The 230686-nt window shown below is 59.3% G+C and carries 174 protein-coding genes, 4 tRNA genes, 1 pseudogene and 2 riboswitches (1 of these 181 cut by a window edge); of the genes and pseudogenes, 86 read left to right on the forward strand and 93 right to left on the reverse strand.

What is annotated here, in order from left to right; genetic code table 11:
* Positions 1-182: 182 nt before the first annotated feature.
* The 4 genes from gtfA to B9Z51_RS00020 all read right to left on the reverse strand — a co-directional run bounded on the left by gtfA (position 183) and on the right by B9Z51_RS00020 (position 5421).
* Positions 183-1658 (reverse strand): sucrose phosphorylase, encoded by a 1476-nt coding sequence (gene gtfA / locus B9Z51_RS00005; RefSeq protein WP_108370749.1) that lies wholly within the window; start codon positions 1656-1658, stop codon positions 183-185.
* Between the two features lie 44 nt (positions 1659-1702).
* Entirely contained in the window at positions 1703-3034 is a 1332-nt protein-coding gene (locus B9Z51_RS00010) for an MFS transporter (protein WP_108370751.1), read from the reverse strand.
* 146 nt (positions 3035-3180) lie between these two features.
* Positions 3181-4383 (reverse strand): hypothetical protein, encoded by a 1203-nt coding sequence (locus B9Z51_RS00015; protein ID WP_108370753.1) that lies wholly within the window; start codon positions 4381-4383, stop codon positions 3181-3183.
* Positions 4384-4782: 399 nt separating this feature from the next.
* Positions 4783-5421: a DedA family protein gene (locus B9Z51_RS00020; protein WP_108370754.1), complete on the reverse strand. Its 639-nt coding sequence runs from the start codon at positions 5419-5421 to the stop codon at positions 4783-4785.
* A 37-nt stretch (positions 5422-5458) separates the two neighbouring features.
* Between B9Z51_RS00020 and mutL the strand changes: the two genes are divergently transcribed.
* The 3 genes from mutL to miaA are packed head-to-tail and all read left to right on the forward strand — an operon-like array spanning position 5459 to position 9680.
* Entirely contained in the window at positions 5459-7441 is a 1983-nt protein-coding gene (gene mutL / locus B9Z51_RS00025) for a DNA mismatch repair endonuclease MutL (protein WP_108370756.1), read from the forward strand.
* Between the two features lie 59 nt (positions 7442-7500).
* Positions 7501-8733, forward strand: a complete 1233-nt coding sequence (locus B9Z51_RS00030; protein ID WP_108372554.1) for a multidrug effflux MFS transporter — start codon at positions 7501-7503, stop codon at positions 8731-8733.
* Positions 8730-9680: a tRNA (adenosine(37)-N6)-dimethylallyltransferase MiaA gene (gene miaA, locus B9Z51_RS00035; RefSeq protein ID WP_108370758.1), complete on the forward strand. Its 951-nt coding sequence runs from the start codon at positions 8730-8732 to the stop codon at positions 9678-9680. The genes B9Z51_RS00030 and miaA overlap by 4 nt, the downstream gene beginning before the upstream one ends.
* Here the strand turns inward: miaA and B9Z51_RS00040 are convergent.
* The 32 genes from B9Z51_RS00040 to rpsO form a co-directional block, all read right to left on the reverse strand.
* On the reverse strand, positions 9672-10271 hold the full coding sequence (locus tag B9Z51_RS00040) for a hypothetical protein (RefSeq protein WP_108370760.1): 600 nt from the start codon (positions 10269-10271) through the stop codon (positions 9672-9674). The genes miaA and B9Z51_RS00040 overlap by 9 nt on opposite strands.
* A gap of 4 nt (positions 10272-10275) precedes the next feature.
* On the reverse strand, positions 10276-13035 hold the full coding sequence (locus tag B9Z51_RS00045; protein WP_108370762.1) for a DEAD/DEAH box helicase family protein: 2760 nt from the start codon (positions 13033-13035) through the stop codon (positions 10276-10278).
* On the reverse strand, positions 13032-14120 hold the full coding sequence (gene rhuM / locus B9Z51_RS00050) for a RhuM family protein (RefSeq protein ID WP_108370764.1): 1089 nt from the start codon (positions 14118-14120) through the stop codon (positions 13032-13034). The genes B9Z51_RS00045 and rhuM overlap by 4 nt, the downstream gene beginning before the upstream one ends.
* Entirely contained in the window at positions 14117-15805 is a 1689-nt protein-coding gene (locus B9Z51_RS00055; protein ID WP_108370766.1) for a site-specific DNA-methyltransferase, read from the reverse strand. The genes rhuM and B9Z51_RS00055 overlap by 4 nt, the downstream gene beginning before the upstream one ends.
* An 8-nt stretch (positions 15806-15813) precedes the next feature.
* Positions 15814-17367: an SIR2 family protein gene (locus B9Z51_RS00060; RefSeq protein ID WP_233254763.1), complete on the reverse strand. Its 1554-nt coding sequence runs from the start codon at positions 17365-17367 to the stop codon at positions 15814-15816.
* 271 nt (positions 17368-17638) lie between these two features.
* Complete coding sequence (locus B9Z51_RS00065) at positions 17639-18295, reverse strand: DUF4276 family protein (RefSeq protein ID WP_108370770.1); 657 nt, start codon at positions 18293-18295, stop codon at positions 17639-17641.
* A complete protein-coding gene (locus B9Z51_RS00070) occupies positions 18292-19389 on the reverse strand; it encodes an AAA family ATPase (RefSeq protein ID WP_108370772.1) in 1098 nt (365 codons plus the stop codon). The genes B9Z51_RS00065 and B9Z51_RS00070 overlap by 4 nt, the downstream gene beginning before the upstream one ends.
* Before the next feature lie 132 nt (positions 19390-19521).
* Positions 19522-22410, reverse strand: a complete 2889-nt coding sequence (locus B9Z51_RS00075; RefSeq protein WP_108370774.1) for an SNF2-related protein — start codon at positions 22408-22410, stop codon at positions 19522-19524.
* A gap of 65 nt (positions 22411-22475) precedes the next feature.
* Entirely contained in the window at positions 22476-22877 is a 402-nt protein-coding gene (gene arfB / locus B9Z51_RS00080; protein ID WP_108370776.1) for an alternative ribosome rescue aminoacyl-tRNA hydrolase ArfB, read from the reverse strand.
* A 251-nt stretch (positions 22878-23128) separates the two neighbouring features.
* Positions 23129-23629 carry a DUF1178 family protein gene (locus tag B9Z51_RS00085; protein ID WP_108370778.1) on the reverse strand — a complete coding sequence of 167 codons (501 nt, stop codon included), beginning with the start codon at positions 23627-23629 and terminating at the stop codon, positions 23129-23131.
* A gap of 12 nt (positions 23630-23641) precedes the next feature.
* Positions 23642-24226 carry an NUDIX domain-containing protein gene (locus B9Z51_RS00090; protein ID WP_108370780.1) on the reverse strand — a complete coding sequence of 195 codons (585 nt, stop codon included), beginning with the start codon at positions 24224-24226 and terminating at the stop codon, positions 23642-23644.
* A 39-nt stretch (positions 24227-24265) separates the two neighbouring features.
* Positions 24266-24568, reverse strand: a complete 303-nt coding sequence (locus B9Z51_RS00095) for a DUF2818 family protein (RefSeq protein ID WP_108370782.1) — start codon at positions 24566-24568, stop codon at positions 24266-24268.
* A gap of 2 nt (positions 24569-24570) precedes the next feature.
* Positions 24571-26058 (reverse strand): NADH-quinone oxidoreductase subunit NuoN, encoded by a 1488-nt coding sequence (nuoN, locus tag B9Z51_RS00100; RefSeq protein ID WP_108370783.1) that lies wholly within the window; start codon positions 26056-26058, stop codon positions 24571-24573.
* A gap of 37 nt (positions 26059-26095) precedes the next feature.
* The gene (locus tag B9Z51_RS00105) at positions 26096-27574 is read right to left on the reverse strand and encodes an NADH-quinone oxidoreductase subunit M (RefSeq protein ID WP_108370785.1); all 1479 of its coding nucleotides are present in this window, start codon (positions 27572-27574) and stop codon (positions 26096-26098) included.
* 22 nt (positions 27575-27596) lie between these two features.
* Positions 27597-29621, reverse strand: coding sequence for an NADH-quinone oxidoreductase subunit L (gene nuoL, locus B9Z51_RS00110; protein ID WP_108370787.1), 2025 nt, complete (start codon positions 29619-29621; stop codon positions 27597-27599).
* 7 nt (positions 29622-29628) lie between these two features.
* Positions 29629-29937 (reverse strand): NADH-quinone oxidoreductase subunit NuoK, encoded by a 309-nt coding sequence (gene nuoK / locus B9Z51_RS00115; RefSeq protein ID WP_108325636.1) that lies wholly within the window; start codon positions 29935-29937, stop codon positions 29629-29631.
* Positions 29937-30587, reverse strand: coding sequence for an NADH-quinone oxidoreductase subunit J (locus tag B9Z51_RS00120; RefSeq protein WP_108370789.1), 651 nt, complete (start codon positions 30585-30587; stop codon positions 29937-29939). Before B9Z51_RS00120 ends, nuoK begins: the two co-directional genes overlap by 1 nt.
* A 38-nt stretch (positions 30588-30625) precedes the next feature.
* The gene (gene nuoI, locus B9Z51_RS00125) at positions 30626-31126 is read right to left on the reverse strand and encodes an NADH-quinone oxidoreductase subunit NuoI (RefSeq protein ID WP_369912362.1); all 501 of its coding nucleotides are present in this window, start codon (positions 31124-31126) and stop codon (positions 30626-30628) included.
* A 22-nt stretch (positions 31127-31148) separates the two neighbouring features.
* Positions 31149-32231: an NADH-quinone oxidoreductase subunit NuoH gene (gene nuoH, locus B9Z51_RS00130; RefSeq protein WP_108370791.1), complete on the reverse strand. Its 1083-nt coding sequence runs from the start codon at positions 32229-32231 to the stop codon at positions 31149-31151.
* A complete protein-coding gene (gene nuoG, locus B9Z51_RS00135; RefSeq protein WP_108370793.1) occupies positions 32228-34336 on the reverse strand; it encodes an NADH-quinone oxidoreductase subunit NuoG in 2109 nt (702 codons plus the stop codon). The genes nuoH and nuoG overlap by 4 nt, the downstream gene beginning before the upstream one ends.
* Entirely contained in the window at positions 34329-35705 is a 1377-nt protein-coding gene (gene nuoF / locus B9Z51_RS00140) for an NADH-quinone oxidoreductase subunit NuoF (RefSeq protein WP_108370795.1), read from the reverse strand. The genes nuoG and nuoF overlap by 8 nt, the downstream gene beginning before the upstream one ends.
* A complete protein-coding gene (gene nuoE / locus B9Z51_RS00145) occupies positions 35705-36193 on the reverse strand; it encodes an NADH-quinone oxidoreductase subunit NuoE (protein WP_108370797.1) in 489 nt (162 codons plus the stop codon). The genes nuoF and nuoE overlap by 1 nt, the downstream gene beginning before the upstream one ends.
* On the reverse strand, positions 36190-37443 hold the full coding sequence (locus tag B9Z51_RS00150; RefSeq protein WP_108370799.1) for an NADH-quinone oxidoreductase subunit D: 1254 nt from the start codon (positions 37441-37443) through the stop codon (positions 36190-36192). Before B9Z51_RS00150 ends, nuoE begins: the two co-directional genes overlap by 4 nt.
* Before the next feature lies 1 nt (position 37444).
* Positions 37445-38053 (reverse strand): NADH-quinone oxidoreductase subunit C, encoded by a 609-nt coding sequence (locus tag B9Z51_RS00155; RefSeq protein WP_108372556.1) that lies wholly within the window; start codon positions 38051-38053, stop codon positions 37445-37447.
* Between the two features lie 11 nt (positions 38054-38064).
* A complete protein-coding gene (locus tag B9Z51_RS00160) occupies positions 38065-38544 on the reverse strand; it encodes an NADH-quinone oxidoreductase subunit B family protein (protein WP_108370801.1) in 480 nt (159 codons plus the stop codon).
* Between the two features lie 46 nt (positions 38545-38590).
* Entirely contained in the window at positions 38591-38950 is a 360-nt protein-coding gene (locus B9Z51_RS00165) for an NADH-quinone oxidoreductase subunit A (RefSeq protein WP_108370803.1), read from the reverse strand.
* A gap of 64 nt (positions 38951-39014) precedes the next feature.
* Positions 39015-39099, reverse strand: a tRNA-Leu gene (locus tag B9Z51_RS00170).
* Positions 39100-39243: 144 nt separating this feature from the next.
* A complete protein-coding gene (gene secG, locus B9Z51_RS00175) occupies positions 39244-39627 on the reverse strand; it encodes a preprotein translocase subunit SecG (protein WP_108370805.1) in 384 nt (127 codons plus the stop codon).
* Positions 39628-39662: 35 nt separating this feature from the next.
* A complete protein-coding gene (gene tpiA / locus B9Z51_RS00180; protein ID WP_108370807.1) occupies positions 39663-40415 on the reverse strand; it encodes a triose-phosphate isomerase in 753 nt (250 codons plus the stop codon).
* On the reverse strand, positions 40415-41425 hold the full coding sequence (locus B9Z51_RS00185; protein WP_108370809.1) for an NAD(P)H-quinone oxidoreductase: 1011 nt from the start codon (positions 41423-41425) through the stop codon (positions 40415-40417). The genes tpiA and B9Z51_RS00185 overlap by 1 nt, the downstream gene beginning before the upstream one ends.
* 55 nt (positions 41426-41480) lie before the next feature.
* Entirely contained in the window at positions 41481-43613 is a 2133-nt protein-coding gene (gene pnp, locus B9Z51_RS00190) for a polyribonucleotide nucleotidyltransferase (RefSeq protein WP_108370811.1), read from the reverse strand.
* Between the two features lie 209 nt (positions 43614-43822).
* On the reverse strand, positions 43823-44089 hold the full coding sequence (gene rpsO, locus B9Z51_RS00195; RefSeq protein ID WP_019428565.1) for a 30S ribosomal protein S15: 267 nt from the start codon (positions 44087-44089) through the stop codon (positions 43823-43825).
* Positions 44090-44605: 516 nt separating this feature from the next.
* Here rpsO and B9Z51_RS00205 point away from each other — a divergent pair.
* From B9Z51_RS00205 to B9Z51_RS00215, 3 genes are read left to right on the forward strand one after another with little or no spacing between them, the layout of a single operon-like run.
* On the forward strand, positions 44606-45634 hold the full coding sequence (locus tag B9Z51_RS00205; protein ID WP_108370815.1) for a tripartite tricarboxylate transporter substrate binding protein: 1029 nt from the start codon (positions 44606-44608) through the stop codon (positions 45632-45634).
* A 35-nt stretch (positions 45635-45669) separates the two neighbouring features.
* On the forward strand, positions 45670-45981 hold the full coding sequence (locus B9Z51_RS00210) for a transcriptional regulator (RefSeq protein ID WP_108370816.1): 312 nt from the start codon (positions 45670-45672) through the stop codon (positions 45979-45981).
* Positions 45974-46267 carry a BrnA antitoxin family protein gene (locus B9Z51_RS00215; protein ID WP_233254764.1) on the forward strand — a complete coding sequence of 98 codons (294 nt, stop codon included), beginning with the start codon at positions 45974-45976 and terminating at the stop codon, positions 46265-46267. Before B9Z51_RS00210 ends, B9Z51_RS00215 begins: the two co-directional genes overlap by 8 nt.
* A gap of 43 nt (positions 46268-46310) precedes the next feature.
* On the opposite strand, the pseudogene B9Z51_RS00220 reads toward B9Z51_RS00215, so the two are convergent.
* From B9Z51_RS00220 to B9Z51_RS00235, 3 genes and pseudogenes are all read right to left on the reverse strand, one after another.
* Positions 46311-47617 (reverse strand): annotated as a pseudogene (locus B9Z51_RS00220) (glutamate carboxypeptidase).
* A 95-nt stretch (positions 47618-47712) separates the two neighbouring features.
* On the reverse strand, positions 47713-48462 hold the full coding sequence (locus tag B9Z51_RS00225; protein WP_146187652.1) for a hypothetical protein: 750 nt from the start codon (positions 48460-48462) through the stop codon (positions 47713-47715).
* Between the two features lie 360 nt (positions 48463-48822).
* Positions 48823-50022, reverse strand: coding sequence for a pyridoxal phosphate-dependent aminotransferase (locus B9Z51_RS00235; RefSeq protein ID WP_108370820.1), 1200 nt, complete (start codon positions 50020-50022; stop codon positions 48823-48825).
* Positions 50023-50125: 103 nt separating this feature from the next.
* Here B9Z51_RS00235 and B9Z51_RS00240 point away from each other — a divergent pair, with 103 nt between their 5' ends.
* Complete coding sequence (locus B9Z51_RS00240; RefSeq protein WP_108370822.1) at positions 50126-50389, forward strand: hypothetical protein; 264 nt, start codon at positions 50126-50128, stop codon at positions 50387-50389.
* A 221-nt stretch (positions 50390-50610) separates the two neighbouring features.
* Here B9Z51_RS00240 and recD read toward each other — a convergent pair whose 3' ends face one another.
* From recD to B9Z51_RS00260, 4 genes are all read right to left on the reverse strand, one after another.
* On the reverse strand, positions 50611-52734 hold the full coding sequence (recD, locus tag B9Z51_RS00245) for an exodeoxyribonuclease V subunit alpha (RefSeq protein ID WP_108370824.1): 2124 nt from the start codon (positions 52732-52734) through the stop codon (positions 50611-50613).
* Positions 52731-56525, reverse strand: coding sequence for an exodeoxyribonuclease V subunit beta (recB, locus tag B9Z51_RS00250; protein WP_108370826.1), 3795 nt, complete (start codon positions 56523-56525; stop codon positions 52731-52733). The genes recD and recB overlap by 4 nt, the downstream gene beginning before the upstream one ends.
* Complete coding sequence (gene recC, locus B9Z51_RS00255; protein ID WP_108370828.1) at positions 56522-60067, reverse strand: exodeoxyribonuclease V subunit gamma; 3546 nt, start codon at positions 60065-60067, stop codon at positions 56522-56524. The genes recB and recC overlap by 4 nt, the downstream gene beginning before the upstream one ends.
* Before the next feature lie 364 nt (positions 60068-60431).
* Positions 60432-60845 (reverse strand): carboxymuconolactone decarboxylase family protein, encoded by a 414-nt coding sequence (locus tag B9Z51_RS00260; protein ID WP_108370830.1) that lies wholly within the window; start codon positions 60843-60845, stop codon positions 60432-60434.
* A gap of 58 nt (positions 60846-60903) precedes the next feature.
* Between B9Z51_RS00260 and B9Z51_RS00265 the strand changes: the two genes are divergently transcribed.
* Positions 60904-61494 carry a peroxidase-related enzyme gene (locus B9Z51_RS00265; protein WP_108370832.1) on the forward strand — a complete coding sequence of 197 codons (591 nt, stop codon included), beginning with the start codon at positions 60904-60906 and terminating at the stop codon, positions 61492-61494.
* A 36-nt stretch (positions 61495-61530) separates the two neighbouring features.
* On the opposite strand, the gene B9Z51_RS00270 is transcribed toward B9Z51_RS00265, so the two are convergent.
* The 4 genes from B9Z51_RS00270 to B9Z51_RS00285 all read right to left on the reverse strand — a co-directional run bounded on the left by B9Z51_RS00270 (position 61531) and on the right by B9Z51_RS00285 (position 66988).
* Positions 61531-62739 carry an HlyD family type I secretion periplasmic adaptor subunit gene (locus tag B9Z51_RS00270; RefSeq protein WP_108370834.1) on the reverse strand — a complete coding sequence of 403 codons (1209 nt, stop codon included), beginning with the start codon at positions 62737-62739 and terminating at the stop codon, positions 61531-61533.
* The gene (locus B9Z51_RS00275; RefSeq protein WP_199227415.1) at positions 62736-64925 is read right to left on the reverse strand and encodes a type I secretion system permease/ATPase; all 2190 of its coding nucleotides are present in this window, start codon (positions 64923-64925) and stop codon (positions 62736-62738) included. The genes B9Z51_RS00270 and B9Z51_RS00275 overlap by 4 nt, the downstream gene beginning before the upstream one ends.
* Positions 64918-66171 (reverse strand): TolC family protein, encoded by a 1254-nt coding sequence (locus tag B9Z51_RS00280; RefSeq protein ID WP_108370838.1) that lies wholly within the window; start codon positions 66169-66171, stop codon positions 64918-64920. The genes B9Z51_RS00275 and B9Z51_RS00280 overlap by 8 nt, the downstream gene beginning before the upstream one ends.
* Before the next feature lie 154 nt (positions 66172-66325).
* Positions 66326-66988 carry a TetR/AcrR family transcriptional regulator gene (locus B9Z51_RS00285; RefSeq protein ID WP_233254765.1) on the reverse strand — a complete coding sequence of 221 codons (663 nt, stop codon included), beginning with the start codon at positions 66986-66988 and terminating at the stop codon, positions 66326-66328.
* A 92-nt stretch (positions 66989-67080) separates the two neighbouring features.
* Here B9Z51_RS00285 and B9Z51_RS00290 point away from each other — a divergent pair, with 92 nt between their 5' ends.
* Entirely contained in the window at positions 67081-67971 is an 891-nt protein-coding gene (locus B9Z51_RS00290; RefSeq protein WP_108370842.1) for a metal-dependent hydrolase, read from the forward strand.
* Between the two features lie 27 nt (positions 67972-67998).
* Here the strand turns inward: B9Z51_RS00290 and B9Z51_RS00295 are convergent, their stop codons facing one another.
* Complete coding sequence (locus B9Z51_RS00295) at positions 67999-68421, reverse strand: thioesterase family protein (protein ID WP_108370844.1); 423 nt, start codon at positions 68419-68421, stop codon at positions 67999-68001.
* Positions 68422-68432: 11 nt separating this feature from the next.
* Positions 68433-69215, reverse strand: coding sequence for an SDR family oxidoreductase (locus B9Z51_RS00300; RefSeq protein ID WP_108370845.1), 783 nt, complete (start codon positions 69213-69215; stop codon positions 68433-68435).
* Positions 69216-69364: 149 nt separating this feature from the next.
* On the opposite strand from B9Z51_RS00300, the gene B9Z51_RS00305 reads away from it, so the two are divergent.
* The 9 genes from B9Z51_RS00305 (at position 69365) to B9Z51_RS00345 (ending at position 78993) form a co-directional block, all read left to right on the forward strand.
* Positions 69365-71056, forward strand: coding sequence for an electron transfer flavoprotein-ubiquinone oxidoreductase (locus B9Z51_RS00305; protein ID WP_108372560.1), 1692 nt, complete (start codon positions 69365-69367; stop codon positions 71054-71056).
* A 178-nt stretch (positions 71057-71234) separates the two neighbouring features.
* Positions 71235-72206 carry a TRAP transporter substrate-binding protein gene (locus B9Z51_RS00310; protein WP_108370847.1) on the forward strand — a complete coding sequence of 324 codons (972 nt, stop codon included), beginning with the start codon at positions 71235-71237 and terminating at the stop codon, positions 72204-72206.
* Between the two features lie 87 nt (positions 72207-72293).
* Complete coding sequence (locus B9Z51_RS00315) at positions 72294-72806, forward strand: TRAP transporter small permease (RefSeq protein WP_108370849.1); 513 nt, start codon at positions 72294-72296, stop codon at positions 72804-72806.
* The gene (locus B9Z51_RS00320) at positions 72803-74095 is read left to right on the forward strand and encodes a TRAP transporter large permease (RefSeq protein WP_108370851.1); all 1293 of its coding nucleotides are present in this window, start codon (positions 72803-72805) and stop codon (positions 74093-74095) included. Before B9Z51_RS00315 ends, B9Z51_RS00320 begins: the two co-directional genes overlap by 4 nt.
* Positions 74096-74176: 81 nt before the next feature.
* Positions 74177-74542: a glycine cleavage system protein GcvH gene (gcvH, locus tag B9Z51_RS00325; RefSeq protein WP_108370853.1), complete on the forward strand. Its 366-nt coding sequence runs from the start codon at positions 74177-74179 to the stop codon at positions 74540-74542.
* A gap of 119 nt (positions 74543-74661) precedes the next feature.
* Positions 74662-74756: riboswitch (glycine riboswitch) on the forward strand.
* A gap of 188 nt (positions 74757-74944) precedes the next feature.
* Positions 74945-76213: a D-amino acid dehydrogenase gene (locus B9Z51_RS00330; protein ID WP_199227460.1), complete on the forward strand. Its 1269-nt coding sequence runs from the start codon at positions 74945-74947 to the stop codon at positions 76211-76213.
* 84 nt (positions 76214-76297) lie between these two features.
* Entirely contained in the window at positions 76298-77353 is a 1056-nt protein-coding gene (locus tag B9Z51_RS00335; RefSeq protein WP_108370855.1) for a low specificity L-threonine aldolase, read from the forward strand.
* A 20-nt stretch (positions 77354-77373) separates the two neighbouring features.
* Positions 77374-77856, forward strand: coding sequence for a GNAT family N-acetyltransferase (locus B9Z51_RS00340; protein WP_108370857.1), 483 nt, complete (start codon positions 77374-77376; stop codon positions 77854-77856).
* Between the two features lie 177 nt (positions 77857-78033).
* Positions 78034-78993, forward strand: coding sequence for an alpha/beta hydrolase fold domain-containing protein (locus B9Z51_RS00345; RefSeq protein WP_108370858.1), 960 nt, complete (start codon positions 78034-78036; stop codon positions 78991-78993).
* 239 nt (positions 78994-79232) lie between these two features.
* On the opposite strand, the gene B9Z51_RS00350 is transcribed toward B9Z51_RS00345, so the two are convergent.
* Both B9Z51_RS00350 and B9Z51_RS00355 read right to left on the reverse strand, forming a co-directional pair.
* Positions 79233-80318 (reverse strand): hypothetical protein, encoded by a 1086-nt coding sequence (locus tag B9Z51_RS00350; protein WP_199227416.1) that lies wholly within the window; start codon positions 80316-80318, stop codon positions 79233-79235.
* 189 nt (positions 80319-80507) lie between these two features.
* The gene (locus B9Z51_RS00355; protein WP_108370860.1) at positions 80508-80747 is read right to left on the reverse strand and encodes a hypothetical protein; all 240 of its coding nucleotides are present in this window, start codon (positions 80745-80747) and stop codon (positions 80508-80510) included.
* Here B9Z51_RS00355 and B9Z51_RS19000 point away from each other — a divergent pair.
* From B9Z51_RS19000 to B9Z51_RS00370, 3 genes are all read left to right on the forward strand, one after another.
* Positions 80746-91869, forward strand: coding sequence for a YDG domain-containing protein (locus B9Z51_RS19000; RefSeq protein ID WP_108370861.1), 11124 nt, complete (start codon positions 80746-80748; stop codon positions 91867-91869). The genes B9Z51_RS00355 and B9Z51_RS19000 overlap by 2 nt on opposite strands.
* A gap of 398 nt (positions 91870-92267) precedes the next feature.
* Positions 92268-115256 (forward strand): YDG domain-containing protein, encoded by a 22989-nt coding sequence (locus B9Z51_RS00365; protein WP_108370863.1) that lies wholly within the window; start codon positions 92268-92270, stop codon positions 115254-115256.
* A 27-nt stretch (positions 115257-115283) separates the two neighbouring features.
* On the forward strand, positions 115284-116945 hold the full coding sequence (locus B9Z51_RS00370) for a hypothetical protein (RefSeq protein WP_146187654.1): 1662 nt from the start codon (positions 115284-115286) through the stop codon (positions 116943-116945).
* A gap of 543 nt (positions 116946-117488) precedes the next feature.
* Here B9Z51_RS00370 and B9Z51_RS00375 read toward each other — a convergent pair.
* The 5 genes from B9Z51_RS00375 to B9Z51_RS00395 form a co-directional block, all read right to left on the reverse strand.
* On the reverse strand, positions 117489-118796 hold the full coding sequence (locus B9Z51_RS00375; protein WP_233254766.1) for a TRAP transporter large permease: 1308 nt from the start codon (positions 118794-118796) through the stop codon (positions 117489-117491).
* Between the two features lie 3 nt (positions 118797-118799).
* A complete protein-coding gene (locus tag B9Z51_RS00380) occupies positions 118800-119330 on the reverse strand; it encodes a TRAP transporter small permease (RefSeq protein ID WP_108370867.1) in 531 nt (176 codons plus the stop codon).
* Positions 119331-119339: 9 nt separating this feature from the next.
* Positions 119340-120374, reverse strand: coding sequence for a TRAP transporter substrate-binding protein (locus B9Z51_RS00385; protein ID WP_108370869.1), 1035 nt, complete (start codon positions 120372-120374; stop codon positions 119340-119342).
* Between the two features lie 108 nt (positions 120375-120482).
* Positions 120483-122066 (reverse strand): indolepyruvate oxidoreductase subunit beta family protein, encoded by a 1584-nt coding sequence (locus tag B9Z51_RS00390; protein WP_108370871.1) that lies wholly within the window; start codon positions 122064-122066, stop codon positions 120483-120485.
* 29 nt (positions 122067-122095) lie between these two features.
* The gene (locus B9Z51_RS00395) at positions 122096-124252 is read right to left on the reverse strand and encodes an indolepyruvate ferredoxin oxidoreductase subunit alpha (RefSeq protein WP_108372566.1); all 2157 of its coding nucleotides are present in this window, start codon (positions 124250-124252) and stop codon (positions 122096-122098) included.
* A 96-nt stretch (positions 124253-124348) separates the two neighbouring features.
* Between B9Z51_RS00395 and B9Z51_RS00400 the strand changes: the two genes are divergently transcribed.
* A complete protein-coding gene (locus tag B9Z51_RS00400) occupies positions 124349-125251 on the forward strand; it encodes a LysR family transcriptional regulator (RefSeq protein ID WP_108370873.1) in 903 nt (300 codons plus the stop codon).
* A 37-nt stretch (positions 125252-125288) separates the two neighbouring features.
* Here the strand turns inward: B9Z51_RS00400 and B9Z51_RS00405 are convergent, their stop codons facing one another.
* A complete protein-coding gene (locus B9Z51_RS00405) occupies positions 125289-125444 on the reverse strand; it encodes a DUF3309 family protein (RefSeq protein WP_108370875.1) in 156 nt (51 codons plus the stop codon).
* 390 nt (positions 125445-125834) lie between these two features.
* Here B9Z51_RS00405 and B9Z51_RS00410 point away from each other — a divergent pair, with 390 nt between their 5' ends.
* Complete coding sequence (locus B9Z51_RS00410; RefSeq protein ID WP_108370877.1) at positions 125835-126149, forward strand: BON domain-containing protein; 315 nt, start codon at positions 125835-125837, stop codon at positions 126147-126149.
* A gap of 1 nt (position 126150) precedes the next feature.
* On the forward strand, positions 126151-126738 hold the full coding sequence (locus tag B9Z51_RS18750) for a BON domain-containing protein (protein ID WP_108370879.1): 588 nt from the start codon (positions 126151-126153) through the stop codon (positions 126736-126738).
* 411 nt (positions 126739-127149) lie between these two features.
* Here the strand turns inward: B9Z51_RS18750 and B9Z51_RS00420 are convergent, their stop codons facing one another.
* Positions 127150-135852 (reverse strand): GH36-type glycosyl hydrolase domain-containing protein, encoded by an 8703-nt coding sequence (locus B9Z51_RS00420; RefSeq protein WP_233254767.1) that lies wholly within the window; start codon positions 135850-135852, stop codon positions 127150-127152.
* A gap of 277 nt (positions 135853-136129) precedes the next feature.
* Here B9Z51_RS00420 and B9Z51_RS00425 point away from each other — a divergent pair, with 277 nt between their 5' ends.
* Positions 136130-136738 (forward strand): hypothetical protein, encoded by a 609-nt coding sequence (locus B9Z51_RS00425; protein WP_108370881.1) that lies wholly within the window; start codon positions 136130-136132, stop codon positions 136736-136738.
* Positions 136739-136906: 168 nt separating this feature from the next.
* Here the strand turns inward: B9Z51_RS00425 and B9Z51_RS00430 are convergent, their stop codons facing one another.
* The 10 genes from B9Z51_RS00430 to B9Z51_RS00475 all read right to left on the reverse strand — a co-directional run bounded on the left by B9Z51_RS00430 (position 136907) and on the right by B9Z51_RS00475 (position 157946).
* The gene (locus B9Z51_RS00430) at positions 136907-138889 is read right to left on the reverse strand and encodes a site-specific recombinase (RefSeq protein ID WP_108370883.1); all 1983 of its coding nucleotides are present in this window, start codon (positions 138887-138889) and stop codon (positions 136907-136909) included.
* A gap of 308 nt (positions 138890-139197) precedes the next feature.
* Positions 139198-140379 carry a hemagglutinin repeat-containing protein gene (locus B9Z51_RS00435; RefSeq protein ID WP_108370885.1) on the reverse strand — a complete coding sequence of 394 codons (1182 nt, stop codon included), beginning with the start codon at positions 140377-140379 and terminating at the stop codon, positions 139198-139200.
* A gap of 12 nt (positions 140380-140391) precedes the next feature.
* Positions 140392-140790, reverse strand: coding sequence for a hypothetical protein (locus tag B9Z51_RS00440; RefSeq protein ID WP_146187655.1), 399 nt, complete (start codon positions 140788-140790; stop codon positions 140392-140394).
* On the reverse strand, positions 140790-144791 hold the full coding sequence (locus B9Z51_RS00445; RefSeq protein WP_108370889.1) for a hemagglutinin repeat-containing protein: 4002 nt from the start codon (positions 144789-144791) through the stop codon (positions 140790-140792). Before B9Z51_RS00445 ends, B9Z51_RS00440 begins: the two co-directional genes overlap by 1 nt.
* Before the next feature lie 26 nt (positions 144792-144817).
* Positions 144818-145627 (reverse strand): Imm49 family immunity protein, encoded by an 810-nt coding sequence (locus tag B9Z51_RS00450; protein ID WP_108370890.1) that lies wholly within the window; start codon positions 145625-145627, stop codon positions 144818-144820.
* A complete protein-coding gene (locus B9Z51_RS00455) occupies positions 145624-154212 on the reverse strand; it encodes a hemagglutinin repeat-containing protein (protein ID WP_108370892.1) in 8589 nt (2862 codons plus the stop codon). Before B9Z51_RS00455 ends, B9Z51_RS00450 begins: the two co-directional genes overlap by 4 nt.
* Positions 154213-154309: 97 nt before the next feature.
* Positions 154310-155749, reverse strand: a complete 1440-nt coding sequence (locus tag B9Z51_RS00460; protein ID WP_233254768.1) for a ShlB/FhaC/HecB family hemolysin secretion/activation protein — start codon at positions 155747-155749, stop codon at positions 154310-154312.
* A gap of 714 nt (positions 155750-156463) precedes the next feature.
* Entirely contained in the window at positions 156464-156718 is a 255-nt protein-coding gene (locus B9Z51_RS00465; RefSeq protein WP_108370896.1) for a DUF2789 domain-containing protein, read from the reverse strand.
* A 90-nt stretch (positions 156719-156808) separates the two neighbouring features.
* Positions 156809-157381 carry an NADPH-dependent FMN reductase gene (locus B9Z51_RS00470; RefSeq protein WP_108370898.1) on the reverse strand — a complete coding sequence of 191 codons (573 nt, stop codon included), beginning with the start codon at positions 157379-157381 and terminating at the stop codon, positions 156809-156811.
* Positions 157382-157403: 22 nt separating this feature from the next.
* Entirely contained in the window at positions 157404-157946 is a 543-nt protein-coding gene (locus B9Z51_RS00475) for a bacterioferritin (RefSeq protein ID WP_108370899.1), read from the reverse strand.
* 101 nt (positions 157947-158047) lie between these two features.
* Here B9Z51_RS00475 and B9Z51_RS18330 point away from each other — a divergent pair, with 101 nt between their 5' ends.
* Positions 158048-158209: a hypothetical protein gene (locus B9Z51_RS18330; protein ID WP_158272794.1), complete on the forward strand. Its 162-nt coding sequence runs from the start codon at positions 158048-158050 to the stop codon at positions 158207-158209.
* Complete coding sequence (locus B9Z51_RS00485) at positions 158206-159567, forward strand: lyase family protein (RefSeq protein WP_108370903.1); 1362 nt, start codon at positions 158206-158208, stop codon at positions 159565-159567. The genes B9Z51_RS18330 and B9Z51_RS00485 overlap by 4 nt, the downstream gene beginning before the upstream one ends.
* 141 nt (positions 159568-159708) lie before the next feature.
* Here B9Z51_RS00485 and B9Z51_RS00490 read toward each other — a convergent pair.
* From B9Z51_RS00490 to cysS, 6 genes are all read right to left on the reverse strand, one after another.
* Positions 159709-159801 (reverse strand) — tRNA-Ser (locus tag B9Z51_RS00490).
* Between the two features lie 18 nt (positions 159802-159819).
* Positions 159820-161082: an aspartate kinase gene (locus tag B9Z51_RS00495; protein WP_108370905.1), complete on the reverse strand. Its 1263-nt coding sequence runs from the start codon at positions 161080-161082 to the stop codon at positions 159820-159822.
* Positions 161083-161219: 137 nt separating this feature from the next.
* The gene (gene tilS, locus B9Z51_RS00500) at positions 161220-162164 is read right to left on the reverse strand and encodes a tRNA lysidine(34) synthetase TilS (protein ID WP_108370907.1); all 945 of its coding nucleotides are present in this window, start codon (positions 162162-162164) and stop codon (positions 161220-161222) included.
* 33 nt (positions 162165-162197) lie between these two features.
* Complete coding sequence (locus tag B9Z51_RS00505) at positions 162198-163172, reverse strand: acetyl-CoA carboxylase carboxyltransferase subunit alpha (RefSeq protein WP_108370909.1); 975 nt, start codon at positions 163170-163172, stop codon at positions 162198-162200.
* Between the two features lie 44 nt (positions 163173-163216).
* On the reverse strand, positions 163217-163879 hold the full coding sequence (locus tag B9Z51_RS00510) for a DNA-3-methyladenine glycosylase (protein ID WP_369958645.1): 663 nt from the start codon (positions 163877-163879) through the stop codon (positions 163217-163219).
* Positions 163861-165246, reverse strand: coding sequence for a cysteine--tRNA ligase (cysS, locus tag B9Z51_RS00515; protein ID WP_108370913.1), 1386 nt, complete (start codon positions 165244-165246; stop codon positions 163861-163863). Before cysS ends, B9Z51_RS00510 begins: the two co-directional genes overlap by 19 nt.
* A gap of 247 nt (positions 165247-165493) precedes the next feature.
* On the opposite strand from cysS, the gene B9Z51_RS00520 reads away from it, so the two are divergent.
* The 13 genes from B9Z51_RS00520 (at position 165494) to B9Z51_RS00580 (ending at position 177779) form a co-directional block, all read left to right on the forward strand.
* Positions 165494-166006 carry a tetratricopeptide repeat protein gene (locus B9Z51_RS00520; protein ID WP_108370915.1) on the forward strand — a complete coding sequence of 171 codons (513 nt, stop codon included), beginning with the start codon at positions 165494-165496 and terminating at the stop codon, positions 166004-166006.
* A 32-nt stretch (positions 166007-166038) separates the two neighbouring features.
* Entirely contained in the window at positions 166039-166722 is a 684-nt protein-coding gene (locus B9Z51_RS00525) for a peptidylprolyl isomerase (RefSeq protein ID WP_108370917.1), read from the forward strand.
* Between the two features lie 4 nt (positions 166723-166726).
* Positions 166727-167233: a peptidylprolyl isomerase gene (locus B9Z51_RS00530; RefSeq protein WP_108370919.1), complete on the forward strand. Its 507-nt coding sequence runs from the start codon at positions 166727-166729 to the stop codon at positions 167231-167233.
* A gap of 29 nt (positions 167234-167262) precedes the next feature.
* Positions 167263-168054 (forward strand): UDP-2,3-diacylglucosamine diphosphatase, encoded by a 792-nt coding sequence (locus tag B9Z51_RS00535; RefSeq protein WP_108370921.1) that lies wholly within the window; start codon positions 167263-167265, stop codon positions 168052-168054.
* Between the two features lie 185 nt (positions 168055-168239).
* Positions 168240-169031: a sulfite exporter TauE/SafE family protein gene (locus B9Z51_RS00540; RefSeq protein ID WP_108370923.1), complete on the forward strand. Its 792-nt coding sequence runs from the start codon at positions 168240-168242 to the stop codon at positions 169029-169031.
* A gap of 9 nt (positions 169032-169040) precedes the next feature.
* On the forward strand, positions 169041-170843 hold the full coding sequence (locus B9Z51_RS00545; RefSeq protein ID WP_108370925.1) for a nitrite/sulfite reductase: 1803 nt from the start codon (positions 169041-169043) through the stop codon (positions 170841-170843).
* A 172-nt stretch (positions 170844-171015) separates the two neighbouring features.
* On the forward strand, positions 171016-171393 hold the full coding sequence (locus B9Z51_RS00550) for a DUF934 domain-containing protein (protein WP_108370927.1): 378 nt from the start codon (positions 171016-171018) through the stop codon (positions 171391-171393).
* Positions 171394-171484: 91 nt separating this feature from the next.
* Positions 171485-172240: a phosphoadenylyl-sulfate reductase gene (locus B9Z51_RS00555; protein WP_108370929.1), complete on the forward strand. Its 756-nt coding sequence runs from the start codon at positions 171485-171487 to the stop codon at positions 172238-172240.
* Positions 172241-172355: 115 nt separating this feature from the next.
* The gene (gene cysD, locus B9Z51_RS00560; protein ID WP_108370931.1) at positions 172356-173285 is read left to right on the forward strand and encodes a sulfate adenylyltransferase subunit CysD; all 930 of its coding nucleotides are present in this window, start codon (positions 172356-172358) and stop codon (positions 173283-173285) included.
* Positions 173286-173397: 112 nt separating this feature from the next.
* A complete protein-coding gene (locus tag B9Z51_RS00565; protein WP_108372570.1) occupies positions 173398-174678 on the forward strand; it encodes a sulfate adenylyltransferase subunit 1 in 1281 nt (426 codons plus the stop codon).
* A gap of 214 nt (positions 174679-174892) precedes the next feature.
* Positions 174893-175222 (forward strand): ferredoxin FdxA, encoded by a 330-nt coding sequence (gene fdxA, locus B9Z51_RS00570; RefSeq protein ID WP_108370933.1) that lies wholly within the window; start codon positions 174893-174895, stop codon positions 175220-175222.
* Between the two features lie 70 nt (positions 175223-175292).
* On the forward strand, positions 175293-176330 hold the full coding sequence (locus B9Z51_RS00575; RefSeq protein ID WP_108370935.1) for an NAD(P)/FAD-dependent oxidoreductase: 1038 nt from the start codon (positions 175293-175295) through the stop codon (positions 176328-176330).
* A 27-nt stretch (positions 176331-176357) separates the two neighbouring features.
* A riboswitch (TPP riboswitch) is annotated at positions 176358-176460 on the forward strand.
* 59 nt (positions 176461-176519) lie between these two features.
* On the forward strand, positions 176520-177779 hold the full coding sequence (locus B9Z51_RS00580; RefSeq protein WP_108370936.1) for a cytosine permease: 1260 nt from the start codon (positions 176520-176522) through the stop codon (positions 177777-177779).
* Between the two features lie 95 nt (positions 177780-177874).
* On the opposite strand, the gene thiD is transcribed toward B9Z51_RS00580, so the two are convergent.
* Positions 177875-178759 (reverse strand): bifunctional hydroxymethylpyrimidine kinase/phosphomethylpyrimidine kinase, encoded by an 885-nt coding sequence (gene thiD, locus B9Z51_RS00585; protein WP_108370938.1) that lies wholly within the window; start codon positions 178757-178759, stop codon positions 177875-177877.
* 29 nt (positions 178760-178788) lie between these two features.
* Here thiD and B9Z51_RS00590 point away from each other — a divergent pair, with 29 nt between their 5' ends.
* From B9Z51_RS00590 to B9Z51_RS00740, 33 genes are all read left to right on the forward strand, one after another.
* The gene (locus B9Z51_RS00590; protein ID WP_108370940.1) at positions 178789-179874 is read left to right on the forward strand and encodes an FAD-dependent oxidoreductase; all 1086 of its coding nucleotides are present in this window, start codon (positions 178789-178791) and stop codon (positions 179872-179874) included.
* Positions 179867-180079 (forward strand): sulfur carrier protein ThiS, encoded by a 213-nt coding sequence (gene thiS, locus B9Z51_RS00595; protein ID WP_108370942.1) that lies wholly within the window; start codon positions 179867-179869, stop codon positions 180077-180079. Before B9Z51_RS00590 ends, thiS begins: the two co-directional genes overlap by 8 nt.
* 4 nt (positions 180080-180083) lie before the next feature.
* Entirely contained in the window at positions 180084-180890 is an 807-nt protein-coding gene (locus tag B9Z51_RS00600; RefSeq protein WP_108370943.1) for a thiazole synthase, read from the forward strand.
* A complete protein-coding gene (thiE, locus tag B9Z51_RS00605; RefSeq protein ID WP_233254769.1) occupies positions 180887-181807 on the forward strand; it encodes a thiamine phosphate synthase in 921 nt (306 codons plus the stop codon). The genes B9Z51_RS00600 and thiE overlap by 4 nt, the downstream gene beginning before the upstream one ends.
* Positions 181808-181957: 150 nt before the next feature.
* Positions 181958-182033 (forward strand) — tRNA-Asn (locus B9Z51_RS00610).
* A 356-nt stretch (positions 182034-182389) separates the two neighbouring features.
* A complete protein-coding gene (locus tag B9Z51_RS00615; protein ID WP_108370945.1) occupies positions 182390-182986 on the forward strand; it encodes an OmpA family protein in 597 nt (198 codons plus the stop codon).
* 15 nt (positions 182987-183001) lie between these two features.
* Positions 183002-184459, forward strand: coding sequence for a CHASE2 domain-containing protein (locus B9Z51_RS00620; protein ID WP_108370947.1), 1458 nt, complete (start codon positions 183002-183004; stop codon positions 184457-184459).
* A 61-nt stretch (positions 184460-184520) separates the two neighbouring features.
* The gene (locus tag B9Z51_RS00625) at positions 184521-184973 is read left to right on the forward strand and encodes a FecR domain-containing protein (protein WP_108370949.1); all 453 of its coding nucleotides are present in this window, start codon (positions 184521-184523) and stop codon (positions 184971-184973) included.
* Between the two features lie 369 nt (positions 184974-185342).
* A complete protein-coding gene (locus tag B9Z51_RS00630; protein ID WP_233254770.1) occupies positions 185343-186716 on the forward strand; it encodes a site-specific integrase in 1374 nt (457 codons plus the stop codon).
* Positions 186713-187273, forward strand: coding sequence for a hypothetical protein (locus B9Z51_RS00635; RefSeq protein ID WP_146187656.1), 561 nt, complete (start codon positions 186713-186715; stop codon positions 187271-187273). The genes B9Z51_RS00630 and B9Z51_RS00635 overlap by 4 nt, the downstream gene beginning before the upstream one ends.
* Positions 187274-187373: 100 nt before the next feature.
* Positions 187374-187643, forward strand: a complete 270-nt coding sequence (locus B9Z51_RS00640) for an AlpA family transcriptional regulator (protein ID WP_108370955.1) — start codon at positions 187374-187376, stop codon at positions 187641-187643.
* The gene (locus B9Z51_RS00645; protein WP_108370956.1) at positions 187640-187981 is read left to right on the forward strand and encodes a hypothetical protein; all 342 of its coding nucleotides are present in this window, start codon (positions 187640-187642) and stop codon (positions 187979-187981) included. Before B9Z51_RS00640 ends, B9Z51_RS00645 begins: the two co-directional genes overlap by 4 nt.
* Before the next feature lie 2 nt (positions 187982-187983).
* Complete coding sequence (locus B9Z51_RS00650) at positions 187984-188223, forward strand: helix-turn-helix domain-containing protein (RefSeq protein ID WP_108370958.1); 240 nt, start codon at positions 187984-187986, stop codon at positions 188221-188223.
* Positions 188220-188519, forward strand: a complete 300-nt coding sequence (locus B9Z51_RS00655) for a helix-turn-helix domain-containing protein (protein ID WP_108370960.1) — start codon at positions 188220-188222, stop codon at positions 188517-188519. The genes B9Z51_RS00650 and B9Z51_RS00655 overlap by 4 nt, the downstream gene beginning before the upstream one ends.
* Positions 188516-188698: a hypothetical protein gene (locus B9Z51_RS18110; protein WP_146187657.1), complete on the forward strand. Its 183-nt coding sequence runs from the start codon at positions 188516-188518 to the stop codon at positions 188696-188698. Before B9Z51_RS00655 ends, B9Z51_RS18110 begins: the two co-directional genes overlap by 4 nt.
* A gap of 137 nt (positions 188699-188835) precedes the next feature.
* On the forward strand, positions 188836-189603 hold the full coding sequence (locus B9Z51_RS00660) for a hypothetical protein (RefSeq protein ID WP_146187658.1): 768 nt from the start codon (positions 188836-188838) through the stop codon (positions 189601-189603).
* A complete protein-coding gene (locus tag B9Z51_RS00665; RefSeq protein WP_108370964.1) occupies positions 189600-190952 on the forward strand; it encodes a replicative DNA helicase in 1353 nt (450 codons plus the stop codon). Before B9Z51_RS00660 ends, B9Z51_RS00665 begins: the two co-directional genes overlap by 4 nt.
* A gap of 430 nt (positions 190953-191382) precedes the next feature.
* Entirely contained in the window at positions 191383-192012 is a 630-nt protein-coding gene (locus B9Z51_RS00670; protein WP_146187659.1) for a hypothetical protein, read from the forward strand.
* Positions 192013-192116: 104 nt separating this feature from the next.
* Positions 192117-192329 (forward strand): hypothetical protein, encoded by a 213-nt coding sequence (locus tag B9Z51_RS00675; protein WP_233254771.1) that lies wholly within the window; start codon positions 192117-192119, stop codon positions 192327-192329.
* Between the two features lie 80 nt (positions 192330-192409).
* The gene (locus tag B9Z51_RS00680) at positions 192410-192676 is read left to right on the forward strand and encodes a hypothetical protein (protein ID WP_146187660.1); all 267 of its coding nucleotides are present in this window, start codon (positions 192410-192412) and stop codon (positions 192674-192676) included.
* Complete coding sequence (locus B9Z51_RS18115) at positions 192673-192861, forward strand: hypothetical protein (RefSeq protein ID WP_146187661.1); 189 nt, start codon at positions 192673-192675, stop codon at positions 192859-192861. The genes B9Z51_RS00680 and B9Z51_RS18115 overlap by 4 nt, the downstream gene beginning before the upstream one ends.
* 1 nt (position 192862) lies before the next feature.
* Positions 192863-193141, forward strand: a complete 279-nt coding sequence (locus B9Z51_RS00685) for a hypothetical protein (RefSeq protein WP_146187662.1) — start codon at positions 192863-192865, stop codon at positions 193139-193141.
* 145 nt (positions 193142-193286) lie between these two features.
* Positions 193287-194051: a hypothetical protein gene (locus B9Z51_RS00690; RefSeq protein ID WP_108370971.1), complete on the forward strand. Its 765-nt coding sequence runs from the start codon at positions 193287-193289 to the stop codon at positions 194049-194051.
* 33 nt (positions 194052-194084) lie between these two features.
* The gene (locus B9Z51_RS00695) at positions 194085-194402 is read left to right on the forward strand and encodes a hypothetical protein (RefSeq protein WP_108370972.1); all 318 of its coding nucleotides are present in this window, start codon (positions 194085-194087) and stop codon (positions 194400-194402) included.
* On the forward strand, positions 194399-194821 hold the full coding sequence (locus B9Z51_RS00700) for a hypothetical protein (protein ID WP_108370973.1): 423 nt from the start codon (positions 194399-194401) through the stop codon (positions 194819-194821). Before B9Z51_RS00695 ends, B9Z51_RS00700 begins: the two co-directional genes overlap by 4 nt.
* Positions 194812-195708 (forward strand): hypothetical protein, encoded by an 897-nt coding sequence (locus tag B9Z51_RS00705; RefSeq protein ID WP_146187663.1) that lies wholly within the window; start codon positions 194812-194814, stop codon positions 195706-195708. The genes B9Z51_RS00700 and B9Z51_RS00705 overlap by 10 nt, the downstream gene beginning before the upstream one ends.
* A 38-nt stretch (positions 195709-195746) precedes the next feature.
* Positions 195747-196049 carry a DNA-binding protein gene (locus tag B9Z51_RS00710; protein WP_108370975.1) on the forward strand — a complete coding sequence of 101 codons (303 nt, stop codon included), beginning with the start codon at positions 195747-195749 and terminating at the stop codon, positions 196047-196049.
* Positions 196049-196372, forward strand: a complete 324-nt coding sequence (locus tag B9Z51_RS00715; RefSeq protein ID WP_233254772.1) for a DNA-binding transcriptional regulator — start codon at positions 196049-196051, stop codon at positions 196370-196372. The genes B9Z51_RS00710 and B9Z51_RS00715 overlap by 1 nt, the downstream gene beginning before the upstream one ends.
* 1686 nt (positions 196373-198058) lie before the next feature.
* A complete protein-coding gene (locus B9Z51_RS00720) occupies positions 198059-198352 on the forward strand; it encodes a hypothetical protein (protein ID WP_108370977.1) in 294 nt (97 codons plus the stop codon).
* A 44-nt stretch (positions 198353-198396) separates the two neighbouring features.
* Positions 198397-198801, forward strand: a complete 405-nt coding sequence (locus B9Z51_RS00725; protein WP_233254773.1) for a hypothetical protein — start codon at positions 198397-198399, stop codon at positions 198799-198801.
* The gene (locus B9Z51_RS00730; RefSeq protein ID WP_108370979.1) at positions 198798-199121 is read left to right on the forward strand and encodes a hypothetical protein; all 324 of its coding nucleotides are present in this window, start codon (positions 198798-198800) and stop codon (positions 199119-199121) included. Before B9Z51_RS00725 ends, B9Z51_RS00730 begins: the two co-directional genes overlap by 4 nt.
* A complete protein-coding gene (locus B9Z51_RS00735; protein WP_199227417.1) occupies positions 199108-199863 on the forward strand; it encodes a hypothetical protein in 756 nt (251 codons plus the stop codon). Before B9Z51_RS00730 ends, B9Z51_RS00735 begins: the two co-directional genes overlap by 14 nt.
* Before the next feature lie 88 nt (positions 199864-199951).
* Complete coding sequence (locus tag B9Z51_RS00740; RefSeq protein ID WP_108370980.1) at positions 199952-200251, forward strand: AlpA family transcriptional regulator; 300 nt, start codon at positions 199952-199954, stop codon at positions 200249-200251.
* A gap of 201 nt (positions 200252-200452) precedes the next feature.
* Here B9Z51_RS00740 and B9Z51_RS00745 read toward each other — a convergent pair.
* Positions 200453-200529 (reverse strand) — tRNA-Pro (locus B9Z51_RS00745).
* Positions 200530-200562: 33 nt separating this feature from the next.
* Positions 200563-201009, reverse strand: a complete 447-nt coding sequence (locus B9Z51_RS00750) for a MerR family transcriptional regulator (RefSeq protein WP_108370982.1) — start codon at positions 201007-201009, stop codon at positions 200563-200565.
* A gap of 159 nt (positions 201010-201168) precedes the next feature.
* Between B9Z51_RS00750 and B9Z51_RS00755 the strand changes: the two genes are divergently transcribed.
* The 4 genes from B9Z51_RS00755 (at position 201169) to maiA (ending at position 204947) form a co-directional block, all read left to right on the forward strand.
* Positions 201169-202380, forward strand: a complete 1212-nt coding sequence (locus B9Z51_RS00755) for a 3-hydroxybenzoate 6-monooxygenase (RefSeq protein ID WP_108370984.1) — start codon at positions 201169-201171, stop codon at positions 202378-202380.
* A gap of 18 nt (positions 202381-202398) precedes the next feature.
* Complete coding sequence (locus B9Z51_RS00760; RefSeq protein ID WP_108370986.1) at positions 202399-203436, forward strand: cupin domain-containing protein; 1038 nt, start codon at positions 202399-202401, stop codon at positions 203434-203436.
* 113 nt (positions 203437-203549) lie between these two features.
* The gene (locus tag B9Z51_RS00765) at positions 203550-204251 is read left to right on the forward strand and encodes a fumarylacetoacetate hydrolase family protein (RefSeq protein ID WP_108370988.1); all 702 of its coding nucleotides are present in this window, start codon (positions 203550-203552) and stop codon (positions 204249-204251) included.
* Between the two features lie 60 nt (positions 204252-204311).
* On the forward strand, positions 204312-204947 hold the full coding sequence (maiA, locus tag B9Z51_RS00770; protein ID WP_108370990.1) for a maleylacetoacetate isomerase: 636 nt from the start codon (positions 204312-204314) through the stop codon (positions 204945-204947).
* Between the two features lie 208 nt (positions 204948-205155).
* Here maiA and B9Z51_RS00775 read toward each other — a convergent pair whose 3' ends face one another.
* The 4 genes from B9Z51_RS00775 to B9Z51_RS19035 form a co-directional block, all read right to left on the reverse strand.
* Entirely contained in the window at positions 205156-206169 is a 1014-nt protein-coding gene (locus B9Z51_RS00775) for an aldo/keto reductase (protein WP_108370992.1), read from the reverse strand.
* 97 nt (positions 206170-206266) lie between these two features.
* On the reverse strand, positions 206267-209944 hold the full coding sequence (locus tag B9Z51_RS00780) for a DUF748 domain-containing protein (RefSeq protein WP_158272795.1): 3678 nt from the start codon (positions 209942-209944) through the stop codon (positions 206267-206269).
* Between the two features lie 57 nt (positions 209945-210001).
* A complete protein-coding gene (locus B9Z51_RS19030; RefSeq protein ID WP_369958429.1) occupies positions 210002-210271 on the reverse strand; it encodes a hypothetical protein in 270 nt (89 codons plus the stop codon).
* Positions 210268-210588 carry an ArsA-related P-loop ATPase gene (locus B9Z51_RS19035; protein ID WP_369958431.1) on the reverse strand — a complete coding sequence of 107 codons (321 nt, stop codon included), beginning with the start codon at positions 210586-210588 and terminating at the stop codon, positions 210268-210270. The genes B9Z51_RS19030 and B9Z51_RS19035 overlap by 4 nt, the downstream gene beginning before the upstream one ends.
* A gap of 125 nt (positions 210589-210713) precedes the next feature.
* Between B9Z51_RS19035 and B9Z51_RS00790 the strand changes: the two genes are divergently transcribed.
* From B9Z51_RS00790 to arsB, 3 genes are read left to right on the forward strand one after another with little or no spacing between them, the layout of a single operon-like run.
* Entirely contained in the window at positions 210714-211037 is a 324-nt protein-coding gene (locus B9Z51_RS00790; protein WP_108370996.1) for a helix-turn-helix transcriptional regulator, read from the forward strand.
* Between the two features lie 7 nt (positions 211038-211044).
* Complete coding sequence (locus B9Z51_RS00795; protein WP_108372574.1) at positions 211045-211557, forward strand: arsenate reductase ArsC; 513 nt, start codon at positions 211045-211047, stop codon at positions 211555-211557.
* Positions 211558-211559: 2 nt separating this feature from the next.
* Complete coding sequence (arsB, locus tag B9Z51_RS00800; RefSeq protein WP_108370997.1) at positions 211560-212588, forward strand: ACR3 family arsenite efflux transporter; 1029 nt, start codon at positions 211560-211562, stop codon at positions 212586-212588.
* On the opposite strand, the gene B9Z51_RS00805 is transcribed toward arsB, so the two are convergent.
* Positions 212581-213951, reverse strand: a complete 1371-nt coding sequence (locus B9Z51_RS00805) for a helix-turn-helix domain-containing protein (protein WP_233254774.1) — start codon at positions 213949-213951, stop codon at positions 212581-212583. The genes arsB and B9Z51_RS00805 overlap by 8 nt on opposite strands.
* A gap of 445 nt (positions 213952-214396) precedes the next feature.
* On the opposite strand from B9Z51_RS00805, the gene B9Z51_RS00810 reads away from it, so the two are divergent.
* Positions 214397-214801: a hypothetical protein gene (locus B9Z51_RS00810; RefSeq protein WP_108371001.1), complete on the forward strand. Its 405-nt coding sequence runs from the start codon at positions 214397-214399 to the stop codon at positions 214799-214801.
* Between the two features lie 212 nt (positions 214802-215013).
* Here B9Z51_RS00810 and rpiA read toward each other — a convergent pair whose 3' ends face one another.
* Positions 215014-215685, reverse strand: a complete 672-nt coding sequence (rpiA, locus tag B9Z51_RS00815) for a ribose-5-phosphate isomerase RpiA (RefSeq protein ID WP_108371002.1) — start codon at positions 215683-215685, stop codon at positions 215014-215016.
* Between the two features lie 104 nt (positions 215686-215789).
* Between rpiA and B9Z51_RS00820 the strand changes: the two genes are divergently transcribed.
* Entirely contained in the window at positions 215790-216833 is a 1044-nt protein-coding gene (locus tag B9Z51_RS00820) for a quinone-dependent dihydroorotate dehydrogenase (protein WP_108371004.1), read from the forward strand.
* 25 nt (positions 216834-216858) lie between these two features.
* Here the strand turns inward: B9Z51_RS00820 and B9Z51_RS00825 are convergent, their stop codons facing one another.
* The 4 genes from B9Z51_RS00825 to B9Z51_RS00840 all read right to left on the reverse strand — a co-directional run bounded on the left by B9Z51_RS00825 (position 216859) and on the right by B9Z51_RS00840 (position 219590).
* Positions 216859-217149 carry a BrnA antitoxin family protein gene (locus tag B9Z51_RS00825; protein ID WP_108371006.1) on the reverse strand — a complete coding sequence of 97 codons (291 nt, stop codon included), beginning with the start codon at positions 217147-217149 and terminating at the stop codon, positions 216859-216861.
* A complete protein-coding gene (locus B9Z51_RS00830) occupies positions 217139-217438 on the reverse strand; it encodes a BrnT family toxin (RefSeq protein ID WP_108371008.1) in 300 nt (99 codons plus the stop codon). Before B9Z51_RS00830 ends, B9Z51_RS00825 begins: the two co-directional genes overlap by 11 nt.
* Positions 217439-217508: 70 nt before the next feature.
* Positions 217509-218327, reverse strand: coding sequence for an acyl-CoA thioesterase II (locus B9Z51_RS00835; protein ID WP_108371010.1), 819 nt, complete (start codon positions 218325-218327; stop codon positions 217509-217511).
* Positions 218328-218480: 153 nt separating this feature from the next.
* A complete protein-coding gene (locus tag B9Z51_RS00840) occupies positions 218481-219590 on the reverse strand; it encodes an NAD(P)/FAD-dependent oxidoreductase (RefSeq protein WP_108372576.1) in 1110 nt (369 codons plus the stop codon).
* Positions 219591-219811: 221 nt separating this feature from the next.
* On the opposite strand from B9Z51_RS00840, the gene B9Z51_RS00845 reads away from it, so the two are divergent.
* Positions 219812-220573: an SDR family NAD(P)-dependent oxidoreductase gene (locus B9Z51_RS00845; protein ID WP_108371012.1), complete on the forward strand. Its 762-nt coding sequence runs from the start codon at positions 219812-219814 to the stop codon at positions 220571-220573.
* 162 nt (positions 220574-220735) lie between these two features.
* On the opposite strand, the gene B9Z51_RS00850 is transcribed toward B9Z51_RS00845, so the two are convergent.
* Positions 220736-221506, reverse strand: a complete 771-nt coding sequence (locus tag B9Z51_RS00850; RefSeq protein ID WP_108371014.1) for an IclR family transcriptional regulator C-terminal domain-containing protein — start codon at positions 221504-221506, stop codon at positions 220736-220738.
* A 243-nt stretch (positions 221507-221749) separates the two neighbouring features.
* On the opposite strand from B9Z51_RS00850, the gene pobA reads away from it, so the two are divergent.
* Both pobA and B9Z51_RS00860 read left to right on the forward strand, forming a co-directional pair.
* The gene (gene pobA / locus B9Z51_RS00855) at positions 221750-222949 is read left to right on the forward strand and encodes a 4-hydroxybenzoate 3-monooxygenase (protein WP_108371016.1); all 1200 of its coding nucleotides are present in this window, start codon (positions 221750-221752) and stop codon (positions 222947-222949) included.
* 131 nt (positions 222950-223080) lie between these two features.
* On the forward strand, positions 223081-223947 hold the full coding sequence (locus B9Z51_RS00860) for a CoA transferase (protein WP_108371018.1): 867 nt from the start codon (positions 223081-223083) through the stop codon (positions 223945-223947).
* Between the two features lie 22 nt (positions 223948-223969).
* Here B9Z51_RS00860 and B9Z51_RS00865 read toward each other — a convergent pair whose 3' ends face one another.
* From B9Z51_RS00865 to B9Z51_RS00875, 3 genes are read right to left on the reverse strand one after another with little or no spacing between them, the layout of a single operon-like run.
* Positions 223970-224782 (reverse strand): enoyl-CoA hydratase, encoded by an 813-nt coding sequence (locus B9Z51_RS00865; protein WP_108372578.1) that lies wholly within the window; start codon positions 224780-224782, stop codon positions 223970-223972.
* A 31-nt stretch (positions 224783-224813) separates the two neighbouring features.
* On the reverse strand, positions 224814-225311 hold the full coding sequence (locus B9Z51_RS00870; RefSeq protein ID WP_108371020.1) for a nuclear transport factor 2 family protein: 498 nt from the start codon (positions 225309-225311) through the stop codon (positions 224814-224816).
* Positions 225312-225337: 26 nt separating this feature from the next.
* The gene (locus tag B9Z51_RS00875) at positions 225338-226561 is read right to left on the reverse strand and encodes an MFS transporter (protein WP_199227418.1); all 1224 of its coding nucleotides are present in this window, start codon (positions 226559-226561) and stop codon (positions 225338-225340) included.
* Between the two features lie 203 nt (positions 226562-226764).
* Between B9Z51_RS00875 and B9Z51_RS00880 the strand changes: the two genes are divergently transcribed.
* Positions 226765-228876 (forward strand): alpha/beta hydrolase domain-containing protein, encoded by a 2112-nt coding sequence (locus tag B9Z51_RS00880; protein ID WP_108371022.1) that lies wholly within the window; start codon positions 226765-226767, stop codon positions 228874-228876.
* Positions 228877-228949: 73 nt separating this feature from the next.
* Here B9Z51_RS00880 and amrS read toward each other — a convergent pair whose 3' ends face one another.
* Both amrS and amrB read right to left on the reverse strand, forming a co-directional pair.
* Entirely contained in the window at positions 228950-230041 is a 1092-nt protein-coding gene (gene amrS, locus B9Z51_RS00885) for an AmmeMemoRadiSam system radical SAM enzyme (protein WP_108371024.1), read from the reverse strand.
* A protein-coding gene (gene amrB / locus B9Z51_RS00890) for an AmmeMemoRadiSam system protein B (RefSeq protein WP_199227419.1) crosses the window boundary here: on the reverse strand, positions 230031-230686 show its end. 1048 nt of this gene lie beyond the right edge of the window; 656 of the gene's 1704 nt are visible here — the last part of the coding sequence; the start codon falls outside the window, past its right edge — the gene reads right to left on this strand; it ends in the stop codon at positions 230031-230033. Before amrB ends, amrS begins: the two co-directional genes overlap by 11 nt.

The raw sequence follows: 230686 nt of genomic DNA on the forward strand, positions 1-230686 counted from the left end.
CAGTTTCGCTCCACGCTTCCTTCCCACACTCGGTCACCCTCATGCAGTTGCGCTTCGCTTCGTTCGCTGTGATCAACTTACGGGAGGACTTGCACCTCCAAGAGTGCGCCCGTGCCGGGCGCACCATGAAAAAAGCCAGTCAGATCACTGACTGGCTTTTCTAATTATTGATGAACTGCTATTCAACGCAATTCAAACACCACCACTTCATCCACATCGAGGCCGTGGATGATACGGCCTGACTTGGTCGACAAATCGATTTCAAGTCGGGCGTATGCAGCCCCGTTTTGCCAGTTCAAAGTCAACTGGTTTGCGGCAGACGCTGCGCTGCTGAATGCCCCGCCAAAGGCCGGATGGCTGTTACGCAAACGCATCAAATCGAGCAAGCGGTTGACGACGGGTTTGTTCAAATCGCGCAGCACCTCTTCGCGCGAGTAGTAGTGGCGGTTGATGTCGCGACCCACTTTGGTTTTCGCCAACAACTCCATGTCGTTTTCACCCGCCAGCAAGCCCACGTAATACACCTGTGGAATGCCTGGCACAAAGAACTGAATCGCACGCGCCACCAGGTAGGCAGATTCGTTGCGACCCAGCGCATCAAAGAAGGTGCAGTTGACTTGGTACAGATCCAGGTTGGAAGCAGCTGCACCGGTGGCCTGACGGCTTTGATTGTTCGAGTTGCGGTGCATGCGCTCCACCAACTCGTCCAGCTCATGGGGTGGCACCAGACCGGGATGATTGACGCGATCCGTTGCGTCTGCGCCGATGTCGATGATGCCGATGCCATCGTGTGTATCGAGCACCGTCACCGCGTTGTTGGGTCGTTGCGCAATCCAGTCCAGCAATGGACCACTGCGACCGAATTCCAATGCATGCAAGACCAATGGCGGCAAAGCGAAGTCATAGACCCAGTCCACCTGCTGGGCGATTTCCATCTGGCGCTTGTAGTACGAGTGGATTTCCACCAGCACTTCCAGACCCAACTCACGGCCACGCTGCGCAAAAGCTTTGATGAAGTCAAAGGTCTCGGGCATCATGAAGCAATTCGTCCCCGCCTTCTTGATGGCATAACCCACCGCATCCAGGCGCACCATGGTGACGCCGCTTTGCGAGAGTTTTTGCAAGATGGATTCCAGATAGGCCTTGCCTGCTGGTGTGTGCACATCGATGTCGATCTGCTGGGGCGTGAAGGTGGTCCAGAGTAAACGGCGCTCGCCATTGGCCAGTGTGGTCACCGTAAAGGGCATGCCGGGACGTGGGCGGTAAACCGCAAGCAAGTCCTTTTCGGTCGCGCCGTTCGGGAAGACCGACTCCATCGTCAAAAACAGGCCGTCGTATTCAGAGGCACTGCCCTTTTGGGAATAGTCCAGGAACTGAGGGGATTCCGAAGACATGTGGTTGACGATCACGTCGGCCATCACGCCCATTTGTTCAGACAGGTTGGCAATGTCTTTCCAGTCGCCCAAGCGGTCGTCTACGCGGGTGTGGTCAATGGGGTCAAAGCCCGCATCGGCTCCATCTATTTTGTAAAAGAACGGCAGCAAATGAACGCCACCCACTGCACCCTTCAACGGCCCAGTGATGAGCTCCTGCAGTTGTGTCAAGGTCTGACCGCCAAAGCGGTCAACATAGGTGATCAATTGAACTTCGTTACGCATTTTTCTGAGACATCAATTTCAAACGACAAGTCATGCCAACAGCTTCAGGCTGAAGTTGTTGGGTTTTCAACGGGGACTTTGACCCGCAAAGTGGCCAACGCAGCCAACACGAGCAACACACCGGCCAGCACCAAGACGTTGCGAGGATCCCCCCCCAAGAGAGGGTGGTAAATCAGGGGCAAGGTCACGCCCTGGATGAGCATCGGAATCACAATGAACATGTTGAAAATGCCCATGTAAACACCTGTTCGCTCCGCTGGGATGCTCCTGGCCAACATGACATAGGGGTTGCCCATGATGCTGGCCCAACCCAGACCCACGCCAATCATGGGCAGGAACAAGAGGGCTTGGCTTTGGATGTGAGGAATGGTCATCATGCCCAGTCCCGCAGCGACCAAACACAAGGCATGCATCTTTCCGGCGCCCCAGCGGCGCGTGAACGGCACCATGGCCAGAGCAGCCACAAACGCCACTGCGTTGTAGAAACCACCAATTTGTCCGTTGACCAAGACCGCGTCGCGAAAGCCCGTGCTGGTGGGGTCGGACGTGTCAAACAGGTTGCGGGCGATGGCATAGGTGACGTATTGCCAGTAGCACATCATGGCGTACCACTGGAACAGCTTCATCCACGCCAACTGCCGCATGGCTTGTGGCATTTCTTGGATAGCTTGCGCAATCTCTTTGAGCGTGCTGAGCCAGCCTTGCTGCTTGGCCTTCAATACCGCCATTTCTTGTGCAGACAAGGGCAACTCCGGGACCTTCCAGATGGACCATGCAATGGTGGATGCCGACAGCAAGGCGCCGATGATGAACGCCACTTGTGTGATTTGAGGGATGTGGTTTCCCCCCACCGCATCCTTGTTCATGCCCATCCACACCATGATGGATGGCGCGAGGTACGACAGTGTTTGTGCCAATCCCGTGAAGGCGCTTTGCGTCAGGTAACCCAATGCGTGTTGTTCCTTGGGCAGGCGGTCGCTCACATAGGCGCGATAGGGCTCCATGGTGATGTTGTTGGCCGCATCCAAAATCCAAAGCAAACTGGCCGCCATCCACAGTGCTGCGCTGTAAGGCATGGCCAGCAATGACAGCGAACACAGCACTGCACCAATGAAAAAATATGGCGTGCGCCGCCCCCAGCGCGATGTGGTCCGATCACTCATGGCACCCACAATCGGCTGCACCAACAAGCCTGTGACCGGCCCTGCCAGTGCGAGCAAGGGCAATGCAGCCTCATCCGCGCCCAGGTAGCTGTAGATTGGGCTCATATTGCTTTGCTGCAAGCCAAAGCTGAATTGCAAGCCCAAAAAGCCGATGTTCATTTGCACGATCTGGGAGATCGACAAAGTGGGCGGTGTAGTTCTGATGGAGGTCATCGGTCTTTGAGAGAAAAGCACTGCGCGCAGCAGCAAAAATGCAATGCCCCAATTTATCTGACTTTGCAATCGATTGCAATAGGGTTTGTACTTGTTTTCAATGGCCAGGGCTAGGCCAGTACTTCAGCCTGCTTCTGGACCCCTGTTCAGCGCGCCCAAATCGCCCACAAAGCGGCCAATTCGACGGCCGTGGCATCGCCACTCACCAAAGCCAATTGCTGACGAGCCGAGCCCTTTTGGTCGGCTTGAACCAAGCTGATGGCGGCATGCAAACGCACTTCGTGTTCACGCCGCAGACCACCCAAATCCATCGCCTTGGCGTAGGCCGCGTTCGCAGCCGACCAGTTTTGCCGGGAAAAATGGACATCGCCTACCGCCGCCCATGAAGCACCGTCTTTGGCCGATTTCTCCAGCTGTGCAAACAAGGCGTCGTCTTCCTGGACTTTTTTCTGGGCATCTGTACGCAACTTGGCGTGCGCTGCAGCCTCAGCGCCTTTGCCCAAGACGCCTGCCGCAAAGCCCTTGGTGATGACGCGGACAGACTCAGAAGGCAAGCCGGCCTTCAAAGCCAATGAGGCCATTTCCATGTATTCAGCGGCATCTTCCATGTTGTCCGTTTGCTCCAACAGGCGGTACAGGTCCAACTCCAGTCGGGTGTTCAAACCCGCTTGCTGCGACATGCGACCGATCACTTCGGCCCAATAGGCCTTGCTGGGGTAGTTCGACAACAACTGCTTGAGGGTGCTCATGTACCCGGCATCGTCCTTGAGCTGGCGGTAGCTGACAGCCAATGTGCGAAGTTCAGGCTCGGGTGTTTTCTTTGCGGTCGAAGCATCCAGGCGGATTTTGGCCAGCATGACACTCACCACTTCTGCGTGCTGCCCGGAGGCCGCCAAGGCCTGCAACAAGGCCAGATGGACTGCGGGATTGGCGCCCCCATCTTGCACATATTGCCGAGCCCATTTCACAACGCGTGCATCGTCCTTTGTTTGCAAACTGGCATTGATCAAGGACTCGAGCAAAGGCCGTTTGTCCGCTTGTGGCACATCGGCTGAAGTCACCAAAGACTCCAAGGCCTCAATGGCGATGGCCCATTTTTGAGCACGCAAGGCCGCCACCGCTTGCGTGCGCGAGATCATGTTTTTCTCGTTCGCTGTGAGCTGGGGCACCGCCAAAGCATCGCGCAGCAAACCCAAGGCTTGATCGTTTTGGTTGTTCTTGATCGCTTCTTGCGCGGCTGCCAAAGGCTTGATCACTTCGTTGCGCAGGGTGCCCTGTGCCATAGCAGAACCGGTGAGCAGGCCTAAAGCCACAAGCAACACACTCAGCCGTTGCAGATACTTGTTCATGATATTCCTTGGGGTCCTTGGTTCAAAGAGTCATGCGATTGTCTTGAATAAAAACAGAAAAATCGCTTTCAAGCTGACCATGTAACCAAAATGAATCTTCCGCTCAGCCCTGGTGCAGCCTCCAGCACGGCTGCGCGCTGGATGACACAAACAAGGCCGATCTGATTGGCGCCATCCACTCGGCTGCCCACAAACCCCTCGCATAACAAACTGATTTGCCTTGCCCAAGGCCCCCGCCAAGGCTGCCAACCACCTACAAGCGCTGAAGTGCTGGCGTTTTAAAAGCCACCAGGCATGTCACCCCGAGCGAAAACCCCGGGTCCAAGCTGGCGAGACCGATGGATCCCGCATTCCGTGCGTGATGACCAGCCTGTGCAGACTGGGTCTATGGCGTTTTGATCACCCCGCTTTGCGCGCCCGCCAAGCGCCAAACACAGCGATCAAGCCCGGCACGAAGATCAGGGCCCAGATGATCTTGGACAGATGCGTCTGCACAAAGGGCAAGTTGCCAAACAAGTAGCCGGCCAGCGTCAGGCCCACCACCCAGATGACGCCGCCCACCACGTTGAACATCGTGAATTTGTGGCGCGTCATCTCGGCCACGCCGGCCACAAAGGGCACAAAGGTGCGGATGAAGGGCATGAAGCGCGCCAGGATGATGGTGATGCCGCCGTACTTTTCATAAAAGGCGTTGGCCTGCATGAAGGCCTGGCGGTTGAAAAAGCGGGAGTTGTCCCATTTAAAAACCTTGGGACCAAAGTAACGCCCGATGCTGTAGTTCGTCTGGTCGCCCAAAATGGCGGCCGCCAGCAGCAAAACAATCGTCAAAGGCAGGTTCAGCAAATCGGCCCCGCACAGCGCGCCGACGATGAAGAGCAGCGAATCGCCCGGCAAGAACGGCATGATCACCAGGCCGGTCTCCACAAAGATGATCACGAACAAGAGGGCGTAAACCCAAGCGCCGTGCTGGCCTACAAAGGCCTCCAAGTAGCGGTCGACGTGGAGGATGAAATCGAGGAGTTGCAAAAGGATGTCCATCCCGTGATTATCCCTGCCCAAGCCCTAAAATCGGACGGTGACCTCCCAACAAAGCCCGGCTTCCGCGCGCCGCCCCATCCGCGAACTCCCCGATGAACTGATCAGCCAGATTGCCGCAGGCGAGGTGGTCGAGAGGCCTGCTTCGGTCGTGCGCGAGCTGGTGGACAACGCCATGGACGCGGGCGCGCAAAGCATCACCTTGCGCCTGATGGGGGGCGGCACCCGCCAGATTTCGGTCGAAGACGACGGCGGCGGCATTGCCCCGGACGAGTTGGCCACCGCCCTCAAACGCCACGCCACCAGCAAGATCGGCAACCTCGATGAGCTGGAATCGGTGATGACCATGGGTTTTCGGGGCGAGGCGCTGGCGGCCATCAATTCGGTGTCCGAACTCACCCTGCTCTCGCGCATGGACGGCCAGCCCACCGCGTTTGCGCTGGATGGCCGCACCGGCGAAATACGCCCCGCCGCCCGCGCTGTGGGCACCACGGTGGAGGTCAAGGAGTTGTTTTTTTCGACCCCTGCCCGCCGCAAGTTTTTGAAAAGCGACAGCACCGAGCTGGCGCATTGCATCGAGGCCGTGCGCCGCCACGCCCTGGCCCGCCCCGACGTGGGCTTTGCCATCTGGCACGAAGGCAAGCTGGTCGAGCAGTGGCGCGTGCACCCTGGCACGGCAGGCCTGGAGCAGCGCCTGGCCGATGTGCTGGGCGAAGAGTTCGTGGCGCAGTCCATCGCGGTCGAATACAACGCTGGACCACTCAAAGTGATTGGCCGCGCCGGTCTGCCCGACGCCGCCCGCTCACGCCCCGACCACCAGTTTGCCTATGTGAACGGCCGCTTTGTGCGTGACAAGGTGGTCATGCACGGCGCGCGCAGCGCTTACGAAGACGTGCTGCACGGGCACAAACAACCGGCCTATGCGCTGTTCATGCAGATCGACCCGACGCTGGTGGATGTGAACGTGCACCCGACCAAGATCGAAGTGCGATTCAGGGACAGTCGGGCGGTACACCAGGCCGTACGCCATGCCATCGAGAACGCCCTGGCCGCACCGCGTTCGCAAAACCTGAGCGATGCAGCCACAGAGGCCACCAGCGACTTCGACCTGAAAGCCCCCGCCCCCAAAGCCCTGCCCGAATCGGCCAGCTGGCAACAAGGCGGCATGGCTTTTGAGACGCGTCCCGGACCATCGACTTTTTCCGCGCCAAGCTACAAACCGGCAGACTTTGTGCGCCACCGCGTGGACGGCGAGCAGGCCATGGCCGATCTCAAAGCCTTATGGAACCCGCCCGAGCGCCAGACGCAAGCTCAAGAACCCGAGCCCCCCAGGTGGCAACCGGCCCCACGGACCGAGCCCATGCTGGCCGCAACGATTGAACAAGACGCGCCATCGCCCGCCCCCACACCCCTGCCGGAAGGCGATTGGCCCCTGGGCCGCGCTGTGGCCCAGCTGCACGGCGTCTACATCCTGGCCGAAAACAAGCAAGGTCTGGTGGTGGTGGACATGCACGCGGCGCACGAGCGCATCGTTTACGAGCGCCTGAAAAACCAGCTCAACACCTCCGACGACGAAGGCCCGCGCATCGCGAGCCAGCCGCTGCTGATCCCGGCCACCTTTGCCGCCAACCCCACCGAAGTGGCCACCGCCGAGAGCTGCGCAGAAGTGCTGGCCCAGTTGGGCCTGGAAATCTCGCCCCTGTCGGCCAAGACCCTGGCTGTGCGCGCCGTGCCCACCAGCCTGGCCCAAAGCGATGCGGTCGAACTGGCCCGCAGCGTGCTGGCCGAACTGGCGCAACACGATGCCAGTACCGTGGTGCAGCGCGCCCAAAACGAGATCCTCGCCACCATGGCCTGCCACGGGGCAGTGCGCGCCAACCGCCGCCTGACGCTCGATGAAATGAACGCCCTGCTGCGCCAAATGGAAGAGACCGAGCGCTCCGACCAATGCAACCATGGCCGCCCCACCTGGCGGCAGATGAGCATGCGCGATCTGGATGCTCTGTTCTTGCGGGGCCGTTGATGACGCCCTCACCCCATCAACCGCATCAACCCACACAGGCCGTGGCAAAACGCCAGGGCATGTCCCAAGCCCTCACGGTGCTCATCCTCGCCCTGCTGCTGGGCATGCAGGCCGTCAGCACCGACATGTACCTGCCCGCCTTGCCTGTCCTCAGCCGGGATCTGGCCGCCAGCATGGGCCAGTCTCAACTGACGCTGTCGGCCATGCTGCTGGCCTTTGGTCTGTCGCAGTTGGTGTGGGGGCCGCTGTCTGACCGCTTTGGCCGACGCCCGATTTTGCTCTGGGGCATTGGCGCCTATGTCCTGGCTTCGGTGACCTGTGTGCTGGCCCCCAGCATTGACTGGCTGATAGCCGCCCGGGCCTTGCAAGGCATCGCGCTGGGCGCAGGGGTCATGACCGCCCGCGCCGTGGTGCGTGACCTGTTTCAGCCCGCACAAGGTGCGCACGCCATGTCGCAAGCCCTCACCGGGCTGGGCATCATCGCCTGCGCTTGCGGCCCCGTGGGGGGCATCTTGACCGACTGGCTGGGGTGGCGCTTGGCGCTGCTGAGTGTGGCGCTTTTTGGTCTGGCCACCTGGCTCTTGCTGTATTGGCGTTTTGAAGAAACCCTGGCGCGCCCCGATCCCCATGCCCTGGCCTGGCGCTCCATCCTGCGCTCGAACCGGGACATCTTGCGCCACCCCAGCTTCCTCACCTGGTGCGCCATGTCCACCACCACCTTCTTGGGCCTGTTCACGGTCCTGGCCAGTTCGTCTTTCGTCTTCATCCGGGAAATGGGCTTGAGCAAAACCGCCTACGGCTTCCTCATGCTCAGCATGTCGCTGGCCTACATCCTGGGCACCTTCTGGTGCCGCTGGATGCTCAAGCGCACCAGCGTGCAGCGCACCATGGCCGCAGCGGCGGTGTTCACCCTGAGCGGCGGCGTGCTGGAGGCTGTGCTGGCCTATGCGGGCCAGGGGCAGGCCTGGTACGGGCCCTGGGCGGTGATGCTGCCCGTGTGCATTTACATGGTGGGTCACGGCGTCAACATGCCCTGCAGCCAAAGCGGTGCGGTGGCCCCCTTTCCGGCCCGGGCGGGCACGGCCTCGGCCCTCAATGGCTTCATCATGATGCTGGGGGCTTTCGGCATGAGCGGCTGGCTGGGCTGGCACATGGAGACCCCTTTGTTTTCGATGGTGCACGGCATGCTGCTGTGGAGTGTGTGCGTGAGCCTGATTGCCTGGACCGCTGTACAGCGCCACGGGCGGCCCGCCGTTGTCCACACGGCTGTCCTGCCCGAAGCCCAGTCATGAAGCGCCCCATCGACGCCATCGCCATCGTTGGCCCCACGGCCAGCGGCAAAACCGCAGCGGCCCTGGCTCTGGCGCAACAACTGAACACACAAGGCGGCGCAGAAATCATCAGCGTCGATTCGGCCCTGGTCTACCGGGGCATGGACATCGGCACCGCCAAACCGAGCCGCGAAGAGTTGGCGGCCGTACCGCACCACCTGATTGACACCATCGACCCGCTGCAAAGCTACAGCGCCGCCGAATTTGCCAAAGATGCCACGCGCCTGATCGGCGAAATTAGAGGCCGTGGCCGTACCCCGCTGCTGGTGGGCGGCACCATGCTCTACCTCAAGTCCCTGCTCGAAGGTCTGAACGACATCCCCGCCGCCGACCCGCAAGTGCGCGAAGCCATTCAGGCCCGAGCCGAGCAAGTGGGCTGGGCCGCCCTGCATGCCGAGTTGATGCAGGTGGACCCGGTGACCGCCGCCCGCCTGGCCCCCGGCGACAGCCAGCGTGTGGGCCGCGCTTTGGAAGTGTGGACCGCCACCGGCCAGACCCTGTCGTCCTTTCACCAAAGCGCCAAAGCCGCAGCGCCCAGTTGGCGCATCCCAGTGCTGAGTCTGGAGCCGGTGAACCGAACATGGTTGCACGAGCGCATTGCCCAGCGCTTTGAGCTGATGATGGCGCAAGGCTTTCTGGACGAAGTTCGCCAACTGCGTGCACGCGGCGACTTGAACCCAGACCTGCCCGCCATGCGCTGCGTGGGCTATCGCCAGGCCTGGCAAGGTTTGGATGAAGGCTGGAGCGAAGCCGAAATTTGCGAACGCGGCATCTTTGCCACCCGCCAACTGGCCAAACGGCAGATCACCTGGTTGCGCAGCATGGACAGCCGCCATGTGATTGCGGCCGATGCGCCAGAAGCATTGGCGCAGCTCTTGGTCACGGCCCAGCGGTTATTTTTAGCCTAATTTTTTAACCCACTGCTCCAGTATCAAGCGCAGCGATACAAGCCAATTTTTAACGCCATCTAATAGTGATACTGAGTCAGGTGGCACAGATGAGACTTCAGGAGCAATGATTTTCTTCTGCTGTCGCATTTTTGAAAATCGACCAAAATTTTCCTCTGAATGTGGCAAGGGGCTCACGGGATTTGGCGACATATCGCCCAACCTCAACTCCAGCCAATCATCTATCTGTCTCAATTCACCATTCAAGGTGTAAGCATCCACAGTCACCAAATCCACTTCGGCCAATCGACCCAAGTTGAAAACTTCAGAGGCGACCTCTGGTTCAACGCAACACAGCCCTCCAAACAAGCTGCCATCTGCAAGCTCCATTTCAAACTGTGCCGGACCGCAATACCATTGGCCGAGCCACAAGCCGCGAACCACGCCTCGAACCGTTTGCGTTTTCAATGCACCACTGTCGATGCTTGCCCACCATTCAGCCGAACCATGCAAACCGTACTTCAAATCTGACGCAGAGGGCCTCTCTTGGGCCCTCCTTTGAAACGATGTCAATAAAGGCTGATCATCGCGGAGCCGGTAAATAACCTGCATACCGTCATACCTGCTGATACTGCAAATAGTCCACCAAGCGCTTGTCTTCGCGCACACCATCATGCGGCACCAGCAAGTATTTCCAAGGCTTGCCGCCGACCGACTGCGCATAGTCCGACGCGTGCTTGCACCATTGCACAGCCGCATCGGCCTTGGCCTTCACTTCACCGTCTTTCATATCGTCTTTGGACTTGGTCTCGGCCATCAGAATGAACTGATCGGTCTCGACCACAAAGTCCGGAATGTATTCAGGCTGTTCGGCGCCCAGCTTGTAAAAAATCTGGAACTGTCCTTTGGCGGGTTTGAACCACTTGATCGCATTGCGCTCAAGAATCACCGCAAAACGACGCTCGGTGTCTGAGTCAAACTTTTGCAGTGGATACAAACACTTGGCAAAGCCCCCAAACAGCATCTGGCGAATTTTGCTGACCTCGGTCAAGGTGTCGCGGATCAACTGAACGGGCTGACCAGCTGCAGCGGTGTAATTGCAAGGCCGCAACTCGGTAAAACCACGACTGACTTTCACTTCGTAGCTGCTGGCCTTTTCCCAAAAGTTCGCCATCATTTGCGCATGAATGGCGTTGGCAATCGTGCGGCGATGACCATCCAGCACATTCACGATGTCCGACTCTTCTGACAAATACGTCTTCAAGTGGGTCAGCATCTGTCCCGCCAGGTCGTACAACAGATCGGCTTGGGTGAAGTAATCAATGTCGTCGAACTCGACCAGCTCACGAACGATGTAATCCGCCAGCCGAGACTCTCTCAAGCCCGCTTGCGAAGCCAGATGGCTTTGCTTGTTGTTTTGCAAGTTGTGAATGACGATTTCTCGCTCACTGGGCTGCAAGTGCAAACCGTTCAAATCCAGCTTGAACGGATGAAAGCCCGTCGTCACCTCACCCGAAGGCACCACCGCAATGCGCGGAATATCAATGGTCTGCTGCACCACCACTTGGGCGGTCTTGGCCACCACAGCGGCCACGTCCAGCAAATGCGCCTGGCTGTCGGCATCGCCCAGCACATCGCCCTGCTTGGGCTGCAAACGGGCTTGCACCTCGACCACGATCTGTGCCTGCACCGTCGGCGTGAGCAATGCGCCGCTGGTGGGCACCGTGTCGCGCTTGACCTCGTATTGGGCAATCACCTGCAAAGCAATCACCGCTGCGTTGCGCTCGGCATCGGTGGTGAACAAAGGCTTGGCCACCGGTTGAACCGGGTCCACAGCTTTGCCATCGCCTGCGATTTGATCGGGCGCTGACGGGGTAGCAGTCGCCAAACCCAAAGCCGACATCACACCCGACTGCACCTGCACACTCACTTTGCGATCGTCCTGGCTGGGCGCTTCCAGAATGATGGTCTTGAGCTTGAGCGGCGAATCGCCCTTGTTGGCCTCGTCCACGATCTCTTGAAACTTGTCGTGCGCCACGATGGTCAGGCGGTCCACCACCTCAACGCCCGTGCGTTTGCCATAGGGCAAGCGCAAGCCCCGGCCAATGGACTGCTCCACCAGCGTGCGGGCATTGGCCGCACGCAGCGGCACGATGGTGTAAAGGTTGGTCACGTCCCAGCCCTCTTTGAGCATGTTGACGTGAATCACGATCTCGGTCGGCTCGTCCACGCTCTCCACCGCCAGCAGGCGGGCAATCATTTCTTCCTCTTCCGCACCCGTGCGACTTGAATCCACCTGAATCACCTTACCGGTGTAGCGGCCTTCAAAAAAGGCGGGCGACTCGATCAGGTCTTTGAGTTGCGCGGCATGCGTGGTGTCGCGGGCGATCACCAGCATGAAGGGCTTCACGCGCTTCACGCCGTTGTCCAGCGCATAGGTCTGCAGCTCGACCTTGGTGTTTTCGTGCAAGCGCACGCCGTCTTCGAGTTTGATCTTTTCAATCTCTTCGGCGCTGTGCGCCTTGGCGTCAAAGTTGCGCTGGGTGGCCACGGCAGGCTCTTTCACAAAGCCGTCCTCCATGGCGCGGGCAAGCGGGTAGTCCATCACCACGTTCTTGAAAGGCACAGGTCCTTTGGTCGATTCAACAAACGGGGTGGCCGTGACCTCCAGGCCCATCAAAGGCCGCAGCTCGTTGATGGAGCGCACACCCGCGCTGGCGCGGTAACGGTGCGACTCGTCCATCAGCAGCACCAGGTCCGGCAAATTGGCCAGGTGGTTGAAATAGCTGTCGCCCAACACCTCTTTCATCCGCTTGATGCGCGGCTCCTTGCCGCCTCGCACCTCGGAATTGATCTTCGAAATATTGAAAATGTTGATGCGAACATCGTGCGCAAAGCCAGCGGGCGCATCGGCCACAGCTGCACCCGACTGGTCGTAGTTATCACCCGTGATGATCAGCGGGGGCTGCTGTGCAAACTCGGCAATGCCCTTGAACACATACTTCGCCGTGTTGGGCGTGAAGTCGGCAATCAACTTGTTGTAGATGGTCAGGTTGGGGGCCAGCACGAAGAAGTTGTTGATGCCGTGCGCCAAATGCAAATAAGCGATGAACGCGCCCATCAGCCGCGTCTTGCCCACGCCCGTGGCCAATGCAAAGCACAACGAAGGGAACTCGCGCTCAAAGTCTTCCAGCGTGGCGAATTGGCCCTTCAGGCTGTTCAAAATCTCCGCCACATCACGCGGCTGACCCTCCACATCGTGGGCCAGCAACTCGGGCGCGGCATTCAAAGCTGCGATCAGCTTGGCCACCGACTCGGCCTGCGGTGGCCGCAGCGACAAGCGACCTGCCACATGGTGTTGCACGCGTGCGTTCATTCCTGGCTCCCTTTGTTTTTATGGTTTTTGGTTTGGCGTTTGATCGTCTGACTCAGCTGCTTGACAGGCTGGGCAATCGCTTTTTCAAAATCCTGCTCCACTGCGCTGGCGCCCAACGCGGCTTGTTGCTGGTACTGCGAATAAGCAGCTTCTGCTTTGGCTTTAGCCACTGCCGCAGAGACTTTGCCTGCGTGGGTCAGGATCTCCTTGCGCGTCAGGCGCAAAAAATCGTCCAACTGCGTGCGCCAGTCGTTCATCGTCATGGGCTGCTGCGCGGTGGCTTGCAGCTCGGCCACTTCGATGTAGGCCATCACGATGCGGTTCAGGGCCTCTAGCTCTTCAGCAGTCAAAAAATTCTTGGCCACACTCACATCGGCCAGCCGAATCGGCAGGCCCTTGGCCTGTCCGGGCCAGTTAGTTGCCCCCACATGGGGCTGTGTGGCATCCACGCGCAAACTCACCAACTCGCTGGCCGTGTGCCCATGCACCGCCCAATGCAGCTTGTTTTGCACCGTGGAAAAAAACGTCTGGGCCGCTTCGGTGTTGGCGCTGTAGTCGATGCTGGTGGCAAATATGTCCAACACCTTGCGCCAGAACTCTTTTTCCGACGAACGAATGTCGCGAATACGCGCCAGCAAACGCTCAAAGTAAGCGGCATCTTGGCCATTTTTAAAGCGCGCATCGTCCAGCGCCACGCCATCGGTCAAATAGGCCTTGAGCAAGTCGGTGGCCCAACGGCGAAACTGCGCGCCACGGTGCGAGCGCACCCGGTAGCCCACCTGCAACACCACATCCAGGTTGTAATGATCGGTCAACCTTTCTACTGTTCGTGCGCCTTCCGGGGCAACTATTCGGAATTTCCGAATAGTTCGCTCAGCCTGCGCTTCGCCATCGTTATAGATCGTGCGCAAGTGCCCATTGATGGTGGGCACCGAGACCTGATACAGCTCAGACAGCTGTTTTTGCGTGAGCCACAACGTACCATCGGTCAGCCGAATTTGCACCCGGGTACGTGCATCTTCGGTCTGGTACAACAAAAATTCGCCTTGGGGCGAAGGCACTGGGGTCAATGGCGGCAAGCTCATGCCTCATCCTCGCCAAACAAACCCGGCTGCGGCGCGGCTTGTTTTTTGGCCCGAGTGGACTTGCCAGCAGGGGCGGCAACAGGCTCTTCTTGCGCCATGGGCAAATTGGCCACGTTCAGGCTGTAGTCGTCGTGGCCCCATTCGCAGCGGCTGAGCACCATCTTGGGAATTTTCTTGAGCGTCAGATTCGGCCAGCGCTCAGATGCTTTGGCCGCCGTCACGCCGTGGTACGCAGCACAACACACCAACAGGCTTTGCTCTTCACCCACTTCGTCGGCCAAGGCCTGCAGCTGGTCGGCAGACAGGTTTTGTGTGGTCACAACAATGAAGTCACGCTCGCTCGAATGGCCGTGCTGCCACCAACGCGTTTCAGATGGCGCATAGGTAAACGCCTCCAGCTTGCACAAAGCCTCAGACAGCTGAGCATGGTTGTACTCGGGGTTGATGACCGGGTTGCCCCAACGGTCGTTGATGATCAGGCTGGGGGCCAGGCTGTAATAGCGGAAACCGCCGCCGCCTTTCCAGCCCGTGGCCACGGTCACGCCGCCAGGGTCTTGGCCGTCGATGACTTTTTGTAGGCGCGGAATGATGTGCGTATGGCAATGCTCACCCAGCTCCACCATGATCCAGCGGCGGCCCATTTTGTGGGCGACTGCGCCGGTGGTGCCGGAACCGGCGAAGGAGTCTAGGACGAGGTCGCCGGGATTTGTGGCGAGCTGAAGCACTCTTTGCAGTAGCCGTTCGGGCTTGGGTGTAGCAAAAGCGTCATCCGGATTGATCGCTTTGACTTCTTCACGAGCTTCATGATTTTGACCAACCTCTGTATGCAGCCAAATGGTGGGAGCGGGTGGGTCGGAAATTTTCAGTTCAGAGAGGAAGGTTTTTCTCGATGGATTTGCCTTTCCGTCACTCCCAAACCAGATCTCATTGTTGTTATCCATCTTTCTCAGCGTATCTGCTGGAAACCGCGGCGAGGTACCTTTTGGAGGCGTCCACACAACTCCATTTTTGAAGACAAATTCGAACGCTTGCTCTTTTTCGGAACCAGTTCTTTTGGCATAAAGTGGCGTGGCCTTCCAAGCTCCTTTCGGATGATGGTCTGGATTTCTATATCTACTATCCATTTCAGCAGTCCGACCAAGTCGATTAGGACGCCATCCCTCTTTATTGCGTGCATAAATCAATACATGATCATGAGTTTCGGCCAACCATTTTGAGTCGTTAGAAACTGTATATTTTTTCTGCCAAATTGCGTTTGAAACAAAATTTAAGCGTCCAAAAATCTCGTCACACAGCACTTTAAGGTAGTGAGCTTCATTGTCATCAATCGTGATCCACAACGAACCATCTTCTGCCAACAAGCGACGAATGATCTCCAAACGATCCCGAATCAAACCCAGCCAAATCGAGTGCTCAACACCATCGTCGTAATGCGTGAACGCACTGCCCGTGTTGTAAGGCGGATCAATGAACACACACTTGACCTTGCCCGCAAACTCCTGCTCCAGCGCCTTGAGCGCCAACAAGTTGTCCCCAAAGATCAGCCGGTTGTCAAAAATGTCAGCATCCGAAAACCGCTGCTTCGCGTGATACGACCGCGCCGGATCTTCCAGCAAAATGCGCGGCTCCAACTGCGGCCGCTTCTCTTTGCCAATCCAGGTCAGTTCCAGTTTCTGTTTGCTCACAGTATTCCTTAGCGTCGCCATTTCACCCACTGACAATAGCGGCTGAAATTTTCAAAAAATAATTCAAATTTGCGGTCGCTGCCTTGCGCGAAACCCGCATCCAAAAGTGATTTCCTAATGGAGGGTGACTGCAACTCTTGTACCAACGGCCGCTGGACATCAAAATCAAATGCAACACGCCCAACAGGCATGAATGCAAGCCGCTCTACATTGGTGTAGCCTACTAACGCCCCTTCCAAATGACTTAGATCTTCGGATTCAAAATAAGCTAAAGAAGCCATCATTTCGAAACGGCCCATCAACAATGGGAATTGGAGACCAACTCCGTCAAAGCTCTTGCGCCACTCAGTCATCAGTTGCAGCAAATGGGTGCTCAGGGGCATTTTTTTATTGTCGAGGCCTTCAAGTTGCTTCCAATTACGATCCTCACCACCACTCCAAGCATCCAGAAATAGTTCAGAGACCAAGGTACGTGCGTCTGCGCCTCGGCTTGGCAATTCAGTGCTTAAGAAAGAATGCAAATCATGCCATCGCTCGGCGCGGGTCAAGCCTAGGCAATACGCGGTAAAAATAAGCACGGCGGGGTAATGTCGCAATGCCAGCAAATGCGTTGTGCCACTTCCGTATCTACTGGCATGTTGATCAAGGCTCCGCACCAGCCCAATGACCATTGGCAAATCTCGCCCATCTGCCCAACGACCCATGACAGATGCCATGCGCGCCAGGGGCTCCACCGCAGACTCATAACCTGCAATCAATTTTCGAAATTGACCTTGGTCCAAATCACCAAAACCCGAGTAGCCAATGGCGTCCAGTTGGTTCATCAATCGATTCGACTCGTCGGCAAAAAGATCATCCAGCTGTATCCGGTACTCCGGCTTGGACAAATAACGCTTGGTGCTGCTGATCAGCAAGTCCATGCTGAGTGGGTTTTGGCGCTGGCTTTGGGTCAAAGTCTCAACACGCTGCTGCAGGCCCTTGAAAAAATCATCTGCGCCATTGATGGCAACTTGCTTGGCCGCTCTGTGCTGAATCAGTGCTTGCGCACCCTCCCCGGCTTCACCTCGCAACGCCCAATAAACGGGATATCGTCTGTTGTGTGTTCGGAGAAATGCGGCCTTCAGCGCACGGTCCCACTCGCCGGACCAACCACAAACGATCAACCCGTGTTCATCAAAGATGCGATCCAAGAGTCGGTCATAGCTGGCCGGGTATACGCTCAACTCTGAATCGGTGTTCAAAATGCGGGCGTCTTTGTAGTCGCCATGCAGCTTGACCAAATAGCACTGGCTGTGAGTCAGCGGCTCAGCGCCTTTCAGGGCGTCTTCAGATGCGACAACCGTGGGTTCAATGCCTTGCTCACGCAAGGCGTTTTCCATCAAACGGTCAAAGTTGGTGGTGATGATGACGCGAATGAAGCCCGCACGCACCAAAGCGGCGATGGCGTGGTGCGCAGGTGTGGGTACTTTCTTGCCCTGTTCACGCTCTTCATCGGTCGGCTCGATGTAGCTGTGCAAGATGGAACGACGCTCATCGGGCGTGCTGGCAATCTCTTCCAGCAAGTCTGAGTAATTGGGCTCTTTACCCGTGATGGCGGTGTACCACTTGGCCCAATCTGCTTGGTCAGCCACGCCCTGGGCTGTTGCCACCCTGCGAACCAGATCAAGCGTGATCTCCCAGCCGGTGGGAATTTCAGCCGAGCGGGACAAACCCGAACCCAGCAAGACCGCAAAAACGCCTTTGTTTTCAAAGACTGAGAATGAAATCTGGGTCAGCGTGTCGCCTTGAAGCAAGCTCATTGTTGTTGTATTCCCTGTTCATGTTTCTGTTTTTCTAATTAGCTTGACTGACCAAGTTTTCCAAGCTGATGAGCCACTCGTTGAAGTGTGGGCATGCGCCACGCATCACATCCAAACCGATCTCACACGCGATCAGAGGCCCATGAAATGTTTTTTGATATGCGGGCATCGCGGCCACCACTCTTTTTGAGGGTGCCGTATGCGGGCTGTCATTGATGTCTTCGGGGCTGGTATGCGCTTTGGCAACGGAAACTAACCCAGCGACCGTGTTTGGGTTATCTGTCCATTCACTGAATTTTTCAGCCTGTGAGAAAAGCAGTGCCTCAAACTCATGGACTTGAACATACGGCAAAAAGTTGCGCAGAGAGATGTCGGCTGCCATCTGCCGCTCCAAGTATTGAGCTTTCTGCTGCCCTGATCCCTGGACAACAAGCGACTTACCCGGAAAGTCTGTAGGCAACGCATACAAATCAAACATGGTGGTGATCCAAGCCGCTGAATCTTGCAAGCACAAGCGCTCAATTTGCGGCCTGACCTTGGCATAACTGCTCATACCGCCCTTGTATCCGGGACTGGTACTGACAATGATTGGGGTCATGTAAAGCCCCATGCGCGCATAGTGCGGTTGCAGCAATTCACGCACAAAGACTTCTTCAGTCTGCCCCTCTACCAGGAGTTTGATGCGTGTCATCGTGATGGTCTTCCACCCAGAAGATTTTTCTTCCACAAATCACCCAAGCTGTAATCGGTCAACCATTCCTGCAGCTCCACGCCTTCCGGCCGAGTGAAGACAGATGCGCCTGCCTTCTTGTCCACCACAATCAGGTCTTCCAATTCAAATTCATTGACCAGCTCAACGGATTGGGTGGAAATGATGAGTTGATGTTTGTCTGCCGCTGCCTTCATGAGCGAACCCAAAACTGCAATGGCGAATGGGTGCAAACCCAGTTCGGGCTCGTCGATCAAAATGGCAGCTGGCATGAACGACTCGGGCTGCAACAAGACGGTTGCCAAACAGATGAAGCGCAAGGTGCCGTCAGACAATGCGCTGGCTGTAAATGGCACATCTTGTCCAGCTTCGGTCCACTCCAACTGAATTTTCTCGACGTTGTCGACCGTTGGTCGTAAATGAAAGTCGCCAAAAAATGGCGCCACCATTTGAATGGCTTTGACGATGCGCTTGTATTCCGCTTCGTGGTGGTTTTTCAGGCGGTACAAAAAGGCTGCCAAGTTGCGTGCATCATCACGAAGATATTCGTTGTCGTTGATGCCATGCACTTGCTTGACCATGGCGGAAACCGATGTGTCATGAAAGTGGTATAGCCGCCAGCTGCGAATCGGCGGGACAACGTAGTCGTACACCATGGTCTGCTTTTGACTTTCAGCGTATGACTCGAAGTGGCCAGACTGTGGGCGATAGTCTCCATGGACATTCCACCAGAGCGCCTCTCTGGCAAACATCATGCGGTTGTCTTGGGTCGGCTTCAGCGTGAATTTGTAGCCGATGTTGCCAAAGTAAAGCTCAGCCTGAATTTCTTCGGTTTTTTTGCGGCCAAAGTGCAACATGGCATCAGGTCCGCCCCCTTGCCCCACCGTGGCTTGCAGTTGCTGATCCAGGATTTTGTTGATGAGGCGAAAAAAGCCGATCAAATTGGATTTGCCCGCGCCGTTGGCTCCGATCAAAACGTTCAGTTTGCCGAGGGCCAAATCACACTCCGCAATGGATTTGTAGCCGCGCAGCACCAAGCGCGACAGCTGATTAGACGCATTGACTCTCTTAATCATGACGGAACCTGAAAGGCATACCTCTGAACAAACCGACTCCCTTTTTTGACTGTCTTATATGCTTGCAGCCCCGAATTTTGAACGAACTCGGAACTTCCAACCGGTCATTATGAATACTTAGCGGGCAGTATTTCACTGCAGGCTCCATTCCACACTGAATAAAGTCTGCTCGTCCACCTGCTGCCCCAGCTGCCCCTCAAGCCCCTCGATCAATTCATTGCGCTGTGCCTCGATGTCGTCTTGCCGGGTGAACAGTTCCCGGCGCAGTTGGGTGCGTTTGGCTTCCAAGTTGCGTTGGTGCTTTTGGTGGGTCAGCTTGTCTTCCAGGGTGGCTGCTGTGGCCGCAGTGCGGCGCACTTCTTTGATGGCCAGGTCGATGGCCTTGATTTCTTGCTCCAGCCCCAGCTTGAGGTCATCGGCCCACGCGTCGAGCTTTTCCACTTCTTTCTCAAAGTGACCCAGGTTGCGGCGGTTCACGTCGCGCAAGAAGTCGTTTTGGCGCTCTTGCAACGAGGCGTCCAGCGCCTGATTGGCGGCATCAAACAGGCTCACGGTCAATGCGGCGCTGGTGTGCGTTTGAGCGGGCAGTCGCAAAAGTTTTTCGGGCACGTCGTCGGGCAGGGTTTGCCCGGCGTGGGTGGCTGCGGCCACCACCAAGCGCTGCTCCATGGCGCCCAGCGCATGCACGGTGACCAGCTTCACGGTCAACCAACCGCCCTGCCCTCTGAATGGTTTGAGGCTGCTGACAGTGTTGCCATAGGCGCTGTAGTCAAACTGCAATTGGCCATGTGGCAGCTGGCGGGCTTTGGCGCGTTCAATCGCCCATTCGGCCAGCGGGTGGTCGGGTTTGTAGATGTGCGCTTCGCCTGTGCGGCGAGGCAGTTCGTAGCGGCCCAGCTCGGCGGTGGGCAACCCCTCGGGGGTGCGGTGCAGGTCAAAACCTTCGGCATCAAAGTGTGCGCAGTCAGCAAGCTCCGCTTGGGTCAGGGCCATGAGCATCTGCTCAAAACGGCCACGGGCGCTGCGGCTGTCTTCAGCACGCAGGCGCAGTTTGTCTTGCACTTCTTCGTCAAAGTTCTCCAGCAACATTTGCCGGGTTTTGACCATCGCTTCGTCGATCTCGCCTTTCAGGTCCAGCTGCAGTTGCTCAAAGCTGATTTTGATCTCTTGCGGGTCTCGACAGTTTTGGTAGATGTCGGCAATGCGGCGCTCAAAGTCCACGCCAGATCCAATCGCACCCAGCACTTCGTCGCTGGCCCCAAACACGCCTTCAAACAGCTGAAATTTTTCAGCCAACAGTTCGTACACGCGGGCGTCGGCTTCGTTGGTGCGGTCCACAAAGTTGACCACCACCACATCAAACTTTTGCCCATAGCGGTGGCAGCGGCCAATGCGCTGCTCGATGCGCTGGGGGTTCCAGGGCAGGTCGTAGTTGATGACCAGCGAGCAAAACTGCAAGTTGATGCCTTCGGCCCCGGCCTCGGTGGCGATCATGACCTTGCCGCTTTCTTTGAAGTGCTCCACCAAGGCCGCACGGGTGTCGGCGGTTTTGGAGCCGGTGATGCGGTCAGTGCCTTGGTGCTTTTTGATCCAGTCTTTGTAGATGGCTTGGGCGCGTGCGTCGCTGTTGGTGCCATTGAAAAGCACGATGCCATCGCCATAAGGCGTGTTGGCCAGCAGCTCTAGCAAATAGTCTTGCGTGCGCCGGGACTCGGTGAAGATGATGGCCTTTTGCGGGGCACTCAGGCGCTCAAGTTCTTTGAAAGAGCGGGCCAATGCCGTCAGCAGCGCCTGGCCTTTGGCATCGTCTTTGATTTGGGTGGCCAGTTGTTTGAAATGCCGCAGCTCTTCGATTTCGGTGGCAATGGCTTGGCGCTGGCTGGCGTTTTCCGGGCGGATTTGCCCAGCCGTTTCATCGTTGCCGCTTTCGTCGGCCAATTGGTCCAGCGATTCGTAGTCTTGGTCCAGCTGGTCGATCATGTCCAGGTCATCGGGCGTTTCGTCCAGCACACCTTGCAGTCGCTTGGCCATGGTGTCCAATGCGCCTGCAATGGCATGGCTGGACGAGGCCAGTAATTTCCACAGCACCAGCGAAATCAGGTGCCGCTGGCCCTCGGGCATGGCCTGCAAATTGGGGCGGCGCAGGTAGTCGGCCACCAGATTGGAAAATTCACGTTCTTGGTCTGTGGGCGTGAACTCTTGCACGATGGCCCGCCGTGCTGTGTACGACACATAGGGCTGCACCTGCCTGCGCAAGGTGCGTTTGCACAGCGGGGCCAGCCGGTTGCGCAAAGCCTCAAAGGTCTGGCCTTTGGTGGGCGTGGCAAATTGAGCCCGAAAGCTGTCGGCGTCGCCAAACACCCTGTCATCGATCATGCTGACCAGTCCATACAACTCCAGCAGCGAGTTTTGCAAAGGCGTGGCGGTCAACAGCACTTTGGACTGAACTTTGAACAGTGCTTCTTTCAGCGTCTTGCCGATGACGTTGTTCTTTTTGTGGACGTTGCGCAGGCGGTGCGCTTCGTCCATGACCACCAAATCCCAATCGACAGCCTTGATGTCTTTGGCTTTGGACTTTGCAAATTGGTACGAACAAATGACCGGACCGCTGAGGCAGACAAACGGGTTGGATTGTCCGGTTTTACGCAGGGCAGTGAAGCTCTTGGCCTCCAAAATCGTGCCTTGCAGGCCGAACTTGTCTTGCAGCTCTTGGTGCCACTGCTTGCGCAAGTTGGCGGGCACGATGATCAGCACCTTGCGCCGCCGCTCGGCCCAACGCTGAGAAATGACCAACCCAGCCTCGATGGTTTTGCCCAAACCCACTTCGTCGGCCAGGATCACGCCACGCGACAAGGGGTTCTGGCAGGCAAACAGTGCGGCTTCGACCTGATGCGGGTTCAGGTCCACCTGTGAATTGACCAGCGTTGATGCCAGTGCTTCAACAGAATCAGCCGCCGCTCGCCGTGTGAGTTGCCATGCGTAGTACTGGCTTTGATAAGGCGAGACATAGGTTGACTGCATGGTTTTTTGCTGATTTTTATGGGTATGAGTCTATACAAGACTCAGCCATCTACGGCACAAAAAAATCACTCATCCGTTTGTCTGCGAGTGGCTTTCAGCTTGGCATGAATCGCTTTGCCCTCTAACCGTCGCTGCACCGAGCCATAAGTCGGCTTGGTGGCCTTGCGCCGCTTGGGCGGCTTTACAAAACGCTCCAGCAGTTCGTACAAACGTGTCCAGGCATCTTGGCGATTGGCTTCTTGCGTTCGATAACGCTGCGCCTTGAGGATGAGCACCCCCTCTTGCGTTAAGCGGCTGTCACCCGATTGCAGCCAGCGTTGCTTGACGTCTTCAGGCAGCGAAGAGCCTGCCACATCAAATCGCAGCTGAATGGCGGTGGACACCTTGTTGACGTTTTGACCGCCCGGGCCTTGAGCCCGGACGGCCGTCAGTTCAACTTCGGTGTCGGGAATGTGGAGGGTTTCCATGGCTTGCCGCGAGTATGCCGCAGACCGGGCAGTTTCACGGGTCGGTCTGCCTACACCGTACGGCGCCTTCAGGTCTGACATGGGTGCTATTGATCCGGCCCTGTGAATTTTGAAGCAAAAGGCTTGTCTTAGGGGCATAGCGATCAGCTATACGATCAGAGCGGGAGCCCCGCCCTCGGGGCGATGTGTGGTGCTCTGCGAGGCTGCATCGCGGCGAGGGCGCCACTCCCACACAAAAACGTTCATGCCAACTACTGCAACGGCCCTTTGAGCCCATCGGGCACAGGCAAGGGCAGCACGTCGATGCCTTCATCGAGCAAGGCTTCGGTTTCTTCGCGGGTGGCTTGTCCTCGGATGTTGCGCTCTTCGCTTTCACCGTAATGGATTTTGCGGGCCTCTTCGGCAAACTGGCTGCCCACATCTTCGGTGTTGTCCATGACATGGCGCACCATGTTCATCAAGGCCGCTTGCATGTGGGCGAGGCTGGGCATGTCTGCTGGCAAGGCACTGGCCGCTGTCGCTGGGGCTGTTGGCGCCTCTGCGCTGGGCTTCACATCTGATGAATCGGTCGCAGGGGCCACACCATGCCCCAGGTTCAAACGCGGTGCAGACAGCATTTTGGTGATCTCGCTGTCATTGCACATCGGGCAGGTGACCAAGCCCCGCGCACGCTGCGCGTCGTAATCGTCTTGCGAGCCAAACCAGCCTTCAAAGCTGTGGCCCTGACGACATTGGAGGTCAAGGACTTTCATGGTCTGAATGGGTCAGGCGATGGATTGCCACGTCAAGGGCCAGTCGCCAGAGAGCATATTCTGCAACCACAGCGCTCCGGTCAGGGTTTTGGCATCGGTCACCTGCCCGTCGCGGCACCAGGCCAGCAACTCGGCAGGCGTGGCCGTGAACACATCCAGAAATTCCCCATCATCCAGATGACGTTCCCCCAGTTTCAGACCGCGTGCAAACCAGATGTGGATCACCTCGGTTGAATAGGCGATCACCGGGTGCAAGACCCCTGCCCTGGCCCATTCGCCTGCGGTGTAGCCCGTTTCTTCCAGCAATTCACGTTGCCCGCACACCCAAGGGTCTTCACCCGCATCCAGCTTGCCCGCAGGAAACTCGATCATCACCTGCCCGATGGGGTAACGGTACTGACGCTCCAGCACCACTTTCAAACCCTGTGCATCTTGCAGCAGCGGAATGATCATGACCGCCCCGGGATGGATCACATACTCGCGAGTGGCCGTTTTTTGGTTGGGTAGACGCACCGTGTCGCGGAAGGCGTGCAGGAAATGCCCGCGCAGCAACTCCTGCTGGTCAATGCGGTGCTCGATCAGGTGATCGTCAGACATGGTGATGCTTGCAAACGGTGGGCCATTAAAGACAGCGCTTCAGTGGGGCCGGTGCATCAGGTAGCGGTAGACAAAACCAGGGAAGGCCAAGGTCACGAACATGGTGGCCGTGATGGCGTAAAACTCCCAGCCCTGGGGTGCAATTTGGCCACTGTGGTTTTCAAATGCCAGCCCCACAGCGCCCACCACAAAGTACAACAACACCAACTCCCCCAGGCGCAGCCCGAGTGACTTGGTGCTGCGATGGGGACCCAGCGCAAGAATTCGCTGGTTGGCAAAGGGCAAATTGGCCGCCAGCAAAGCCAGCGCGATCAATGTGCCGATGGACCAGCTGCCTGACATGTTCAGATGGCCAACATGCGGGCGATGGCGTCAGCGCACAAGGCCATCAAGGCGCCCGGCATCACGCCCAGCACCAGAACGAGCAAGCCGTTCATGGACAGCACCACACGCACATCGGCAGTGGCCGACACGGTGGTCGCCGTGACCGGCTCGTCAAAGTACATGACCTTGACCACGCGCAGGTAATAGAAGGCACCAACCAAGGACATGAGCACCGCGAAAATGGCCAAACCGATGTAGAAAGTCTGACCCGACACGATCAGCGATTGCAACACGGCCAATTTGGCGTAGAAGCCCACCATGGGTGGGATGCCTGCCAAAGAGAACAGGCAAATGGCCATGACGCCTGCGTACAGCGGGCTGCGTTGGTTCAGACCGGCCAGATCGGTGATTTCTTCGCTTTCAAAGCCTTGGCGGGCCAGCAGCATGATGATGCCGAAGCTGGCCAAGGTGGTCAGCACATAGCCCACGATGTAGAACATGGCGGAGCTGTAGGCGTTGGCCGCCAGCGTGGTTTGACCGTTGACCACACCTGCAACAAAGCCCAAGAGCACAAAACCCATTTGCGCAATGGTCGAATAGGCCAGCATGCGCTTGAGGTTCGACTGGGCAATCGCGGCCAGGTTACCGATCAGCAGAGAGCCAATCGCCAGGAAAGACAACATTTGCTGCCAGTCGATGGCCAAAGGCATCAGGCCTTCAACCAGGAGACGAATCATGATGGCAAAGGCCGCCAACTTGGGGGCACCACCAATCAGCAGCGTGGCCGCTGTGGGCGCACCTTGGTACACATCTGGAATCCACATGTGGAAAGGCACGGCACCAATCTTGAACGCCAGACCGGCCACGATGAACACCAGACCGAACACCAACACCTGGTGGTTGACCTGACCGGATGCAATGGCCTTGAACACAGCAGCCAATTGCAGGCTGCCTGTGGCGCCATACATCATGGACATGCCATACAACAAGAAGCCCGAAGCCATGGCACCCAGCACAAAGTACTTCATGGCCGCTTCTGTGGCTTGGGTGTGGTCGCGGCGCAAAGCCACCAGCGCGTAGCTCGACAAGGTCAGCAGCTCCAGGCCCAGATAAATGACCAGGAAGTTCTGTCCGGAGATCATGAAGCTCATGCCCAGCAAGGCAAACATGCTCAGGCTGAACAGTTCACCGCCGCGCAACATGTCGCGGTCTGCTGCGTAAGGACGCGAGTAAACCAGCGTCACCATCACGGCGATGGTGGCAAAGCACTTGAGCCAATGACCCATGGGGTCGCTGACCACCAGGTGACCAAAGCCATACAAGGTCTGTCCGGCATTGGCATACAAAGCGTTCAACCAGGCCACGCCGCCCAATGACAGCAAAGTCAGGGCGTAGGTGGCGTTGCGTTTGGGGCTTTTCACGAACAGGTCGGCCAGCGCGATCACGCAGGCCATGACCAGCAACACGATTTCTGGATAGATCGTCATCCAGCTGCTTGTGTCCATCATCGGTGTTCTCTCTATTCTTCAGTTCTTGACTGAATGGTCATTGGGGCAATTTGGACAAGGCCACATGCTTGAGCAGGTCAGCCACCGAGGTGTCCATCACATCCGTGAAGGGCTTGGGGAACAGGCCCATGTACAGCACAGCGATGGCCAGCAAAGCCATGATGAGGAATTCACGGCTGTTGATGTCCGTCAGTTCCTTGACATGGTCGTTGGCCACAGGGCCCAGATACACGCGCTTGAACATCCACAGGGTGTAAGCCGCGCCAAAAATCAGGGCCGATGCGGCCATGGCACCGATCCAGAAGTTGAACTTCACGGCGCCTAAGATCACCATCCACTCGCCCACAAAACCGGCAGTGCCTGGCAGGCCACAGTTGGCCATGGAGAACAACAAGGCAAAGGCCGCAAACTTGGGCATGGTGTTGACCACGCCGCCGTAGCTGGCGATTTCACGCGAGTGCACGCGGTCGTACAACACACCAATCGACAGGAACATCGCGGCCGAGACAAAACCGTGAGCAATCATCTGCACGATGCCACCGGAAACACCCAGTGGATTGAAGATGAAAAAGCCCAGGGTCACAAAACCCATGTGCGCCACCGATGAATAAGCCACCAGCTTCTTCATGTCCTGCTGGACCATGGCCACCAGACCCACGTAGATGACGGCGACCAAAGACAGCACGATCATCAGGGTGCCCCACTCGCGCGCAGCGTCGGGTGCAATGGGCATGGAAAAACGCAGGAAGCCATAGGCACCGAGCTTCAGCATGATGGCGGCCAGCACGGCGGAGCCGCCTGTGGGCGCTTCCACGTGCACGTCAGGCAACCAGGTGTGCACCGGCCACATGGGCACTTTGACTGCAAAAGCGGCAAAGAAGGCGAAGAACAACAGGGTCTGGACATGGCCGGACAGTGGCAATTGGTGCCAAGCCAGGATGTCGAAGCTGCCGTTCGAGGCGGTGTACAGGTAGATCAGCGCGATCAGCGTCAGCAGCGAACCCATCAAGGTGTACAGGAAGAACTTGAACGCGGCATAGATCTTGTTCGGGCCACCCCAGATACCAATGATCAGGTACATCGGGATCAGCGTCGCTTCAAAGAAGACGTAGAACAAGATGCCGTCGAGCGCACTGAACACGCCAATCATCAGACCCGACAGGATCAGGAAGGCGGCCATGTACTGGTTGACTTTGCGGGTGATCACTTCCCAGCCCGCGATCACGACGATCACGTTGATGAACGCGGTCAGCAAGACGAACCAGAACGAAATGCCATCCACACCCAAGTGGTAGTGCACGTTGAACCGTTCGATCCAGGTGAATTTTTCGACAAACTGCATGGCTGAAGTGCCGAGCTTGAAGCCCGAGTACAGCGGCAGTGTGACGAGAAAACTGACGACAGCGCCGATCAGGGCCAACCAGCGCACGGCGCGGGCTTGGCTGTCACGACCGAAGGCCAGCAAGATGACGCCGAAAGCAATCGGTGTCCAGATGGCAAGGCTTAACAATCCCATTTTTATATCGTCCTCAAAATCGTTAAGCGAGCCAGACGAAATACGTCATCAGCACAAACACACCCAAAATCATGACCAGGGCGTAGTGGTACAGGAAGCCCGACTGGAACCAGCGCACCACGCCAGACACCATGCCCACGACTTTCCAGGAACCATTGACAAAAAAGCCGTCGATGATGGTCCGGTCACCCACTTGCCACAAACCGGTACCCAGCAGACGGGCGCCACGGGCCAGGATGTTTTCGTTGATCCAGTCGAGGAAATACTTGTTTTCCAGCACCACGATCACAGGGCGCAATGCACGGGCGAAGAAGGCAGGCACTTTGGGGTTGATCAGGTACATGTACCAGGACACCAGCACACCGGACAAAGCCAGCCAGAAAGGAGCCGTCGTCAAGGCATGCTTGGCCATGGCCACAGGGCCATGGAAAGCTTCTGCCATTTCGGCCATGACCGGGTGCTTGTCGGCATTCACAAAGATCACGTCCTTGAAGAATTCACCGTAGAGCATCGGCTCGATCGTCATGAAACCGATAACCACCGAAGGAATTGCCAGCAAGACCAGCGGCACGGTCACCACCCATGGCGACTCATGAGGCGCATGGTGATCATCGTGGCCATGGGCGTGGTCATCGTGGTGACCATGGTGCGCATCAGGGTTCTGGTCGTAACGCTCTTTGCCGTGGAAGACCAGGAAATACATGCGAAACGAGTAGAAGGCGGTCACAAAGACACCGGCCAGCACTGCGAAGTTGGCAAAGCCAGCTGCAGGCAGCACGCTTTCATGCACCGCTTCGATGATGCTGTCCTTGGAGTAGAAGCCCGAGAACAGCGGCGTACCGATCAAAGCCAGCGAACCCAGCAAAGAGGTGATCCAGGTGATGGGCATGTACTTGCGCACGCCACCCATCCATCGGATGTCCTGGTTGTGGTGCATGCCCATGATGACGGAGCCGGCACCGAGGAACAGCAGCGCTTTGAAGAAGGCGTGCGTCATCAGGTGGAACACGGCCACCGAGTAAGCCGATGCGCCCAAAGCCACGGTCATGTAACCCAACTGCGACAAAGTGGAATAAGCCACCACGCGCTTGATGTCGTTCTGGATGATGCCCAGGAAACCCATGAACAAGGCCGTGATCGAACCAATCACCATGATGAAGTTCAGCGCAGTGTCCGACAACTCGAACAGCGGCGACATGCGGGCCACCATGAAAATACCAGCGGTCACCATCGTTGCCGCGTGAATCAGCGCCGAGATGGGGGTTGGACCTTCCATCGAGTCAGGCAGCCACACGTGCAGCGGGAACTGTGCCGACTTGCCCATCGCCCCGATGAACAAGCAGATACAGATCACGGTCACCAGCATCCAGTCGGTGCCGGGGAATGTGAGTGCACCCAGCTCTGCGGCTTTGGCAAATGCCTCTGCGTAATTGAGCGTACCCGCGTAGGCTGCAATCAGGCCAATGCCCAAAATGAAGCCGAAGTCACCCACACGGTTGACCAAAAAGGCCTTCATGTTGGCAAAGATGGCGGTCGGCTTGTTGAACCAGAAACCAATCAGCAGGTAAGACACCAGGCCCACGGCTTCCCAGCCGAAGAACAGTTGAAGCATGTTGTTGCTCATGACGAGCATCAGCATGGAGAAGGTGAACAGAGAGATGTAGGCGAAGAAACGGTTGTATCCTTCGTCTTCTTCCATATAGCCAATGGTGTAAATGTGCACCATCAATGACACAAAAGTCACGACGCACATCATCATGGCCGTCAGGCTGTCAATCAGGAAGCCCACTTCCATCTTGAGATCACCGACCACCATCCAGGTGTACAGAGTTTCATTGAAACGGGCACCGTCCAGCGCCACGCTTTTGAGCGTCATGGCCGAGAGGATGAACGCCACCAGAACACCCAGAATGGTCAGCGTGTGCGACAGACGACGACCAATCCAGTTGCCACCGAATTTCGTACCGAAAATACCGGCCAGTGCCGAGCCCACCAAGGGCGCGAGCGGCACAACCAGCAGCGTGCTTGCGTTGAGGGTTTGACTCATATTCTTATTAACCCTTGAGCGAATTAAGTTCGTCCACGTTGATGCTGTTCTTGTTACGGAACAACAGCACGAGGATGGCCAGACCGATGGCCGATTCAGCGGCCGCCACCGTCAGGATGAAAAACACGAACACTTGACCGTGCATGTCACCCAGGTAATGCGAGAAGGCCACAAAGTTCATGTTCACGGCCAGCAACATCAGTTCAATGGCCATGAGCAAGACGATCAGGTTCTTGCGGTTCAGGAAGATGCCGATCACGGCCAATGCAAACAGCATGGCGCCAAGCGACAGAAAATGTCCGAGTGTCAATGCCATCATTTCTTTTCCTCGACAGCGTCAGGGGCCACAGGTTCAGGAGCAGGCTGAGTCACAGCCACTTTGACCACTTGCAAGCGGTCAGCCGCACGCACGCGTACCTGGATGGAAGGATTGATCGCTTTGCTGTCCTTGCGTTGACGCAGCGTCAAGGCAATGGCAGCCACCATGGCCACCAGCAAGATGGATGCAGCGATTTGGATAGGCATCAGGTATTCGGTGTAGAGCAAGATGCCCAGCGCCTTGCTGTTGGACACCGGAGCCGCACCGGCCACAGCAGCCACCACTTTGGGCGCTTGAGACAAACGGAAACCGCTCATCAGCACAGCGGCCATTTCAAGCGCCACCACAGCGCCTAAAGTGGCTGCCAGAGGAAAGTTTTTCCAGAAGCCCTGTCGCAAGGTGTCCACATTGATGTCCAGCATCATCACCACGAACAGGAACAACACCATCACCGCGCCCAGATAGACCAACACCAAGGTGATGGCCAGGAATTCGGCGTTGAGCAGCAGCCAGACGGCTGAGGCCTGGGAAAAGGCCAACATGAGGTACAGCACAGCGTGCACAGGATTGCGCGCCGTCACCACGCGGAAGGCTGCAAACAGCAGCACCACCGAGAAGAGGTAGAAGAAACCGGTCTTGACGTCCATAGGTCTGTCTTTTTTAAATGTTCAGGACTGGGCGGCGTTCAACGGTAAGGAGCATCAGCAGCCTTGGCAGCTGCGATCTCTTTTTCGTAACGGTCACCCACGGCCAGCAACATGTCCTTGGTGAAGTACAGGTCGCCACGCTTTTCGCCGTGATATTCGAAGATGTGCGTCTCAACAATCGAGTCCACCGGGCAGCTTTCTTCGCAAAAACCGCAGAAGATGCACTTGGTGAGGTCAATGTCGTAGCGTGTGGTACGGCGGGACCCGTCTTCGCGCTGACCGGCCTCAATGGTGATGGCCATCGCAGGGCAGACGGCTTCGCACAGTTTGCAGGCGATGCAGCGCTCTTCACCGTTGTCATAACGGCGTAGGGCATGCAGGCCACGAAAACGCGGCGAAAGCGGTGTTTTTTCTTCCGGAAACTGCACGGTCACCTTGCGGGCGAATGCATAGCGTCCGGTCAGGGCCATGCCCTTGAGCAACTCCACGAGCATGAAGCTCTTGAAGAAGTCCTTGATCGAGAAGGAGGAAGCAGTCATTGTTGTCATGGTCGTGAACCGCTTATTTCCAAATGTTCCAGGGTGAGAACAACCAAGCGCCCACCACCAGCAGCCACACCAAGGTGACCGGAATGAAAATCTTCCATCCCAGACGCATGATCTGGTCATAACGGAAGCGCGGGAAGGTGGCGCGGATCCAGATGAACATGGAAACCACCAGGAAGGTCTTCAGGCCCAACCAGATCCAGCCAGGGATCCAATTGAACAAGGCGCTGTCAATGGGCGACAACCAGCCGCCCAGGAACATGACCACCGCCAGAATGGACACCAGCCACATGCTGGCGTATTCGGCCAGGAAGAAGATCGCAAAGCCCATGCCCGAGTACTCGACCATGTGACCGGCCACGATTTCGGCTTCACCTTCAACCACGTCAAAGGGGTGACGGTTGGTTTCGGCCACGCCAGAAATCAGGTAGACGATGAAGATCGGCAACAGTGGCAGCCAGTTCCAGGACAGGAAGTTCAGACCCATGCGGGCCATGCTGCCCTTGTCTTGTGCCAGCACGATGTCGGTCAGGTTCATGCTGCCGGTGACCATCAGGACCACCAAGAAGCAAAAGCCCATGGCGATTTCATAGCTGACCATTTGAGCCGAAGCACGCAGTGCGCCCAGGAAGGCGTATTTGGAATTCGATGCCCAGCCCGCAATGATCACGCCATAGACCTCGATGGAGGTGATGGCCATCACCAGCATCAAACCAGCATTGATGTTGGTCAAGGCCGCTTCGGGACCAAAAGGAATGGCCACCCAAGCAGCCAAGGCGGGCATGATGGCCATGATCGGCCCCAGACGAAACAAGCCCATGCTGGCTGCAGACGGGTTGATCAATTCCTTGGTCAGCAACTTGAGCGCGTCGGCGATCGGCTGCAGCAAACCCATGGGTCCCACACGGTTGGGCCCATGGCGTACCTGCATGAAACCCAGCAGCTTGCGCTCCCAAAGCGTCAGATAAGCCACGGCGCCCATCAAAGGTGCCAAGACAGCCACGATCTTGATCAGAATCCACAAAACAGGCCAAACCAGAGTGGCCCACCAGCTGGCGGCCACCAGGTTCAGGCCGCCGTTGTACAAAGCATCAATCATGCTGTCACCTCCTGGCGAGCGTCTGCAGTCTGCTGGAGCGAAGGCGCACGGCGCACGATGCTGTCGAGTTGGTAAATGGATGCCACAGCAGGCTTGCTCGCTGTGGCAGCCAAGTTAATGGCGGCCTTGCTCGCATTGGATGCGACCAGGGGTTTGGCAGTGGCACGAGCCAATACGTCTTGCGAAGTCTCGAAAGACACACCAGGCACATCGAGCAAATTGGCCAGTACACGCAACACCTTCCAAGCAGGACGAGTTTCAGCCAGCGGCTTGACCACGGCGTGGAAGCTTTGCAGACGACCTTCAGCGTTGACAAAAGAACCCGACGTTTCGGTGAACGGCGCAATAGGCAACAACACATCGCTGAAAGCCATGTTGGCCTTGAACGGGCTGAGTGTCACAACCATCTCGGCCTGACCCAGAGCCTGAGCCGCAGCAGCACCTGCTGCACTGTCGAACTCGGGTTCGTTGTTCAGCAAGATGGCAGCTTTCAATCCACCGGTCAGCATCTGGCCAGCATTCTTGCCACCGGTTTGCGGCTGGGCGCCCACCCACTGCGCACCCACTGTGTTGGCAGATTCGGTCAGATAACCCACAATCGCGCCGGTGTGCTCAGCGATCCAGTTGGCCAGAGCCAGCAGGCTCGATGCGTTGGCGTGGTGCGCTGCGGCATTGCCCAGCAACACGGCCTTGCGCTCACCGCCCAACAAAGACTTGGCAATGGCTTGGGCTTGCGCTGTGGCGTTGCCAGCAGCTGGGGCAGCAACGCCCTTCTCTGCTGCAATGGCTGCGGCCACATCAGCCAAGGCTTGTGCCCAGCCCGATGCATCGGACAGCACGGCTTGCGCCACAGGCATGGCCCAAGCGTCAGCGTGGCTGAATGAAGCTTGCGAGGTGATGACGTTCAGCTGAGCGCCGTGGTGCACAGCGTGACGCACGCGCAAAGCAAACAGTGGATGGTCCTTGCGCAGGTTGGAGCCCACGACCAGCACGCGCTGCAGTGTGGACAGCGATGCAATCGATGTGCCCAAGGTGCGCACGCCTTCAGCAGCGCCGAACTCGGCATGGCGCAGGCGGTGGTCGATGTTGTCCGAACCCAGGCCGCGCACCAAAGCGCCCGCGAGGTACAACTCTTCAACAGTGCTCTGAGGGCTGACCAGTGCGCCGATGCTGTTGGCACCGTGATCACGCTGGATGTTTTTCAGGCCATTGGCCACGTATTCCAGGGCGGTCTGCCAGTCAACTTCTTTCCAGACACCGCCTTGCTTGAGCATGGGTTGTGTCAAACGCTCGGCACCGTTCAAGGCTTCGTACGAGAAACGGTCACGGTCGGCGATCCAGCACTCGTTGACTTCTTCGTTCTCCAAAGGAACGACGCGCATGACTTGGTTGTTCTTGACCTGAACGATCAGATTGGCACCCGAGGAGTCGTGTGCAGCGATTGACTTGCGTCGCGACAGTTCCCAAGTGCGGGCGCTGTAGCGGAAAGGCTTGCTGGTCAAGGCACCGACGGGGCAAATGTCAATCATGTTGCCCGACAGTTCCGAATCAATGGTCTTGCCCAGGAAGGTCTCGATCTCGGCGTGTTCGCCGCGGTTGGACATGCCCAGTTCCATGGCACCGGCCACTTCCTGACCAAAGCGAACGCAGCGTGTGCAGTGGATGCAGCGGCTCATCTCCTCCATGGAGATCAGCGGACCGACTTCCTTGTGAAAGACCACGCGCTTTTCTTCTTCGTAGCGCGACAGTGTGCCGCCATAACCTACAGCCAAATCTTGCAACTGGCACTCACCGCCTTGGTCGCAGATGGGGCAATCGAGTGGGTGGTTGATGAGCAGAAACTCCATGACCGACTTCTGGGCCGCGATGGCCTTGTCGCTCTTGGTGCGCACGATCATGCCTTGCGTCACGGGCGTGGCGCAGGCGGGCATCGGCTTGGGGGCCTTCTCCACATCGACCAGGCACATGCGGCAATTGGCAGCGATGGAGAGTTTCTTGTGGTAGCAGAAGTGAGGAATGTAGGTGCCGGCTTTTTCGGCCGCATGCATGACCATGCTGCCTTCGACAACTTCCACTTTCTGACCGTCGAGTTCTATTTCAACCATGGGTCTTCACCGTTGTTGCGTCGGCACCGACCATGGAGGTCTTGTGCTCGATGAGGTGTACAAATTCGTGACGGAAATGCTTGAGCATGCCGCGCACCGGCATGGCCGCTGCGTCGCCCAAGGCGCAAATCGTTCGGCCCATGATGTTGCCTGCCACGCTGTCGAGCATGTCGATGTCGCTGGCTCGGCCCTGGCCGTTTTCAATGCGGTCTACCATGCGCCACAACCAGCCCGTGCCTTCACGGCAAGGGGTGCATTGACCGCATGATTCGTGCGAGTAAAAGTAAGACAAACGCGCCAAAGCCTTGACCATGCAACGGGTGTCGTCCATGACGATCACCGCACCCGAACCCAACATCGAACCGCCCTCTTTGGCGATGCTGTCGTAGTCCATGGTCAGCTTCATCATCAAGTCGCCAGGCACGACAGGCGAAGACGACCCGCCCGGAATCACGGCCTTGAGTTGGCGACCACCGCGCACACCACCGGCGAGCTCCAGCAGTTTGGCAAATGGCGTGCCCATGGGCACTTCGTAGTTGCCGGGACGCTCGACGTCACCACTGACCGAGAAGATCTTGGTGCCGCCGTTGTTGGGCTTGCCACACTCGAGGTAAGCCTGTCCACCGTTTCGGATGATCCAGGGCACCGCTGCGAATGTTTCGGTGTTGTTGATGGTGGTAGGCTTGCCGTAAAGGCCAAAGCTCGCCGGGAACGGTGGCTTGAAGCGTGGCTGGCCTTTTTTGCCTTCCAGCGATTCAAGCAAAGCGGTTTCTTCACCGCAAATGTAAGCACCAAAACCGTGCGAGGCGTGCAGCTGGAAGCTGAACGTGCTACCCAAGATGTTGTCACCCAGGTAGCCTGCTGCGCGCGCTTCTTCGAGGGCGGCTTCAAAACGCTCGTAGGTGTGGAAAATTTCACCATGGATGTAGTTGTAGCCCACGCTGATGCCCATGGCATAAGCCGCGATGATCATGCCTTCGATCACCGTGTGCGGGTTGTACTCCATGATGTCGCGGTCTTTGCATGTGCCCGGCTCGCCTTCGTCCGAGTTGCACACCAGGTACTTTTGACCGGGGAACTGACGGGGCATGAAGCTCCACTTCAGACCCGTTGGGAAACCAGCACCGCCACGACCACGCAGACCGGATTCCTTCACGGTCGCGATCACCTGGTCTTGCGTTAAACCATCGCCGCCGTCTTTGCCCAAGATCTTGCGCAAGGCCGCATAGCCGCCGCGCACTTCGTAGTCTTTGATGCCCCAGTTCGTGCCATTCAGCCCTGCATAAATTTGCGGGTTGATGTGGCGGTCATGGAAGCAGGTTTCCACGCCTGTAGACTGGAATTGATTCAGAACTTGTTGGACGTTCATCAGACGGCCTCCGCTTTCTTGAGACTGTCGACCAACTGATCCAGTTTGTCGTGGCTCATGAAGCTGCACATGTGGCGGTCATTGACCAGCAGCACCGGCGCGTCTGCGCAAGCACCTTGGCATTCGCTGGGCTGCAGGGTGAACAGGCCGTCGGCGGTAGTTTCGCCAGCATGTACGCCCAACTTGTGTTCCAGATGGGCCAACGCCTGTGCACCACCGCGCAACTGGCAAGGCAGGTTGGTGCAAACGTTCAGCTTGAACTTGCCCACAGGCTTTTGGTTGTACATGTTGTAGAAGGTGGTCACTTCGTGCACCGCCATCACAGGCATGCCCAACACCTCAGCCACGACTTGCTCACTGTCGGGGCTGACCCAGCCAAGTTCTTGCTGAACGATCGACAAGCAAGCCATCACAGCCGACTGCTTTTGCTCTTCAGGGAACTTGGCAACTTCACGCGCAAAGCGTGCTTTGGTTGACTCAGAGATCATCGGTCAATCTCTCCAAAAACGATGTCCATGGTCCCGATGATCGCGACCGCATCGGCCAGCATGTGGCCACGGGCCATTTCATCGAGAGTGGCCAAATGGGCAAAGCCCGGGGCACGAATTTTCAGGCGGTAAGGCTTGTTGGCGCCATCACTCACCATGTAAATGCCGAACTCGCCCTTGGGGTGTTCGACAGCGGCATAGGCCTCGCCTTCGGGCACGCGGAAACCTTCTGTGAAGAGCTTGAAGTGGTGGATCAAGTCTTCCATGTTGGATTTCATGCCTTCACGCGAAGGGGGTGCCACTTTGTGGTTGTCGGTGATGACCGGGCCCGGGTTAGCGCGCAACCAGGCCACGCACTGCTGAATGATGCGGTTGGATTCACGCATCTCCTGAACTCGCACCAGATAACGGTCGTAGCTGTCACCGGTTTTGCCCACAGGCACGTCGAACTCGACTTGGTCGTACGCATCGTATGGCTGCGTCTTGCGCAAATCCCAGGCAAAGCCCGAACCACGCAGCATGGGGCCGGTCATGCCCAGGTTCAGGGCACGCTCGGGCGGCACCACACCAATACCCACCGTACGCTGCTTCCAGATGCGGTTGTCGGTCAGCAGGGTTTCATATTCATCCACGCATTTGGGAAAACGCTGCGTGAAGTCATCGATGAAGTCGAGCAAGGAACCTTGGCGGTTCTTGTTGAGCTGCTCAATGGCCTTGGCGTTCTTGATTTTGCTGACCTTGTACTGCGGCATGCTGTCGGGCAGGTCACGGTACACGCCACCGGGTCGGAAATACGCTGCGTGCATGCGGGCACCAGAGACAGCCTCGTACATGTCGAACAGGTCTTCACGTTCGCGGAAGGTGTAGATCAGGATGGTGGAGCTGCCGCAATCGTTGCCGTGCGAGCCGAGCCACATGAGGTGGTTCAGGATGCGGGTAATTTCCGAGAACATCACACGGATGTACTGGGCACGCATGGGCACTTCAAGACCCAGCATCTTTTCGATGGCCAGGCAGTAAGCGTGCTCGTTGCACATCATCGACACGTAGTCCAGACGGTCCATGTAGGGCAGCGACTGGATATAGGTTTTGCTTTCTGCCAGCTTTTCGGTGGCGCGGTGCAACAGTCCAATGTGCGGATCAGCACGCTGCACCACTTCGCCATCGAGCTCAAGCACCAAGCGCAACACACCGTGTGCAGCGGGGTGCTGTGGGCCGAAGTTCAGCGTGTAATTCTTGATTTCGGCCATATCAGTTCAGGCCTCCATAGTTTTCTTCACGGATGATTCGCGGTGTGATTTCACGAGGCTCAATGCTCACGGGCTCATAAATCACGCGCTTGCGTTCAGCGTCATAACGCATTTCGACGTGACCCGACAGCGGGAAGTCTTTGCGGAAAGGATGACCAATGAAACCGTAGTCGGTCAGGATGCGGCGCAGGTCGTTGTGGCCTTCGAACACGATGCCATACAAGTCAAACGCTTCGCGCTCGTACCAATTGGCCGAGTTCCACAAGTCATTGACCGAGGCCACCAGCGGCAGATCATCTTCAGGGCACAAGACCTTAACGCGAACGCGCTGGTTCAGACTCACGGACAACAAATGCACGGTCACACCAAAACGGGGACCGTTGGTACCGACGTCGCCATAGGTGGAATAGTCCACACCAGCCAGGTCAATGAGTTGCTCAAATTGGCAGCCCACTGCATCGCGCAGGGTCTGCATCGCACTCAGGTAATGAGCCGCGTTCACATGAACGGTCACCTCACCCAATGCGATGGAAATCTTTTGTACACGATCACCCAAAGCCGCAGCCAGGGTGTCTTGCAGGTCTTCGGGACGTATGGCGAAATTAGTCATCATCGTCCCTCTCAAACGCGCGCAATCGTTTGCGTACGACGGATCTTCTGCTGCAGCTGGATGATGCCGTAGATCAACGCTTCGGCTGTCGGCGGACAACCCGGCACATAGACATCCACGGGCACGATGCGGTCGCAACCACGCACCACCGAATAGCTGTAGTGGTAGTAACCACCACCATTGGCGCACGACCCCATCGAAATGACCCAGCGTGGCTCGGACATCTGGTCATACACCTTGCGCAAGGCTGGGGCCATTTTGTTGCACAAAGTGCCTGCCACGATCATCAGATCGGCCTGACGCGGGCTGGCACGGAACACTTCGGCACCAAAGCGGGCCAGGTCATAACGTGCTGTTGCCGAATGCATCATCTCGACCGCGCAGCAGGCCAGACCAAAGGTCATGGGCCAGAGCGAGCCGGTCTTGGCCCAATTCACCACCGAGTCGTAACTCGTGGTGATGAAGCCTTCTTTCATCACGCCTTCAATCATTTTTTATATCCTCAAGCAGGCTGAATGCTGTTGTCTGTGCGAACGATCATTCCCAATCCAGGGCGCCCTTTTTCCACTCGTAGACAAAGCCCACGACCAGAATTGCCAGGAAAATCACCACGGCGATGAAGCCGGCCAAACCCACCTCTTTGAGCGCCACAGCCCAAGGAAACAGAAAGGCGATTTCCAGATCGAACAAGATGAACAAGATGGCCACCAAGTAGTAGCGCACATCGAACTTCATGCGGGCGTCTTCGAAAGCCTCGAAGCCGCATTCATAAGGGGAGTTTTTTTCCGCGTCAGGTCGATTGGGGCCGAGGATGTAACCCAATACCTGGGGAATGATGCCGACAGCGATGCCGACCAAAATGAACAAGAGGATGGGAAGGTATTGGTCGAGGTTCATCTTGGGACTACCGGTATCACCGAATAAACAACCCGGACTTTGAGCCCGAGTTGTTCTGTTTGTCTGGTGCCGTCGGCGAGACTCGAACTCGCACAGCTTTCGCCACTACCCCCTCAAGATAGCGTGTCTACCAATTTCACCACGACGGCTGGATACTATTTACCCGGTTTGCAAGAGGTACATCGAGTGATGTATTTGGCTCTCCGGATAATCCCGTAGTTTACTCCGAAAAAACCTCAAATTTCTTGCTGAAAGTCGGAAATTTGTGCACAGCAACAAAGCTGAATGGTAGCTTACTTCGCAGGTGCCGCGGGCACGCTGTTGTCCGTCTTTGCGGGGGCATTATTGCCTGGAATTTGCGATGCAGTGCTGGCATCCACAGGCGCAGCAGGCGCAACCACTGCGGCACCTTCGAGCACGCTGCCCGAAGACACAGGACGCGCATTGCTGAAATAAGCCAGCATCAATGTGCAAACAAAGAACACGCCTGCAAGCACTGCTGTAGTGCGCGACAAAAAGTTCGCACCGCCTGTGGCGCCAAACAGACTGCCAGAGCCACCACTGCCAAAAGCAGCCCCCATGTCAGCCCCCTTGCCATGCTGGATCAGGATCAAACCAATCATGGCCAGGGCCGACAGCATTTGAACCACCAGAATCAAAGTCAACATCACACTCATCTGTATCTCCGAAAATTAAAAATTAAACCCAAAGCTCAGCACGAAGCCGCTTTGAGCATGCTTAAAAAGTCAGGCGCCTTGAGCGCCGCACCACCGATCAAGCCACCATCCACATCGGGCTGGGCCAGCAAGTCGGCTGCATTGGCCGCGTTCATGCTGCCGCCGTACAAAATCGACACACGCTCAGCATGGGCTGTGGCCGCCTGCAGTTGCGAACGCAAAACTGCGTGCACCTGCTGCGCCATCTCAGGCGTTGCTGTGCGGCCTGTGCCAATGGCCCAGACCGGTTCGTATGCCACCACGATTTCACTGATGCAATGGCCATTGGCATGAATCACTGCCGCCAATTGCCGCTTGACCACCGCTTCTGTCTGTCCCGCCTCACGCTCGGCCAGGCTTTCACCCACGCAAACGATGGGGGTGATCCCCGCAGCCAAAGCACGTTGCGCCTTGGACGCTACCAGTACATCGGTTTCGCCATGGTATTGACGGCGCTCCGAATGACCCACGATGGCGTAGCGCACGCCAAAGTCACGCAACATGCTCGCCGACACCTCGCCCGTGAATGCCCCGGCCTCATGCATGGACACATCCTGCGAGCCCAGCGCCACAGTCGATCCAACCAGCAAAGACTGCAGTTGCGACAAATAGACAAAAGGTGCGCAAACTACTGCTTGGAAACTCACGTTGTCTATGCCAGCCAGAATGTCGGCCACCAAAGATGCATTGGCAGCCAGGCTGCCATTCATCTTCCAGTTGCCCACCATCAATTTGCCAGATGCACGCATCACCAGGTCACCACCATTTTTCCGATGTGCTGGTTGGACTCCATCAAGGCATGGGCTTGCGCCGCACCCGATGGCAAACCCGCACCAGCAGCCATGGCATCAAACACACGGTGAATCACCGGCTTGATGAGGCCTCCCTCAATCCAGGGCCACACCACCCGGTGCAGTGACTGGGCAATCTCACCCTTGAATTCCACCGAGCGAGGACGCAATGTGGAGCCCGTGATCGTCAATCGGCGACGCAGCACCATGCCCGCATTGAATTGGCCTTGAATGCCCCCCTGCACAGCAATGATGACCAGACGGCCATCTTCGGCCAAAGCCTCGATCTCACGCGCCACATAGTCGCCCGCCACCATGTCGAGAATCACGTTCACACCCACACCGCCCGTCAAACGCTTGGACTCGGCGACGAAATCGTGGGTTTTGTAATTGATCGCATGATCAGCGCCCAAGGCCAGACAAGCCTGACACTTGTCGTCTGAGCCCGCAGTCACGATCACGGTCGCGCCCGCCGCCTTGGCCATCTGAATGGCTGTGACGCCGATACCACTGGAGCCGCCTTGAATCAACAAGGTTTCTCCTGCCTGCAAACGCCCACGGTCAAACACATTGCTCCACACGGTGAAAAACGTCTCGGGCAAAGAAGCAGCCTCCACGTCCGTCAAACCCTCGGGAACCGGCAGGCATTGCGCCACTGGCGCCACACACAACTGCGCATAACCGCCACCCGCAACCAAAGCACACACCCGATCACCCAACTCCAAACCGGCTGCAGCCATGGCCGCAGCATCACCAGACACCACAACCCCTGCCACTTCAAGGCCAGGAATGTCCGAAGCACCGGGCGGCACAGGGTAATTGCCCAGGCGTTGCAGCACGTCAGGGCGATTGATGCCACTGGCTGAGACACGAATGAGCAACTCCCCTGCCCCGGCCACAGGGTCGGGTCGGGTGGCAGGCACCAGCACCTCGGGTGCGCCATATTGAGCGATTTCGATGACGTTCATGGGGCAAACTCTTTCAAGTCAGATTCGGGCAGCCCGAAGGCCACCCGTAAACACATCACTGTTGTTGCTGCTGTTGCTGCTGAGCGCCTGGCGCAGGACGGTCCAACAAAGCTTTCATCGACAGTTTGATGCGGCCTTTTTCGTCGGTTTCCATGACCTTGACCTTGACGATCTGGCCTTCGCTCAGGTAGTCGGTGACCTTCTCAACGCGCTCGTGGGCGATCTGGCTGATGTGCAGCAGACCGTCCTTGCCGGGCAACAAGTTGATCAATGCGCCGAAGTCCAAGATCTTGGTCACTGGGCCTTCGTAGACCTTGCCGATTTCAACTTCAGCGGTGATCTGCTCGATGCGCTTCTTGGCGATCTCGGCCTTCTCGCCGTCGGTGGCCGCAATGGTGATCGTGCCGTCTTCGCCGATGTTGATCTGGCAGCCGGTTTCTTCGGTCAGCGCACGAATGGTGGCGCCGCCTTTGCCAATCACGTCACGGATCTTCTCGGGGTTGATCTTCATGGTGAAGAGCTTGGGTGCGAAATCAGACACTTCGGTGTTGGCTTCGCTCATCGCTTCTTGCATCTTGCCCAGAATGTGCATGCGGGCTTCTTTGGCTTGGGCCAAAGCGACTTGCATGATTTCTTTGGTGATGCCTTGGATTTTGATGTCCATTTGCAAAGCGGTGATACCGTTGGTGGTACCAGCGACCTTGAAGTCCATGTCACCCAGGTGGTCTTCGTCACCCAGGATGTCGGTCAACACCGCAAAGCGGTTGTCTTCCTTGATCAGGCCCATGGCGATACCGGCCACGTGGGCTTTCATCGGCACACCCGCGTCCATCATCGACAAGCAGCCGCCGCAGACCGAAGCCATGGACGAAGAACCGTTCGATTCGGTGATTTCAGACACCACACGCAGGGTGTATGGGAACTCTTCTTTGCTTGGCAGCACAGCAGCCAAAGCACGCTTGGCCAGGCGGCCGTGGCCGATTTCGCGGCGCTTGGTCGAACCCATGCGGCCCACTTCGCCAGTGGCAAAGGGAGGCATGTTGTAGTGGAACATGAAGCGGTCTTCGAACTCACCGGCCAATGCGTCAATGCGCTGTGCATCGCGCTCGGTGCCCAAAGTGGTGATCACCAAAGCTTGGGTTTCGCCACGGGTGAAAAGGGCCGAGCCGTGTGTGCGGGGCAGCACGCTGTTGCGGATTTCGATGGGGCGCACAGTGCGTGTGTCGCGGCCGTCGATGCGGGGCTCACCGGCCAAAATCTGGCTGCGCACGATGCGGGCTTCGATTTCGAACATCAGGCCGTCGAGCTTGACGCCATCAAAGGCCACGCCTTCTGCAACCAAAGCCGCTTTGACGGAAGCGTAGGCTTCACGGCAAGCGTGTGTGCGGGCTTGCTTGTTGCGGATTTGGTAGGCAGCGCGCAGCTTTTCTTCGGCCAAAGAGGCCAACTTGGCTTCAAAAGCCAAATCGCGGGCAGGCGCTTGCCAGTCCCACACGGGCTTGCCAGCTTCGCGCACCAACTCGTGGATCGCGTTGATGGCAATCGCCGACTGCTCGTGGCCATACACCACGCCGCCCAACATGATTTCTTCGGACAGTTGCTGGGCTTCGGATTCGACCATCAGCACAGCGGCTTCGGTGCCAGCCACAACCAGGTCCATCACGCTGTCTTTGCGCTGGGTCTGGCCGGGGTTCAGGACGTATTCACCGTTGATGTAACCCACGCGAGCGGCACCGATGGGGCCGTTGAACGGGATGCCCGAGATGGACAAGGCGGCAGACACGGCGATCATCGCGGCGATGTCGGCATCGACTTCGGGGTTCAAAGACACGGTGTGGATGACCACGTGCACGTCGTTGTAGAAACCTTCGGGGAACAAAGGGCGGATGGGGCGGTCGATCAGACGGCTGGTCAGGGTCTCGTGCTCGCTGGGCTTGGCTTCACGCTTGAAAAAGCTGCCAGGGATCTTGCCTGCGGCGTAAGTCTTCTCGATGTAATCGACCGTGAGGGGGAAGAAGTCTTGACCGGCCTTGGCGATCTTGGAACCCACGACGGTGGCGAGCACCACAGTGCCTTCCATGTCGAGCAGCACAGCGCCGCCGGCTTGGCGAGCGACTTCGCCAGTTTCCATCTTGACCGTGTGCTGGCCCCACTGGAAGGTTTTGGTAACTTTATTAAAAATAGACATGTTCAGAACTCCTGAAAACAAAAGCGCATGAGGCTGCACTGTGGGCCCGGAAGTTGACGCTCTGAACTCGATGCCATTCCACAAAACTTTGGCTCAAAAGCCTTGTGGAATGACACAGCGCGGGTTCTTCCTGACAAATTCCGACTGAAAAAAGAATAAAGCGCCTGAGCTAGCGAGCTAACTCAGGCGCTTTTCATCTGGAGAGACGATTACTTACGCAGGCCAAGCTTGGCGATCAGCGCAACGTAACGGTCAGCATCACGGGACTTGAGGTAGTCCAACAGCTTGCGGCGACGGCTCACCATGCGCAGCAGGCCACGGCGACCGTGATGGTCTTTGGCGTGGGTTTTGAAGTGGGGAGTCAACTCGTTGATGCGAGCAGTCAGCAAAGCAACTTGGACTTCTGGGGAGCCAGTGTCGTTGGCAGCACGTGCGTTGGCCTTGACGACCTCGGCCTTGATCGAAGAAGCGATCATGGTTTTTTCCTTGTTGTTCGCTTGGATTCAAGAATGAATTTCAGCGGGTTAATGACTTGCGCCAGCTGCCGGAAAAGCGGATGGCGTGCGCTTTGCAAATCGCAAAACAGGCGGATTATAGCCCGAAACCACTCTCTCAAGCCCGTCGCTTTGGACCACACAAGGTGGATTTCGCAGGTCAGCGGCTTCAGCCCCGACATGAGCCCACGCCAAAACCACCAATGTCGGAGCTGAAGCTACCGACCTACAGGGAAGATGTATTTGTAGGTCGGCGGCTTCAGCCCCGACATGAGCCTGCGCCAGAACCACCATATCGGATCTGAAGCTAACGACCTACAGGGGAGAGGTATTTGTAGGTCGGCGGCTTCAGCCCCTACATGAAGCCTGCACCAAAGCCTTCAAGGTCGGAACTACCTACGAGGAAATTGACCAACATACATAGGTGACAGTCAAAGGGTTTTCACCATCGGGGCTTGGCTTGCTAGCCCCTAAAGTGAGGCAAAAGGAGTTTTTCGCATGAACTTTTATTTCGCTCACAACCTGACCAGCGCCCTGCTGTTGGGCCTCTTGGCCCTGCAAGGGTCTGCCGCCCTGGCCCAGACCTACCCCGCCAAACCCATCCGTCTGGTCGTCACCTTCACCCCGGGCGGCGCGCCCGACATTCTGGCCCGGCTCTTCAGCGAAAAAGCCCAGCTGGGCCAACCCGTCATCATTGACAACAAACCTGGCGCAGGCGGCAACATCGGTGCCGACATCGTCGCCAAATCCCCCGGCGATGGCTACACCCTGGTCATGGGTACCGTGGGCACGCACTCCATCAACGGGGCGCTGTACGACAAGATGCCCTACGACATGGTGAAGAACTTCTCCCCCATCTCGCTCGTCGCTTCGGCCCCCAACCTGCTGGTGGTCAACAACGACCTGCCCGTCAAAAGCGTGCCCGAGTTGATCGCCTACATGAAGGCCAACCCCAACAAACTGTCGTTTGGCTCGCCCGGCACCGGCACCTCGGTGCACGTTTCAGGCGAACTGTTCAAGTCCATGACCGGCACCAGCATGACGCATGTGCCCTACAAAGGCCGCCAGTTCGCCATCCCCGACCTGGTGGGTGGCAGCATCCAGCTGATGTTTGACAACATGCCCTCGGCCCTGCCCATGGCCCGCGAAGGCAAGATCCGCGCCCTGGCCCAAACCACCGCCAAACGCTCCCCCGCCGCGCCCGATGTGCCCACCATGGCCGAATTTGTGCCCGGCTTCGAGGCCACAACTTGGTTCGCCATGTTCGCTCCGGCCAACGTTCCCAAGCCGGTCATCGACAAACTCAACGCCGAAGTCGTGCGCGTGTTCCGCCTGCCTGAGGTTCAAGACCGCCTGAAAACCCTGGGCCTGGACCCGGTGTTGTCCACGCCCGAAGAACTGGCCCGATACCAAGCGGTGGAAATCACCAAATGGGCCAAGGTGGTCAAGGAATCGGGGGCCAAGGCGGAGTGGTCTGGGGGGGCCAAAAGCATTACGACGAAAATCTTCAGCGTTCACCTGAAATGATCAGCAGCAACCACGATTTATTCAATGTACAATAAATGCTGACCGTGATTGAAACCCCCACATACCTACGCAGCATTGCGGGTATCTGGACAGATGGAGAAGCAGCTGAATTCGTGGATTTCATTGCCGCTTATCCCCATGCTGGTGATGTGATGGTGGGCACTGGCGGCCTGCGGAAGGTGAGATGGAGTCGCAGCGGCATGGGCAAACGTGGCGGGGTAAGAGCCATTTATTTGTACCGTAACGACAAAGGCGAATTGGTTCTACTGATGGCATACAGCAAAGCGAAATTCGACACACTACCCTCAGATTTCTTGATACGCATCAAGGCGCAATACGATGTCTAAAACCTCCAAAAAAACCACATCCCCGGATGCTGAAATGTTGCAATTCATGGCCGATCTGGAACTAAGCCTGAAAGAAGCACAAACAGGCACAGATGCCCGAGTGACCACTGGGGAGGAAATTAAACGACGCACACGCGGACGTCCTGTCGCCAAAGTACACAAACAGCCTGTCACGCTGCGTCTGGATGCCGACGTACTGGAGCGTTGGCGCGCCAGCGGCAAGGGCTGGCAGACGCGTATGAGCGATGCATTACGCGATTGGTTGCGTACACACTCACCTGTTTAACGCAGCAAGCCCAGCCTACCTCTCGGACTTTCGCTCCTTGAATTTACCGAACAAGTCCACGCGAAAAATCCATGATCAAACGGGTAGCCAGATACAACCTGGGTTCAATCGAATCGATCAGGATGTATTCATCGTCGTTGGAATGGGCGCCAAAACTGAGCAGCCCAAAGCGTTCGAGCACCGGATTTTTGGTGTTCAGGGCCGCAAATGCGGCATCGGTGCCACCACCACCCACGCTGTCGACCACTGCCAAAGGCCTGTCGATTTCGCGGTAAATTTTCTGAGCATGCCTGCCGACCGCTTGTTGCGCTGGGTTGAGTTCCAGCGGTGGGCGGCGCTGCTCAAAAGTCATTGCCACCTGCGTGCCAGGAATGAGTTGATGCTTGATCGTCTCACTGATACTAGACTCCAGACCCGCATAGTCTTGCAGTCGCTCCACGCGCACATCAGCAGCAGCCTGGGCCTGAGCCGGAATGACATTGCGGTTGGTGTCGCCAGAGATCAGGGTCCAGTTCATCTTCACCCCTTTTTGAGGGTCAGAAAAAATGCGCGTTTGCAAAATCTGGTGGGACAACTCATTGATGGCATTGAGGCCCCGCTCAGGGCACTGCCCGAATGAGAAGCCTTGCCCGTGACCTTCAGGTTGACCGACGCAATGCCAGCGGTGGCCAATGACAGTTGATCAGCGTTCACCACCGAGGCCTCTTGCGTCCTCGTCAAGTCATGCTCCGCCCCGAGTTGGGTCAACAGATGGCGAGAAGCAGGCGAACTGATCACCTCATCCCCATTGATCAGCACTGTCAATTGCCCGTAGTCCTTGAATTGCAAGGCTTGCAGCGTGGCCAGGGTGTGCAGGATCACCGCAATGCCCGCCTTGTCGTCCCCAATGCCCAAACCTTAGGCTTTGTTGCCGTCAATGCGAAACGGTTGCTTGGCACCCATGCCCTTGAGATACACCGTGTCCATGTGAGCAATGAGCAAAATCTTTTTCGTGCCAGTGCCATTGAATGTGGCCTTGACCATGCGCCCAATCTGTCCGGGCGTGTCCTGCATGCGGTAAGCGTTGGCCGCGGCTTCAATGAACTCGACCTGCCCACCCAAAGCGCGAAGCCGGTCATGAATGAGTTGAGAAATAGCGTCCAGCCCCTCGCGATCCCCACTGCCCGACTCGATGCCCACCAAGTCGCGCAAAGTCGCCAACAGCGGCTGCTTTTGGGTTTGAACCTGCGCCCAGACACTGGCCTCGGGTGCAGCCCAAACAGAGGCGCCCCATGACAGCAGAACGGCGAAAAACAGGGTTTTCCAAGTGGATGCACGCAGGGTGGGAAGTTGGCGGATCAGCGGGTTCATCTTTGGGATTTCGAGGGGATAGGAATGCGCCATTTTGGAGTTGAATTCAAATTTTGAAATGTTGCCCCGGGTCCAGACAGACTCACACTTCTGAGTTACAGCTTGGTACAAAGTCCCACGTAGGTTGGTGTGACTTTTAAGTTTGCAGGATCAATCAAAGCGCCTTCGACCAACATCAATGTGTGATCCTGCTTGAACGAAACAATGGTAGTTGGTAATGGTGTCGTACTCGCTGCATCACTGTAGAGCGGTAAGTTGTTGGAATCTTTTGTATAGCGAATCAGGGATTTGGATGAAGCACCTGTCAGCTCGGCGGCCTTTTCAGAAGTTGCCAGGTTGACACTCCGTTCAGGAGCAGATGTAAACGGATCTTGAGCTTTGCACAGATAAGCACCACTCAACCCGAGATAGCCAACCTGCAAGACGTTGGCATCTAAAACAGCCTTATCACATAACCCCACATAAGATGGCACGACTTTCAGGGTAACCGGATCAATCAAAGTCCCTTCAACCAACATCATCGAGCGATCCTGCTTGAACGAAACAGTGGTGGTTATTGTTACGCTGCCAGCATCCGTGTAAATTGGAAAATTACTTGAATTATTTGCAGACCGGGCCAAGGCTTTGGATGCGACACCTGTCATGGTGGCGGCCTGTTCCATGGCCACCAGCTTGATACCTCGATCAGGTATTGATTCAAACGGGGCTTGTGCTTTACAAAGATAGGAACCACTCATACCGAGGTAATTTGGATCTTGAGTTGTGTTGTCCCCTCCACCACCACAAGCAGTCAATAACAATGTGGCAGCCATCACATTTGTGGTGTCAAATCGAAAAACAAACATTTGGACTTTCAGTATCAACTGGCATCAAAAATTATTATTATATTAATTAAATAATTAAATAATTAAATAATTAAATAATTTCCAGATTACAGCAGCAATCGACGCTCTCGAATTCTCCAAATCGCAACCCAATGCTTTGAATTCAGATTTCTACGTTCAGCAGGCAGGGCAAATTAAAGAAGATTGTTTGAGATACAACGGATCCAAAACAATAGCAACAGGAGGCTGTGTCTGTGGCTGCTACCACCACTATGGTTCACGTTCGCGTGGACGAGAACATCAAGGCGCAGGCAGAGGAAACGCTGACCATGCACTGAAAGGCGCCTGGGTGGGCCATCGTAAGTGCCCCATCAGCAGAGATCAGACATCAGGCGAAGAGTTTGTGACCACCCAAGACCGAAGCCGTGCCACCCCCTCCCCCAGCCGCGCCAAATCCTGAGACGCAAAGCACCAGCGCAGCCAGCCTGCTGCCTCGGGGGCAAAGGCTTCGCCGGGGGCCAGGCCCAGACCGGCCTCGGCCACCAGGCGTTTGGCAGTCGCCACCGAATCGGGATGCCCTTCCAGTCTGAAAAACGCGTACATACCGCCTTTGGCCGGCGCCACTTGCACCCCCGGTAAGGCTTGCAGCAGAGGCACCAGGGTGTCGCGGCAGGTTTTGAGGTGCGCCACCACGCGGGGGGTGATGTCTGCGGTGTGGCGCAGCGCGGCCACGCCTGCCCGTTGGGTGAAGACCGAGGCGCATGAGGTGTTGAACTCGATCAGCTTGCCCATGTGCGGCGTCATGGCGGCGGGCATGACCAGCCAGCCCAGGCGCCAGCCGGTCATCAAAAAGCTCTTTGAAAAGCTGTGCACCACGACCAGGCGGTCGTCGGGCTCAGACACATCCAGAAAGGACGGTGCGCAGCTGTTGGTGGTGTCGCTGTCGTAATAAAGGCGCTCATACACCTCATCGGCCAACACCCAGGTGCCGGTGGCGCGGCAGTGCGCCAGGATCTCGGCTTGCTCAGCGCGGCTCAATGTCCAGCCCGTGGGGTTGTTGGGCGAGTTGACGATCAGCATGCGCGTGGCGGGCGTGATGGCGGCCTTGAGCGCGGCCATGTCGAGCTGCCATTGGCCGTTCACCGGGCGCAAGGCCACGCATTTCAAATCGGCGCCCATCACCAGGGCTTGCGCCGTCAGGTTGGGCCACACCGGGGTGACGGCGACCACTTCATCACCGGCGTCGATCAGGGCTTGCGCGGCCAACATCAAGGCGTTCACGCCCCCTGAAGTGATGGCGATGCGGTCCATAGCCACCGGGCCATGCAAGGCCGACATGTAATCGGCCACGGCCTGGCGCAGCTCGGGCAGGCCCAGGTTGTGTGAATAAAAGGTCTCGCCGCGCTGCATGGAGTCGATGGCGGCCTGACGGACCACATCGGGCGTGACTTCGTCGGACTCGCCAAACCAGAAAGCCAGCACATCGGGGCGGCCCATGCCCGCGTTGGCCACTTCGCGGATGCGGGACTCTTCCAGATCGAGCACGGTCTGGCGCATGAATGGGGGCGTGTTGTGGTTCATGGGTGAATCCTAAAGCCTGCTCAAACGAGGGCCTGTCGCCTGCTTGCACAAGTTCAGGGCCTCTTTATCATTGACGAAAAAAATCACACTCAGGGAGACCCTTATGAAATACCCACTGATCTTGGGCAGCTTGATGGCACTTTTGGCTTGCCATGTGAGCCACTCGGCCACCCCCCCCGACAGCTTCACAGCCGTTGCCCCCACCACAAACACGACTGCCGCCCCCAAAAAAGGCAAAAAAGCCCGCGCCCCCAAGCCGCCAAAAGACAAGGGCTATGGTGAAAACAGGGCCGAGCGCGACAAGCGCCTGCTGCGCGAATGCCGGGGCAAGCCCAATGCGGGGGCTTGCGAGGGGTATGCGAACTGACACAGTCTGTGGGGTGGATCGCTGAGGTCAACAGACATGTCGGGGTCTTCGACCGCCGACCTACGAGAGACCGGGCTGTTCCGTAGGTCGGTACTCGAAGAGTCCGACGTTGCTCGCTCAGGCACCTCGGCCGAAACCAAATCGTGCGCCCTGGCTCAGGGGTTCATGTCGGGGTCTTCGACCGCCGACCTGCGAGAGACCGCAGGTGGATGGGACGCAAACTACTGCCCTGCCCCGCCCCACCACTGGCGCAAACCGCTGACGCGCACGCTGGGGCGGGCGATGGCGGCTTGGAGCAAGCCTTCTTGGGCTTCGATGAGGGTGAACTTGTCGCGGGCGCGGGTGATGCCGGTGTAGACCAGCTCGCGGGACAGCACCTCAGCCGCGCCCGGCGGCAGCACCAAGGCGGTGTGCTCAAACTCCGAGCCCTGGCTTTTGTGCACGGTCATGATGAAGGCGGTTTCGGCGTGGGCCAGGCGCGACACGCTGACCGAGCGCAGTTGCTCGCCGTCGAGGAACCAGGCTTTGGGCACTTTTTGCAAGTTGGGCAAGACGACGCCCACATCCCCGTTGAACACGCCCAGTTGCGTGTCGTTGCGCGTGACCATGACCGGGCGGCCGGTGAACCATTCGCCCTGGGGCTGGAGCCAACCGGCATCGGCCAGGGCTTTTTGCACGGCGGCGTTGAGTGCGGCGGTGCCCCAGTCGCCTTGGTGCACCGCGCACAGGATGCGAAACCGATCAAAGCTTTTAAGCACTTGCTTGACCCAGGCTGCATGCGCGGCCACATCGCCGGACGCGGGCGGGCTGTTCACGCATTGGAGGTAGTCGGCATACGAAGCGCCGCCTGACGCGTGGGCGGCCAGATCGCTCACGGCCTGGGCGCTGCTGGGCTGCAAGGCGGTCAAGGCGTGGCCGGGCAGCGCAAAGGCCTGCTGCACTTTGGCAGCGTCGCCCTCATTGACGGCCAAGGCCAACTGGCCAATCGGGCCGTCAAAACGGCGGCTTTTGCGCAGCATGACGGTCTGCTGGGCCAGGGCTGACACCTCGGACGCAGCGGATGCGTGAAAACATGCCGCCAGCGTCTGCCCGGCCACCTCTTGCGCAAAGCGCAAGGTCTCGGGCGTGTAGCCGCCTTGGGCGGCATCGCGGCAGACATCGCCCAGCACGGCACCGGCTTCGACCGAGGCCAACTGGTCTTTGTCCCCCAGCAGCACCAGCCGGGCCGTGGGCGGCAGCGCTTGCAGCAAGGCGTCCATCATTTCCAGGTGCACCATGGAGGCTTCGTCCACGATCAGCACATCCACATCGAGCTGATGGGCCGCGTTGTACTGGAATTGGCGGGTATCCGGCCGCGCCCCCAGCAGCGAATGCAGAGTGCGGGCCGCGCCGATGCGTTGGATCAGTGTGTCCAGATCGAGCGAGGCGCCTTCTTGTCCCGCCGCCTGCGCTTTGAGCGCCTGGAGCGAGCCGTCAATCGATTGCTTGAGCCGCGCAGCGGCCTTGCCCGTGGGGGCCGCCAAGGCCACCCGCAAGGGGCTCGCGCCGTCATGCAGCGCCAGCAGCAGGGCCAGCAAACGGGCAGCGGTGTAGGTTTTGCCGGTGCCGGGGCCGCCGGTGATGACCGACAGCCGCGCCCGCAGGGCCACGGCACAGGCGAGTTTTTGCCAATCGGTCTCGTCTTCAGGGGCGTCCCCGGTGCGGGCTGCGCTCACAAAAAAACGGTCCAGCCATTGGCGTGCCAAAGCGTGGGGCACCGGCACGGCGCTTTGAGCGCGTTGCAGCAAGGTTTGCCCCACCCGCTCTTCATAAGCGCGGTAACGCCGCCAATACAGCAAGGGTGCATCGGCAGTGCCGCCCAGCACCAGTGCTTGCCCCGCATCGGGGGCGCTGGCCTCGCGCAAACAGGCGGGGGCCGCGCGCAGGGTGGCCAGCCAGCCTGCCCGGTCGGCTGGCAAATGCGCCCACAGCGCCAGCAAGCCTTGCGGGCTGTGCACTGCTTCCGTGGGCCAGGCCAGCAAAGCCGTGGGCGGCGTGAGCAATTCATTGACCGACAAGCAGGTGTGGCCCCGCCCTTCCATCTGGGCCAGCACGGCGGCCGCCACCAGCACGGCGGGCGGCACATCGGCCTGCACGCGGTGCAGTTGCTCGGCCAGTGCGCTGTCCAGGCGGCGCAGCCAACCCAGCTCGGACCAGGCGTGCAGCCAGGCCAGTGTCTGGCTCACGCTCAAGCCGGTGGCGGGCACATCCTGGAGCCAATCCATCTGGGCGGCCATTTGGGCCGCTTTGTAAGCCGATGCCTGGCTGTGCGAGACCGAGTTGCGGCCGGTTTTGGGCAAGCTCATGCCAGCGCCTCCTGTTCGTTCGTGGGCTGGCCTGTGCCCAGCATCGCGTCCAACCCGTCCATCAACGCGACGGGCGCTGGCAAGGTGCAGCAGCCAGCGGCGGGGCCGTCGATGCCGCGCAAGAACAAGTACACCGCGCCGCCCAAGTGTTGCACCGGGTCATAGGCCGCGCCCAAGCGGGCGCGCAGCAAGCGGTGCAAGGCCAGCATGTACAGCGCGGCCTGCACCTCGTAGCGGTGGTGCGCCATGGCGTTGTCCAGCGCCTGCGCGCTGTAGGCGGCATCGCCCTCGCCCAGGTGGTTCGATTTGTAATCCAGCACCCAATAGCGCCCTTGGTGCTCGAACACCAGATCGGCAAAGCCCATGAGCATGCCGTGCAACTGGGCATCGGGCAGTTTGGGGCGGCTGACGCCTGGCAGCAGGTGTTGGCGGCACAGGGCATCCACCTCTTTGGCGTGCAGGCGGTCGGCGGGCAGCCAGAACTCCATCTCGGGCAGCACGTTTTGCAGCGCTTGAAGGGGCACCTCTGGCCCGCGCAGCGGCTGGGCCACCACGCGGCTGAGCCACTGCACCACATCGGGGGCCTGGGCTTCGTAACCTGTGGCTTTGCAGCGTTTGGCCAGGCGCTCGGCCAAGGGCGTGCCGGGCAGCAAGGCGAAGCCTTCACCGGCCAGCCACTCCAACTGGTCATGCAGAAAGTTGCCCGCGCTGGGGCCACGGGCAAAGCCGTGCCAGGGTGCAGTGATCCCCGCAGCCGAGCCAGCCGAGGCGGCCAGCGGGGTGCCCAGGCTGGCCGCCACTTGAGACAGGGCCGAGCCCTCCTCCGGGGGCTCGTCGTCGGCCGGGCGTGGCGTGGTCATGTGCAAAGCGGCTTGCAACACGGGCTGCGAAGACAGGTCACGCGCCAGCCGCGAAAAGCTGGCAATCGTCCAGCTCTTGTCGATGCGGGCGGTGCAAGGCAGTGGCTCACGCAAGGCGGGGCGCTCATCCGGGCGTTGCCAGCGGGTCAGGCCGGGCACGGCAGCGGCAGACTGCACATCCACCGCCAAAGCGTGGCGCTGGGCGTCCACGGCCAGGGGGGTCAGCGCGGACAGCCATTCCTCGCCCTTGCGGGCATCGCCCGCGCCCAGCAGGTGCCCGGGGGCGCTGCGGTGGTTCACGCAGGCGGGGCTGTTGCCCACCTGGATGGCCGACCAGCCCACCCACAGGGCGTGGCGCGGCCGGGTCAAGGCCACGTACCACAGGCGCACATCTTCGCGCAGGCGGTCGGCGTCGGCCCGCTCAATGTCTTCAGGGGTGAATTGCAATTTGTTTTGCCGCTCGCCCTGCGCATCGGTCAGGCTGAGCACGGCCGTGCGCTTGCCGGTCACGCGGCGGTGGCTGTGCGCAAAGGGCAGGCACACCACCGGGTACTCCAGGCCTTTGCTCTTGTGGATGGTGACGACCTTGACCAGGTCTTCATCGCTTTCCAGACGCACGATCTGCTCGTCGCTGTCGCCGTTGGCGTCCAGCATTTGCTGGTCCAGCCAGCGGATCAGGGCTTGCTCACCGTCCAGCGTGGTGCTGGCCGATTGCAGCAATTCGGACAGGTGCAGCACATTGGTCAGGCGGCGCTCGCCTTGCGGCTGGGCACGCCAGCGGGCCGCCAGTTTCAGCAGGTCCAGTGACTGGCGCAGCATGGCCAGCACCCCCTGGTTTTGCCAGACCAGGCGCAGCGCCCGCATTTGCTCGGCATAAGCGTCCAGCGTGTCGCCTTGCTGGGCCATGTCGTGCAGCTCTTGCAGGCTCAGGCCCACGGTGGCGGTGGCCAGGGCGGCGCGCACCTGGCGCATGTCTTGCGGCTGCGCCACGGCGCGCAGCCACAGGCCCAGGTCGGCGGCCTCGTCGCTTTCAAAGACCGAGTCGCGGTCTGACAAATACACCGAGGCCACGCCCCGCACCCGCAAGGCCTGGCGCACGGCGTCGGCCTCTTTGCCGGTGCGCACCAGCACAGCGATGTCTTTGGGTTTGAGCCGCTGGTCGGCTTGGCCTGCTTGCACAAAGCGCACTTGCGGATCACCCAGCCAGGCCACGATCTGCTCGGCACACAGGGCCGACATGTGCGTGACCGCATCACGCACGCTGCGCACTTGGGCGTCGTGCACCAAGGTCATGGCCGCCACGGCATCGCCCTGGCGGCACAGGCGCTCGGGGCGGCCTTGGGCCTTGACCGGCTGAAACGGCACCGGGTTCTGGCCGTCGGGCTGGGCATAGCCAAAGGCGGCGCCGACGGACAGGTGCTGCTCTCCAATGTCAAACCAACGGTTGACGACATCGACCAGGGCCTGGGTGGAGCGGTAGTTGGTGTCCAGCACGTAATGGCGGCCTTCGGTGGCCGTGCGGGCTTTGAGGTAGCTCAGGATGTCGGCCCCGCGGAAGCCATAAATCGATTGCTTGGGGTCGCCAATCAAGAGCAAGGCCGAATCGCTGAGGTTGTCCGCGCTGCGATAGATGCGGTCAAAGATGCGAAATTGCAGGGGCGAGGTGTCCTGGAACTCGTCGATCATGGCCACCGGAAATTGCGCCCGCAAGCGCTCGGCCAGGGCCGCCCCCTGCTCGGGGCGCTGCAAGGCCTGATCGAGCCGCTGCAACATGTCGGCAAAGCCAAACTGCGCGCTGCGCTGCTTCAGCCAGGCCATGCGCTGGCCCACGCGGGCGCAGGCATGCAGGCGCAAGGCCACGCGCGGGTCGGGCAGGGTTTGCAATTCGGCCTTGAGCTGGGCAAAGGCCTCGCACTGCGGCGGCAACACGCCCGGGCCTGCGTCGGCTTCGCGGCAATCGGCCATGCCTTCGGGGGTGAAACGGTCCCAGCCGGTTTTGCCCATGGCTTTTTCAAGCGCCTTGGCGTCGCCGTCGCTCAGTGCCCAAACCTTCAGAGCATCGAGCCAAGCGTCGCTGTTGGCTTTTTTGAGCTTGGCTTTTTTCCAGCCCGAGCCTTTGTCAGCCAACGTGTCATCCAGCCAGTCTCGCAATGCGTCGGCCTGGCTGTCCCAGCCTTGCTTGAGTGCGGCCAGGGCGTCGCGCTGCACTTGCTGCGCCTGTGTCAGCACCTGCGCCAAGGTGGCATGGGTGGCTGCATCGGCGGGGCTGGCTCCGGCAGAACCCGAGGTCGCATCCGATGACAACAGCCCGTCCACGCCCAGCAGATGGCGCACCTCCTGCTCCAGCGTGTCCACATCGCGCCACACGGCCAGCACATCGCCCACTTGCTGCGGCTCCATGGGGTACAGCGATTCGCGCCAATAGTCTTGCACCGCCTCCATGCGCAAGGCAGCTTCGTCGGCCACCAGGTTTTCTTCAAACAGGTTGCCACTGTCAAAGGCGTGCTCGCGCAGCATGCGCTGGCACCAGGCATCGATGGTGTACACCGCCGCATCGTCCATGGCCTGAGCGGCCAGAGACAGCCGATAGGCGGCTTTCTCGCGCTCTGGGCCTTCGGGGTAGCAGGCCATCAAACCCAGCAAAAACGGGTCTTGCGCGGTCTCAGCCCCCCGAAAAACTGCCGCCGCCTGGGTCAATCGGGCGCGGATGCGGTCCGACAACTCGCGGGTGGCAGCCCGGGTGAAGGTCATCACCAGAATGTCTTGCGGCATGAGGGCAGGCAGCGCAGGGGCTGTGTCTGTAGGCACAGGCCCCAGCACCAAGCGCACATACAGGGCGGCGATCGTCCAGGTTTTGCCGGTGCCCGCGCTGGCTTCAATCAGACGGCTGCCGCTCAGCGGGAAACTCAATGCATTCAGTGGCTGGCTCATGCGGCCTCCTCGTCTTCAGAATCGCCGTTGGGGTCCGCCATGGCCTCGCCCTTGAGGGTTTTGACCCAATCGAGCAAGGGCTGGTAGACCACTTGGGTCAGGCGCTCGAAATGCCCCTGGGCCATCAGCTCCTGCAAGCTGGGGTACATGCGGTAAAGCGCCGGGTCTTTGCGCACCTCGCCCTCGCTGTCCCAGCCATTGCCCTCGTACAGGTCGGCCAGGGTGTTGAGTTTTTCGGGGGCCTTGAGCCATTGCAGCGCCACCCCGGGCGGCAGCGGCAAAGGCCAACGCATGCCTTCGGCCCAGACATCGAGCACGGCGTCCAACTGCACACGCGCATCCTCTGGCGCCATGGGCGGGCTGCGCAGCACGGCGTTGCGCCCTACCACCACCGCATGCAGGGCATGGCCTGTGGCTGCGGCGGCCAATTGGGTGAGCCAGGTGCCGATCAATTTATCGGCCAAAGGCTGCACTTTGCCCGCCGTGGTGATGCTGGCCACTTTGGAGGCGCGCAGCTCAATGAACACCGTCTGCACCACCGGCTGTCCGGTGGCGGCGTCGATGCCAGGCTGGCCCGTTGCCGGGTCTTGCGCCCGCTGGCGCAAGAGCGACAAATTGTCTTGCAGGCGCACCGCTGGGTGTTCGCGCTCGACCAGCCAGCGGGGGGCAGGCTCTGGCCAGGCTTGCATTTCGCCCAAAGCGCTGGTCAGCAGCGGCTCCAACTCTTTGCGCAAGCGCTCGGCCTCGTGCACGCCCACGGCGGCCAGGGGCAAATCGCCGGCCCGGCGCAAACGCTGCACCGCCGCCTGCACATGCGCGGGGACCCCGTCGGGGGTCAGTTCGGGGGGCAGGTTGTTGAGCTGATCGTCCATGAGCGCGTAAAGGTCCAGACCGTTGAGCCCGAAAAGCTCTTCGTCCAGCAGCTCGGTGCGCTCACTTTGCAAGTTGACCAGCAAGCGCTGGCGAAAAAACGCCGCCACGGGCCGACGCAAAAAGCTGTGCAACTGCGCCAGCGTGAGCACAGGCAAGCCGTGGGCTGCATCGATGGCGGGCAAGGGCTGGGCTGAGGGGTGCACGCCCTCCCCTTGCGTGGGCAGCGGTTTTTGCGCCGCCCACCACTCTTTGGCATAGGTCTGCAACCCACTGCCCTGTTCAAAGTAGGCCCGACTGAACGGCTGCAGCGGGTGCTGGGTGGTCAAGCGCTTGGCGGTGCCCTGGCCCCAGAGTGCGTCGATCTCGTCGCGCAGCTGCGACACCAACACCGAAGGCGGCTGCTCGCTGTTGTCACGCACGCTGTGCCCGCTCCAGCTCACATAGAGCACACGGCGCGCCGAGAGCAAGGCTTCGAGCATCAGCTGGCGGTCGTCGTCGCGGCGCGAACGGTCGCCGGGGCGCGCCATGCCGGGCAGGCCCAGCAAATCAAAATCAGCACGCGGGCTGCGGCGCGGGTAGTCGCCATCGTTCATGCCCAGCAGGCACACTCTCTGGAACGGGATCGCCCGCATGGGCATGAGCGTGCAAAAGGTCACGCCCCCGGCCCGAAAGCGCTGCTCCAGCTTGGGCACTTTCAGGGCTTCCATCCAGGCTGAACGGACCACGGCCAGAGGCACGGTCTGCTCAAAACTGGCCTGGTCGGCGGCCTTGACCCAATCGTTCAGGGCCTGATCCAGCGCCGACAAGGCGTTGCGGTCGGTGTCATCGTGCGCTTTGAACAGGGCGGCCAGCAAAGCGCGCCCACGCTCGGCCCACAGCTGCGGTGTGGCCGGTGTGGCGCTGCTTTGCCACCACCCGATCAAGGCTTGCAGCAGGTGCGCCAGCGCGCCCGCCAGCTCGGCATCCAGCCCGCCGACTTCGGCGTAGGGTTCGAGTTGCGAGGCATCGGCGGGCAAGGGGTCGGCGCCGCAGGCATAGCCCATCAGCATGCGCTGCACACCAAACAGGGCCGAATTGTCTTCACCGCAGGTGCTCAGGCCCAGGCCTTGGCGGTGCTCGGCCGACAAGCCCCAGCGGATGCCCGAGCCCGCCATCCAGCGGGTCAGCGTGGGCAGTTGTTCGGGCTGGATGCCAAAACGCGCCGCCAGCGCAGGCACTTCGAGCAACTCCACCAGCTCGCTCATGCGACTGCGCTGCTGGGGCAAAGCCAGCAGCCACTCCACCGCATGGATCAAGGGGCTGGTGGCCTGCGCGCCCAGGTCGGCAATGTCAAAGGGAATGAAGCGCGCATCACTGCGCTTGTATTGGCCAAAGACCGCACGAATGGCCGGGGCCATGGACTCGATATCGGGCACCATGACCACCACGTCGCGCGGCGAGACATCGGGCTGCTCATGGAACCATTGCAGCAACTGGTCGTGCAGCACTTCCAGCTCGCGCACCGGGCTGTGTGCCACCTTGAAGACGATGGAGCGGTCATCTGGGTGCAGTGGCGCATCCACCGGGTCCTGCGACGACTTCAGGTCGCGGATGCGGTTTTGCAATTGGGTGAGCAAGCGCGTGGCATCGGCCCCGGGCGCGTCGTCAAACAGGTCCAACCGGATGCCGGGCACGAGCTCCTGGGCCGCTTGGGCCGCGTCAAATGCGTCCAGTTGACGAATGAAGTCACGCCCCTGGCGGCCCCAGGCCGCCAGCAAGGCGGGGGCGTGCAAATGCATCTGCTCCAGCGGCATGGCCGACAGGTTTTCTTTTTTGTAGGGGTGGCGCCTGCGTTCGGCTTTCAGGGCGTCGCGCCCGTCCATGATGTCGCCCCAGTGGTACTGGCACGGGTTGGGCACGGCCAGCAAAACCTGGCTGTGCTGAGACAAGGCATCCAAAATGTCCAACAACTGCCCAGGCATGTGGCTCATGCCAAACACCGAGACGCGCCGCGCCACCGGACTCGCCAGGGCCTGACCAGACTTGAGATGGGCTACAGCCCGCACATGCAATGCGGGCCGGGTGGCCTGGCGCTCTGCATCGCTGAGCGTGGCCAGCACGCGCCGCCACAGCTGGGCTTGCCACAGCTGGTCCGCAGGCAGTTCGGCATGGCCTGCGTTTTGGCGCAGCAGGTTGCGGCCAGCGGCCCAGTCTTCCAACCAGTCGGGGCGGTAAATCTGGTACTGGTCAAACAAATCTGCCAAGCGGCTGGCCAGTTGCAGCAAGCGGTCAGGTTCATCGCCGCGCAAAAACCCGGCCACAGGGGCAAATACCGGGTCGTCCAGGCACTGGGGCAGCAAGGCCATCAGGCGCCAGGTCATGGGCAATTTGTCGAGCGGGGAATCCGGCGGCACATGCTTGGAACCCAACACCTGTCGGTAAGTGCGCCACAGAAAGCGCGAAGGCAGCTCCACCTTGGTGGCCGCGCACACCCCGCCTCGTTCCCCCCCTTGAAGCGCCAACGCCATCTTGATCCACTCGGCCATGCCATTGCTCTGCACCAGCACCACCTCTTGCTCCAGCGGCGCCAGGGGCTGGCGCAACAGCCAGCCCGACAAAGTCTCAGCCAGTACTTCGGAGCGGTGGCTGTGCAAGGCCAAAAAACCAGGGGGGATCAACGAATCAGTCATGCAAGCAGGCGGGGCCATGAAAGGAAAACAACAAGAATAGCGGCAATCAACCCACCAACAGTCTGGCAGGCAGGCAGTTTCGCAGGTCGGCGGTCGAAGACCCCGACATGTGCCCGAACAAGCACCGCGCCCGCATCGTGCGTTCCGGCCAAACCACCCCCATGTCGGACTCTTCGAGTGCCGACCTACAAAAGCCACTTTGCGCTGATGTTTTGGCCGCGCTCTTCGCCGCAGGTCGGCGGTCCAAGACCCCGACATGTGCCCGAACAAGCACCGCGCCCGCATCGTGCGTTCCGGCCAAACCACCCCCATGTCGGACGCGTCGAGTGCCGACCTACGACCTTGCGCGGGCCTCTTGTCGCACTTAGGCCTTGGGTTCGATCACTTCTGTGGCGCTGCGGAACGCATCAATGGCGGTGGGGAAGCCGCAATAGACCGTGGCGTGCAGCATCAATTCACGAATTTCCTCGGGCGTGGCGCCGTTGTTCAGGGCACCACGCACATGGGCCTTGAGTTCGTGCTGCTTGCCCTGCGCGGTAAGCATGGCCACGGTGATGAGGCTGCGGGTTTTCAGGTCCAGGCCGGGGCGTTGCCACACATTGCCCCAGGCGTTGCGGGTGATGAACTCTTGCATGGGCATCGTGAAGTCGGTGGCAGCGCCCAGGGCGCGGTCCACGTATTCCGGCCCCATGACCTGGGTGCGGGAGGTCAAGCCGGCCTGAAAAGCGACGTCATCGGGGCGTGCATCACGGGCTTGTTGAGTGGGTGTTTGGGACATGGAAGGCTCCTAAAATGTCTATGAGCATAATCAAAATTATCAACCTGCTGGAGACCCCATGAGCACTCGCTACCCTGCCCCCGACATCAATGACTTGCCCGATGACATCAAAGCCAAGGTGCTGGAGGTGCAGGAAAAAGCCGGGTTTGTGCCGAATGTGTTTTTGGCTTTTGCCCGCCGCCCGGCCGAATGGCGGGCCTTTTTTGCCTACCACGACGCTTTGATGGTGCCCGAGTCGGTGGGGCGCGAGAGTGGCCTGACCAAGGGCGAGCGCGAAATGATCGTGACCACCACCAGCGCGGCCAACAATTGCTTGTATTGCGTGGTGGCGCATGGCGCGATTTTGCGCATCTATGAAAAGAAGCCGCTGGTGGCCGATCAGGTGGCCATCAACTACCGCAAGGCCGACATCAGCCCGCGCCAACGCGCCATGCTGGACTTTGCGATGAAGGTCTGCCAGCACTCCGACGAGGTGGAAGACGCCGACTTTGCCGCCTTGCACGCGCATGGCTTCAATGACGAGGACATCTGGGACATCGCGGCCATCACCGCTTTCTTTGGCCTGTCCAACCGCATGGCCAGCTTCAGCGGCATGCTGCCCAACCCCGAGTTTTATGTGATGGGCCGCTTGCCCAAGGCCAAAAGCTGATCCACCCTCAACAGGCCTGGGGAGAGCCGCCCAATCTCAGCGTTCGCGCAAGGATTGGGTCAGCGTTTTGAAGATCGGTTTGACCAGATAACGGAGCACGGTATTGGTGCCCGTTTTGAGTTCAACCGTCGCGGTCATGCCTGGTTGAATGCCCAAGTCTTTGTCTCCATGCCCGCTGAAGCGCCGCCCATCGGTTTGCACACGAACACGGTAGTAAGGCTGCTCACCTTGCTGCAGATTCAGGTTCTCATTGAGCGTGTCGGCACTGATGTAGACCAGCTTGCCCGATAAGGTGCCATAAATGGCGTAGTCGTACGCATCAATTTTGATGGTGGCTGTGAGGCCGGGCTTGATGAAGGCGATGTCGGTCGGACTGACCTTGGCTTCGATGACCAGGTCTTCCTCCAGAGGAACAATTTGCATGACTTCCTCGCCAGGACGAAGAACGCCGCCACGGGTAGTGACCCGCACGTTTTTGACCACCCCATGCAAAGGCGCCCTGAGTACGGTTTGATCCAGTTGATCACGTCTTTGGGCCATGACCTGCTCAATACCGGCCAGGTCTTCCTGAGCCTTGCTCAATTCAGCCTGCGCGTCCTGAAAGTATTTGTTGCGCCGATTGGTAATTTGCGCCTGAATGTCGGCCAACTGCCGCTCCAGCCGCAGCACATCGGTCATGCTCACGTCCCCTGTTTTGAGCAAGGGTCGGGTCATGTTCAGCTCTTTTTGCGTCAGCCGCACCATGGACTCCAGGGCTTGGACTTCTTCACGGATGGCGGATCTGCGTTTTTTGAACAACACCATCTGGGATTGCACAAATTCGGGATATTTCAAAGTTTCGCGCGGAAACTTGGGTTCTCGGCCCAACACTTCGGCCTGCAAGCGCGCCACGGTCACGGTCAAGGCGGCCGCTTTGGCACGCGTTTCCAGAAAGCCCGATTCCTGGCGGGTTTTTTCAAGTTTGACCAACACCTGGTCACGCTGAACAACATCGCCCTCTTTGACCAACAGGTCTTCGATCACGCCGCCATCGAGTGACTGGATGACCTGCGAACGTGCACTGGAGATCACCGATCCGGGCGCACGGGTGATTTGATCCACCTCGGCAAAGTAGGCCCAAGTCAAAAACACAGCCACCGTCAAGGTGACGGTCCAAAACAGCCAGCGTGAACGCCGTAGGCTGCTGGACAGTTCATCCGAGGATGACCCCGCGTCATGGGACTGAAGAAACCAGAAAATTTTCATGCTTTGGCCCCTCCGGGCGCAATGGCTACAGCGCTTGGCGCCGAGCGGGTGGGCGTTGGCGTGTTCTGACTCAGACGAGCAAGCACCTCGTCGCGAGGACCGTCCAGCACAATTCGGCCACGGTCCATGACCAGGACGCGGTCCACATGCGGCAGCAAGGCAGGCTTGTGGGTGACCACCACGATCACGGCATCTTTGGGCATTTCCTGAAACAGGTGGCGCATGACCTTGATTTCCAACTGCCCGTCCATGGACGCTGTGGGCTCATCGAGCAGCAAGACTTTGGGGCAAGCGAGCAACATGCGGGTCAATCCCACCAACTGCCTTTGCCCACCAGACAGGCCTCGGCCGCCCTCAGCGATTTCCAGCTCCAGCCCTTTGGGGTGGTTTTGAATGGCGCTGTCCAGCCCTGTCATTGCCGCAGCACGCAAGATTTGCGTGTCGCTGGGCATGGGCAAACCCAAGCTCAGGTTCTCACGCAAAGTGCCTTTGAACAAGCGGATGTCTTGAGGCAAATAAGCAATGCTTTCACGAACATACTCGGGGGCCAGGTGCATGGCATCCACGCCATCCAAAAAGAGATGCCCCGTCATGGGTTTGTACAGGCCCCCCAGCAACTTGATGAAGGTGGATTTACCCGACCCGACCGCACCCAGCACAGCAATTCTTTCGCCGGGACGAATTTGCAAGGATGAAATTTCAATCGACGGTGCGCCCTTGGCATAAGCAAAACCCACTTTGTCCATGCGCAACTCGCCGGTGCACTGTTCGGGCACCACCAAGCGCGCTTGAGGATCACGGTCACTGGGCATGGCCATGATGGCATTGAGCGATTTGAGGGCCACACGGGCATGTTCCCACTGAACAATCAGACTCGACAACTGCGCCACTGGTGTCAAAGCGCGTCCTGAAATGATGGAGCAAGCGATCAAACTGCCCATGGTCAGATAGCCAGCATTGATGGCATATGCACCGACCGCCACCATCCCAACATAGCTGATCTGCTGAAGTGATTGGGTCACGTTGCTCGACAACGAAGACATCATGCGCATCTTGAGTTCATTGGAGGCCAAGTGGGCGGTCATGGCCCGCCAACGGGTCAACATTTTCCATTCCGCATTGGCGGCTTTGACCGACTCAATGCCGTCGATCGCTTCGATGAGCAAACCGTTTTTCAGGTTGGACTCTTCCATGTGCTCTGTGGTCAGTTTTTCCATCGACCGGCGGAACGCCAAACCCGCCAAAATTGACACGGGCACCATGACAATGGGCACCCAGGCCACAGGCCCAGCCAACAAGCCGATCACGCCAATGAAAAGGATGCCGAAAGGCAAATCGGCCATGATGAAAAGGCTGGACGAAGTCAAAAAGTTACGAACCGATTCAAACTGCCGAATCTGGGACGCAAATGTACCGACCGTCCCCGGGCGGGCATCCAGACGGATGTCCAGCGCTTTGCCAAAAAAGACCGCCGACAGCTCCTGATCAATCAGCTTGCAAGCCCGGTCCACCATGTAGGCCCTGACTTGCTTGATGACGAGCTCCAAAATGATCGAAATCACCACGCCAATGGTCAAGACCCACAAAGTGGCGTAACCCTTGGAGGGGATAACGCGGTCATAAACCTGCATCGAATACATGGCCGAAACCAGCCCCAGCGTGCTCAATACAAAGGTGGCAGCAACGCCTTCAAAAAACACAAACCGGTAGCGCCTGAGCGTGAATGCAAACCAATCGGTGGCAGACATCGAATGATGGCCCGTATCACCCGGCTGAGCGGGTGCGGTGGTCAATCGAAAAAGCGTGCCCTGGCCAGCAGCAGCCGCTTCGATGGCCAAGGTTTCACCTTTTTCATTTTGCGTGATCAGGGCACCTCGGCCCGAGCGGCCTCGCACCAACAAAACCTGTGTTTCATCCCGAGACAACCACAAGAGCGGAAAAATCTCTGGCTTCAAATCATCCAGACTCTGCACGGCGATCTCTGCATTCGGAAATCGTGCACGCCACCAGGTTTTCATGCGTTCTGTTCGGCTCAATGCGTCAACCGACAAACCCGTATCGGTGGAAGCCATCATGCCAAATCGATGCACTGGCACGGCCTGCCCCTGCAGTCCCGCCAATCGGGACAGTAAATGGGCCAAGGGCTGATCCAGCATTGGCGCCTCTGGCGTTTGAAAGTCAGTCATAAATTGATTGCAAATTGTCGATGTTGAGCTGTCCGCTGCTGAGCAACAAACGCAATTTCACCGCGTAAAGCCCATATTCGATTTCGCCTGCCGTGTTCGCCGCCTGAATGCTTTCACGCAAGGCGTTCAAAACGTCCAACCAGTTTTTTCGCCCGATTTGGTATTGCCGCAGGTACGAATCGACCACCTCTTCGGTGGCCTTGATCAGCTCTTGGGAGGTCCCCAGTTGAAGCTCCAGTGATTGAACGTCTGACAAGGCATTTCGCACCTGCTGTTCAAGTTGCCGCTCATACAGAGCTATGCCTTGATCGGCCACGTCCAAACGAGCCTTGGCAGCCTCTACTGTTGCTGCGGCAGACAGACCGGCACCCGGCGAAAAATTCAGACTGAGATAAGTTTGGTTGCGATCCCCCGATAGGGCATAACCGGCCCCCCCCAAGGACTGACGATTGACCAGATAGAGGGCAGGCCAGCCTGCCGCCTTGGCCACCTGAATTTGCGCCTGCGCCACATCAACCTGGGCACGAAGGCGGTGCAACTCACCCGAGAACGCTTTGGCGCCCTCCACCCATTGCGCATCAGGCTTGGGCTGCCAGGGCAGTGCCGTTGGCAATTTGGGCGCACCGGCTTGCGGCCCCACCCATTGATCCAGCGTCAACAAGGCCGCCTGCAGTGAGCGCTCCACTTGTATGCGATCGCTGGTGGCTTGTTGTTTGCGCGCTTTGGCCAAAATGAAATCTGCCACGGGGCTGATTTCTGCCTTGACACGCCGATCAATCAGCGCGACCAGTTTTTGATGCTCGGACTCGCTTTTTTTGGTCAGAATCAAGCGCTCATGCAATCGCAAAATTTCAAAAAACGTGACGCTGGTTTGTTGCATCACCGACTGCCTGGTTTCCAGCAAAGCGGCCTCTGCCTGGCGAACTGCGGCTTGCGTCAAAAGAATCTGCCCCGTCACTCGCCCACCTTCCCATAAAGGTTGTTGGATGACGAGTGCTGTTTGGGGCTGCGAATTCGACGATGTGCCTTGAACAGTGACCGAGGGAAACCTCCCCCACATGGACGCATCCACATCCTTGTTGGCGGCTTGCAATTCGGACAGCTTCACTTGGACAGAGGGATGCTTCAGTGCAGCCAGTCGCAGCGCCTCAGAAAAATGCAGGTCTTCCGCGCTCACAGGCGCAGAAGCAAGCACCATTGCAAAACCAAGTCCGCAGACTGCCCAAGCCTTGGCAAAACCATTCATGTGATTACCCCCAATCGATCAATCAACGAAATTGTTAAATTATTGATTTATTTTATTTAACATTGACATTATTACATAAATCAACAAATTTAATCAATACAGTTGCATCGATGTCTCGCAATGAGCCAGTCAGTAGCCTCTTGGGGCAGATCCCTCATGTTTTGGGCGTCAACATGGCCCAAGCCAAATCCACCAGCACGTCTTCAAGGGCTGGGCTGCCCAGCAAGGGAGACTTCTCCAGGCTGGCGCTGCGCAAGGTACCAATGATGGAACGCGTCAGCACAAACATCTGCGCAGCGTTCGGCACTTTCAAAGTCGGGTGATGGATGCGCTCAAAAAAAATGGCCAAACGATCTGACACTTGGCGCACGGCACTGGCCGTTTCATCGGGTTGCTCCAACTTCCAGCACAAGCGGATCATGCTCTGGCTCAGTCCTCCACCAGAAGCAAAACCCCGCAAGATGATTCGGATGGCCTTGCCCAACACGGCACGGGCGTCCTGCGACTGAACCTCTGCACTGGTTTCTAGTTCAGACAGGTACAGCTCCAGTGAATGCAACACCAGGTCCGTGCCCCGGGTCGCCATGGCCCGCACCAAAACCTCTTTGCTCGGAAAGTACTGGTACAGCGTGCCAATCGAAAAACCTGCCGCCGCCGCCACCTTGTTGGTAGTCAACCCGGCCTCGCCCTCCCTGTCCAAAATCTGAGCAGCCGCCTGGAACAAGGTTTCTATGGTCTGCTGCGAGCGAGCCTGGGTGGGCTGGCGACGCTGATGTTGCTTGGCTTCTGGGGCTGTGCTTGATTTTTTGGATGCCATGAATTCACGCCTTGAAACATGAGCAGATAGCGAGTTGATCGCATGCTCATTAATCTGAATAATGCTCATATTCTGACTTATTTGAGCAACTGATGACCACGTCTGCCACCCTGCATGCCCCGACCGAACTGACGGTTCGCCGCCTGAGCGTTGATTTGAGCCAGGGTTTTTCTCGCCACTGGAATGGCGGCGACGCATTTTTGACGGCTTATGCCAACGCGCTGTCCATGAGTTTTCCGGTCGGTGAGCAGTTTTTCATCGATTCGGTCAAGGAAGGCGCCAAACACCTGCCCGACACCGCGCAAAACGCTGACCTGAAGCACATTGCCAAAGGCTTCATCGGCCAGGAGGCCACCCATCGGCACCTGCATGGCCTGTACAACGCCCACCTGGAAAAGCAAGGCCTAGTCAACCATTGGGGGCCACGCGCATTGAAACGTCAAGAGCGTGGGCGCGAGAAACTATTCAATCAAAGTGACAGGGGTTATTTGCACGAGTTGGCCATCACGGCGGCATTCGAGCATTACACCGCCATTTTTGGCGAACTGACGCTGGCGAACTTGGACCAGCCGGGTGATTGTTTTGCCCAGGCCGATGAGCCCCTCAAAACCCTGTGGCGCTGGCACGCCGCCGAAGAGTCGGAACACAAGTGCGTGGCGTTTGACATTTACCAGCGCTTGGGCGGCAACCATGCCTGGCGCATGCGCTGGTTTTGGTACGTCACGGTACAGTTCACGACCGATGTGCTGCGTCAGACGGTGAACAACCTCTGGCACGACAAGACATTGTTCAAACCATCCACCTGGTGGTCAGCTGGCAAATTCTTTTTGGGCCGTCATGGCATGGTCTGGCGCGTGGCCAAACCCTTGTGGGCCTACACCCGCAAAGACTTTCACCCCATGCAGGTGGGCCAGCCCCATTTGTCGCAAGACTGGCTCAAGGCCCATGCCGAGCAGTGGCGTGCGGTGGGCACAGCGGCCTGAAACTCGCCACCAGGTCCACCCCCGCCCTCAGGGGGTGACCAAAGCCTTGACCCAGTCGGGCAAGGGCACCGCCTTCTGATTGGGAAAGTCCACCCAGATGGTGGTGGCGCCACCGGCCGCAAACACCACACCCGGCTGATCGGTTCGCTCCAGCGTGCACCAGCTCTCAAAGGTGGTGCGCGCCGGGTCACTGACATACATCCGGGCCAGAATGTCGCCGGGGTATTCGAACTGCTTGTAGAAGTTGCAAAACGCGTTCACGATCACCGGCCCCTCGCCCTTGGGATTGAGCTCAAAGCCAATTTTGTCAAACCAGTCGATGCGGGTTGTTTCGAGATACCGGAAATAGACCGTGTTGTTGACGTGGCCCATGGCGTCCATGTCGCCCCAGCGGATGGGGATGGTCATCTCGTGCACCAGTTTTTTATGATCGGGCAGCTCGTATTTCATGGCTCAAGCCCTCACATGGCAAAACCATCGTCGGCGGCAATCACCGCACCGTTGATGAAATGGCTCTGGTCACTGGCCAACATGACCAGCAAAGCATCCAGATCCTGAGGCTGACCCACCCGCTTGCGCGGCAGCATGCTGATGAGTTTTTGGCCCTGCTCGGTCTGCCAGTGGTGGTGGTTGATCTCGGTGTCGATGTAGCCGGGGCAAATGGCGTTCACGTTGATGCCAAACTTGCCCCACTCCACCGCAAAAGCCTTGGTCATCTGGATCACTGCAGCCTTGCTCATGCAATACACGCCGATCTGCGGCAAGACTTTCAGCCCCGCCATCGAGGCGATGTTGATGATGCGTCCGCCGGTGAAGCTGCCCGGCGCTGCCCCCTTGGCGCGCGCCAACATGCGTTTGCCCACCTCTTGCGCCACAAAAAACGCGCCACGCACATTGGTGTTCATGATGAAGTCGTAATTCTCTTCGGTCACGTCCTGGATGCGCTGGGTGGTGCTCACGCCCGAGTTGTTGACCAGAATGTCAATGCTGCCCATCTCGGTTTCAGCGTGGGCCACCGCTGCGGCAATGCTGGCCTTGTCGGTCACATCCATCGCCACCACATGGGCGTTGCCGCCTGCAGCCTCGATCTCGGCGCGCAAATCCTTGAGCTTGTCCACCCGGCGGCTGGCCAGCACCACGCCCGCACCGGCTGCGGCCAGGGTTTTGGCAAATTGCGCGCCCAAACCACTGGATGCGCCGGTCACCAGGGCCACGCGGCCCGACAAATCGATTTCATAAGCCATGACAACTCCTCAAAAATGTCTGTATCAGGGGAAACCCACTGCTGACGCCATTGTGCGGGGCAAGCCTGCCCGAGCCGCATAAAATGAGTCACACGCTCGACACCCCGGTGATCGACAACCCGAATCCCCAACTTCAAACAGAGACGTTCATGAGCCCCGAAGAAATTTTGAGCACCTACGGTCCCCGCGAATCCATGGAATACGACGTGGTCGTGGTCGGCGGCGGCCCCGGCGGCCTGTCCACAGCCATCCGCCTGAAGCAGCTGGCGGCTAAAAAAGGCACCGATGTGTCGGTGGTGGTCCTTGAAAAAGGCGGCGAGCCCGGCGCCCACATCCTCTCGGGCGCCATCATGGACCCCAAGGCCTTGACCGAACTCTTGCCCAACTGGAAAGAACTCGGCGCCCCCCTCAACCAACCCGTGACCGATGACGCCTGGAGCTTTCTGTCTGAAACAGGCGCCCTGCGGACACCCAACTTCTTGCTGCCCGAATGCGCACAGAACCACGGCAACTACATCATCAGCCTCTCTAACTTCACCCGGTGGTTGGGTCAGCAGGCCGAAAACCTGGGCGTTGAAATTTTCCCCGGCTTCACCGCAGCAGAAGTGCTCTACAACGAAGACGGCAGCGTCAAAGGCGTGGCCACCGGCAATATGGGCATCGGCAAAGATGGCGAACCCACCGACAACTTCCAGCTCGGCATGGAACTGCACGCCAAGTACACCGTGTTTGCCGAAGGCGCACGCGGCCATCTGGGCAAGCAGCTGATCGCCAAGTACAAACTTGACGAAGGCCGCGACCCGCAAACCTACGGCATCGGTATCAAAGAAGTGTGGGAGATTGACCCTTCACGCCACACACCCGGTTTTGTGATGCACACCGCTGGCTGGCCCATGAACAACGACACCTACGGCGGTGCGTTCATGTACCACATGGAAGACAACAAAATCGCCATCGGTTACGTGGTGGGTCTGGACTACGCCAACCCCTGGCTCAGCCCCTTTGAAGAATTCCAGCGCTGGAAGACCCACAACAACATCAAGTGGTACTTCACCAACGACAAGGGCGAAGTCAACGCCAAACGCATAGGCTACGGCGCACGCGCCATCACCGCAGGCGGCCTGATGAGCCTGCCCAAGACCGTGTTCCCGGGTGGCGCACTGGTCGGTTGCGATGCCGGTTACCTGAACGTCAGCCGCATCAAAGGCAGCCACGCCGCCATCAAGACCGGCATGCAGGCCGCCGAAGCGGCCTACGACGCCATCGTGGCGGGCCGTCAGCATGACGAGCTGAGCGCCTACCCCGAGGCGTTTGAAGCCAGCTGGCTCTATACCGAGCTCAACAAGTCGCGCAACTTCAAGACCTGGTTCAAGAAGGGCCTGACGGTGGCGACCCTCATGAACGGTTTTGAGCAGTTCGTGCTGCGCGGTCACATTCCCTGGACACTGCGCCGCGACAAGGCCGACCACACCTACCTCAAGCCTGCGGCCGATTGCCCGAAGATCGACTACCCCAAGCCGGACGGCAAGCTGACCTTTGACCGCCTCTCGAGCGTGTTCATCAGCAACACCAATCACGAAGAAAACCAGCCTGAGCACCTGACGCTGAAAGACGCATCGGTGCCGGTGAGCATCAACCTCGCCAAATATGCAGGCCCCGAGTCGCGCTATTGCCCAGCCGGCGTGTACGAGTTCGTGAAGAACGAAGACAACAGCGACCGCCTGCAGATCAACGCGCAAAACTGTGTGCACTGCAAAACCTGCGACATCAAGGACCCGACGCAAAACATCGTCTGGGTCACACCAGAAGGTGGTGGTGGGCCCAACTACACGGGCATGTGAACCTGCCCTGCACTGAAGGAGGCCCTGAGGGGCCTCTTTTTTTGGCGATTCGACGTCACATTGGCATCACAAACCCGCGAAAACCCTTATTGGCGCTGAACGAGGGACACTGATAATCAAAGTTGTATGACAAATTGAGCCCTCTCAAGATCATCCAACTTTCAACAGGAGACTTTCCATGAAATTCAACAAACTGGTGCTGGGCATGGGCCTGGCTGTCGGACTGGTCGGCGCAGCTTCTGCACAAACCGTGCTCAAGCTGGGCTACGCCACATCGGCCACATCGCACTACGCCGTGGGCTCCACCGTGTTTTGTGACGACATTGAAAAAGGCACACAAGGCCGCTACAAGTGCCAACAGTTCCCCAACAGCGCCCTGGGCGGTGAACGCGAAATGATCGAAGCCGTGCAACTGGGCACGCTGGATTTGGTCAACACCTCCACCGGCCCTGTCGGCAACTTCGTGCCCGAAGTCAAGATCGTGGACATCCCCTTCCTGTTCCGTGACTACGACCACGCCCGCAAGGTGATGGACGGCCCGATTGGCCAGGACATCCTGACCAAGTTCCCCTCCAAAGGCCTGATCGCCCTGGCCTGGACCGAGAACGGTTTCCGCCACATGACCAACAGCAAGCACCCCATCGTCAAGCCTGCTGACGCAGCCGGTCTGAAGATGCGCACCATGGAAAACAAGGTGCACATGGACGGCTACAAAACCTTCGGCATTCAACCTACACCGATGGCCTTCCCTGAAGTGTTTGGCGCCCTGCAACAAGGCACTGTGGACGGTCAGGAAAACCCGATCCCCGTGATCCTGGCGTCCAAGTTCTCGCAAGTGCAAAAATACCTGTCCCTCACGGGCCACGTCTATTCACCCGGTCTGCTGATCACCTCGCCTCGCCTGATGAACAAACTCAGCGATGCGGACAAAAAGGTCTTCTACGAAGCCGCACAAAAAGCCAAAGTGGCTCAGCGCAAGAAGGTCAACGATGACGAGAACAGCGGCATTGCCCAACTGGAGAAAGACGGCATGAGCGTGGTCCGCAAGGTGGACGGTCAGGCCTTCCGTGATGCCCTGGTGCCCGCCTATGTGTCTTACTCCAAAGAGTTCGGTGCTGACAACATCCGCAAGATCCAGGAAATCCGCTGATTTTCTGATGGGGCAGGACGGGCCTGTGACAACGGGGGTTGCACAGGCCTTTTTGATGGGCAACGGTCTTTGAAAGGCCAGAGAACAATGAAAAAATTTGAAGACTATTTCCTCGCCGTGAACCGCTGGGCGCTGATCCTGATCCTGGCTGCCATGTCGGTGATCATCTTCACCAACGTGGTGCTGCGTTACACCACCAACCAGTCCATCGAGTGGGCAGAAGAAGTGGCCCGTCACATGATGATCTGGCTCACCTTCATCGGCTGCGGCCCAGTACTGCGCTACGGCGGGCACATCGCCATCGACAACCTGCAAGACAGCTTGCCACCCCGAGTCGCACAGGCCCTCCGCGTGTTGATTGCTTTGCTGGTCACCGGGTTTTGCGTCTTCTGCATCTGGTTTGGCCTGCAATACATGGACCGCACCCAGTACCAGATCACCCCTGCCACCCAAATTTCCATCGCCTGGATCTATCTGGCCTTGCCACTGGGCATGGGCATGACCCTGATCCACTGGCTGCTGATCGTTCGCAGCTACATTGCCCGCCGCGAATTTGCGAGCGACGCCCACTTTGACGCCACCGCGAGTGCATCCCTATGAGCGCCAGTCTGATCCTCCTGATTTCCGTCTGCGTCTACCTGGCCATCGGTGTACCGGTGGCGTTTGCCCTGGGCCTGTCCACCGTGACGGCCCTGGTGCTGTCCGACGCCTACCCCATGCTGGCCCTGCTGAAAGAGACCTTCACCGGTGTCGACAGCTTCCCGCTGATGGCCGTGCCTTTCTTCATTTTGGCGGCCGAGCTGATGAGCGGCGGCTCGTTGACCGAGGTGCTGCTCAAATTCGCGGGCCAGTTTGTGGGCCACAAGCGCGGCGGTTTGGGCTACACCAACGTGGTGTCGCTCACCTTCTTTTCGGGCATCTCGGGCTCGGCCTTGGCCGACGCCGCCGGCCCCGGCTCCATGTTGATCCGCATGATGGACAAGGCCGGTTATGGCCGCCCTTATGCCGCAGCGCTCACCGCGTCCACCGCCATCGTGGGCCCCATCATCCCGCCCTCGATCATCATGATCATCTACGCCCTGGCCGATGACAATGTCTCGGTGGGGGCCTTGTTCATCGCGGGTTTGATCCCGGGTGTGCTGATCGCGGCGGCCATGTGCCTGGTGAACTACTACGTCTCCAAGCAGCGCAATTACAAAGGCGATGGCCAATTGCCCACGGGCGCTGAAATCCTCTCGACCACCTGGAAAGCCCTGCCCGCCATCTTGCTGCCCGTGCTGATTCTGGGCGGCATGCGTGCAGGCTGGTTCACCCCGACCGAGGCGTCTGTGGTCGCCGTGTTCTACGCCCTCATCTGCGGAAAATACGTTTACCGCACTCTCGAATGGAAGGCGGTGCCCGACATCCTCTCGCGCTCGGCTTTGCTGACGGCTTCTGTGCTGCTGATCATTGGCACGTCTGCCTCGTTCGCCTGGATCTTGACCATCGAAGGCATGCCGCAAACGGTGGCAGGCTGGATCTCAGGCATGAACCTGAGCGTCTGGGGCTTCCTGATCGTCATCAACGTCTTCTTGCTGATTTTTGGCATCTTCATCGAGCCGCTGCCTGGCGTGATGGTGCTGGTGCCCATCCTGGCGCCTGTGGCCGCCAAGCTGGGTGTCGATCCGATCCACTTCGCGATGGTGGTGATTTACAACCTCACGCTGGGCATGATCACGCCGCCCGTGGGCGGGCTGCTGTTCGTGACATCGAACGTGTCCAAGGTGCCGCTGTCTGACCTCACCCGCGAGCTCAAGCCCTTCCTGTGGGCACACGGCGCGGTGCTGGTGCTGCTGACCTTTGTGCCTGCGCTGTCGAACTGGCTGCCGCATGTGATGGGCTTCAAATAAGACTGCCTATAATCTGAAAAACAACGCCCTTCGGGGCGTTGCCTCTTCTCAGAGGATCAGACGTACTCCCGGAATCTGCACATGTCCTTCCTTTTCTCAGACGAACACACTTGGCTGCAACGCGACGGCGACACTGCCGTCATGGGCATCACCGTTCATGCCCAAGACACCCTGGGTGACATCGTCTTTGTGGATCTGCCTGCGATTGGCCAAACCTTCGCTGCCAAAGATGTCGCTGGTGTGGTTGAGTCGGTCAAGGCTGCGGCCGATGTGCACATGCCCGCAGGTGGCGAAATCATTGAAGTCAACGAAGCCCTGCGTGCCGATCCGTCACTGGCCAACTCGGACCCACTGGGCCAAGGGTGGTTTTTCAAGGCCCGCCTGACCCGTCTCGCCGACCTCGACGCCCTGCTCGACGAAGCGGCCTACCAAAATTTGACCGCCTGATCACCTCAGGCCCAGACAACAGAAACCATCAGGAGATCGTAAAAGCCAGACACGCCGTCTGGCCCCTACGTGGGGTGGAGCGAGTTTTGCAACCACCACCCCCAGCCGGACACCTTCCGGCGTTCACTGCAGGAGAGCTTGAAGGCCAAAAGCCTTCAACGCCGAAGGAGCAACCACCCCGGAAACTCTCAGGCAAAAGGACCGTGGTGAACAACGCACTCTGAAGAGCGACCGGAATTCGTCATTCCGGCCCACCGCAGGAGCAAGCCTGGTGCCTTCCTCAAAGGGCCAGGTGAATCTCTCAGGTTTCAAACAGAGGGGGTCATGCTGCACACACTGGGTGTGCAGTGTGTCCATCCGTTTGAGACGTTTTGAAGAGAGAAAAGCTCCATGAAAAATCACATGCTCAACAAACACATGGTGGTCGTCGGCGGCGGCATCACCGGCATCACCAGCGCCTACGCCCTGGCCCAAAAAGGTTTTGCGGTCACCCTGATCGAGAAAAACCGCTACCCCGGCATGGAAACGTCCTATGCCAACGGCGGGCAACTGTCTGCATCCAATGCCGAAGTCTGGACCCATCCCTCGACCCTCATCAAGGGGATCAAGTGGATGTTCAAGAACGACGCCCCACTGCTGATGAGCCCCAAACCCACCTGGCACAAGCTCAGCTGGATGGCCGAATTTGTCGCGGCCATCCCCAAGTACAAAGAAAACACCATCGCCACGGCCCAACTGGCCATTGAATCGCGCGAACACCACTTTGCTTGGGCCAAGGCCGAAGGCATCGACTTCGACCACAAGCGCGAAGGCATCCTGCACATCTACCGCGACAAAAAAGGCTTTGACCACGCTGGCGAAGTGTCCAAGCTGCTGGCACAAGGTGGCCTGCCGCGCCGCGCCGTGACGCCTCAAGAGATGAAGGCCATTGAGCCGACCTTGCAGGGCCAGTACTACGGCGGCTACTTCACTGAGAGCGACTCGACCGGGGACATCCACAAGTTCACCTTTGGCCTGGCCAAGGCTTGCGAGCGCTTGGGGGTGAAGTTCCTCACCGAGCACGAAGTGCTGAACGTGCAATCTGACGGCAAAATCGCCAGCGTGCAGGTCAAGCATGAGGGCCAAGAGGACACCCTGACCTTTGACGGCATCGTGATTTGCGCGGGCGTCCATGGCCGACGCCTGGCGGCCCAATTGGGTGACCGCCTGAACATCTATCCCGTCAAAGGCTATTCGATCACCGTCAACATGCCCGATGCAGCCAGCCAGGCAGCGGCCCCGCTGGTGAGCCTTCTGGACGACGAAACCAAGCTGGTCACCAGCCGCCTGGGTGATGACCGCTTCCGCGTGGCCGGCACGGCCGAGTTCAACGGCATTGACCTGGACATCCGCGCTGACCGCATTCAGCCGCTGATCAAGTGGGTCAACGAATGTTTCCCCGGCATCAACACCCGCAGCGTGGTGCCCTGGGCCGGTCTGCGTCCCATGATGCCCGCCATGCTGCCGCGCGTGGGCGCAGGCAAAAAAGCCAATGTGTTCTACAACACCGGCCACGGTCACCTGGGCTGGACACTGAGTGCCATCACCGCGCACCAGCTGGCCGGGCATGTCAACCAATGGTCCCATCGCGGCCCCGTCGTGTCAGGCGCACACCTGCTGACCCAAGCCTAACGCTCTGAAGGCAATGCTCACACAGAGCTTTGCAATGCCCATGTCCTGTTCAAAACAGCAGGACATGGCACACCCAGGAAACCCATGAACACCACACAACAGCAATTTGCCAGCGACAACTACGCTGGAACCTGCCCGCAAGCCATGCAGGCTCTGCTGGAGGCCAACAACAGCGGGCACGAGCCCGCGTATGGCGATGACCGTTGGACCGAGCGCTCCAGCAACATGCTGCGCGAACTGTTCGACATTGATTGCGACGTGTATTACGTCTTCAATGGCACGGCCGCCAACTCACTGGCTCTGGCCTCCATGTGCCAAAGCTACCACTCGGTCATTTGCACCCCGGTGGCGCATGTGGAAACCGACGAATGCGGCGGACCTGAGTTTTTCTCCAACGGCTCCAAACTGCTGGTGGCAGAAGGCCAGTCGGCCCAAGCGCAACGTGGCAAACTCACGCCCGAGGCCATTGAAACACTGGTCACCAAACGCAGCGACATCCACTACCCACGCCCCAAGGTGGCGTCCATCACCCAGGCCACCGAGCTGGGCACGGTCTACAGCGTGGACGAAGTCCGCGCCCTGTCTTGGATGGCTCAAAAGCACAACCTCAAACTGCACATGGACGGGGCACGTTTTGCCAACGCCGTTGCCCACCTGGGGTGTAGCCCGGCCGAGATCACCTGGAAAGCCGGGGTGGACGTGCTGTGTTTTGGGGGCACCAAAAATGGTCTGCCCGTGGGTGAAGCGGTGGTCTTTTTTGACCGCGCGCTGTCGCAAGACTTTGCCTGGCGCGTCAAGCAAGCCGGGCAATTGGCCTCCAAGATGCGTTTCATTTCAGCCCCCTGGGTGGGCCTGCTCGACAACAACACCTGGCTGCGCAACGCAGCCCATGCCAATGTGATGGCACAACGCCTGTACGCGGGCATGTTGCAAGTCCAGGGTGTCCAGGTTTTGCACGCCCCCGAGGCCAACGGCGTGTTCGCCCAATTGCCCAAGCCCCTGATCGACGCCTTGCATGCCAAGGGCTGGAAGTTTTACCAGTTCATTGCCGGGGGTGGTTGTCGCTTCATGTGCGCCTGGGACACGACAGAAGCCTCGGTCGATGCCCTGCTGGCCGACATGCACAGTCTGAGCCATTGAACCCACACGGGACTTTGACCATGCCACTTCAAATACGGCCTGTCGACTACACACTGCCCAGCCACCGCACCGCGCTGGTCATGCTGCTGGACGCTTATGCGCGCGATCCGATGGGCGGCGGCGCAGGACTGCCTCAGGACGTGAAGGACCGCCTGTGCGACGACCTGGCCGCCCAACCTCTGGCGGCCAGCTTCATCGCCTGGCTGGGCGATGCGCCAGTTGGCCTCATCAATTGCTTCGAGGGCTACTCAAGCTTCAAGGCTCAGCCGCTGATGAACATCCATGACATCGCCGTGCTGCCTGACCATCGTGGCACTGGCGTGGGCCAAGCCTTGCTGGCCGCCGCCGAACAGCATGCCCGTGCGCGTGGCTGCTGCAAGCTGACGCTGGAAGTGCTGACCGGCAATGCCCGCGCCCTGTCGAGCTACCAGCGCTTTGGCTTTGCACCCTATCGCCTCGATCCGGCAGCCGGGCAGGCAAGCTTCATGCAAAAGTGGCTTTGAAGCCGTCAGACAGTGCATCAGCAACGGGATTTTCACCATCCCCAGCCGCCACGTACCGTGAGCATGCCCCTCGGCACCGACAAACGTTGTCGCCCGCAGGACGGTACTTTCAGAGTCCGATCTGGGTCAGCCGGACATGCGGCACACTGAGGCCATGCGCACACGCCGGAGCTTCAAATGACACACCACGATACGGTCCACACCTTCACCCCACAAGGCTGGCGTGAGGCCCTGGCGGCCAGCGTGCTGCGCACCGCGCTGCGGCTCTTACTCAAACCAGTCTTTTCGGCAAACTGTCCCCTGTGGTTCCAACGGCGATGGCTGCGTCTACTGGCTGGCGCCACGCGCATGCCCCAAGGCGTGCGCACCGAGACGACCCAGCTGGCTGGCTGTGCTGGCGAATGGCTCTATCCCCTCCCAAGCGGGTCCACCTCACGCGCCACGCTGCTGTATTTGCATGGTGGGGCCTATTGCCTGGGCAGCCCGGCCACGCACCGCGCCTTGACAGCGCGTTTGGCCCAAGCCACCGGTCTGCGCGTGTTGTCGCTCGATTACCGGCTGGCGCCAGAACACCCTTTTCCGGCCGCCCTGCAAGACGCCATAGCGGCCTGCCTGGCACTGCAAGCGCAAGGCCCCGTGGTGCTGGCGGGCGATTCAGCAGGCGGCGGTCTGGCCCTGGCCACCGCCTTGGCCTTGCGTGATCAGGGGCATGCCCTCCCCGCGGCACTCTTGCTGCTGGCCCCCTGGGTCGATCTGACAACGACCGCTTCACCACCTGTTCCCAAAGGCGAAGTCATGCTGAGCATCTCCTGGGCTCAGACCTGCGCGGCCTCTTATTTGTGCGGCGATGACGTCAACAAAGCGCTGGCATCACCGTTGCACCAGCCCTTGCATGGCTTGCCACCCACTTTGATCCAGGTCGGCACCGATGACATGCTTTGCCCTCAGGCGCTTGAACTGCACCACACGCTGGAACACGCGGGGGTCAGCAGCCGCTGTGAAATCACCCTCCATCGCTGGCACGTTTTTCAGATGCATGCAGATGTTTTGCACTCGGCCGACGAGGCCATTGCACGCCTGGCCCAATTTGCCCAGGCCCAGCTCGCACGCGTGATGACCGGCAGGGACTCTCCATGATTTTTCGCTTCGCCACAGGGCTCATGTCAGCCCTGAGGCTGCGTACTCAGGCAAGCATGTCGGACTCTGCGAGTACCGACCTACAGGACAGCCACATCTCTTGTAGGTCGGTGGTCGAAGACCCCGACATTGCAAATTGACCGCATGTGCCTGCACCCTGCACCGACGCCACGTTGAGAGTGCCAGACTCTGCGAGTGCCGACCTACGAGGCTTATTTGGAGTGCTCCGGACTGGGGCTTCAGTCGCGCGCCGCCTGCTTGGCCTGCAAAGCCTGTTCTTTCAGCCAGCGCTTGAGTTCAGCCGCGTTTTGGATGCGGCGCAAATCGCCAGACAAACTGTCCACGGCATGACGCTGATCGGCCTGCAAACGCTGCAAGGCTTGCGTGAGGCAGGCCTCTGCCACATCGGCGCTGACCCGAACGCAAAACTCCCGAGACAAACGGTCTTGCAACTGCAACAAATCATCCTCAAGCGCCGCCACCTGCTCCTTGAGCAACAGCGCCATGGCCGCCAGCTTGTCATCAGTCACCGGTTTGCCCGCAGAAGGGTCCACTTGTGTGAGCTGCATTTGCAGGCGCAGCAAAGTGGTCAAGTCATGCCGTTCGTAAGCGGCATTGACCTCGCTCATCAGCGCCGTCTTGCGTTCGCGCTCCTGTGCATCGGGTTCGCGGTCTGGGTGCAAGGCACTGGCCAATTGCCGGAAGATGGTGCGCAAGGCGGTCTTGGCATCGGCCTGCGCTGTCTGCGCCTTTTGCTGCGCGGCAGGTTTCTTTTGAGCTTTGCGGGCGGCCCGTTTGGCGGCTTTGCGTTCATCGTCGGCTTGCGCTTGTCGCTGCCATTGGCGCATGGCCGCAGCCATCATCTCTTCGGGGGTTGCGTACAAACCGGGGTTGTTGATCGGCTGTCCCCAGGCCGCTTCAATCTTTTCCCGCAGGCGTTGCGCCGCTTCGGCTTGTTCCTCGGCAGCATCCGCGTCATCCTCTGCCGCGTACAAAGCCGCCACGACTTGCACCTGTGGGTCAGCCTGGACGGGCAGCAAGGCCAGCAGGCTGCGCACCTTGCTGCGCGCCATGCGTTGCTGCTGTGCGGTCAAGTCTTCGGCATTCAAACGCTCGTGCACAAACAGCAACAGGCTTTTGTTCAAGGCCAGGGCCTGCTCAGCGCTATCGCGCAAGACCTGAAGGTGAGCATAACGGTGGGTATTTGACCAAGCTTGCAGCCGTTCAATGTGTCCGGACAACAGCGCAATGCGGGCCAGCAGCCGATTGAACCCCTGCTGCGCTTCTGACATGGGGGCTGGATGGTGAACACGAACGATGGGCATGCGACTCCTTCAATGGGCCGCAAGCCTACTACGCTTTGACGTCTGGCCTCGCCCACGGGCCATGTCGGGGTCTTCGACCACCGACCTACGGAAACCAGCGAGCAGTTAACCATGTCGAAGTCTCCGACCACCGACCTACGCAAAGCATCAGGCCGCTTCGCAGGACGGCACTCGCAGAGTCAGACACTTTCAAAACGACGGCAGGGCCTGATGCAGGCACATGCGGTACATCTGCAAAACATCGAAGTTTTCGACAGAAATTCTATTGAAAATTAATTTTTCATCAAATTCCATAAAAACACGAAGGCATACCCCAATTGGGTGATTACTTTTATTGATTATTTCATCAAAATCACCAATAGCTATTTCCAAGCATAAATAAATACTTTTAATAATTTGTTTATTTGTGCGCTTTTGGTGTTCATCCATGAATTCAAATTTATTCAAGACTGTCTTTTCTCAACGTTTGGGAGCATTGATCGCCGTCGGTGAGCACACCTGCGGTCAGGGCAAGGCAACAGGCGGCCACGCGGCAGGCCACGTCAACCTCTGGGCCAGTGCCGCCGCTGGCGCCAGTTACTTTGGCGTGGTGAGTTTGGGTTTTGCATTCGTTTCGCTGGCCTGGGCTGCGCCCGCCAACAACGCCCTGCCCTCTGGCGGTCAAGTCGCCCAGGGCACAGCCGCCATCAGCCAAAGCCGCGCCAACATGGCCATTCAACAGAGCACCGCCCGTGCCGTGGTCAACTGGCAGAGCTTTGACATTGGCAAAGATGCCAAAGTCAACATCGTCCAGCCCAATGCACAGGCCGTGCTGCTCAACCGCGTCACCGGCGCGGCCCCCAGCCAGATCTTTGGCCAGATGTCGGCCAACGGCCAAGTCGTTTTGGTCAACCCCAATGGCGTGACCTTTGGCAAGGATGGCTCAGTCAGCGCTGCGGGCCTGACGGCCAGTACCCTCAACACGTCAGACGCCGACTTCATGGCCGGGCGCAACCGCTTCACACGCGATGGCGCCACCGGTGAGGTGGTCAACCAAGGCACGCTCAGCGCAGCCCCTGGCGGCTATGTCGCCCTGCTGGGCGCCAGTGTCTCTAATGAGGGCAAGATTTACGCACCCCAAGGCCATGTGGCCCTGGGCGCCGCCGAGGTCATCACCCTGCCCATGACGGGCAGTGGGCGCATCAAGATGGCGTTGAGTCCATCGGCCATCAACGCCGCTGTGGCCAACCAAAAAGGCGGCACCATCGTCACCGAAGGCGGTCAGGTCTATATGCAGGCCGCCGCTGTAGGCAGTGTTGTAGGCAGTGCCATGGCCAGCGTGCTGCAGTCCGGCAGCATTGACACGTCAGGCGAACAAGGCGGCGCGGTGCACCTGCTGGCCGACAGCGGCACCATCAAGGTGGACGGCTCCATCAACGCCAACAGCACTGGCAAAGACGATAAGGGCCTACCGCGCAAAGGCGGCGACATCATCATCGGGCGCGATACCGACACCGGCGTGCTGTCAAAGACCACCGATGTGAGTGGCGCAAAGTTGGAGAGCGTGGGCGCATTGATCGAAACTTCCGGCTCGAATTTGAAGTTCAACGGCGTGTCCGTGCTCGCCAAAAACTGGTTGCTGGACCCCGTGGATGTCTCCATTGATGCGGCAAGCGCGGCCACCATCGGCACCAACCTGGGCACCACCGATGTCACCATCCAAACCACAGGCAGCACCCTGGGCGTGACAACAGCGGGTACAGGCAACATCTTCATCGAAAGTGCTATCACCAAAGCTGCAGCGGCAGGCGCAGACACCACCCTCACGCTGCTGGCCGACAACGGCATCATCCTCAATGCAATGATCAGCGCAGCCGCAGGGGCTGGCAAACTCAATGTGGTGATGGAAGCCAAAGGTCAAACCGATGGCGTGGCCGTAGGCAGCATGACGGCAGCTCAACGCGCTGCAAGCCAAGGCGTGTACATCAACACCTACGCGACCTACAGTGGCTATGGCGGCATCAACGCCAATGGCGGTGACGTGACCATCACCGGCACGTCATACGCGGCCACTGGCGGTCAATCCAGCGCCTTGGGCAAAGGGGTGCTGATGGTCAACAACACCAATATTTCCGCCAACAACATCACCATCACGGGTACGGCAGAGAATCAGTCGGGAGAAACCAGCTATGGGGTGGTCTTGCAGCGTTTCCCAGGCAGGGCCACGCTGACTGCCACAGGCGACATCAACCTGACAGGCACACTGCAAGGCGCAGGCAACGGCTCTGGCCTGTACACGAGTACGAGCAGTCAAAACACGAACTCCCAGACCCTCAAGGCGGGCGGCAACATCACGATACAAGGCAACAACCGCGCATCCACAAGCAACACCAGTGCCGCCATTTACTTGAGGTCGGGCCTGCAAGTTGAAGCGGTTGGCAACATTGTGCTGAAAGCAGAAACCAACAATTCAGCCGCACTGGCCATGGATATTTATTCGGGTGCTCAGAATTACGAAGGCAATGCGTCATTCAGATCGGTCAACAGCAGCGGGGTAGCCACCGGCAATGTGCTGATTCAAAGCAATCAGGGCGGCATTTTGCTCTACAACCAAATGGGCTCCAGTGCCGGTGCATTGACCAGCATCGAGGGCAAAAACATCAGCATCGACAACACCGGTGGTACGGTCGATGCCATTACCGGGGCCATCACGCGAGGAACGGGCAAATCCACATCCAACAATGCGGGCATCAACATTGCTGACGGGAGGGCCATCACCGCCAGCAACAACATCAACTTGCTGGGTGTCGGAACAACGGGCAATGGTGTCGCCATCACTGGTGCGGCTGCGCTGTCTGCCAACGTTGCGGGCAATACCGGCGACATCACGATTGAAGGCGAAAACACCACCGCCTCGGGGGCTGCCATCAACATCAGCAATGCCGCCTCGACCCTGACTGCGCGCAACATCGTCACCCTGACCTCTGGGGGCACGGGCTCCGGCACCTCCTTGGTCGCCGCAGGCAACATCGCTGTGGGCACACAGCTCCTAGTCACCACACCCGCTGCGGGCACCATTTCAGGCGTCATCAGCGGCACGGGTTCCTTGCTCAAATCAGGCGCCGGTCAGCTCTCCCTCACTGCGGTGAACGGCACCACCTATGGCACCAACACCTTTGCAGGCGGCATCACGGTCAGCCAGGGCACGCTGTTGCTCGGCCACGGCGGGGGCAATTACAACAAGACGGCGGGCACCGGCGCCATTGTGGTGGGCGATACCAACACCGGCAGCAACAACGTGGCCTTGTTGCTGGAAAAGGGGGTGCCGGACAACACCTCTGGCCCCTTGACCCGAGACATCACCTTCACCAACAACGGCACAGGCACGGCCACTTTGGGCACCACGGTGGGCATTGCCGGTGACGCCAATCGCGGCTGGACAAGCGCCAACAGCAAAATCACCTTCAACCGCGACATCCTGATCAACGACGCCACGGCCGACCGGTTCACGCTCGATGGCCAGTTCACGGGCACGGGCAACATCACCTTTTCGGGCACGCGCATCACCATGAGCACGCTCACAGGCAACGGCATCTCGGCCAACGACTTTGTGGGCGATGTGACCATCAGCTCTGGCACCATGCTGCAAGCCAGCGCCAAATACATCCTGCCCAGCACCACCAATCTGACCAACAACGGCAACTTCAGACTTCTCAATGGCAGCGACCAAACCATTGATGCATTGAACGGGTCGGGCACCATCACCACAACGGGCAGTTTGCCCACCACCGTGAGCGTCGGCAACCACAACGGCAGCGGCAATTTCTCGGGCACCATCGTGGGCGTCTCTCCTCTTGTGAACCTGGTCAAAAATGGCACGGGCACTCAAGTCCTGAGCGGTGCCAACAACTACGCAGGCACCACGGTCATCAACGACGGCACACTGCAAATTGGCAATGGCGGCACCTCGGGCACCATCGGCACCGGGGCCATCACCGACAACGCGGCCCTGGTCTTCAACCGCAGCGACGCGGGCCTGGTGGTCAGCGCCAAAATATCGGGCACCGGCACCGTCACCCAAGCAGGCACGGGCACCACCATCCTGTCGGCCGACAACGACTGGAGCGGCGACACCACCATCAGCGCGGGCACCTTGCAAGTGGGCAACGGCGGCACCACCGGCACGCTGGGCACCTCGACCACCATCACCGACAACGGCACGCTGGCCTTCAAGCGCAGCGACAACATCTCTGCGGACCTGAAAATCACCGGCACCGGAGGCCTCACGCAAGCGGGCTCCGGTACATTGACCCTGCTGGACTCGGCAGCGCTTTACGGCGTCAACGATTACAGCGGCGCCACCACCATCAGCGCGGGCACCTTGCAAGTGGGCAATGGCGGCACATCGGGCCACCTGGGCACAGGTGCCATCGTGGACAGCGGCACCCTGGCCATCAACCATTCGGATGACGTCACCCTGAGCCAAGCCATCAGCGGCGGGGGCGGCTTGACCCAATCGGGCGCGGGCACCACCACGCTCACGGGCGCCAACACCTACAGCGGCACCACCACCATCAGCAGCGGCGTCTTGCAAGTCGGCGACGGCGGCACCTCAGGCTCCGTCGGCACGGGCGCTGTCATCGACAACGCCTCTTTGGTCTTCAAGCGCAGCGACACCCTCTGGGTCAGCGGCGTCATCAGCGGCACCGGCGCCATCACGCAAGCGGGCACGGGCACCACCATCCTGGCCAACAACAACACCTATGCGGGCACCACCACCATCAGCAGCGGCACCCTGCAAGTGGGCAGCGGATACAGCACCGGCTCATTGGGCACGGGCGCCATTCTGGACAACGGGGCCCTGGTCTTCAACCGGGGCGATTCGGGGCTGGTGGTCAGCGCCAAAATCTCAGGCACGGGCAGCGTCACCCAAGCGGGCTCAGGCGGCACCACCACACTGACGGCAGAAAACGACTGGAGCGGCACCACCACCATCAGCGCGGGCACTTTGCAAATTGGCAATGGTGGCACCACCGGCACCTTGGGCACCGCCACCACCGTCACCACCAACGGCACACTGAGCTTCAAGCGCAGCGACAACCTCTCGGTCGGACTGAAAATCACGGGCACCGGCGGCCTGACGCAAGCAGGCAGCGGCACGTTGACGCTGATCGATTCGGCCGCACTCAACGGCGCCAACACCTACAGCGGCACCACCACCATCAGTGCGGGCACGCTGCAAGTGGGCGACGGTGGCACCTCGGGCAACCTGGGCACGGGCAGCGTACTGGACAACGGCAGCTTGGTCTTCAACCGCTCGGACACCTTGACGATCAGCGGCAACATGGGCGGCTCGGGCACCGTGGCGCAATCGGGCACAGGCACCACCATCCTGACTGGCAACAACAGCTACGCGGGCGCCACCACCGTCAACACCGGCACTCTGCAAATTGGCAACGGCGCCGCTCTTGGCTCATTAGGTGTGGGCGCAGCATCGGTGGCAGCCAACGCCAACTTGAACTTCAAACGGTCTGACGCGGCTTACTCCATCACGCCAGCCATCACTGGCGCAGGCAATCTCAACTTCCTGGGCACCGGGGTACAAGGTCAAAGTTCCTACAGCCTGTCTGCCAACAACAGCAGTTTCACCGGCAACATCAATATCACTTCGGCGCGTCTGAACGTGAGTGCGGCGACCCAAATCGGGGCCACTTCGCCCATCACCGTCAACAGCGGTGGTCAGCTGTTTCCGAACGGCAACTTCACCCTGAGCAACCCGCTCTCACTGGCAGGCACTGGCTGGAATGAAAGCGCCGGACTGATCGGTGCCCTGCGCATGGTCGGGGGCGTCAACTACGCAGGCAACATCACCCTGGCCGCAGACGCACGCATTGCCACCTATGGCACCGGCTCAGCAGCCACCATCTCAGGCGTCATCAGCGGCACTCCAAACATCGAGTTTGCCTCTCCGGGTGGCGTCGGCACCATCACGCTAACGGGCAACAACACCTACACAGGCTCCACCACCATCAGCTCGGGCATCTTGCAAGTGGGCAACAGCGGCACCACCGGCACCTTGGGCACTGGTGCCGTGGTGGACAACGGCACCTTGACCCTCAAGCGCAGCGATGCCATCACGTTGGCCAACGCCATCAGCGGCACAGGCGCCCTGACCCAGGCGGGCGCAGGCACCACCACGCTGACGGCCAACAACACCTACAGCGGCATCACCACCATCAGCACCGGCACCCTGCAAGTGGGCAACGGCGGAACCACCGGCACCCTGGGCACGGGTGCCATCACCGACAACGCCGCCTTGGTGTTCAACCGCAGCAATGCGGTGTCCGTTCCCGGCGTCATCAGTGGCACGGGCACTCTGACCCAGTCGGGCACAGGCACCACCACGTTGACCGGCAACAACACCTACACCGGCGGCACCACTGTGTCCACTGGCATGCTGCAAATTGGCGACGGCACCAACAACGGCCAGATCGGCTCAGGCATCACCCAAATCGCCTCAGGCGCCACCTTGAATTTCAACGTCAAGTCCGCCAGCACCGCCAACTACAGCACCACCAACACCTTCACCGGAGCCGGCACCCTTCAAAAAACAGGTGCAGGAACGCTGACCTGGGGCACCGCTGTAGCGGTCTTCGGCATGTCCGGGGGTTTGATCGACGTGCAAGCTGGAACCTTGATCGGCGCCAACTTCGGCAATGAAGTCTGGACCAACAACAAAGCGTCCCTCAACGTTGCCACCGGTGCAACGTTCGTGGGTGCCGAAGGCGCCATCTTTGTGGATGCCCTGACAGGGGGCGGCGCGGTCACCTCAGGATACGCGGGTTACGCCTACAACTTGACCGTGGGGGTCAACAATGGCTCGGGCACTTTTTCTGGTGTCATCCAAGATGCCAACGGCGTCGCGGCCAAACTGAGCAAAACAGGCACTGGCACACAAATCCTGACCGGCACCAACACCTACACCGGCGTCACGACCATCAGTGACGGCGTGCTGCAAGTGGGTAACGGCGGCACCACAGGCACCCTGGGCACAGGCGCGGTCACCGACAACGCCGCCTTGGTGTTCAACCGCAGCGACGCACTTACGGTAGCCAACGTCATCAGCGGCACGGGCACCTTGACCCAATCGGGCGCAGGCACCACGACCTTGACCGGCAACAACAGCTACGCGGGCACCACCACCATCAGCGCGGGCACCTTGCAAGTGGGCAGCGGCAGCACCACCGGCACCCTGGGAACAGGCGCCGTCATTGACAACGCCAGCCTGGTCTTCAACCGCTCCAACACCCTGCTGGTGGCCAATGCCATCAGCGGCATCGGCACCTTGAGCCAGACCGGCACAGGCACCACCCAACTGAGCGCCGACAACAGCTATGCAGGCACCACCACCGTCAGCGGCGGCACCTTGCAAGTGGGCAACGCAGGCAGCACCGGCACCTTGGGCGCAGGGTCTGTGACGCTCAGCAACAACGCGAACCTGAGCTACGTGCGCTCTGCGGCCACCACGGTGGCCAACAACATCTCGGGCACAGGCAATGTGCTGGCCAGCATCACCGGCGCGGTCAGCAACCTGACGGTGGACCACACCATCAGCCTCACGGGCGGCACCGTCAACCTGGTCACCGATGGCAACTTGTCCGTCACCCAGGCCATCAGCACCACCAACGCCACCAGCGCCGCTGTCTTTCTGGAAGCTGGCAAATCCACCGCCGCAGGCACCGCCACCGGTGGCAACGTGAGCTTGTCGGGCAGTGGCGCCGTGACCGTGGGCACCGGGGGCCGCATCACCTACGAAACTGGCTCACTCACAGGCAGCACAGGTCTGGGCGTGGTCGCAGGCAACAACCGCTACAACAGCGACGAAACCACCACCAACTACACCGCCGCTTTGGGCGCTGGCGCCTATGCCGTCTACAGGGAACAACCGCTCGTCACGGTGCAGGTCAACAACGCCAGCAAAACCTACGACGGCATCAGCTTCAGCGGCGGCTCTCTGAGCACCAGCCTGGCCGCTGGAAGCCTGGTCAACGGCGACACATTCGCTGCCGTGACGGCCAACGCCAACTATGGCGGTACGGCTCAAGGCGCCAAAAACGCCTCGGTCACCCCCTACGTCATCAGCGCCAGCGACACCGGCGGCACCAGCAGCAACCTCAATGCCCTGGGCTATGGCGTGTCTTACACCAGCGGCACCCTGACCGTCAGCCAAAAGGAAGTCAGCCTGGCCGCCGCCAAAACCTATGACGGTGTCAAAACACTCAGTGGCACGCAACTGAGCATCACCACAGGCGTGGGCAGCGAAACCCTGAACTACACCAGTGCCACCATCGCCAGCAAAAATGTGGCTGACAACAGCAGCAACTACGTCGATGCCATCACCCTGACCGACGGCACCGGGTTGGCCAGCAACTACAAAGCGCCCAGCCTGAGCGCCGCAGCGGCGACCAAAAACACAGCAACCCTCACGGCCAAGTCGGTGACTCTGGACAGCATCAGCGCCGCCAGCAAGACCTATGACGGCACCACCGCTGCCACCATCACGGCTGGCGTCATCAGAGGCACCGCTTTGGGCGAAACCTTGAGCGTCACAGGCACCGGTGTGTTTGCGGACAAGAAAGCCGCCACGGGCGTGGTGGTGACGGTGGCAGACGTGACCACTTTGACCAAAGCCAATGGCACAGGCGACTGGGGCAACTACAGCCTGAGCACCACTGGCGTTAAGAGCACCTCAGCAGATATCAGCAAGAAAGATTTGGTCATCAGCGCCACCGCTTCTGACAAAACTTACGACGCCACTACGTTGGCCACTGCCAGCTTGAGCAGCGACAAAATCACAGGCGACACCCTGACGCTGGCCCAAACCAGCGCTTCGTTTGACAACAAGAATGTCGGCACCGGCAAGACCGTTACGGTGGCTGGTCTGGCGATCAGCGGCACCGATGCAGGTAACTACAACCTGACCAACAGCACGGCCACCACCACGGCAGCCATCAGCAAGAAAGATTTGGTCATCAGCGCCACCGCTTCTGACAAGACTTACGACGCCACTACGTTGGCCACTGCCAGCTTGAGCAGCGACAAAATCGCAGGTGACACCCTCACGCTGGCGCAAACCGGCGCTTCGTTTGACACCAAGAACGTCGGCACCGGCAAGACCGTCACGGTGACAGGTCTGGCGATCAGCGGCACCGATGCGGACAACTACAACCTGACCAACAGCACGGCCACCACCACGGCGGCTGTGTCAAAGAAGGACCTAGTCATCAGCGCCACCGCTTCTGACAAGACTTACGACGCCACGACTTTGGCCACTGCCAGCTTGAGCAGCGACAAAATCGCAGGTGACACCCTCACGCTGGCGCAAACCGGCGCTTCGTTTGACAACAAGAATGTCGGCACCGGCAAGACCGTCACGGTGGCTGGTCTGGCGATCAGCGGCACCGATGCGGACAACTACAACCTGACCAACACCACGGCTACCACCACGGCGGCTGTGACAAAGAAGGACCTGGTCATCAGCGCCACCGCTTCTGACAAGACTTACGACGCCACGACTTTGGCCACTGCCAGCTTGAGCAGCGACAAAATCGCAGGTGACACCCTCACGCTGGCGCAAACCGGCGCTTCGTTTGACAACAAGAATGTCGGCACCGGCAAGACCGTCACGGTGGCTGGTCTGGCGATCAGCGGCACCGATGCGGACAACTACAACCTGACCAACACCACGGCTACCACCACGGCGGCTGTGACAAAGAAGGACCTGGTCATCAGCGCCACCGCTTCTGACAAGACTTACGACGCCACTACTTTGGCCACAGTCAGCTTGAGCAGCGACAAAATCACAGGTGACACCCTCACGCTGGCGCAAATCGGCGCCACGTTTGACACCAAGAATGTCGGCACCGGCAAGACCGTCACGGTGGAAGGTCTGGCAATCAGCGGCACCGATGCTGACAACTACAACCTGACGAACACCTCCGCAACCACCACGGCAACCATCAGCAAGAAGGATTTGGTCATCAGCGCCACCGCTTCTGACAAGACTTACGACGCCACTACGTTGGCCACTGCCAGCTTGAGCAGCGACAAAATCACAGGTGACACCCTGACGCTGGCGCAAACCGGCGCCACGTTTGACACCAAGAACGTCGGCACCGGCAAGACCGTCACGGTGGCAGGTCTGGCGATCACCGGCACCGATGCAGGCAACTACAACCTGACCAACAGCACGGCCACCACCACGGCAGCCATCAGCAAGAAGGATTTGGTCATCAGCGCCACCGCTTCTGACAAGACTTACGACGCCACTACGTTGGCCACTGCCAGCTTGAGCAGCGACAAAATCGCAGGTGACACCCTCACGCTGGCGCAAACCGGCGCTTCGTTTGACACCAAGAACGTCGGCACCGGCAAGACCGTCACCGTGGCAGGTCTGGCGATCAGCGGCACCGATGTGGACAACTACAACCTGACCAACAGCACGACCACCACCACCGCCAACATCACCCCCAAAGACCTGACCCTGAGCAGCATCACCGCAGCCAGCAAAACTTATGACGGCAACACCACGGCGGCAATCACGCAGGTCGGCTTGACTGGGTTTGTGGGCTCTGAAACCCTGGGCGCCACAGCCACGGGCTCGTTTGTCAACAAGAACGCCGGACTGCGCACGGTCAACGTCAGCACGGCCAACACCACACTGACCGACGACCTTGCCTCGGGCGGACTGACCAGCAACTATCAGCTGGTGGCAGGCAGCGTGGGCAGCGCGACCACCATTGCACCCAAAGACGCTGTGGTGACCGCCAACAGCGATGTGAGCAAGGTTTACAACGGCGCCAACCAAACAGTCAGCGGTTTCACCGCCACGGGCCTGGTCAATGGCGAAACTGCTGCTGTGCTGACCGGCGTGAACGCGGGCGCCACAGGCAAAAACGCAGGCACTTACAACGCCATCGCTTCGGGCACAGACAACAACTACGCGCTGAGCTTCATCGCTGGCCGTCTCGTGATCGCCCCCAAAGAGGCCGAGGTTGCAGTCTCCCCGCTCACCGCAGTGTCCAACGGCACCTTGTTCACCCAAGCGCCGGCCACCAAGTCAGGGTTTGTGACTGGCGAAGATGTGGTCGTGAACGGTCTGGCTTCAGGCATTGCCGCTGGCACCTACAACTCGCAGATCCAAGTGGCGCCCGCCAACAGCGCCACAGTGCTCGACAACTACCTCATCAAGATCGTCAACGCCGCCTTGCTCATCACGCCCAACGCCGTTGCAGTGCCACCTGTGCGGCCAGTGTTTCTCAGTGGTCCTCCGACGATCACATCGCGCCTGAGCTGGGCCGGGTTTTCGGGCGTCAACACGAATACATCTTCAGCACAGAGGGCCAACTCTGACACAGCGGCATCAGGCGGCGCCGCATCATTGACCTCGGCAGTACCAAGCGGCAACGCGTTCCCACAAGTGTGTACCCCAGAGGGTCTGCAGGAATGCGATTGTGCAGAGACCTCCATAGAGAGTGTCGAAATTTGCCTGTCCCCGGCCTCCAAACAATGAGGCCGTCGTCTGAGACCCGAAGCCCGTAGCTCGGCACTCGCAAAGTGCCGACATGGCCCCCTGCTCCCCGTCAATGTGTCAATACGGCCGAAGGCATGGCGAGCAAATATCGGGGTCTTCGCCCGCCGACCTCCAAGAAACCGCAAACGCTTTGTAGGTCGGCACTCGCAGAGTCCGACGTTGCGAAATCAGCGACGTGTGCACAGGTGGATTCAGCGCAACAGATCAACATTTTCATATTTGATGAATTTTCAATAATTTTCTCAAAAACAGCTGGGAGTACCCCAATTGGGTGATTACTTTTGGCGTTTATTTCTACAAAATCACCAATAGCGATTCTTCAACATAAATAAATACTTTCAACAAGTCGTTTGTTTTTGTCCTTTTGGTGTTCATAAATGAATTCGAATTTATTCAAGACGGTCTTCTCCAAGCGTTTGGGCGCTTTGGTTGCCGTGGGCGAGCACGCCACCAGCCAAGGCAAAGCCACGGGCGGCCATGGTGTGGGCGGCTTCAACCTCATGGGAGTCTTGAGTGCGGGAGGCGCGTATTTCATCGGCCCCCTCGTCTTCAGCTTTGCTCTGATCACCCTGGCCTGGGCTGCGCCCGCCAACAACGCCCTGCCCTCTGGCGGCAAGGTGGCCCAGGGCGCTGTGGCCATCAGCCAAAGCGGCGCCAACATGGCGATCAATCAGAGCACCGCCCGCGCCGTGGTCAACTGGCAAAGTTTTGACATTGGCAAAGATGCCAAAGTCAACATCGTTCAGCCCAATGCCCAGGCCGTGCTGCTCAACCGTGTCACGGGCGTGGCCCCCAGCCAGATCTTTGGCCAGATGTCGGCCAATGGCCAGGTCGTTTTGGTCAACCCCAACGGTGTCACTTTTGGCAAAGACGGCTCGGTCAGCGCCGCAGGCCTGACGGCCAGCACGCTCAACATTTCAGACGCCGACTTCATGGCCGGGCGCAACCGCTTCACCCGCGATGGCGCCACCAGCGAAGTCGTCAACCAAGGCACGCTGACAGCCGCCCCCGGCGGTTATGTGGCCCTGCTGGGTGCCAGCGTGAGCAACGAGGGAAAAATTTACGCGCCCCAAGGCAACGTGGCCCTGGGCGCCGCCGAAGTCATCACCCTGCCCATGACGGGCACAGGCCGCATCAAGATGGAATTGAGCCCTGCCGCCATCAACGCGGCCGTGGCCAACCAAAAAGGCGGCAGCATCGTCACCGAAGGCGGTCAGGTTTATATGCAAGCGGCCGCCATGGGCAATGCCATGGCCAGCGTGCTGCAATCGGGCAGCATTGACACTTCGGGCGCGCAAGGCGGTGCGGTGCATCTGCTGGCGGACGGCGGCACCATCAAGGTGGACGGCAGCATCAACGCCAACAGCACCGGCAAAGACGACAAAGGCCAGACCCGCAAAGGCGGCGACATCATCATTGGGCGTGACGAAGACACCGGCGTGCTGGCGCGTTACACCGATGTGAGCGGTGCCAGGCTGGAAAGCCAAGGGGGCTTGGTCGAAACATCGGGCGATGTCCTGAAATCACAAGAGGCGCGCGTCCAAGCAGGCGAATGGCTGCTGGACCCCTTCAACATCACCATCGCCGCCAGCGGCGCCTCGGGCACCGTTTACAACGCCAACTACAACGCGGTGCTTGACTCCGTCATCCTGGCCTCGGACATTGCCAACAGCCTGAATGCAGGCACCAGCGTGACCCTGGCCGGAGGCACCGCAGGTGCCAGCGCAGGCAATATTACGGTCAACGCCAGCATTGCCAAAACCAGCGGCGCTGCAGCCACGCTGACCCTGAAGGCCCAAAACGACATTGTGTTGGCCGCCAACACCACCATCAGCTCCACCAGCGGCGCCTTGAACGTGGTGCTCAACAGCGATGTCGACGGCGGCGGTGCAGGCGCCATTGTGATGAACAGCGGCTCGGGCATCACCAGTCTGGGAGGCAACATCACGCTGGGCGGGGGTACTGCAGGAACGGGTGCCAGTTGGGCCAGAGGCAACGCCACCAACGTCAATGGCATCACCCTGACCAGTGCCACCATCAATGCAGGTGGCGGTAACATCTTGATGAACGGTTACGGCATGTCTGGGGCAATTGTGGCCTCAGGCGTGAACATGAATGGCAGCACCATCAGCACGACTGGAGCTGGAACGCTACAAATATCAGGAAGTGCGGCTTCAACCAGTAATAACTCAGATGGGGTGTTTGTCAACGGTACATCCATAACGGGTGGCAGCACTGGCACAGTCACGATCACAGGGACAGCCAGCACCACTGGCCCTAGCGGCGGAAACTTCCATGGCGTCAGACTGCAAAGCAACGGAACCTCAGATGCTCTGATCACCTCCACCGGGGGCAATGTATCGGTCACGGGCACTGGGGGTGGGGCATCAACGGGTACAGGCACCTTCAGCTATGGCATATCCCTCGCCAGTGGACTCATCACGGCAGGCGGAACAGGAACCGTGAATGTCACCGGAACAGGTGGCTCAGGCACGTCAGGGTCAAACTTCGGCATTGCGTTGTTCAGCACCAGTTTCACCAATGGCATCTCATCTTCAGGCGGTGCCATCACCGTCACTGGCATATCCGATACCGTCGGCTCCACCAGTTCTGGCATCCGGTTTTATGGCACCATGAAGGGCGGTATTTTCAGCAGCAACAATGCCCCGATCACACTGATCACCGACAGTCTGGTGATCGACTCAGGCGCAGGCGTCATCAATGCGGGCACAGGCACCGTGACGGTCAAGAACCGCACAGGCACCACCACGGTCAACGTGGGCGGCACCGGCACCGACACCCTGACTGGAACCACCCTGGGCCTGGATGTGTCAGCCGCCGAATTGGGCGCGATCACCGCAGGCAAGATCGTGGTGGGCCGCAATGATGCCACCGGCTCGGGGGCCGTCACCGTGAACGCCCTCAACATGGGCGCCATGGGCAACACCAGTGCCAGCCTGTCTGTGCTCAGCAGCGGCAACATCGCGGTCAACGGCGCCGTCACCAAAACAGCGGGCACAGATGCCACCTTGAGCCTGCTGGCCAACAACAACATCACCGTGGCCACCAACACCACCATCACCGGCAGTTCGGGCATGCTCAATGTGCTGCTCAACAGCGACAGCGATGCCAGCGGCGCGGGCGGCATTGTGTTCAACACCGGCTCGGGCGTGACCAGCAATGGCGGCAACATCACTTTGGGGGGGGGATCAGCCCTCAATGGCTCTGGCGTGGCCGTGGGAGATGGTGGCACCTCGACCAAAGGCATTGATCTGGCCACAGCCGCCTTCAATGCGGGGGGCGGCAACATTGCCATGACGGGCACCACCTGGGCCGCTGCGCCTTCGGCGCCAGCGATTCAGGGTATCAACGTGAACGGTGGTTCGATTCAAACCAGTGGCGCCGGAACGATCGACTTGAGGGGCTACAACAACACGACCACCAACACCAACGGCACCGGCGTGTCATTGAGTAATACCACGGTCACGGGTGGATCGACTGGAACAGTGTCCATCATCGGCGATGCCCGAGCCGCTACGTCCACCGGCAATTACATTTACGGCACAGCTCTGGGCACGGGCGCCAAAGTCACGTCTACTGGCGGCAATATTGCCATCACCGGTTACGGTGGCAACACGGGCACCGGTTCCAGCACCAGCGATATCGGTGTGGCCATCAGTGGTGGCGCCGTTGCTGGCGTGGGGGCTGGCACCGTCACGATCACCGGAACGGGTGGCAAAGGCCCTACAGGCAATAACTGGGGGGTTTATACAGCCACCACGGCGGGCACAAGTGTGACGTCGCAAGGCGGCGACATCAACATCATCGGCACGGGCGGGACGGGCACAGGAAGTGTCGGCATTCTGATTGGTGGCGGCACGGTGGGCGTGGCCACAGGCACAACGAGTGCCAATGTGATCTTGACCTCAGACAGCACGCAAATACAGACGGCCACCATCAACTCGGGCACGGGCACCACCACCATTCAGAATAAAACAGCCGGCACTTTGATCAATGTGGGCGGGAATGATGTGCTCAACACCACGCCGCTCACCCTGGGCATCTCCAATGCCGAGATGAATCTGATCAAGGCAGGCACCCTCAAGATTGGCAGCACCACATCGGGGGCCATGACCACCACTGCCGCAGTGACCACAGCCGCGACCACGGGCAATGTGTACCTGCAGTCGGGCAGCACCCTGACCGCGTCTAGCGCGTTCACCAGTGGTGCGGGCCTTTTGTTGCAAACGGCTGGCGGGGCCATCTCGACCACCGCTGCACTGGCGGGCACCAACGTGTCTCTGGACAACACCGGGGGCGCCATCAACTGGAGCACTGGCGCTCTCACGGCGGGTGCCAGCTCGGGCAGCGCCACCAACGCTGTCAACATTGCCAGCAGCATCACCGCGACGGGCAACGTCAACATTTTGGGCAATGTGGCCACGACCACCAACACCGGCGTCAATTTGACCAGCGCGGGCTCGATCACCAGCTCGGGCACGGCGGCCACGATCAACATCACATCGAATGGCAACTTGGTCAATGCGGCCGCGATCAAAGACACCGGCACCACGGGCACGGGTTCCAACATCAACCTGACATCGACCAGCGGCACGATCACGGGTGCAGGTGCGATAGGCGACACCACCAACAAAAATGCCAGCGTGACCTTCACGCAAAGTGGCACCAGCAACTATGACGGCGCGATCAACGCCGCCAACTTCACCAAGGCGGGCACCGGGGCTTTGACGCTTGACTCGTGGGCGCTTGTCGCGCCCGCCACACCGGTGGCCAGCAACATCTCCAACGCCTACACGGTGAAGGCGGGCAGCTTGACGCTTGCACCAGGCGCCACGTATGCCCAGCTCAATCCAGCCAGCGTGAACGTAGAAAACACATCGAGCTTTTCGATCAGCAGTGCTGGCAATGGCTGGTGGAAAAATACGGCCTTCAACTTCACTGGCGGGCTGGGTGGCGGCACCATGAATTTTGGGGGCAATCCCATTGGCGCCACGGGAACGACAAACGTCTTCAGCACCAGTGGTGGCGCCACCAATACCATCAGCGGTGTGTTCAACGCCAACTCGGCCAACGTCAACTTGAACCTGACCCCTGCGACCAGTGGCACCACACTTTTGGATGGCAGTTTTGCAGCGTTGGCCTTCACGCAAAGTGCGCAAGCCGCTTTTGGCTTGCAAGGCGCTGGCACGGTCAACATGTCCGGTGGTGGCAACCTGCTGATCAAAGACAAAGTCAGCGCCACCAGCTTCAACATCAATGCGGGCAACGTGCAGGTTGGTGACGGCACTGCCGCGACGGGCTCTACAACGGCTACGCTGGATGCCACCAACCTGAACATCGCGGCGGGCACCAAACTGACCTTCAACCGTGCAGAGGCCTATTCAAACGCATCCGTCATCACGGGTGCAGGCAGCCTGATTCAGGCCGGGGCTGGTGTGGTCACCTTGACCGGCAACAGCAGTGCCTTTGCCGGTGCCACCACCGTGAATGCGGGCAAGACCTTGGCCATCGGCACCGGCGGCTATTTGGGTGCTGCGGGCAGCACGCTCACGCTGACCGACAGTGCCTCCAATTTGTCGTTCACCAACACATCGGGCACGTCAACCGTGGCCAGTACCATCAGCGGCCCCGGCACCGTGACAGAAAACGGCGCAGGCGGCATTGGCTTGCTCTTGGCCAATAACACCTACACCGGCATCACCACCACCACAGCAGGCACCTTGCAAGTGGGCAACGGCGGCACCACCGGCTCTTTGGGCACGGGGTCGGTCACCGACAACAGCGCCTTGGTCTTCAACCGCTCGGACAACATCACCGTCTCCAATGCCATCAGCGGCTCGGGCACCGTGACCCAAGCAGGCACGGGTGTGCTGACGTTTCCACAGGCGGGCACCGGCACCGTCAACAACACCTACACGGGCCAAACGTATGTCAATGCGGGCACACTGTCTTTAAAGGCCACGTCCAACACGGCGCAGTACGGCACAGGCCAGTTCAACATCGCCAGCGGCGCCACCTTGAATTTCGATGTAGCCACAGGCATCAACACCACCGCTTACACCAACACGACTTTTGCGGGCAATGGCACCCTCACCAAAACAGGGGCCGGGCAGGTGGTGTGGAACACCACAGCGGGCACCTTCAACATGGGTGCAGGCTCGCTGATTGATGTTCAAGCGGGTAGTTTTGTCGGTGGTTCCAGCAGCAATGAAGTATGGACCAACAACTTATCCAGCTTGAATGTGGCATCGGGCGCCTTATTTTATGGCTCCGAGTCCAATGTTCGCGTCGATGCCCTAACGGGTGCAGGCACTGTGGCAACGGGATGGAGCACCTCCGGCAGCATCACGGTGGGCGTCAATGGCACTGCAGCCGGCACTTACAACCCCACGGCGGGGACCGCTACTTTTTCGGGCGACATCAAGTCAACGACGAGCAACACCGGCGTCACCTCGCTCAGCAAAGTCGGCGCGGGCACGCAAATCCTGACCGGCACCAACACCTATACAGGCAACACCACCATCAGCGCAGGCACCTTGCAAATTGGCGATGGAGGCACCACCGGCACCTTGGGCACCGGCGCTGTCACCGACAACGCCTCACTGGTGTTCAACCGAAGCAACGCGATGACCGTGGCCAATGCCATCAGTGGCACAGGCACCTTGACGCAGGCGGGCACAGGCACCTCCATCCTGACGGGCGCCAACAGCTACGCAGGCACCACCACCATCAGCGCAGGCACCCTGCAAGTGGGCAATGGCGGCACGACCGGCACCCTGGGCACGGGTGCGGTCGTGGACAACGGCAATTTGACCTTCAATCGCTCGGACGCCGTGCTGGTCAGCAACACCATCAGTGGCTCGGGCACCTTGTCGCAAACCGGTGCAGGCACCACAACGCTGACGGCAGACAACACGTATGCAGGCACGACCTCCATCAGTGGCGGCACCTTGCAAGTGGGCAATGCGGGCACCACGGGCACTTTGGGCGCGGGCAGTGTCACGCTCAGCAACAACGCCAACTTGAGCTATGTGCGCGCGGCCGACACCACCATCGCCAACACCATTTCGGGCACAGGCAATGTGTCGGCCAGCATCACCGGCGCGGCGAACAACCTGACCGTTGCCAACGCGATCAGCCTGACGGGCGGCACGGTCAATTTGGTCACCGATGCCAATCTGTCGGTCACGCAAGCCATCAGCACCACCAACACCAGCAGCTCAGCGATCTTCCTGGAAGCCGGAAAATCCACCGCCGCCGGAACCGCCACAGGCGGCGACGTCACGCTGTCGGGCAGTGGCGCTTTGACGGCAGGAACAGGTGCGCGCATCACCATCGAAACAGGATCAGTGGCGGGCAGCACGGGCCTGGGCGTTTTGCCGGGCAACAGCCGCTTCAACAGCGATGAGCTCACCACCAACTACAACACCACAACAGCAGCCTTGGGTTCGGGCCTTTTTGCGATTTACCGTGAATCGCCCATCTTGACGGCCGCCTTCATCAACGCCAGCAAGACTTACGATGCGCAAGCCTACAGCGGCAACAACGGCCTGACGTACACCGGGTATGTGAATGGTGACACCAACGCCCTGGTGACCACCACCACGGCAGGCACATCGCAAGGCGCCAAAAATGCGGGCACCTACACCCTGACGGGCACCGGCACCAGCGATCTGGGCTACACCCTGCTTTACACGCCCGGCACCTTGACGGTGGACAAAGCCAATCTGAGCCTGGCGGGCACACGCGTCTATGACGCGGGCACCACATTTGCCGGACAGTACCTGACCGCCACCGGCGTGGCGGGCGAGACGTTCACAGTCGCAGGAAGCGGCGATGCCAGCAACCTGGCCACCAAGAATGTCCAAAGCGCGCAGTCCTTGAGCAGCTTGGCAGGCCTGTCGCTGGGCAGCAGCAGCAATGGCGGTTTGAGTGACAACTACAACCCCTTGAGCGCCACGGCATCGAGCGTGAGCGTGACACCCAAAGCCGCCACCGTCAGCGCCACGGCCACCAACCTGACCTACAACGCCGCGACGCAAAACCAACTGGCCGAAACCACCAGCGGCTTCATCGCCGGGGATGCGATCACCGTGACCGGCCAGGCCAGCGGCAAAAATGCAGGCAGCTATGCTTCCAACCTGGCGCTCACCGGCACCGATCTGGGCAACTACAGCGTCACCGTCAACAACGCGAGCCTGGTCATTGACAAGGCCGCACTGACCGCCACGGGCAACAGCAGCACCGTCACCTACAACGGTAACAACCAAAGCGTAAGTGGCTTGACCGTCACCGGTCTGCAAGGCAGCGACACTGCGGGCAGCCTGAGCACGCTGTCCGCCTCGGGTGCCACAGCCAAAAATGCAGGCACTTACAGCAACGTGGTCAGCGCAGGCACTGAGACCAACTACACCATCACCACGGTCAACGGCACCTTGCAAATTGACAAGGCCACCCTGACCGCCACCGGCAACAGCGGCTCGGTCACCTACAACGGAAGCACCCAGAGCGTGAGCGGTTTGACCGTCATCGGCCTGCAAGGCAGCGACACCGTGAGCAGCCTGAGCACGCTGTCCGCCTCGGGTGCCTCAGCCCAAAACGCAGGCACTTACAGCAACGTGGTCAGCGCGGGCACCGAAACCAACTACATCGTGAACACGGTCAACGGCACCTTGCAAATTGACAAGGCCATCCTGACCGCCACTGGCAACAGCGGCAGTTTCACCTACAACGGCAACACCCAAAGCGTCAACGGCTTCACCGTGACCGGTCTGCAAGGCAGCGACCAGGCATCCAGCCTGGCCAGCCTCAACGCCACAGGCGCTTCGGGCAAGAACGCGGGCAGCTACACCAACACCGTGACGGCGGGCACCGAGGCCAACTACACCATCAACACCGTCAACGGCAGCATGCAGATTGGTCGCGCCGATCTGGTGCTGTCGGGCACACGCGTATACGACGCCAGCAAGACCTTTGCCGGGCAGTACCTGACGGCCACCGGCGTGGCGGGTGAGACCTTCACCATGACCGGCACAGGCGACGCCAGCAATTTGGCCAGTAAAAATGTGCAGACCAACCAGGTCTTGAGCAGCCTCACCGGCCTGAGCTTGGGCACGAGTGCCAATGGCGGCCTGACTGGCAACTACAACGCCTTGAGCACGGTCGCATCGAGCGTGAGCGTGACACCAAAATCCGCCACCGTCAGCGCCACGGCCACCAACGTGACTTACAACGCCGCCACACAAAACCAGCTGGCCGAAACCATCAGCGGCTTCATCGCCGGGGATTCGATCACCGTGACCGGCCAGGTCAGTGGCCAAAACGCAGGCAGCTATGCCTCCAATCTGGCCGTCAGCGGCGCCGATCTGGGCAACTACAGCATCACCGTCAACAACGCCAATCTGGTGATTGGCAAAGCGGCACTGACCGCCACCGGCAACAGCGGCACCGTCACCTACAACGGCGCCGACCACAGCGTGAGCGGCCTGACCGTGTCGGGCCTGCTGGGCAGCGACACCGTTTCGGGCCTGAGTACGCTGTCCGCTTCAGGAGCCACCGGCAAGAACGCTGGCACATACAGCAACACAGTCACAGCGGGCACCGAAACCAACTACACCGTGACCACGGTCAATGGCACGCTGCAAATTGACAAGGCCGCTTTGACGGCCACCGGCAACAGCGGCTCGGTCACCTACAACGGCGGCACGCAGAGCGTGACGGGGTTCACCGTCTCGGGCCTGCAAGGAAGCGACACCGTTGCCAGCCTGGCGAGCGTTTCGGCCACGGGCGCATCGGGCAAGAACGCAGGCACGTACACCAACACGGTCACCGCTGGCACCGAAGCCAACTACACCGTGACCACGACCAACGGCACTTTGCAAATCGGCAAAGCCAGCTTGACAGCCACCGGCAACAGCGGCGCCCTCACCTACAACGGCGCCGACCAAAGCGTGTCGGGCTTCACCGTCTCGGGCCTGTTGGGTTCGGACACCGTCTCCAGCCTGAGCAGCATCACCGCCGCAGGCGCCACCGGCAAGAATGCGGGAACCTACAGCAACGTGGTCACCGCAGGCACCGAAGCCAACTACACCGTGAGCACGGCCAACGGCACTTTGCAAATTGGCAAGGCCGCTTTGACCGCCACCGGCAACAGCGGCTCGCTCACCTACAACGGCGCCGACCAAAGCGTGTCGGGCTTCACCGTCTCGGGCCTGCTGGGCTCGGACACCGTCGCCAGCCTGAGCAGCGTCAGCGCTGCAGGCGCCACCGGCAAGAACGCAGGCAGCTACACCAACACCGTGACAGCGGGCACCGAAGCCAACTACACCGTGACCACGGCCAATGGCACATTGCAGATTGGCCGCGCTGATCTGGTCCTGTCGGGCACACGCGTGTATGACGCGGGCACCTCTTTTGCCGGTCAGTACCTGACGGCCACGGGCGTGGGCGGCGAAACCTTCGCCATCACAGGCACCGGCAGCGCTGGCAACCTGTCCAGCAAGAATGTGCAGGTGCAGCAAGCCCTGAACAGCTTGGCCGGTCTGGCCCTGGGCAGCAGTGCCAATGGCGGTCTGAGCAGCAACTACAACACGCTGTCGACTGTGGGCTCCCAAGTCAACGTGACGCCAAAATCGGCCACGGTGAACGCCACAGCCACGAGCACCACGTACAACGGCACGCTGCAAAACCAGGCTACCGAGACCACCAGTGGCTTCATCGCCGGGGACACGGTCACCGTGTCGGGCCAGGCCAGCGGCAAACATGCGGGCACCTATGTGTCGAGTCTGGCCGTGGGTGGCACAGACGCCAGCAACTACAACGTCACCCTGAACAACGCCAATTTGGTCATTGACAAAGCAGCTTTGACGGTGACGGCCACTTCGGTGAGCAAGACCTATGACGGCACCTTGAACGCCTCGGGCACAGGCACCGTGGGCGCCTTGGCCGGTGCTGGCGACAGTGTGGACAGTGCGGGCAGCCAAGCCTTCCTGGACAAGAACGCGGGCACAGGCAAAACCGTGCGGGCTTCGGGCGTGACGATCAAGGACGCGGCCAACGCCGACATGAGCGCCAACTACAGCATCACCTATGTAGACGATGTCAGCAGCGTCATCAACAAGGCCAGCCTGACCGTGACGGCCAATGCCGATGCGCGCTTTGTGGGCCGCAGCGATGTGGCGGGTTATGCCGGCGTGAGCTACACGGGTCTGGTGGCCGGTGAAACGCCCGGCGTGCTGGGCGGCAACCTGACCATCAACCGCACCAATGCAAGCGAGGGCAAGGCAGGCAACTACAGCGGCGTGCTGGCACCCAGCGGCTTGACATCGGGCAACTACGACATCAGCTACGTCAACGGTGACTACACCATCGTGCCGGCTGACCGCTTGCTGGTGCGCACCAGCAATGTGACCACCACTTACGGCAGCGCCGTGACGTATGAGACCACGGCGCAGTACCTGGATTCGAACGACGACGCCATCATTACCCTGACGCGTACTGGCACGGGCAACAACTACACCTTCAACGACGGTGTCGGCACCACGGTCAATACGGTGCTCAAGCCTTACAGTGGCACCAGCTTGGCAGCCTTGAGCACTTCGGGCAACACGGTGGTGGGCACCTACGCTATCAAGGATGCCGCCCCCACAGTGACGGGCGGCAACTTTATCGGCCCCATGATCTTCGTGGGCACCTTGACGGTCAACACCCAAGAAATCGCCCCCACAGCCACCAACGTGAGCAAGGTGTACGACGGCACCACCGCCATCAGCAATGTGCTGGGCATGGGCGGCAAAGTGACGGGCGATGTCTTGTCAATTGGCGGCTCAACAGCTTTTGCCAGCAAGAACGCAGGCACAGGCCTGGCCTATACCGTCTCTGGCATCACCCTGAGCGGGGCCGACGCCGCCAACTACCACCTGGCAGGTGGCGCCACCACGTTGACTGGCAACGACGGCGTGATCACGCCTGCGGCCTTGAAGCTGACCAGCAGCGATGTGGTGAAGGTCTATGACCGCACGACGGCCGCCGTCGGCACCGCCCTCGTCACCCAGGGCACGCAGCTGTATGCCAGCGACTCCATCACAGGCGGCGCCTTCAGCTTCAACGACAAAAATGTCGGCGCGGGCAACAAGGTGGTGAGCGTGTCGGCAGTCACCATCAACGATGGTAACAACGGCAACAACTACACCGTCACCTACATCGACAACACCACCAGCACCATCACGCCCAAAAGCCTGACGGCCAACTACAGTGCTGTCAGCAAAACCTACGACGGCAACACTTTGGCCAGCGTGACGGGCAACTCCGGCGATGTGATCAGCGGCGACGCGGTCAGCCTGAGCAACACTGCCGCCAGCTTTGACAACAAAAACGTGGGCATTGGCAAAACCGTGACCGTGACGGGCATTGGCCTGAGCGGCGCCGATGCGGGCAACTACAGCCTGCAAAACAGCAGCGCCACGACCACCGCCAACGTGACCGCCAAAAACCTGACGGCCAGCTACAGCGCCACCAGCAAGACCTATGACGGTGGTGTGGCCGCCAGTGTGGCAGGCAGCTCGACCGACATCGTCAGCGGCGATGTGGTGGACTTCAGCAACACCAGTGCCGTGTTTGCCGACAAGAATGCCGGCACGGCCAAATCGGTAGCCATCGCGGGCATTGCCATCGCGGGCACCGATTCAGGCAATTACGCCTTGCAAAACACCACGGCCAACACCATTGCGGACATCACCCGCAAAGATGTGAGCCTGAGCAGCCTGAGCGCGGCCAACAAGGTGTATGACGGCACCGCGAGCGCCAGCATCACCGCAGGCAGCATTGCCACCGGTGTGGGCAGCGAGACTTTGCTGGTCAGCGGCGTGGGTTCGTTCAGCGACAAGAACGCCGCAGCAGGCAAGACAGTCACGGTGTCCGATGTCACGACCTTGAGCCAAAGCAATGGCACGGGCGACTGGAGCAACTACCGCTTGACGACCACCGGTGCACTGAGCACCACGGCCGACATCACGCCCAAAGCCATCACCCTGACGGGCATCACCGCCGCCAGCAAGACCTATGACGGCGGCACATCGGCCACCGTCTCCACCGCCAGCGCTGTCTTCAATGACAAAGTCTCTGGCGACGACCTCTCGGTGATCAGCACCGGCAGCTTTGCCGACAAGACCGCCGCCACCGGCAAGACCGTCACTTTGGTCAACACATTGGGCGGCACCGATCTGGGCAACTACACCGTCACCGACCAAGCCAGCACCACGGCCGACATCACCAAAAAGACCATCAGCCTCTCCGGCATCACCGCCGCCAACAAGACTTACGACGGCAACACCTCGGCCACCGTCTCCACCACCAATGCGGTCTTCAACGACCAGATCGCAGGCGACAAACTCAGCGTCACCAGCGCCGGCACCTTCAGCGACAAGACAGCCGCCACGGGCAAAACCGTCAACCTGAGCAACACCCTGGGCGGTGATGACCTGGCCAACTACACCGTGACCGACCAGGCCAACACCACGGCCGACATCAGCAAGAAAGCCATCAGCCTCTCCGGCATCACCGCCGCCAACAAGACTTACGACGGCAACACGTCGGCCACGGTGTCCACGGCCAGCGCTGTGTTCAATGACCAGATTGCGGGCGATGTGCTCACGGTGAGCAGCTCCGGCACCTTCAGCGACAAAACGGCCGCCACGGTCAAGACCGTGACGCTGGTCAACACCTTGGGGGGTGCGGACCTCACCAACTACACCGTCACCGATCAGGCCAGCACAACAGCCGACATCGCCAAAAAGGCCATCAGCCTGAGTGGCATCACCGCCAGCAATAAGACTTATGACGGCAGCACCTCGGCCACAGTATCCACCACTGGCGCTGTGTTCAACGATCAGATCGCAGGCGACAAACTGAGCGTCACCAGCACCGGCACCTTCAGCGACAAAAATGTCGCGGTGGGCAAAACCGTGGCCTTGGTCAACACCTTGGCGGGTGATGATTTGGGCAACTACACCGTGACCGACCAGGCCAGCACCACAGCCGATATCGGCAAAAAAGCCATCAGCCTCTCCGGCATCACGGCCGCCAGCAAAACTTACGACGGCACGGTGACCGCCACCGTGTCCACCACCAACGCTGTCTTCAATGACAAAGTCTCTGGCGACGACCTTTCGGTGCTCAGCACAGGCAGCTTCAGCGACAAGACAGCCGCCAGCGGCAAGACGGTCAACCTGACCAACACCTTGAGTGGCCTTGATCTGGGCAACTACAGCATCACCGATCAGACCAGCACCACGGCCGACATCAGCAAGAAGGCCATCAGCTTGAGCGGCATCACCGCCGCGAACAAGACTTACGACGGCAGCAGCTCGGCCACCGTCTCCACCGCCAGCGCCGTGTTCAACGACCAGATTGCAGGCGACAAACTGAGCGTCACCAGCTCCGGCAGTTTCAGTGACAAGAACGCGGCAACGGGCAAGACCGTCAACCTGAGCAACACCCTGGGTGGCGCAGACCTGGCCAACTACATCGTGACCGACCAGGTCAACACCACGGCCGACATCGCCAAGAGGACCATCAGCCTCTCCGGCATCACCGCCGCCAGCAAGACCTACGACGGAACAACAGCCGCCACCGTGTCCACCGGCAGCGCCTTTTTCAACAACAAAGTCTCTGGTGACGACCTCTCGGTAACCAGCACCGGCACTTTCAGCGACAAGACGGCTGCCACCGGAAAGACCGTCAACCTGAGCAACACCCTGGGGGGTGCTGATCTGGGCAACTACACCGTGACCGATCAGGCCAGCACCACGGCCGACATCAGCAAGAAGGCCATCGGCCTGAGCGGCATCACCGCCGCCAACAAGACTTACGACGGCAACACGAGCGCAACGGTTTCCACAACGGGTGTTGTGTTCAACGACCAGATTACTGGTGATGTACTGACCGTCACCAGCACGGGCACCTTCAGCGACAAAACAGCTGCCAACGGCAAGACCGTAAACTTGGTCAACACCCTGGGCGGCACAGACCTCGCCAACTACACCGTGACCGATCAGGCCAGCACCACGGCCGACATCACGAAAAAGGCCATCAGTCTGAGCGGCATCACCGCCGCCAACAAGACTTACGACGGCAACACCTCGGCCACCGTCTCCACCGCCAGCGCCGTGTTCAACGACCAGGTTGCAGGCGACAAACTGAGCGTCACCAGCACCGGCACCTTCAGCGACAAGAACGCGGCAACGGGCAAGACCGTCAACCTGAGCAACACCCTGAGCGGTGATGACCTCGCCAATTACACCGTGACCGACCAGGCCAGCACCACGGCCGACATCAGCAAGAAAGCCATTAGCCTCTCCGGCATCACCGCCGCCAGCAAGACCTACGACGGCAACACGACGGCGACGATGTCCACGTCCAGCGCTGTCTTCAATGACAAAGTCTCTGGCGACGACCTCTCGGTGACCAGCACCGGCACCTTCAGCGACAAGACGGCTGCCATCGGCAAGACCGTGACACTGGTCAACACCTTGGGTGGCGCTGATCTGGGCAACTACAGCGTGACCGAACAGCTCAGCACCACGGCCGATATCAGCAAAAAGGCCATCAGCCTCTCCGGCATCACCGCCGCCAACAAGACTTACGACGGCAACACGAGCGCAACGGTTTCCACCACGGGTGTTGTGTTCAACGACCAGATTACTGGTGATGTGCTGACCGTGAGCAGCACCGGCACTTTCAGCGACAAGACGGCCGCCAATGGCAAGACAGTCACACTGGTCAACACCCTGGGCGGCACCGATCTGGGTAACTACACCATCACCGATCAGGCCAGCACCACGGCCGACATCACCAAAAAGACCATCAGCCTGAGCGGCATCACCGCCGCCAACAAGACTTACGACGGCAACAACTCGGCCACCGTCTCCACCACCCATGCGGTCTTCAACGACCAGATCGCAGGCGACAAACTGAGCGTCACCAGCACCGGCACCTTCAGCGACAAGAACGCGGCAACAGGCAAGACCGTCAACCTGAGCAACACCCTGGGCGGTGATGATCTGGGCAACTACACCATCACCGACCAGGCCAGCACCACGGCCGACATCGCCAAAAAGACCATCAGCCTCTCCGGCATCACGGCCGCCAGCAAGACCTACGATGGCAACACGACGGCGACAGTCTTCACTGCCAACGCTGTGTTCAATGACCAAATTGCGGGCGACGTGCTCACGGTGGCCAGCACCGGCACCTTCAGCGACAAGACCGCCGCCACCGGCAAGACCGTGACCTTGGTCAACACCTTGGGTGGCACCGATCTGGGCAACTACAGCGTGACCGATCAGGTCAGCACCACGGCCGACATCAGCAAGAAGAGCATCAGCCTGAGCGGCATCACCGCCAGCAACAAGACCTACGACGGCAGCACATCGGCCACGGTGTCGACTGCCAGCGCTGTCTTCAATGACAAAGTCTCTGGAGATGACCTCTCGGTGCTCAGCACCGGCACCTTCAGCGACAAGAATGTCGCGGTGGGCAAATCCGTGGCCCTGGTCAACACCCTGGGTGGCGCAGACCTGGCCAACTACACGGTGACCGATCAGGCCAGCACCACGGCCGACATCACCAAGAAGGCCATCAGCCTCTCCGGCATCACCGCTGCCAACAAGACCTATGACGGCAACACTGCGGCGACGGTTTCGACCGCCGGCGCGATCTTCAATGACAAAGTGACAGGTGATGACCTGACCGTGAACAGCACCGGCACCTTCAGCGACAAGAACGCAGCGGCCGGTAAAACCGTCAATTTGAGCAACACGCTCGGCGGCGCAGACCTCGGCAACTACACCGTGACCGACCAGCCCAGCACCCTGGCAGACATTCACAAGAAATCTGTCATCCTGGACAACATCACCGCTGCCAGCAAAACCTATGACGGCAGCGCCACCGCCACGATCCTGTCTGGTGCCATCAGCGGCACCATCGCTGGGGAATCCCTGGCCGTCAGTGGCACGGGCAGTTTCTCTGACAAGAACGTGGCCAACGACAAGACCGTGACGGTCTCTGACGTGACCGCCCTCACCCAGACCAATGGCTCGGGTGACTGGAACAACTACAGCCTGAGCACCTCGGGCAGCATGAGCACCACCGCCCACATCACGCCCAAGTCGGTGACGCTGGACAGCGTCGTGGCCGCCCACAAGACTTATGACGGCAACACCACGGCCAGCATTTCATCGGGCGTGGTCAGCGGCACCGTCGCTGGCGAAACCTTGAGCGTCATCGGCACGGGGGTCTTTGCGGACAAAAACGTCGCCACCGGCATCGCAGTCGATGTCGCTGATGTCACCGCTCTGACCAAAGCCAATGGCACTGGCGACTGGGCCAACTACGCACTGACCACCACTGGCGCTGCGAGCACCACGGCCAACATCACCAAAGCCAGCTTGCAAGCGGCCTTGACCGGCACTGTGGAAAAAACCTACGACGGCACCACCACCGCCACCAACCTGAACAACAGCCACTTTGCACTGACCGGCTGGGTGGGCAGCGAAGGCGCCAGCGTCACGCAGGTCAACGGCAGCTATGCCAGCAAAAATGTATCGGACAACAGTGGCACAGGCACGGTCTCGGTCACCCTGGCTACTGGCGACTTCACAGCCGCTTCGGGCACTTTGCTGAGCAACTACCAGTTGCCCACTTCGGCCACCGGTCTGGTGGGCAAGATCACCCCCGCACTGTTGTCGGTCAAGGTCAACGACACCACGGCCTTTGTGACGCAAGATGGCAACCTGGCGGCCGACAAGGGTCTGAGTTACACCGGATTTGTGAACGGCGACACGGCCGCAACCGCCTTGACTGGCAGCCCCACACGCACCTACTCAGGCGCGACCTATCCGGTGGCTGGCGTTTATGCCAATGTGTATGACCTGAGCGCGGCCCCCACAGCCAACAATGGCAATTACACCGTCAGCGTGACCAAGGGTCAGCTCACGGTGGTGCCTGCAGACAAACTGCTGATTGGCATTGGCGGCAAAACCTATACCTATGGCAGCTTGACCGGCACCACGGCCGGTGCCAGCGCAGACGCGGTCACGGCCCAGTACTGCTTGAGCAGCGATTGCAGCGTCGGCAGTCTGGTCAATCTGAACATGACCGCTTTGGGCAATGGCAATTGGCAGGCCACCGACAACACTGGCACCTCGGTCACTTTCTCGACCTTGATTGACAGCACGGGCAAGCTGTCCACCGGTGGCTTTGTCAATGTGGGCAACTACACCTACAACAGCTCAGCCATCACCATTGCCCCCAGCAGCAACCCGAACTTCGTTGACCGCGTGGTCAATGGCGGTGTGCTGACGATTGACCCCAAGGTATTGACACTGAGCGCTGTGGATGTCTCCAAGGTCTATGACGGCAGCACATCACTGCTTGGCCGAACGCTGAACACCTCCGGGGTCATGACGGCCGACGTGGTGAGCGCCAGCAGCACGGGCGGCAGCTTCGACAGCAAAAATGCAGGCAGTCGCACCTACTCCTTCACCGGCCTGGGTCTGAGTGGCACCGATGCCAGCAACTACGCCATCCAGGTGAGCACGGTCACCGGCACCGGCAGCATCACACCCAAGGATGTGACGCTGACTGCGGCCAGCGTGAGCAAGACGTACAACGGCAATACAACTTACACCACCACGACAGCGGATCTGGACGCACTCACGGGTCAGTTGATCGCGGGCGACACCGTGAGCGGTGCCACCATCAGCTACACCGACAAGAATGTCTCGCGCGATACCAGCGGCACGGTCTTGAGCAACAAGACCGTCACGCTCGACAGCGTGACCCTGAACGACGGCAACAGCGGCGGCAACTACACCGTAACGCGTCTGGGCAACAGCAACAGCACCATCACGCCAAAAACCCTGGCGGCCACCGACATCTCCGCCGTGCAAACCACCTATGGCTCACCGGCCAACACCGGTGCCGTGACGTTGACGGGCCTGGAAACAGGCGATGTGGTCAACGCATCGGCCAGCTTGGTCAGCGCCCAAAACAGCAGCAGCGGCCAGCTCAAGGCGGGCAGTTACTTCCAAACCACCGACAGCACCTTGACCGGCAGCCAAGCCGGCAACTACAGCCTGCCCAACTTCACGACAGCGTCGACCAACTATGTGGTCGAGAAGCTGGCTTTGACCGGTGCAGCCATTGCAGGCGTCACAACCACTTACGCCACAGCGGCTGATGCGGGTGCTGTGAGTTTCACGAACGTGCAAGGCGCAGTCGGCAGCAAAGACAAAGTCACGTCTGTCGCATCCATCGTCGACGCAAACAGCAGCGCCAACATCAGCACCAGCGGTAACCTCAAAGCAGGCAGCTACAACCAAACCGCTACAGTCATCAGCGGCGACGATGCCGCCAACTACAGCTTTGCGGGCATCACGACCACTGACAATAACTACGTGGTCAACAAGCTGGCTTTGACCGGCGCTGCGATTGCAGGCGTCACCACCACTTACGCCACAGCGGCTGATGCAGGTGCTGTGAGTTTCACGAACGTGCAAGGCGCGGTCGGCAGCAAAGACAAAGTCACGTCTGTCGCATCCATCGTCGACGCAAACAGCAGCGCCAACATCAGCACCAGCGGTAACCTCAAAGCAGGCAGCTACAACCAAACCGCTACAGTCATCAGCGGCGACGATGCCGCCAACTACAGCTTTGCGGGCATCACGACCACTGACAATAACTACGTGGTCAACAAGCTGGCTTTGACCGGCGCTGCGATTGCAGGCGTCACCACCACTTACGCCACAGCGGCTGATGCAGGTGCTGTGAGTTTCACGAACGTGCAAGGCGCAGTCGGCAGTAAAGACAAAGTAACTTCTGTCGCATCCATCGTAGATGCCAGCAATGCCGCCAATATCAGCACCAGCGGTAACCTCAAAGCAGGCAGCTATAACCAGACTGCCACCGCCATCAGCGGCGACGATGCCGCCAACTACAGCTTTGCGGGCATCACGACCACCGACAATAACTACGTGGTCAACAAGCTGGCTTTGACCGGTGCAGCGATTGCTGGCGTCACCACCACTTACGCCACTGCAGCCGATGCAGGTGCTGTGAGTTTCACGAACGTGCAAGGCGCAGTCGGCAGCAAAGACAAAGTCACGTCTGTCGCATCCATCGTCGACGCAAACAGCAGCGCCAACATCAGCACCAGCGGTAACCTCAAAGCAGGCAGCTATAACCAGACTGCCACCGCCATCAGCGGCGACGATGCCAGCAACTACAGCTTTGCAGGCATCACGACCACCGACAAGAACTATGTGGTCAACAAGCTAGCACTGAACGGAGCTGCCATCGCCGATGTAACCACGACCTATGGCACAACCGCCAACACCGGCGCTGTTACCTTCACCAACGTGATCGACAGCGATGTTGTCACACCCGCCACCGCCACACTGGTCACGCCCGGCTACAGCACCAGCAACAACTTGAAGGCGGGCAGCTATGCGCAAAACGTGACCGGCAGTTTGACCGGCACAGATGCAGACAACTACAGCTTCACCGGCCTGACGACCACCAGTAACAATTACACGGTCAACAAGCTGGCCTTGACCGGCGCTGCGATTGCGGACGTGACCACCACCTACGGCACCATCGCCGCCAATGGCGCGGTGACTTTCCGCAATGTGATTGCCGGTGACGTGGTGACCCCCGCAGGCTCTATCTTGGTGGCTGCCGCGCAGAGTTCCAGTGGCAACCTCAAAGCGGGCAACTACGCCCAGAACGTGATCGGCAACTTGAGCGGCGCCGATGGCGACAACTACAGCTTTGGCGGAATGACCACGACCTCCAACAACTACGTGGTCAAAAAGCGTGAATTGACTGGCGCGGCCATTGCCAATGTCTCAACGACGTACGGCACCTATGCCGCCAATGGCGCGGTCACCTTCGACAATGTACTGGGCAGCGATGTCGTCACGCCTGCTGCGGTCACCTTAGTCGACGCTGCGACAAGTTCCAGCGGCAACCTGAAGGCGGGCAGCTATGCCCAAAACGTGATCGGCACCTTGACCGGCACCGACGCTGACAACTACAGCTTCAGCGGCATGACCACATCGACGCCCAACTATGTGGTCAAGAAACTGGCCCTGACGGGTGCAGCCATTGCCGATGCGGCCACGGTCTACGGCACCACCACCCCCACGGGTGCGGTCAGCTTTGGCAATGTGCTGGGCGCCGATCAGGTCTATGCCGACACGGCCACGCTGGTCAATCCTGCCTTCAGTTCCAGCAACAAGCTCAAAGCAGGCAGCTACGCCCAAAGCGTGACTGGCACCTTGACCGGCACCGATGCTGACAACTACAGCTTTGGGGGCATGACTACCAGCAGCAACAACTATGTGGTCAGCAAGCTGGCATTGACAGGCGCCGCCATTGCCGATGTCGGCACGACATATGGCACCTCTGCCGCCACTGGCGCGGTGAGCTTTGGCAACGTGATCGGCACAGATGTGGTGACACCGGCCACCGCCACACTGGTCACGCCCGGCTACAGCAGCAGCAACCAGCTCAAAGCTGGCAGCTACGCCCAAAGCGTGACTGGCGCCCTGACCGGCACCGATGCTGACAACTACAGCTTTGGTGGCATGACCACCAGCAGTAGCAACTATGTGGTCAGCAAGCTGGCTTTGACGGGCGCCGCCATTGCCGATGTCGGCACGACATATGGCACCTCTGCCGCCACTGGCGGGGTGACATTTGGCAACGTGATCGGTACAGATGTGGTGACACCGGCCACCGCCACACTGGTCACGCCCAGCTACAGCAGCAGCAACAACCTCAAAGCTGGCAGCTACGCCCAAAGCGTGACGGGCGCCTTAACCGGCACCGACGCTGACAATTACAGCTTCAACGGCATGACTACCACCGGGACGAATTACGTGGTCAACAAGTTGGCCCTGAAAGATGCTGCAATTGCGGATGTCACCACCACCTACGGCACACCCATCAGCACCGGCGCGGTCAGCTTCACCAATGTGATCAGCGGGGATGTCATCACCCCCGCTGAGGCCACCCTGGTTTTCCCAAGCGTGGCCTCACTGCTGCGCAGCCGGTCTTTGCCCATCGCGCCTGCTGGCTCAGCCAACTACAGCACCAGCGGCAACCTCAAAGCAGGCAGCTACGCGCAGTCCGTGACCGGCATGCTGACTGGCGCAGACGCAGACAACTACAGCTTTGAGGGACTAACCACCAGCAGTGCCAACTACACCGTGAACAAACTGGCGCTGACAGGCGCTGCCATTGCAGGCGCCTCCACCACTTATGGCAGCCCCATCGTCACAGGCGCCGTGAGCTTTGGCAATGTTTTGACCAACGATGTGGTCACCCCTGCCACTGCCACCTTGGTCGCCCCCGGCTACAGCTCCAGCAACACGCTGAAGGTGGGCAACTACATTCAAACTGTGGTGGGAACGCTCACCGGTGCAGACGCGGACAACTACAGTTTTGGTGGGTTCACCGCCTGCTGCACCGCTGACAGGTATGTGGTCACCCCTAAGACACTGGTGGTCAAGGTGGATGCCCTGGACAAGGTCTATGACAGCAACAACCTGGCATCGCTCAGCCAAATGCGCAGTGCAGAAATCGTCGGCGCTGACAAGGTCAATTTCGCCAACACCAGCGTTGTGTTTGACAACAAGAACGTGACCCGCGATGCCTCTGGTCAAGTGATCAACAAAATGGTCACCGTGCGCGGCTTGAGCATCAGCGGTGACGATGCGGCCAACTATGTGCTCGACAGCACCACCTTGACCGGCCTGGCCAAGATCACCCCCAAACCGGCAACCGTCAACGGCACGGCCACCGAGGTGATGTTCAATGGCTTGCTCCAATGGCAACAACCGGCCACCACGCAAGGCTTCATCACGGGCGATGACATTCAGCTCAATGGCCTGGCCACTGGTCTGGACATCGGCACCTACACCTCCCGCCTCAATGCCCTTGGCAACGATGTGAACAACTACGCAGTGGTGGTGAACAACAATCAGCTGGCCATCACGCCCGCGCCCTCATCGGCCCCGGTGCTCTCTGCCACCACCGCCAGCTTGGCCAATTCAGCCAACCCCGTCAACCCGTCCAACTCGGCCAGTGCTATGGCCAGCCATGTGTCTTATTTGGGCTACACCACCACCTCCTCGCAAACAGGTTCGGCCACTTCCGGCGTGAGTCTGCCTGCCCCCTACACCACCACGTCCATGACATGCTCCGTCGCCAACATGGATGCTTGCCTGTGCCAGGTCACATCGATAAGTTCTGTCGAGTTTTGCCAACCCACCAATTCCAAATAAATCAGTGAATCAGCCATGAGTCAAAACATGTTCAAACACATCACCCTGCTCACCGCACTTCAAGTGGCCTTGTGCACGGCCTGGGCACAAACCCCGCCGCCGCCAATGGGCAACGTGCAGCAAAGCATTGAGCAGTCCATTCAGCAATTGCCTAAAGCCAAGGCCAAGCCCTTGGCCAATATCGATGTGCTCGGCCTGGACACGGCAGAGTCAATTGATCGTTTGTCGGGCCTCGAAATTCAAAGCCCGGTCCTGCAAGACGAAATTCAGAAGTACTGGGCCAAGTCTTTGGGCAAGCGGGTGTCTTCTGAAGAAATGCAAAACTTCAATGGCTGGCTGTTTGACGAGTCTCGCCGCTTGGGTTTTTTGTCTTACGCGCAGACCGAAGTCAAAAAGACCGACGCTGGCAGCACCTTGGTGGTCAAGATCTTCCGCCCCAAAATCAATGCCGTTCGCGTGATGGCCAACAATGCGGCCTTGCTCCAACGCTATGGTGCCTTGATCACCCAGCGTTTTGAGCAGGACTTCAAAGCCAACATGCCTGTGGACACCCTGGGTCTGGACCAGCGGCTCGATTCGGCCAGCTACGACTTGCCCATTGAGCTGGATGCCACCATCCGCGCTGTCGGCCCTGAATTGATTGATTTGGTGGTGAGCATCACAGAAGCCCCCACCCGTCTTGGCAAGGTGCTGGATTCAGTGGTGCAGCTCAACAGCTACGGCCTCAAACAGTATGGTGTGCCCCAGGTCATGGGCTCTTTGGTGGTGGGAGGTCATGAGCCCAAGGCCTTCTTGAGCCTGGTGGCTCAAAAGTCACAAGGCATCCAATACGGACGTGCCGAATACGATTCGGCACTGGAAGAATCCCAATCCCATTGGCGTGTCTGGGGGGCGGGCTCGAACAGTCGCAACATTCTGGGCGGGCAAGCGACCAGTCTGGGCTACAGCGGCGAGGTGGGTGCGGGCATCACACGCATCCACAGTGGTTTCCGCGATTTTGTGTTCAAGCAACATGTGGAAATCGCAGTCCGCCATGGCCACAGCATTCTGGAGAGCACGGGTCAGCAGACTTCGCGCGTGCATGACAACCAATTTCGCTTGCGCATCACCGCTGACAACGAAAAGCTCACGCGTGATGCCAGCCGGGCGGAGTTCATTTACACCGTGGGGGACTACAACTACCTGTTCAACCAGCTGCAGATGCAGACCGGGCCTTATGCCAAGATCGAGTTGAACTTGAAGGATCAAAAATCCTGGAACCCGGAAGGCAGCCTGTTCTCGTTGTTCAAATTCAAGGGGCAGCTTTCTTCGGCACGCCTGGATTCTTACAACCAGATGTCCTTGGGGGGTATCGGTGGCGTGCGCGCGTACACCTCGGTGGACGGCACGGGCGACGACGGCGCGGTGGCCTCTTTGGAGCTGAACCAGCGCCTGCGCAACGGCATGGTGGTTGGCGGGTTCTACGATGCGGGCCTTGTCAAGCTGAAGAATCCGGCGGTAGGCACAGAGCCCCTCAAAAGCTACACCTTGCAAGCGCTGGGTGCGCAATTGAGCGGGAATTTTCAGAAGGTTTCGTACAGCCTGACTTTGGCCAAAGGCCTGGGCGGCTACTCGGGCTGGACGAAATACAACATCGAGTCAACGCCCAACAACTGGCGCCTCATGGGTGCGTTGAGCTACCTGTTTTAAGGTGGGGTGGACTGCCCCCCGGCCACTCCCACAGAATTCACTGCTCTGCGGGCCTTTGTCGGAGTCTTCGACCACCGACCTACAAGAACTCAGCCCCTCGTAGGTCGGCACTCGCAGAGTCCGACGATGGCGCAATCAAACTCAATGGCCGCTCGCATCGAGGATCAACTCGAAAACGAGCAATGCCGGGGTCTTCGACCGCCGACATGCAAGAACTCGGCCCCTCGTAGGTCGGCACTCGCAGAGTCCGACGTTGGCACGATCAAGCTCAATGGCCGCTCGCATCAGGATCAACTCGAAAACGAGCAATGCCGGGGTCTTCGACCACCGACCTGCAAGAACTCGGCCCCTCGTAGGTCGGCACTCGCAGAGTCCGACGTTGGCACGATCAAGCTCAATGGCCGCTCGCATCGAGGATCAACTCGAAAACGAGCAATGCCGGGGTCTTCGACCACCGACATGCAAGGAACCTGTACCCCGTAGGTCGGACATGAACGCCTCATCCCGTAGGTCGGTACTCGCAGAGTGGCGGCGTGTGTTCGATCACCCCATCTTGGACGGCAGCCACAACGCAATGGCGGGGAAGCTGATCAGGATCACCAGACGGAACAGGTCAGTCACAACAAAGGGAATCACCCCTTTGAAGATGGTCGTGAAACTCACGTCCTTGACCACGCTCTTGATGACGAACACGTTCATCCCCACCGGCGGGTGAATCAGCCCCAACTCGACCGTCATCACGATGATGACGCCAAACCAGATCGGGTCAAAGCCCAGCTGCACGATCACCGGGAAGATGATGGGCACCGTCAAGATGATCATGGCCATGGCGTCCATCAGGCAGCCGAGCACCAGATACATCACCATGATGAGCGCCAGCACGCCGTAGCGCCCCACACCCAGGCCGGTCAGCATTTCGGTCAGCTTTTGTGGAACTTGCGTGATGGTCAAAAAGTAACCAAACAGCAAGGCGCCAATCAGAACCGTGAACACCGCTGCCGATGTGCGGGTGGCCGACAGCAAGGCTTCGCGGATGCCCGCACGGTCGAGTTTTCCACGTAAAACCCCCAGCAAGAAGGCCCCGCTGGCCCCCACACCACCGGCCTCGGTGGGTGTGAAGAAACCGCCGTACAAGCCACCGATCACGAACATGAAGAGCACCAGAGGCGCCCAGACATCCTTGAGACCATTGAAGCGTTCACCCCAGGACTTTTGTTCGCCGCGTGGCAACAAGTCTGGTTTGACGCGCACGATGATCATGATGGTGATCACGTACAGCAGCATCGCCAGCAGGCCTGGAACAATACCTGCCATAAAGAGCTTGCCAATGTCTTGTTGCGTCAAGATCGCATAAACGGCCAGCACGGTCGATGGCGGGAGCATGGCACCCAAGGTGCCACCCGCGGCAATCACGCCGGTCGAGAACGACTGTGGATAACCAAAGCGGCGCATCTCGGGGTAAGCCACCGACGAGAAGGTGGCCGCCGTAGCCACTGACGAGCCGCAAATGGCCGCAAAGCCACCGCAAGCGAGCACCGTGGCCACACCCAGGCCGCCGCGCATGTGGCCGATGAAGGCATTGGCTGCGCGAAACAACTCCTTGCTCACGCCCGAGACAGACACAAAAGCGCCCATCAGCATGAACATGGGAATCACCCCGAAGGTGTAGTCGGTTACCGTGCGCATGGACGACTGCCCAATCAGCTTGAGCGCGGGGCCAGGCCCCGCGATGTAGGCATAACCGCTCACCCCCACCAGACCCATCGCCATGCCCACAGGCACACGCAGCAGCATCAGGCCAAACAGCACCAGAAAGCCAATGATGGCTACGGCATCAGGACTCAGATCCATGCCTTACTCCACGTCTTTAAGTTCAGGGTGTTCTTCCAGCGAGTCAGGCTGGAAGATCAAGCGCCAGGTTCGTATGGCAATCAACAACACGGCGCACACGTCCCCCATCCACGCGACGGCAAAAAAGGGCCAGGTGGGCAGGTTCAGGTCGTAGGTGAGCACGTTGTCGTTGTAGGTGCCGCGCACCTTGTCAAACAGCATGATGGTTTGAACGGTGACAACAAACAGCAGCACCAAAGTCGCAAAGACATCGATGAAGCGTTTGAGGCGTGCATTCGACAAGCTCCAGATCAGGTCCACAGTGATGTGGCTGCCCCGGTAGCTGGTGGCTGCAATGCCCCAAAAGATCAGGATGCCCAGCATCAAACGACCGAAGTCGTAGGCGTCCGGAATCGAGGTGCTGAAAAATTTGCGCAACAACACCGAAATGAAGATGTTGGCCGCCACCAGTCCGACGAACATGGCGGCCATCCACTCGATGGAATCGATGATGCGGTCGAAGACATTCTTCTTGACCGCGGTCGTGGTCTGCATGCCGCGTCCTTACATCGCTGATTTGTACTTGGCCAGCGACTGGCGCAGCGCGTTCATCACGGCTGCTGGGTCTTCGCCACGCTTTTTCACGTCTTCAGCCCATTGCCTTTCAGCCGGTGCCACAGCGTCTTTCCAGGCCTTGATCTGGTCAGGTGTGAGCTTGTAGACCTCGCGATTGGTGTCGGCCGCCAGTTTGGTGTGGCCTGCGATTTCAAAGTCTGCCCAGGCGCTGCCGACTTTTTCAGCCCATTCGCTGGTGCAATGGCTGTCCACAGCGGCTTTCTGTGTGGCCGACAAGGCGGTGTATTTGTCCTTGTTCATGACCCAGACAAACGGGGTCACATAGAACGGCACATCCATGTGGTACTTGACCACTTTGTCGATGCCAAACAAGGTCAAAGATCCCCATGGGAAGGTGATCGCATCGGCCACGCCACGCTCAAGCATGTCGCGCGACTCGGGTGCCGAAGCCTGCACGTTGGTGCCGCCCAACATGGTGATGACCTGGCCCACAGTGGCTGTGGCGGGACGAACCTTCATGCCCTTGATGTCGGTGGGCAAGACGATTTTCTTGCGTGAGTGGATGGCGCCTGGATCGTGCACGAAAGCAAAGCAGTAATGCACTTCTTTCATTTCCTTGGCCGCGTAGTTGCGGTACCAGGCGTCCACCGCGGCCGAACCGGCTTTGGCGTTGTTGATCATGAAGGGCAGCGAAGTGGCTGCAAAAACAGGGAAACGTCCTGGCTGGTAGCCGGGGTTCACATACGAAAAATCTGCAATGCCGTCGCGGGCCATGTCGTAATGGTCAAAGGCTTTGCCCAGCTGCTCAGACGGAAAAAGGGTGGCGCTGAGTGTGCCGCCAGAGGCCTTCTTCAGGCTCTCGCCCCAGGCTTGCAAGGCGGGGTTGAGCGCATGCTGCGCGGGCACCCAGCTGGAGAGCTTGAGCATCACGTTTTTGTCTTGCGCTTGCGCGGCTGTGCCCAGGCTCATGGCCAGCAAGCTGACGCTCAGGCCGAGCTTGAAAGAAGTGCTTTGAAAGTTCATGGTTTGTCTCCGGGGGTTGTTGTCAAAAAGTTGCGCCGTTCCTGATTCATCGTAGACCCTTTCCAGCAGCCGCTGTAGTGGGGTTGTTCCTGACATGGCGCATGTTTTTCAGGCGGGTGTTCGCGGGTTTTTCATCCATCGAATGGGTTGTGCCAGCACGGGCCTGGCGGGCGCGCCGTTTTGCACCAGCGCCAGGTCCAAAGTTTTGCCGGCCTCGTCTTGCAAGGCCGCTTGACGAATGCGGGACACGCTTTGTGCTTGCTGCGCGGGGGTCTGGTCATCACGCGGTGCGGTCACATGCGTGATGATGTGCATCAAATTGTCTTTGCCACGTTCGTTGGTGCTGCCATAGCCTTTGATCAGCTGTCCGCAACGCGCCACTTCCAGGCCCAGCAAATGGTCTCGTTGGGTGCAGTGCTGCACAGTGGTCACCCATTGCATGATGCTCTGCTGCTCGGCCTGGTAGCGGCTGCCCAAGGGGCGCAAGGCTTTGAGGCTGGCCATGAAACGCAGCGCCAGCATGCCGGTGATCGAATGGGTGCCGATTTTCAGGGGCATGGCCCAAGGCGTCAGGCCTTTGGCCGTGCGTGCGCGATCCCAGCGAATCAATCGCTCGGCCAGGGCCTTTGGCAACAAACCGGCGAGTTCGGGCACACCGGGTTTGAAGTGGTCATAGATTTTCAGCAGATCAAGTTCCCGGGCCTTGACCTCGCCGCGCACCCTTTGCAGGCGTGTGCTGCGGCTTTTGAGGTCTGCCACACGCACCACGTCATCAAAAGCCATCCAAAGGGCCAGCCAGCGTGCGCTTTCTTCGGTCACCGGCCAAGCCTTGTCGACGCTTGCTGACCCTGGGGCCGATTGTTCCGCTCCAAAGACCTGCTGCAAACGCGTCAGATACAGGCGCGCATACGCGGCGCCCTGGTATTCCAGAACACGGGCATGGCCCAGTGAGACCATGCGGTGCAAAGCCTCGGGAAAATCCTGCACCACGGCATCAGGCACAACGCACGCCTGATCTGGGCTGGTCGGGGCCATCACCGCCTCGATAAATTCATGCTGCTGACGCTGCGCCTGTATGGCCTCATAAGCCATGGCAAAGCCGCGCAAACTGGCCTGGGCCGACTTGCCCTGGTGGCCCATGACCGTTTCGTAATCTGCCCTGTCAAAAGGCAGCAAACCACTGGCGGCAATGCAGCCGAGCATGACGGCACTGACCACGGTCCCGGCCTCCTGAGTGATGCGGGCCATGTCCAGAATGTGGTGGTGTTGGCTGTGTTGCGCCACCAGAGCACGCAAGCTGGCCTCGTCCTTGCGGCCATCGCCCATGCTCATTTTTTCAAGCGTGGTCAGGATACGGGCCGAAGATGTGATCACCTGGGTATGGGCTGCCGAGGTCAATCCATGGCTGATTTGTCGGGCGGTTTCCAGCAACTCAGAAGACACCAGGGCATCGAGTCGGCCCGGCAAGGGGTTCAGACCCAGCACGGGTTGTTTGCCGCCCAAGCTGCTGCGTTTTTGGGGAAACACCTCGATGTAGTAAGTGGTGGCGCCCGTGCGCTGCGCCACCCCCGGAATGGAGGTGGCCTGAGCCGGGTAGTCGGCGTGGCGTGCAACGTCAACCAGCCAGTCGGCCAGCACGCCCCCGCCCTCGCCGCCCAGGGCGCACAGCAAAATGGAAATCGCTTGTGTCATGTTTTGTCTCGGGTCTGGAATTGAAGCGATCAGGCCGGTTGCAACAGGCGCACCACGCTGCTTTGCAGGCTGTGCCACAAGCGCTCTTGCCATTTGGGGTTTTGCACCACTTCGGCCCGATAAAAAGAGGGGCACAAGGTGGCCGCGTGGGCGTTTTCACCACACAGGCCGCAGCCCACACAGCCGTCAATCACCGTGGCCACCGGGTCCACCTTGAGGGGGTCGGGGTTGTCCTTGAGCGTGAGCGTTGGGCAGCCCGACAAGCGGATGCAGGCATGGTCGCCATTGCACACATCTTCGTCCACGCCGTACTTGACGCGTTCGACCCGCTCGCCTTGAGACAGCAAGGACGCCAACCAGGGCTTGATGCGGCGCTGCCTCTCAAGCTGACATTCACCTTCAGCCACGATGACTTTGAGGCCCTGAAACCCGGTGGTGAAAGCCTCTGTCAGCGTGGCTTGCATCTGGCTCACTTCATAGGTGTGCACGGTGCGCAGCCACTGCACACCCAGGCCTTTGAGGGTCGACTCAATGGTCTGGTTGGTGTGCACCAGGCTCTGGCGTTTGTCGCCTGCAGCCTCTTTGGCGTTTTCGGTCGGGGTGTTGATGATGTCTTGCGTGCCGGTGGCCGAGGTGTAGCCGTTCTTGAAAATCAAGAGCACCGCATCGTCGCCGTTGAACAGCGCGCTTTGCACACCGGTCAACAGGCCGTTGTGCCAAAAGCCGCCATCACCCATGACGGACAGCACGCGCCGCTTCATGAGCGGCGACACACCTGCGCGACTGGCCAGGCTCATGCCATAACCCAGGATGGAATGCCCCACAGAAAACGGCTCGAAAGTGGCCAGCGCATGGCAGCCGATGTCGCCCGTGATGTGCAGAGGCCCCACCTCTTGCTGGGCCAGTTTGAGGGCCGAAAACACCGGGCGCTCCGGGCAACCGATGCACATGCCGGGCGGGCGCGTGGGCAAGCCGGTGCCCAGCTCTTTTTGCACTTGCTGGCGGCGCGCCACGTTCTCTTGCAGCCACTGGGGTGTGTTGGCCGGGATCAGTTCGGGTCGGCGTTTTTGCAAAAATTTGAGCAAGCCTTGGGCCATGACTTCGGCGGTGTATTCCCCACCCGAGGGCAGCATGTCTTTGCCATGCAAAGGGGTCTGCAGGTCTTGACGGCGCAAGGTCAAGGCCAGTTCTTGCTCGATGTATTCGGGCTGGCCCTCTTCGAGCAGCAGCACGGCGGTCTTGCCCCCACAAAAGCGGGTGAGTTCGTCCGGCACCAGGGGGTAGGTCACGTTCAGGACCAGGATCGACAAGCCACAGGCACCAAAGGCATCGGCCAAGTCAAACTGCTGCAAGGCCCGAATCAGCGTGTTGTAGAGGCCGCCTTGAACAATCAAGCCGAGGTCGGGGTGGGCACGGCCTTCAAAGTGTTCATTGAGCTGGTGTTCGGCAATGAAGCGCCGGGCCGCCGGAATGCGCTCTTCGATCTTGCGCTTTTCGTGCACAAAGGTCACCGGCGGGTGGGCCAGGCGCATGTAGTCAAAGCCTGCGGGGTTTTCCAGCAAATGCCGCTTGGAAATGCGGGGGGCCTGGTTGTCGCGTGCCTCAAAACTGCCGCGCACATGACAAGCCCGGATGCGCAGTTCCATGATGACCGGCATGTTGCTGGCTTCGCTGAGCTGAAAACCCTGTTCCACCATGTTGACCATCTGGCCCAGTTCAGGACGCGGGTCCAGCAGGCACATGGCCGATTTGAGCGCATAAGCATGGGTGCGCTCCTGAATCACGCTGGCGCCTTCGCCATAGTCCTCGCCCACCACAATCAGCACGCCCCCTGTGACGCCCGGTGAAGCCAAATTGGACAGCGCGTCAGCGGCGACGTTGGTGCCGACAATCGACTTCCAGGTCACCGCGCCACGGATCGGGTAATGGATCGATGCGCCCAGCATGGCGGCAGCCGAGGCTTCATTCGAGCAGGCCTCGACGTGAACGCCCAACTCGTCCATATAGGGTTTGGCCTGCACCATCACATCGAGCAAGTGCGAGACCGGCGCGCCCTGATAGCCGCCTACATAAGACACGCCCGACTGCAACAAGCCTTTGGTGATGGCCAAAATGCCCTCGCCGTGAAAGACCTCGCCTTCGCCCATGCGCAGGGCTTTGATTTCTTCGTGAAATGAAACTTCCAAGACACGCTCCTTGCAGTGTTGGCCTGGCACACGCCCTGCCGAGCGCCATCTTAACTATTCACCCATAAAATAAATGACATATCAAAAATGCATTAAATGAATATCAACGACCTGGATTTGAACCTGTTGCGCCTGTTTGACGCAGTGTGGCGCACACGCAGCGTCAGTTTGGCGGCCAAGCAACTCGGGCTGTCACAGCCGACCGCCAGCCAAGGCCTGGCCCGCTTGCGCCTGGCCATGGGCGATGCGCTGTTTGAGCGCAGCGGATCGGGCGTGCGCCCCACCCCTCGGGCTGACCGTTTGGCCAAGGCCGTGCAAAGCGCCCTGGCCACGCTCGAAGAAGCGCTCAATGCCTCTGAAGTGTTTGACCCTTTACGCTCCCAGCGCCGCGTGCGCATCCACTTGAGCGACATCGGGGAAGCCCGCTTTTTGCCCGACTTGATCCTCACCTTGCAGCACAAGGCCCCCGGCATGCGCCTGGAAGCTCTTTCCATGCCCCACGACAAAATCAGTGCGGCCCTCGACAGTGGCTTGCTGGATCTGGCCATCGGTTTTTTGCCCGAAGTCAGCGACACCCAACAACAGGCTTTGCTCCACGACCGGTATGTGGTGCTGCTGCGTAAAGGCCATCCTGTCGCCCGGCAATGGGCTCAACAAGGCGCATCGCTGGAACACTTGTCCGAGCTGGAATTCGCAGCCGTGCGAACCCACGCCGATACCCTGAAAATTTTGGAACGCATGCACTGGCAACACCGCCTGCGCTTGACGGTGAGTCACTTCCTGTCGCTGCCCGAAATTGTGCGCCGCAGCGATCTGGCCGTGCTGATGCCCCGCAACTTTGCAATGGGCTTTGCGGCAGCAGGCGAGCTGGAAATGCTGGAACCCGACCTGCCCCTGCAAGACTTCACTGTCTCATTGCACTGGAGCATGCGTTTCGAGAAAGACCCTTGCCTGAGCTGGCTGCGCAAGACGCTGATGCAAGCTTGCGGAAATTTTTAGCGTCAAGGGGTCCTGTGAATCGACATGCTGTTTTTAATTAGAGACGACCTGTCAGCAACAAAATCAGCACGATGATGATGATCAGGCCCAGTCCGCCACTGGGTCCATAACCCCAGCCGCTGCTGTGAGGCCAGGTTGGAATTGTGCCGATGAGCATGAGGATCAGAACGATAAGAAGAATGGTACCTAGCATGCTCTTGCTCCTTGAATGGATGGGTTAATGAATTGATACTAAACAATCGGACGTCGGGCGTCTGTTGGATATCGAACTCAGTCTTAATCCATTGAACGACTGTCTGAGCGGATACGTGCTTTCACGACTTGGCCCGTATTGAATACGTCATGCCCTGCTCGCAGCATGGTGACCCAATCGCTCCAGCATAAACCTCGCAGAAGCGGGGAAGAACTTACCGTGTCAATAGATACACAGGCCAGGGCAATCTGTGTGGTGGTGCACAGATACTTTTGCACCAAACCTCAATACTGAAGCAAGCGCTAAGTCCTTGGGATGAGCGCTATTGATGGTGACTTTCATCACCATCGCTTTGTACTTTGTCATCGTTTTTTTAATTGGGAAACCGCCATGAAACTTCGCACCACACTTGCCATCGTTACCGCCGCCATCCTCACCATAACCGCCACCGGTTGCGCCGTGCAGCGCGGCCAGGAATCGGTGGGAGCCTATGTGGATGACAGTGCCATCACCACCCAAGTGAAAGCCCGATTTATTGAAAACAAGTTGGTTGATGCAGCAGCCATCAGTGTGGAAACACTCAAGGGCACGGTGATGTTGTCTGGCTTTGCCAAAAACTCTACCGAACGGGCTACGGCCGAGAGCATCGCGCGCGGTGTCAAGGGTGTGACCAACGTACACAACCAAATTGCCATCCGTCCTTGACATGAAAATCCTCACGCACCGCATGACCAATCTGGTCATGGCAAGCGCAGTGACCGGCATCCTGGCCGTGTCACTGGCTGCCTGCGGTAAGTCCGCAGACAGCACTTCATCGCCTGAAGCAAACACCAGCTTGGGCAATGAAATTGACGATGCCCTGATCACCACCCGGGTTAAGGCGGCCCTGATGACCGACCTGCAACTCAAAAGCAACGACGTCAAAGTCGAAACACGCAAGGGCGAAGTTTTGCTCAGTGGCTTTGTGGAAAACCAGTCGCAATTGGATGAAGCCATGCGCATGACACGCGCGGTCGAGGGTGTGAAAAGCATCCAGAACAATGTGGCCATCAAAGGAGCGGCAACCACCGTGGGCAAACAGGTGGATGACAGCATCATCACCGGCAAGGTCAAAGCCGCGTTGATGAGCGACTCCAGCATCCAGAGTCGAGACATTGCAGTGGTCACACGCAATGATGAGGTGCAGCTCAGCGGCTTTGTCAGCAGCCAGGAGCAAATGGACAAAGCCGTGAGCATTGCCAGCGCTGTTGAGGGTGTGTACCGCGTTTCGAATGAAATGAAAATCAAAAAATAACAACGTCTACGTGGATGCTTCAAAGCGTCTATGTCGCAGTTGCTCAAAAAAAGGGCTTCGCTTGAGCGAAGCCCTTTCATGATTGCTGATCAACGAAGTTCATCTGCTGTTCTTGTGCCTTTGTTGCCCAGCTTTGACCGGCTGTTCGCGCCCCCCTCCCCTGTGTACCTCTGTATGTAGTGCTTTAGGACAGTTGATTCGAAGCCCTTTGGTCACTCTTTTTGTCGTCGTCGCGGGTGCCAGAACGATGGGAACTTCTGTGAGACCGTTGTTGCCCCTCGAATTGAGTACCTGACGAGCCACGGCCTTCACGAACTGGCGAGCAAGGATTCTGTTTCAATTCGACGAAGCGCCATAACGAGCAACGACGAGTGGCCCTTGCATGCGCCCCGATGACCAAGAGAGCAGGACTCAATCAGGCATGTGCACTATGACACTGTGGGCACCGCTGTCGTCATGCAACGACAACACCGGCGTTGCTTGCAATACGCCATCGAGATAAAGTCGCGTCTCCGAAGTTCCCGCAATTTTTTGCACATCAATCGCATACACGGTGCGGCCATAGCGGTACTGCACCGCAAAACCACCCCACGCGAGTGGCATGCGCGGGGAAAAATGCAGCGCCTTATCTTGCAGCTGAAGCCCGAGCAAAGACTCCAGGATCAATCGATACATCCAACTCGCCGAACCGGTGTACCAGGTCCAGCCGCCACGACCTTCGTGGGGCGCCACGGCATAGACATCCGCAGCCACCACATAGGGCTCCACCTGATAGCGCGCCACCTGCTGTGGGGTGCTGCCATGATGCAAGGGATTGATGATGTCAAAGCATGCCCATGCCCGATGCTGATCACCCATTTCTGCAAAAGCCATGGCAGCCCAAATGGCCGCATGGGTGTATTGGCCGCCATTTTCCCGCACCCCCGGCAGATAGCCCTGGATGTAACCCGGGTTGAGCGATGAGTGATCAAACGGCGGCGTCAACAACTGGATCAAACCCAGATCGCGTCGCACCAGTTGTTGATCCAGCGCGTCGAGCGCACTGTGGTTGCGCGTCGCATTGCCCCCCCCAGACAGCACGGCCCAACTCTGGGTCAACGAGTCAATCTGGCATTCCTCGTTGCTGGCCGAGCCCAGCGGCGTGCCGTCATCAAAATAGGCGCGCCTGTACCATGCCCCATCCCAGCCATGTTGCTCAATCGCCTGGCGCAATTGCTCAGCCTCGGCCAAACACTGATCGGCAAAGGCCGTATCGCCAAAATCTCGGGCCAATGGACTGAAGCGCTCAAGCGTGTCAAACAGAAAAAAGGCCAACCAAATGCTCTCTCCTTTCCCCTTGATACCGACGAGGTTCATGCCATCGTTCCAGTCACCCGAGCCCATCAAAGGCAAGCCGTGTACCCCCTTGCGCAAGCCATGGCGAATGGCACGCACACAGTGCTCGTAAAGAGTGGCGCGCTCCTCAGAGACGAGGGGCAAGTCGTAGTAAGAATCCTCTTCCGTGTTCAGCGCACGTCCCTGCAAAAAGGGCGCCGTCTCAAGCAGCACCGTCGTATCGCCCGTGGTCAGCACATAACGGCAAGTGGCCTGGGCCAGCCAGAGGTAATCATCCGAGCATTGTGTGCGCACGCCCCGCCCTTGCGGCGGATGCCACCAGTGCTGAACATCTCCCTCGCTGAACTGGTGTGCAGCACAACGCAGTAAATGTTCACGCAGCAAATCGGGCGCGGCATGCACCAATGCCATGGCGTCTTGCAACTGGTCGCGAAAACCAAAAGCGCCGCCCGATTGGTAAAACCCGGTGCGCGCCCACAACCGACATGCCAGGGTCTGGTACAACAGCCAACCATTGGCCAACACATTGAGGGCGGGATCGGGTGTCTGCACCTGCACCGCACCCAGTGTCTGCTGCCAGTAAGCATGCACCGCCTGCAGCGAGGCCTGCAGGGCATGCGGCTCGCGCAAGCTCTGCACAATCGCGCTTGCATCGTCCAAACCACGTCGACCAGCCGCACCGAGACGGAAAATGATCACCCGCTCCTGGCCGTTGACCAACTCGAATGGCACTTGTACCGCCGCACAAGGGTCCAGTCCCGGCCCCACCCGGTTGGACAAGGCCACGCGGTGCATGGCAGCCGGATGACGCAACGAGCCGTTGCGTCCCAGAAATTCGCGCCGATCACCACTCACCGTGACACCGGGGGCTCGTGTACCACCGTCGGCATCCCAAAACGCCATGCGGTCGCCAAATACGGGGTTATAGGGATTGCGTGCCAGAATCGCGCCGCTGTGCGGGTCGATTTCAGTGCTCACATGCATGGCCGATTTGGACTGAAAATCACCCAGCACCCATTCCACATAACCGGTGGCAGAGAGCTTGCGGTTACGGCCTGAGCGGTTGCGCACCCGCAGTTGCGAAAACTTGATGGACGCCTGCACATCCACAAACACTGTGAGCTCGGTCTCAATGCCATCCTGGGTGTGCTCAAACACGCTGTAGCCAAAGCCGTGACGTGTGACATGCAAACCATCGCCCCCACAGGGCAAAGCGGTAGGCGACCAGAAAACACCAGATGCGTCATCACGCAAATAGATGGCCTCGCCCGAGGGGTCGCTCACGGGGTCGTTACTCCATGGCGTGTAGCGAAACTCGTGCGCGTTTTCGCTCCAGGTATAGGCGCTTCCACTTTCAGAAATGACAGTGCCGAAATTGGCATTTGCAATCACATTGACCCATGGCAGCGGCGTGCGCTGCTGGGCCACACCGTTGAGCACTGTCGTGCGAATGACGTATTCGCGCCCATCGGCTGAAAACCCACCCATGCCATTGAAGAACTGCAATTCCGCAATGTCACTGACGCTGGCTGCAACTGGCAAGGCCTCTGCGAACGTTGGGCCCTGTGTGGGCGACAACTGCAGGGGCATCGTGCGCGCCTTGCGTGACATGTGGCGACTGGCTTGGCTCTTCAGTGAGCCCTGCGTGTCAGTGATGATGACACGCGCCACAGTCTGGAACAAGATACGGTCTTCGGCTGGCATATGTTCGGCAGATCGGACAAAGATGCCACCGGGTCGGACGGTCCGACTCGCTTCGATGCCGACAGCAATCAGTCCCAATATCTGCTCTTGCAGAACCTGACGATAACCAGCATGGTCTTCGTTCCAAATCACCAGGTCCACCTCCATCCCTTTGAGGCGCCAATAGGCAATGGCCTGCACCATCTGGCGCACCAACTCAATGTTGTCCACGCTGCTGATTTGCAGCAAAACGATGGGCAAATCGCCCGAAACACCATACCCCCACAGGCCAGATTGGCTGCGTTTGTTGTGCCCCAGCACGGCAGCCTGAGCGCGTTGTGCGGAGTTCAAGTAAATCACCGAACTGGCCAAACGCGCAAAGACTTGCGCATCCGCCTCAGACGCATTGATCTGCTGCAAATTGACCCAGGCATGCGTGGTGGCCAAGTCAACGACCCGGTCGGCCAGATGGATGTCGCGGTATTTGTCGATCAAGTTCAGCGCTTGGCTGCGCACCTCGGCCACGCCAGTCAACATGTCGACCGTCACGGTTTGCTGGGGCTGCAGCGTGATGCGCTGACGAATGGCCACGATGGGGTCCAACACAGGACCTTCCGAATCACCCAGCAGACCCGCCGCACGCAGCGCCAGGGGCGCATCCAGCGTGTTCATGCGACCGACAAAAGCCATTCGATCGGTTTCGTAGGAGATGGTTTGTGCTTCGGCCCCATGCACTGCCATCAGGTGAAACAACCAGACGATTGATTCAGACTCTGAACGGGGTCTGCGATGGCAAAGAATGGCCTGCCGTTCGCGCTCGATCTCGGTTTGCACAAACAGATTGCTGAAGGCCTGATGCAGGTTGTCGCCTGCGCTGGGCGCTAGCACCACCTCGGCATAACTGGTGACCTCAATGGTGCGGCGAGTGCGCGCGCGGTTGGTAATGCGAGTGCGCCGCAACTCAATATCATCTTCGGGCGAAACCACCATGTCGGTATGAATCTCAAACCCATGGTCACGGCGGCGGAATTCAGCTCGGCCCTCTGTGAAGATGGCCTCATAGCTGTCGGTGTGTTGCAGCGTTGGCTGATGTGTCGTCGACCAAAATTCGCCACTGTCCACATCGCGCAAATAGCAAAAAGTACCCCAGTTATCACGCGTTGCATCCTCACGCCAGCGGGTGATTTCCAAATCCCTCCAGCGGCTGTAACCAGCACCCGTCTGGCTCACCATGACGTGGTAACGGCCGTTAGAGAGCAGATGCACTTCGGGCAACGCGTCGGGGTTACGCAACACGCGCAACGGGCTGGTCTGGCCAATGGTGCTTCGGCGAATATCGGGCAGCTCGGGCGCGCGCGCATAAAAAACGTTGGCATTCGGAATGCGTTCCTGTAGCAGCAACATGGTGGCTTGGAACTGAGGGTCACTGGCAAAGCGTTTTTGCATGGGCTGGTCCAGCAGCACATGCGCAAAGGCCAGCATACTCATGCCCTGGTGGTGCGCCATGTAAGAGCGCACCACGGCACCATTTTGGCCACGTGGTACGCGCGCTGGGGTGTAGTCCACGGCTTCAAACAGGCCAAAGGCTCCTTGCAAGCCGTCTTGCACCAAACGTTGCAAATTTCGGCATGCCGCATCAGGCTGCACCATCAGGGCCAGCGCTGTGGCGTAGGGGGCAATCACCAAGTCGTCCGACAGACCACGCTTGAGCCCCAAACCGGGCACACCAAAGGCTCGATACTGGTATTTGAGCGCTGCGTCCACGGTGTTGTAACCGGACTCCGAAATGCCCCAAGGCACGCCGTGCTGCTCACCGTAGGCGATTTGAGCTTGCACCACCGCCTCGCACGTCTTTTCCAAAAGGGTGTTGGCATAGCTGGGCATCACCAGGTTGGGCATAAGGTACTCGAACATGGAGCCGCTCCATGACAACAATGCCGTGCTGTTGCCAGCCGTGGTCAGTAGTCGCCCCAATGCAAACCAGTTATCCTGCGGCACCTCCCCTTGCGCAATGGCCACAAAACTGCACAACCTGGCCTCGCTGGCCAGCAGGTCATAAAAGCCGACGTCCCGCCGATGCTCGTCCAAGTTGTAGCCGACTGCCATCAAATGGCGAGTGGTGTCGTACAAAAAACTGTAGTCGACGCGGGCCATATCGGCGGCCTCTTGCGCCAGCTGGCTCAGTTGTGCCATGCGTGATTGCGCAGGTAGACATCCAGCAGCGGCCAAAGTGCGCAAGGTCGGCATGGTGTCTGCTCTGTCGGCGGTCGCACCCAACGGCAAGACTTGCAACCATTTCATATCGTCCTGCAGTGCGCGACATTGCGCCAGCAGGGTTTGCGCCCAGTGGCGCAGGGGAACATCGTCCGCCACATCCACATCGGCGTCCAGCAAAAGCAACATGGCCGTACACAAGGCTTCGGTACCGACCAGCCATTGGGTGGCATCTCCCTGTGTGCTCGGTTGCGCAGCGCAAGCGGCTTCCAGGCTTTGCGTCAGATGCGCCAGGGCATGCCGCAGTGGCGCACCAGCATTTTTTGGCAAAACCTGGTTGACATTCCCCAAGGCGTCCAGCAGGCCATCGAAAGCGCGTGGGTGCAAGATGGGCTGGTCGGCAATCGCCAACAACGCCGGTCGCAAAGTCAGCAAATGGCCCGCCAAATTGCCACTGTCCACCGACGAGAGATAACGAGGCAGCAGTGGCGTCAGTGTCTGTGTGTCATACCAGTTGAAAAAATGACCCGCATGGCGCTCCAGACGCTGCATGCTTTTAAGGCTGTTGCCACAGCGCTCTAACAAAACACCGGCGCTGATATATCCGAAGTCATAGGCCGACACAGTGGCCAGCAGCGACAAACCCATATTGGTGGGCGAGGTGCGGCGGTCCAATATGGCCAGCGGGTTTTCCTGGTAATTGTCCGGTGCCAACCAGTGATTTTCTGCCGTCACAAACTCCTCAAAAAAAGCCCAGGTACGTCGAGCCAGACGACGCAGGAACATGCGCTGATCGAGAGTAAGTTGCTCTCGGCGTGAAGCCAAAGGACGGCTGATCCACCAAGCCAGGAGCGGCGCTGTCAGCCACAGCATCAGCACCGGAGCAGCCTGTGCCAGCATGGCCGGATTAAACACCATCAATGCCAGCGCCGTGACCACCGCCAACAGGGGGGCGGCCGCCAGATGCCAGGCGCTGGCCAACAGGTCCCGAAGCCCACCAGGTTTGCAACGCGTCCACTGCTGAGGGGCATCACCCAGTGAAGCTTGCCACTCCAGCAAATGTCGGTGCGTAAACACCAGTCGCACGTGGGTGCGGACAATGGCATCCAGGCTGAACCATGCCTCATGGGGTAGCAGCACCAGCGTCAGTGCAGCCTGGGCTAGCCGCTCGAATGCGCCATCGAGCACCCTGCGGGTATGCAGACGCCAAGACAGTTCTCGCGGCTTGCGTGTCAGCGTCACAAAGCTGCTGAGTGCGGGTGGTAACAGCAAAAGGCTGAGCACGCTCAATGTCCAAGGCAAGGTGCTTTCAAACTGAGTCCAGCCCAGCAGCAGCAAACCCACCATGCTCACAGCCACCAGGCTGCGCCGCAGGTTGTCCATGATTTTCCATTGAGACAGCAAACTCAATGGGTTCTTCGTGCGCTGACCAAGCTTGGCCGTCGGAACTCGGGGCAACACCCAGGAAGCGATCTGCCAGTCGCCACGGATCCATCGACTGCGGCGTTTCACATCGCTGTCGTACCGCGCTGGGTAATCGTCATAAAGCTGTACATCGCTGACCAGTCCAGCACGGACATAACAGCCTTCGAGCAGGTCATGGCTGAGGATGCGGTTTTCAGGGAATCGAGCATTCAATACGCCCTCAAATGCATCGACGTCGTAGATCCCCTTACCGATAAATGAGCCTTGGTGGAACAAGTCCTGGTAAACATCGGAGACGGCTCGGGTATAAGGGTCTACACCCGCTTCGCTGCCCATCAGACGGGCATAACGCGAGCAGTTGGTGCTTTGTAGGCTGACAGCCATGCGCGGCTGCAAAATGCCATAACCTGCAGTGACGCATCGACTACCGGCGTCCAGGTGCGGGCGGTTCAGCGGATGCGCCATGGTGGCGGCAAACTTGCGTGCAGTGTCGCGCTGCAACTGGGTGTCGGTATCCAACGTGATCACATAACGCACCTGCCGCAAAGGCGTTGTATTGCCTACGACGCGCAAGAACTCGGCATCAGACTTGCCCCGCAGCAACGCGTTGAGCGCACCCAGCTTGCCACGCTTGCGCTCATAGCCCATCCAGACTCGCTCTTGAGGGTTCCACAGGCGTGCGCGGTGGAACAGAAAAAACGTGTCTTGCGCTTTGCCCGGGTATTTGTGGTTGAGTGAAGCAATGCCCTCACTGGCGAGCGACAGCAGTTCGTCATCGTCCTCTGCATGCTCGGTGGGGGAATCGACCCAGTCTGTCAGCAAGCCAAAGTGCAGATGTGGATCTTGGTTGGCCAGATAGCGCACTTCCAGTGCCTCCACCAACGCTTGGACACCCTGCGGACTATCGAGCAGGGTAGGCACCACCACCAAAGTGCGCGCCTCAGGAGCGATGCCACTGGAAAAGTCCATACGCGGCAGCACTTTCGGCGTGACCAGTTGGGCTGCGGCCCAGTTCACCAGAGTCACAGCAAGTTGGCTGGACGCCAGCAGAGCAGCCATCACAAGCAGTACCCACTGCCATGTTTCAAGCCCCTGGCCCAAACCGGCTTGCAGCAGCAAGGCGCTGGCAAGCAGGGTCAACAAAGCAATGATCCAGAGATACAGCGGTACCGCTACCGTTTGAGCCCAGCGCTGTATCGAAGCCAGCAGGCCATGCTGTACCTGCGCGGCCTGCTCCAGCATCGCCAGCCCGTCACCCACCAGGTAATAGCCCACATGATCCATCGCAGCAGGCCGGGTCAGAGGTGAATCGGTGTCTTGAGTGATGAGCGCGTTTTGCGCCAATTGCACCGCCGTGCACGCCACATCGAATTCGGTCATGCCGCTGTGGCGGGCCGTTTTTTCCACCACATGGCGGTACTGGTCGCGCGTATTGAAGTCCATGTGGCTGTACACACCCAGCGGGTCTTCGCGCAACTTTCGCTCCACGCCACTCAAGGACTCGACAAACTCGCGCCAGTCAGTCACGCTCAGCATTCGCAAACTTGAAATGCTGTTGCTGATGCAGATTTGGTTGATGGCCTGAGTTTGCGTTTCCGACTGCACCATCTGCTCAATGGACAGATCAACCTCCGAAAGACGCTGCGCAATCCACGTCAGCGGCAGCGCCAAAGCCGAGCTGTGCCCCTGAAGCAGCCGCGCCAGTTCGGCCACAAAGGTGTTCACCAGCGTCGGGCTAGAACGCGCCATATCCGAGATCACAAGGATCAGACTTTTGGGATCATTTTCGGCCACGTGCAGTATCTGCTCGGCCCAGCCCGTGGCGCGGTTGCGCTCGACCATGCTTTCTGCCACAAGCGCACTGATGCGGCGCAAGTTTTCGATCAGCGCCAGACGAAGCATGATGGGTATGGCCCACAGTTCACCGAGCGTGAGTTCCGACACACTCTGATAAGCAGCGACAAAGCGGGTCAGGTTTTCCGGATCAATGCGACCATCGCCATGTGCAATCACTTCCAGCGCAATGTCATAAACACGTGCCAGCCCCTTGGACGGTCCGTTCGCAAGTACAGGCAACTCACGGCCATAGCTCTTGGAAAAATGGGCTCGCGCGGTGAGCATCTGCTCTTCGATCAGGTAAAAGTTATCCAGCAGCCATTCGCCAGCCGGTGTGATACGGCGCCCCTGACGCACCGACTCGAGCAACAGAGTACAGGCTGATTGCAGCACATCCTCGTTATCGCCCAAACGCACAAGCAATTGATCACGTCGGGGTACAGCGCTCAAAGTGTGGGTCTGCGCCAGATTTTTTCCATGACGCTCCATCTGCTCGGTGTTGAACAGTTCGGCGCGCAGAGGCACGTCAACAGGCGCCAAAGCTTGTGCGGGCGCTTGCCACGAAATGGTATTGAGGGCACGCAGCAAAAACGCACGCAAGGCATGGAGGCGATAGTTCAAACAAAAGTTCCTTGAAGTCCGAACTCAGCTTACGTGTTGACTTCGTCACGGTCTGTGCGCTGCTCCACGCCAGCCTCAAGTCAAAACTCAGCTTCATTGACTGTGGCATGACGCTGTCAAGACTTCACACAACTGCTGGGTTGAGCAGCCAATTCATGGGCTTTCACGAAAGAAACAATTGGCTACCATATTTCCTACCTAAGTGTCATAACGAACAGATCCGTACAGAGCGACTGCCTAAGCTGAAATCCGTTCATTCACTTTTTGAGGAAATCCCATGACTTTTACACGCACCACCCTTTTTTCAGCATTGCTGCTGGCCTTCACAGTTGTTGCCACTGCAGCACCGATGTCTAAAGACGAATACAAAGTCGGCAAGGAAACCATCACAGCCAAATACAAGGCTGACAAAAAAGCCTGCGATGCCCATAGCGGCAATGCCAAAGACATTTGTATTGAGGAGGCCAAAGGCGCTGAAAAAATTTCGCTCGCAGAACTGCAAGCCAAACATGAACCGTCCACCAAGCACAACTACGACGTCGCCGTGGCCAAAGCCAAGTCCGCCTATGCAGTCGCTAAAGAAAAGTGCGACGACCAAGCAGGCAATGCCAAGGATGTGTGCCGAAAGGAAGCCAAAGCAACCTACACAACTGCCATGGCCGAAGCCAAGCTGACTGAAAAGACCAGCGAAAACGAAAAGCAGGCCGCCGAAAAGATCACTGACGCCAAGTCCACCGCCATGGACAAGAATGCGAGCGCGAAGAAAGACGCCACCACTGACATCCGTGACGCCAACTACAAGACGGCCATAGAAAAGTGTGATGCTTTAGCCGGCGACGCCAAGGCCAAATGCGTAGCTGAAGCCAAAACCCACTTTGGCAAGTAAGCCATTTCCAGCGGGTGCCAACGCACCCGCTGCGTTTTCGACCACCGCCGCAAGTCTCGCCTCCCAACTGCGCCACACTTGAGCTTGGTCATGGCGACAGACGTCAAAACTGCACATCATCACAACAACCGGAAATTCTCCCAACCAACGGGCAAACCAGCCCTGACGTTAAATTTTGGCAGCGGGCACATCCTCACGCGCAGGAAAAAAGAAGCTCATCGGTGCACGACGCAGACGCTGACGAATGGCTTGATAAATTTGTTGTCGACCTTCTCGGCCAACATTGAGGGCGCGCAACGCAACGCGAAATGCCAAGTAAAAACTCACCCCCACATTGAGCATCCCAATCAGCGGGATACATGCCACAGCCCACCACCACGCATTTTGTTGAAGCACGCCCCATCCCAAGCTGGCGGCTGCGGCACCGAGCTGACCGGTAGAAAGCGTGATGTGCCGCACGTCCAGTCCTAACCCCACAAAAGCCAAAATCGGTGGCACCAGGCCGAGCATAAAACCCAAAGAGATATTGGATGCAAAGCCTGAAATTTGTTGCCGCATGAAGTGGGCCCAGCGCATGGCACGATCCGCACCCAACCAATGGCCGATGCGCGGGTTGTAGCGCAAGGCCGATTGCAAACGGTGAAGTACAAACCAGTTTTCCACCCAGCCACCCACCAGACTGCTCACAAACAGGAGCACGCCAGTGAAGGCCGCAAACAACAAAGAGGGGCCGAACAATGAGAGGGACTCCATGACCTGATTTGCGTGATGGGCGTCCACCATTGGCAGGCCCCACAGACGCTCCATCAGCAGAGACAACACAATCACAACAGGAAACACCACCACGACATTGCCAATGACCGCAGCCACTTGAGAGCGCACCAGGTGTGTCACCTCATCAACAAACAATTCAAGCGCCCCGGGTTGCTTGAGGTCTTGCAATTTAGCGGCCATGGCCGGGGCCGTCATGGCGGGTTGCTTGGTGGCCAGCGTGAAATGAAGCAATTGGATGACGACAAAGCTGACCGCATACACCACCCCTGCCAAGTAACCAAACCAAAAGGCCGATAGACCCAGTGACATCACGCCAAACTTGCCTGCTGTCGTGAGTGCTGTGAGTGCCCCGCCACCTGCCGCGTCGCGCAGCATACAAACATATTCAGCTCGGGTGCGGGTGATGTAGTGTTCACCCGTTTCGGAGCTGCGTTCTGTGACTTTGGCCGCCAGTACAGAGCTGCTGGCCAAAAGGAGTGCACCGATGCTGCGCTGCTCAAGACCCAAGCCTGCCATCTGCGACAGCAGGCGTGCGCTGTACTGGTGGTCACTATCGTTCAGCAGGCAATCCAACAGGCTGCGGATGCGCAGCATGCGCTCGCGGATTTGGCGCAGTCGAAAGACCAAGTCCATGGAGATACCGTGCTCGTCCAAGTGGTTATAAACCGAGGTGGTCGCCTGTCGGCACAAGTCCAATTGGGAACGAAACAAAGCCATCTCGGCCATGGCATCGCCCCCCTGCAGCCAGGCATCGCGCACAGCTTCAAAACAAGCAGTCAGCGTATGAAATGGGTTGCTCTCGCGTGTGGTGAAGTGCATACGCAGCCGCAAATCCGGAGAAAAGCCAGCGGCTCGAATCTGGCTGGTGCAAAAGGTAATGGCTTCGATCAAGGCGTTTTGCCAATGCGTCAAAGGACGCTGGGAAGACGCAATGGGCATCGCAGCTGGCACGCTTAACAGCCCGGCCAAGCGCGCCCGAGTGACCGGACTCAAGGCAGCGATCCATTGCGCATCCCCGGCACGAGTCAGCGCCAAGGCAAACAGCTCACCTCCGTCACGGGTTTCGGGCGTAGACGGGAATAGCTTGCCATGCAGGCGCTCTATCAGTTCGGTGATAAAGGAATTGCGAGTGGCAAAGCCATAGTCGGATAACAAACTTGCCAGATCCAAGTCGGTGATCAGCATGCGCCACCAGTCCTGCATCTGCGCACGTTTTGAAGGGCGCGCATCCAGCGCATCGAGAAAATATTCCACGCGCAACACCGAGGTCGAAGCATCCAAGCGTGAACCACGTACCCATCCCAGCAATGCAATCAGCCAGAGATGTCGCTGCACCAAGGAGGCATTGGGGTCCAGCGTTTGCAATAGCACAGCCATGTCAGGATAAACGGCGGTTACTGAACCAGCGTCTTGTCGTGGCGTTGGCGTTGGCGTTGGCGTTGGCGTTGGCGTTGGCGTTGGCGTTGGCGTTGGCGTTGGGGAGGATGTATTCACTTAAACATTTTGCTTTGCCTCACAAACCGTTTCCGTTTGCTGACACACGTAAACAACATCCCCAAGAGAGTGGAATGAAGGAGGCTCCATCCCCACACTGGCACCCTTATTGCTTCTTTTTTTGCCGTCTCTGGTGGTGTTTTACCCAACCACGATGTTGTCCTGATCATCGACTTTGAAAGCGGTAGTGCCTACGGCTGTGATGTTGCGGCCTTTGCCTGAACGTATGGCTTAGAGCTTGCTTTGTACGTGGTGCTTTTGCCCACGCCACTGCCCTTGCCAGCGCTGGCGCTCAAGGTGATGCCCGCTTGCCCACCGCGTGCGCCCAGTTGCATGCCCACACCAATGCTGCCGCTCTTGTTGCTGGAGTTGCTGCTTTCTTGCGTGGTGTTTTGCGCGGCCACGATGTTCACCTGGTCGTCGGCTTTGAGGGTGGCTGTTTTACCGGCTTGGACGTTGCTGCCTTGAAGGGTGATGTCGCTGTCTTTGCCCGCGCCTGTGGCCGTGATGGTGACGTTGCCGCCTGCATTGACCTTGCTGCCCTTGGCGCTGTCGGCGTTGCTTTGTTGTTGACTTTGGTTGCTGCTGGCTCCGATGCTGGCACTGATGCCGATGCCGCCCATTTTGTCTGCGGCGTTGCCGCCTGCCATGGCCTGACCCGCGCTCAAAGCGCCTGCACCTTGTTTGAGGTTCATGGCCGCATTGGCCGCTGCCAGCGCTTGCATGCGGCTACTGCGGGTGTTGCCTGCTGCTTGCAGTTGGTTGTTGGCCGTTTGCAGGGCGCTGATCACCGGGCTGGTGATGGCCAGCGTCAGGCCGCTTTGCTTGAACTTTTGTTCGGTGCTTTGGCTGCCGGTTTCTCTGGCTTCTTTGATGTCCACTGTCTTAGCAGTGATGTCGATGTTGCCGCTACCGGAGGGGCTGTTGAGTCCTGGCGTGATCACATCACTGCCGGTCTGTGTGTAGGTCTGGCCTGCGGTGATGCTCACGTTGCCGCCCGTGCTGCCCACGGTGCTGCCTGCGGCGGTGCTGCCTTGGCCTTGGCTGTCCACGCTTTGCATTTGCTTGCCAAGGGTCACGCTCAGGCCACCTCCACCAAACAGCCCGGACTTGGTGGTTTGGTTAAAGTTGCTGCTGGCGCTGGTGTTTTGCGCTGCTTCAATCTTCACGTTACCGCCTGAACTCAGGTTCACGTTTTGGTCGGCCAGCACGCTGGAGCCTTTGACTGTGAGGTCTTGACCGTTGTTTATCCTTGTCCTGCGCCTGCGACGCGCCCCTGAAAATCCACCGCCACTGCTGCGGGCGTTTTCTGCAACAGCCATCAGGCAACCTCGGGACTTGTTGAAGATCAGGCGGTGGGTTTGGAGGTTCATGGCATTGCTTCCTCAAAATCCCCAGCGATTGAGTTTGTCTGTGCTGGGCCGTAGATTTTCTCGCATCTGGCGCGGGAGACGCCGCTCTTTTGTGTATTCAGATGCCCAGAACTCTTCATGCGTCATACCTCCACGCAGAAGTCCGGCAAGTTCATAGTATGGTTTTGTCAACTCCGGGAAAGATAAAACATCTCCAAAGATTCTTGGATTGACGTAATCAATCAACGGAAATGGCTCTTCCATCTCCTTTGCAATACACAAATCCAATATCGGTTGAAGATGATCCAGCTCTTGGTCGATGATTTCTTTAAAGTACGGAATCTCACGATGTTTAGAATTTCTCATGGCAACACGTAGCTCTAAAGCACTGCGTGCCAATTCATCGTGGTCAAGTTTGAACAGTGTTGCCATCATTGACCTCCAACCTTGATGTTGGTCAGTTTGGGTTCAGTCCATTGACTGCGGTCGGGTATCAATGTTTGCGTGGCATTGCCCACCGCCTTAGGGCCTGCTTTGTTGGTGGCCGTCGCGACATCCGACTGATAAACCGTTGGTGTGGTGCTCGGTTTAGGCAGCACCTCATAGACCTTGAACCCCGTACTTTGACTTGTCGAAGGTAAACCCAATATATCGTTGGCAAGGGATGGATTTTGTTGGATGCGTTGCAGCTGTGCCCTATCGACAAAATAGGGTGATGATTCACCCGGTGCATAGGGATTCTCATTTGCCACTAACTTATACAACTTCGTCTCCGCTGTGGCCTGCATTGGCACAGGGACCGAGCTACCGGAGTTAATCAACTCCTTCATCTTGTCCTGCGCACCCGCACCAAACGTCGCCTGCAAGTCTTTGGTCATCTGCGTGGTGATGCTGGCAGGCACTTGGTCTGTACTTAACCCATGTGTTTGGAATTTATCGGTGCTTGTATGTGTTGGGGCCGCATAGCTTGAATCTGCTGGCGTGATATTGATCTTGTTCAAAGCACCGTTGGCCGCTTTGGCCTCATCTGCAAGGGTGTTGATTTTCGCAGTCTGCGCTTGTTGCGCCCCCGATTTGGCCTCCTGCACTGCCTTGTTAATGTTACCCCCGCTGCCTCCGGGCATGACCAATGCCCCGGCGATTTCGTTGCCGCTGGTTGCGGCTGTGAGTGCTTGATACGCATTTTGATATTGCGGATTGCCCGTTTGCTGGTACATCAACGCCAACGTGTCTTTGCCTAGGTTGGCAACCTGGCGCATGCTGTTGTCGGCTTCGTTGATTTGGAGTTGCAGGTTCGCCCTTTGCGTCGGGTCTGTGGTACTGCGCAGTTGCATTTCTAGACCGCTCTTGTACTGCGCCAGTCCGTTCATGTCTGCAGACAGTTGCTCCATGGTCTTGAGGTTGGTGCTTTCGCTGATTTGCAGCACCTTTTCTTCGACGCGGCTGTTAGCCGCTTGACTCACTTTGTCCCAGGTACTGGTGGTTTCTTTTTTGCAGGCGTCTGTTTTGCATGCGTCCAGTTGCTGCTGTTTGCTTTGCAATTGAGCGTGTGTGAGGTAGTTATTTGACGTCGCATTGAACGCCGTGGCCGCACCTGCCGAACCGCCTGTGGCAGAGCCCACGACGGTGCCTGCGGCCAGGACCAGGGCTTGTTTGAGTTCGGTGGGCAGGTTGGTGTCCTTTAGGGCTTGACCAACTTGGTCAATGACCGCTTGACTGGTAGCCGCCCCGACGGCACCACTGACACCGCCCGTGAGCCCACCCACCACCGCGTGCAAGGCCACTCGGTTTGTGCCGCCTTCTTTCCAGGCCTCGATGCCCGCTTGATCCTTGTTGGCTTTGGCTTCTTCAAACTTGGTTTGTGCGTAGTCCCCCACCACCTTGCTCGCTTGTTTGCCAAACTCGCTGGCAATCGCCACTTGCGCGTTCACTTCGGCTTTGACCTTGTCTTTGTCAAAGATCTGGCCAATTCCGGTTTCCTTGTCGCCCGTTCGGGCTTGCGTGTTGCCCGCCTCGCCGCTGATGCCCGCCGTGGTCGTGCTTTGGGCACTGCCGCCGTCTTTTCCAAAGCCCGCACCGCTCATGCTGGAGCTCAGGGCAGCGCCTGGTGCTGGGGCGCCTGCGCCTATGCCCACACCCACGTTGTTGGCCTTGAAGTTGGCGTTGTTTTGCAGGTCGGTCGTTGTGGTGCCTTGCTTGGCTTCGTAGCTGTTTTTGTTTTGATCCACGGCCGCTTGGGTGCTGGTGATCTGCCCACCAATCAGTTCGGTCTTGCCTTGCACATTGACTTGGAAACCGCCGTCTCCTGCACGGATGGCGCTTTGTTCATTGACGCTTTTGTAGCCGCTGTCGATCTTGGTTTGACCCGCATTTAGGCTGCCGCCTGCTGCCGGGCCAAAGGTGACGCTGCCGCCTAGTTGTTGGCTCTTTTCTTTGTATTGGCTGCTGTCTTGCAGGCTTGCTATGTTGAGGTTGCCGCCACTACCGAAGGGGTTGGTTCCTACCTTGGCCTTGACTTGCTCGCCCTTGACCACTGCGCCTTTGAGGTTGGTGTCGCCTCCACTTTGGATGTTGACGCTGTTGCCCGCTACCTGACTGTTGGTGTAAGTGGTGCTGTTGCCCACGCCACTGCCCTTGCCTGCGCTGGCGCTCACGGTGATGCCCGCTTGCCCACCGCGTGCGCCCAGCTGCATGCCTACGCCAATGCTGCCGCTCTTGTTGCTGGAGTTGCTGCTTTCTTGCGTGGTGTTTTGAGCGGCCACGATGTTCACTTGGTCGTCGGCTTTGAGGGTGGCTGTTTTGCCCGCTTGGACGTTGCTGCCTTGAAGGGTGATGTCGCTGTCTTTGCCTGCACCCGTGGCCGTGATGGTCACGTTGCCGCCTGCATTGACCTTGCTGCCCTTGGCGCTGTCGGCGTTGCTTTGTTGTTGACTTTGGGTGCTGCTGGCGCCCAGGCTCAGGCTGATGCCCGCGCCGCCTGTGGCGTCTCCTTTGGCCATTGCGTCTTGCACTTGGCCTGCACCTTGTTTGAGGTTCATGGCCGCATTGGCCGCTGCCAGCGCTTGCATGCGGCCACTGCTGGTGTTGCCTGCTGCTTGCAGTTGGTTGTTGGTCGTTTGCAGGGCACTGATCACAGGGCTGGTGATGGCCAGTGTCAGGCCACTTTGCTTGAACTTTTGTTCGGTGCTTTGGCTGCCGGTTTCTCTGGCTTCTTTGATGTCCACCTTTTGAGCGGTGATGTCGATGTTGCCGCTACCGGAGGGGCTGTTGAGTCCTGGCGTGATCACATCACTGCCGGTCTGTGTGTCGGTCTGGCCTGCGGTGATGCTCACGTTGCCGCCCGTGCTGCCCACGGTGCTGCCTGTGGCGGTGCTGCCTTGGCCTTGGCTGTCCACGCTTTGCATTTGCTTGCCAAGGGTCACGCTCAGGCCACCTCCACCAAACAGCCCGGACTTGGTGGTTTGGTTGAAGTGGCTGCTGGTGCTGGTGTTTTGCGCCGCCGTGATGTTCACGTTACCGCCTGCACTCAGGTTCACGCTTTGGTCGGCCAGCACGTTGGAGCCTTTGATGTTTTGGTCTTGGCCTGCGGTGATGTTGACGCTGTGGCCTTCAAAGCTGGAGCCTTGAGCGGTGGTGCTGGCGCTTTTGATTTGGGTGTTGGTGGTGGTGCTGGACAAGAACCCTTTGCTGGTGCTCTTGCGTGCTTCGTCAAAGGTTTCGCTGGCCTGGGCTGCGGTGATGTTGACACTGTTGCCTGCTGTGGCTTTGAGCGCTTGGCCTGCGCTGACTTGCGCGGCTTTGGCGTTGAGGTCCTGGTCCGCTTTGAGGATCAAGTTGCCACCCGCCTTGATTTGGCTGCCCACGTCTTGGCTGCTGGACTGGCGCAGGTGGTTGTTGGCGTCCCAGTTGAGGCTTTGGCTGCTTGCGGTGGTCACGGTGCCCAGGTTAAGGTTGTTGCCTGCGCTCAGTTGGCTGTCGCCTGTGCCTGCATTGCTGACAGCTGCTGCCTTCAGGTTGAGGTCCCGCCCGGCGCTGGCCAGCAAGGCACCGGCGCTGCCTTTGACGTACAGGCCGGCCACGCGGTCGATGCTGGTGTTGCTGAAGCTGTTGCTGGATGGCCGCGCTTCGCTCGCAATGACGGAGGATGATGGTGTGGTGGTGCCGTCGGGCAGGATGACAGAATTCTCTACCAGCAAGACCATGTCGCTGGTGAGTTGGGCCACTTGCTCGCGGATGAGGTTCTGTTCATACAAGCCGTGGCCCAGACTCCGTTTGAACTGCTCAGCAAATGCCAGGGCATTGTTTGAATTAGATCGCCGCTTTTCTTGCCTTACGCCGGAGCACCCACCACCACCGCTATGGGCAACTTCACCCACGGCCATCAAGCAGCCTCGGGCTTTGTTAAAAATCAAACGGTGGGCATGGGCGTTCATGGTCAGCAAAGCAATCGCAAGGCGCTTTATAAGAACAGGCGCTTGACCTTGGCAAACAAGCCAGGCGGTGGTGGTGGCGTCCAGCCTGGGCGCAAAAAGTCGTATTCCACGTCGTAAGTATCCAGTGGCTCAATGGGCATCAAACCCATCGGGACTAAAGGATTTTGAATTTGTACTTCAATGCCTCTGTACCAACACAGCTTGGCATGGACGGCGGGAATGGCTGCCAAGAACTGGTCTTCCAAATCGTCGACGGATTTGATCTTGGCTTGGTTTTCTATCAGAGCCTGCAAGCTCTCTTTGTCTTGTTTCAGCAGCAAAGAGAAGAAGTCTTGTCCGGCTTGCGCGATTGCTTTCTTTTGATTCCCGCCTTTCTTAGCAACAAGGGCGATGGTTTCGCGCAGGGCATCGTCATCGCGCAGCAGCACCAGTTGGAACTGGTGAAAAAGAAAATGCGGCGTCTTCACTTCATCTTTTTCCTTGAGCTCTGCATGGGCAAGCCAATCGTAGATTTCTGTGCTGTCGCTGAGTAGGCCGTAAAGAAATGGCACGTAGGTGGCAAAGGGATCACCACCAGGCTCTGCCTCTTTTTCGCTAGCCATCAATAGTTTGCAGACGACGTAGAAATTCTGTTTCAACCCGTGCAAGTCGTTATTAATGAAAAATGAACGGAGACCTTGATACCGCGGTAAATATGAGGCGCCCGATAAGACCGATCCCCATCTGAGTTTGTGATAGTCATTAACATTAGAGTCCAATTGATCTTTTTCATGTTGCTCAATTCTTTCGAGCAATGAAACCAACCACTCTTCACGCGATTCTTGCTTGGTATTCATGGCTTTACTTTCACAACGACCATGCCGTTTTGATTCACGCCAGAAATAACAGTCGTGAGGTTCCCAGAGTTCTTTGCACTAAGAATTGCGTATCCGGTTTCCATCTTGACCGGGTCTTTTGTTGCAATCAAGGCCCGCGCCCTGTCCTCTACCCACTGAATCGTCCCCTGCGTAGGCAAAGTGCCCGCTGCTGGACTCAACTTAATCGACCCATCCGCATTCAGTGGCTTGACCTCATTGACGATCACCTGATCGCCCTTGAAGTACACACCATCAAAACAGTTGGAGCCGCCGCATTTGCCATCCATCGCCTTGAAGCCGTTGCGCTCAAAGTAACTGTTGGAAACGTGTTCCCGTACCGCACCAGCTTGACCGCTGCTCAGTGAATCCAAGTTGCTCAATGTGTTTCTCTCTGCTGCATTCAATGCTGCTGGCGTACCCACTCGGGTTATTTGTTGCGCTGAGATGTTGCCACCATTGGACATGGCAATTTCACCTGCACTGAGCACCTTGCTGGACTCCCATGCTCGCCCTGCGGCTTGGACGCCTTGCGCAGCGCCCTTCGTCGGCAGCCGTGCGCCGAACAATGTTTCTTCAATCGTTGTGTCAGGTACAGCCTGACCATTAGGGGTGTTCAAACGCTCCAGGCGCGTTTCATCCCGCTGGTCTTTACCCGGGATGACTGAAACCTGGTTGTTCGGTGAGCCCCCCGGAAAGATATTACCGTTGGGGTTGTCGCGTTGGGCCTGCGTGGCGCTGAAGTAAGTTTGCGGCTTACCGTCAGTGCCCATAACGGGGCGACCTTGAGAATCCAGAATCGGTGCGCCTGCAGTGGCCTTCAGCAAGCGCTGCGCCTCGCTCAGATCGTTGAAGAAGCGCTCACCCATGCCCAAGGCTGCCTCAGTACCTGGCTTTCCCGATGCCCCGATGATCTGGTTGAAATAGGCTTGGTTCTTTTTATCTTCTTGGGTATCAACACGACCTTCAGCGGCGCGCTCCAGCATGTCGGTCCAGTACAGATTGGCTTTCTTTTCGCAATCGTTGTTGCCACGGCAAGTCTCCCGCGCTTTTTCTGCAGCCAGCCCCTTGATGCGCTGCACTTCGCTCGGATGCAACTGCCGATTGTTCATGTCCGCGTTGAAAGCCGTGGCCCCGCCCGCTACGCTGCCACCGCTGGCCGCTGCACCGATTGCTGCGGCTGTGGTGCCACCGGCCAGACCTGCAATCACTTTGCTTGCGCTGTCACCCAACCCGGCTTTTTTCAGGTCCGTCTCCAACTGGCTTTGCAGTTCATTCAGCGTTGGTGCTGCCGCACTGGCTGCCCCTGCACCCACCGCACCAGCGGTACCGCCGCTCAGCCCGCCGATCACGGTGTGCATCGCAACTCGGTAGGCACCGCCTTCGTCCCATTTGGCCGCTTCGGCCAGCAGTGCCTGGGCTTTCTCAGTGTTGCCGCTGCCTTGTGCCTGCTTGGCCTGCGACTTGAGGTCATCGCGCTGCTTGTCCGCCTCGGTGCCTCCGATCTTGCTCGCCTGCTTGCCAAACTCACTGGTGATCGCCACCTGTGCGGCCACTTCCTTTTGCACTTTGTCTTTGTCAAATATCGGCGCGATGCTGGTGCTCTGGTCGCCCGTTCTGGCTGCGGTGTTGCCAGTGACGCCACTGATGCCTGCTGTCGTCGTGCTTGATGCGCTGCCGCTGTCTTTTCCAAAGCCCGCACCGCTCATGCTGGAGCTCAGGGCTGCGCCCGGTGATGGGGCACCTGCGCCTATGCCCACACCCACGCTGTTGGCGCTGAATTTGGCACTGTTTTGCAGGTCTGTTGTGGTGGTGCCTTGCTTGGCTTCGTAGCTGTTTTTGTTGTTGTCGATGGCCGCTTGCGTGCTGGTGATCTGCCCGCCAATCAGTTCGGTCTTGCCTTGCACGTTGACTTGGAAACCGCCGTCGCCTGCACGGATGGCGCTTTGTTCATTGACGCTTTTGTAGCCGCTGTTGATTTTGGTTTGACCCGCGTTCAAGCTGCCGCCAGGTGATGGGCCAAAGGTGACGCTGCCGCCTAGTTGTTGGCTCTTTTCTTTGTATTGGCTGCTGTCTTGCAGGCTTGCTATGTTGAGGTTGCCGCCCACATTGGCCTTGACTTGCTCGCCCTTGACCACTGCGCCTTTGAGGTTGGTGTCACCGCCTGATTCAATGTTGACCGTGTTGCCCGACACCTGGCTGTTGGTGTAGGTGGTGCTGTTGCCCACGCCACTGCCCTTGCCTGCGCTGGCGCTCACAGTCACGCCCGCTTGCCCACCGCGTGCGCCCAGCTGCATGCCCACACCAATGCTGCCGCTCTTGTTGCTGGAGTTGCTGCTTTCTTGCGTGGTGTTTTGTGCGGCCACGATGTTCACCTGGTCGTCGGCTTTGAGGGTGGCTGTTTTACCGGCTTGGACGTTGCTGCCTTGAAGGGTGATGTCGCTGTCTTTGCCCGCGCCTGTGGCCGTGATGCTGACGTTGCCGCCTGCATTGACCTTGCTGCCCTTGGCGCTGATGGCGTTGCTTTGTTGTTGGCTTTGGTTGCTGCTGGCTCCGATGCTGGCACTGATGCCGATGCCGCCCATTTTGTCTGCGGCGTTGCCGCCTGCCATGGCCTGACCCGCGCTCACAGCGTCTGCACCTTGTTTGAGGTTCATGGCCGCATTGGCCGCTGCCAGCGCTTGCATGCGGCCACTGCTGGTGTTGCCTGCTGCTTGCAGTTGGTTGTTGGTCGTTTGCAGGGCACTGATCACAGGGCTGGTGATGGCCAGTGTCAGGCCACTTTGCTTGAACTTTTGTTCGGTGCTTTGACTGCCGGTTTCTCTCGCTTCGGTGATGTCTATCTTTTGAGCAGTGATGTCGATGTTGCCGCTACCGGAGGGGCTGTTGAGTCCTGGCGTGATCACATCACTACCTGTTTGCGTGTAGGTCTGGCCTGCAGTGATGCTCACGTTGCCGCCCGTGCTGCCCACGGTGCTGCCTGCGGCGGTGCTGCCTTGGCCTTGGCTGTCCACGCTTTGCATTTGCTTGCCAAGGGTCACGCTCAGGCCACCTCCGCCAAACAGCCCGGACTTGGTGGTTTGGTTGAAGTTGCTGCTGGTGCTGGTGTTTTGCGCTGCTTCAATCTTCACGTTGCCGCCTGCACTCAGGTTCACATTTTGGTCGGCCAGCACGCTGGAGCCTTTGATGTTTTGGTCTTTGCCTGCGGTGATGTTGACGCTGTTGCCTTCAAAGTTGGCGCCTTGAGCGGTGGTGCTAGCGCTTTTGATTTGGGTGTTGGTGGTGGTGCTGGACAAGAACCCTTTGCTGGTGCTCTTGCGTGCTTCGTCAAAGGTTTCGCTGGCCTGGCCTGCGGTGATGTTGACACTGTTGCCCGCTGTGGCTTTGAGCGCTTGGCCTGCGCTGACTTGGGCGGCTTTGGCGTTGAGGTCTTGGCCCGCATGGAGGGTCACGTTGCCACCCGCCTTGATTTGGCTGCCCACGTCTTGGCTGCTGGACTGGCGCAGGTGGTTGTTGGCGTCCCAGTTGAGGCTTTGGCTGCTTGCGGTGGTCACGGTGCCCAGGTTGAGGTTGTTGACTGCGCTCAGTTGGCTGTCGCCTGTGCCTGCGTTGCTGACAGCTGCTGCATTCAGGTTGAGGTCCCGCCCGGCGCTGGCCAGCAAGGCACCGGCGCTGCCTTTGACGTACAGGCCCGCCACGCGGTCGATGCTGGTGTTGCTGATGCTGTTGCTGGATTGCCGCGCTGCGCTCGCAATGACGGAGGATAACGGTGTGGTGCTGTTGCTGGATTGCCGCGCTTCGCTCGCAATGACGGAGGATGACGGTGTGGTGGTGTTGGTGGTGGTGACCACGTTCAGGTCGCGGCCTGCGTTCACATCGAGCTTGCTTTGCGCTTCAAAGCTGCCGCCCACGTTGTGGATGTCCTGGGTGGCTTTGGCGCGCAAGGTGTCTGCGCTCAGGCGTCCGCCCAGGTTGTGGATGTTCTTGGCGTTGATCTCCATCACGTCGCGCCCGGCGATGGTGCCGCTGTTGGTGAGGTCACCACTGAGCTTGAGCTTGACATCTTTGCCGCCAATGAGTGCGCCTGTGCCGTCCAGGTCGCCTTCATTGACGCGCACATAGACCTGGGGCACGAGCACCTTTTGTGTGCTGCCGTCGGGCAGGGTGACGGAGGTTTCTACCAGCCAGACCATGTCGCTGGTGAGTTGGGCCACTTGCGCGGCGCTCAGCGCAATACCGGGGCGCAAGCCCAGCGCTTTGGCGGTGGTCAGCCCGTTGTTCATCAGGGCCATGTACCCTTGCTCGTCGCTGGTGTAATCGCCCAGGAAGCGTTTGCCGGTGAGCAGGGCCACTTGTTCGCGGATGAGCTTTTGTTCATAAAAGCCGTCGCCCAGGCGTTTTTGCGTGTTTCCGGGGTCCAGGTTCAGGGCTCTGAGCATGTAGTCGCTGCCCAGCCATGTTTTGTAGCCTGCGTATTGGGGGTCGGTTTCGACCAGGTAGCGGCTGGTGGTTTCGGGGTGGGTTTTGTACAGGCTGTTGCTGGGCAGTTGTGTGTTGGGCGTGCTTGATCTCACCGTGGTGGCGTTGCGGGCATTGGCTTGCGCGGGGCCGCTGGTGTTGGCTTTGACGCTGATGATGGCTACATCGGGCAGCTGAGTGCCCGTGCCGTTTATTTTGGTGTTGCTCTGGCGGACCGAGACAGGCAGGTCGATGGTTTGCGTTTGAGCATCGTGATAAGGAATTTCATCACCCCAACGGTCTTTGGTGAATAACCAAAACCAGTACCTCACCGTGCGCGTATCGTGATATTGGGCTTTGCCGTCTTCATGGGTGACAAATTGGCCTTCAACTTTTGTATGGGTCAGGTTATGCAGGTCACCTGTCAGAGTCCCCCCGGCCAGGATTTGGCTCTTGTCGTTGAGCAGGTTTGACCCTGTCAAGCTCATGCTGCCGCCCGACAAAATTTTGCCAGGATCACTTTTCGTGACGACGGATTTTTGATAGGAGCGATCCAGCTCGTATTGCGTCCACTTCACAAATGTTCCAGATTTGAAGCTGGCGTTGTAGCTTGTGATGGCGTTGACCAGGCCGTCATAGGCATTGATGGTGTCTGCTTCCCACTGCGTATGGGCTGTTTTGTATTGGCTCCAGGTTGTGTCGTAGGTGGCTTTATCGCGGTTGTATTGCGTCAGTGCCGTTTGATAGGTGGTGCATGCGCTGGCGTTGTAGCTGGCCGTGCCGGTTTTGCAGGCGTCTGCGCCAGCAGGTTGAACGGGCATGGTCAGTGTGGGTTGCGTGGGCTCCACAGCAGGTGTGGTGAGCTTGAAGTAAGACCAGGCTGGGTCCGTGGGACCGTACTCCTTGCCGCTGACGGCTTGGCAGACCTGTGCATCCCCTTGTCCTGTGCAATTGAACTGGCCGGGTATGGGTACGGGTGTTTTGCCAAGCTCTGTCGGTCCATTGTTGCCGTTGGGCCAGGTGTAGGTGATCAGTTCGCCTTTGTTGACCTTGATGAAGGCGCTCTCCAGGTACTTTTGTGAGTTGCCCTCAGGCTGGATGTAGAAACGCTTTTCTGTTGTGCCGTCAGGGCGCAATTCGGTGGCAAAGTGTTCGTTGGTGTTGTTCAGCGTTGCGGTGCTCATGCTCAGGTTGCCCAGGGCTTCGATGGTGGCACTGTTGTTGTTGAGGGTGCCCGCCTGGCCTGTGGCGTGGCGCTTTGCATCGATCTGACCGCCGATGTACATGTCGCCCGCGCTGAAGATGAGTGCGCCTTCGCGGTTGGTGATGGTTTGAGCCCCGATGTCCAGTCGCTCGCGCGCAGCAATCACCGCAGAGGTTTTGGTGCCATTGAGGGTTTCGCTGTCATTGAGCACGGTGGTGGCCGCAATGCTCAAGCGGTCACCGTAGATGCGACCGGTGGCGATGTTGTTGAGCGTGGCGACGTCCAGCTGGGTGTCTTGTCCATCGATCAGGCCCCGGTTGCTGAGTGTGCCTGTGGTTTGCAGCTGGGTGGTTTTGGCGGTGATTTGGCCGCCAGCTTTGTTGTTGATGTCAGTTGCTTGCACGCGCAGGGTTTGGCCTGCTTGCACGTTGCCGCTGTTGATGACGTTGGCAGCCTCCACGGTGGCATTGCCGTTCGCAATGGCTTTGCCTGTGTTGTTGAAGTCGCTGGCGATGTGCGCCGTCAGATCGCCTTTGGAGAGGATTTGTCCGTCGTTACTCAGGCTTTGGCTGTCGATCTTCAAAGTTTTATCAGCAATGAGGGTGCCTGCGCTGTTGCTGATGGCCAGTGTGGGGGTTAATGCAGCCTTTTGAAGCGCCACAGGGTCTTGCAGACTGAGCACTTGGCCTGCGCTGATGAGACCTGCGGTGTTGTTGATTTGTTGGCTGCTGAGGATGGACACGTCCTGGCTTGCACGAATGGCCCCTTGCTTGTTTTGCAGCTTGACCGTGGTGATGCGGATGGCTTGGCCTTCGATGCCGGTTTGGACTTGGCTGTTGTCTGTCAGGGTGTTGGTGTTTTTGATTTCCTGGGCGTTGAGCACGGTTTGGGTTGAGCTGCGGATCAGGCCTTGATCGTTGTCCAGGGTGCCGGTTGCTTGCACACGGATGTCCGACAGGCTGAGGATTTGGCCCTGGCTGGTGTTGGCTGTGCTGGTGCTGTCAATGGCCAACGCGCCTTTGCTGGCGATGTAGCCTGCGTTGTTGTTGAGTTGTCCGGCCTTGACGGTGAGCTGGCCTTGTGCAAACAGTCCGCCTTGGCCTTTGCCATCGCCTTGCACATGGCCAGGGTATTGGCTGGCCTGGCTGTTGTTGAGGTCTTGGCCATGGGTGTCAATGCTCAGTTGAGTGCCGCTTTGGATCAGGCCGGCCTGGTTGACCAGTGCCCCGGTCTGCAGCGCCACGGCTTGACTGGCCAGCAATGTGCCATGGGTGTTGTTGAGGGTTTGCTGATGGGTGTCAACGCTGAGGTTTTGCGCAGTGATGTTGCCCTGGATGTTGTCGAGCTGGCCGACGTTCACCTGGACTTGTGCGCCACTGATGTTGCCTCGGGTGTTGTCGAGTTGTGCGTGGTCTGTCGTGGTCAGCTTGAGCAGGCCGCTTTTTTGGATGGCACTGATGGTTGCGTCACGGGTGATGATGTTGCCCGATGTGGCGCGTATGTCGAGCTGGCCTGCGTTAATTTGTGCACCGGTCAGGTCTACGCTGGATGCGCTGAGTGTGAACAGGCCACCGGCCAGAGTTTGGCCTTGCAGTTGCACGCCTTGGGTGGTGTTGAGGGTGAGGTCGCCGCTGTCCGCCAGTTTGCCGTCGCGTTGAATGCCTGATCCGATGGCGCTGCCTGGGGCTGTGCTGAGCGTGGCAGCCGTGAAGGTGGCGTGGCTTTGCGCGGCCATGATGGCACCTTTGCCGGTTTGAACGATGTCTGCAGGTGTGGTGATGTTCAGTGGACCACCTGCGTAGATGCTGGCGGTGTTGTCGATGCGTCCTTGCGTGCGGATGTTCAGGTCTTGCGTGGACTGGATGCTGCCGCTGTTAGCGAGCCAGCCTTCGTGGCTGAGGGTCAGGGGGCCGTTGTTGGCCTGGATTTGTCCAGCATTGCGCACGCCAAGGCCTGCTTCTGTGCCCATGAGGTGGATCTTGCCTGCGTACATGCCGCCCAGTTGCGCGACATCCACGGCCACAGCAGGTGCAGACGATGTGATTGCAGTCGGGCTGGTTTGAGGTCTGCTACCAGGAGCCACGCTGGCAGATGGGATGTCATTGACACCGGTGACCACTTGCAGTTCATTGGCCCACACGCCTGCGTTGATTTGCAGTGCCCGTGTGAGGATGGCGGTGTAGTCCGTGCCTCGGGTGTCAAGGCCTTGGCCGTCAATGCGCACGGTGCCGCCCTGCACGCGGAAACTGTCCAGACTGCCGCCATTCATGACCGCGGTGCCAGTGGTCAGCGTGACGCGGCTGGCATTGATGAAGCCGCCGCCGTTGACGGCAATGCCCGAAGGGTTGGCCAAAATAACTTCGGCGCGTTGACCGGCCACTTCAACGTAGCCTTTGAGTTGGCTGGGGTTGCTGGAATTGACTTCATTCAGAATGACGCGCGCACTGCCAGTCGCCAGCCACGGGTTGCCTTGCACCCAACCGCCTTGTTGGGTTTGTACGTTGGTGCGGCTGTTGTTGAGGATGGCCCCGTTGCTCTGCACATCAAATTGGCTGTAGACGTTGCGTGACACCCCCGCTGCACTGGGTGTTTGGATGTTGACCTGCGGCAACCCGTTGGCGGTTTGCAAGACCGTCGCTTGTTGATGGCCTGGCGCTTGCCGATAAGCCACCACTTGCGCGCGGGCATCCAGCGTAGGCCACGCCCACAGCACAGACCCCAAAGCACACAACACTGCAAAATTGATGGCACTGACTGTGCCCGTGTCCCTGTCAGCCATTGCTGGGGGACCCAAGGCCATAGCCTCCCCTCTGGAGCCCTTGCCCTGAGACGACGAGGTTTCTGCCACTGCCATGAACTGGCCGCGTTGTTGATTGAAAATGATGCGGAATAGATTTCTGTTCATGCCGTAAACCCCTGGTTGTCAATTTCAAGAAATCAATTCAATGACGAGCACGAATGTTGTGTTCGCCTTGAAAAGTGGATGCCATCACCGATGCTTGTCAAAAACTCAGGCTGGCAGTGAACCCCGCCGTATAAGAAGCCGTTTTGAACTGCTCAGGTTTTGACAGGGGTTGGCCAATGAAAGCGTCGTATTGGAGTTTGTGGAGTTGCCCACGCAAACCCAGCACTGCGCCCGTTAGCCGTGTACCGACCAATTTGTCAGCCGTTGCACCACCGACTTGTCCGTGATCGATGCCCAGATAAAACTGATGACCTGGGACAAGGGGGGTGACCATTTCGTTGCGCAGCACCCAACCGCGCTCAGCGCTGAGCACGCTCAAACCATCAAACCCGCGCACGCTGAATCGACCGCCAATGGCCATGCGGTCTTGCGGGGTGAGGGGGGTGTTGTTGTATTGAGCGCGCAGCTGACCGTTGTAATTCCAAGCTCTCGCGCCCAGCATGAGTGGCTGCTGCAAATTGCCTTCTACCAGCCACAGCCGCATGCGCGAGGTGCCTTCACCAAAAGCTTCTTCCGGCGCGGGCAATGAACCCCAGTCGCCTGTGCCATGTCGGTAGCTCAAGCTGCCTTCTGCACTGCCTTGACCTATGAAACGCTTGTGGCCCAAGCTCCATTCAAAACCACCCACAACACGTCGCTGAACCTGGACTTCAGTGTCGTCAATGAAGTTGTTGGATTGACGCTGAAATCCTTTGACAGCGATTGTGGTTTTTCCGACCGCGTCGCGGTGAATGAGGCGAGACAGTTTGACCTCGGTGTTTCGACTGGTTCCGCTGTACAGGTAATCTTGTTGAGCGCCTGCAACGGTCTGGCGATAACGGTTGTAGCTTTGGGTGGCTGAGAAAAGCCAGTAACCGAACGGCAATGAGTAATGCACGGTGTATCCCTTGGTGCCTCGGGCGCCAGGCTCCGAACCTCCGAGATCACGGTTCAAGGTGACGTAAAACAAATCACTCAGGGTCCACCAGTTGTCGTAGCTGAGGGTTGCGCTGCCTTGGTATTTGCCAGTGCTCGGCAAGCCGCTGTCGTCGGCTGTGATGTTGAGGCGAAACGGGAAGGGCTGGCTGTGTTGAATACGAATATCGCTGTAGCCGGGCTCTGAAGCAGGTGCAATTTGTATGTCAGCTTCGGCTGTTGGAACACGCTTGAAATTCTCTAACGCTTGCTCGATGTCTCGTAAATTGAGAATGTCACCTTGTCGTATGGGGACCGTATTCCATTGGGTTGCCCGGTGTTGTGCGCCGTTTTGTGGGGCTTGCCACTGGATGCTATTGACCTTGCCATAGACCAATTGAAGCGCCAATGTGCCGGTTTGCAGGTTTTGCGGGCTGGCCAGCACGCGGCTGGTCACAAAGCCTTGGGCGATCAATTGGTTTTGGAGTCGGTCAATGATCAGCTGGATGCCTTTGGCGCCGATGCAACGCCCCACCGGGTCGTCTGGCGTGCCGTCGGCCAATGTCTTCGCCGCATCGATCATGCCCTTTGGATAAGCATCGAGGCCTGCGTCAAGGGTGATGCGCTGAATGATGAAGCAGGGACTTTCATCGGTCGGCAACAACGCCTGTGGTGACGATGCCGGAGCAGTCAGCCTCACATCAACCGTTTTTTCCTGCTCCAGCCTTTGTTGCGTGGTTCGTTCTTGTGCGCGCCGCTCTTGCTCCGTCGATAGATTGTTGACGGCAGGGGGTCCAATTTGCGCATGCGCCCAAATGCAGTGCAAGGACAAAAGGGTCGTGGCTGATATTTGTTTGGCCGCTGAAAATTTTTTTCTGTGCTTCATTTGCTCTGCTTACTCTGGTATCCGCTTAGAAAAAACTTCCGACGGAAAAAATACAAAATATTGATCAAAGAATATTTTTAGATATCACTCTTGTCCCAATGCACATGGGTCTTGGCATTTGTTGGCGCAGTGTTCGACAGTCTGTTTGGAGTTGTCTGTGCCCAAGCCTGTTTGAAATTCATTGAGCTGAAAATAGTGCGCACTGCGTCTGTGCGAGGATCAATTCCCGGCGGGTTGGCAGCGATGGTGATATGACGTCCAAGCCCTTGGCTGAAGCGATTTAAAGTGAGAAGCTCTTGCCGATCTCACGATAAATGGCAAGCAAAAAACGATTTCCTCATGAAGTCTTAAATTTGACCAAGGATCACCCCCCTGATGAATCTCAAGCCTCACGTCTGAAAATTTTTGACTTTAGGTGTTGGTGACGTCAGGTGAGTGGTGCAGCCTTGCATTGAGTTCATCCACCACTGGCGCCCAAGCTGCATCAAGCACCAACGCTTCGCGTAAAAAGCTGGCCTGTGACGCTGTCCAGAATGGGGCTTCGTGTAGATGAGTGCTTCCATCCAAGAGACCATGCTTGGCGATGAAGCGGTCAATACTGGCGTCATCACTGGCTTCCCCCAACTGTTCAAAGAGGGTTTTCATACTTTTTTCAATCAGTTCCATGGAGGATCCTCTGTTCCGACGTGGGCAATAGTGCTGCCCAAAATTGCACTTGTAGTCACTGAGTCGTGTTGGCGATCAGGCAAGCTTGGCTCAGCTGACTTCTGTGGGAGAGGGGGTGACATGCATACGCACCCAAGTCACATAGTGGTCCATCCATTTCTGCGCAAAGGCCAAACTGGCAGCACCGATGTGACCTTCAGCATCAAAGAAGCCTTCTTTGGCGTGAATAAAGGCTTCAGGTTGACCCATGGTTGATACATCGAGATAGGCCAAGATATTGCGTAAGTGTTGTTGGGCCAACGCCGTACCTATGGTCCCCACGGAGGCGCCCAATACACCTGCTGGCTTGCCGCCCCAGACGCTCTGCCCATAAGGACGCGAGGCGTGGTCAATGACATTTTTCAAAACGCCTGGTATGGAGCGGTTGTACTCAGGTGTGACAAACAGCAAGCCTTGCGCCGACTGAATCTGCGACTTCACGCGCAACACTGCGGCAGCTTGGTGGTCATCGTCATCCTGGTTGTAAAGAGGCAGGTCATCAATTTTGACTGAACTGAAGCTGAAGTCTGATGGCGCCAACTTGAAAAGTGCCTCTGCCAGTTTTCGGTTCAGAGAATCACGACGCAAACTGCCGACAATGACGGCAATGCAGATGGTGTTCATGGATATGTCCTTTACAGCAGATTCAGGCGTGCTGCATGCCACTGAGTAGACTCGCCAAGTCTTCGGCGTGCTCCTCTTCTACCGCCAAGATGCGTTTGAGCAAATCGCTGGTGGTTGAATCTTTGTCACCAATGTTTTGTATGGTCTCTCGGTAACTTTGGATGGCAATGCGTTCGGCCACCAGGTTTTCGCGAATCATGTCCTCCAGATTTGTACCGGCGAAATATTCGGCATGACTGCGTCTTTGGAGGGTGTCAGGTGTGAAGTCTGGCTCCCCACCCAGCTGCACAATGCGGGCAGCCAAAATATCAGCGTGCGCCAGCTCCTCATTGGAGTGGGTCAAAAATTCTTCAGCTACCGCGCGTGAGTTGATGCCATTGGCCATGAAATAATGACGACGATAACGCAGCACACAGACCAACTCTGTGGCCAAGGCCTGATTGAGTTGTTCAAGCAACTCACCCCGATCAGCTTCGTAGTTGGATGTGACGGCCCCCTGATCCAAATGCTCGCGCGCTTCACGGCGAAGAACCTGAACTTCCGTGGTGTTGAACTGTGTGGACATCTTGGCCTCGCAAAAATAAAAGCTTACTTTGCAACAATGCCTAGAACGACACCGTTTGACAGCACACAGACGAGCAAGTCCAGCAATGCGCCAATGGGATCATGCAAACTCAACGTCATGACCCTCAGCCGGTCACTGGAACACTGACACCCGATACCGGACTCCCCGGACAAGCGTCTGTTGGGTGCGATGAGCAGGACTTTGCAGAGCGCCATGACGATCCAGAACAAGCCGAGGAACTGGAGCGCCAGCAAGACGCATGAATGCGACACGGACCGAAACCGACAGCTTTGGATCTTTGGAGATTCCAGCTGATGCGCTGTGGGGCGTGCACACAGCCCGCAGTCTGCACTTTTTCGCCATCGGCACGCAGCGCATGCCCCTGGAAATCATCCACGCCATGGCGCACATCAAGGCAGCGGCGGCAACAGTCAACTGGCAGCTGGGCCTGCTCGATGAGACCAAGGCATTGGCCATTGCTGCGGCCGCACGACGCATTGCCGCTGCAGAGTTTGATGACGCCTTCCCTCTCTCCGTGTGGCAAACCGGATCCGGCACGCAAAGCCATATGAATCTCAATGAAGTCATTGCCACGCTCGCCAAGCAAGCTGGTGTGCTCGTGCATGCCAACGACGACGTCAACCTGGGTCAGTCAAGCAACGATGTATTTCCCACAGCAATGAACATCGCCGCACTGCAGCAAACCCTTGGCAGGCTCTCGCCAGAACTGCATGCACTGTATGAGTCGATACTGGAAAAAGCCATGGCATTCAAGGACCTGGCTAAGGTCGGCCGTACCCATTTGCAGGACGCCACGCCCATCACCCTGGGCCAGGAATTCAGTGGCTATGCAGCGCAACTGGCCCTGTGTCAGGACAGCGTTCACCATGCATTGGAAGCGGTGGCTGGTCTGGCCATCGGCGGCACCGCGGTGGGCACAGGCCTCAATACCCATCCCGAATTTGGCAGCCGAGTGGCCAGCCTGCTGGTCACGCAACTGGACTTACCCCTGCGTCAGTCCAACAACTTGTTTGCCGCCATGGCGGGGCATGAGGCATTGGTGGCTCTGCATGCCAGCTTGCGCATGCTGGCGATCGCATTGAACAAAATCGGCAACGACATCCGCCTCATGGGCAGCGGCCCGCGCGCTGGCCTCGGCGAGTTGCTGCTGCCGCAAAACGAAGCAGGCAGCTCCATCATGCCCGGCAAGGTCAACCCCACGCAGATCGAAGCACTGTGCATGGTCTGTGCACAAGTCATGGGACATGACGTGGCAATCGGAATTGCCGCAAGCCAGGGACAACTTGAGCTGAATGTCTACAAGCCCTTGATTGCCATGAATGTGCTGGACAGCATCCGGCTACTGGGTGATGCCATGCACAGCTTTCGACTGCATTGCCTGGCAGGCCTGAAAGCAAACCTGCCACAACTGGCCCATAACCTGGAGCGGTCACTGATGTTGGTCACGGCACTGAGCCCCCATATTGGCTATGACCGGGCTGCACAAATTGCCAAGCTGGCGCAACAAGAAGGCACCACGCTTCGCGAGGCCGCACTTCAGCTGGGTGCGGTCACGCCCGCACAGTTTGATGAATGGGTCGATCCGCGTGCCATGCTGTAAAGAACCCTTGGCAATAGCCCACACACACCACAGAAGACGTCTTTTTCCTGTGCCAATAACGACCAACAAAGTGATCTAAGCTTTTGTTTTTGTTCACAAACAAAAAACCCCGCTGAACAATGACATTCAGCGGGGTATGTTTGGCGGAAACGGAGGGATTCGAACCCTCGATGAGGCTCTACACCCCATACTCCCTTAGCAGGGGAGCACCTTCGGCCACTCGGTCACGTTTCCAGCAGGATAAATTATAGCTCAAGCTTGGTCCAAATCGAAGGCTTTGTGCAATGCACGCACGGCCAATTCCATGTATTTTTCGTCGATGACCACCGAGGTTTTGATCTCGGATGTGGAAATCATCTGGATGTTGATGCCCTCTTCGCTCAAGCTGCGGAACATCTTGCTGGCCACGCCCACATGGCTGCGCATGCCGATGCCGACGATGGACACTTTGCAGATCTTGGCATCGCCAGAAACTTCTGCGGCACCCAGTGCTGGCAGGACTTTGTCCTTGAGCAGGTCGATGGTCTTGGCGTAGTCGTTGCGGTGCACGGTGAAGCTGAAGTCGGTCTTGCCGTCTTTGCTCAGGTTCTGGATGATCATGTCCACTTCGATGTTGGCATCGGCCACTGCACCCAAAATTTGGTAAGCAATGCCTGGCTTGTCGGGCACGCCCAGCACAGAGATTTTGGCTTCGTCGCGGTTGAAAGCGATGCCGGAAACGACGGCTTGTTCCATTTGTTCGTCTTCCTCAAAAGTGATCAGGGTGCCGGATGCGGCTTCTTCGTTGATGTCGATGTCCCAGGGCGTGAAGCTGGAGAGCACGCGCATGGGCACTTTGTATTTGCCGGCAAATTCGACCGAGCGGATTTGCAAAACCTTGGAGCCCAGCGATGCCATCTCGAGCATCTCTTCAAAGCTCACAGTCTGCAAGCGACGTGCTTCGGGCACGACGCGAGGGTCGGTGGTGTACACGCCATCCACATCGGTGTAGATCAGGCATTCGTCGGCCTTGAGCGCTGCCGCCACGGCCACGGCCGAGGTGTCGGAGCCGCCACGGCCGAGCGTGGTGATGTTGCCCTGCTCGTCCACACCCTGGAAACCGGTGATGATCACGACCTTGCCAGCGTTCAAGTCACCGCGCACGCGCACATCGTCAATCGATTCGATGCGGGCTTTGGTGAAAGCGCTGTTGGTCTTGATGGGCACTTGCCAGCCTGCATAGCTGACCGAAGGCTGGCCTTCGGATTGCAGAGCGATGGCCAGCAAGGCCGAAGAAGCTTGCTCGCCGGTGGAGGCCAGCATGTCGAGTTCGCGGCTGTAGGCATCGCCGGGTTTGGCGGGGGCCAGTTCTTTGGCCAGGCCCAGCAAGCGGTTGGTTTCACCGCTCATGGCGCTGGGAACCACCACGATCTGGTGGCCAGCGCGCGCCCATTTGGCCACGCGCTTGGCGACATTGCGGATGCGCTCGGTCGAGCCCATCGAGGTGCCGCCGTATTTGTGAACGATCAAAGCCATGTGTCGTTTATGAATAGAAGATGAAAGCGGGTGCACGCTTTAAAAGCCAGCACTGCCAACGGTTGAAGTGGAGATGATCCCCGCAAAGCCTGTCGATTGTACCAATCGGGCAAATGGCTTGGACAGGCGTTCAGCCGTCAGGCGGGGTGCCATGCCAAGCTGGCGCCCTCGCGTCGCACAAAGCCCTGCCCCACCTTCAAGTGCAGACGATGCCCCCGGGTGAGGCACGCGGCGACCTGATCGAGCAATTCATTCAATTGCGCTGCGCTGGGCGTGGTGGCGTGGTGATGCAGCAACCAATGGCGCAGCACCAGCGCCTGGCGGGCTCGGCTCAGTTGCTGCAAGGCCAGGATGCGCGGCGGCACTCCTGTGTGCGCCAAGTCCTGCGCGGCCACTTCATTCAAGACCTCTTGGGCTTGCGCGGCATGGGCGGCGCTGCGGGCAAAGGTGTCGCGAAAGGCAGGCAGGGTTTGGGCCAAGGCGGGCAAAATGTGGGCACGAATCCGGTTGCGCGTGTAGCGTTCTTCAACGTTGGTGGGGTCTTCGATCCAGCTTTGTCCTTGCGCTTTGAGCCCTTCTCTCAAGGCAGCGCCAGCCACACCCAATAATGGTCGGTGCCAGGATAAACCCAGACGTTGCCAGTGTGCGGGCATGCTGGCCAAGCCTGGCAAGCCTGCACCACGCGACAAGGCGATCAGCAAAGTCTCGACCTGGTCATCGGCATGTTGGGCCAAGGCAATGTCATGCACCTCTGGCCATTCGGTTTGCACCGCTTCGGCCAAGGCCTGGTAGCGGGCTTTGCGGGCGGCATCTTCGGGGCTTTGGCCTGGGGCATGCCCGGCCTGCACACGGCGCACGGCCAACGGCACGTTCAAGGCTTGACACAGGTCCTGGCAATGGCGCTCAAAGTCATCGGCCTCATCTTGCAAGCCATGGTGGATGTGCACCGCCCTCACCTGCCCCGGCCAACGCTGGGCGCAGGCCAAGAGCAAGGCGGTTGAATCGGCACCGCCACTGAAGGCAACGGCAAAAGGAAGGCCCGGGCTGAAATCAGCCAGGGCCTGTTCGAGGGTTTGAGCCATTGGATCAGCCGATCAGCTCGGCTTGCGCCGGATTTATTTGCCGGCTTTGGTGTCGGTGAATCGACCGTAGCTGTTCAGGCGCTCATAGCGGCGCTCCAGCAGCTCCTTGGGCTTGAGGTCGGACACCTGCCGCCAGGCGTCGCCCAGGGCACGCTTGAGGAAAGACACCATTTGCTCAGGGTCACGGTGGGCGCCGCCCACAGGTTCGTTGACGATCTTGTCCACGAGGTTGAGCGCTTTGAGACGGTGCGCTGTGATGCCCAACGCTTCGGCAGCCATTTCGGCCTTCTCGCTGGTCTTCCACAGGATCGAGGCGCAACCTTCCGGGCTGATCACCGAATAAACCGAGTACTGCAACATCAGCACCTGGTCGGCCACCGAAATGGCCAAGGCACCGCCCGAGCCGCCTTCACCGATGATGGTGGTGATGATGGGCACCTCCAGCTGGGCCATCTCGAAGATGTTGCGGCCAATGGCTTCGGACTGGCCACGCTCTTCGGCGTCGATGCCGGGGTAGGCGCCCGGCGTGTCCACAAAAGTGAACACCGGCAATTTGAATTTTTCGGCCGTCTTCATGAGGCGCAAGGCTTTGCGGTAGCCCTCGGGCTTGCTCATGCCGAAGTTGCGCAAGGCGCGCTCTTTGGTATCACGGCCTTTTTGCTGCCCCAACACCATGCAAGGACTGCCATTGAAGCGGGCCAAGCCGCCCACGATGGACAAATCATCGGCAAAGTGACGGTCGCCATGCATCTCGACAAAGTCGGTGAAGATGCCATTGATGTAGTCCAGCGTGTAGGGACGCTCGGGGTGTCGCGAGATTTTGGTGACCTGCCAAGGGGTCAGGTCGCTGTAGATGTCTTTGGTCAGTTGCTGGCTTTTCTTGCTCAGCTGGTCGATTTCAAGGGTGATGTCCACCGCCGATTCGCTTTGCACGTAGCGCAGCTCTTCGATCTTGGCTTCGAGTTCGGCAACGGGTTGCTCGAAGTCGAGAAATGTTCTTTTGGCCAAGTTTTACTCCTCAGTTAATCATCTCAGGGACAGGTGCCCCAGGTTCAATACGCCACCGGCACGGGGTCCAGCGAGCGCCAAATATACCAAGTTGCCACGGTGCAATAGGGACTCCAGGCCTGCGCGACTTCACGGGCATCGCTGCGGCTGACCGGTTCACCCGAAAAATAGCTCTGGCTGATGCCATTGATCAGGCCCACATCGTCGAGTGGCAGCACATTCGGACGCATCAGGTGAAAGATCAGAAACATCTCGGCCGTCCAGCGGCCAATGCCACGGATGGCTACCAGTTCGTCGATGATGGACTCGTCGTCCATTTCTTGCCAATTTTTGACATGTACCGTGCCCGAGCTGAAGTGCACGGCCAGATCCACCAGGTACTCGACTTTGCGTGCCGACAAACCGGCCGCGCGCATGTCGTCCACCTTGAGCTTGAGCACGCCCGCAGGCGTCAATTGCTTGGACAGGGCAGAAAACCGGTCCCAGACCGACTGCGCGGCCTTGACGGAAATCTGCTGGCCCACGATGGAGCGTGCCAGCGTGACAAAAGCATCGCCACGCGTCTCCAAAATGGCGTTGCCAAACTGGGGAATGAGTTTTTTCATGACCCGGTCTTTTTTGGCCAAGTGGGTACACGCTTGCGCCCAATAGGCGGGCGTGACCGGCGTCACAGCAGTGGCAACAGCACTCACTGTGCGGCCTCCCAGGTGGTGCCGCTTGCGGAATCCTTGAGCACGATGCCCTGCGCCAGCAAGTCATTGCGAATGCGGTCAGCCTCGGCAAAGTTCTTGGCTTTCTTGGCCTCAGCGCGGGCCAGAATTTGGGCTTGAATGGCGGACTCGTCCAGTCCCGCACCGGCCTGCAGATAGGTGGTGGGGTCGGTTTGCAGCAAGCCCATCACCCCCCCCAGCGCTTTGAGCAAGCCGGCACGTTCGGCCGAGCCGCTGCGGTTAACCTCGCTGGCCAGCTCAAACAGCACGGACACCGCTTCGGGCGTGCCAAAGTCTTCGTCCATGGCGGCCTTGAAACGGGCGGCCATCGGCTCGTTCCAGTCGATCTGCACCTGGGCAGGCGGCACAGCCTGCAAGGCGGTGTACAGGCGTTTGAGCGCACCCTTGGCGTCGTTCAAATGCACATCGCTGTAATTGAGTGGACTGCGATAATGGCTGCGCACCACGAAAAAGCGCACGGTTTCGGCGTCAAATTCTTTGAGCACATCGCGGATGGTGAAGAAGTTGCCCAGGCTTTTGGACATCTTTTCGTTGTCCACATTGATGAAGCCGTTGTGCATCCAAAAGCGCGCAAAAGCTTGACCCGTCGCGCCTTCGCTTTGCGCGATTTCGTTTTCATGGTGCGGAAACTGCAAATCTGCGCCGCCGCCGTGGATGTCAAAGGTCTCACCCAACAGCTGGCAGCTCATGGCCGAGCATTCGATGTGCCAGCCTGGACGGCCTGTGCCAAATTCGCTGTCCCACTTGCAATCATCGGGCTCGGTGGGCTTGGCGCTCTTCCACAGCACAAAGTCCAACGGGTCGTGTTTGCCACCTGCTTCGTTGTTGACCGCCACGCGCTCGCCCGCATTCAACTCGTCCAGCGACTTGCCCGACAACTTGCCGTATCCCGGAAATTTGCGCACGGCGTAGTTCACATCGCCATTGCCTGCGCGGTAGGCCAGGCCTTTTTGCTCCAGGGTGTGGATCATGCCCAGCATCTGGGGCACGTAGTCGGTGGCGCGGGGCTCAAATTGGGGGCGCTCAATGCCCAAAGCGTCGGCGTCCTGATGCAGCGCATCAATCATGCGGTCGGTCAGGCTGCGGATGGTTTCGCCATTGTCCAGGGCCCGTTTGATGATCTTGTCGTCGATATCGGTGATGTTGCGCACATAAGTCACCTTCAAGCCGCTGGCCTTGAGCCAGCGCTGCACCACGTCAAACGCGATCATCGAGCGGGCATGGCCCAAATGGCACAGGTCATAAACTGTCATGCCGCAAACGTACATGCGCACATGACCTGGATCGGCAGGCGAAAACTCGGAAACACTGCGGGTCAGTGTGTTGAAAATGCGCAGACTCATGTCAAAACAAGGTTCGGGGTACAAAAACCACCACGGCGGCCAATAGGCCGCTCGGGCAGAAAAACACAGGGAATGGGGCTCAAAAACCGATCTCAAGTGGACGGTGCCGCAGATGGAAGGGCACATCCCGTTGAGGCGCGCGGGGGCATTCAGCCCTCCGCTACAATGACCTTCCAGTATATCCCCGACGGGCGACTTGAGGCCCTTTGCGGCTCACTTTCCCGATCCTGACCCCGACTTCCCCTGCATGCGCCTGATCCCTTCGCTCATCCTGTCCTGTGTCTTGCTCTCGCTGGCAACACTCGCTCGGGCCGACATGTACACCGATGTGAACCGGCTGATTCAGGCGGGCAACTGGCCCCAGGCCCTGGAGCAGGTGCAATTGCGCCTGAAAACGGCCCCCACAGACCCCCAAATGCGCCTGTTGCTCAGCCGGATTCAAGATGGCCAAGGCCAGACCGACGCGGCCCTGGACACGCTGCAAGCCTTGACCCAGAACTTCCCGGAATTGCCCGAACCGCACAACAACTTGGCCGCTTTGCTGGTGCGGCAAAACCGCTACGCCGAAGCCCTGACGGCTTTGGAAGCGGCCATCCAGGCCCGACCGGATTACGCCATCGCGCTCGAAAACCTGGGCGATGTGCATGCGGCGCTGGCACGCGAGGCTTATGCCAAGGCCTTGAAAGCGGGTCCCGCCCAAACACGCGTTCAAAACAAGCATTTGACGCTGGATCAGATGCTCAAAAACACCACGCCTTGAGGGGCGTTCCTACAGCCAGCATCACAAAAACCATGAACCGCATCCAATTTTTGGCCACTTTGGCCTTGGCCGTGCCTTTGACCCTGATGGCCCCTCTGAGCACTCAAGCCGAGACCGGCGGCGTCAGCAAAGTGCGCATCAGCACTTCGGTGGGCGACATCGAAGCCGAGCTTTACGCCGACAAGGCCCCACGCACCGTGGCCAACTTTTTGCAATATGTGAAAGACAAGCACTACGACGGCACCATCTTTCACCGAGTGATCTCCAGCTTCATGGTGCAAGGCGGCGGCTACGACCCCAAATACCAGCAAAAACCCACGCGTGCGCCCATTGAACATGAAGGGCGCAAAGCGCTGGCCGCTGGCCTGAAGAACACCACCGGCACCCTGGCCATGGCCCGCACAGGCGATCCACACTCAGCCTCGTCGCAGTTTTTCATCAATGTGGTGGACAACGCCTTTCTGGACCCCACCCCCATCCCCGATGGCGATCCGGTGGCCAAATTTGAATACCAGGGCCGTGTTTATGAAAACGTAGCCCGCGCCCAGCTGCTGGGCGCGGCCCAGTTGTACGGCTACACCGTTTTTGGCAAAGTCACGTCCGGCATGGACGTGGTCCAAAAAATCCGCAATACGCCCACCGGCGCAGGCGGCCCCTTTCCCTCGGATGTCCCCAAGACAGCCATCCTCATCCAATCCATCACTTTGTTGAAGTAAAACCATGAGCAATCCACAAGTAGAACTGCACATCACCGGCTACGGCGTCATCACCCTCGAACTCGACGCCGAAAAAGCCCCCAAGTCCACAGAAAACTTTCTGTCGTATGTGAACAAAGGCCATTACAACAACACGATTTTTCACCGTGTGATCCCCGGCTTCATGGTCCAAGGCGGCGGTTTCGAGCCCGGCATGAGCCAAAAGCCCACCGATGCTGCCATCGAAAACGAAGCCAACAATGGCTTGAAGAACAACGAGTACACCGTGGCCATGGCCCGCACTTCGGCCCCCCACTCTGCTACCGCACAGTTTTTCATCAATGTGGCCGACAACGGTTTCCTGAACCACACCGCCCCCTCCATGCAAGGCTGGGGCTATGCCGTGTTCGGCAAAGTGGTCAGTGGCACCGAGGTGGTGGACCAGATCAAGGGCGTGAAAACCGGCAACCGTGGCGGCCATGGTGACGTGCCCAAAGAAGATGTGGTCATCGAAAAGGCTGTCGCCCTCTGATCCCAGTCTGACGCTGCCTGCTCACCGCCATGACGCCTGTGCAAGCCTTTGACGCCCCCGTTTTGGGCGAGTTGCAGACCCCTGCGGCCTGGCACACCGTGGACCTGATCTCTGACTTGCACCTGCAAGCCAGCGATCCGGCCACTTTTGAGGCCTGGCAGCACTTCATGGTCAGCACCCCCGCCCAATCGGTGCTGATTTTGGGGGACCTGTTTGAGGTCTGGGTGGGGGACGATGCCGTGCCGCTCGACCCGTTCTTGCAGCGCTGCGGCGAAGTACTTGCAATGGCCTCCCGGCGCATGCATGTGGGCTTCATGCCGGGCAACCGCGATTTTTTGGTGGGGCCTGAATTTTTGTCGGCCTGCGGCGTGCAGGCGCTGACCGACCCGACCGTGCTGTCGCTGGGCAGCCAGCGCATTTTGCTGACCCATGGCGATGCCTTGTGCCTGGAAGACAAGGCTTACCAGGCCTTCAGGTTGCAGGCACGCAACCCGCAATGGCAACAAGCCTTTCTGGCCAAGCCCCTGACAGAGCGCATGGAATTTGCACGCAGTTTGCGGCAGCTGAGCGAATCCCAAAAACACCAAGGCATGAGCTTTGCAGACGCGGATCAGGCCATGAGCCTGGCCTGGTTGGCACATGCCCAAGCAGACAAACTCATCCACGGCCACACCCACCAGCCTGCCGACCATCCTCTGGGGCATGCCCAAAGGCAGGTGCTGAGCGACTGGTCACTGGACCACGCGCCCTTGCGAGCGCAAGTGATGCGATTGAGCCGTGATGGCGCATGCGCTCGCATCAACTTGCTGGCGACCAACTGAATCCTGAGGTTTTCCTCTGCGATGGTCGAGATCTTCGATCCCCCGTATGCATGCATAAGGTCTGGAACAAGCCATCGCAGTTCTGCCCCTATTCAATACCCCGGAACCTCTTTATAAGCACCCAGAATATATGCACAACTAAAAAATCGTTTGTTTAGGCATAAAGACGCCTTAAAGTCGCCCCCATGGTTGATTTGGCTTATGTCTTTGCAGGTTTCTTCGTGGGCACCATCGTGGGCTTGACGGGGGTGGGTGGCGGCTCCTTGATGACGCCGCTGCTGATCTTTTTCTTTGGCGTCAAGCCTTACATGGCGGTCGGCACCGACTTGTTGTTTGCCGCCTTCACCAAGCTGGGCGGTACCGTGAGCTTTGCGCGCCAGCGCATCGTGCCCTGGCGCGTGGTGGGCTTGCTCAGTGCGGGCAGTATTCCGGCTTGCTTGGTGACCTTGGGCTTTTTGCGCTGGGTCGGTCCTGCCGACCCCAAGGTGCAAGCGTTGATGACCACCACCTTGGGCGTGGCGCTGCTGCTGACCGCAGCCGCCATGCTCTATAAGGCCGTGCGCGGCAAACAGGTGCCCCGCCAATTGGCCCAAGAAGACGAAGCCCGCGCCACCACACCCCGTCACTGGAGCCTGCCGCTGCTGTTTGGCGCCCTGATCGGCACGCTGGTCACACTCACCTCGGTGGGCGCAGGCGCCATTGGCGTGACGGTGCTGATGGTGCTGTATCCATTGCTCCCGCTGCCACGCATCGTGGCGGCCGACATTGCTTATGCCGTGCCCTTGACCCTGGTCGCAGGCCTGGGTCATGCATCACTCGGCTCGGTGGACTGGCCTTTGCTGGCCAAGCTGCTGGCGGGCTCGCTGCCCGGCATCTGGCTGGGCTCACGCCTGACCCACCACACACCCGACAGGGTGATCCGCTCCCTGCTTTCCGTCTTGCTGGCCTGGGCTGGCACCAAACTGGTTTTGATCTGAGTTATTCCCATGTACCAATACACCGAATTTGACAAACAGTTCGTGCGCGCCCGCGCCGCACAGCACCGCGACCAGCTCGAGCGCTTTCAGGCAGGCCAACTGTCAGGCGACGAGTTCAAACCCCTGCGCCTGCAAAACGGCTGGTACGTGCAGCGCTACGCGCCCATGCTGCGCGTGGCCGTGCCTTACGGCGAAATCTCGGCCCCTCAGCTCAAAGTGCTGGCCCAAATCGCTCGCGACTACGACACGCCCGACGCCGCCCTGCTGGCCGAAGCCCAGGCCACACAAGACAAAATCGCAGGCTTGGCCCCCAAGCTGACCACCAATTACGGCCACTTCACCACCCGCCAAAACGTGCAGTTCAACTGGATTCCCCTGTCCAAATCGGCCGACGTGATGGACCTTTTGGCCAGCGTGAACCTGCACGGCATCCAGACCAGCGGCAACTGCATCCGCAACACCACCACCGACGAGCTGGCCGGTGTGGCCGTGGACGAAGTGGTCGACCCACGCCCCTACGCCGAGCTGATTCGCCAGTGGAGCACGCTGCACCCCGAGTTCGCGTTTTTGCCCCGCAAATTCAAGATCGCCATCACGGGTGCCCAAGAAGACCGCGCCGCCATTGGCTGGCACGACGTGGGCCTGAAGATGGTCAAGAACGCATCAGGCGAAGTGGGCTTCAAGGTGCTGGTGGGTGGTGGCATGGGCCGCACCCCGGTGGTGGGCTCGCAGATTCGCGAGTTCCTGCCCTGGAACCAGATCATGAATTACCTCGAAGCCGTGATCCGCGTGTACAACCGCTGGGGCCGCCGTGACAACCTGTACAAGGCGCGCATCAAGATTTTGGTCAAAGCCGAAGGCCAGCGCTACTTTGACGAAGTCGAAGCCGAATACCAGGACATTCTGGTCAAGGACGGCGGCCTGCACACCATCCCGCAAGCCGAGTTCGACCGCGTGGCCACCTGCTTTGCCGCGCCCGCGTTGAACCTGCCAAACGATGCGTCGTGGGCCGCCAAGGCCGAAGCCGATGTCAGCATCGAAGCGGCCAAAACGCCCGCCTTTGCCCGCTGGATCGCGCAAAACGTCAAGCCCCACCAAAACCCCGCCTTGCGCGCCGTGAGCCTGTCGTTCAAGCGTGTGGGCCAGGCCCCCGGAGACGCCACCGCCGACCAGCTGGACGCTGCCGCTGCGCTGGTCGCCCAATATTCCGCAGGCGAAGCCCGCGTGACGCACACCCAAAACCTGGTGCTGCCTTGGGTGCGCCTGGACCAGCTACACGCCCTGTGGCTCGAAGCCAAGGCCCTCGGCCTGGCCCAGCCCAACATCGGTTTGCTGACCGACATGATCGCCTGCCCCGGCGGCGACTACTGCGCACTGGCCAATGCCCGCTCGCTGCCCTTGGCCGCCGCCATCACCGAACGCTATCAAGACCTGGACGAGCTGAACGACTTGGGCCACATCGACTTTCACATCAGCGGCTGCATCAACTCTTGTGGCCACCACCACTCGGGCCACATCGGCATTTTGGGCGTGGACAAAGACGGCAAGGAGTGGTACCAGGTCACGCTGGGCGGCTCGGACGGCAAAGAACTGTCAGGCCCCACGGTGGCGGGCAAAGTGGTCGGCCCTTCCTTCTCGTCGTTCGAAGTGCCGGACGTGATCGAGGCGATTTTGGACACCTACAAAGCCCTGCGCACCAGCCAAGGCCACAAGGCCGAAGCCTTCATCGACACCCTGCGCCGCGTCGGCCAAGACCCGTTCAAGGCAGCAGCCAACGCCGCCCGCCACCCCGCCGAGGTAACCACCGCCTGAAACCCATCTGTAGGAGCGACGCCCTCGTCGCGATCAAGCCGCGCAAACCACCCAACATCGCCCCAAGGTCGGGGCTCCTGCAAATTGCACAGCAATCCCCAGGAGTTGCGCCCTCACGGCAATGAATTGCAAATCGCGGCGAGGGCGCCGCTCCTACAAAAGAAATACGACCATGAAAATCATCACCGCCCAAGAACACCAGACCGTTGAATCACCAGCCATCATCACGCTGCCCAACGACGCCGACCCGCGCACACTCGACCTGAGTGGCGTGACACGCATCGACCTGCAGTTCCCCAAATTCACCGATGGCCGCGCTTACAGCCAGGCCTTCTTGCTGCGCCGCCGCCTGGGCTTTGCAGGCGAGTTGCGCGCCACCGGCGACGTGCTGATCGACCAGCTGGTGCAGATGCAGCGCACCGGCTTTGACGTGGCCGTGCTGCGCGAAGGCGTGGACGCTTCGGCGGCGCAACGCCAATTTGAGCGCTTTGCCGGGTTCTACCAAGGCTCGGCGGTGGAGACGCAACCGCACTTTGCCAAAGCCGCCTGACACAAACCCTGCAGGAGCTTGCCTGCAAGCGATGGCGCGCAGACCCCCTCCGGCTTGATCGCCAGCAGGCTGGCTCCTACAACACAAGACCATGACCTCTTCCTTGATTTCTTCCCGCAACGCCCCGACCAAAGCCACAGAGCTGCACGCCAAGGCCAGCCTCGACTTTGCCGCCAAGCTGGCCGAGACTCAGGCGCTGCTGCAACGCGCTACCGCTGAATTTGCGCCAGTGACCCAAGCCTCCAGCCTGGGCGCCGAAGACGTGGTGATCACGCACATGATCAACAGCCTGCATCTGGACATCCCGGTGTTTGTGCTGGAGACCGGCGCGCTGCACACCGAAACCCTGGCCCTGCTGGAGCGCACACAGGCGCATTCGCTTGCCCCGATCAACGTGCTGCGCCCTGTGCAGGTGTCGGTGATCCAGTTCGTGCGCGACAAAGGTCAGGACGCGATTTACAAGACGATGGAGCTGCGCAAGGAATGCTGCGGCATTCGCAAGATGGAGCCGCTGGCCCGCGCCCTGAAAGGCCAACGCGCCTGGATCACCGGTTTGCGTCAGGAGCAATCCACGGCCCGCGCCGAAGTGCCGCTGCAAGACGACAGCGAAGTCGCGTCCAAAGGTCTGTCCAAGTTCAACCCCCTGGCCCAATGGACCTGGGGTGACGTGTGGCATTACATCGCGGAGAACCAGGTGGACTACAACCCGCTGCACGACCAGTTCTTCCCCAGCATCGGCTGCGCCCCTTGCACCCGCGCCATCAGCCTGGGCGAGGAGTTCCGCGCAGGCCGCTGGTGGTGGGAGGACGAAGCCGCCAAGGAATGTGGCCTGCACGTCAAAAATTAAACGCTGAGATTCCTGTATCTGTAGGAGCGACGCCCCCGTCGCGAAAGCTGCCCAGCAGGGTCACAAAAACCATCGCGACGAGGGCGTCGCTCCCACATCGAACCTGAGACCGCATATGAACGCCATGACACAAACCGAACTGCACACCCTGAGCAACGCACACCTGGACGCGCTGGAAGAAGAAACCATCTTCATCCTGCGCGAAGTCGCCGCCGCTTTCGAGCGCCCCACCCTGCTGTTTTCGGGCGGCAAAGACTCGCTGGTCATGCTCAAGTGCGCCGAAAAAGCCTTCGGCGCGGGCCGCATCCCCTACCCGCTGCTGATGATCGACACCGGGCACAACTTCAAGGAAGTGACCGACTTCCGCGATTCACGCGCCCAAGAGTTGGGCGCTGAGCTGATCGTGCGCAGCGTTGAAGATTCGATGAAGCGCGGCACCGTGCGCCTGGCCCACCCGGGCGAGAGCCGCAACGTGCACCAGTCGGTCACGCTGCTCGAAGCGATTGAAGAGTTCCGCTTTGACGCGCTGATCGGCGGCGCCCGCCGCGACGAAGAAAAGGCCCGCGCCAAAGAACGCATCTTTTCGCACCGCGACAGCTTTGGCCAGTGGCAGCCCAAGGCCCAGCGCCCCGAGCTGTGGACGCTGTTCAACCACAAGCTGCAACCGGGCGAGCACTTTCGCGTGTTCCCGATCAGCAACTGGACCGAGCTGGACGTGTGGCAATACATCGCCCGAGAAAACATCGCGCTGCCGTCGATCTACTACACCCACAAGCGCGAGGTGGTGGACCGCCGCGGTCTGCTGGTGCCGGTGACCGAGCTGACACCGCCCAAAGACGGCGAAGAAGTGGTGGTGCGCGACGTGCGTTTTCGCACCGTGGGCGACATCACCTGCACCTGCCCGGTGGAGAGCACCGCGGCCACGCCCGAGCAAATCGTGATCGAGACGCTGGCTGCCGATGTGAGCGAGCGCGGCGCGACCCGCATGGACGACAAAACGTCCGAGGCTTCGATGGAGAAGCGCAAAAAAGACGGCTATTTCTAAAGCCGCGAATGCACCCTGCGAGAAGCCGCCCCGGCGGGCCGGATCAGAGGTGATGGCCAACCAAATTCGCGCGCAGGGCTCGCGCCTACAGAACACCGAAACAAGACGAATCATGCACAACGACAAACACTTTTCTGCCCTGAAATTCATCACCTGCGGCTCAGTCGACGACGGCAAGAGCACGCTGATTGGCCGCCTGCTGGTCGACACCAAGGCCGTGCTGCAAGACCACCTGGCGGGCGTGCAGCGCTCGGGTGAAACCGATCTGGCCCTGCTGACCGACGGCCTGAGCGCCGAGCGTGAGCAAGGCATCACCATCGACGTGGCTTACCGCTACTTCAACACCGAAGCGCGCAAGTTCATCATTGGCGACGCACCCGGCCACGAGCAGTACACCCGCAACATGGTCACCGCCGCATCCAGCGCCGACGCCGCCGTGGTGCTGGTCGACGCCATCAAACTCGACTGGGGCAACCCCGACTTGCAACTGCTGCCCCAGACCCGCCGCCACTCGCTGCTGGTGAATATGTTGCGCGTGCCGTCCATCGTGTTTGCCATCAACAAACTCGACGCCGTGGCCGATGCCTCCGTCGCGTACAAAAACATCGCAGGCGCTTTAAATAAGTTCGCCCAAGAAGCGGGCATCCAAGTGACCGCCATGGTGCCCGTGTCAGCCCTCAAGGGCTGGAACGTGGTGACCACCGAAAACAACGACCAAGCCGACTGGTGCGGCTACTCCGGCCCCAGCCTTTTGAGCATCCTCGAAGACCTGCCGGTCACCCCGGCTGAGACCGATGTGGCGTTCAGCTTCCCCGTGCAGTGGGTCGAAAAGTTCCACGACTCCGGCGTGACCACCCAGGGCCGCCGCGTGTTCTGGGGCCGCGTGGCCACGGGCAGCATCGAGCCGGGCCAGACCGTCAAGGTCTTCCCCAGCGGCCAGACCGCCGTGGTCTCGCAAGTGCTGTCGGCCACCCGCCAGCCCCAAAGCAAGGCCGCAGGCCACAGCGCAGGCATCGTGCTCGACCGCGAGGTGGACGTGTCGCGTGGCGACTGGCTGCTGGCAGCCGAAGGCGCACCTGAAGGCCAGCGCCAGCTGAGCACCACCGTGGCCTGGATGGACGACGAACCCCTGGTCGCCGGTCGCCTGTACTGGGCGCTGCACGGCCACCGCTGGGTCAAAGTGAAGGTGCAGCGCGTGGTGCACCGCCTGAACGTGAACACCTTGGCCGAAGAGGAAGCCACCGAGCTGGCCCCCAACGCCATCGGCCACGTCACCCTGGCCCTGCAGGAGCCTTTGGCTACCCTGCCCTTTACCCAGTCGCGCATCTTGGGCGCGCTGGTGCTGGTGGACACGGCCAGCCACAAAACGTCCGGGGCTGTATTGGTCAATTGACGATCCTTGTCGGGGCTGAAACCGCCGACCTGCCGGATGCTGGGTAGGTCAGTGGCTTGAGCCCCGACAAATTCACCCGCACGGGTAGATGTCGTTGATTCACCTTCAACCCCTTGCCCAGCAGGGGCTGGCTCACAAGTTGCACAACGATCTCCTTTAAAATCCACGGTTTGGCGCTGATCTGACAGCGCAGCCCTCATTTTTCGAGTCCATCATGACCCACGTTGTTTCCGAATCCTGTATCCAGTGCAAATACACCGACTGTGTGGACGTTTGCCCTGTGGATTGCTTCCGCGAAGGCCCCAACTTCCTGACCATCGACCCCGATGAATGCATCGACTGCGCCGTGTGCATCCCCGAGTGCCCCGTCAACGCCATCTATGCCGAAGAAGACCTGCCGGCCGACCAGCAGCACATGACCAAAATCAACGCCGAGCTGGCCTTGTTGCCCACTTGGAAGAGCATCACCAAGCGTAAGGCAGCCTTGCCTACGGCCGACGAGTGGAAAGACAAAAGCGGTAAGTTGTCCGAACTGATTCGCTAAAAGCTTTGAGCTTTTGTACAGTGGCCGAATTCATTCGGCCATTTTTTCTAAAGCCCCCGAAACACACCTCATGACCATCCCCATCGACACTGAAGCGCTGGTCATTGGCGCAGGCCCAGTAGGCCTGTTTCAAGTGTTCCAGCTCGGGTTGCAAGGCATCCACTGCCACGTCATTGATGCCCTGCCCCATGTGGGCGGCCAGTGCGCCGAGCTGTACGCGGGCAAACCGATTTACGACATCCCCGGCATCCCGTATTGCACCGGCATTGAACTCGTCGAGCGCCTGCAGCAACAAACCGCGCCGTTCAAGCCCACCCTGCACCTGGGCCATCAAGTCTGCACCATTGACCGCTTGCCAAATGAGCACCTGCGGGTGCAGACCACATCGGGCAGCATATTCCACACACAGACCCTTTTTATCGCCGCTGGCGTCGGCGCTTTTGTGGCACGTCGCCTGGTGCTCGAGGGGCTGAGCGCCTTTGAAGGCAGCCAGGTCTTTGCCGAGCACCCAGATCCGGAACATTGGGCTGGCCAGCACCTGGTGGTGGCCGGTGACGGCGATACGGCCTTGCAGACCTGTCTGGCCGCCATCCATGGCCCGCAAGCCGCCGCCAGCGTGAGCTTGTTACACCGGCGTGACCAATTCACCGCATCGCCTGAACTGATCAAGCAAATGCGCGAAGCTTGCGCGGCAAGCCGCATGCGCTTTGTGGCAGGTCAGCCCACCGGCTTGCGCGTAGAAGCTGGCCGCTTGGAGGCACTGGAGCTGCTCAACCCGCAAGGCGACACCGAGTGGCTGAGCCTGGATGTGCTGCAAACCTGCCTGGGCCTGTCGCCCAAGCTGGGCCCCTTGGCCCAATGGGGCCTGGCCATGGAACGCAAGCAGCTGTTGGTCAACACCGAAAACTTTGGCACCTCGGAAGCTGGCATTTTTGCGGTGGGTGACATCAACACCTACCCCGGCAAAAAGAAGTTGATTTTGTGTGGCTTCCACGAAGCCACCTTGGCCGCTTTTGGTGCCGTGGTCCTGCTGCGCCCCGAAGAAAAGACCCTGCTGCAGTACACAACAACGTCCACGTTGCTGCACCAGCGGCTGGGCATCGCCTAAAATCCCTTTCGCACCGCAAGCCTGCGGTGCATTCGCTAGGGGTGTTGAAGTCCGTGAGGTCTTCGACTGAGAAAGTCCCTTTGAACCTGATTGAGGTAATCCTCGCGCAGGGAAGCTGGCCCCAATCACGCCTTTCATATAAACATGATGGCTGAGGTCTGCCGAACTGTCATTTACTTGAGACAAGCAATGGCAAACACCAACAACACATCTCCCACCCCCGTGGGTCAAGACGCACGCGTCTTCACCGGGTTCTCTCACGCCTCACTGTGGTTCAGCCTCGGTGTGGGGCTGCTCGTCATGCAAGTGGGCGCGTATCTGGTGCCCGCAATGGGCACACTTGATGCACTGACGGCCATCGCGATTGGATCCATCCTCGGCTCAGCATTGCTGGCAGCCGCCGCCAAATTGGGATGTGACAGCGGTCTGTCCAGTGCGGGCTTGATGCACCGGGTTTATGGCAGCGCCTTTGCCCGCCTGCCCGTTGTGCTCAATATCGTGCAGTTAATCGGCTGGACTGCGTTTGAACTGGTCGTCATGCGTGATGGCACAAGCGCCATTGGCGAACGCGCCTTCGGCGTTCAACTGAACATCATCTGGCCCACCTTGCTGTGGGGCGGCGTACTCACCTTGCTGATGATGGGCTCCATGTTGACGCTGGTTCGGCAGTTTGTCAGTCGGATTGGTTTGCCTTTGGTGATCGGCTCACTCCTGTGGCTGACTTGGCACTTCATCGGCGTAGCCAGCACCCAAGGGTTGACCGCCTTCATGGCTCGCCCTGGTGACGGCAGCATGGGCATGCTTTCAGCCATCGATTTGGTCATGGCCATGCCTGTGTCTTGGTTGCCATTGGTCGCCGACTTCGCTCGCCATGGCCGCAGCGGACGCAGCACCTTGGCAGGCACTTGGACGGGCTATGCCATCGCCAATGCGTGGTGCTACGCCTTGGGCTTTTTGGTCGCCAGCGTATCTGAACCCGGCACCGACTTGGTGATGGCCTTGCTGTTTGCACAAGGTGGCTTGCTCGCTCTCGGCTTGATTTTGCTGGACGAACTCGACAACGCCTATGGCGATGTGTACTCAAGTGCGGTCTCAGCCAACAGTCTGAAGTCCACATGGTCCCTGCGTCGCTGGGGCATGGCTTTGGCGGTGTTTTGCACGGTCTTGGCCTTGGTCTTGCCCATGCACAGCCTGGAGCCCTTCTTGCTCATGCTGAGTTCTGTATTTGTGCCGCTCTATGGCGTGATCTTGGGTCGCTGGTCCACTGTGATGAAAACAGCTGACGCATCTCAGTCGCCCAAGGTGGACCTGATCGCTGCTGTGCTGTGGCTATTGGGCGTTGTGGTGTTTCATGCAACAGCCACCTGGGCGCCGCAATTTGGATCAGCTTTGCCCAGCCTGTTGGCGACTTATCTCCTGGCGCGCCTGACTTGCAGTGCAGCACGATGAACACCTGCGCCACCACACACTGAGGTCTTGCATGAAATCCATCATTTCAGAGTTGATTGACTTCATGGCATGCCCGGCCATCAGCATGGATGAATTCAAGGTGCTGGCACAGCACCCCTTGTGTTGACAGTTGATGGCGGCTTGGTGATGCGATGAAGCGGCACGGGCGCAAACCCATGATTCAACGGGCCATGACCGTGGCCCGTGGTCACGCCTGCACCTTGTGCAATGGCGCCCAGGATGAAAGTGCGCGCCAAGCTCACGGCTTCGCCCAGCGGATGCCCCAAAGCCAAATGTGCGGCAATGGCCGACGACAGCGTGCAGCCCGTGCCGTGCACATTGCGGCTGGGAATGCGCTTGGACGCCAGGCGCTGCGAAGGCCCATCGGCCTGCACCAACAAATCCACCACCTCATCGCCCGCCAAGTGCCCACCTTTGAGCAACACGGCTTTGGCGCCCATGGCCAGCAAATCTTGCCCAGCGGTCGCCAAAGCCTCGGCAGTGGGAATGTCGCGACCCAAGAGCAAAGCGGCTTCGTCCAAATTGGGGGTGATGACGCGCACGCGCGGGAACAACTCGCGCACCAAGACCTGCACGGTGTCGTTGGCAATCAGGCGGTCGCCGCTGGTGGCCACCATCACGGGGTCGAGCACCACGTTGGTCAAGTGGTAATGGTCGATGGCCCAGGCCACCACCTCCACAATGCCGGGGGCGTGCAGCATGCCGATCTTGATGGCATCGACACCGATGTCATCCACCACCGACTGGATTTGCGCTTTCAAAAACTCGGCGGGCACGGCGTGAATGCCTTGCACACCCACGGTGTTTTGCGCAGTCAGTGCGGTGATGGCGCTCATGCCGTAGCATCCCAGCGCGGCAAAGGTTTTCAAGTCGGCTTGGATACCGGCGCCACCACCACTGTCAGAGCCAGCAATGGTGAGTACGCGTGCGTAGCGGTAAGAAGGGTTCATGGGCGGCATTATCCGCAAATCACAAAGGACCACATTCAATGAGTGCACAACTTTCAAGCGTGGTGCTGGGCGCGGGCCTGATGGGCCGCTTGCTGGCCCACACCTTGGCACAACTCGGCCACCAGGTGACGGTGTACGAAGCGCAAGGCCCAGACGCACAAGGTGCGGCTGCGCGTGTGGCCGCCGCCATGCTGGCCCCCTTGGCCGAATCGGCCATCACCGAATTGCCCGTGGTGCAGATGGGCCAGCACGCACTCAAGCGCTGGCCGGCGTTGATCGCGCCTTTGGCTGAACCGGTGTTCTTTCAACAAAACGGCACGCTGGTGCTGTGGCACCGCCAGGACGCCGCCGAGGCCAAACGCTTTGAGCAACTGCTGCACCGCACACAGCAACAGCTGCCCAGCTTGCCCGCAGCGCAGACGCTGAATGCCAACGGTTTGCAAGAGAGCGAGCCCGCGCTGGAAAACCGCTTTGCACAAGCCTTGTACTTGCCCGGCGAAGGCCAACTCGACAACCGCCAACTGCTGGCCGCATTGCTCAAAAGCTTGGAGCAACAACATGTCGCCCTGCACTGGAACAGCCCGCGCCAGCCCGAAGACTTTCAGCCCGGCCAGGCCGGCCAGCCCGATTGGGTGTTCGACTGCCGAGGCTTGGGTGCCCGCACCGAATGGCCGCAGCTGCGTGGCGTGCGCGGCGAGGTGATTCGCCTGCATGCCCCCGAAGTCAGCTTGCAGCGCCCCACCCGATTGATCCATCCGCGCTACCCGATTTACATCGCCCCCAAAGAAGACCATGTGTTCGTGATCGGCGCAACCGAGATTGAAACCGAAGACCTCTCGCCCGCCAGCGTGCGCTCGACCTTGGAGCTGCTCAGCGCCGCCTACACCGTGCACAGCGGCTTTGCCGAGGCCCGCATTCTCGAAGTGAGCACCCAGGCGCGCCCCACCTTGACCGACAATTTGCCCGCCATTCGCTGTTGGGGCGATCGCACCTTGCAGATCAACGGTCTGTACCGCCACGGCTTTTTGATCTCACCCGCCATGCTCGACGTGGTGGTGGAATGGGTGCAACACCACACCACCACCTTGGCAGAACAATTCCATTTGAAGTTTGAACATGTCTGACACCACCATCCAAGTGCTGATCAACCAAGCACCACACACCCTGCCGCAGGGGGCCACATTGGCCGACGCGGTGGCACAAGCGGGCATTCAGCCGCCCTTTGCAGCCGCTGTGAATTTGCAATTTGTGCCGCGCGGACAATATGCACAACACACGCTGGCACCCGATGACCACATTGAATTGATTGCCCCCATCACCGGAGGTTGAACCCATGACACCATCCACACTGCACGCCGACCCACTCACGCTTTACGGTGAAAGCTTTCCAAGCCGTTTGCTGCTGGGCACCTCGCGTTACCCCTCGCCCAGCGTGTTGCTGCAAGCCATTGAGCGCTCGCAGCCGGCCATGCTGACCGCCTCGCTGCGCCGCCAAACCGGCAGCGGGGGCGAAGCCTCGCAAAGCTTTTGGAACCTGCTGCGCCAAGCCAAGGTGCCCGTACTCCCCAACACCGCGGGTTGCCACAGCGTGCAAGAAGCCATCACCACCGCCGAGATGGCGCGTGAGGTCTTTGAAACCGACTGGATCAAACTCGAACTGATTGGCGACGACTACACGCTGCAACCCGACACCTTGAACCTGCCCGAAGCGGCCAGCCGCTTGGTCCAGGCTGGTTTCAAAGTGCTGCCCTACACCACCGACGATTTGGTGCTCTGTCAGCGCCTGGTGGATGTCGGCTGCCAGGCGGTCATGCCTTGGGCTGCGCCCATTGGGACTGGCAAAGGCCCCATCAACCCCTATGCCTTGCGCACCCTGCGCGAACGCCTGGATGTGCCCATGATCGTGGATGCGGGGCTGGGCCTGCCCTCACACGCCTGCCAAGTGATGGAATGGGGTTTTGATGCCGTGTTGCTCAACACCGCAGTGGCCCTGGCACAAGACCCGGTGCGCATGGCCGGGGCTTTTGCCGATGCAGTGAACGCGGGGCGAGCCGCTTTTTGCGCGGGAGCCATGCAAGCCCAAGACAGCGCACAGCCCAGCACCCCCGTCCTGGGTACACCTTTTTGGCACCAGTCATGAACCACACGTTCAACACCGCACACGACATCGCCCACGCGCTGGCCACTCAGCATGCAGGCATGCTGGCGGGCGATGCACAGCCCTACACACAAGCGGTTCATGCCGAGGACGCATCGCTCGGCGCCGACATGGCCGGTGTGTTGCAAGGCTGCCGCATGCTCGGATTTTTGGAGCACGATGCGCAATGCGTCGCCCAAGCCTGGCAAGCGCAAACCCTGCGCACAGGCCAGTTTTCGGTCAGCGACTGGCCCTGCACGCCTCAAGACTTTGGCGTGTCGCCTTACCCGCGCGCCCAAGCCTTCCCCGCCTGCCCGCATCAGCTGGGTCTGTACGCTGTGCTGCCGGACGCCCAATGGATCGCCCGCATGGCCCGCGCCGGTGTGCCCACGCTGCAGTTGCGCTTCAAATCCGACGATGAAGCGGCCATTCGCCGCGAAGTCAGGGCCGCCGTGCAAGCGGTTCAGGGCACCGAGGCTTTGCTGTTCATCAACGACCATTGGCAAATAGCCATCGATGAAGGCGCTTACGGCGTACATCTGGGCCAGGAAGACATGGACGACGCCCCCATTGAAACCCTCCGCGCAGCAGGCCTGCGGCTGGGCTTGAGCACGCATGGCTACGCCGAGATGCTGCGCGCCGATGCCTTGAGCCCCAGCTACTTGGCCCTCGGGGCGGTCTTTCCCACCACGCTCAAACGCATGCAAACCGCCCCCCAAGGTACAGGCCGCTTGTATGCCTACGCCCAACTCATGCAGCAAACGCCCTTGGTGGCCATTGGCGGCATTGACGAAGCACGCATTCCAGTGGTCATGAAAAGTGGCGTGGGCGCCATCGCCGTGGTGCGCGCCATCACCGGCGCCAGCGATCCCGAAGTGGCTGCGCGCACTTTGCAGGATTTGATGCAAACAAAGCCCTGATTCACCCACACGTCGCGGCACGAAAGTCAGCATGCACAACTGAGACCGTGCATGCTGGCTTGCCGGGTTTGGAACTCACGCGCGAATTTTTTCAAAAATCTATCTTCACCAAAAAATAGCCCGAAAAATGACGCTATAATTCAAAGCTATTCCTCAATAGCTCAGTCGGTAGAGCGCCGGACTGTTAATCCGTAGGTCCCTGGTTCGAGCCCAGGTTGAGGAGCCAAAAAATCAAAGCCCTTGCAGCAATGCAAGGGCTTTTTTTTCGGCTCTGCAGCTGTACCGACTCTTTGCACTCATCCAAGCCATCCACTGCGCTGGCCCCTTAATGTGTCGAACCAGATTCGGGCTGCACCAAGCCTTCAATCCCCGGGGCAAATTTTTCTGCTTGACAAGGTCCGCTCGGCGACCCTGATCGGCCCATGCGCTTTTTCACAGCGCCCCAATTACACAAAGAAAACCAGCGGATTTCTTAAATCAAATGAACAATCTCGTCTATTTTGTTGAATTTGACATAAATATAGTAATATCGAATGCAACCAAATTTTGTCATTTGGAACTAATAAATAAGCGAATTTCACCATGGAACTTGTTGCTATCGTGTTGCTGGGTCTGGGTATCTGGTGGGGTCAAGCGCCAGCACCCGAAAAAATTGCCGAGCGCATCATTTTGTTGCCCTCAGCGGATGGGTCACGCAGCGCCGTGGTGGTCAGCGGGGCCCAAGGCGATCGGCTGATCGATCAACCTTATGCCAGCCTTGAAATCACGCCTTCAGGTTCACTCAAAAACACCACCCTGTCTGCATCGGAGGTACAAGCGCGCTACGCCACTTTGCTCGAAGTGCAAGCGCCCCGCCCGCGCAGTTTCTTGCTCTACTTCGTCTCGGGCTCAGACAGCAAACTGACTGCTGAGTCTGAGCAGGCTTTGGCGGGACTGCAGGCTTATCTGCAAACCAGGCCCGCGCCGGAAGTGACCTTGATTGGGCACACGGATCGTTCGGGCAGCGCGGCGATCAATGACGCCTTGTCGCTCAAACGCGCGCAATCGGTGCGTGACTTGGTGCGTCAAGCCGGTGTGAGCACAGACAATGTGCCGGTCTTCGGCCGAGGCTCCAGAGAGCCCATCGCTTCGGGTGCACAAGAAGGCCTGAACCGACGGGTTGAGATTCATGTGCGTTGAGACCCTGGGCCGAGCATGAACTTCCTCAAACGACTTCTGACCTCTGGAAATGGTCGACCTGTGGCCATCGGGATTTTGCTGTGGACACTGCTGATCAATGCCTTGACCGAGCTGCCTCCGACCTGGCCTGACTTGCCTTGGCCTGCGGACAAGGTGGTCGATGCGGTGGGATCACCGTTCATCACCGGCCGCAACCTCCTGTTTGACGGCTACCAAAAAGAACACGCCCGAAAACCTCAATCCCAACCGGTGACGATCGTCGCCATTGACGAGAAAAGTTTGCAGGAACTGGGCCAATGGCCTTGGCCCCGATACCGCCTGGCCCAGTTGCTGGACGCCATCGCCGCACACCAACCCGCTGCCGTGGGCTTGGACATTTACATGCCTGAGACGGATCAAACTTCGCCAGACAAGGTGGCCTTGGGTCTGGGGCCTGAACACAAAGCCTTGGCACAGCAGTTGCGCCAATTGCCACCCAACGACACGCGGCTGAGTGCCGCCCTGCGGCGCACCCCATCGGTTTTGAGTGCCGCAGGTTTTGACTTCAAGGCCTTCACCACCACCGAAGGCATGCGCACCTGGCCTGTGACCCTGGAAGGGGGTGAGCGCTTGCCGGTGTTTGTGCGGCGCTTTGACCAGGTGCTGGCGAGTTTGCCTGAATTGCAAGCCGCCGCCAGCGGCCAGGCAGTGGTCAGCGTGGACCTGGAAAACGGCGTGGTTCGCCACATTCCTTTGGTCATGAACCTGTCGGATCAGCCCGTGCCCACACTGGCCATTGAGATGCTTCGGGTGGCCACCCAGTCGCCCTCTGTGAATGTCAAGCTCAGCCCGGCAGGGGTGACAGCGGTCGAAGTGGCGGACTTGTCCGTGCCCACCTTGCCCAAGGGCGACATCCGCCTGCACTTTGCCAAACATGCCGACATGGCGTCCCGGCATGTCTCGGCCTCAGATGTGCTCAGCGGCAAAGTCAACCCCGAAATGCTGGCGGGCAAATTGGTCTTGCTGGGGCTGACCGGCGCCGGTCTGAACGACATGCGCACGAATGCCATCGGCGAAACGGTGCCCGGCATCGAAATTCAAGCGCAGGTGATCGAGTCGCTGTTTGATGGGCGCATTGTGCTGCGTCCGCAATGGCTCAAATGGGCGGAGTCGCTGGCCTTGCTGTGCATTGGCGCCTGGCTGATCTGGTACATCCCCCGCCCTCGGTCGGCCTTCGCAATTTACATACGCAAGGTACCGCAAGCAGGTTTGTGGTTGACGTTGGGCACCAACGCCGTGATCGCCTGGATTGGCCTTCAGGTGTTCATCAGGACAGGCTATTTGTTTGACGCCGCCTCGTTTTTTCTGGTCTTGAGCGGCGTCATGGGTTCACTGGTGTCTTCTGCGTTGGCAGAAATGGACATTCAGAAAAAGGCCAAATTGCTGGTCCAGCAAGAGGCCCAAAAAACAGCGCAAAGCGCCACCCCGGTGTGACCCCCCAGCATGCGGGGCCAGACGATGGCGCCGAATTCAGAATTTTTTGCAAGGACTGACGATGAGGACAAAACAACAAGGCATGTGGCTGCTGGGCCTGATGTGCGCCGCAGCCGTTCAGGCGGCAGACCCCGCAGGCACCATCAAGTCGCTCAAAGGCAGCGCCCACATCGAACGTGGCAAAGAACGTGTTGAAGCCGCAGTCGGCACGCCTTTGCAAACCCAGGACCGACTGGTCAGCGGACCCGCCAGTGGCGTCGGCATCACCCTGCGCGACAGTACTTTGTTGACCCTGGGTGCGAACTCGACGATCGAGCTGAACAAATACGCCTTTGATCGCAACACCAACGTCGGTCAGATGGACACATCCGTCAAACGCGGCACCCTGTCAGTGGTGTCTGGCCAGATCGCCAAGCACAATCCCAATGAGGTGGTCTTTCGCACCCGCACTGTCACCCTGGGGGTTCGTGGCACGGAGTTCATCATTGATGTTGGTGAAGAAGCCGCGCGCTGAAGGCGCAGGGCTTGATGCAGCCTGACCCTTTGGGCTGTTTGATGAAATAAGGGGCATGCCAAATGTATGGCGTGCCATTGGCATGGCACAAAGAAAAACGGGTCACAGCCTTTTGGGCTGTAACCCGTTGATTTCATTAGGAATAAATGGTCGGCGTGGCGGGATTCGAACTCGCTACCCCTTGCACCCCATGCAAGTAAATGAGCTTTCAGGCACTGACAAAGCCTGACAGTTTTTTAAGCAAATTCCATATAAATCAATGACTTACAGATATTCACCTTACAAAGTCTGTCAAGGACGTACAATTTAAGGCAATTTAACGGTGTGGGGATTGGTGTGGGGATTATGGAAAAGACGCTTTCAAACCCGGTGACAGTGCAAGAACTGAAGGCCCTTACAGCCGATCAGCAAGGTAGACGTTTTGCCGTGGGGCAATCGACCTACTGCACGGTCCACCAAGCCACCGACAAGAGCATCACCGTTCGCTTTGAATGGCGGTTCAAATCGGCGGGCAAAGTACGCACCATGCACCTGGGCACCTGGCCTGCCCAAAGCCTTAAAGCCCTGAACGACAAGCGGGCAGACATGCAGACTTTGTTGAAAGACGGTATCGACCCCATTGCCAAAGCCCACCAAGACCGAGAGAAAGCCAACGAAGCCCGTGAACTTGAACGCGCCAAACACGCGGTTGAAATGGCGCAAGCTGAATCCGAGCGGTTGCAGGCACTGGCGGATCAAGAGCGGCAACTCAAAGAGCTGGAGGCCCTGAACGCCCGAATGACCGTGAGGGGCTTGTTTGACTTTTGGCAAAGCACCGACCTGAAAAAGCGCCAAGACGCTGGCGCTGAGGCCCTGCGTGCGTTTGAGCGTGACGTTTTCCCGATCATGGGTGATCTGGCCATTGAGGCAGTCACCAAGGCCCACATACAGCGCATCATCGACACGATGCTGAACCGTGGCGTCAAGCGCATGACCGAGCGCACATTCAGCGACCTGCGCCAGCTTTTTGGTTTTGCGCTTGACCGCGACCTGATCGACGCCGATCCGACCGCACGCATCAAGAAACACAAAATTGGCGGCAACACTGAGCGCGACCGTGTTCTGTCCGAGCCCGAGCTGATCGCTTTTTTTCGCCTATTGCCTTCGTCGGGCCTGGCCGAAACATCCCAATGCGCCCTGCTGATCCAGTTGGCAACGGCTGGCCGCATTGGTGAAGTATTGGGCGCACGCTGGGATCATGTCGATTTTGAACGGCGCACCTGGACGCTGCCCGAAACCAAGAACGGCAAGCGGCACATGGTCAGCCTGAGCGACACGGCCATCAAGCAATTCAAACGCCTGCACGCCCTCACGGGCTTGACGCCATGGGCTTTCCCGGCTTCACGCCTGAACGGCCCTGTGTGCTCAAAAACCGTCAGCAAGCAGGTCACAGACCGACAGCGAGGTGATGGCGAACCCATGAGCGGCCGCACCAAACAAATCAACGCGCTGGCGCTGGCTGGCGGCAAGTGGACCCCACATGACCTGCGGCGCACAGCGGCCACCCTCATGGCCGAATTGGGCGTTTTGCCCGAGGTGATCGAGCGGTGCCTGAACCACACCGAGCAAGTCAAGGTCAAGCGCATTTATCAGCGTGCGCAATATGAAGCCCCGATGCGTGAAGCATGGCAACGGCTGGGTGACCGGCTGGCGCTGCTGGCCGACAAGCCGGGTAACGTGGTGACACTGGCGAGGGCGGCATGAGCATGTTCAACCGCGTGCGAGACACTCAAGAAATCAGGGCCGCTATGTGGCCCCCTGGAGGCAAGTCAGAGGAAGATGGACGCACTGCCAACGCTGAAAAGGCGCACGCGGGGGATTACGCCGCCGCGTGCAAGCGCATTGCCCAGCTTGAAATCGCCTTGCAAGACGTTGAGGACCAACACTCTGACTTGAAACAAGCCTACGACTTGGCACAGGGCACGGCTGAGGTGCTCGCACAAAAGGGTGAAAAAGCCCCAAGCGTGGATCAAGTCGAGCACTTTCTTCAGATGAATCGTCAATTCTGCACGGACCTGGCGACTGAAGGTTTTTTCAATGGTGTGACACACGTTCAACGCAAAGCAGCCACTCTGAAAGGACAACAAAACATTGCGAAGGTGGAGGCTTGGCTTAACGAGCATGGCGTTCGATACCGTGGGATCGAGGCGGCCGCAAGAACAATATGTGAAGCGACAGGTATCGGATTCAGAACCGTGCAACCAGTGGTCAGCAACTGGGTCAAAAAGCATGGCTACGCTCTGTCGGACAAGAAAATTTAAATCTGGCAACTGCCGGTAGTAGGCATTCTCTTTCACCAACGGAAATCGGACATTACCCCCACGCCCTTGATTTGCAAGGGCTTGCACCAAGGGGCAAACAATGTCTGAAATCGAAATCCTGCGCCTTCCAGCCGCCATGTCGGCCTTTGGATATCGCAGTCACGCAAGCATTTACGGCAACGTCAAAGACGGTTTGCTGACCAAGCCGGTATCTATCGGGGCACGCTCAGTGGGCTGGCCACGAGGCGAGATTCAGGCCGTCTTGCAAGCGCGAATTGCTGGCCACACCGACGAGCAAATTCGCACCCTGGTTGACCGCCTGCACGCCGAGCGTCAAGAGCGCGTTGCAGCGCTGGGGGTGGTAGCGTGAACAAAGTCATCATCACCAAGAACGGCGCGGCGCTGAACTCGCCCGTGGGCTTCGAGCCTGACCCCAGAAAAGATGAAGCCCCCAGCGGTGAACTGGAGGCTTCGATTACCGACAAGCCCTGCAAAGAAACTTTCGATGCCCCGATTGTCTCGCAGTACCGCCCGTCCGTCAAAGAGTTTGAAACTGTTCGCGCTCAGTTGGCATTGCGCGCCCATACACTGACCGCCAAACCGCATCAAAGCGGCTTGACCTTGTGGGAGGTCGGCAAGTGGGGCCAAACCCGAGTGTTCAGCCACTGGAATGACGTTCTGGCGTTTCGTGCGCAGATTGGGGTGTAACCATGGCCAAACTCCCCAGCAAATACGCCGCACAAAGGAACCTGGTTTTGGAGACGCTGAAGCTGTCGCCAAAGACCACATACGACTTGCGCCGCATGGGCATTTTTCAGCCGCCGACACGGGTTTTTGAGTTGAAGGCCATGGGCTACCCCATTCAAACGAGCCGTGTTCGCGTGGTCGACCAAGACGGTTATCCGCATAACGGTGTGGCCCTCTACTCGCTCGAGGGTGCCAAGCCATGACCCAAAGCGAAATCCTTCAAGCCGCCATGGAAATTCGTAGCTCGTTGCCTGATGGGCCGGGGTTGATGTTGCTTGTCCTGGCGTGCAGGGAACACGAACCGATGGATTTGGCTGGCCTTGCGAACCTAGTCGGATTGCCAAAAGAAACCGCACGCGAACACGTACAGGAGCTGGTGAACGGTGGATATGTGACTTTCGTGCGTGGCCTGCCAAGCCTGCACTTTGGGGCAGAGGCTGCGTTCAATGGCCTGATGGCAAGGCTGACAGGCTTGCGTGTGACGGAGAAGAGCCGATGACCTTCACCGCCTTCAACAAATTCATGCAGCGCGTGCTGACAACATCCGCGCCGCTGCTCAAGTGCATGGGTTGTGGCAAGCCCGGCGCGCCTGTTTGCCCGGGCTGCCTGAGAATCCATAACTATGTGCGCGAGGTGGAACAGCGCCGTTCATCCAGTCCGACAGGGAGGTCAGCATGACACCCACAGACCTGAACGAAGCGCCATACCCGCCTGAAATCAAGGCGCGTGGCTGGGGCTTTGACATCGACGTTGAACGCATCGAGGCCTCAGAAACATGGGCACTGGCAGGGCCTGAATTGCGCCCCTGGCTGCTCATGACCTGGATCACCGCGTGGCGCAGCCAGCCGGTGGGCACGATGCCCGCTTCACCTAGAGTGTTTGCCGCTCGAATTGGGATGCAATGGGTGCCATTCCAAGACGCGGCTGAGGTGCTGATGCGGGGATGGGTTCAACATGCCGATGGCCTGCTTTATCACCCCGTGATCACCGAGCGTGTTCTTGCCATGAGCGAGAAAAGGCTGAAAGACAGTGTGCGTGTGGCTACATGGCGTGCGCGTAACGCCAAACCCCGTAACACGTTACAGACGGGTGACACCGATGTAACAGACGCAGATGCAACGCGTGACGAACGTGTGAGTACGACACCCCTACCCCTACCCATACCCAAAGGGGAGAAAGAGGGAGATGAAGCTACGCTTCCCCGCACCGACAGCACGATTGAAAAAACAGTCACCAAAAAGAAGCCGGTGCCAGATTGCCCGCACGGGGACATCATTCGCCTTTGGGGTGAGAAGCTGCCAAGCGCAGTGCAACCCCGCACCTGGACAGGGGCAAGAGCTGATGCACTCAAGGCCCGGTGGCGTGAAGATCCTGACCGCCAAAGTCTTGATTGGTGGACAGGATTTTTTGAACACATTGAAAAATCAGACTTTTTGATGGGCCGGACTTCAGGCCGTGACCGAGGCCCGTTCAGCATCACCCTGGATTGGCTGTGTGAAGCCAGAAACTTCGCCAAAGCACTGGATGGCCAATACGACAACAAAGAGCCTCAGATGGTTTCGCTTTTGCAGGGGGGTATATGACCTACCAGACCACCCACAAAAACGCCGAGATGGCCGTTCTGGGGGCCTTGCTGTTGGATAACCTGGCCATAGACCGAATTGACGTGCAGCTCAAGCCTGAGCATTTCACCGACCAGACGTGTCGCATTGTGTTTACGGAGCTGAGTCGCCAGATCGCCAAGGGCAAGCCAGCGGATGTGATCACGTTGTTTGCTGGCCTGAGCGAAGAGGTTTCGCTTGATGAATTGAACGCCCTGGCGCAATACGTGCCCGGAACCACCAACATCCGCCGCTACGCCCAGCTTGTGATCGAGGGCGCGCAAGAGCGGGCACTTAAAACCGCTGCTGTCAGGATTCATGAGCTGGCCAGCGATGACGAAAAAACGATCCAAGAGCGGGTTGACGGTGCGCAGTCCGAGTTATCAGGCCTGCTGTCGGACGATGCCACCGACGATGATGGCTGGGTGCCGCTTTATGACGGCCTGAAGCTTCACCTGGACGTGATCGAGGCCCGGAGGGAGGGCAAGGTAACGGCATGGCCTACGGGCTTGTTTGACCTGGACGCTGCCCTTGAGGGAGGGTTGTCGCCCGGTGAGCTGACCATTGTGGGTGCCCGCCCCGCCATGGGCAAAACAGCCTTTGCCATGACCGTGGGCCTGCACATGAGCCAGACGCTGACCGTGGGCATGTTGAGCATGGAAATGAGCCATGGCGCTTTACGTGATCGCCAACTGTCCGGGCTGGGCGAGGTTTCAATGTCGCAATTGCGCCGCCCGCGAGAGAAGGATTTGGATTACGGCCGCGTGGTCAACGGCGTGGAGGCTGCCAAGGCGCGGCGCTGGTTTACCCGTGAGCTGTCAGGGCCCAACATCAACCAGGTGCGAACCTTGGCCAGACGCTTGAAGCGAAAGCACGGGCTTGATGTGCTGCTGGTCGACTACCTGCAGCTGATGAGCGGCACAGATTCCAAGCAAGCGAGAACGTATCAGCTTGAGGAGGCAAGCCGAGGCCTCAAGAGCCTGGCCAAAGAGCTGAATATCGCCATCGTTTGCTTGTCCCAGGTCAACCGCAAAGTCGAGGAGCGCACGGACCAAATGCCCATGCTCAGTGATTTGCGCGACTCAGGCGCGATTGAACAGGATGCCGACAACTGCCTGTTCCTGACGCGCCCGGTCGTGACAAACAACAGCCTAGGCCCTGACTGGAAACACTACACGCGCCTGTCTGTTGCCAAACAACGGCAAGGCCAAACCACTGAGCTGCCTTTGTTCTACCAGGGTGATCAGACCAAATTTGGCAATTGGTCAGGCCCACCACCTGCCCATGAAGCGCCCAAAAAATCAGGCTACGGTTACCAAGGAAAACCATGATCGAATCACTTGAAAGCTTCGCGCCCTGGCAGGTCAGGGCAAAGACACGCCCGCAAACTGAGGCCGCCCACCCGGTAGCCAGTGGCACAATCACAACGCGCCGCGTTTGCCCGGGTCACCATCTGGAGCCCTTCGCGGTGCCCCCCCCCGCACGTCACCAGCCGTGCACCCGCCCCCGGTGGCGTGGCCCCGATGCCATGATCAAGTTGCCGTGATCAATCGAGGCCGAATATCCGGCGTGCTTGTGAAGACCCGGCCATAGCAATAAGCCCGGGCACTCGCACCCCCCACACCCCCCCACAAAACCACCACCAGCGCCAGCTATGCCCGGCGCTTTTTTGCGTTTGCGCACAAACCTGGAAAACAAGGCTGAAGCCCGAAATTTGAGGCGGGAAACTTGGTGCTGTTATTCAACACAAAGGACGCAACTGTGAACATCAATCCCCCGACCAAAGAACTCCTTCAGGCGCTGCAAGGCCCTGACGCTTCAGCCCTCATCGTGGCCCGTGGGTTGTCCGAAACCTTATTGATGACCGCTCACGCCCTGAGCAAAAGCCCTGCGGCCCTGGTGCAGCTTTGCCAGCAACTCAGCCCGGACGACAGTGCAGTCGATGCTGTCAAGAAAGTACACGATCAATTGCAGTCCCTGTTGGGCAGCGTCACCGCGTTCAATGATCGGTGGAGCGCGATACGACAGGAAATGTTGGACCAAACCCGCTTTCTCCGCCAAGCCGTGAATGAGCGCAATGATGCGATTGGCTATGAACTGCGTCAACTGAACGCGAAATTGACGGGTGAAAAGGCGCAAGCGCAAAACAAGCGCAAGGCCCTGACTGACGCTGGTGTTACCGCTGATGAAGCCGAACGCCTGAGCCCAGAACCCAGCGACACCGCACATGCCGAGCAAAGCGCCGCCCTCCATGCCGAGCGTGCGATTTACAGCGCGTTTGGTCGCACGTTGGATGCAGCCTTGTTGTCGCCCGCCTTGCACGAACGCGCCAAAGAGTTGGAGCATCGAAAGGATTGGGCCGTGGGTCACCGCCAACAGGTGCCCGCATGATCCGGGCAGCCCGCCCGGGTGCAGGTCGCCCGTCAAGCTACAAACCTGCGCACGCGGTAAGCCTGCGCGAGTATTTTGAAAACACGGTCAAGCGGATTGACCAGTTGATCACCGCCGACCAGCGCGAAAACTTGCCATACCCAACGGTCGCCGCATGGTGTCGAAAGGAAGGGCACGAAAGACGCGCCCCCGAACGCTGGTCAAAAGAGCCGGAATTTCGGGCCGCATTGGATTTCGCCAAACAGGTGCAACGCGATTTGAACCAACTGGCAGTTGGTGCAGGCCTTAAGTTCACGCTGAAAGAGTCTGAGACATGACCCCGAAAAAGCCCCCAACCGTGGGCCGCGTAATCAGAGCAAGCCGCCCAGGTGTAAGCAGACCGAGCCCACAGCGCATCGTGAAAGCTGCAAGCCTCAGAAAGTACTTTCAATGCGCCCAGGCCCGAATTGACGAGCTGATTGCAGACGGTCAACGTGAGGGCCTGCCCTGTCCATCTGTTGCGGATTGGGCACGCAAAGAAGGGCTGAACAGAAGTGCCCCCTACCGTTGGGCCAAGTCTCACGACTTCAGCGCGGCGCTTGAATTTGCCCGCAAGGTACAGCGGGATTTGAACGAGCTGGCACTTCGCAAGGGCCTGAAGTTCACGCTGATGGACCAGCCATGACCGAGAGCGCCATGATGGCAAAAGATAGCATTTCCCCGAAAAAGCACATGTGCGCGCAAAGCCCGTTTTTGGCAGTAATTGGTAGCATCAAGCCAAAAAATGACAGTTGCGCGCAAAGCCTGTCGCACAGCAAAAAACAGCATCAAGCCCCAAAACTGCGGGTGTGCGCAAAGCTGGCAGATTGACATGGCCGCCATCCAATGCCCCAGCACTGACAACCGCCGCCGCCCTGGTGGCGCACGCCATGGAGCGGGCAGGCCTTCGAGCTACACCCCGTTGGTGGCCGAACAAATGGCCGCGTACGCGAAGACCACCGCCTACCCCAGCCTCAAGCATTTTTGCGAGTGCTACGGGTACCGCCGTGGGACCGTGTCGGCGTGGGAGCTGCAAGGACACCGGGAATTGCTGAACGCGCTTGGAACCCTTAGATACATGCAGGAATTGGCTTCAGGCAAAGCGGCCTGAAAACCGTTCATATGAATCCCGATCACCCCTTTTTCCGCCCCTATCGCGCACGGACGCGTACGCGGCCCGGAATTTTCCGAGGCCTAACGCGCACGCACGCACACGCAAGGCCCCAAGCCTGAAACCAACACCGAGAACCCAATTTATGAACAAAGCAAGCGACAGTTTTACAGGCCTGAGCCCGCACCTTATCGCCAGCATCTACCCCATGAAGCGCGTGGGTGACGGGACTGAGTGGGCACGGGATGATTCTGAAGAACCATTCGAGGCCCCGCTGACCCAAGCAAACCTTGAAATGTTGGCTACGTGGCAAAGCCCCTTTGAAGGTGCCGGGGTTGAATCAAAATTTCCGGGTCTTAGTCAGATGGCACAGGCTGGGCTATTCAAGGGCGTGTTGCAGGCCCTCGGTTCAAAAATCCCTGAAAAGATGGAGCGAACAAAAGAGTTCGTGGCGGATATTGAAAGGTCCGCAAACAAGCTTGTCGGCAAAAGCGGTGTAACCAAGTTGAATAGCCATCAGGTGTTCAGCGGTGCCCCGCCGCTAAAGATCCAAATCACCGCCTTTTTGCGTGCCTTCAAGTATCCAGTTTTGGAGGTTGAGGAACCTTTGAAGAGGTTGCAAGAATGGACCTTGCCCCAAAAGCTTGCACGCGATGGCACGGCTGCTGAGTTCATCCGATCGGGCGCTGATGTGTTGAGTTTGATGCCGTCACTGGTCCCCAAAATTGTCGGCTTTCACTACAAAAATAGAGTGATACAGCCGTGTGTGATCGAGTCGGTCAGTGATCCGCTCGATGCGCCAATTCACTCCAGCGGCTTCCGCATTTCAGCCACCGTGCAAATCACCCTGTGCAGCTTGACCGCGCTGGATCGCAACGACTGGAACGAGACCTACCACCGCACGTTCTGATCATGATTGATGACTGAAACGGAACCCAGCCACATGACAGAACCCAAAAAGCCCGGCCACATCCCACGTCAGCACCGCAAAGCCGCCGAACAGTACGAATCCCAGGTATTGGCAAGGATTGCCCCGGCAAGCGAGAAGGGGCGCAAGGCAGAAGACGCCCGCCTTCGCAAAGTCTTTGCAGAGCGCATGTTCAAAGCCCGCCATGAGTTGAATGGGTGGACTCAGCTTCACGCTGCCAAGATGCTGGGTTTCAGTAATTCCAGCCCATTGGCAAAGATCGAGATGGGCGAGTCGTTCGCCCGCACGCTGCCCGGGATTGCTGCCCGTGTGTACCGGGTGAGTACCGGGTGAGTACCGATTACTTGCTGGGTATCAGCGATTTTGAATATGAGTGCAGGCCCCCGGGCACTGAATGGGAAAGCGCCATCGTCAACGCGAACGCGGCCTTTTTTCAGATGGCCATGAACGACCATGCCAAGGCCCTGGCCAGAATCGCCCGTTCTACCGGTGTCAGCGTGGACGGCCTGGCCAAGGTCATCGTAGTGGCCAGCAAGGCAAAAGAGGTCTTCGGCCGCATCCAAGAAATCAACCCTGAGGCGTGGGGTGACGTGAAAGGTGGCACGCGCTTGGAGGCTGTGATTTTGGAGCTTGACCGTGTGTGCCAAGACGTGCGCCGCACCGCCGCCCGTGCTCGTGTGGACCTGCAAAACCAAGGCTATGCGGCCGGTATCACCGAGCTGGTCGACAAGACGCTGGAAACGTGCCAGTGAGGATAGGGCGCACCCTCACGCTGGCGCTGGCCTTCGGTGTCCTGCTGGTGGCCGTGGGCATGGCCGGTGTTTCGGCTTGGCACCGAGCCGATGGCATGGTGGACAAGGTCCTGATGGTCGCCCTGGCGTGTGCCGTGGTGGGCGCTGTGCACCTACTGCCCGCCCTGTGCCGGTCGCTGGCAGTGTGGCCGCTTTGGCTGGCCTGCTTTGTGGTGGCGGTGCACGGTCACGCGGGTTTTCTGTTGCAAGCCGGTGAAAAGGTCGCCGCTGTCAGGCAAGCGCCGCAGGCACAGGCCCTGCAAGACAAGCGTGAAGCCATTGGGCAGGCCCTGGCCAGCATCGCCGCCCGCCCGGTGGCCGTGGTCGCCGCACAGATTGCCCGGGTGCAAAGTCCTGAGCGTAGGCAGGCCCTGACCGTGGAGCTTGCAGAGTCACAAAAAGCCGCCGCGTTACGTAACGAGCTGGTGACGCTGGCGCAAAAACGCGCTGACGATGCCCGTCACGGTGGCGTGACGGACCCAGTAACCAAAGGGATTTCAGCCGTTACGGGCTTGCCGGTGCAGGCGGTGACGCTGGCGGTCGCCATTGTCACGGCCGCGCTGCTCGAGCTGGTGGGCGTGGTGCTTTGGCGTGCTGCTTTGAGGCCTGAGCCGGTGGCCCCTGTCACCCTTTACGATGCCCAGGCGGTCAACCCGCCCCCTGTGCCCAAGATGATGGCGACTGCCCAGCCTGAGCCGGTTCAAGCCCCTGCTGACCCGGTGGCCGCGTTGCGTGAGGCGGTGGCCCGTGGAGAGGTGGCGCTGTCGGTGCGCGATATCAGGCGGTTCCTGTCTTGCAGTCAGGCCCGAGCGTCAGAGCTGCGCCGCCACCTGGTCAGTGTGGCCTGATGGATTGCACCACTACTGATAACCCGTACAATCGGGCCATGCAAACAGTGATCGAGCACCCCACATTTCAGCGGCAAGCCGAAAGCATCTGGAATGAGTCTGAGCGTCACGCCTTCATCGACTGGATTGCCCAAAACCCGACAGCGGGCGATGTCATACCCGGGGCCGATGGGGCGCGTAAAGTGCGTTGGGCAGTGCAAGGAAGGGGCAAACGCTCAGGCGCACGGGTGATTTTTTTCAACTTCACCGAGGAAGGCGTCATTGAACTGTTTGCGGTGTACGTGAAGGCTGAGTTGGAGAACATGCCAGCCAGCACCATCAAACGCAACCGGAGAGCATGATGAAGCGCCAATTCGACATTGAAAAGATCGCCAAAGCCATCGAGGCAGACATGGGCGAGGCCCTGCCCGACATTCGTCAGGCATTGGCCGAAGTCAAGGGTGGAACTGAAGGGGCGCGAGTAACGACGCCCGAACAGATTTTGATGCGTCAGGCGCGCCAGAAAACGGGACTGTCACAGGTGGAGTTTGCCAACCGCATTGCAACGCCTGTGGCCACCTTGCGCGATTGGGAGCAAGGCCGTTTCAAGCCGCCCGGGGGTGTGGTGTGCCTGTTCAAACTGATTTCCGCGCATCCTGAGCTGTCGCAGGAGTTGGCGGCGTAGTGGAGCATATGGCCGGGTGATGGTGCAGCCCTGCCCCCATGGATTGACGCGGGGCAGGTTCACGGGATCGGGCGAGCTGTTGGCGATCCACTGCGTAAATGGTGCAGCCGCTGGGGCCACGATGGACACCCCCAGCATTGGTGCCCGGGATGACACGGCTGGCCCGGGCGCTGCGAAAAAGTGGCGGTGCTCACCCGGAAACGAGCCAGGCGCTGCCGCCGTGCATCCATTTAAAAAGCCTGTCAGTGTCCGCAGCACCTTAACAAGTCGGCTGGATGCCCACCTAATCCCTGCGGAGGATGCCCCATAGTCGTAGCGGTCAATCCTACGGTTCGCTATCCAACACCGATACAAAAGAGTGTGGGCATTGGGTCAAAGCATCCTGTCTCAGTTTCCACCGAGCATCCCAAAAGGCCAATGGAATATAGCGTATTTGGCTTACACTGACTGCTTCAGTTGAGGGTGGTAGGGAAAGATCAGGATCGCCCAGCTCTGCCACATCCCCCTTTTTTTCTAGACTGAAACCGCCCGCTGGTTGACCTGATAGCGGGCACCTTACAAACGCGCCACTCTCTTGGAGTGCATCTGACCCGAAAGGGTTCCGTAAAGCCGGGCTACAGCGATGTGGCTTTGACGTTCCAGTGAAAACTGGTGATGGCGGTACCTCCCTGCGACTAGCGCCCGGCAACGGGGCGGTGCAGAACGTATGGTGTTAAGGGGCCGCATTATTTGCGGCCCTTTTCTTTGGCCGAAAGCATTTGCTTTGCCGTTGTTTATCTGTTCGTGCACCGTGCCTGCAACGTCAGCGCAAAAGTGCGCTCAGTGCAATAACGGTATTGGCACGGGGTCAGGCCTGCACGATAACGGTATTGGCCCCACCAAGGCACATCCAAGGCCGGTGCAAGCGCCTTCAAAGGGTGCGCGTTCAAAACGAACCCCCGCAATGCGAGAGTTCACCCACCAATGGTGGACGGACACACTCACGCCTTCGCTGGTAACGGGTCAAGTTTTCGACTCAGCGCAAAATTGCGCCAACCACAAATTGTGGACGGACCAAAAGCGGCCCATGGGGGTATCGTTTTCGTAAACGACACCCAGCGCCAGAACATGCGCTCAAAACTGAGGGCATGTTCAATGAGATGAATCCAAAAGCGGATTGATCTTCAATGGGTGTCCCCAGAATTGGGGAGATACCCCCTCATTGGGGAGATACCCCCTCAAACTGAGGAAGTCCCCACGATGCCTGCACAAAATTGCGCAACCATCTAACGCGCCGTTAGGGGTTTGCCGTGTCTGACCGTGTCCCCAAATTTGGGGACACCCCCATTCGCCAGAACATGATCCAGAACTGGATCATGTTCAATGAGGCCTGCGCAAAATTGCGCACCCCCCCCCAAAAAAACCTTGCAGGGCTTGAAAATTTGCGGTTAAGATCGCGGCAACCCTGAAAAGGGCCGGTGCGTAAGAACACCTTTTCAATAAGCGGTGCAACCTCCCCGACAGTGAGGTTTTTTCACGTCTGGACACACTCACGCCCTCGCTGGCGCTGGGTCAAGTTTTCGGACTGGATGGCCAAAGCGGTAACGCCTGGCGCACGTCTTATTGCGTGTTCTTAACATCCAGTCCACCCGCTACGCGTAAGAACGTGGCGTGTGGTTTTCAAGTCTCAATAAGGAGCATGAAACCATGTCCAAAAACCCGCAAACCCAAACGGCTACCCCGTTCGCCCAAACCCTTGCTGACGAGTTGATTCGTCAGGTCAAGCTGAACGTGTCGCTTGCCGATCGCGACAAAGAAACCCGCCTGCTGGCCGCCCACCAAGATGCCGAAAACGCCCTTTCCATGGCGCTGCACTACCTGCGCACTGGTGCAGGCAACGTGCCTGGCGCTACCCGCAAAGCGGTGCAGGCCTTGTCTGCCCTGAACACCCTGCAATCCGCTGGCGCTGGCCGTGCCCCTCAGATCGGCGGTGCGGCATGATCCGGCCCGACACACCCACCACAAAGGCAAACCCGCTGTCATTCGTGCACATCACCCGCGATGACCAGGGAGAAATCGTTTCTGGCGAGTACTTCGCTGTGGCTGATGAACCTTACCTGCAAGGCTATCTGACGGGCATGAAAGCCGCCCGTGAGCTGGTGGAGTGGATCAAGACCACCACCGACACCAGTGGTTTCAAACGCTTCGTGATCTGCGAAATCCTGAACCAAGTGAGCGCCATTCGCAACCATGCAGGCCCTGCCCATGGCACGCCCAATAAACGCGGTGCAGCCGCTGCACTGACCAGCTACGCCGTGGAACTCATGCTTGAAGGCGTGCGCAACTTCAACGTGAACGACATAGACGCCCGCATTGCCCAGCATGGGCGTCACACCAGTGCAACGGCCAACGTCACCAGTGCGGCCATCAATGCAGGGAGTGCAGCATGAGCGAAGCCCTGACCTTCAAGACCAAGAAACACTTGCTTCACGCGCTGATCGACGGCAAGTTGGGCGAAGCCTTTGGCGCACAGTTGATTTCACATGCCTGTATCCGCATGATGACCGGATCAAAGGACATGGTTGAAAAACTGCGCTTGCCTGAAACCCGTGCCGCCCTAAAGCGCATGGGGGACATGAACCCCGAAGAGTTGCAGGCGCTGATTAAGGGGGCAAGCGAGGAATTGTTTTTCCGTTCTGCGCGCGCTGCCTCAGAGGCTGATTACCCAACACCCCGGATCGGCGGGACCGCTGACCATGGGGCGCGATAGACGCAAAAAGGGGCACGACACCACCAGGGACGCCGGGCAGTTCGTGGCCCTGCCCTGCGTGGTGTTGGACTGCCCCAACTACCTCAACCTGAGCCATCCAGCCAAGTCCCTGTTGCTGGAAATCGCACGGCAATACAACCGTGACAACAACGGGCGACTGCTGGCCAGTCGAGCCCATTTGCTTGACCGTGGGTGGACATCAAACGACACCATCACACGCGCACTGAAGGAGCTACTGGCCGCGAAGCTGATCCACCAAACGGTGATGGGCTGCCGCCCCAACAAGGCCAGTTGGTACGCCTTGACCTGGCGAACCCTTGACCGACATCCGGGTTATGACCATGGCGCTGTCGAATCTTTTCTCCGTGGAGCGTACAAAAACACCCCCCTGAAAAACGATGGCGCTACACCGCCAGACGGTGCAAATAAAAACGCAAGGCTTAAACCGTCAGACGGTGCAGAGAGGCCCAAAATAGCACCGCCAGACGGTGTAGAGCTTCACCCCATTGCACCGCCAGACGGTGCTATCAAGGGGGTTTTTGGTGCTTCGCCTACACCGCCAGACGGTGACCATCTAGATAAACCATCTACTGGTGCACGGCAACGGGCACACGCGCACCACAATGACTGCGTGAACCATGCACCTGACCATGGGCATGAAAGACACGCGGGCAGTGGCCCGGTTCGCATGTTGACCTACACGCCCGCACCATTCGCGATGTTGACCATCGACAGCGGCTAGGGTCAAGCCTACACGCCATCCAACCCGCCCGGGCACCACCGAGCCCAGGCGGCAAAACCAAACTTTTCCAACTTGAAGGACAGAGCACATGAACCCGAAGCAACAGCCCAAAGGCATTGATCAAATTGAAACCCTCAGACCTGCAGTACTGGACATCGATCAGTGCGCCGCCTACCTGACCTTGTCCAACGGCACAATTGAAAGATTGGTGCGCAAGGGCGAGTTCCCGGCCCCGCGTCAACTGTCCGGCCGCCGTGTCGGCTACCTGCTGCGTGAAGTGGATGAGTGGCTTGAATCGCGCCCGGTGTCGGATTTGCCGCCGCCCGTGAACTGCGAGTTTGGCCGCGCTGGCAACCCGGACAATGCAAAGCCACTGGCAAGCGACTGACTGAGCACGCCATCGTTGAAGGGCCATCCTGACCGGGTGGCCTTTTTTTTGGGGTGCTGGTGGGCGTGGTGGCAGTTTGAGCAAAACACGCGGTGTGGGGATTGGTGTGGGGATTCTTGGCTTTTTTGAGATGCCAAGCCCGGAAAGAAAAACGGGTCACACCCTTGTGAGGCGTAACCCGTTGATTTCATTGGTAATAAATGGTCGGCGTGGCGGGATTCGAACTCGCGACCCCTTGCACCCCATGCAAGTGCGCTACCAGGCTGCGCTACACGCCGACAAGTCTGCAATTATAGACTGAAAAGATTGCCTCAAAGGGTTAACAGAGAACGAATTTCGAAAAGTTCATGGCGAATGGCCAGATAGTCTGTCCCGCTTTTGTTGGCCATGTAGGAGTCTCCCATAGGAAAGCTCATTGGATTCGAGTCCTTGAATGATGGAACCAGTTGGTCTGCGGGCGGTGGCTGGATGGGCTCAGAGGGGAACATCAGCCGATCTGCCTGGACTTGCTCATGGAGTTTGTTTCGCGCACCACTGATGGTGAAACCTTGCTCATAAAGCAAATCGCGAATACGACGGATCATCAGCACCTCGTGGTGCTGGTAATAGCGCCGATTACCTCGGCGCTTGACAGGACGCAGTTGCGTGAACTCCTGCTCCCAATAGCGCAGCACATGCGGTTTGACACCGCACAACTCGCCAACTTCACCAATGGTGAAGTAGCGTTTGGCCGGAATGGGTGGAAGTGAACTGTCCATGAATGACAACTAGTTACCTGAGAAACCTTGTAGCTTACTGCAACTTGAAGGCTGCATTCATAAGCGCTGTCGACAGCTCAGGGTTTTTGCGTATTTGACGATTTAATAAGCATGCATATAATTTACCCACCTTCATTGATCCACTTTTTAAGAAAGCCCATGAGCACTTCCCCCTCCGAACTTCCCGTCATCGTCGCAGGCGGTGGCATTGGTGGCCTGGCCGCCGCTTTGGCGCTGGTGCGACAGGGCTTTCAGGTCACCGTGCTGGAGCAAGCCCCCGAGATCGGCGAGATCGGTGCGGGCATCCAGCTCGGCCCCAACGCTTTCCACGCCTTTGACGCCTTGGGCATCGGGGACAAAGCGCGTGGCCGTGCGGTCTACACCGACTTCATGGTGATGCACGACGCGATCGACGAGTACCAAGTGGGCAAGATCCCCACCGACGAGAAATTCCGCCAGCGCTTTGGCAACCCCTACGCCGTGATCCACCGGGCCGATGTGCATTTGTCACTGCTCGAAGGCGCGCAAGAAACCGGTCAAGTGCAATTTCACACCAACACCCGTGCGGTGCGCATCGAGCAAGACGAACACAGCGTGACCGTGTGGGACCAGAACGGCAAAGCCTTCAAAGGCTGCGCATTGATCGGCGCAGACGGGGTCAAGTCGGTGGTGCGCGAGCAGTTTGTGGGCGACCCGGCCCGCGTCACAGGCCATGTGGTCTACCGCGCCGTGGTCGAGAAAAAAGACTTCCCTGCCGACCTGCAATGGAACGCTGCCGCCATCTGGGTCGGTCCCAACTGCCATTTAGTGCACTACCCCCTGCGCGGCGGCGAGCAATACAACGTGGTCGTGACCTTCCACAGCCGCCAGCAAGAAGAATGGGGCGTGACGGATGGCAGCAAAGAAGAAGTGCAAAGCTACTTCCAAGGCATTTGCCCCAAAGCACGCCAGCTGATCGATCTGCCCAAAACCTGGAAGCGCTGGGCAACAGCCGACCGCGAGCCCATTGGCCAATGGACCTATGGCCGCGTGACTTTGCTGGGCGACGCTGCCCACCCCACCACCCAGTACATGGCGCAAGGCGCTTGCATGGCCATGGAAGACGCCGTCACTTTGGGCGAAGCCCTGCGCACGCACCACAACGACTGGCCGAAAGCGCTGGACATGTACCAACGTGCCCGCGTGGCCCGCACGGCCCGCATCGTGCTGTCGAGCCGCGAAATGGGCCGCATCTACCATGCCAAGGGTGTGGAGCGCCTGGTGCGCAATGACCTGTGGCGCGGCCGGGGTGCAGAGCGCTTTTATGATGCGATGGAATGGCTGTACGGCTGGAATGTGGGCAACTGCCTCGACGCCGCCCAAAACACCTGATTGCACGGAGACAACCCCATGAACGAACTCGGCCGACTCGAAGACCTGCCCAAAGACTATGTGCAGGACCTGCGCAACGTGAACCTGGTGCCCCTGTGGCCCAGCCTGCGTGGCGTGCTGCCGCCCAAGGTGCCCACCCGCCAGACCCAGCCGACCTGCTGGGCTTACAAAGACATCAAGCCGCTCTTGCTCAAAGCGGGCGAGTTGACCCCGATCGAAAAAGCCGAGCGCCGCGTGCTGGTGCTGGCCAACCCTGGCCACGGCCTGGACAAGATGCAAGCATCTGCCGCCATGTATTTGGGCATGCAACTGCTCATGCCCGGCGAGTGGGCCCCCAGCCACCGCCACACCCCCAACGCGGTGCGCATGGTCGTAGAAGGCGAAGGCGCCTGGACCACCGTGGACGGCGAAAAATGCCCGATGAGCCGCGGCGATTTGATCCTCACACCCACGGGCCTGTGGCACGAGCACGGACACGATGGGACCGACCCCGTCATCTGGCTCGATGTGCTGGACCTGCCCCTGGTCTATTACATGGAAGCCAGCTACCACATCAACGGCGACCGCCAAACGGTGCAGCCTGGCCGCAGTGACCAGCAATACGCCCGTGGCGGCGTCGTGCCCTCGCATGTGTTTGACCGCAGCAAAAAGGCCTACCCCATGCTGCGCTACGCCTGGAAAGACGCCAAAGCGGCATTGGAAGCGCTGGCCGCTGACGATACCGGTTTGGAGCAGGTGCAAGTCACCTACACCAATCCTGAAACCGGCAGCGACGCCGAAAACATCTTGGGCTTTTACGCGCTCATGCTGCACCCCGGCCAAACCCTGCGTTTGCCTGCGCGCTCCCCTGCCCAAGTGTTTCACGTCATCGAAGGCGCGGTGCAAGCCCAAATCGTGGCCAGCACCTTCACCTTGGCCGAAGCCGACACCTGCTGTGCACCGGGTTATGAAGCCGTGACGCTGACCAACCTGAATGCCATCCAGCCTGCGTTCGTGTTCATCGCCGACGAATCCCCCCTGCACCGCAAGCTCGGCGTGTACGAAAACCGCGGCTGACATGACGCTCCACCGTCATCGCGAGGAGCGAAGCGACCTGGCGATCCAGCAATCGATTGCCACGCTTCGCTCGCCATGACGAATTCAAAAAATACAAACACTGAAACCTCTCAATGACCTCTTACCTCTTCACCCCACCCGCCGTCCAATCCCTGCCCATTCGCGGCAAAACCGAGCGCTTCCCCGTCAACCGCATCTTCTGCGTGGGCCGCAACTACCATGCGCACGCTGTCGAGATGGGCCGTCCTGTCGACAAGAGCGTCGAGCAGGCGTTTTACTTCACCAAGTCGCCCCAGACCCTGGTGGAAAGTGGCGCGACTGTGGCTTACCCACCCCGCACCAGCAACTACCACTTCGAGATGGAACTGGTGCTGGCCATTGGCAAAGAAGGTTTCCGCGTGAGCGAGGCCAACGCGCATGAACTGGTCTATGGCTACGCTGCAGGTCTGGACATGACCCGCCGCGACCTGCAACTGGTGGCACGCGACAAGGGCCGCCCCTGGGACACGGGCAAGGACATCGAGCAAGGCTCGGTCTGTACCGAGATCGTGCCCATGCCCGGCGTGGTGATCGAGAACGGCGCCATCGCGCTGGAAGTCAACAGCGCGACCAAACAGTCGTCCGACGTGGACAAGCTGATCTGGAACATCCGCGAAATCATCGCCGACCTGTCCACCTACTACCACCTGCAACCCGGCGACCTGATCTACACCGGCACGCCCGAAGGCGTGGGTGCTGTGCTGCCTGGTGACAAGATCACGGGCCGGGTCGAGGGCGTGGCCGAAGTCGCACTGACGATTGGCGCTGCGGAATAATGCAATCCTTCAGCAGACACCATGGTTTGGTGTCTGCATTCCAGTGAACAGGACCACACCATGAAGCTCTACAACTTTTTCCGCAGCGGTACCTCGCACCGCCTGCGCATTGCCCTGAACCTCAAAGGCATTGCCACCGACTACGTGGCGGTGGACTTGCGGGTGGAAGAGCATTTGAAAGATGCCTTCAAGTCGGTCAACCCGCAGCAGCTGGTGCCCGCGCTCGACACCGGCGAGCAGGTGCTGGTGCAGTCGCCCGCCATCATCGAGTGGCTGGAAGAAAAGTACCCCACACCCGCCCTGCTACCGCAAGGTGCTGACGAGCGCGCCCATGTGCGTGCGCTGGCGGCGATTGTGGGTTGCGACATTCACCCGATCAACAACCGCCGCATTCTGGAGACCCTGCGCAAGCAGTTTGGCGCCAACGAAGACGCCATCAACGCCTGGTGCGGCACCTGGATCAGCGCCGGGTTTGACGCCTACGAAGCCCTGATCGCGGCCGATGCAAAACGCGGCGCGTTCAGCTTTGGCAACACGCCCACCCTCGCCGATGCGTATTTGATCCCCCAAGTGGAAAGCGCACGCCGCTTCAAGGTGGACTTGGCCCGCTGGCCGCTGATCAGCGCCATCGACAAAGCATGCGGTGAGTTGGAGGCGTTCAAAAAGGCAGCGCCGATGGCCCAGCCTGACGCTTGAATGGTTGAGCGTTGGGCGTTGAGCGTTGGGCGTTGAGCGTTGAGCGTTGAGCGTTGAGCGTTGAGCGTTGAGCGTTAGGCGCTGAACCCTGAACCCTGAACCCTGAACCCTGAACCCTGAACGCTAAACGCTAAACCCTTAACGCTAAACGCTAAACGCCGAACCCTGAACCCTTAACGCTAAACGCTAAACGCCGAACCCTCAACGCTCAACGCTCAACGCCAAACACCTCGGTATCCACCTCGCTGTTGGCCTGCGCGTTGTAGCGGTTTCCCGTGACCGTTTGCTGGTTGATCAGGGCTTCCAGGCGCTGCAACAAGCCCGCATCCAACTGCACTTGCGCAGCGCCCAGGTCATCCAGCAAATGCGCCACAGACGTTGTGCCAGGGATGGGGATGATGTGGTCCGCCTTGTGCAGCAGCCAGGCCAGCGCCAGTTGTGCCGGGCTGCAATCGGCCTCCTGTGCCAGAGCGTGGTATGCGGGCAGCAGTTTCAAGTTGGCCGCAAAGTTTTCGGGGGCAAAACGCGGCATGCTGCGACGGATGTCCTTGGCGTCCAGCCCTTCAATGTCTATCGCTGCCCCACACAAAAAGCCACGGGCCACCGGGCTGAAGGCGACAAAAGCGGCCCCCAGCTCGCGGCAAGCCTGCAGCAGGGCGATTTCCGGGTTGCGCGTCCAGAGTGAATACTCTGTTTGCACGGCCGCGATGGGGTGCACCGCATGCGCTTTGTGCAGCGTGTTGGCCGACACCTCAGACAAGCCAATCGCCTGGATCTTGCCTTGGCGCACCAGATCGCTCAAGGCGCCCACGCTGTCTTCAATGGGCACCTTCTTGTCCCAGCGGTGCAGGTAATACAGGTCAATCACCTCGGTTTGCAAGCGGCGCAAGGCGTCTTCGCAGGTCTTTTTGATCGTCTCCGGACGACCATCGATCACGCGCACCAGCTTGCCGTCCCCCGGGTCCACGCCCTGCATGCCGCATTTGCTGGCCAGGGTGAACTTTTGGCGATGCGGCTTGAGAACCTTGCCCAGCAGGGTTTCATTGGCGCCAAAGCCATATAAAGCGGCGGTGTCAAAAAAGGTCACACCCTGGTCGAGTGCCGTGAGCAAAACCCGCTCGCCTTGCTCGGCAGAGACAGGGGCGCCATAGGCATGGCTCAGGTTCATGCAACCCAGGCCGATGGCACTGACTTGGAAAGAGGCAATTTGTCGGGTTTTCATGGCGACATCTTAGACGCTCCAGCCGTGTACCCCGCTGCTTGAAGGCTCGACCCAACGGCTCCTTTTTCAAAGCAGGCCGAACCACGAGCCCGGCACATCAATGCACTGCCAGTGTCAGCGTCGCCCGGGGCGTGAAGCCCGGCTTAGGGGCCGCTTCGGTGCGCGCTGCTCCCAAAAATATTTGCGCAGCAGGCACTTGGCGGTTGATCAGCGCATCCCGCACGGCTGCACTGCGGGCCTCGGCCAAAGACTGCATATCGGCCGGTGTCACATCAATGGCCGCCAGCAGCAAAGCCGACATGTCGGCGGGCGGCAAATCTTTGGGCATGCCCAGCAGATTGCGCGGCTTGGGCACGTCCGAGCGCAAATAGACGGACTTGAGCAAGACTGCCTGTTCGTCGGCCGTGATGCGGGTGAGCGCTGAGGCATCCTGGCCAGCGCGTCTCAAGCTGCGGCGCTTTTCTGCCAAGAGCTGGTCTTGCAGCATGGCTTGGCGATAGGCCTCACCCTCGGCATCCATGTCGCTGTGGCCCACCACGGTCAGGTGCAATTGGGGCCGATCCGTCAGGGCTTGGGCCACCTTTTGCAAGGACTGAGCAGCCTCGTCTGACAATTGGGCACTGCCAGGCGCAAAGTTCAACTGCGCCAGGTCTTCATGCCCGGTCAGCAGACCGGTGATGAGATTCAGGGGCGAGGTGATGGCCTTGCCCACCAGGTTCATCAACAACTTCCAGACAATGGCGCCCACGCGGAAATCCGGGTCGTTGATGGAGCCGCTCACGGGCAACTGGATGTCGATCACTCCCTGACTGTCGGCCAGCAAAGCTGCCGCCAGTTTGACGGGTAGATTGGGGGCCGAACTGCCTTCGGCCCGGTCACCAAAGCGCAATTGGTTGAGGATGATCTGGTGATTCGCCTGCAACTGGCCATCGCGGTCCAAGTGATAGTTCAGCGTGGCCGAGAGCTTGCCGCGCTCAATGCCATAGCCTGCGTACTTGCTGCTGTAAGGCGACAACTGAGGCAACTCCAGATCACGCAACTGCCCTTGCACATCGAGCGACATGGGCCGCACCAAGGGGTTGATGTGGCCATGAATCTCGACACTGGCCGTGCCAGCGCCCTGCCCGCGCAGGCTCAACTCCGCCAGGCCGGGCGCCTGTGCGCTCGCGCCCTGGTTGGAGAGGGCCGACAAACTGCCAGTCATCCCATGCAAATCGATTGCGACATGGGGTTGAACATGAACATCCGAAAACGCCACCCGCCCATTGATCAAGGCCATCGGCCCCAGATCCATCACAGGCTGCGGCCCAGCGACCGCCGCATGGGGCGGCGTCTCAGTCGGCGCCGTCTTGCGCAAGCCCAGCCAATTGAGACGTCCTGCTGCATCAATGGCCACACGGGCTGAAAAATCATTGAGCACGGTTTCTGCCACCTTCAGGCTGTGCAATGCACCGGCCTGAATGATCATGTCCAAACCTCGCAAATTCAGGCTTTTGGCATCCAGCAAGCTCGCCTGCGTGGACTGCTCTTCGGTACGCAAGGCATTCAGCGTCAGATCACCTTGCAGGCCCAGGCCCAAACCGGCCTCTGCAAAACTCACATCGAGTGCGCCGGCATAGCTCAGGTCTGCACGCTTGAATTTCACATCCAGCGCGGAGGCCAGATAAGACCCCAGCTTGTGCGCCGGAAACTTGTCCATCTGCAAGCGCCCGGCAAGGCCAAAGGCCTGAGCTTTTGCGCTGCCCTGCGCAGCCCCAGGCCAGCGAACACGGCCCTCAAACCCCACGCGGCCACCCGCTTGTCCCCCATCACGGCGCACATTGACGGCATTCAATCGCCCTTGCACAGCCATGGGGGCTTGTGCCGTACCCGTTGACTGCCAAGCCCCGGTGAGCAAGTCCACATCCTGCAAGTCCAGCCGCACGCCACCGGGCACAGCGCGATCATCGAATTGGACTTGGCCCCCACTGACTTGCACTTGACGAACATCCCATGACCACGGTGGCTTGCCCGATGCCTCTGTCGACGAAACAGTGGGTGTGGAGGAGGTCAAAGGCGCAGCAGGCACAGCCCGCCAGTCTTCAAACATCCAGCGCCCATTGGCCTGGCGCATGACCTTGGCCACAGGCCGAGTCCACAAAGCCTTTTCTACGCGCACCTGCGACTTGAGCCAGTCCAGCTCCAGCTGCGCCAATTCCAGCGATGCCCAGGACAGCTCTGCCTGCGCCAACGCGCCCAAGGACACCTGGTCCAGGCGGACCGAGGGCGCCTTGAGCAGCATCACCCCAGCCTCGTTGGCACGGGCACGTTTCCAGTCCAGCGTCATGTCCGCCGACAGCTGACCGGTCATCGGGTCCAACAAGTCCGGGCGCAAATACCCGGCGCCATAAGCCGCGCCTGTAGCCAGGGGCAGTGCTTTGGCGCTCATGTGCAATTGCGCACTGTTCAGGTCCGTCTCACCTTGCCAGGTGATGCGCCCACCACTCAGAGACGCCGAGCCCTCCAGCTTGGCCAAAGCTCTGGGCGAATCCATGGGCCAATTCAGGTCATGGGCCTTCAGTACCACATCCCGCAACGTCAACTGCGTGGGCAGCCGCGTGCTGGCATCGGCCCAATGCACCTGCCCACCCGAGATGTGCAGGCTTTGCAAGCCGAACACAGGCGCATGGCCTGAAGGCGCAGCGACTTCAGGGACCGCAGCAGCAGGCGTCTTGGCCGAAGCAGCGGGCCACAGCGTCTGGAACTGCCCCTGCGCATCCCGGCGCAGATGCAGCACTGGCTGCACCACATCGAGCGCAGACAGTTTGAACACCTGTTCCAGCGGCCGCCACTCGTCCACCTTCAGCGCCAGGCTGTCCGCTTGAAACAGCGGCATGCCCGCAGGTTTGTCGGCCACTTTTTCCAGCACATTCACGCCCTGCGCCGACACCTGGCCGGACACCAGAACCTGCGGACGGTCGGCCTGCTTGAACGCCACATTGAAGTCCAGATCCAGCCGCCCCTGCACCCAGCGCACGGGCCACGCGGCGGGCCAATAAGGCACATACGCAGCGACATCCAGGTCCTTGATACGCAAGTGGGTCTGGGTGCGCCGGTCGGCGGCAAAAGGGGCGGTCTCGGCCTCGCTGTCAAAGGCCACGCCGTTAAGGGTGAACGCCAGACGCGGGTGCGTGCTGACCTCGCGACGCGCACCGATGTTGCTCAAAAATGGAATCTGCAGCGTCACATCGTCCAGCGTGTGGGTGAGCGACTTGGGGGCATCGCGAAGCACCACACGGCCGCCTATCAATTGCACGTTGAACAGCGAAAAACGGGGCATCCCACCCTGGCTGGCGCCCGGCTGGCGGACCCGACTCAGCAAGTCGTCCACATCAAAATGCCCACCGCCCGAATACGTCACATGCCACTGCGGGTGCAGCACCACGACTTCGTCCATCACGGGTGCCCAGTGCCACAAGGACGACAGGGCCAGATTCAGGCGAACCTCCTCAATCTGCAAGGGCGGCGGCCCCGGCACATGCCCAGCGCCTGCCGGGCCCACGCTCAGTCCATGCACAAGCAGCGCCATCGACCACGGCCTGAAGGACACCGACTCGACCTGGACATCGCGCCCCAAGGCCTGACTGCCCTGCGTTTGCAGCAGCCAACGCACCCCCAAGGGCACGCACAGGGCGCCAAGCCCCCACACCAGCGCCCCAGCCAACAACACACGCATCCCCCAACGCGGCCACCCGGACAGGTCGCGCCATTTTTTGAATAATTCTTTGTGATTCATAGCTTCCCGATTCTCTATGATCCTCGGGCGCCCCATCGCAGCCGACTGTGCATGGGCTCACGTCAGCAGCAAATGTCGCAAAGCGTCCACGCCCACGGAGGGCTGCACCACCCAGGGCACGACATACAGCCGCTGGGCAAAACCTTGCCGTATCCGCGCCATCTGCTTGCGCTCGCCCTCCAGACGGGTGCACAGCAATGGATCTCTGGGCTGGGCGGCCAGCACAGACCGATTCATCACCCAGGCATAAGGCTCGATCTGCGCTCGCCGCAAATCCTCTTGCAAGGCGGCCGCCTGGGACACCGGCGTGTCTTCCGGCAGCGTCACCAAAATGATGTGCGAGAACGCATGTCCTCCAGCAACAAGGCCTTTTCGTTCTCGTCCAGCCCCGGCCCCCGCGCAGCCATGATTTTGTCGATGTACTTCCGGGTTTCCAGCTGGGGGTCAATCCTGCTGAGCTGCAAACCAGGTACTTGCTCGCCCAGCATGGCCGCCACATGGGCCGCCGGGTCGGTCGTACTCAGGTGCACGGTACGGCCTTTTTGCACCAGCCCCAGTGCCAAAGCAGCCGCCACGGTGGTCTTGCCTACCCCGCCTTTGCCCATGAAAAACAAAAACCGCGCAGGGTTCGTGAGCCAGTTCATAGGGTTTGTATCCTCTCAAAATCGGTCTCACCACTTGTACCCCTTGCCCCCGCCTGCAAACTGGACATGGATCAAATGTGCGCCATTGTCTTCACACCGACATATATTTCGACTATATTCGAAATATGGAAGAAAAAGACGTGATCCGCGCGCTGGCAGCCCTCGCCCACCCCAACCGCTTGCAGCTGTTTCGAGCCCTGGTGGTGCAAGGCCCCGAAGGCATGACCCCGGCCGTCATGGCCCAGGCCATGGCCATTCCCGGTGCCACGTTGTCTTTCCATCTCAAGGAATTGCTGCAAGCCGACCTGATCTCGCAAGAGCGCAGCGGCCGCAACCTGATTTACCGCGCCCGCTTTGAGCGCATGAACGCCGTCCTGAGCTACCTGACCGACAACTGCTGCCAAGGTCAGGCTTGCCTGCCCGAGTCCGCTACCCCTTGTGATTGCTGAACACACCATGACCACTTCACGCCCTTTGAACGTCCTTTTTCTGTGCACCCACAACTCGGCGCGCAGCATCCTGGCAGAAGCCCTGCTCAACCACATCGGCCAAGGCCACTTCAAGGCTTTTTCTGCAGGCAGCAGCCCACGCGAGAACCAACAACCCCATCCCTTGGGGCTGAAAGTTCTGGAAAACGCAGGCATCCCGATTCACGGCCTGCGCAGCAAAAGCTGGGACGAATTTGCCACGCCCAATGCGCCTCACATGGACTTGGTCATCACCGTCTGTGACAACGCCGCAGGCGAAGTTTGTCCCTATTGGCCAGGCCAACCCGCCACCGCCCACTGGGGCTACCCAGACCCTTCTGCAAGCGACGCATCCGATGAGGTCAAAACCGAAGCCTTCAAGCACACCCTGATCGCCATCAAACAGCGCCTTGAATTGCTGGTGAATTTGCCCAGCGACCGCCTGAATGCGCTGAGCCTGCAAGACACGGCCCGTCAGCTGGCCCATCAACCAGGCGCTTGATCATGGGACGCTTTGAACGCTATCTGACCCTTTGGGTTTTTCTGTGCATCCTGGTGGGCATGGCTTTGGGGCAGGTTTTCCCCGGGGTCTTCCAGGCCATCGGTCGACTCGAAGTGGCGCATGTCAATTTGCCTGTGGGTGTACTGATCTGGGTGATGATCATCCCGATGCTGATCAAGGTGGACTTCCGGGCTCTGGGTGAAGTGCGCCAGCATCTCAAGGGCATTGGCGTGACTTTGGTCGTGAACTGGTTGGTCAAGCCCTTTTCCATGGCCTTTTTGGGCTGGCTGTTCATCCGCCACTGGTTTGCGCCTTGGCTGCCCCCCGAGCAGATCGACAGCTACATTGCAGGCCTGATTCTTCTGGCTGCGGCGCCATGCACCGCCATGGTGTTTGTCTGGAGCCGACTGACCCAGGGCGACCCCTTGTTCACCCTGTCTCAGGTGGCCTTGAATGACAGCATCATGGTCTTTGCGTTCGCCCCTCTGGTCGCCTTTTTGCTCGGCCTGTCAGCCATCACGGTGCCCTGGGACACCCTGCTGACCTCGGTGCTGTTGTACATCGTGGTCCCGGTGGCCTTGGCCCAGTGGCTCAGGCATGCCCTGCTGCAACGCGGCCCGAAAGCTTTTGACAGAACCATGGCCCGGATCGGGCCGTGGTCCATCACCGCGCTGCTGGCCACGCTGGTGTTGCTCTTTGCATTCCAAGGCAAGGCTATTTGGCAGCAACCCCTGGTGATTGGGCTGCTGGCGGTGCCCATCCTGATTCAGGTGATTTTCAATTCGTCTCTGGCCTATTTGCTCAACCATGCCCTTGGCGAGAAACACAACATTGCCGCTCCCTCAGCCTTGATTGGAGCCTCCAACTTCTTTGAACTCGCCGTGGCTGCCGCCATCAGCCTGTTTGGCTTTCACTCGGGGGCCGCTTTGGCCACCGTGGTCGGTGTGCTGATTGAGGTGCCGGTCATGCTCCTGGTGGTCTATATCGTCAACCGGACCCGACCTTGGTACGAAGGCCCAACCCTCACATGAACCAGAACTCTGAAGATCCGGAACTCGGCCGAAGTGACTCCTGTTGAGGAACATCCCTGTAAACCGCCTGACAATCAAATTTGTCTAAGCCCGGCTGGCCTGATGCTGAGCAGGCATTCCCGGTCGGGGTGGACGGGGCTGAAATTTGTCGAGAACCCGAATCTTTGAGCGCCTGCATGGCGGGTTGCTTGAGCACAAAGTCCTGCTGCTGACGTTCCCGCGCCAGCAGTTGAGTCAGCTGTTTTCTTTCTTCTGTCACATCAATCATCACCAAAGAGCATTCTTCACCCGACTCATCCAATGTGCCGTCAATTCGCACCATCATTTCCGCACGATGCTCGGTCCCTGACAGCGTGATCTCCAAGTGGTGACGGCACTTGCCACTGAGCACAGCTTGGTGAAAATCCCGAAACCGACTCTGATCATCTGTCGGTATGAATTCCAAAAAGGAGTGATGGTAGCCATTGGAGCGCTGAATACCCAGCATGATGGCGCCAGTCAAATTGGTTTGAACCACCTGGCATTGACGGTCCAGACTCACAAAACCCACTGGGGCGAAGTCATACGCATCCTGGTATTTTTGTAACAAGCTCAGATCAGGCGCTGACTGTGCCTCATCGGCCATGGGTGTATGCGCCTCGTCAGTACCGCAAGCGCGCAATGCCCGTTCATGCAAACGCTGCGTCTCTGAGGTCACCAGCGAAAAACACTCACACACCTGCTGGGTCAAGCCCTCGCGGTCCAAGACCGTGATTTTCCCGCGTCCGCTGGCCACCAATCCTGATGCCTGCAATTTACCCAACGCCTGAGTCACGGACTCCCGACGCACCCCCAACATGTGGGCAATCATTTCATGCGTGATCTTGATGGGGTCGTGTAACAGCTGATCACTGTTGAACAGCAGCCAGTAACACAGGCGCTCGCTGACTGCATGGTGGCCGATGCAAACAATGCTTTGAGAAATTTGCGTGATCAAGGTCTGAACATACGACAAAGACAATTGTTGCAAAGCCCTGGAGTGAAGCAGTTCGGCTTCAAAGGCTTCGGCGGACATTCTGAAAGCACACCCGGCACGCTGCACCATCACGCGATGATTCATGGATGCCCCACCCAAAACGAGCGGAATCCCCACCAGCCCATCGCGCCCTGTCATGGCCAGTTCGGAACTTTCTCCATCTTGGGTGTGCGACACCAGGGATGTGGTGCAAGTGATTGGAAAATAAACAAAATCCAAAGCTTCCCCTGGTTCATAAATCACCTGACCAGAGACCAGATCCACAGGTTTCAGGTGCTCGACCATGCGGGTATATTGACTCAATGGCAATGCGGCCAGAATACGATTTCTGCGGGCACTTTCAAGCATGGGGTAAGGCATACAAAATCCCTTTCAGGCGTGATGGAAATTCAAGCTGATCCAGCTCTCCCGCCAGTGGGAAAATGACTCGGCCACACCACCACCAGCTCACTTACATGGTGCGTGAATTCCACGTCGACTTCCATTGATCAAACGATGTGAATCCGTTGGCATACAGATATATATCGTTGGGTCATACCTGAAAAAAGTCCTCCTCCCCCCACCGTGAATCAACAGACTGATCAACAATCCGTGCATGAACCACCAAAAACAACTGATGTGGGGCAAAAGACTGAAAAGATCAACTGCTGCCCAGAGCGGATCCTGAGTTCAGCATGCCTGCATCCCCTGCCCTGTAACCCGTATCAAAAAGGATGAGCCATGAACGATTCCACCTGCATTTGCTGTCCATCGTCATCGGCATGGCATTGACGGGGAAGTTGCCACGCAGAGCATGACCCGAGCCGAATACCAGACCGAAAAGAACAAAATCAGTGCAGACTACAAAGCGGCTAAAACGATTTGTGCGGCATCCAAAGACCACGGCAAAGACGTGTGCATGTCGCAAGCCCATAGCGATGAAAAAAAAGCCAAAGCCCAACAGGAAGATCGCTTGAAACCCACATTGAAAAGCCACGACCAAACTGAAGTGGTGAAAGCCGAAACCAACTATGCGATGGCCAAGGTGCGCTGTAATGAATCCACGGGAAAAGACAAGGACAACTGCCTACAGGCAGCCCAAGCGACTGGGAAAACTGCAAAAAATCAGGCCAAAACAGACTTGAAAACTGCCGAAAAAAAACCGCACCCCAGCACAAAGAAGCCTAACAGGCAGAAAAGGAAAAATGTGACGCCATGAGCGGGATCAACAAAATCGAGTGCCAGCGCAAAGCCCATCTCAAATTGACCGAATCAACGTCTGTCTACACAGGGCCCGGAGGAACATCGGGACGGTCTTACTGACCATTTTGATGGCTCTGCTCAATGAGCCCCATGGCGCAACACCCTCCTCATGGGCCCCAACAGTGAGGCCGATCCCCCCTTTAAAAGAGAGGAAATGCCACTGAAAAATCAGAAGTTCAATGTCTTCACGCCTTGCGCCGTGCCCAGCAAGCAGACCTGGGCTTTTTGCAGGGCAAACACGCCCACCGTGACCACGCCGGGCCATTGGCTGACGGTGTTCTCAAAAGCCACCGGATCGGTGATCTTCAAACCCTTCACATCCACAATGTGCTGGCCGTTGTCGGTGACCAGGGGCTGGCCGTCTTTGAGGCGTACGGCCGCCGTTGCGCCCATGGCCACAAACTGGCGCATCACGCGCGCAGTGGCCATGGGGATGACTTCGACCGGCAAAGGGAAAGCGCCCAAAGCGTCGACCAGCTTGCTCTCGTCGGCAATGCAGACAAACTGCTTGGACTGAGCGGCCACGATTTTTTCGCGGGTGAGCGCCGCACCACCGCCCTTGACCATGTGGCCCTGATGGTCGATTTCGTCTGCACCGTCGATGTAGACCGACAGGCTCTCGACCTCGTTGCAGTCGAACACCGGAATGCCCAGCGCTTTCAGACGCACCGTAGAGGCTTCTGAGCTGGACACGGCGCCTTTGATCTGGTCTTTCATCGTGGCCAGCGCGTCGAGAAAAAAGTTGACGGTGGAGCCCGTGCCCACGCCGACGATCTCGCCAGGGACAACGTATTTCAGGGCGGCTTGGCCCACCAGGGCTTTGAGTTCGTCTTGTGTCATGGAGGTGGCTTGGTTGAATGGACAAAAAAGGCAGGCCGGGGTTTGCGACAATCGGGACAACCCATTCATTCGCCGCAGACCCTGCGCAAGTCCGGAATTATCCAATGTCCCTGATCCCTTACGCCCTCGCCCGCTCCTTTTTGTTCAAGATGGACCCTGAAGAAGCCCACGAACTGACCATCGAGGGCCTGGCCCGCACCCAAAACACCCCGCTCGACCGCGTCTACCGCCAGCCCTTTGTGGCTCAGCCGGTCACGTTGGCCGGTCTGCATTTTCCCAATCGCGTGGGCCTGGCTGCTGGCTTGGACAAAAACGCCCGTTGCATCGACGGTCTGGGCGCCATGGGATTTGGCTTTGTCGAAGTGGGCACCGTCACACCCAAGGCGCAACCGGGCAACCCCAAGCCCCGCATGTTCCGCCTGCCCGAAGCGCAAGCCCTGATCAACCGCCTGGGCTTCAACAACGACGGGCTGGACGCCTTCATCGCCAACGTCAAGCGTTCCAAGTTTCGCCAGCAAGGTCGCTTGCTGGGCCTGAACATCGGCAAGAACGCCGCCACCCCGATTGAAAACGCTACCGACGATTATTTGATCGCGCTGGCAGGCGTGTACCCACATGCCGACTATGTGACCGTCAACATCTCCAGCCCCAACACCAAGAACTTGCGCGCCTTGCAAAGCGACGAAGCGCTCGACGGCCTGCTGGGCGCCCTGGTGGCGCGGCGCGAAGAACTGGCTGCCGAGCACGGCCGCCGCGTGCCCATGTTCCTCAAAATCGCGCCCGACTTGGACGAAACCCAAGTCGGCGTGATCGCCGCCACGCTGCAAAAGCACGGCATGGACGGCGTGATCGCCACCAACACCACCTTGGCCCGCGAAGCCGTGAGTGGCCTGCCGCATGCCGAAGAAATGGGCGGCCTGTCAGGTGCGCCAGTTTTTGAGGGCAGCAACCGCGTGATCCGCTTGCTGCGCGCCGCCCTGGGCAAAAACTTCCCCATCATTGGTGTGGGCGGCATCCTGAGCGGCCACGACGCGATCGCCAAGATCGAGGCCGGGGCCGACGTGGTGCAGATCTACACAGGCCTCATCTACAAAGGCCCAGCACTGGTGACCGAAGTGGCCAGCGCCTTGCAGCAGATGAAGCGCTGAGCCCTGAGAATCCCTTGGCGAGTTGTCACGGCTGCGCAGGGTGCTCTGCCAAGTAGTTCCTCAAAGCCTGGTTGATGCGCGTTTGCCAGCCCTGTCCTTGGGCACGAAACGCCTCTAGGATGTCCTTGTCCAGGCGGATGGCCACCTGCTCCTTGACGCCACTGCCCGCAGGCCTGCCGCGTTTGCGGACCAACGCCAAACCGTGCGCCAACTCCTCAGGCGTTGCCGGGCGCTCGTCCTCGTCCTGGCCATCCCACACATAAGGCGCTTCGCGCTCTTTGGCCTTCAACGCCGTGATCACGTCTTTACGGCTCATCGCATTCGTTTTCGATCCAGACAAGGTAAGCCTCTCTTTCTTCGCGGCTGGCACGGCGGAAACTGATGACCCGGATCGACGCATCGCGCGACGTGTGCACCACCGTCAAGACAGCCAAAAAACCCATGGCATAAGACATGGACAAAATTCTTGGCTCGTTGCCGCGAACCACCGGAATGTCCAGCCGATAGCGTGAATCGAGGACAACACCTGCCAAGGCAAAGTCCAGACCGTGCTTGCGCAGGTTGATTTGCCTTTTGGTTTCATCCCAACTCAACTTGGCATCCATTGAATTAATGTAGATGCAAATAATCAAGCTGTCAAGGCTTTTAGACCATTGGTGAACTCAGTCCCTGAGCTCAGTCCTTGAAATACACCAGTTGGTGCGTGCTCGCCAGCAGCTGACCTTCGGGACTCCACAGCTCGCCGGTCTGGTCAAAGTAGCCGTGGCGGTAGTTGAGTGCCTTGGCCACACCCAGCACATGGCGCGTGCCAACCTGCGCCAGCAAGGCGCTGTCGGCGTGGAAATAGGTGGTGAGGGACACCGTGCCAATCAAGGCGCGGCGACGGCGGCGGATGTAGATGCGCGGGAAGAAGCTGTCGCTGATGGCGACCAATGAGGCAAAGTCCATCGCCCGCTCGGGCTCGTCGCGCACCCACAAGGTTGAGCGCGAATGGGCTTGCTCCTGCTCGTCAAAGGCAGCGGGGAACGCGCCTTCGACAAAGCGCATGTCGTAACGCTGCGGCCAGGCGGGCATACCCTTCACGGGCATGCGGGGCACGGCGTCGGGCGCGGGCACGTTGGCGGGCATCACGGCCTCCACGTCTGACCAGGTCTCGCGCCGCACGGCAAACACGGCTGTGGCGGTGGCCACCACGCCTTCGGTCTGATGGGCTTCGATGATCCAGTGCTGGGTCGATCGGTTGGTGCGCACGGGTCGCGCCACAAAACGGATCTCGCCATCGGCCACCGGAGCCGCAAAGTTGACCGTAAGGGCCACGGGTTCGCCCAAGCGCTCTGGGTGCAGCATGGCCGACTGCAGCAACTGCGCCGAAGTGGTGCCACCAAAGGGCCCAATCATGTTGGCGTAGGCTGGGTGGGTCGCGCCCGTGAATTCGTGGGGCAAGTCCTGACGCTCTGAGGCTTTCAGGTCAATGGCTTCGTCGAGAGGGTGCATGCGAAAAATGGGGCTGGTGGATCATGGTGTCTTCGCGACGAGGGCGTCGCTCCCACACGTTGGACAATGGCCTTGTCTCTGTGGGAGCCGCGCCCTCGCGGCGATCAAGTGCAGCATAGGTGCACGCCGGAGCCTGCGCTGTCTCACAAGCGATCAACCCAGCCGGGCGCAGACCTCTTGCGCAATCGCCAGCGAGCTGGTCAAGCCCGGCGACTCGATGCCCAGCAGGTTCACCAGCCCCGGCACGCCATGCTCGGCGGGGCCTTGGATCATGAAGTCGGCAGCCGCTTCGTGCGGTGCATTGATCTTGGGTCGCATGCCTGCATAACCCGCCTGCAAAGCGCCATCGGCCAAACCCGGCCAATACTTGCGCACCTCGGCATAAAAGGCGTCGCCCCGGCGCGGGTCAACTTGCAAGTCCGTGGGGTCCTCGACCCATTGCACGTCAGGCCCGAACTTGGCCTGCCCGCCCAAGTCCAGCGTCAGGTGCACACCCAAACCGGCTTTTTCGGGCACGGGGTAGATCAAGCGGGAGAACGGCACCTTACCCGCCAGGGTGAAATAGTTGCCCTTAGCGAAATGCGCTGACGGCAGCAGGCTTTTGTCCAACCCGTCCATGCGCTCGGCCAGCGCGACGGCATTCAGACCTGCGGCGTTGACCAGCACTTGGCACGCCAGCTCGGTGCCGTCTTGCGTGGTCACGCGGATCGGGTGCGTGGCGGTGCCGTGCTTCACGCCAATGCGCTGCACGGGTGATACCAGCGCCAGCAGACCGCCTGCGTTTTCCATATCGCCTTGCAGGGCGAGCATCAGGCCGTGGCTGTCCACCACGCCCGTGCTGGGCGAAAGCAGCGCCGCGTCGCAAGAGAGCGTTGGTTCCATCGCCTGGGCCTGGGCAGCCGTGAGTTTTTGCAAATCATGCACACCGTTGGCCGCGGCTTTGGCGACGATGCCGTCCAGCGCCAGCACTTGCTCAGGAGTTGTGGCCACGATCAGCTTGCCCAGCCGCTGGTGCGCCACGCCGCGCTCAACGCAATAGGCGTAAAGCATTTGCTTGCCTTGCACACACAGCCGCGCCTTGAGCGAGCCAGCAGGGTAATAAATGCCCGCGTGGATGACCTCGCTGTTGCGCGAGCTGGTGCCCGTGCCGATGGCGTTTTCCGATTCGAGCACCATCACCTCGCGGCCCGAGAGCGCCAGCGCCCGCCCCACCGCCAGGCCGACCACGCCGGCCCCGATCACCACAGCATCGATTTGTTCCATGGGCAGCATTGTGGCTCAGAGAGCGGTGTCATGTAGGAGCGGCGCCCTCGCCGCGATAGGCCTCTCGCAGACCACAAGCCATCGCCCCGAGGGCGGGGCTCCCACACAAGGCAAGGCGACCTCAAAAGAGGTAGATCCGCCCCAAGAGGTGACACCCGCAAGACAGACACCCGCACCGAGCGCAGGCAGACTGCCAGTCATTCAAACAAGGAGATAGTTTCATGTCGCTGTTCAATCTGAAAGGCAAAGTCGCCGTCGTCACGGGTTCCAGCCGGGGCATTGGCCGATCCATCGCACACCAGCTGGCCAAGCAAGGCGCCAAAGTGGTGGTATCCAGCCGCAAGCTGGATGCTTGCGAGGTCGTGGTCAAGGAGATTCAGGCCGCAGGCGGCGAGGCGATGGCGATGACCGCCAGTCTTTCGAGCAAAGAGCAGCTTCAAAACCTGATCGACCAAACCCGCCAAGCGTGGGGTCCCATCGACATCTTGGTGTGTAACGCGGCCACCAACCCCTATTACGGCCCCACCACGGGCATGAGCGACGAGGTGTTCGACAAGGTCATGCGCAACAACGTGCTGGCCAACACCTGGCTGTGCACCATGGTCTACCCCGACATGAAGGCCAAAAAGGACGGCGCCATCGTGATCGTGTCATCGATCGGTGGCCTGCACGGCTCGGCCATCATCGGGGCGTACAACATCTCCAAGGCAGCCGACATGCAACTGGCGCGCAACCTGGCGGTGGAATGGGGTCCAGACAACATCCGGGTGAACTGCATCGCCCCGGGCTTGATCAAAACCGACTTTGCCAAGGCCCTGCACGAGGACCCTGTGCTGAGCGCCAAGTACAACAACGAAACGCCGCTGCGCCGCATGGGCGAGGCCGATGACATTGGCGGCATCGCGGTGTTTTTGGCCAGCCCGGCCGGGCAGTACGTGACGGGTCAGACCATCGTGGCCGACGGTGGGATGATGATTCGCTGAGTGCAAACCACTGCAATTACGTAACAGGTCGGACTCTGCGAGTACCGACCCGCAAAACCATTCACGTCATCACTGAACAAGTTGTTGTAGGTCGGCGGTCGAAGACTCCGACATGCAATGCCTGACCGCTATCGCCTGCCGCAGCGCAAGTACTTATTGCCCTCACAACAAAGGCCGCAACTCACGCGCCGCGTCCAGCAGCAAGGGCAACCACTTGCGCTCCACCGCACCGTCCGACAACTGTTCGGCAGTGCCCACCACATTCAACGCAGCCAACGTCTGTCCTTGCATGTTGCGCAAGGGCACAGCCAATGCTTGGATACCCAACTCGTGCGCATCGCGGGCCAGGCAGTAATCGTCCAGTCTCACCTTGTCAATCAATGTCTTGAAACGCGCCAAGCCCACTTCCGTTTGTGGGGTGATACGAGCCAGCTCGCGGCCCTTGAGCCAGACGTTGAACTCGGCCTTGGGCCAGCACGCCAACAGCATGCGCCCGGTGGACGTGGCGTGTGCGGGCAAACGCGCCCCCAAGTGCAGGCCATAGGCCAGTTGCCTCACGGGTTCGGCCACACCTGCGCTGCGTGCCACGATCACGCCCTCACCGCCATCTAGCACCACAGCGCTGAAGGCCGCTTGCGTTTGCTGCGCCAGGCGGTTGAGCGTGGGCTGCAGCGTGCGCGGCAGGCGCGAGGTGGCCATGTAGCTGCCCGCAAAGCGCAACACTCGGGCCGACAACCAATAGTGGCTGCCGTCGGTTTCCAAATAGCCCAGTTCGGCCAGCGTGAGCAAATGCCGCCGCGCCGCCGCCCGCGTGATGCCGGTGCGCTGCGATGCCAGCGTGGCGTTCAGGCGCTGGCGTTCGGTGTCAAAGGCTTCGAGCACGGCCAGGCCTTTGGCCAGGCCTTCGATGTAGTCCGCTTTGGCTATCGTCATGGTTGAAGATGCTCCAGAGAGATGTCGGGGCTGAAGCCACCGATCCACAGGAAATTTCTTGGGTCGGTGGCTTCAGCCCCGACATGGTTTGTAAGTCAACTCAATTGACCTGCATTAATTTGCGCGATCATCGCACACAAAAAACACCATTCGCACAAACTCGGATCTGCAGCCAATTCAAACACCTTCTTCCTGCCTAAGCTTGCGAACATTGTTTTTTACCCAAATTCCCGGAGACTTTTCATGACCAAAGCCACCCGCACCCAGGTTGCCATCATTGGTGCAGGCCCCTCGGGCTTGCTGCTCGGGCAACTCCTCTACAAAGCCGGTATCGACGCCATCATCGTAGAGCGTCAAACAGGCGACTATGTGCTCTCGCGCATCCGCGCAGGGGTGCTCGAGCAGGTGACCATGGACCTGCTGGACGAAGCCGGTGTGGGCCAGCGCATGCACAAAGAAGGCTTGGTCCACGGCGGCTTTGACCTGCTGTTCAAGGGCGCACGCCACCGCATCAACATGAACAATCTCACGGGTGGCAAAAACGTCATGGTGTACGGCCAGACCGAAGTCACCCGCGACCTGATGGACGCCCGACAGGCCGCAGGCTTGCCCACCATCTACGAAGCGGTCAACGTGCAGGTCCACGAGTTCGACTCGGCCAAGCCCCGCGTCACTTACGAAAAAGACGGCCAAACCCACACCATCGAGTGCGACTTCATCGCGGGCTGCGACGGCTTTCACGGCGTCTGCCGCGCCAGCGCGCCCAAAGACAAGATCCGTGAATACGAAAAGGTCTACCCCTTCGGCTGGCTGGGCGTGCTCTCAGACACCCCGCCTGTGCACGAAGAACTCATTTACGCCAACAGCACGCGTGGCTTTGCCCTGTGCTCGCAGCGCAGCGCTACGCGTAGCCGCTACTACCTGCAAGTGCCACTGACCGACAAGGTCGAAGACTGGAGCGATGAAGCCTTTTGGGAAGAGCTGCGCAAGCGCCTCGACCCCGAAGCCCGTGAGCACCTGGTCACTGGCCCCAGCATCGAAAAAAGCATTGCCCCGCTGCGCAGCTTTGTGACCGAGCCGATGCGCTTTGGCCGCATGTTCCTGGCGGGTGACGCCGCGCACATCGTGCCGCCCACAGGCGCCAAGGGCCTGAACCTGGCCGCTACCGACGTGAAGTACCTGTCCACTGCCATCATCGAGTACTACCAGGACAACTCCGAAGCAGGCATCGACGCGTATTCAGAGCGTTGCCTGCGCCGCATCTGGCGCGCAGAGCGCTTTTCCTGGTGGTTCACCAGCCTGATGCACAACTTCCCGGAAAACGGCGACATCGGCCAGAAGTTTCAGGACGCCGAACTGGATTACCTGATCCACAGCGAATCGGGCTCCAAAACCATCGCCGAAAACTACGTGGGGCTGCCACTGAATTTTGGTGACAAATAAACGGCGAGATATCCCCCTTGTAGGAGCGACGCCCCCGTCGCGATAGAACCCGTGCACAAGCCCTGGTTCATCCATCGCGGCGAGGGCGCCGCTCCCACAAAACCAGAGCCCATTCACACTATGATCTGTACATGAGCACTACCAAAACCCTTCGCGGCATCCGTGTCGTCAGCCTGGCCCTCAACCTGCCCGGCCCTGCGGCCCTGATGCGGCTGGCCCAAATGGGCGCCAGCTGCACCAAGATCAACCCGCCCTCTGGCGACCCCATGCAGCACTACACGCCCGATGGTTATGCGCTGATGCACCAGGGCGTGAAACACCACACACTGGACCTTAAAACCGAGGCAGGCCAAGCCGCCTTGCACAAACTATTGCCCAAGACCGATGTGCTGCTGACTTCGTTCCGCCCTTCGGCCCTGACCAAGCTGGGCCTGAGCTGGAAGACCCTGCACAAGCAATACCCCGCGCTCAGCCTGATCGAAGTGGTCGGTGCCCCCGGCCCGCTGGCCGAGATCCCGGGTCACGATCTGACGTACCAAGCCGAAGTGGGCTTGGTCAACGGCATGGACCTGCCCCCGAGTTTGTTTGCCGACATGGGCGGCGCACTCATGGCCAGCGAAGCAACCCTCAAGGCGATCATCTCGCTCAAAACCACGGGCAAAGGCTCGCGCCACGAAGTGGCCTTGTCTGACGCCGCCGCCTGGCTGGCCCTGCCCCGCCAGCTGCGCATGACCACGCCCGACGGTGCGGTGGGCGGTGCGCACGCGGGCTACCGCATCTATGCCTGCAAGAACGGCCGCGTGGCCGTGGCGGCGCTGGAGCCGCACTTTGCGGTCAGCCTGTGCGAAGCCGCTGGCGTCCAGCTGTCGCACCCGGTCAAAGACCTGTTCAAGCCCGCGACCCGCAAAGCCATCGAAGCCTTCTTGGCAAGCCAAACGCGTGCCCAGCTGGACAAGCTGGCCACGGCCAAAGACATCCCGCTGATGACCCTCAAATAAGCCGCTACCAGCGGCGGCCAACTCATTGGCCCGTGAATTGCGGGGCGCGTTTTTCCATGAAATGCGCCACGCCTTCGCGGAAGTCATCACTGACGAAACTGCGGGCCATCTCGGCGTTGGCCTGACGGGTGTTTTCTGCCAAGGTCTGGAACGGCGCCTCGTACTGCTGGCGCTTGATGACGGCCATCGAGCGCGGCGACACGTTGTCCACCAAGTCACGCGCATAGGCGTAAGTTGCGGCGGCCAAAGCCTCAGGCGCAAACACCTTGTTGACCAAACCCATGGCCTGCGCCTCGGGGGCCAGCACCTTGCGGGCCGACAGCAGCAAATCCATCGCGTTGGCGTGGCCCACGATGCGGGGCAACATCCAGCTCAGGCCATGCTCGGCAATCAGCCCGCGCCTTGAAAACGCGGTGGTGAACACCGCGTTGTCGGCTGCAAAGCGGATGTCGCAATACAAGGCATGCACCAGCCCAATGCCTGCTGTGGCGCCATTGAGCATGCCGATCACGGGCTTGGGGATCGCCGGGTAAAACCCATAACGCGTCTGGTAGTCCAGCCGCTGGTTCACATCCAAAGGTTTCGTCCATGTCGTGGCGGTGATGTCGCTCGGGTCCAAGCCCTTGAGCAAATCCATGTCGGCCCCCGCGCAAAAGCCCCGCCCTGCCCCTGTGAGCACGATGGCGCGCACACCGTCGTCTGCGGCGGCCGCGTCCATGGCCAGGCGCACCTCGCGCTCCATGACGTTGGTCCAGGCATTGAGCTTGTCGGGTCGGTTCAAGGTGATGGTCGCGATGCGGTGCTCGACGTTGTAGGTGATGTCTTGGTAAGTCATGGCAAATCCTTTCAAAGCAGCATTGAACAATTCACACGGTGCGTTTGCCACGGGCCAAAAACGCTTGGGTGGCGGGCTGGTCCAGCAGCTGCTGGCTCCAGCGCTTGAGCACCTTTTCCAGGCGTGGCGCAGCCACCCCCAGCTGCACCATGGCCACACCGCCATTGACCGATTCGCTGTAGTCGCAGATCAGCCCGTCACGCAGCTCAAAACGGCTGATGCCGTCGATCACCACCTGCCGCCCCGCAAATTCAGGCACCTTGGAGGTGAAACTCGACAAAGACCGTGCATACGCCAGATGCCCTTGGCACACGGGCTCGAACATCTCCCAGCGGTAATCCGGTCCGGCATCGCGGTGAAACAGGTCGTTCATCATGTGGGCGATGTCGGCACGGCCCGTGTGGTCTCCGTAGATGTAGTCGTGGTAGACACCGTCGGGCGTGAAGCACTGGGCAAAGGCCTCGCCATCGCCCGCTTCGGCGGCGGCAGAAAACCGCTTGAGCAAGGCCTCGAAATCGTGTTGTTCCATGATGTTGTCTCCTGTCGTAGTTCACTTCAATCGGGCAAAGGGTCAGGCAATCGCTTGAGTGTGCGCACCTTGGACGCGCTGATGATGACGGCCTGCAGCCCAAAGCCCAGCACCACACACCACAGGCTGACCGAGGCCGGAAAATACACCCCCAACAAGCCGCCCAGCGCCGCGCCCAAAGGCCGTGCGCCCGTGCTCGCCACGATGATGATGGATGTGACCCGCCCGATCATGGCGCGCGGCGTGACGGTCTGGCGCAAAGTGGTCGAGGTGATGACCCACAGGATCGGGCCGGCACCGTACAAAAAATAAGACAAAGCGGCCACCCAGCCGTGCGGCCAATACAGGGTGAGCGCCATGGTGATGGCCGCCAGCACCGAGAAATAAGGCCCCACCAAAATCGCCTGCCCAAAGGGCAATGCCGCCACCACGCGCGGTGCCAGCAAAGACCCCACGATCATGCCCACGCCATACAAAGCCAGCGTCACCCCCACACCACTGGCATCCAGCCCCAGGTCGTTGATGGCATAGGGCACATAAGCCGCTTGCAGCATGAACCACGAGATGTTCCAGGCCACCGAGCAAAACACCATGGGCCTGAGCAAATCGCTCTGCCACACCCACTTGGCACCGTCTTGCAACTCCAGCAAGGGGTGGCGCGCAGGCATGGCAGCGCGCGCAGGCTCAGCAATGCCGCGCAAGCACAACACCGCAGCCACCGACAACATGCCCGACAGCACAAACGCGGCCGACGCCCCGGTCCAAGCGATCAGCGCACCGGCCAAAGCAGGCCCCGCGGCAAAGGCGGCGCTGCGTGCCAGCTCCAAGCGGCCATTGGCACGCGCCAGCCCTTCCACCTGCACCAAAGCAGGCACCAGCGATGGCGCGGCCACGCTGAACGCCACCGTGCCCACAGCCGCCATGAAGCCGATGACAGCCAGGGCCATGATCGAAACATGTCCTGTGAGAATCAAAGCCAACAAGAGCAACAAGGCCAGTGCCCGCAAGGCCTCGGCCAAGGCCATCAGGCGTGTGCGCGAAGTGCGGTCAGCCAGCAGCCCCAATGGCATGGACATCAGCAAGAAAGGCAAAGACTGAACAGAGGCGAGCAAACCGATCTCACCTGGCCCCGCCTTGAGCATCAGCACCGCCACCATCGGCACAGCAGCCAGACTCAACTGCTCCGCCGATTGGGCCAAGAGGTTGGACAAAGCCAAACGTTGAAATGAAACTGGAAAAGGGAGCGACATCAAAAACCTTTCGATGCTCACCATGCTAGAGCCTGCCTGCAAGGCAAGCAGTCGCGCATGCTTCAGGGGCAGGCGCTGCACTGTCACCAAGGCGGCTGATGAGGCCCTTGCAGCCCCACCCCTTGGGGTCTGCACCCTTGAAGCCCCTCGGCGATTCCGGTTGAATTGAACGCCACTGCCATCTGGCACATCTTGGAGCTTTCATGAACGCATCCACCCCTTGGCTCTTGGCCACGGCCATGCTCAGCCTGGCCAGCCACAACGCCCAAGCCCGTGTCACCCGCATCGTGATCGACGACACCCGGCCTGTTGCCGCATCACCTGCCGCGCCCGGCAAACCTGCGGGCATCGCTTATGAGCAAGTCGTTGGCCGCGCCTTTGGCGAGCTGGACCCCAAACTCGCACAAAACGCCATCATCCAGGACATCGAACTGGCCAAAGACGCCGACGGCAAAGTCCGCTACATGGCGTCCTTTGTGATCTACAAGCCCGTGAACCTCAAAGACGCCAGCGGCCTGATGTGGCACGACGTGCCCAACCGGGGCCGGGTGGGCTTGCCCGCTGAGCATGAGCTGGCGGCAGGCGACATCGGTCTGCTCAGCGCCTGGCAAGGTGACAACGCGGGCGCTACCGCTGTCAAACCCAAGGCCAGCATCGACGGCATGCAGTTTTTGCAAGTGCCTGTGGCGCGCAACGCCGACGGCAGCACCGTCCAGGGCCAGGTGTTCGCCCGCATCGTCAACCGCGCAGGCCCGGCCTCGCAGCCGCTCATGGTGCAGACCAACCCTGTGCCCTACAAACCCGCGAGCCTCGACACCGCCAAAGCCACCCTGGTCTCTCGCGGGCGCGAGAACATGAATGGCGAAGTCTTTGACGAGCAAACCATCGCCCCCACCGACTGGGCCTGGGCCAAGTGCGACGCGCAAAACCCCTTTCCGGGCACGCCCGACCCCACACAGATTTGCCTGAAAAACGGCTTTGACGCCAAGCGCATGTACCAGGTCGTCTTCACGGCGCAAGACCCCTATGTGCTGGGCATCGGCTTTGCCGCCTGGCGCGATGTGGCCGTGTTCTTCAAGCACGCCAAGGCCGACGACGCGGGCACCCCCAACCCGGTGGCCAGCACCGTCACGCACAGCATTGCGCGGGGCATCTCGCAGTCAGGCAACTACCTGCGAGGCTGGCTGCACCTGGGCTTCAACCAGGACGAAGCGGGTCAACAAGTGCACGAAGGCCTGTGGCCCATCATCGCGGGCCGCCGCATTGCGCTCAACTTCCGCTGGGCGCAGCCCGACGGCGTGTTGGAGCTGTACCAGGCAGGCAGCGAAGGCCCACAGTGGTGGCTGCCCCACCCCGACCCGGTGCGCGGCACACCCGCAGCAGGCATCCTGGACCGCTGCACCCAGACCCGCACCTGCCCCAAGATCATGGAGCATTTCGGCTCGGCCGAAGTCTGGGCTTTGAAGCTCACGCCCGAGTGGATCGGCACCGACGCCAAGCAAGATCTGCCCCTGCCCGCCAACGTCAAGCGCTATTACATTGCCAGCAGCAACCACGGCGGTGGCGCGGGCGGCTTTGACACCAGCATTCCCGGTGCGGCCCTGCCCAAGGCAGGCCCCATGTGCCCAGGCAACAACTTTGGCCAGGGCCTGCTGCCTGCCAACCCTGTCCCGCACAAAGAGACTGTCAACGCCTTGCGCTTGCACTTTCGCCACTGGGTCATGAAAGGCACCGAGCCGCCCGCCAGCCGCTACCCCACGCTGGCCAAAAACCAGCTGGCCGTGGCCGAGAAAACCGCGCTGGGCTACCCCAGCCTGCCGGGCCTGCGCCCCACTGTGCCTGAGCGCGACTTCATCATGCCCGTGCACGATTACGACTGGGGCCCCGGCTTCAAGGCGGTGGATGGCTCGGGCGTGCCCAGCAATGCGCCACCCAAAATCAAACAGGTGCTGACCATGTACGCGCCCAAAGTCGACGCCGACGGCAATGAACTGGGCGGCGTGCCCGTGGTGCTGCTCGATGCACCGCTGGGCACTTACCTGGGCTGGAACGTGACAGCAGGCGGCGCCAAACCCTTCCACCAGGGCGAGATCTGCAACTACGTGGGCGGCATGGTGCCCTTTGCCAGGACCGCTGCCGAGCGTCAAGCCATCGGCGACACCCGCCCATCTTTGCAAGAGCGCTATGGCTCACACGAGGGCTATGTGCAAGCCGTGCGCAAGGCCACTGAACGCGCTGTGCAAGAACGCTTTTTGCTGCCTGAAGACGCGCTAGACCTGATCGACGCCGCGCAAAAGAGCGCTGTGTTGCGCTGAAAGCCTGCACATCAGGCCACTTGTCGGGGCTGAAGCCAGCGACCTACGGGGTGACTTGGCGCCAATTTTTCAGTCAAGGCGCTGATTCAAACCGCACCGGAATGCGCTGGCGCCCAAACGGTTTGAACGCCTGGCCCTCGGGCGCAAAGTGCCCGGGCAAGGGATGCGCGCAGTGCCCGCAACGGTTGCCCTGCAGGGCGTTGTGCGTCACCAGGTGCCAGTCACGCACCAGCACGGGCGCCTGACACAGCGGGCAAAAGGTCGTGCCGCCTTGCGCATCGTGCACGTTGCCGGTGTAGACAAAGCGCAGGCCTTCGCCCATGGCGATGTGCCTGGCTCGGGCCAGCGTCTCGGGCGGGGTGCGGGGTCGGTCCTGCATCTTGTAGTCCGGGTGAAAGGCCGTGAAATGCAGCGGCACATCGGGCCCCAGCTCACGCACCATCCAGCGCGACAGGGCCGTGAGTTCGGCATCCGAATCGTTGGCCCCGGGAATCAGCAAAGTGGTGACCTCCAGCCAGCAGCGGGTGGCATGCCGCACATGCACCAGGGTGTCGAGCACGTTGTTCAAATCTCCGGCGCACCATTGGCTGTAAAAGTCTTGCGTAAAGGCCTTGAGGTCGATGTTGGCCGCATCCATGTGGGCAAAAAACTCACGCCGGGGCGCATCATGGATAAAACCCGCCGTGACCGCCACCGATTTCACGCCCGCTGCACGGCAAGCTTGCGCGGTGTCGATGGCGTACTCGGCAAAGATGACCGGGTCGTTGTAAGTGAAGGCCACCATCGGCGTTTGCAGTTGCACGCAGGCGGCGGCAATTTCTGCGGGCATCACACGCTGACCCAGTTTGTCGACATCGCGGCTTTTGGAGATGTCCCAGTTCTGGCAAAACTTGCACGACAGGTTGCACCCCGCAGTGCCAAAGCTCAAGATGCTGCTGCCCGGATAAAAATGGTTGAGCGGCTTTTTCTCGACCGGGTCCAGACAAAAACCGCTGGAGCGGCCATAGGTGTCCAGCACCATCTGATCGCCCACACGCTGACGCACAAAACACAAACCGCGCTGCCCCTCGTGCAGCTTGCACTCACGCGGGCACAGATCGCACTGCATGCGGCCATCGGCCAGCATCTGCCACCAGCGGGCGGGGTATGGCGTGTCAGGTTGCATGGTCTGCCTCGGTGAACTTTTGCACCCGGTACACCGACAGGCGCACCGCATCCGACCAATGGTCAGAAGGCAAACCCGCCTTGCGCTTGAGCTGCGCCATGAACTTGCGCGGATCGGGCAACTGATCCCACACCTGCGGCAAGAAGGTGCTGCGATAGGCCCGCCCCTCATGCTCACAGCTGAAGATCACGCCGTGCTCATGCGGCTGCAACTGCCACAGGGCGTGCGATTCGTTGGCAAAGGGCAGCGGCTCGGGCGCCGTCAAGACCGACACCTCCACCGCCAGAGTGGGCGCCTCTTGGGCCGTCACAGGGGCAAAGCGAGGGTCTTTCAAAGCAGCGGCTTGCGCATTGGCCATGATGTCTTCGTGCAATGACCGATGCGCCTGCAAGCTGCCAATGCAGCCGCGCAGCTGGCCCGCCTGGGTCAAGGTCACAAAACTCGCGCCCAATTCGTTCAAGGCCTGCACAGCGGGCGCAGGCACCGGGGCAGACACTGGGGCAGCCGCTGTGGCCCGGTGCAAGCTGTGCCGTGCCAATTGCAGCAAACTGGCTCCGGCTTGCGCATCCAGCCCAGACACCGCGCTTGGCACGGGGGGCTCATACAAAGCAAAGCTGGCATACCCCACCACCCGCTGGCGGCCTT

This window comes from Limnohabitans sp. T6-5 (genome assembly GCF_003063315.1).
Classification (GTDB): Bacteria; Pseudomonadota; Gammaproteobacteria; order Burkholderiales; family Burkholderiaceae_C; genus Limnohabitans_A.

Bases quoted from the DNA above. Each gene is read 5' to 3' on its own strand.
- B9Z51_RS00165 (WP_108370803.1), bottom strand. From the start codon at position 38,950: ATGAACCTCGACCAATACCTTCCCATCCTCTTGTTCATTTTGGTCGGC.
- B9Z51_RS00320 (WP_108370851.1), top strand. From the start codon at position 72,803: ATGAGCGCCAGTCTGATCCTCCTGATTTCCGTCTGCGTCTACCTGGCC.
- recC (WP_108370828.1), bottom strand. From the start codon at position 60,067: ATGACTGATTCGTTGATCCCCCCTGGTTTTTTGGCCTTGCACAGCCAC.
- B9Z51_RS00845 (WP_108371012.1), top strand. From the start codon at position 219,812: ATGTCGCTGTTCAATCTGAAAGGCAAAGTCGCCGTCGTCACGGGTTCC.
- B9Z51_RS00600 (WP_108370943.1), top strand. From the start codon at position 180,084: ATGACACCATCCACACTGCACGCCGACCCACTCACGCTTTACGGTGAA.
- B9Z51_RS00750 (WP_108370982.1), bottom strand. From the start codon at position 201,009: ATGGACAGTTCACTTCCACCCATTCCGGCCAAACGCTACTTCACCATT.
- B9Z51_RS00295 (WP_108370844.1), bottom strand. From the start codon at position 68,421: ATGAAATACGAGCTGCCCGATCATAAAAAACTGGTGCACGAGATGACC.
- B9Z51_RS00375 (WP_233254766.1), bottom strand. From the start codon at position 118,796: ATGGATCTGAGTCCTGATGCCGTAGCCATCATTGGCTTTCTGGTGCTG.
- B9Z51_RS00805 (WP_233254774.1), bottom strand. From the start codon at position 213,951: ATGCTTGAAAGTGCCCGCAGAAATCGTATTCTGGCCGCATTGCCATTG.
- B9Z51_RS00530 (WP_108370919.1), top strand. From the start codon at position 166,727: ATGAGCAATCCACAAGTAGAACTGCACATCACCGGCTACGGCGTCATC.
- B9Z51_RS00880 (WP_108371022.1), top strand. From the start codon at position 226,765: ATGAACGCATCCACCCCTTGGCTCTTGGCCACGGCCATGCTCAGCCTG.
- B9Z51_RS00270 (WP_108370834.1), bottom strand. From the start codon at position 62,739: ATGAAAATTTTCTGGTTTCTTCAGTCCCATGACGCGGGGTCATCCTCG.
- B9Z51_RS00095 (WP_108370782.1), bottom strand. From the start codon at position 24,568: ATGTCAGGCAGCTGGTCCATCGGCACATTGATCGCGCTGGCTTTGCTG.
- thiE (WP_233254769.1), top strand. From the start codon at position 180,887: ATGAACCACACGTTCAACACCGCACACGACATCGCCCACGCGCTGGCC.
- B9Z51_RS00875 (WP_199227418.1), bottom strand. From the start codon at position 226,561: ATGTCGCTCCCTTTTCCAGTTTCATTTCAACGTTTGGCTTTGTCCAAC.
- B9Z51_RS00710 (WP_108370975.1), top strand. From the start codon at position 195,747: ATGCAAACAGTGATCGAGCACCCCACATTTCAGCGGCAAGCCGAAAGC.
- B9Z51_RS00410 (WP_108370877.1), top strand. From the start codon at position 125,835: ATGAAACTTCGCACCACACTTGCCATCGTTACCGCCGCCATCCTCACC.
- B9Z51_RS00305 (WP_108372560.1), top strand. From the start codon at position 69,365: ATGAGCCCCGAAGAAATTTTGAGCACCTACGGTCCCCGCGAATCCATG.
- B9Z51_RS00105 (WP_108370785.1), bottom strand. From the start codon at position 27,574: ATGGGATTGTTAAGCCTTGCCATCTGGACACCGATTGCTTTCGGCGTC.
- B9Z51_RS00590 (WP_108370940.1), top strand. From the start codon at position 178,789: ATGAGTGCACAACTTTCAAGCGTGGTGCTGGGCGCGGGCCTGATGGGC.
- B9Z51_RS18750 (WP_108370879.1), top strand. From the start codon at position 126,151: ATGAAAATCCTCACGCACCGCATGACCAATCTGGTCATGGCAAGCGCA.
- fdxA (WP_108370933.1), top strand. From the start codon at position 174,893: ATGACCCACGTTGTTTCCGAATCCTGTATCCAGTGCAAATACACCGAC.
- B9Z51_RS00160 (WP_108370801.1), bottom strand. From the start codon at position 38,544: ATGATTGAAGGCGTGATGAAAGAAGGCTTCATCACCACGAGTTACGAC.
- B9Z51_RS00615 (WP_108370945.1), top strand. From the start codon at position 182,390: ATGGAACTTGTTGCTATCGTGTTGCTGGGTCTGGGTATCTGGTGGGGT.
- B9Z51_RS00860 (WP_108371018.1), top strand. From the start codon at position 223,081: ATGAGCACTACCAAAACCCTTCGCGGCATCCGTGTCGTCAGCCTGGCC.
- B9Z51_RS00150 (WP_108370799.1), bottom strand. From the start codon at position 37,443: ATGGCCGAAATCAAGAATTACACGCTGAACTTCGGCCCACAGCACCCC.
- B9Z51_RS00740 (WP_108370980.1), top strand. From the start codon at position 199,952: ATGAACCCGAAGCAACAGCCCAAAGGCATTGATCAAATTGAAACCCTC.
- B9Z51_RS00720 (WP_108370977.1), top strand. From the start codon at position 198,059: ATGTCCAAAAACCCGCAAACCCAAACGGCTACCCCGTTCGCCCAAACC.
- B9Z51_RS00470 (WP_108370898.1), bottom strand. From the start codon at position 157,381: ATGAACACCATCTGCATTGCCGTCATTGTCGGCAGTTTGCGTCGTGAT.
- B9Z51_RS18110 (WP_146187657.1), top strand. From the start codon at position 188,516: ATGACCTTCACCGCCTTCAACAAATTCATGCAGCGCGTGCTGACAACA.
- B9Z51_RS00340 (WP_108370857.1), top strand. From the start codon at position 77,374: ATGCCACTTCAAATACGGCCTGTCGACTACACACTGCCCAGCCACCGC.
- B9Z51_RS00455 (WP_108370892.1), bottom strand. From the start codon at position 154,212: ATGAACAGAAATCTATTCCGCATCATTTTCAATCAACAACGCGGCCAG.
- secG (WP_108370805.1), bottom strand. From the start codon at position 39,627: ATGAGTGTGATGTTGACTTTGATTCTGGTGGTTCAAATGCTGTCGGCC.
- B9Z51_RS00090 (WP_108370780.1), bottom strand. From the start codon at position 24,226: ATGTCTGACGATCACCTGATCGAGCACCGCATTGACCAGCAGGAGTTG.
- B9Z51_RS00545 (WP_108370925.1), top strand. From the start codon at position 169,041: ATGTACCAATACACCGAATTTGACAAACAGTTCGTGCGCGCCCGCGCC.
- rpiA (WP_108371002.1), bottom strand. From the start codon at position 215,685: ATGACACAAGACGAACTCAAAGCCCTGGTGGGCCAAGCCGCCCTGAAA.
- B9Z51_RS00045 (WP_108370762.1), bottom strand. From the start codon at position 13,035: ATGAACGCACGCGTGCAACACCATGTGGCAGGTCGCTTGTCGCTGCGG.
- arfB (WP_108370776.1), bottom strand. From the start codon at position 22,877: ATGGAAACCCTCCACATTCCCGACACCGAAGTTGAACTGACGGCCGTC.
- B9Z51_RS00010 (WP_108370751.1), bottom strand. From the start codon at position 3,034: ATGACCTCCATCAGAACTACACCGCCCACTTTGTCGATCTCCCAGATC.
- B9Z51_RS00385 (WP_108370869.1), bottom strand. From the start codon at position 120,374: ATGAACTTTCAAAGCACTTCTTTCAAGCTCGGCCTGAGCGTCAGCTTG.
- B9Z51_RS00665 (WP_108370964.1), top strand. From the start codon at position 189,600: ATGACCTACCAGACCACCCACAAAAACGCCGAGATGGCCGTTCTGGGG.
- B9Z51_RS00275 (WP_199227415.1), bottom strand. From the start codon at position 64,925: ATGACTGACTTTCAAACGCCAGAGGCGCCAATGCTGGATCAGCCCTTG.
- B9Z51_RS00685 (WP_146187662.1), top strand. From the start codon at position 192,863: ATGGCCGCCATCCAATGCCCCAGCACTGACAACCGCCGCCGCCCTGGT.
- B9Z51_RS00850 (WP_108371014.1), bottom strand. From the start codon at position 221,506: ATGACGATAGCCAAAGCGGACTACATCGAAGGCCTGGCCAAAGGCCTG.
- B9Z51_RS00235 (WP_108370820.1), bottom strand. From the start codon at position 50,022: ATGAACCACAACACGCCCCCATTCATGCGCCAGACCGTGCTCGATCTG.
- B9Z51_RS00715 (WP_233254772.1), top strand. From the start codon at position 196,049: ATGAAGCGCCAATTCGACATTGAAAAGATCGCCAAAGCCATCGAGGCA.
- B9Z51_RS00550 (WP_108370927.1), top strand. From the start codon at position 171,016: ATGAAAATCATCACCGCCCAAGAACACCAGACCGTTGAATCACCAGCC.
- B9Z51_RS00440 (WP_146187655.1), bottom strand. From the start codon at position 140,790: ATGGCAACACTGTTCAAACTTGACCACGATGAATTGGCACGCAGTGCT.
- B9Z51_RS00075 (WP_108370774.1), bottom strand. From the start codon at position 22,410: ATGCAGTCAACCTATGTCTCGCCTTATCAAAGCCAGTACTACGCATGG.
- B9Z51_RS00555 (WP_108370929.1), top strand. From the start codon at position 171,485: ATGACCTCTTCCTTGATTTCTTCCCGCAACGCCCCGACCAAAGCCACA.
- B9Z51_RS00775 (WP_108370992.1), bottom strand. From the start codon at position 206,169: ATGAAAACCCGACAAATTGCCTCTTTCCAAGTCAGTGCCATCGGCCTG.
- nuoK (WP_108325636.1), bottom strand. From the start codon at position 29,937: ATGGCATTGACACTCGGACATTTTCTGTCGCTTGGCGCCATGCTGTTT.
- B9Z51_RS00760 (WP_108370986.1), top strand. From the start codon at position 202,399: ATGAACGAACTCGGCCGACTCGAAGACCTGCCCAAAGACTATGTGCAG.
- B9Z51_RS00730 (WP_108370979.1), top strand. From the start codon at position 198,798: ATGAGCGAAGCCCTGACCTTCAAGACCAAGAAACACTTGCTTCACGCG.
- B9Z51_RS00460 (WP_233254768.1), bottom strand. From the start codon at position 155,749: ATGATCGATGCGGCGAAGACATTGGCCGACGGCACGCCAGACGACCCG.
- B9Z51_RS00540 (WP_108370923.1), top strand. From the start codon at position 168,240: ATGGTTGATTTGGCTTATGTCTTTGCAGGTTTCTTCGTGGGCACCATC.
- B9Z51_RS00370 (WP_146187654.1), top strand. From the start codon at position 115,284: ATGTTCAAACACATCACCCTGCTCACCGCACTTCAAGTGGCCTTGTGC.
- cysD (WP_108370931.1), top strand. From the start codon at position 172,356: ATGAACGCCATGACACAAACCGAACTGCACACCCTGAGCAACGCACAC.
- cysS (WP_108370913.1), bottom strand. From the start codon at position 165,246: ATGAGTCTGCGCATTTTCAACACACTGACCCGCAGTGTTTCCGAGTTT.
- recB (WP_108370826.1), bottom strand. From the start codon at position 56,525: ATGAGCCAGCCACTGAATGCATTGAGTTTCCCGCTGAGCGGCAGCCGT.
- B9Z51_RS00285 (WP_233254765.1), bottom strand. From the start codon at position 66,988: ATGGCATCCAAAAAATCAAGCACAGCCCCAGAAGCCAAGCAACATCAG.
- B9Z51_RS00300 (WP_108370845.1), bottom strand. From the start codon at position 69,215: ATGGCTTATGAAATCGATTTGTCGGGCCGCGTGGCCCTGGTGACCGGC.
- B9Z51_RS00085 (WP_108370778.1), bottom strand. From the start codon at position 23,629: ATGAAAGTCCTTGACCTCCAATGTCGTCAGGGCCACAGCTTTGAAGGC.
- B9Z51_RS00015 (WP_108370753.1), bottom strand. From the start codon at position 4,383: ATGAACAAGTATCTGCAACGGCTGAGTGTGTTGCTTGTGGCTTTAGGC.
- B9Z51_RS00795 (WP_108372574.1), top strand. From the start codon at position 211,045: ATGACCACTTCACGCCCTTTGAACGTCCTTTTTCTGTGCACCCACAAC.
- B9Z51_RS00020 (WP_108370754.1), bottom strand. From the start codon at position 5,421: ATGGACATCCTTTTGCAACTCCTCGATTTCATCCTCCACGTCGACCGC.
- B9Z51_RS00310 (WP_108370847.1), top strand. From the start codon at position 71,235: ATGAAATTCAACAAACTGGTGCTGGGCATGGGCCTGGCTGTCGGACTG.
- pnp (WP_108370811.1), bottom strand. From the start codon at position 43,613: ATGTCTATTTTTAATAAAGTTACCAAAACCTTCCAGTGGGGCCAGCAC.
- nuoF (WP_108370795.1), bottom strand. From the start codon at position 35,705: ATGAACGTCCAACAAGTTCTGAATCAATTCCAGTCTACAGGCGTGGAA.
- B9Z51_RS00520 (WP_108370915.1), top strand. From the start codon at position 165,494: ATGCGCCTGATCCCTTCGCTCATCCTGTCCTGTGTCTTGCTCTCGCTG.
- B9Z51_RS00120 (WP_108370789.1), bottom strand. From the start codon at position 30,587: ATGGACGTCAAGACCGGTTTCTTCTACCTCTTCTCGGTGGTGCTGCTG.
- B9Z51_RS00330 (WP_199227460.1), top strand. From the start codon at position 74,945: ATGCTCAACAAACACATGGTGGTCGTCGGCGGCGGCATCACCGGCATC.
- B9Z51_RS19035 (WP_369958431.1), bottom strand. From the start codon at position 210,588: ATGAACTGGCTCACGAACCCTGCGCGGTTTTTGTTTTTCATGGGCAAA.
- B9Z51_RS00155 (WP_108372556.1), bottom strand. From the start codon at position 38,053: ATGACTAATTTCGCCATACGTCCCGAAGACCTGCAAGACACCCTGGCT.
- B9Z51_RS00435 (WP_108370885.1), bottom strand. From the start codon at position 140,379: ATGAACCTCCAAACCCACCGCCTGATCTTCAACAAGTCCCGAGGTTGC.
- B9Z51_RS00210 (WP_108370816.1), top strand. From the start codon at position 45,670: ATGCTGACCGTGATTGAAACCCCCACATACCTACGCAGCATTGCGGGT.
- B9Z51_RS00565 (WP_108372570.1), top strand. From the start codon at position 173,398: ATGCACAACGACAAACACTTTTCTGCCCTGAAATTCATCACCTGCGGC.
- B9Z51_RS00735 (WP_199227417.1), top strand. From the start codon at position 199,108: ATGGGGCGCGATAGACGCAAAAAGGGGCACGACACCACCAGGGACGCC.
- B9Z51_RS00755 (WP_108370984.1), top strand. From the start codon at position 201,169: ATGAGCACTTCCCCCTCCGAACTTCCCGTCATCGTCGCAGGCGGTGGC.
- B9Z51_RS00430 (WP_108370883.1), bottom strand. From the start codon at position 138,889: ATGGCTGTGCTATTGCAAACGCTGGACCCCAATGCCTCCTTGGTGCAG.
- amrS (WP_108371024.1), bottom strand. From the start codon at position 230,041: ATGCAACCTGACACGCCATACCCCGCCCGCTGGTGGCAGATGCTGGCC.
- B9Z51_RS00830 (WP_108371008.1), bottom strand. From the start codon at position 217,438: ATGGATGCCAAGTTGAGTTGGGATGAAACCAAAAGGCAAATCAACCTG.
- nuoN (WP_108370783.1), bottom strand. From the start codon at position 26,058: ATGATGGACACAAGCAGCTGGATGACGATCTATCCAGAAATCGTGTTG.
- B9Z51_RS00225 (WP_146187652.1), bottom strand. From the start codon at position 48,462: ATGTTTGTTTTTCGATTTGACACCACAAATGTGATGGCTGCCACATTG.
- B9Z51_RS00840 (WP_108372576.1), bottom strand. From the start codon at position 219,590: ATGGAACAAATCGATGCTGTGGTGATCGGGGCCGGCGTGGTCGGCCTG.
- miaA (WP_108370758.1), top strand. From the start codon at position 8,730: ATGAAGCGCCCCATCGACGCCATCGCCATCGTTGGCCCCACGGCCAGC.
- B9Z51_RS19000 (WP_108370861.1), top strand. From the start codon at position 80,746: ATGAATTCAAATTTATTCAAGACTGTCTTTTCTCAACGTTTGGGAGCA.
- B9Z51_RS00655 (WP_108370960.1), top strand. From the start codon at position 188,220: ATGACCCAAAGCGAAATCCTTCAAGCCGCCATGGAAATTCGTAGCTCG.
- B9Z51_RS00390 (WP_108370871.1), bottom strand. From the start codon at position 122,066: ATGACACAAGCGATTTCCATTTTGCTGTGCGCCCTGGGCGGCGAGGGC.
- B9Z51_RS00635 (WP_146187656.1), top strand. From the start codon at position 186,713: ATGAGCATGTTCAACCGCGTGCGAGACACTCAAGAAATCAGGGCCGCT.
- B9Z51_RS00580 (WP_108370936.1), top strand. From the start codon at position 176,520: ATGGCAAACACCAACAACACATCTCCCACCCCCGTGGGTCAAGACGCA.
- pobA (WP_108371016.1), top strand. From the start codon at position 221,750: ATGACCAAAGCCACCCGCACCCAGGTTGCCATCATTGGTGCAGGCCCC.
- B9Z51_RS00205 (WP_108370815.1), top strand. From the start codon at position 44,606: ATGAACTTTTATTTCGCTCACAACCTGACCAGCGCCCTGCTGTTGGGC.
- B9Z51_RS00425 (WP_108370881.1), top strand. From the start codon at position 136,130: ATGACTTTTACACGCACCACCCTTTTTTCAGCATTGCTGCTGGCCTTC.
- nuoG (WP_108370793.1), bottom strand. From the start codon at position 34,336: ATGGTTGAAATAGAACTCGACGGTCAGAAAGTGGAAGTTGTCGAAGGC.
- B9Z51_RS00345 (WP_108370858.1), top strand. From the start codon at position 78,034: ATGACACACCACGATACGGTCCACACCTTCACCCCACAAGGCTGGCGT.
- nuoL (WP_108370787.1), bottom strand. From the start codon at position 29,621: ATGAGTCAAACCCTCAACGCAAGCACGCTGCTGGTTGTGCCGCTCGCG.
- B9Z51_RS00765 (WP_108370988.1), top strand. From the start codon at position 203,550: ATGACCTCTTACCTCTTCACCCCACCCGCCGTCCAATCCCTGCCCATT.
- B9Z51_RS00825 (WP_108371006.1), bottom strand. From the start codon at position 217,149: ATGAGCCGTAAAGACGTGATCACGGCGTTGAAGGCCAAAGAGCGCGAA.
- B9Z51_RS00465 (WP_108370896.1), bottom strand. From the start codon at position 156,718: ATGGAACTGATTGAAAAAAGTATGAAAACCCTCTTTGAACAGTTGGGG.
- B9Z51_RS00870 (WP_108371020.1), bottom strand. From the start codon at position 225,311: ATGGAACAACACGATTTCGAGGCCTTGCTCAAGCGGTTTTCTGCCGCC.
- B9Z51_RS00355 (WP_108370860.1), bottom strand. From the start codon at position 80,747: ATGGATGAACACCAAAAGCGCACAAATAAACAAATTATTAAAAGTATT.
- B9Z51_RS00365 (WP_108370863.1), top strand. From the start codon at position 92,268: ATGAATTCGAATTTATTCAAGACGGTCTTCTCCAAGCGTTTGGGCGCT.
- gcvH (WP_108370853.1), top strand. From the start codon at position 74,177: ATGTCCTTCCTTTTCTCAGACGAACACACTTGGCTGCAACGCGACGGC.
- B9Z51_RS00240 (WP_108370822.1), top strand. From the start codon at position 50,126: ATGAAATACCCACTGATCTTGGGCAGCTTGATGGCACTTTTGGCTTGC.
- arsB (WP_108370997.1), top strand. From the start codon at position 211,560: ATGGGACGCTTTGAACGCTATCTGACCCTTTGGGTTTTTCTGTGCATC.
- nuoI (WP_369912362.1), bottom strand. From the start codon at position 31,126: ATGACTGCTTCCTCCTTCTCGATCAAGGACTTCTTCAAGAGCTTCATG.
- B9Z51_RS00640 (WP_108370955.1), top strand. From the start codon at position 187,374: ATGTCTGAAATCGAAATCCTGCGCCTTCCAGCCGCCATGTCGGCCTTT.
- B9Z51_RS00690 (WP_108370971.1), top strand. From the start codon at position 193,287: ATGAACAAAGCAAGCGACAGTTTTACAGGCCTGAGCCCGCACCTTATC.
- B9Z51_RS00185 (WP_108370809.1), bottom strand. From the start codon at position 41,425: ATGAACGTCATCGAAATCGCTCAATATGGCGCACCCGAGGTGCTGGTG.
- B9Z51_RS00405 (WP_108370875.1), bottom strand. From the start codon at position 125,444: ATGCTAGGTACCATTCTTCTTATCGTTCTGATCCTCATGCTCATCGGC.
- B9Z51_RS00400 (WP_108370873.1), top strand. From the start codon at position 124,349: ATGAATATCAACGACCTGGATTTGAACCTGTTGCGCCTGTTTGACGCA.
- B9Z51_RS00620 (WP_108370947.1), top strand. From the start codon at position 183,002: ATGAACTTCCTCAAACGACTTCTGACCTCTGGAAATGGTCGACCTGTG.
- B9Z51_RS00030 (WP_108372554.1), top strand. From the start codon at position 7,501: ATGTCCCAAGCCCTCACGGTGCTCATCCTCGCCCTGCTGCTGGGCATG.
- B9Z51_RS00625 (WP_108370949.1), top strand. From the start codon at position 184,521: ATGAGGACAAAACAACAAGGCATGTGGCTGCTGGGCCTGATGTGCGCC.
- B9Z51_RS00380 (WP_108370867.1), bottom strand. From the start codon at position 119,330: ATGCAGACCACGACCGCGGTCAAGAAGAATGTCTTCGACCGCATCATC.
- B9Z51_RS00280 (WP_108370838.1), bottom strand. From the start codon at position 66,171: ATGAATGGTTTTGCCAAGGCTTGGGCAGTCTGCGGACTTGGTTTTGCA.
- B9Z51_RS00780 (WP_158272795.1), bottom strand. From the start codon at position 209,944: ATGAATCACAAAGAATTATTCAAAAAATGGCGCGACCTGTCCGGGTGG.
- B9Z51_RS00525 (WP_108370917.1), top strand. From the start codon at position 166,039: ATGAACCGCATCCAATTTTTGGCCACTTTGGCCTTGGCCGTGCCTTTG.
- B9Z51_RS00445 (WP_108370889.1), bottom strand. From the start codon at position 144,791: ATGAACGCCCATGCCCACCGTTTGATTTTTAACAAAGCCCGAGGCTGC.
- B9Z51_RS00065 (WP_108370770.1), bottom strand. From the start codon at position 18,295: ATGACACGCATCAAACTCCTGGTAGAGGGGCAGACTGAAGAAGTCTTT.
- tilS (WP_108370907.1), bottom strand. From the start codon at position 162,164: ATGGCTCAAACCCTCGAACAGGCCCTGGCTGATTTCAGCCCGGGCCTT.
- B9Z51_RS00040 (WP_108370760.1), bottom strand. From the start codon at position 10,271: ATGCAGGTTATTTACCGGCTCCGCGATGATCAGCCTTTATTGACATCG.
- B9Z51_RS00575 (WP_108370935.1), top strand. From the start codon at position 175,293: ATGACCATCCCCATCGACACTGAAGCGCTGGTCATTGGCGCAGGCCCA.
- B9Z51_RS00485 (WP_108370903.1), top strand. From the start codon at position 158,206: ATGAATGCGACACGGACCGAAACCGACAGCTTTGGATCTTTGGAGATT.
- B9Z51_RS00315 (WP_108370849.1), top strand. From the start codon at position 72,294: ATGAAAAAATTTGAAGACTATTTCCTCGCCGTGAACCGCTGGGCGCTG.
- thiD (WP_108370938.1), bottom strand. From the start codon at position 178,759: ATGCCGCCCATGAACCCTTCTTACCGCTACGCACGCGTACTCACCATT.
- B9Z51_RS00695 (WP_108370972.1), top strand. From the start codon at position 194,085: ATGACAGAACCCAAAAAGCCCGGCCACATCCCACGTCAGCACCGCAAA.
- B9Z51_RS00350 (WP_199227416.1), bottom strand. From the start codon at position 80,318: ATGCCCATCGTTCGTGTTCACCATCCAGCCCCCATGTCAGAAGCGCAG.
- B9Z51_RS00335 (WP_108370855.1), top strand. From the start codon at position 76,298: ATGAACACCACACAACAGCAATTTGCCAGCGACAACTACGCTGGAACC.
- B9Z51_RS00865 (WP_108372578.1), bottom strand. From the start codon at position 224,782: ATGACTTACCAAGACATCACCTACAACGTCGAGCACCGCATCGCGACC.
- B9Z51_RS00290 (WP_108370842.1), top strand. From the start codon at position 67,081: ATGACCACGTCTGCCACCCTGCATGCCCCGACCGAACTGACGGTTCGC.
- B9Z51_RS00265 (WP_108370832.1), top strand. From the start codon at position 60,904: ATGAGCACTCGCTACCCTGCCCCCGACATCAATGACTTGCCCGATGAC.
- nuoH (WP_108370791.1), bottom strand. From the start codon at position 32,231: ATGATTGATGCTTTGTACAACGGCGGCCTGAACCTGGTGGCCGCCAGC.
- B9Z51_RS00660 (WP_146187658.1), top strand. From the start codon at position 188,836: ATGACCTGGATCACCGCGTGGCGCAGCCAGCCGGTGGGCACGATGCCC.
- B9Z51_RS00260 (WP_108370830.1), bottom strand. From the start codon at position 60,845: ATGTCCCAAACACCCACTCAACAAGCCCGTGATGCACGCCCCGATGAC.
- B9Z51_RS00820 (WP_108371004.1), top strand. From the start codon at position 215,790: ATGTCCCTGATCCCTTACGCCCTCGCCCGCTCCTTTTTGTTCAAGATG.
- thiS (WP_108370942.1), top strand. From the start codon at position 179,867: ATGTCTGACACCACCATCCAAGTGCTGATCAACCAAGCACCACACACC.
- B9Z51_RS00450 (WP_108370890.1), bottom strand. From the start codon at position 145,627: ATGAATACCAAGCAAGAATCGCGTGAAGAGTGGTTGGTTTCATTGCTC.
- rhuM (WP_108370764.1), bottom strand. From the start codon at position 14,120: ATGAGCTTGCCGCCATTGACCCCAGTGCCTTCGCCCCAAGGCGAATTT.
- B9Z51_RS00070 (WP_108370772.1), bottom strand. From the start codon at position 19,389: ATGATTAAGAGAGTCAATGCGTCTAATCAGCTGTCGCGCTTGGTGCTG.
- gtfA (WP_108370749.1), bottom strand. From the start codon at position 1,658: ATGCGTAACGAAGTTCAATTGATCACCTATGTTGACCGCTTTGGCGGT.
- B9Z51_RS00215 (WP_233254764.1), top strand. From the start codon at position 45,974: ATGTCTAAAACCTCCAAAAAAACCACATCCCCGGATGCTGAAATGTTG.
- recD (WP_108370824.1), bottom strand. From the start codon at position 52,734: ATGAGCTTGCCCAAAACCGGCCGCAACTCGGTCTCGCACAGCCAGGCA.
- B9Z51_RS00495 (WP_108370905.1), bottom strand. From the start codon at position 161,082: ATGGCTTTGATCGTTCACAAATACGGCGGCACCTCGATGGGCTCGACC.
- maiA (WP_108370990.1), top strand. From the start codon at position 204,312: ATGAAGCTCTACAACTTTTTCCGCAGCGGTACCTCGCACCGCCTGCGC.
- B9Z51_RS00475 (WP_108370899.1), bottom strand. From the start codon at position 157,946: ATGTCCACACAGTTCAACACCACGGAAGTTCAGGTTCTTCGCCGTGAA.
- B9Z51_RS00535 (WP_108370921.1), top strand. From the start codon at position 167,263: ATGACGCCTGTGCAAGCCTTTGACGCCCCCGTTTTGGGCGAGTTGCAG.
- rpsO (WP_019428565.1), bottom strand. From the start codon at position 44,089: ATGATCGCTTCTTCGATCAAGGCCGAGGTCGTCAAGGCCAACGCACGT.
- B9Z51_RS18115 (WP_146187661.1), top strand. From the start codon at position 192,673: ATGACCGAGAGCGCCATGATGGCAAAAGATAGCATTTCCCCGAAAAAG.
- B9Z51_RS00835 (WP_108371010.1), bottom strand. From the start codon at position 218,327: ATGCACCCTCTCGACGAAGCCATTGACCTGAAAGCCTCAGAGCGTCAG.
- nuoE (WP_108370797.1), bottom strand. From the start codon at position 36,193: ATGATCTCTGAGTCAACCAAAGCACGCTTTGCGCGTGAAGTTGCCAAG.
- B9Z51_RS00650 (WP_108370958.1), top strand. From the start codon at position 187,984: ATGGCCAAACTCCCCAGCAAATACGCCGCACAAAGGAACCTGGTTTTG.
- B9Z51_RS00790 (WP_108370996.1), top strand. From the start codon at position 210,714: ATGGAAGAAAAAGACGTGATCCGCGCGCTGGCAGCCCTCGCCCACCCC.
- B9Z51_RS00810 (WP_108371001.1), top strand. From the start codon at position 214,397: ATGACCCGAGCCGAATACCAGACCGAAAAGAACAAAATCAGTGCAGAC.
- B9Z51_RS18330 (WP_158272794.1), top strand. From the start codon at position 158,048: ATGCAAACTCAACGTCATGACCCTCAGCCGGTCACTGGAACACTGACA.
- tpiA (WP_108370807.1), bottom strand. From the start codon at position 40,415: ATGCGTGCATCTGGCAAATTGATGGTGGGCAACTGGAAGATGAATGGC.